This window comes from Kribbella pittospori (genome assembly GCF_004331465.1).
In the GTDB taxonomy this organism is placed as follows: domain Bacteria; phylum Actinomycetota; class Actinomycetes; order Propionibacteriales; family Kribbellaceae; genus Kribbella; species Kribbella pittospori.
In genome coordinates, this window is record NZ_SJKB01000001.1 from 740115 (window position 1) to 970800 (window position 230686).

A 230686-nucleotide genomic window follows, 5' to 3' on the forward strand; every position below is an offset into this window, starting at 1 on the left:
CGCTCGCCGGTGCTGCGCAAGACCGGCGGCCACGCGGTCGACCTGTTCCGGCCCGCGATGGACATCTCGGAGAAGATGGGCGTGCTCCCTCGCGTCGAGGAGCGGGCCACCGGCACGAACCGGATGACTCTCTATCGGGAGGGCGTACGGCGGCCCGTCCGGGTGAACCTCGCGAAGATCTTCAGCGCCGCCTCCGAGCGACACGTCGAGGTGATGCGCGATGACCTCAGCGAGATCTACTACGACGCCGCCTGCAACGACGTCGAGTATCTCTTCGGCGACTCGATCACCGAGATCTCGCCCGACGGCGAAGTTCGATTCGAGAACTCCGCGCCACGCCGCTTCGACCTCGTCGTCGGCGCGGACGGCCTGCACTCCAACGTGCGGCGCCTCGTCTTCGGCGACGAGTCCCAGTTCAGCTCATACATCGGTGCCTACCTCGGGGTCCTGAATCTGCCCAACACGGCCGGCCTCGACCACGAACTCCTCATCCACGTCGGCATCGGCCGCACGGTCGGCATGTACGGCGCGCCGCACCTCGGCGATGCGCGGGCGTTGTTCCTGTTCCGGAGCGAGGGCGAGCTCGAGTACCACCACCGCGACGTACCTCGGCAGAAGGAGTTGCTGCGCGATGCTTTCGACGGCATGCACCCCGAGGTGGACCGGTGGCTTGACGAGCTCGACCGTACGCCGGCGTTCTACTTCGACTCGATCACTCAGCTCCACATGGACACCTGGTCGCGCGGGATGGTGACGCTCGTCGGCGATGCGGCGTACTGCCCTGGCCCGGCGGTCGGAGGCAGCACCACCCTGGCCGTCGTCGGCGCGTACGTCCTCGCCGGGGAGCTGGCTCGGGCGGGCGGCGACCACGAGCGTGCCTTCCCTGCCTACGAGCGGGCGATGGCCGAACACGTGCGCGGGAGCCGCGCGGTCGGGCTGAGCGCAGCCAAGACTCTGATCCCAACGTCGCGGCTCGGCGTGACAGGACTCGCCCACGGCTCCCGATTGATCTCGGCTCTGCCTGCGGGGCCTAGCCGCGCGCTCCTCCGGCTCACCACCAAGAGCGCACGCGTGTACAACTCCATGATTGTCGACGATTACCCGCCGGACGCCACCGCATCGGGAAGCCAGGTCAACTCCGGAGGCGTCCTCGGCAGTGGGGTGGAGTGAGGAACGCGGACCGGCTAGCCCGACGACCGCGTCGAGTCGTCGGATTGTTGACAATGTCTAACTGAGCAGGCGGAGTGCGGTGAGGGCGTAGGTGCGCGCCGCGGTGATGAGCTCGGCGACGGGGACTGACTCGTCGGCGCGGTGGGCCTCGGTGGTGACCGAGCCTGGCCCGAGTACGACCACGGGTACGTCGAGGTCGCGGGCGACGTACCCACCATCGCAAGCAGCCGTCCAGCCGGCGAGTGGGAGCGCGGGACCGCCGGCGTCGAGTCGGGCAGCCTCGGTCGCAACGACCAGCGCGTCGTCGGCCGCGGTTTCGAAGGCGGGCATCTCCATCGGCATGTCGAGGTCGACGGTGAGACCGCGCGACTTCAGATCCAAGGCCGCGACCCGGGTCCGGAGGTCGTCGAGAACAGTGGCCGGCGATTCGCCCGGCAGCAGGCGGCGATCGGCGACGATCACGCACTCGGCCGGGACTATGGAGCCGCCGGTCCCGCCGTTGATCTGGCCAACACTCCACGTTGCTGGACCGAGTAGCGGATGAGGTGCGGCGGCGAGTTCGGCGTGCAGGCGTTCGATCTCGGCGACGACCGCGGCGGCGCCGTAGATAGCGTTCGCGCCGTCGTCGGGGTTGCCCGCGTGGCAGGCGCGCCCGTGGATCGCGACCCGCAGGTACGAGTCGCCGCGGGCCGCGATGATTGTCTGCAGATCGGTCGGTTCCGCGGTGATACAGCCGAGGAAGGATCGGGACCCTCCACCCGCGGAGGCGACGTACGCGCGAATCCCCTTGCCCGTCTCCTCCTCGTCGACCACGGCCGCGAGCTCGACCGGACCACTCAGCTCGGTACCGCGCAAAGCGGCGAGGGCGACGAGCGCAGCGGCCAGACCGCCCTTCATGTCGGACGCGCCACGGCCATAGATCCGGCCGTCCCGCACCTCGCCGCCGAATGGATCTGTCGTCCAGCCGTCGCCGATCGGTACGACGTCCGTGTGCCCGAGCAGCAACAGCCCGGGACCGTTGCCTCCGGCAAGCGTGATGCCGACGTTGTCGCGGCCTGGCTCGACGGGCGAGGTCACCACGTCGAGCCCGAGCTCCCGTCCGGCCGCGGCGAGTACGGCGACAGTCGCGGCCTCCTCACCCGGTGGGTTCTGGCCGGTCGCGCGCACCAGGTCGGAGGTGACCCGCACCAGCAAGTCCTCGTCGATCCGATCCAGCACTGCCTGCTCAGCGGGCGTCACGCTCATGCCGACCAACCCTAGTCGGACCTCGCGGCCAGGTACGCGCGCCATCCTCCGTACGACGTGATGTCACGCCCCACGTCCGCAGCGTCGGCCGTGCACACGAACCCGAGAACCCGCCGCCCGTCCGACAACTCCACAGGCCCGATCGCGAGCGGCGCGTCGATTGTCGACAAGAAACCACCGAGTTCGGCCGCCGGCAAGCTCCACACCTCCACCTCGATCCCCGGGCCGTCCGCTCCCGAGACCGTCGGCGTCAGTCCCGGGCGCGGTCCGTCGACCAGATACATCCGGTACGACGACGCGGTCCGCGCCGCGAATTCGAGCCGACCACCACGGCGTACCAGCTGATCGTTCAGTGGCTGGCCGGACAAGTGAGCGCCCGCGACCGCGAGCAGTACGTCGGCCTCCGGATCCGGGCGCTCCGGCACAGGCTCACCACACCAGACAGCCGCCAGGTCGATCAACTCGTAGTCGTGACCAGCCGGGGCCAGCAGCTGAATCCCGAAGGGCAGACCATCCGCCCGATCCGGTCCCGGGAACGCGATGGCGCAGAGATCGAGCAGGTTGACCATGTTCGTGAAGCGCCCGAGCCGGCTGTTCACGCCGATCGGATCCGCGGCCACGTCGGCCAGAGTCGGATGCTCGGGCGTCACCGGCAGCAGGAGCGCGTCGAGCTGGGTCCACAGATGTTCGCTCGCACGTGCCAGCGTGGCCAGTCGATCGAAGCCTGCGAACGCCTCGGCAGCCGTCAGAGCCGCGCCACCTCGGACGATCGTCCGCACAGTGGGGTCGACCGCGGGCGAATCGTCCAGCTTGTCCCCGAACGCCAGCCAGCGCTCGGCCAGCCACGGCCCCGAGTACAGCAGCTCGGCAGTCGCGAGCAGCGGCTGCACATCCACCTTCACCACGTCGCCGAAACGATGCGCCTCATCGAGTGTCTGCTGCCACGCCTGCTCGTGCAGCGGATCGAGCTCCAGAGCGGCATCAGGTACGCCTATGACGGGTGTGCTTCCCGCCCGGCGACCTCGCCGGCGATGCGGAAGCGCCGACCGCCGCCGCGACCACGCATCGTCCGGGTCGAAGGCGACCATCACGTCGAAGGCCTGGCGAGCGGTCTCGACCGAGCGGGCCATCACCGTCACGCAATCGAGCGACCGGCAGGCGGGTACGACGCCTCGGGCCGAGACGAGACCGCGCGACGGTTTAATGCCGACAATCCGATTGAAGGCGGCCGGCACCCGACCGCTGCCGGCCGTGTCGGTGCCGAGCGCGAAGTCGACCTGTCCACTAGCGACCGCGACCGCGCTGCCCGAGCTCGAGCCGCCCGAGACATGCTCAGAGGAGAAGACCGAGTGACAAGCGCCGTACGGCGATCGGGTCCCGACCAGTCCGGTCGCGTACTGGTCCAGATTCGTCTTCCCGAGCGGGACGGCGCCGGCCTCGAGCAGCCGATCGACCACGAAGGCATTGCGCGCCGCGGGGCGTGAGTTGCGCGGATCGCCGGCCGTGGTCGGCACGCCCGCCAGATCGATGTTGTCCTTGAGAGCCATCGTGAGCCCGTGCAACGGACCGGGCGCCGGCTCGACCGGGTCGACCCGGCTGATCCACTCGTTCATGCTCCCCACCGTGCCCGCTCGGCCTCGAAGGCGGCGCGTCGTTTGGCTCGTACGGTCGCGATGTCCACCGGTGCCTCCTGTTCGATCCGGCGTACGTCGGCGATCGAGAACGTGGCCGGGCTGACCCGGAGGTCCGCCCGTCCGGCTTTGATCTCGGCCCGATCGTGAGCAAGTTCCTCAGCGCTCACCGGCGTGAATCTGATCAGGTCGAACTGTCTCAGCAACCACGGCTGCTCGTCGCCAGGGGAGAGCCGCCAGACCGGGACGGTCCGTCCGACCAACTGGTACCCACCCGGGCCCTCCATCCCGTACACACACAGATAGATCCCCCCGATCCCGACCGCGTTCTGCGGCGTCCAGGTCCGGGCGGGGTTGTACTTCGTGGTCACGAGCCGGTGCCGTGGATCGATCGGTACGGCGACCGGCGCACCGAGGTAGACGTCACCCAGACCGACGACCAGGTACGTCGCGGCCCGGACGATCTCGAACACCTCGTCCCGGTGCTGCAGATCGTTGACACGTCGGATGAACTCGACGTTGTCCGGGCACCAAGGAGCGTCGGGCCGGACTGAGGTCGCGTACCGGCGCATCGCTTCGTGGGCTTCCGGGTGGTCGAACGCTATCGGCAACGTCACCTCGCGGGCGGGCAGCACCACAGTCTCCGGGTCCGCCAGACCGGTCGCCAGGAACGCGAGCCGCTCGGCCACCTCCACCAACCCGAGCCGGGCGGAGTCCACCGCGATCAGGAGTGAGCGCACACCTTCGACCATCTCCGTCACGCCGTCCGGTCGGTTGGCTCGCAAGGCTTGGGCGAGGAGGTGGATCCAGACCCGGACGGTGAGGTCGAGTTCGGTCGGCCCGGCCTCGACCAGGAGATGTCGTTCGCCTGCACAGCGGATCGTGTACGGCGGTGTGCCGTCGGACCGATGGAGTACGTCGGGCCGCGCCGGACCGGCTGCGATCGCGGCGCGTGGTGCGGGTTCCTGCCGGAGGTCCGACAGCCACGCCCGTCGTTCCTCGATCGCCTCGGCTGCTGTCTCCACCGTCACCGGGACCAGCTGGACGGTGTCCCCGGCTCGTAGTTGCCCGAGCATCCACCGGTCCGCCTCGATCACCACTGCCGGTACGACGAAACCGCCGAGCGACGGCCCGTCCTTGCCGACAATCACCGGGGTGTCGCCGGAGAGCATGATGCCGCCGACGGGGTAGGCGGAGTCGTGCACGTTCGACGGGTGCAGCCCAGCCTCACCGCCGTCCGTCCGAGCCCAGCCCGGCATCGGGCCGGTCAGTCTGATCCCGGTGCGATCGGATCGATGGTCGACAATCCAATTGCTGGCAAAGAACGCATCGACCCCGTCCGCGGTCAGATGATCCGGCGCGCCGTGCGGTCCGGGGATGACCCGGACCTGCCAGCTGTCCGACATCACCGGCGGCTCGACCGACTGGGGGCTGAGCAGGTTCTCCCGGCGCCCGAGGGGGAGTTGGTCGCCGGCCGCGAGTGGTCTGCCTTCGTGCCCGCCGAACCCGCCCAGCACGAAGGTCGCGCGGCTACCGAGTACGAGCGGCACGTCCAGGCCACCCTCGATCGCCAGATACCCGCGCGTGCCCGGTCCATCGAGCGGCCCGAGATCGAGGACGGATCCGGCCGGCAGCCGCACGACCAGGCCGGGGCGAACGCGCCAACCGTCGATCGTCGCATTGTGGACAGCGCCGCCGACGCAGATGAGCCGATCCTCGTCGCAGGTCAGGGCAGGTCCGGTGAGCACACACTCGAGTCCGGCCGCACTGCTGGGGTTGCCGACGGCGGCATTCACCAGGGCGAAGCTGAGTTCGTCGGCCGCTCCTGACGGGGGTACGCCGACGTCCCACAGCCCCAGCCGCCCGGCCAGATCCTGAACGGTCGTCTGCACTCCTGGGGCGACCACGGTGAGGACGGCCACCGTCACCACCAACCCAGCAACTGGACCGGGGTCGGGTTCCAGCCGTTGCACGGATTGTTGACCTGCGGACAATTGCTGATCAGGACCAGGAGATCCCGGCTCGCGGTCAGTTCGACGTACCGGCCGGGTGCCGACAGGCCGTCGTCGAACCTCAGGTCGCCCGCGGAAGTGACCGGGACATTCATGAAGAAGTTGACGTTGTGGGTGAGTTGCCGTTGGCCGATGCCAGCCGGTGCGCCGTAGGTGAGGAAGGTTTGTCGGCACGCGTGCTGGTGACGGGTGTGTACGCCGTACCGGATGACGTTGCTCTCCTGGGAGCACGCGCCGCCGACGGTGTCGTGCCGGCCGCAGGTGTCGTCGGTGATCACCGCGAGCTCGTCGGCCCTCGTCGAGAGCAGACGCGATCCGGTGGTGAGGTAGACGGCTCGTTGCGCGCGGATCGTGTCGAAGGCGGAGTACCGGTTGTCGATGTCGTGGGCGTCGTAGAACAAGGTGTCCACGGCCTGGTTGCCGTGCAGGTCGACGATCCGCAGCCGGCCGTTCGCCGGTACGGTCAGCAGGGCGCCGTCGCCGGGTTCCACCACGGTGTCGAGGCTCATGCGATCAACTCCCGGGTCAGCTCGAGTGCGCGCACCCCTTCCGCCCGGAGTTCCGGATCGCCCGGCTCGGCGGTCCCGATGTGCTCGGCGGTTGCGGTCTGTACGGCGGGTTCGATGTGTACGGCGACCGGCGCGGGTTCCGTGGCGGACAACGGGTGCGCGGCGGTCGAGACGAACACGAGCAGGTCCTGTTCGGCCCGCAGCGTGACGCTGTCGCCGGCCCGCGCGTGATCGGGATCGAAGGTCAGCGAGGCTCGCGCGTCGTCGGTGATGCCGACCTTCGAGAAGAAGTGGACGCAGCCGTGCAGGTCGGCCGCGCCGAAACCGTGCTTGGTCAGCTCGAGTTGCAGCAACCGGTCGGGCGGGGCTCCGATCAGGCAGTCGTGCCAGTCGGACCCTGAGGCGACGACGGTGGCCAGGGCGAGACCGCGGTCCGACATGAGGACCATGCCGGCCCGGATCCGCGCGGACATCTGCGACTTCAGTGTGTCCGGGATGTTCAGACGGTCGAGCCGGTCGGCGCCGATGATCAGTGTCGAGGCGTTCGCACCGTCGGCCAGTGCGGTCAGGGTGATGGCGCGTCCGGCCTTGACTGGAGCGGACCAGGCTGCAGCGGCGGGAATCTCGTGCTTCATGCGAGAGCCCCTTCGACGCTGGTGTCATCCACGCTGGTGCCTTGGGCACTGGCGCCTTCAACGTTGGCGCCTTCGCCGCTAGTGCCCTTCACGCTGGCGCCTTCGACACTCGGGGCAATCGACGCGTGGTACGCCCGCCGCTGCACCCGGTACGCGATCAGCCCACCGACCGCCACGATCCCGAGCGTGAGCAGTGGCAGATAGTGCAGGTACCAGCCCTCGCCCGCAGGGTCGTAGACCTCGGCGCGCGGCCAGCCGAGGTTGATCGCCATCGCGAGCCCATAGCCGACAGCAAGAATGTTGACAATCAGACCAAAACGCCCGAGCGAGAACAACGGACGGCCGTTCTCGTCCACACCGGCGGACAGTCCGCCGCGCGTCAACCGCCGTACGAGCAGTGGCGTGGTCACCATCAGATACGCGACGTAGAGCAGCATGATGCAGACGCTCGCGAGGCCGAGGAACAGGCCCGTGTTGCCCACGTTCACCAGCAGGCACACAGCGGCCAGCACCCCGGGCACGATCGTCGCTGCCACCGGAGTGCCGGTACGACGCGACACCTGACGCAACTGGGCCGACGCCGGCAGGACGTTGTCGCGCGCCATCGAGAAGATCATCCGGGCGGCCGCGGTCTGGATCGCAAGCGTGCAGACGCATACCGCGAGCGCGACATCGAGGAGCAGCAGCTTGCCAGGCGTCGTACCGAGGCTGCTGGTCAGAACGTAGGGGAGGCCCTGGGTGGCGAGATCGCCGTCGGTCAGCGACGGCGCGGCCATCAGAGCGGCGATGATCAGGAACGCGCCGCCGATCCCGGAGGCGACGACGGCGCGGATGATCGTCCGCGGTGTGGTCGCGCGCGGCTTGTGCGTCTCCTCCGACAGTTCGCCCGCGCTGTCGAAGCCGACCAGCACGTACGCCGCCATCAACGTCGAGATCAGCAGCGGCACGACGTACCCGGTGGTGCTGTCGAGGTTTGTCGTGTGCAGGACCACGGACGGACCGCGCTCGGCTCGGGTTGTCAACAAAACAACGATCAGTACGACGCCGACGAGCTCACAGGTCACCCCGACCGAGTTGACGATTGCCGTGATCCGGACGCTGGTCGCGTTGAGCAGTGTGGTCGCGGCGAGCAGCAAGCAGCCGAGGACGACGGCGTTCGTGGCGCCGTCCTTCGAGGACAGCGCGGAGTCGGTCCCAACCAACTGGAAGCCGGACCAGACCGCGGGCAGGACGACCTGGAGTGCGATCGCCGCAGTGGCCAGCGTGATGATCTGCGCGATCACCATCGCCCAACCGGCGAACCAGCCGACGACGGCGCCGCCGAGCCGTCGTGCCCACTGGTAGATCGCGCCGGACAACGGATACCGGGCGGCGAGCTCGGCGAAGCACAACGCCACCATGAGCTGACCGGCCAGTACTGCGGGCCAGGTCCAGAAGAAGGCCGTTCCACCGAAGCCGAATCCCAGGCCGAACAGCTGGAAGACGGTGGTGAGGATGGACACGAACGAGAAGCCGGCAGCGAACGACGCATAGCTGCCGACCCGGCGTGAGAGCTGCTGGGTGTAGCCGAAGCGGGTCAGATCGGTTTCAGAAGTGGCTGACATTCCGGTCTCCGTCGGATCGGCCCGGAATGCGCACGGCAGCCCGGGGCCTTCAAGGCCTCCCGGGCTTTTGTCCCGCCGTGGAGCGGCGCCGCAGCACCGCCTCCCCTCTCGGACCAGGCCTGCCGGCGATCGGCAGCGGAACCCTAGGGGCGCCCCGCCTCAGGCGGGTCTGTTCCAGTTCAGGGCGCTCCGGTTTCAGCGGGCGTCCTCGCGTGTAACGGCGGCGTAAAGGAATCCTCTCACCGGGACCGGGATTGGTGAGGGAGCGGAGAGGACGTGCGTCTGTCGCGGCTGCTCGGCGGAGAGAGCACCCGCCCTCCAGTTGCGGCTCGGTGGAGAGCGCACCGGCCCTCCAGTTGCGGCTCGGCGGATCGCTGAGCAGGTTGCCTAGGGCAACAACTTGTCGGCGGCGCGGCGGAGGCGGGCAACGCCTTCGTGGATGCGGTCCGGTGGGGTGGAGGCGAAACACAGCCGGAGCGCGTCGGTGAACCGGCCAGTCGGGGAGAACGCCGGACCGGGGATGAAGGCGACACCTTCGCCGAGCGCGAGCTCGAACAGGTCGGCGGTGTTGACGCCGTTCTCGAGCGTGACCCAGAGGAAGAAGCCGCCCTCGGGGTCGGTCCAGCGGGCGATGTCGCCGAAGTGTTCCTGCAGGGCCGAATGCATCGCGTCCTTGCGCCGCTTGTACTCGAGCCGCTGGGTGACCAGGTGGTTCTCGAGGTGCCCGCCGGTCAGGAAGCCGGCGAGAAGGCGCTGGGCCGGCAGGTTCGTGCAGGTGTCCATTGCCTGCTTCGCGTTGATCAGCAGCGGCTGCAGTTCTGGGTCGGTGTCGACCCAGCCGACCCGGAGGCCGGGCGCGATGATCTTCGAGAACGTCCGTACGGCGAACACGAGCGGATCACCGGCGCCGAGCTCACGCAGGGTCGGCAACGGATCCCCGGCGAAGCGCAGAAGTCCGTACGGATCGTCGTCGATCACCATCGATCCCCAGCTCCTGGCCAACTCGAGCAGCCGGTGGCGTCGTTCGAGGGAGAGGGTCGCGCCGGACGGGTTCTGGAACGTCGGGATCGTGTAGATCGCCTTCGGTCGACGATCTCCTAGTAGGCGTGGTAGATCGTCGACAATCATGCCGTTGTCGTCGACCGGGACCTCCAGCAGTTCGGCGCCGTACGAGAGGGCGGTGGCGCTGCCGTTCGTGTACGTCGGTGATTCGACGACGACCAGGTCGCCGGGATCGACGAAGATCTTGCAGAACAGGTCGAGGCCTTGCATCCCGCCGGCCGTGATGGTGAGCCGGTCGGCGGTTGTCTCGTCGCCGGTCCCGCGAAGCATCTCGAGCAGAGCTTCGTGCAGCGGCGGGTCGCCCTCGGTGGCCGCGTAGTCGTACGCGTCGGGGCGGCTCAGTTGTTCGGCGGCGATCGCGGCGAGGATCGTCGACGGTACGGCTTCGGCGGCCGGCGACCCCATCGCGAACCGCACGATGTCGTGGGTCTGCTTGTGCAGCAGCGACGTACTCGAGTCGATCACCGAACCGACGAGTCCGGCGACACGTCCGGCGTACGGGAGACGTTGTGTGGTTCCGGCTCCTGGCACGCGATCACTTCCTTGCACGGGCTACCTCCTGATCGTGAGTTCGTGGGGGAGACCGGTCAGGCGTTCGGCGCCGTCTTCGGTGACCACGACGGGTTCGGACAGTTCGTAGCCCCAGCCGTCCATCCACATGCCGAGGATCACGTGGAAGGCCATGCCGGCGGTGAGCACCGTGGTCTCGCCGGGGCGCAGGCTGACGGTGCGCTCACCCCAGTCGGGCGGGTATCCGATGCCGATCGAGTACCCGATCCGCGAGTCCTTCACCAGACCGTGCGCAGCGATCACGTCGTTGAACGCGGCGTGGACGACGCTGCCGGTGACGCCTGCGCGGATTGTCGACAATGTGGCGCGCATACCTTCGGCGACGATCTTGGAAGTCTCGCGCAGTCGCTGGGGTGGATCGCCGAGCATCACGGTGCGGGCGAGGGGAGCGTGGTACCGGCCGAAGACACCGGCCAGCTCGATCGTGGTCGCCTCGCCGGACACGAACGGGCGGTCGGTCCAGGTCAGGTGCGGCGTACCAGCGGCGTCTCCGGTGGGAAGCATCGGCACGATGGCGGGGTAGTCGCCGCCGTGCTCGGGAGTGCCGGTCGCCTGCGCGGCGAGGATCTCGGCGACCAGATCGCACTGCCGCTTGCCCGGCTGGAGTTGGTCGAGGGCGATGCGCATCGCGTTCTCTGCGATCGAGCCGGCGATTCTGAGCTGGCGGAGTTCGTGGGGTGATTTGACCAGGCGGATCCAGTTCACGAGTTCGGCCGAGTCGACCAGTCGGTGGCCGGGCAGGCCGTTGCCGAGGGCAAGGTAGCCGCGGGCGGAGAAGAAGTGCGCGTCGGCCTCGACTGCGACGTCCCCACCGGCCGGGATCAGGTCGCGGGCCATGCCGGCGATCCAGTCGTACGGGTGAACGTCGGGACGGTGGACGAGATCCTCCGGGTAGCCGTGGATCTGGTCGTCGCGCAGATTGCAGGTGTACGACGCCCCGGCCGCGTCCATCGCGCGGGCGAACAGATGTGGTTCTCCGTCGGCTGGTACGAGCAGGCATTGCGGTGTGTAGAACGACCAGGCGTCGTACCCGGTCAGGTAGAAGAGGTTCGCCGGATCGCTCACCACCAGCGCGCCGATTCCTCGCTCGCCCAGTGCGGCGCGAACCCGACGGAGCCGGCCGGCGTACTCGCCCGGCTCAACCGCCTGCTCCAGCAGGTCCGGCACACCCATCACCTCACAGGTTGCAGATTGTCAACAATCCTAACGGCAGATCAGCTGCGAAAAGAAGGGCGATCACGGCGCGCGACCGACAAGCGCCGTGTGCGGTTGGGGGCGCGGTCCGGGGTGAGAGTCAGGTGTGGAGGAGGCGTTGGCCGAGGTGTGTGGTCGGGGTACGTGGTTAGTGAGCGCGGTCGTGTGCGGAGGGTCCGGTCCGGGGTGCGTGGTCCGGGGTGCGTGGCCAGCGAGCGCGGTTGTGTGCGGTCGGGGGTGGTCGGTGAGCGCGCTCGTGGGGGTGGGGTACGTGGTCAGGGGGCGGGCTCGTGTTCGGCGGGGTGTGAGCGGGGTGGGTGGTCAGGTGTGGAGGAGGCGTTGGCCGGGGCCTTGGGGGTGGTGGCCGGTGAGGTCCAGGGCGGACCACATGGTTACTTGGTTGGCGGTGAGGACTGGCTTGCCGAGGGTGGCTTCTAGGCCGGCGATGATGTCGTAGGTCGGGAGGTTCGTGCAGCTGATGAAGACTGCCTCGGCGGCAGGGGTGTCGACGCTGCGGACTAGTTCGACGGTCGTTTCGTATGGCACTGCCCAGATCTGGGCGATCAGGCCTAGGCCGGCGGTTGCGACCACCTCGACCCCGGCTTCGGCGAGGAAGGTGGTCAGGCCTTCGGTTAGGTCGTTCGTGTACGGCGTGACCGTGGCGATCCTGCTGATCCCCAGGTGCCGCAGCGCCATCAGCAGCGCCCCGCTCGTCGTGACCGCGGCCGGGGCGCCGGCCGCGACCATCGCATCGACGAGCGCGGCTTCACCGGCGAGACCGCCGACGAAGCTGCCGAACGTGCAGGCGTACGCGACGGCCAGTGGTGCGACCGGCAGGACGTTGACCGCGGTCCGGGCGATCAGTTCCGGATCGGAGACGTGCAGTGCCATCTCGACCGTCGCCGCGAGCGGGGCGTACGGCGTCCGGGTGAAGTGCAGCGTGACGTCGTCGGGGACCCAGCGCCACAGTTCGCGGTCGAGCGCGAAGTCGTACGGCGCGACGACGCCGATGCCGGTCTGGAGCAGCTTGGGCACCGGCGCCGGCAGCGGGTGCGTGGGAGGCCGCAGGGTCATGCGGTCAGTGTGCGGCTGACCTAGGATTGTTGACAATCCTACGGACGGGTTTCTAGCCTCGATGCGTGCCAGCCACCTCCGAGCGTCCCGTCATCGCGGTGCTCTGTGAGCGGGCGAGCGACCGGCCACCCGGGCTGGAGGGCCTCACCGTCGACTTCCGGTACTGCGCCGCGGACGGTCTGGCGGAGGCGGTCCGCGGTGCCCGGGCGTTGATGCTCTGGGACTTCTTCTCGACTGCGGTCCGTGACGTCTGGGCCGACGCCGGCACGCTGGAGTGGATCCATGTGACCGCGGCAGGTGTCGACACTCTGCTGTTCGACGAACTCCGCGATTCCGACGTGGTCGTTACCAATGCGCATGGGGTGTTCGACCGGCCGATCGCGGAGTACGTGCTCGGCGCGGTGATCGCTCACGCCAAGGACAGCCGGCGCAGTCTCGACCTCCAGCGCAGGCACGAGTGGCGGCATCGGGAGACCCGGAGCATCCTCGGTGCGACCGCGCTGATTGTCGGCACCGGGGCGATCGGACGAGAGACTGCCCGCCTGCTGCGGGCCGCCGGGTTACAGGTGCGCGGTGTTGGCAGGGTCGCTCGCACCGACGACCCCGACTTCGGCGAGGTTGTTGCCAGCAGCAACCTCGCGGACGAGGTGGCCTGGGCGGACCACCTCGTCCTGGCGGCTCCGCTGACGGCAGCGACGCGAGGCTTGGTGGATGGGAAAGTCCTGTCCGCGATGCGACCGGGCGCGCAGCTCATCAACGTTGCGCGCGGTCCGATTGTCGACGAACGTGCCTTGCTCGAGCATGAGCAGATCGCCGCGACCCTGGACGTGTTCGACCGCGAACCCCTCCCACCGGACCATCCGTTGTGGGACGCACCCAACGTGACGATCACCGCGCACATGTCAGGCGACGTGATCGGCTGGCGGGACACCTTGGCCCGACAGTTCGCGACCAACGTCCGCCATTGGCTGGCCGGCGAACCGTTGCTCAACGTCGTGGACAAGAAGCTGGGCTACATCCCCACGAGAAACCGATGACGCAGACCGACGGGAGAGTGCTGGTGGAGGTAGGCGAACTGGTTTCGGGGTACCGGTCCGGGGCGGTGTCGCCGGTGGAGGCGACGCAGGCTGCGTTGGATGCGATCGAGCGGTACGACGAGCAGGTGAACGCTTTCGTGCTGGTCGACGCCGAAGGCGCGCTCGCTGCCGCGAAGGAGTCGGAGGCCCGGTGGCATTCCGGGGAGCCACTGGGCCCCGGCGACGGCGTACCGACCTCGATCAAGGATGCGCTCTGGACCAAGGGCTGGCCGACGCTGCGCGGCAGCACGATGATCGACGAGGCCGGCCCCTGGAACGAGGACGCCCCGGCCGTCGCCCGGCTGCGCGAGACCGGCGCGGTGATTGTCGGCAAAACTACGACTCCTGAGTACTCGTGGAAGGGCGTCACCGACTCCCACAAGTACGGCGCGACGGGCAATCCGTGGGATCCGTCCAAGACGCCCGGTGGATCGAGCGGTGGTTCGGCGACCGCAGTCGCGCTCGGGATGGGTGTCTGGTCGGTCGGCACCGACGGCGGTGGGTCGGTCCGGATCCCGGCAGCGTTCACTGGCACGGTCGCGCTCAAGCCGACGTACGGGCTGATCCCGCTGTTCCCGCCGAGTGCGTTCGGGACCCTCTCCCACGCGGGGCCGATGACGCGGACGGTCCGGGACGCGGCGGCGCTGCTCGACATCATCACGGGATTCGATGCCCGCGACTGGTCCTCGATGCCGACGCCGACCACCTCGTTCCTGGACGGGATCGATGACGGTGTGGCCGGCCTGAGGATTGCCTTCTCGTCCGATCTTGGTTTTGTTGACAATGATCCCGAGGTTGAGGAGTTGGTCCGGACGGCGGTTGGCGTCCTCGCGACCGCCGGTGCTGAGGTGACCGAGATCGATCCCGGGTTCACCGACCCGATCGATGCGTTCAACGTGCTGTGGTGGTCTGGCGCGGCCAAGGTGCTCGAGGCGTACACGGTCGACGATCGCGTCGATCCCGGACTCCGTCGGGTCGCCGCACTCGGGTCGGCGTACTCCGCGTCGGACTTCCTCGACGCGACTGCGGCGCGGATGGAGCTTGGGCTGCTGATGGGGCGGTTCCATCGCAAGTACGACGTACTGCTGACGCCGACGTTGCCGATCACGGCGTTCCCGGTTGGTCAGGACGTGCCGGATGGGTCGGAGTCGCCGGATTGGACGAGTTGGACGCCGTACACGTATCCGTTCAACCTGACCCAGCAGCCAGCGCTCAGTGTTCCGTGTGGGTTCACGAAGGCCGGTCTGCCTGTCGGATTGCAGATTGTTGGCGCTCGGCATGCGGATGCGCTCACGTTGCGGGTCGGACGGGCGTACGAGGCCGCTACTGATTGGCATCAGCGCACACCCACCTTGGAGGCACGATGAGCAGGTACGTCACCGTCAGCCTGGACAAGCGAGGCGTCAGTTGTGTTGCGCAGCTGCTTGAGGACGTCGCGCCGCGGACGTGCAAGGCGGTGTGGGATGCGTTGCCTCTGTCGGCGCCGGTGTTCCACGGGAAGTATGCGCGGAATGAGATCTACACGCTGCTGCCTGGGTTCGCGCCGGCTGATCCGGGGAAGGAGAACACGACTGTCACGCCGATCCCGGGGGACTTGTGCTGGTTCTCGTTCGACTCCGATGATCTGGGCAATCCGGCGTATGGGTATGAGAACACGACGGGGACGGGTACGACGGGGGCGATTGTCGACCTGGCTGTGTTCTACGGGCGGAACAATCTGCTGATCAACGGGGACCAGGGGTGGGTGCCGGGCAATGTGTTCGGTGCGATTGTCGACAATCTGGATGGGTTCGCCGCGGCTTGCCAGGATCTGTGGATGGGCGGCGCCCGCGGCGAGACCCTGAGCTTCACCCGCCGCGACTGAAGTCCCGGCAGCAGCAGCCGCGCGAGTAGCCGGCGCCCGAGCAGTGGGCGCCGCGCACCAAGCACGCTGGCACGCAGCACCCGGCCAGTTAGCGCCCTGGCACGAAAGAGCACCCCGGCAGCATCTGCCGGGGTGCTTTGTTGTTGTGGTTAGAGGCCCTTGCGGAAGCCTTCTCGCCAGGAGGCGTAGCCGGGTTGCCAGTTGAAGGTTGCCTTTGCGAGTGAGTTGTCGGCACCGCGCATTGTCGTGAAGGCAGCGACGCCGACCTCGCCGGCGGCTAGGCGCCCCAGCCAGACGGGGACGTGACGCGGAGCCTTCGCACCGAGGATGCGGGCGAACTCCGGCAGCCACACCGCCGCCTGCGCCGGGTCGTCGTCGGCGATCTGATAGATGCCGGTCGCATCGCTCTCGACCGCCTTCACGGTGGCGTCGGCCGCGTCGTCGTAGTGGATGAACGACCACACACCGGCGCCGTCGCCGATCACCGGCAGCTGGCGCTTCCGGATCATCTCGACCATCGATCCACCCTTGCCGATGTCACCGGTTGGACCGTAGAACGCCCCATACCGCAAGGCGATGCCCTCGATCCCCTCGGCGTTGGTGACCACCGACTCCAGGTGCTTGATCCCGGCCATCGTCTGCCGCTGCGCGGCCACCGGGTTCGGGTCGAGCGGGTCCGCCTCGGTCTTCGTCGCGGATCCACCGTGTTGCAAGTTCCAGCCGGCGTACGACTGGACGACGAACCGTCGTACGCCGGCAGCCTGGGATGCGGAGAGCAGGTTGTCGGTGCCCTCGATGCGCAGCCGGTTCGTCATCGCGAAGCTCTCGTCGAACTTCTTGAAGTTGATCCCGCTCTTCAGCGCCGTCATCTGATGGACGACGACCTCCGGGCGGACCGTGTCCACCGCGGCCTTCACGGCGGCCGCGTCCAGACCGTCGGCCAGGACCACGTTCGCGCCGAGCGCCTTGATCGAAGCCGCCTTCGACTCCGACCGGATCATGCCGACCACCTCGTGACCGGCCGCCACCAGTTGCGGGACCAGCGACCGGCCCAGTCCGCCGGTCGCGCCTGCCACCAATACCTTCATTGTCATTCCTCCGTCGTCTGTTGTTACAACCCGGAGGACACGCGCCGACGGCGCCTTGTGACGTGATCCACGTCACGCGCGTGCGTCGTACCCCGCCAGGCCGGGGTACGACGCACGCTGGGGGAGGGGTCAGCGCGTCAAGGTGATGAGTTGTGCGGTGCCTGGCTGAACCATGGCGGTGAGGGTGTTGCCGTCCACCGGGACCCGCTGCCCGGCCGGTGCGCCGGTGGCCGTGCCGTTCGGACGGATCTGCCGGTCGCCGAGCGTGACCTTCGAGGCGTCGGAGGAGGCGAGGCCCGCAACGTCGCCTGATCGCAGCGTGACGCTCTTGCCGTGACCGAACCGCGAGGGCAGGTCGAGCGTGACGCGCGAGGCGGTGCTGTCCGCCGCGGCCGGGTCCTGGACGTTGATCAGTACGACGGTCAGCTTGCCGTGCTGGTCCTCGACGCCGTACGCCCGGAGCTTGCCGAGCTCGGTCGCCGGCAGATCCAGGTCGACGAACCGGCCCCGAGGCAGCTGACGGAACGCCCAGATGCCGTAGTACAGGGGTGTCGCGGACAGCTCGCCCTTGTCCATCGCGGCCTGATCGGCGGCGCAGAACGCACCGTAGTACCGGTACGAGATCGGGTACTCCGGCGAGTCGCGCGGCTTGAAGTCACCACAGATGGCGGCCGTGTTGGTGTGGAACTGCACCCGGCTCACGCCGCTCTGAGCAGTCTGGAGCAGGTAGTCGAGCGACCACAGCGACGTCGCGAAACTGGTGCTGACGCCGGGCTGGCCGCTGCACGACGCGCTGTTGGATTCGTTGATCGTCATCGGGATGCCCGGCAGCCGGCTGCTCAGCTGCATGATGCCCTGCAGCTTGGCCTCGGTGTTGGTGTGCGTCGTGGCCGACATCAGCTGAGGGATCGTCAGGTTGGACGAGCCGCAGTGGCTGCCGGCGTACCAGTGCGAGGCGATCTCACTGATCACCTGGTCCGGCTTGACGCTGGTGTCCGCAGCGACGGCCGCGGTGAACTCGTCCAGTTTCGTGTTCGTCTTCGCGGTGTTCGCCGACGGCCCTGTCAGTTTGATCCCTGCGTGTGGCAACCGTTGCTCGATCGCCGCGGCGTACTGCTTCATCGTCTCCCAGTACTGCGCCGGCGTCAGCGTCGTGACGTGGTCGTACTCGTTGCCCAGTTCAACCGAGAGCAGGTCGTCGCCGAGCGTCGCGTGGGCGGCAGCGACCTCCTCGACGACCTGGTCGAGAGTGACCTGTCCGTTGAGGACAGAGAGCAGCGGCGCCCCCAGAGTGACCTTCCAGCCGGACTCGTGCAGCAGGGACCGGAGCTGGGTGAAGTCGCCCTGGTCGACCGTGCCACCGATCGCCCACTCGGGCGCCGGAGTGTCCTTCGCGGCGCCGAACGCCGGCCAGACCAGGTCCATCGAGTATCCGCCGAGGCGCAGTACGCCCGGACCGAGGGTCTTCAACCGCTGCGCCATGCGTTGGCGGGTCAGGTACCCGTGCGCGAAGTCGGCGGACTCGACCGAGAAGCCTTGGTTGTCACCGGTGATCGAGGAGTTGGTCCGGTCGCTGGTGACGGTCAGCCGGACCTCGTTGGGCGGCGGCGACGTGTCACTGGTGGGTGCTGGGGCAGCGCCGGCGACCAGCGTTCCGGTGCTGGCGAGCGCCACCGCCAGAGTGGTGGCGAGCAGGGATCTCATCGGGGCGGTCTCCTCACGGATGATTGCTGATGACAACGACCTCGCCGGGCACGAGGGTGGTGGCGGTCTGGTGGGTGAGCCGAGGCCGGAACCCGGGCCAAGTGCCGTCGGCCCGGACCGCCTGCCCGTCGATGCGGACCTGCGGCGCGTCGAGGGTCCGGCCGGCACCGGTCGGGTCGTACGGCGTCAACCGGTCGACAAAACCACGCGGCGTCGCGACGGTGATCGGATGGTCGGTCTTGTTGATCAGGACGAGGCGGCCGTCGGCGCGCCAGCCCTGGACCTCGGTGCCGGTGTCTACCGGCCGCAGCGACTTCGCGCCCTGCACGAACTGCGAGAAGAGGAGCAAGGCGTAGTACTCCGGTTGCGCGGTGGGCGCACCGATCGCCGGGGACGGGTCGTAGTTGACGGCGTTGTAGTAGCCGTTGCCCTCCTCGGGTTCGAAGAACGCGCGGACCTCGGCGTTGTGCAGGTTGACGCCGACACCGCCGATCCGGCAGTCCGCGTTGCTGCCGGGCCGGTCCGGCGGCTGTGGGCAGGCGACGTGGAACATCATGTCCATGGCGTACGTCGCGCTCGCGGCCACGTTGCTCACGCCATCCGCGCCGCGACCGGCGGCCGTGTTGGTCTCCTCGAGGCGGTACGTCAGGCCGCGCTGAGCCGCGTCGGCGCTGTGCACCGCCACCTGGTAGTCGAGGCTCGCAAGGTGCTCGGTCGACAGGAGGGCGGGGATGGACGGGCAGCGGTACGGCTTGTTCACACAGGTCCGGGCGAGCGGGTAGAAGTGGTCGCTGCTGTGGACCGGCCTCTGGGTGTCGAGGATCTGTTGCCAGTTCCAGAACCATCGCGTCGGGACCGTGCGCTCGTGGATCTGCTCCCAGGGCAGGATGTCCTCGCTCGTGTTCGGCGTGATCGCCTGGGTCGGGCTGATCGCCGCGGCGTACACGGGCAGGTCGGCGACGTACCGGTCGAGGCCGGAGGCGCCGTACGACAGGTCGGGCTCGTTGCCGAGTTCGATGCCGATCACCTGCCCGGGCCGGAAGGTCTCACGGACCGCGGTCGCGAACGCCTTGGCGTGTTCGGGGCTGACGAACGGCCGCGTCTCCTTCGGCGGTGACATCGCGGTGCCGAGTACAACCCGCCAGGCGTCATCGCCGTGGCTCGCCTGGTCGAGCGTCGCGCGGATGTTGCGCAGATCCTCGGGTGTGATGATTTCGTCGGTGTTCGGCGCGGCCGGTTCGAACGGCATCAGGTCCTGGGACGAGCCGCCGATGCGCAGTACGCCGCTGCCGAGGTTCCGCAGCAGTTGCACGAACGCCGGCCGGGCGGTCGGGCCCATATAGCGCTCGATCAGCGACCACTCGATGCTCAGACCCACGAAGTCGCTCGCCACCGCTCGCGGTGCAGCAGGGAGTACGTCGGGCGCGGGTGCAGCACCGGCGTCCGGAGTGTTGGGTGCGAGCAAGGTCAGCGGGAGGGCGAACAGCGCGAGGGCGGCAACGACCGCCCGGCGCCTGGGGCGGCGTCGGCTCATCAATCAACCTCTGGGGAGGCTCCGGCAGGGCACCGGAGTGGCTGAGAAAACGTTGTCTGATTAGACTTCTGTGAGATTCTGACCATGTCAACCCCTCGGGCGTGACGAACTTCCCGCGGCTCGCTGACCGCGCGCTGCGGGTAGCCTCGTGCCCGCAGACCTGTATGGGGAGGACCGTGACCAGATCCGGGAAGCGCACGACGATCGTCGACATCGCGCGTCAGGCCGAGGTGTCGATCTCCACCGTGTCGCGGGTACTCAACGGGCGACCGGTTGCCGACGAGGTGCTGGCGACCCGAGTGCGGAAGGCGGCGACCGAGCTCGGCTACCGGCCGAACATGGTCGCCCGGGACTTCCGGCGTGGCGTGACCAGCACGATCGGTGTCGTCGTACCGGATCTGGCGAACCCGTTCTTTCCACACGTGCTGAAGGGGTTGGCCGAGGAGGTGTCAGCCGGTGACCATCGCTTGCTGGTGGTGGACTCCGGTGAGGACGCTGACCAGGAGCTGCAGCTTGTGGCTCAGTTGGCGGGCAGTTGCGACGGCATCATTCTGTGTTCACCACGCATGTCGCAGAGCAGTCTCGCCACGTTGCCGGCGCTCGGCGTACCGATCGTGTGTACGAACCGCTCGGTGGGCGACCTGCCGTTCGGGACCGTGGGGATCGACTCCGCTGCGGGCATGCGGCAGGCGATTGCACATCTCGCCGAGCTTGGTCACCGTCATATCGGCTACCTGGGTGGTCCGGGCACTTCGTTGTCGGACGGACTGCGTCGCGAGGGCCTGAGTACGGCGGCCTCGGAGCTCGGCGTCAAGGTTTCGTCGACGGAGGCGGGATCGACGAGCGACGACGGTCACGCCAAGCTGCCCGAGTTGCTCGATCAGGGCGTGACTGCGGTGATCGCCTTCAACGACCTGGTGGCGATCGGGGCGCTGGCGCGGCTGCGCGAGCTCGAGATGGACGTACCGTCGCAGCTGTCCGTCGTCGGGTTCGACGACATCCCGGTCGCTGCGTTCCTCGGCCCGCCGCTGACTACCGTCAGCCTGCCGAAGGAGGAGCTCGGCCGCCGCGCGTGGGCGGGTCTCCATCAGCAGTTGGAGACCGGGCAGGTGCCCCAGGAGGAGCTCCTGCCCGCGTCTCTCGTCGTTCGGCACTCGACCGCCGCGCCAGCCGACTGACGCCGCCAAGCGACTGACGCCGCCAGTCGACTGACCCGTCAGCCGATCGTCACTCGGATGTCAGCGTCAGCTCGGTCGGGCCGAAGGACACGTTGAGGTTGACGTCGATCGTCATCCGACCATCGGCCGTGCGGCAGGCGAGCCTCGCGACGAACGGCGTCTCGAGCCAGCGGATCGTCGCGACGAACGCGTCGCCGTCACCGTAGGCACTGGTCACGACGCTCTGCACCTCCGGGGCGACAGCGTCCAGGAGTACGCCGTGACTCGACTGCTCACGCCAGTCGCCGGCCGCGCAAACGATGTCGGTCGGCCCGTCCGAATCCCGCTCGACGCCGAGCAGCGAGAACGTACCCGTCCCGTCTGCGTCGATGCGAACCGCCGTCAGCCCGACGACGTTCTCCGCGAATCGGTAGGTCTGGCCGTCCCCGCCCCTCGGTGCGGGACCGGTCGGCGGCGGCAGCTCGAGTCGCTCGGGCCGGGCCACCGGTGTGACCTCCTTGCCCTCGAGCGCGGGAAGCAGGTGGTCCCAGACCGTGTCGACGACAGCCTGCATGTCGCCCGTCGCGCTGGTGACGATCAGGGCCGCGTCGTGGTCGGGGAGGATCATGACGAACTGACCGAACGCGCCGTCGCCGCGATAGGTGTTGTTGCGCCCGCGCCAGAACTGGAAGCCGTAGCCCTGCTGCCAGTCCGGGTTCTCCTGGTGGTCGTTGGGCACCTGCTTGGAGGTCGCAGCCTCGTACCACTCGGCCGGGACGAGCTGTTTCCCCTCCCACGCACCGTGCTGCAGCAGGAGTTGCCCGAACTTCGCCAGCGACTCGGTGTTGATGCTGAGTCCCCAGCCTCCGACGGTGATGCCCTCCCTCGACACCTGCCAGGTCGCCTCGGTGATCCCGAGCGGCTCGAACAGCCGCGGCTTCAGATAGTCGAACAGCCGGTCACCGGTCAGCCGCTGCAGGATCGCAGACAGCATGTACGTCGCGCCGCTGTTGTAGACGAACACCGTGCCCGGCTCATGGTCGACGTCGAGGCCGAGGAAGATCTTGACCATTCGGCGGTCCCGCGAGAGCGCCGCGACGGTGTCCTCGCTGTGGCCTGTCGTCATGGTGAGCAGATGGCGGACCGTCATCGCGGCCAGGTTGTCGCTGATCGTCTCCGGCAGCTCGTCGGCCCCGAAGAACGAGATCACCTTGTCGTCCAGCGTCAGCAGACCGGCGTCGATCGCCAGCCCGACCCCGGTCGAGGTGAAGCTCTTCGACACCGAGAACAGCAGATGTGGATCGGCCAGCCGGTATGGCGACCACTCCTCCTCGAGTACGACGTGACCGTGCTGCAGCAGCATCACGGTCTGGATCTCTGGCTCGGACTCGTCCAGGGCGGCGATGAACGCGTCGAGCGCGGCACCGGACAGTCCCTGGTCCTCTGGGGTACTCCGTGGAAGGCTGCTCACCCCAGGCACGTTATCTCCCGGATCGGACAAATATCAGGTGCGTTCTACCAAGCGGGCAGCCGTGATCCTGAATCCGGTGAAGGTGGCCGATGGCGAGGCGTTCCGTCGTACCGTCGAGGCGGCGTTGGGTGACCGCGACGTCAGGGAGGTCTTGTGGTTCGAGACCACCGTGGATGATGCGGGTGTCGCCATGGCTCGGGAGGCGGTCGCGGAGGCTGTCGACCTCGTGGTGATCGCCGGTGGGGACGGGACGGTGCGGGTGGTGTGTGCCGAGCTGGCCGGGACGGGGATCGCAGTCGCGGTGTTGCCGGCCGGGACGGGCAATCTGCTGGCGCGCAATCTGGGGATCTCGCTGCAGCTGGAGACTGCGCTGGCCGAGGTGCTCGACGGCAGCGAGCGGCGGATCGACAGCATCAGGATCTCGGGGGACGAGCTGCCGGACGATCGGTTCGTGGTGATGGCTGGGCTCGGGCTGGACGCTGCGATCATCGCGGATGCGCCGGATGAGTTGAAGAAGAAGGTCGGGTGGGCGGCGTACGTGCTGTCGACTCTGAAGAACCTCAACCATCCGTTCGTGCGGGTGGAGATTGTTGTCGACAATCGACCGGCGGTACGACGCCGGGCCCGGACGGTGGTGATTGGGAACGTCGGGACGCTGCAGGCGAACATCCCGTTGTTGCCTGACGCGGTTGCGGACGACGGGCTGATCGATGCGGTCGTGCTGGCGCCGCGGCGGATCAGCCACTGGCCGCGGCTCGCGCTGAGCCTGGTGGTGAAGTCGTTGCGGGAACGCCATATCGAGCGGTTCACCGGGCAGCGGATCGAGGTGCGGTCGGCGCGGATCGTCCGGCGCCAGCTCGACGGCGACACGGTCCCCGACGGCCGCACCCTGACAGCCACGGTCGACCCATCAGCCTTGATCGTCCGAGTCCCCTGACCGTCGCCGGTGTCGGCGTTGGGTCGCTTCGGCCGGCGCGTCAGCCTTGGCCCTCGGCGTGCCGGGACTGCCTCCGCTCTGGTCGTCCGCGTGGCCCGACCGCGTCAGCTCTGGTCGTGCGGGTGCGCCGACGGTTGGAGGTGGTCGAGTTTGTCGGGGTTTACTACGCCGTGGATGGTGGTGATCTGGCCCTCGGCGACGACGAAGGACCAGACGGCGGCTGTGTGGTTCGCGAGGTCGCGGATGCGGAGGGCGGGCTGACCGCCGACGTGTACGGGCTCGACGGTCAGTTCGAGGCCGCGAAGCTTGACGAAGGCACCGACCAGCATCCGGGCAACGTTCTGCGCGCCGTGCACCGGCCGGGGGAATCCACCCTTCCCTCCGCCGTCGCCGGTGAACGTCGCGTCCGGTGTCAACAACTCGACCAGTTCCTCGAGCTCACCACGCTGCGCCGCCGCGACGAAGCGTCGTACCAGCTCGTCTCTTTCCTGACGGGACGCGTCGAAGCGCGGGCGTTCGTCGGCGAGCCGGCGGCGCGCGCGTACGGCGAGTTGGCGGCAGGCGGACGGCGTCTTGCCGATCATGCTCGCGACCTCGTCGTACGGGTATCCGAAGACGTCGCAGAGCAGAAACACCGCACGCTGATCGGGGGAGAGCCGCTCGAGGACGACGAGGAACGCGGTGGACAGCGAGTCCGAGAGCGCAGCGCGATCGGCGAGGTCGACGTACTCGTCGACGGCGGGCTCGGGCAGCCACGGGCCGACGTACAGCTCGCGTTTGCGGCGTGCGGACCGCAGTTGATCGATCGCGAGCCGGGTCGTGACGGTGGTGAGGAACGCCTTCGGTGAGTCGACGTTCTCTTCGCGGTGCAGTCGGAGATACGCCTCCTGGACGACGTCTTCCGCGTCGCCGAAGCTCCCCAGCATCCGGTACGCGATCGACAGCAGCAGTGGCCTGAGTTCCTCCATCACACCTTCACAGACGATCGAGGCGGTCTGTCAGTGACACTGTCACACGATCGATTGTCCGATCGTCTGCAATCCACATGAACACAATCACCTGGATCTTCACCGGCGTCCTGGCCGTGGTCTTCACGGTCTCCGGTGTCGCCAAGTCCACGATGTCCCGCGATCGCCTGATCGCGACCGGTCAGACCGGCATCGCGCCGTTCCCGATGCCTGTCGTCCGAGCCGTCGCGATCTGCGAGTTGTTCGCCGTCGCCGGTCTGTTCGCGCCGTGGCTGACCGACACAGCCCGCGTCCTCACCCCGCTGGCTGCGGTCGGCCTCTCGTTCGTCATGATCGGCGCCGCGACCTCCCACGCCTCCCTCCGCGAACCCAAACCAGTAGCGGCCAACACCACCCTCCTGGCCCTAGCCGCCTTTGTAGCAGCCACCCGCTTCGCCGCCCTGACCTGAAGCACCGACCTGACACCGTGGGCGCATGCAGACGCAAAGTCACCGGAGACCGACCAGGTGTTGGCCGGTCTTCTCGGGTGACTATCGGTGCACGAGTACGGCGACTGTGCGGGGCGGGACCGTGGCTGTGCCGGTCCCGGCGGTCCAGGTTGTTTGTTTGACGACAGCGTCGGAGCCAGCAGACTGGACGGGGGAGAGGGACAGGGACTGGCCGGCCAGGGCGGGGATCGTCTGGGTGACGGTCGAGCCGGTGGTGTTGAAGACGACTAGGACGCCCTTGAGGGTTGGGTCGACGTTTGGTCCGACGGTGTCGTCGAGGTGCATGGTGATGACGCCGGGGGTTGTGCCGCTAAGGGGGAACGTCAGTTTTTGGTTGATCAGGTCTGCGGTGCCCAGGCGGAACAGGGGAGTGGAGAAGCGGAGCTTGAGGAGGTCTTCGGCTGCGGCGGAGGCGGTTGCGACGTCCGTGGCGGTCGGCTTCAGGGCCGGGTTGGCGAGGAGTGGCTGCATGTACTGCCACTTGGCCTCGTTGTCCGGCTTGGGCGGCAGGCCGTGGCCGAAGCCGTTGTCGGCGCCGGTCCAGTCGAGCGTGTTGAACCAATCGCCGGAGTCGTACGAGTTGCGATCCAGCGACTTGCTCCGCAGCATGTCCGCGCCGGCGTGCCAGAACGACGGTGTCTGTGCCAGCGCGGTCGTTGCCAGCGACACCGTGTTCATCCGGATCCGGTCCGGCATCGTCATTGCCGTCGGCAACTTGTACGTCAGCGAGTCCCACAGCGTCTCGTTGTCGTGGGCATCGACGTACGTGATCACCTCGTCCGGCTGGTCGGCGTAGCCGGCCGGTGAGCCGTTGTAGTCGATCCCGTCACCGCGGACTACCGCACCGCTCTCGGCGGACTTGAAGCTGAACGCGCGCAGATTGCCGGCCAGGCCGAGTTGGACGAGGTCGGTGTCGTGGGCGAGCCGCTTGGCTCGATCTGCCGATGAGCCGTTCACCGGGTCGCCGTTCGGGTCGCTCGCGGCGCCGGAGCCGAAGCCCTGGATCCGCGGGTTCTCGTCGAACGGACCGCCGCCGCGGACCGCGTCCCGGAGCCGGTCGGAGAACGTGCCGATCCCGGTGCCGCCGAGATTCCCTTGGCGGGCTTGGACGAAGAGCGCGTCGTTCGCGACCTCGCCGAAGTTCCAGCCCTCGCCGTACAGGTAGATCTTCTTGCCGTCGACACCGTCGTTGGCGAGGGTCAGTTTGTCGAGCGCGGCCCGGACCTTCAGCATGTTCGCCTTGCTGTGGTGGCCCATCAGGTCGAACCGGAAGCCGTCGACGCGGTAGTTCCGAGCCCAGCTGACCGTGCTGTCGACCATGATCTTCTCGGCCATCGCGTGCTCGGTCGCGATGTTGCTGCAGCAGGTCGAGGTTTCGACCTTTCCGGTCGCGTTGAGCCGCTGGTAGTACCCCGGCACGACCTTGTCCAGCACCGACGTCGGCGCCTGACCGGCCGCCGGTGTGTGGTTGTAAACCTGATCGAGTACGACGCGCAGTCCGGACTTGTGCAGTCCGCCGACCATCGTGCGGAACTCGGCGACGCGGGCGAGACCGTCGCGCTGGGTCGCGTACGAACCCTCCGGCGCGAGCCAGTGGTACGGGTCGTAACCCCAGTTGAAGCCGTCCTTGGCCGCGACCGCGGTCACGCAGGCCTGCTGTTGGTCGGAGTCGGGCGGCAGCGCCTTGAGATTACACGCCGGCGATTGCTGCCCGGTCTCTGGGATTGATGCAATGTCGAATGTCGGCAATAGGTGCACTGTGTTGAGCCCGGCCGCGGCGAGAGCACGCAGATGCTTCGTCCCGTTGCCCTCGTCGGCGAAGGCGAGGTAGGTGCCCCGGTGCGCGGCCGGAACGGTGCTGTCGCTGATCGAGAAGTCGCGGACATGCAGTTCGTAGATTGTCGAATCGACCGCCCGCGCGAGCTTCGGCGACGGCGTACTCGACCACAGCGCGGGCTTCCCGGCCGGATCGTTCAGATCGACCGCCACCGAGTACGCCGAATCGGTCGTCAGCGCGACGGAGTACGGATCGGTGACGACGTTCGTCTCCACCTTGCCCGTCGACGGCGCGAACACAGTCACCTGGTAGCGGTACGCAGCGTTCTTCCAGGACCGCGGCCCGCTGACCGACCATGATCCGTCGTCGCCGCGCTTCATGGCGATTGTCTGCAATCCGACAAGGAGATTGACCTTTTGTGCGGTCGGCGCCCACAGCGTGAACCGCGGCGCGCCACCCTGCCAAGTCACGCCGTACGAGCGCCCAGCCGCCGACGCGACGTACAGGTCGTCGAGAACGCCAGGGATCTGTACGCCGGTCGCATCGAGCAGACGCCCGGCGTCGTCGTACTGTGCGAGTCCGAGTTGCCCGGTCAGGATCTTCCGCGCGTCAGCGTGGTCCAGTCTGAGCGCGGTGTACCCCTTCAAGGCAGGGAACTTCGCCAGCACCGCAGCAGGGATCCCACCGCTGTCGTAGCGCAGTCCGGCCGACGTACCACCGATGTCGTCCGCGTCCACCTTCAGCGACCCGTCATCCGACCAATGCAGTCGCCAGCGCGACCGCTCCGGGTGTGCGACCGGCGGTACGGCGAGCAGGTCGCGCCCGACCCAGTAGGCCTTGGCCTGACTCAGGTCAGGCTGCGCACCGGGCCTGGACGTGGTCACAGTGAGCGCGTGGGTCGCGAGCACGTACGAGAACGTGACGACCAGCCCGTCCGCCGGCACGGTGATCGGAACGTTGTTGGCCGGGTAGCTCTCGTCGAAGGACAGGTTGTGTGCGACCTTCGCCTCATAACTGCCCGCTTTCAGCTCGCTGGTGGACCAGGTGTAGGTGCCGTCGCCGTTCTCGTCCGTCAGCCAGGGTCGCATGCAGGCCGGATCCCAGTCGGCCGGACAGCCGAGCTCCGACTGGAACGAACCGGGCACCGTGATGATCGGCCCCTCCGCACTGGACGTGGCGAAGTGCCTGCCGTGCTCGTAGTAGAACGTCACCGGTCCGGCCGGCGCGGTGTACGAGATGTTGGCGCCGTTCTGGTTGCCACCGGCACCGTAGTTCTCGTCCCAGGCCTTGTTGATCGCCGCCTTGTAGGCGTGCTCACCGGCCGGGATGGTGTAGGTGCCCTTCCACACCTTGTCCTTCGGGTCCAGCGTCAGTTGCGCCTGGTCGCAGTCCGGCGACCAGTCCGCCTGGCAGCCCATCTCACTGTTGTGGTCGCCCGGCACGCTGACGTTGGCGGGCTGCACGACCGGACCGGTGCCGCCGCCACCGCCGCCCGGCGCAGCAGCGTCGCCGACGACGCCGTACGACCCGGACACCGAGTAGTGGCCCGACACGTCCCGCAGCACCGCGCGGTACTCGAGCAGCGTCCCCTTCGGCACCCCAGACACGTCCTGGAACACCCGGTACGGCGCATTGTCGTCAGAACCGAGCCGCTGCCACGCAGTCGTCCCCACAGGCCGGTAGCCGAACGTCACAGTGACCGGAGTGTTCGCGGGGACCGCGGCGGCGATCTCAGCACGCCCCCCGACCGTCGCACCGAGCTCCGGCGAGCTCACGTAGACGGCCGGTGCCTTGGACGGCGACGGCACCTTGCTCTGGGCCTGATAGACCGTGACGGACAGCGGCGCCTGGCTGAGCAGCACCCGGCCCTCGCGGTCGGTCCGCACCGCCTGGGAGCCACCGTAGACCGGCTTGAACGAGGTGTTCGACCCGTACGTCGGGATCGTCGCAGAGGCGGCGGTCTCCGAGTTGTTCGCGACCACCAGGTACTCGACGTTGTCGCTGCCGAGCCGGCTGAACGCGTACAGCCCACTGGTGTTCGACGAGTACCGGTGCACCTGCCGCCCGTCGGCCAGCGCCGGGTACTTCGCCCGCAGCTTCTGCAGCGCCGCGATGTGCTTGTACATCGGCGCGTTGGCGTCGTACCTGTCCTGGCTGCCGATCGTCGTCGTACCGGTGCTGTCGACGACCTCGTCGTCGGTGTAGTCGGCCGTCTTGGTGGCGAACAAGTCCTGCCGCGCGTCCTTGTCACCGCCCGGACCGGTGAAGCCCTGCTCGTCGCCGTAGTAGATGACCGGCTGACCGCGAGTGAGGAACATCAGCGAGTGCGCGAGCTTGTCGCGGGCGAGCAGCTCCTGGCCGTTCGCGCCGCCCTGCTTGAGGAACGTGCCGACCCGGCCCATGTCGTGGTTGCCGAGGAACGTCGGCAGTTGGTACGCGTTCGAGTCGGCGTCGGTGTAGTAGTCGTCGTTCGCATAGAGGTCGCGCAGCTTGATACTCGGATCGCCCTTCGCGAACGCCACCGCGTTCTGCTGGAAGCCGAAGTCGAGGGTCGCCTGCAGCGCGCCGGCCGTGGTGTACGTCGACATGAACTTCGGGTCGGCGTCGAACACCTCGCCGAACATGAAGAAGTCCTTCGCGCCGGCACCCTTGGCCGCGGCCAGGATCTGCGGCGAGAACTTCTGCCAGAACTCCAGGTTGACGTGCTTGACCGTGTCGATCCGGAACCCGTCGATGCCGAACTCGGCCCAGCTCTTGTAGACGTCGATCATCCCGTCGCGGACCCGCGGCTGCTCGGTGAACAGGTCGTCCAGACCGACGAAGTCGCCGTACTCCGCGCTCTCACCGGCGAACGTCGAGTCGCCGCGGTTGTGGTACAGCGTCGGATCGTTCAGCCAGGCCGGGACCTTCACGGTCTCGTCGGCCGGGGTGCGGAACACCGGCACGTTCGGGAACGACGTGTTCCGGTCCAGCGGCGGGAAGACGTCGCCACCGGCGTAGGTCTTGTCGTCGAAGACGTTGCCGGCAGCATCCTTGTACGGCGACGTGGACTTCGGGATGTAGCCGTACTGACCGGACTGGTACGCGATCACGTCCGCGGTGTGGTTGGTGATGATGTCGAAGAAGACCTTCATGCCCTTGCGATGGGCCAGGTCGATCAGCCGCTTCATGTCCGCATTCGTGCCCAGATGCGGGTCGATCTGGGTGAAGTCGGTGATCCAGTAGCCGTGGTACCCGGCGCTCACGTCGGCACCGGCGCCCTGCACCGGCCGGTTCTTGAACGACGGCGTGAGCCAGATGGACGTCGTACCGAGGGACTTGATGTAGTCGAGCTTCTGGATCACGCCGGACAGGTCGCCGCCGTGGTAGAAGCCCTTGTCGGTCGGGTCCAGGCCGGTCTGTAGCCGGTCGCCGGTCAGCCCGCCGGCGTCGTTGGACTTGTCGCCGTTGGCGAACCGGTCCGCCATCAGGAAGTAGAACCGTTCCTTGGTCAGGTCCTGGCGCAGGCTCGGCGACGACAGCGCCTTGTCGGCCGGGGTCACCGCCGACCCGGCCAGGTCGACCGGCTTCACACTGACGACGTGGCTGGTGTCGTCGTAGCTGAACGCGAGCTTGGCCGGTCCCTCGATCCGCAGCGGGATGTTCGGGCCGTTCAGCACCCCACCGGCGCCGTAGTTCTCGTCCCAGCTCCCGTTGACCGCGACCTTGTACTCGTACGAGCCGGCCGGCACGTCGAAGACCTTCGCGTACGGCGCGGCCGCACCCAGACTGGTCGCCGCACAGCCCGGATCCCAGTCACCCGCGCAGCCGAGCTCGCTCTGCAGCGACCCGGCCAGCGTGATCACCCGATCGGCCGCGACCTGCGCGGGCGCCGGTGCCGCCGTACCGAGTCCGAGCACGACCACCGCTACCGCAGTGAACCCTGCCGTCCATCGCCTGAACCCGCGCATCCCGGTCCCCTCCCAGCCGACTGAGCCTGCCGGGACGCTAACCCGCCACTCTCACCGTGAGGAGGCCTCAAATATCACGGTCGGATCACGAGCCGCGGGAGAGTGGATTCGATGGGGGTGTGGAGGACGGTTGTGGCTTCGTCGTCGTAGGGGCTTGGTTCGGCGTTGAGGATCAGGAGGGGTTTGCCGGCGTTGAGGGCTATGTCGCAGAGGCCGGCGGCAGGGTAGACCTGGAGGGACGTGCCGACGGCCAGGAAGACGTCGGCTGACTCGGTGGCGGCGACGGCGGCGTCGAGGACTCGGCGGTCCAGGGACTGGCCGAAAGAGACGGTGGCTGACTTGAGGATGCCGCCGCACACCTCACAGGCTGGGTCTTCGTCGCCGGCGTCGAGACGGCGCAGTACGTCGGCCATCGGGATCCGCCGGCCGCACTCCAGGCAGTCGACGAAGCGGACCGTCCCGTGCAGTTCGTGGACGAGCTCTGGTGACGAGCCAGCCTTCTGATGGAGGCCGTCGACGTTCTGAGTGATCAGTCCGGTCAGGCGGCCCTGTCGCTCGAGCTCCACGAGCGCCAGGTGGCCCGGGTTCGGCTCCATCGTCCAGACCGGTACGGCGAGGCGGTGCTTCCACGCCTCCACGCGGACCGCGCGGCTGGCGACGTACTCGTCGATGTCGAACATCGCCTGCGCGGCCGGGTTCTTCGTCCACACACCCTGCGGGCCGCGGAAGTCGGGGATCCCGGACGCGGTCGAGATCCCGGCCCCGGTCAGTACGGCGATACGGTCAGCGTCGATCAATGGGTCGATCACGCAGTCGAACGTACTGCCTTCCAGTCCGAGGCCAAGACCGACATCACGATCTCGTCGACCCACTCGCCCTCCCACAGCAGCGAGTCCCGCAGCCGGCCCTCGACCACGAAGCCGGCCTTCTCGTACGCCCGCTGCGCCCGCGGATTGAAGGCGTACACCCCGAGGCTGATCCGGTGCAGCCCGATCTCCTCGATGCCATAGCCGACGATCAGCCGGGTCGCCTCGGTCCCGAGACCGCGGCCCTGGCCGGCCGGACCGATCAGGATCCGGAAGTTGCAGCACTGGTTGTCGGGATCCCAGTCGTTCAGCACCGCCTCACCGACGACGACCCCGGAGGCCCTGTCCACGATCGCCAGATCGAGCCGGTCAGTCTGGTCCTTCCGGGTCCGCATCCACTCGCGCGCCCGCTCCTCGCCGATCTCGCCGTGACTCCCGGTCAGCCGGGCGACATCCGGATCGGCCATCGCCGCGGCCATCGCCTCGTAGTCGCCCTCGTCCAGCGGCCGCAGTACGACGAGCTCACCCGTGAGCGTCGGCTTCTCCGCGAAGTCGGTCATGCCTTCGACCATTCGGGGGCCAGGATCGACATCAGGATGTCGTCGTGGCGTTCGCCGTCCAGGGCGACGGCTTGCCGCAGCCGGCCTTCCTCGACGAAGCCGGCCTTCTCGTACACCCGGCGCCCGCGCGGGTTGAAGGCGAAGACGGTGAGCGAGATGCGGTACAGCCCGAGCTGCTCGAAGGCATAGTCGACGACCATTCGGGTGGCTTCGGTCCCGAGTCCCTGGCCACGGCCGTCCGCGCCGATCATGATCCGGAAGTTGCACGACTCGTCGTCCGGACTCCATCTGTTCAGCACTGCCTCGCCGACGGTCCGGCCGGTCGCCTTCGAAACGATCGCCAGGTCGAGGCGATCGGTCTGGTCCTTCCGGGTCCGCAGCCATTCGCGGTACGTCTCCTCCTCGACGCCGCTGCCGTCGTCGTGAGGATCGGTGAACCTGGTCACCTCAGGATCGGCCATCGCCACCACCAACGCGTCGTAGTCGCTCTCGTCCAGCGGGCGAAGGATCACGAGGTCGCCGATCAGCGTCGGTTTCACCGCGAAGTCAGTCACGAGCCGCAGTGTTTCAGCTGGCTCGGCGGATCACATACCTGTTTTCGTCGGCCGACAACAGGTCCTGGGAGCGCATCCGGCACCAGGCTGGGATGTCGGTGGCGGCGGCTGGGTCGTCGGCGAGGACGGTGACGGTGTCGCCGATCGCGACGGTCGGTAGTGCCTTGGCCAGTTTGATCACCGGGAGTGGGCAGAGCAGGCCGCGGCAGTCCAGGTCGACGTTCACATCCCCACCTCCGCGCGGATCCGGCGGACGATCCCCGGCAGGACCGTGCAGAACCGGTCGATCTCGTCGTACGTCGTGGTCCGGGCCAGGGAGACGCGGACGTTGCCGTGGGTGAGCACGCCCATGGCTGCGAGGACGTGGGACGGTCGCAGGGTGCTCGACGTACAGGCCGAACCGCTGGAGACCGAGAAGCCTTCCGCGTCGAGGGCGGTGACGAGCGCCTCGCCGTCGACGTACAGACAGGAGAAGGTGAGGACGTGCGGCAAGCGGTCCTCGGGGTCGCCGACCACCTCGACGTCCGGGATCTCGGCTGCCACTCGTTGCCGGAGCTCGTCGATCCAGGCGTGGTGGTTCTTGTTCAGTTCGGCGGCTTCGGCGAGGCGGGCCTGGAGAGCGGCCGCGGCGGCGAGCGTGTTGGGGATGTCCGGGAAGCCGGGGGAGAGGCCGTCCTCGCGCTCGTCCATCGGCCAGGCCGGCGCGATCCGGGTCCCCTTGCGCACCGCCAGCAGGCCGACTCCAGCAGGCCCACCCCACTTATGAGCGCTTGCCGTCAGCACCGACCATCCCGGCGGTACGGCGTCGCGCCCGATGGACGCGGCCGCGTCGACGAACAGCGGTACGTCGCCACACGCCTCGGCGGCGGCCTCGATCGGCTGCCGCGTACCGACCTCATGGTTGGCCGACTGCAACGCCGCCACCGCGACACCCGGCGCCCGCACCGCCTCCCTGAACGCATCCAGGTCGACCCGTCCGACCATGTCCACGCCGACATCGACCCCCGCGTCCCCAGCGGTGTGCAGTACGGCGGAATGCTCGACAGCACTGTGGACAACGGCGGTGCCAACCCGCCTGCGGGCAGCCGTGATCGCAGTCAGCCCGGCGTGGATGGCCGCCGTACCGGAGGTGGTCAGGAACAGCTCATCCGGCCGCACTCCGACCGCGTCGGCGAGGACCGCACGGGCGTTGTCCAGCAGCAGTCGCGCGGTCCGGCCCTCGTGGTGCAGGCGGACCGGATCGGCCCAGCCGGAATCGACTGCCGAGAGCAACATTTCCCGCGCCGCCGGGTGTAACGCCTCGGCCGACGCCGCGTCCAGATACGCACGCTCACTCACACCGGAAACGCTAGAGCATGTCTTCCCCTCCGATGCCGTAGCGAGGAGGTGCTCGGTGGAGTGGCTCGGTGTGCTGGAGTGAAGGTCTCGATGCGGCGCATCGTGGCCTTTGCTCCAGTGCAGCGAGACGCCCACCGAGTGCCCCGCAGTAGGCAGCGGAGGGGAAGACATGCTCTTGGCCCTACCTCTGCGCAAGAACGACAAAGGTGTCCAGTAGTGTTTGGTCGTCAGTCTCACTTGGGAAGGGAAAGGCGCCCCGTGGGTTCGAACGGCACGCCCGGAGTGGACGAGCGCGCGGCAGGTCCTGCCGGCGCCACACGTCCGGCGAAGCGACGCCTCCTGGTCGGTAGTGCGGTGGTGCTCGGCACCCTGCTGCTGACCGGTTGTTCAGAGGCGACCACTGAGCAGTGGAAACGACTCGGTCTCCCCGAGGGCGCATCGGACCGGACCGAGGCTGTTCGAAGCCTCTGGGTCGGTGCCTGGATCGCCGCGCTGATCGTCGGTGCGATGGTCTGGGGCCTGATCCTGTACGTCTCCGTGCGCTACCGCAAGCGCAACGACGAGGCTCCGAAGCAGGTCCGGTACAACCTGCCGCTCGAGGTGCTCTACACGCTGGCGCCGTTCGCGATCATCGGTGTGCTGTTCTTCTACACCGTCGAGCACGGCAACAAGATCACCGCGATGTCGGACAACCCGGCGCACACGATCAACGTGGTCGGCCAGCAGTGGCAGTGGACCTTCAACTACAAGGACACCGTCGACGGGCAGGAAGGCGTCTGGGAGACCGGCACGCTGGAGAAGCCCGCCGAGCTGTGGCTGCCGGTGAACGAGTCGGTCCACTTCGACCTGACCTCGCCGGACGTCATCCACTCCTTCTGGGTGCCGTCGTTCTACTTCAAGCTCGACGTCATCCCGGGCCGGACCAACCGGTTCGAGCTCACCCCGACCAAGACCGGGACCTTCGCCGGCAAGTGCGCCGAGCTCTGCGGGCTCTACCACAGCCGGATGGTGTTCACCGTCAAGGTGGTCACCAAGGACGAGTACGACGCGCATCTGCGTGACCTGGCCGCCAGAGGCCAGACCGGCGCCGCCACCGGTGGACAAGACGCCACCACCATCCCCGGTCACGGGGAGCAGGAGGGGGAGAAGTGACCGACTTCGCCGAGCGCACCGGCGCCATCGGTACAACCACCACCGCGTTGCCGCGGCGGCGCAGCAAGGGCCAGATCGCGGTCAAGTGGCTGACCACCACCGACCACAAGCTGATCGGCCACATGTACCTGATCACGTCGTTCGCGTTCTTCCTGGTCGGCGGTGTGATGGCTCTGCTCATCCGCGCCGAGCTGGCCAAGCCGGGCCTGCAGATCGTGAACGAAGAGGTCTACAACCAGCTCTTCACCATGCACGGCACGATCATGCTGCTGCTGTTCGCGACGCCGCTGTTCGTCGGCTTCGCGAACGAGATCATGCCGATCCAGATCGGTGCGCCGGACGTCGCGTTCCCACGGCTGAACATGTTCAGCTTCTGGCTGTTCCTGTTCGGCGGTCTGATCACGATCAGCGGCTTCTTCACCCCGGGCGGTGCGGCCGACTTCGGCTGGTTCGCCTACGCGCCGCTGTCCAACGCGGTCCGCTCGCCGGGCATCGGCGGTGACCTGTGGATCATGGGTCTGTGGATGGCCGGTCTGGGCACCATCCTCGGTGCGGTCAACTTCGTCACGACCATCATCACCATGCGCGCACCGGGTATGACGATGTTCCGGATGCCGATCTTCACCTGGAACATCCTGGTCACGTCGATCCTCGTGCTGATCGCGTTCCCGATCCTGGCCGGCGCGCTGCTGATGCTGGAGGCGGATCGAGCCCTGGGGGCTCACGTCTTCGATGCCGCGAACGGTGGGCCATTACTTTGGCAACACCTGTTCTGGTTCTTCGGCCATCCCGAGGTCTACATCATCGCGCTGCCCTTCTTCGGCATCATCACCGAGATCCTGCCGGTGTTCAGCCGCAAGCCCGTTTTCGGCTACATCGGCCTGGTCTCCGCGACGCTCGGTATCGCCGTCCTGTCGGTGGCGGTGTGGGCGCACCACATGTTCGTCACCGGTGCGGTGAACCTGCCGTTCTTCTCCTTCATGACGTTCTTGATCGCAGTGCCTACCGGCGTGAAGTTCTTCAACTGGATAGGCACGATCTGGGGCGGATCGGTGTCGTTCGACACGCCGATGCTGTGGTCGGTGGGCTTCCTCACGACCTTCCTCTTCGGCGGCCTGACCGGCATCATCCTGGCCTCGCCGGCGCTGGACTACCAGCTGTCCGACTCGTACTTCGTGGTCGCGCACTTCCACTACGTCGTCTTCGGCACCGTGGTGTTCGCGATGTTCGCCGGGTTCTACTTCTGGTGGCCGAAGTTCACCGGCCGGATGCTCGACGAGCGGCTCGGGAAGCTGCACTTCTGGTTGCTGTTCATCGGCTTCCACACGACGTTCCTGGTGCAGCACTGGCTGGGTGTCGAGGGCATGCCGCGGCGCTACGCGTCGTACGGCGCGAACGAAGGCTTCACCACGCTGAACGAGGTCTCCAGCGTCGGTGCCTTCATCCTCGGTCTGTCGATGCTGCCGTTCTTCTACAACGTCTACAAGTCGCGGAAGTCGCCGCAGGTGGGCGTGGACGACCCGTGGGGTTGGGGCCGCTCGCTGGAGTGGGCGACCAGTTCCCCGCCGCCGCGGCACAACTTCGAGAAGCTGCCGCGGATCCGGTCGGAAAGCCCGGCGTTCGACCTGCACCATGCCGACCTGGCCCTGGCCGAGTACCCGGACAACCGGGCCGGCAAGGACAACCTGCTGGACGCCGGTGAGGACGAGGGCCGGGTCGAGCACCTGCAGCAGGTGGCCGGCGATACCGACGCTGAGGGGAAGGACAAGGCGTGAAGGTCGAAGCCTGGGTCTTCGGGATCCTGAGCGTGTTCGTGCTGGTCGTCACGCCGATCTACTGGCTGATGTCGGAGGACCCGACCGGTACCACCGCGCTGACGATGACGTTCTTCCTGTCGTTGCTGGTGGCGTTCTACCTGAGCATCACCGCGCGCCGGATGGACCCCCGGCCGGAGGACCGCAAGGAAGCCGAGATCGTGGAGGGCGCCGGCGAGCTCGGCTTCTTCCCGCCGTACTCGTGGTGGCCGCTGTGGTGCGGGCTGACCCTGGCGGTCGTCGTCCTCGGCATCGTGTTCGGCTGGTGGCTTTTCATCGCCGGCTGCGGCATCGGCATCATCACGCTGTCGGGGTTCATCTTCGAGTACTACCGCGGTGACCACGCTCACTAGTTGAAGCTCGTACGGGCGCCATCCGGGAGCCAACCGGATGGCGCTTTCGTGCGTCTTAAGGGGTGCCACCGGAGAATGGGCCGTTGTGGTCCGTACCACTGTGGTGGCGGTGTGCTTGAACGGGTATTCCGGTACCACGGGTTACCCTTGCGGCGGTTGATGCAAACAGGGGAGAGCTGGGGAATGGTGAGCGGTTCGGTGAGGAAGCACGGCCTTGCCGTGGCGGGGATCTGTGCGTTGCTGCTGGTCGGCAGCGCGTGCAGCGACACCGAGGCGGGCGGATCGCCGTCGTCCGGGGCCACACAGAGTAGCGGTACGCCGGGTGCTTCGACCAGCCCTGGCAGCTCGTCCAGCCCGTCGGCGAACCCGGCCGCGGTGAGCATCTCGATCGTCCCGGCCAAGGGCGCGGCCTCGGTCAAACCGGACCAGGCGGTGACCGTGAGCACCACTGTCGGCACCCTGAAGGCGATCACGCTCAAGGACGATGACGGCGACAAGGTGACCGGCAGCTTCAACAGCGACCGCACCAAGTGGACCTCCACGCCGCAGCTCAAGCCGGGCGCGTCGTACAAGCTGAGCGGCTCGGCCGAGGGCACCGACGGCGGCACTGTCCCGATCAGCTCGACGTTCAAGACGCTGAAGGCGGCGAAGAGCCTCAAGGCCTCGGTCGCCCCACTGAACGGTGAGACCGTCGGCGTCGCGATGCCGATCCAGATCTTCTGGAACAACCCGGTCAAGGACCGCGCCGCGGTCGAGAAGCGGCTGTCGGTGAAGACGTCGGTCCCGGTCACCGGAAGCTGGCACTGGGTGAACAGCAAGCAGGTCAACTACCGGCCGATGAACTACTGGCCGGCCGGCACCAAGGTGACCGTCGGCATCGGGACCCTGGGCGTGAACGCGGGCAACAACACCTGGGGCACGGCCAGCCGGACGATCGGCTTCACCATCGGCAAGTCCGTGGTGACCAGGATCAACGTCACGAAGCACCAGATGTACGTGGCGATCAACGGCAAGGCGGCCCGGACGATCCCGATCACCGCCGGCAAGGACGGCTTCACCACCCGCAGCGGGGTGAAGGTGATCATGGAGAAGTTCACCACCAAGCGGATGGACGCCGCGACGGTCGGCATCAAGCCGGGCGACCCGGAGTACTACAACATCAGCGACGTGAAGTGGGCCCAGCGGGTCACCAACACCGGCGAGTTCATCCACGGGGCACCGTGGTCCGCCGGCAGCCAGGGCAGCGCCAACGTCAGTCACGGCTGCGTCGGCATGAGCCTCAAGGACGCCCAGTGGTACTTCGCTCAGACCCTCCGCGGCGACCCGGTCATCGTCACCGGCACCGCCCGTAAGATCGAGCCCGGCAACGGCTGGACCGACTGGAACACCACCTGGGCCAACTACAAGGCCGGCTCAGCCCTGTCCTGACCCCGTCAGAGCGATTCTGCTCGCAGCATGGCGGTGACCACTTCGTCGGCGTGCAGAACCGGCAGCGAGTGGTGGGTGGCGGTCTCGATGCGTACGACGCTTGCCCCGGCGGCACTGGCTCGCCGGGCAAGTTGGTCGGGGTTGTGGGCCTTGCTGCGGTCCGCGACGACGACCAGGGTCTCGGTCTGGAGTTGCCGTACGCCGGGCCTGCGCGGCAGGACCGGTCGGGTGGTGGGTTCGACCGCGGCGAGGCCGGCCAGGTGCAACCAGTCCGGGTCGACGGGCAGGCCTTGCGTCTCCCAACGTAGGAACGACTCCGTGCGGGCCGGACTGGGCCTCAGGAGCGAGGGGAGCGCTCTGGCGACGTACCTCGGCCTCAGGCCGGTGAAGCAGTCAGTCGGGTCGATCAGCGCGAGCCTGTTGACCCGCGCCGGGTCCCGGAGGGCGTAGGTGAGTGCGACCCGGGTGCCGTAGGAGTGCCCGCACAGCGCAGCCTCTCGGATGTCCAACGCATCCAGTACGCCGGCCAGCCAGGCCATCAGGTCGTTCACCGTGCGCGGTGGGGTCGCCGTACTGCGGCCCGCGTCGCCGGGGAGGTCGAGGGCGTACACGCGGTACTGCTCCGCGAGCCGGGGCGCGACGGTGAACCAGACCGCTGACGTGGCGCCGTGGCCGGCCAGCAGGACCAGGGGAGAGGCGTCGGCCGGGCCGCACGCGTTCACGTGTGTTCCGGCGAGGTTGAGCTGTTCCACCGGGACACCCCAGCGGCGGAGGAGAGCGTCGTACGCGTCCTGGAAGGTCATAGCGCGAGAATAGCTCACTGAGTGAGGTAAGTTGGCGGGCATGCGTGAGGGAGTGACGCCGGCCAACCCCCAGCGGGCAGCGGCGCTGGAGCTGGTGCACCGGCTGCGGGAGGTCGCACTGCGGCTCGAGCTGGCAGTGGGGGAGTTCGCGCGCGCGACCGGTCTGCACGCGACCGACGTACGGGCGCTCACACGGCTGCTGGACGCCGAGCGGGCCGGAGTGGAGGCGACGCCGGGATGGCTCGCCCAGCAGCTCGGAATGACCTCTCAGGCGACGACGGCGGTCATTCACCGTCTGGAGGGCGCCGGGCACGTCGAACGCCTCAGAAGCCGCTCAGACGGCCGCAGCGCTCGCCTGCAGGTGTCCGAGACGGCTGTCGACCTCGGCTGGCAGTTCTTCGGGCCGCTCCTCGAGCGCCTGATCGGCATCACTCAGCAGCTGGACCAGCGCGACAGGTCGGCCGTCAGCGACTACCTGACCGCGGTGGCTGACGCTCTCGAGTAAGGGAAAAGGCCCCGGCTAGGTTGCCGGGGCCTTTCGGGTGGTGCTGCGATCAGGAGCGGTCGCTGGTGACTTCGCGATACGTCTCGGTCTCGCTGATGTCGTGGATCTCGTCCGAGTCGTGAGCGTGCTCGTGAGCCGCCTCCAACTCGTGCGTCGTCGGCTTCTGGATCGCGTCGGCGTAGTAGAAGCGCGACAGCCGGGCGCGGAGCTTGTTCAGAGCCCGGCGCGGGGCGCGGACGCCGTTGTCGTCGGTCTCCGGACCGATGTCCAGCGGCAGCATCCGGTTGTGCGCCGTGAGGCTGTACGCCTCGTAGTTCGAGATCGGCGCGTGCTTCTCGGTGTACTTGCCCTCGGGGGAGCGGACGATCACGCCGGTCTCCAGACCGTGCATCAGCCGATCGTTGTCGGCGCGCTGCAGCGAGATCGCGACCCGCCGGGTCACCCAGAAGGCGAGCACCGGGCCGATGAACACCGCGAACCGCAGGAACCAGGTCACGTTGTTCAGCGACAGCCCGAAGTGGGTGGCGATCAGGTCGTTACCGCCACCGATCCAGAGGAGCGCGTAGAAGGTGATGAACGCGGCACCGATACCGGTCCGGGTCGGCATGTTCCGCGGCCGGTCCAGCAGGTGGTGTTCGCGCTTGTCGCCGGTGATCCAGCTCTCGATGAACGGATAGAGCGCGACCAGGGTGACGAAGGCAGGAGGTATCAGCAGGGCCGGGATGATCAGGTTCCAGCTGAGCGTGATGCCCCAGAAGTGCGACTCGAATCCGGGCATGATGCGGACCGAGCCTTCCAGCCAGCCCATGTACCAGTCCGGCTGGGATCCCGCCGTCACCTCCGCGGGGTTGTACGGGCCGTACAACCAGACCGGGTTGATCTGGAGCAGTGCACCCATCAGCGCGGTGATGCCGAAGACGACGAAGAAGAAGCCGCCGGCCTTGGCCGTGTACACCGGGAACAGCGGGTAGCCGACGACGTTCTTCTCGGTCCGGCCGGGACCGGCGTACTGCGTGTGCTTGTGGTACACGACCAGGAACAGGTGGACCGTGACCAGGGCAAGGATCAACCCCGGAATCAGCAGCACATGGATGGTGAAGAAGCGGGAGACGAAATCGTCACCCGGGAACTCGCCACCGAAGATGAAGAAGTTCAGGTACGTCCCGATGACCGGGGACGCCCCGATCATCCCCTGGGTGATGCGTAGACCGGTGCCGGACAGCAGGTCGTCGGGGAGGCCGTAGCCGATGAAGCCCTCGATGATGCCGAGGAACAGCATGGTGAAGCCGATCACCCAGTTCAGCTCACGCGGCTTGCGGAACGCGCCGGTGAAGAAAATGCGGAGCAGGTGCACCATCATCGCGGCGATGAACAAGACGGCCGCCCAGTGGTGGATCTGCCGAATCAGCAGACCGCCGCGGACGTCGAAGGTGATGTCCAGCGTCGAGGCGTAGGCCTCGGACATGTGCAGGCCCTTGAGCAGGCTGTACGAACCCTGGTACTCGACCTCGCCCATCGACGGCTTGAACCAGAAGGTCAGGAAGATGCCGGTCAGGATCAGGATGATGAAGCTGTACAGCGCGATCTCGCCGAGCATGAAGGACCAGTGGTCCGGGAAGACCTTGCGCAGGTTCTTCCGGCCGATCTTCGCGATCCCGAGGCGATCGTCGAGATATTTGACCGGTGGCGGGAACTCTTTGTCTGACACTGCAGTCACCCTCGTTCGAAGAAGCTCGGGCCGACCGGCTCGGTGAAGCCGCTCTGCGCAACCAAGTAGCCCTCTGCGTCCACTGCCAACGGTAGCTGAGGAAGTGGCCGGGCCGCAGGGCCGAAGATGACCTTGGCGCCGTCGGCCAGGTCGAACGTCGACTGGTGGCACGGGCAGAGCACGTGGTGGGTGGTCTGCTCGTACAGGGAGATCGGGCAACCGACGTGGGTGCAGATCTTGGAGTAGCACAGGATGCCGTCGACGCCCCAGTTCTCCCGGCCCGGTGGCGTCCGGATCTCGCTGGGCTTGATCCGGACCACGATCACCGCGGACTTCGCCTTGGCGTTCTGGTACTCGACCGGGCTCTCCTCCTGCAGCGGAGCCAGGTTGGCGGGGGCGGCGTTGACCAACTGGCCGACGATCATGTCGGACGGCTTGATCGGGCGGTCGGTGACGTCGTTGACGACCCGGATGCCCTTCGCCCAGATGGTGTTGTAGAGGGAGCGGCCCGGCAACGGACCGAGGTCACGCAGCAACACGATCGCAGGCAGGCCGAGCAGGCCCAGTCCGGTGAACAGCCCGCGGCGGATCAGCTTGCGCCGGGTGAAACCCGACTCCGCGACACCCTGCTTGAAGGCGTCGGTGATGTCGGCGATCTGCTCCGGCGAGGAGTGGGCCGGGTGCCGGTCCTCGGAGATCTCCTCGTCGACCATCAGCTTCTTGGCCCACTGGATCGCGCCGGCGCCGAGCAGGAACAGGGCCAGGCCGATGCACAGGCCGATGACCATGTTGTTGGCGTTGCCGGACAGCGGCCCGAACACGAGGGTGGAGTCACGCGGGATGGCGAAGTACGCCACGCAGGACCCGAGGGCGAGCAGGCCGGCCAGGGTGAACATCGCCGAGACCTGGCGCTCGACCCGGTCGGCCGCCTTCGGATCGATGTCGGTGATCCGGTACTCGTGCGGCTCGATACCCGGATCCGGGATCGGCTCCGCCACCTGTACCTGACTGTGCTCTTCTTCTGCCTTCACGGCAGGAAGGTTCTCGTCACTCATTCGCGTCCTCGCTTCGCTCCGGGCGCGAACGAGCGCCGAGAGTCACTGCTCTCCTTGATGGTGATTTCGCTTCGCTCAATCACGGAGCCTTCGCTCCCTTGGCCTTGACGCCCTTGGCGCCGATCCACACCGCTACACAGACCAGCAGGCCGATACCGACCAGCCAGCCCCACAGACCCTCCGAGACCGGGCCGAGCCGGCCGAGGCCGAACCCACCCGGGTCCTTCTGCTGCTGAAGCGCGTTCAGGTAGGCGATGATGTCGCGCTTGTCCTCAGGCTGCATCACCTGGTCGGAGAAGACCGGCATCTGCTGCGGACCGGTGAGCATCGCCTCGTAGATGTGCTTCGGGTCGACGTTCATCAGCGACGGCGCGTACTTGCCGTTCGGCAGTGCGCCACCGCGGCCGGCGAAGTTGTGGCAGGCCGTGCAGTTGGTCCGGAACAGTTCGCCACCGCGGGTGATCTGCTCGTCGGTGGCCTTGCTGATGTCGTACGACTCCTGCGCCGGAACCGCCGGGCCGGGGGCGAGCGAGGCGACGTACGCGGCCAGGGCCTCGATCTCCTCCTGCGTGTACGCCGGCGTCTTGCGCGGCACCTGGGCACCGGGCTGCATGGCGGGCATCCGGCCGGTGCCGACCTGGAAGTCGACGGCGGCCGCGCCGACCCCGATCAGCGACGGGCCGGCCATCTTGCCCTCGCCGTTCCCGCCACCCTCGGCGTTCAGGCCGTGGCAGCTGGCGCAGCCGACCGCGAAGAGCTTCTTGCCCTCTTCGATCTGCTGGGACTGGGCCGAGTTGTCCGCCACCGCGTCGTCAGGGGCGAACGCGGCGTACGCCGAGCCCACTGCCAGGAGGCCGAAAAGAAGCACGACGAGGCCGGCGGACCGGTGCCGTCGTCGCGCGGAGAGAAAGCGCGCCGGTGACAAGGAAGGTCTCTTCTCACTCATTTGAGCAGGTAGATGGTCGCGAACAGGGCGATCCAGACCACGTCGACGAAGTGCCAGTAGTACGACACGACGATCGCCGAGACGGCCTGTTCGTGGGTGAACTTTCGAGCCATGTACGTCCTGGCAAGGACGAACACGAAAGCGATGAGGCCGCCGGTCACGTGCAGACCGTGGAACCCGGTGGCCAGGTAGAAGACCGACCCGTACGGCGACGACGAGATCGTCACGCCCTCGTGCACCAGCTTGGCGTACTCCGTCACCTGGCCGGCGATGAAGACCGCGCCCATCAGGTACGTGAGGATGAACCACTCACGCATGCCCCAGGACCGGATGTTCGCCAGTGCGCCGGACCGGCCCACCTTGCCGTGCTCGGCGGCGAACACACCCGCCTGGCAGGTGAACGACGACGCGACCAGGACGAACGTGTTCACCGAGGCGAACGGGACGTTCAGCATCTCGGTGGACGCCTGCCACAGCGTCTCCGTACCCGGAGCGGCGGCAGCGGTCGTTACTGACCGGATGGTGAAGTAGGCCGCGAACAAGGCGGCGAAGAACATCAGCTCGCTCGAGAGCCAGACGATCGTGCCGACACTGACCATGCTGGGACGGTCGTGGTGTCCGTGTTCACGAGACGCTGGGAGCGCGGTTGCAGTGGCCACGCGGTCATTATGTCGTTCCTGGTATCCACCGCCACGACCACCCCCATGCATGTCGTGAACTCGGTGTTCCTACTGTGGAAGCGTGCTTCCTCTCCACGCCGGGCCCGGCGACCAGATCGAGCCGTTCACGGCAGTCCGGTTGCTGACGGGCTGGACCTTCGAACCGGTGTTACTCGCCGTGATCGTCGTCCTCGGCGCCCTCTACCTGTACGGCGTCCACCGGCTCCGCAAGCGGGGTGACAAGTGGTCCCGCGCCCGGACGTTCTCCTTCGTCGGACTGGGCCTGGGCAGTGCCGTGATCGCCACCCAGTCGGCGCTCGGCACCTACGACACGGTGCTTCTCAGCGTGCACATGGCCCAGCACATGATCCTGTCGATGCTGACGCCGCTGATGCTCGCGCTCGGTGCGCCGATCACGCTGGCGCTTCGGACCCTGCCGCAGCGACCGCGGAAATGGTTGCTCTCCGTGTTGCATTCGCGGTTCGCGAAGGTGCTCTGCTTCCCGCTGATCGGCTTCACGCTGTTCGTGCTGAGCCCGTGGGCGCTCTACTTCAGCAGCTGGTACGACGCGACGCTGCACTCCGCCGTACTGCACGACTTGTTGCATCTGCACTTCATCCTGGTCGGCTCGCTGTTCTTCTGGCCGCTGCTCGGCCTCGACCCGGTGCCCGGGCGGGTGATCTACCCGTTCCGGTTGATGCTGGTGTTCCTGACGCTGCCGTTCCACGCGTTCCTCGGTATCACGATCATGTCCGCGAACAAGCTGATCGCCGAGGACTGGTACACCAGCTTCGGCCGGTCCTGGCCGCCGTCGCCGCTGCACGACCAGTACATCGCCGGTGGTCTGCTCTGGGGGTCCGGCGACATCGTCGGGGTGGTGTTCTTCGGCGTGCTGTTCGTCCAATGGGTGCGCGAGTCGCAGCGCGAAGCCCGCCGCGAGGACCGGCGGCTGGACCGGTTGGAGGAACAGGCTCGCCGGGCCGGACAGGCACCCCGGTAGCATTCGCCGTGTCCAGTCTTCTTAGAACACAGCTTGGGATGGATCGATGAGTTCAGAGCGTCCGCTGAAGGTGCTGGTCTACAGCGACGACCGCACGACGCGGGAGTCCGTCCGGCTGGCGTTGGGCAAGCGGCCCGCCGCTGATCTGCCCGAGCTCGAGTACGTCGAGTGCGCGACCGAGCCGGCCGTGATCAAGTCCATGGACAAGGGCGGGATCGACCTGGCCATCCTGGACGGCGAAGCCGTTCCGGCCGGCGGCATGGGCATCGCCCGGCAGCTGAAGGACGAGATCTTCCGGTGCCCGCCGATCCTCGTCATCACCGGCCGCCCGCAGGACGCCTGGCTGGCGACCTGGTCGCGGGCCGAGGGTGCTGTATCGCACCCGATCGACCCGGTGCGGATGGCCGAGGTCACCGCGGACCTGCTCCGGCAGCGGCTGGCCACCCTGCCCGCCACCACCGCCTGACGCACCATGCCTGCCTACACCTGGCCCCAGGTGCTCAATCCGCTGCTGCGGCGCGAGGACCTGGACGCGGCCACCACCGCGTGGGCGATGGAGCAGATCCTGTCCGGCGCGGCGTCGCCGGCTCAGCTCGCGGGGTTCGTGATCGCGCTGCGGTCCAAGGGCGAGACGGTGACCGAGGTGGAGGGCCTGGTCGCGACGATGCGCGACTTCGCCACCCGGGTCTCGGTCCCGGGCCGGACCCTCGACGTCGTCGGTACGGGTGGTGACCAAGCCCACACCGTGAACATCAGCACGATGTCGGCGATCGTTGCCGCGGGCGCCGGCGCGAAGGTGGTCAAGCACGGCAACCGCGCGGCCTCATCGGCTTGCGGTGCGGCCGACGTACTCGAGGAGCTTGGGATTCCGCTCGACCTCACCGCGGCTCAGGTCGCGGAGGTGGGGGAGCGGGCCGGGATCACGTTCTGCTTCGCGCCTGCGTTCCACCCGGCGCTGCGGCATGCCGCCGTACCTCGGCGGGAGCTCGGCGTACCGACGACGTTCAACTTCCTCGGTCCGTTGGCGAACCCTGGTGATCCGTCTGCGCAGGCCGTAGGGGTCGGGGACGCGCGGATCGCTGGGTTGATGGCCGGGGTGCTTGCGCGGCGTGGGATTGATGCGTTGGTGTTCCACGGTGATGACGGGCTGGATGAGCTGACCACCCGGACGACGTCGCAGGTGTGGATTGTCGGCGGAGGAACGGTCGACGGGCCGTTCACGGTTGATCCGCGGGAGCTGGGGATCGAGCCGGTCACTGCTGAGGCGCTTCGGGGCGCGGATGCTGCGTTCAACGCGAAGGTTGTGCGGGCTCTGCTCGAGGGCGAGCCGGGTGCGGTGCGGGATGTCGTACTGCTGAACGCGGGTGCGGCGCTGGCGGCGTACGAGCCGGCCGAGGGGCCGATCACCGCGCGGATCCGGGCCGGGATGGACCGGGCCGCGGAGGCGATCGATTCGGGTGCGGCGAAGGAGACTCTGGATCGGTGGATCGCGGCCTGTGCCTCGCTGCGCTGACTGACTTTGCGCGTTAGGCCGGCGGGGTGATCCCCGCCGGCCTTTTTCTAGCCGTTGATCTTGATCTGCTTGACCTTGTTGCGCCAGATCTGCTGCCAGGCCGGGGTGCTGCCGGCGATGTCGGCGATCGACACCATCGCGGTCCCGTCGCCGCGGTCGATCACCACGATCATGATCGTGGAGTACGTCTCCTTCAGCTTCGGCACACTGACCGCCACCTTGGTGGTGATCTCGTGCCCCTTGTGGCCGTTGATCGTGATCGCCTTGTGCGTGGTGCCGGACAGCTTCGCGTCCTTCGAGTACAGGCCGACGATCGCCCGAGTACCCGCTTGGACCGCGGCCTCCTTCAGGCCGGCCGGCGTCGTACTGAACTTGATGTCCGGGGCGAGCTGGCCGAACGAGACATAGTTGCCCCAGTCGACGCCCTTCTGGCCGGTGTAGTCCTTGTGGACAACGAAGAAGATCGCGGCGCCGCCGTACACACCCGATCGCTGCGCGTCCTGGTTCTGCCAGGCCGAGCTCATGATCGGCATCGTGTCGTTGTTGGCGGCAATCAGTTCCGTCCCGAGCACCTTGCCGATCGGCGGCGGAGTCTCCGAAGGCTTCACCGACGGGGACACCGTCTGCAAGGGCTTAGAGATCCCTGTCGGCAATGCGACCGGGGTGACTGCGTCGGCCTTGGTCCAGATCCAGCCGACGCTCAGCCCGGTCGTCGCCAGGGCCGCGACGACCAGCACCAGAGCCCCAATCAACCGAGCCCTACCAGCCGCATCCAGCGACGCCCTGCCACCACCACTCCGCCGCCGCGGCTTAGTGATCCCATACCCCTCGTCCCCACCATCCGACCCGTACCCCGCCTGCCCGTACGACGCATGCCCAGGCTGCTGGCCGAGCAGTTGTCCATGCGACGGCTGTCCAGGCTGCTGTCCGTGCGACGGCTGTCCCGACGACGGTTGCCCAGACGCCTGCGACCCCGCCGCCCCGGACTGCTGCCCATACACCTGACCGGCTTGCCTGTACGGCGGCTGCCCGGACTGCTGCCCGGCCTGTCCGTACGGCGGCTGTCCTGCCTGCGGGCCGTACGACGCCTGCCCGGCTTGCTGGCCTGCTTCCGGACCCCCAGGACCCTGCGCGGCTGCCCCATACGCCTGCGACCCGGATTGCCCGGGCTGCGACCGCGCCGTCCCCGACTGCTGCCCGGACGCCTGACCGGGCTGTCCATACGGTGCCTGCCCGGACTGCTGCCCCGCCGTCCCGGGCTGCTGCCCGTACGGCGGCTGTCCTGCCTGCTGCGCGTACGACGCCTGCCCGGCTTGCTGGCCCGCTCCCGGACCCCCAGGACCCTGCGCAGCCCCGTACGCCTGAGACCCGGATCGCCCGGACTCTTGCCCGTACGCCTGCTGCCCTGGCCTCTCCGACTGCTGCGCCGAACCCTGCCCCGAGTGCTGAGCCTGCGGCGGCTGCACCGGACGCCGCCCGGAGTGCGGAGCCAGCGACTGCTGCCCATACGGCGGCTGACCCGACTGCTGCGCCTGCCCCGGCCCCTGCGCCTGTCCCGGCTGTGCTGCTGACGTCAGCCGTTGCGGCTGAGCGCCGTACGGCTGCTGACCTTGCTGAGGTGAGGCCGGCGGCTGAGCGTCGTGCTGCGGCCGGCCAGGCTGCGGCGCCTGCTGACTACCAGGCTGCTGGTTAGCACCCTGTTGCGGCTGAGACGCCTGCCCGACTCCCGCCTGCTGCGACTGCGGATAGCCGGGCTGCTGGCTGGCACCTTGCTGAGTCGGCTGCCCGGCTCCCGACTGCCCGCCGTACGGCTGGCCCTGCGGCTGTCCGCCGTACTGCTGAGCCTGCGGCTGCCCGGTGTGCTGCTGACTGGGCTGTTGCGGCTGGCTGTACTGCTGCGCCGGCGGTTGCCCGTGCGACGTACTGGATGAACGTGGCGGCGGGGGAGGAGGTGGCGGCGCCGGGGCGGGGGATTGACCGAACAACGGATCAGACGACCCACCCAGCGGCTCATGATCCAGCGGATCCGGGACCGAGTGACGCCGGTCCGCGGCCGACGGCGGTGCAGACGTGAACCACGCATCCGGTGCCGACGGCGCAGGCGACATATCAGACAACGAGTCACCCGCACCAGACCGCCCAAGCGGTCCACCCACCTCGGACTGCCCGAGCGTCTCACCCGCTGCGGATTGCCCGAGCGACTGACGCGTCCCGGACTGCCTGAGCGCCTCACCTGGCCGGGACTGCCCGAGCGTCTCACCCGCGTCGTACTGCCCCAGCGACTCGCCGGCGTCGTACGGGCCGAGCGGGTCTCCTGATGAGGGATTGCGGGGGTCGCCGTCCGGGCGGTTGTAGCCCTCGGACGGCTGTGGGGGTGCGCTGTGCCGCGCCGGCGGGCGCTGGGGTGGTTGTGGGGTCTGGTCTTCGTTCTCAGCCAACGTTGATTCCCTTGTAGGCCTGGCTCTCGGCGGTCCTCAGATCCGGCCGGTTGATCGGTATGTCGCTGATGTACGCGACGGCGGTCCCGTCACCGAGGTCGAAGACGGCCACCGTTAGCGTAAGCACTCGGGCGGTCAACTGGGTCGACTTCGCCGTCACTGTCTGCTGGATGAACCAACCCGGCTTCCCGGACCGTGTCACCGCCCCGCTCCCGGCGCTCTTGAATGTGACCGGTACGTCGCCGTACATCGACGACTGCACCTCGCGCGAAAGCCACGCCGCGGTCGCCTTCGGGTCGCCGTTGAAGCCTGAGGCGGTACCGAGCGCACCGACGAAGATGTCGGCGTACCAGTCGTTCTGGCCGTCGAAGTTCGCCTGCAGCAGCATGTACTGGCCGCTGGAGTTCTGCAGTTGAGGTACGAGCCGCTTCCGGTCGGACCATGGCGAACTCCGGCGCGGGAACGAGATCGCGTCCGACGAGATCCGCTCACCCTCATGCAACTTCGGATTCTTCGACTGCCCCGGCGTGGTAGTCCCCGAGGCACTTGGCTGCCCCGTCGGCTGCGTCCCACTCGGTTCACCCGTCGGCTGACTCGTCGGCTGGTTCTCCGGCCCCGCCTTCTCGTCGTCCCCCGAAGTGATCACAAAGAACCCAGCAATCACCAACATCACGCAAGCGACAGCCCCACCCACCATCAACCAAACCCTGCCCCCAGCCCCACCAGACTTCTTCCCCCCACCCTGCTTCCTACCCGATCCGCCGGCCTGTTGCTGCCGGCCCCAACCGTCAGCCCCACCCCGTTGCGCACCCCAGGCGTCATCGCCCGCCTGCCCGCCCCACGCCCGACCACCAACTGCCCCAGCACCAGCCGCCCCAGCACCATGCTCCCGCCGCCCCCAACTCGCACCGCCAGCCGCCTGAGCACCCCATCCCTGCCCACCGCCGGCCTGCTCCCCGCCACCCCAAGCCCCACCGCTCGTCTGCTCCCCGCCACCCCAAGCCCCACCGGCCGTCTGCTCCCCGTCGCCCCACGCCCCGGCCCCCTGCTGACCACCGTCCGCAGCCTTACGCCCCCACGGCCCAGTAGTCACCGACCCACCACTACCCGCCTGCTTGCCACTCGAGCCCGACCCACCACCCGTCGACCCGCCACTCGTGCCCGACTCACCACGTGCCGGCCCGCCACTCGTGCCCGACCGACCACCGGCCAGCCCGCCACCCCCAGCAACCGTCTGCTCGTCGGCCTCCGATCCACCACCCCACCCATCACCAGCGGCCTCCCCGCCGTCCCGCGGTTCACGCCCCCAGCCGTCACCACCCGCCGGCCCGCCGCCACCCCACGCGCCAGCGTTCGCCTGACCACCACCAGCTTGCTGCGCGCCACCCCACGCCCCGGCTCCAGCCTGACCGCCGGCCCGCGTTCCATCACCCCAGGCGTAGCCACCGGCCACCTCGCCGCCACCCGACGGTCCGGCATTCGCTTGGCCGCCACTAGCCTGCTGTCCGCCTTCCCGCGCAGCGGCTCCGGCCTGACCGCCGGACTCCGGTTGACGGCCCCAGCCGTCACCGCCCGCCTGTCCGCCGTCACCCGACGCCCCGGCGTTCTCCTGGCCACCGGCTTCCGGCTCACCACTCGCAGCCCCGGCTCCAGCCTGACCACCGGACTGCGGTTGACGACCCCAGCCGTCACTGCCCGCCTGTCCACCGGCGCCCCACGCGCCGGTGTCCTCCTGGTCACTACCGGCCTGCCGCCCACCACCCCGTGCCTCGGCTCCGGTGCGGCCGCCGGGCTGCGTTCCACCACGCCAGCCCTCGGCACCGGTCTGCTCGCCGCCACGCGACGGCCCACCGGTCGCTTGGCCATCACCTGCCTGCTGTTCGCCTTCCCACGCCCCGGCTCCGGCCTGACCACCGGACTGTGGTTGACGGCCCCAGCCATCACTGCCCGCCTGTCCGCCATCACCCCACGACCCGGCGTTCCCCTGACCACCGGCCTGCTGCTCAGCACCCCACGAGCCAGCGCCGCCTTGCGGGTTGTCCGCGTCGGGCTGCTCTCCGCCTCCCCAAGCCGTGCCACCAGTCGGCTGTCCACCCGACGAGCCACCAGCCGCCTGATCCCCACCGCGGGCTCCGGCATCCGGCCGCTCGCCCACACCTGCTTGCCCACCACCCCGAGGTCCGGCAGCCACCGACCCACCACTCGCCGTTTGGTCAGCGCTCTCGGTCTGCCGGGTGCTCGACGGTACGGCGTTGTCCCGACCGGCTCCCGTCTGCTGGCCGACGCTCCAGGGTTCGGCCGTCACCGATCCGCTAGTCGTCTTCTGCTCGCCGCTCGACGGTACGGAGTTCTCGCCAGCGGTAGGCGTCTGCTGCACGCTGCCGCGCGGTCCGGTGTTCGCTTGGCTGTCGCCAGGCTGCTGGTCGCCGCGCTGCGGTCCGGCGGTGGCCGAGGTACCACTCGCTGTCTGCTCACCGGACTCGGTCTGGGTGGCACCCCACGATCCGGCGGGTTCCGGATCGCCGTCGCCTGGGTGCTGCTGTACGTCGTCAGCCGATGGGTCAGCGTTCGTTCGCGGGTTGTCTGCGTCCGTCTGGTCGTCGGGATCTGTCGCTGCGTTACCAGGGCGCGCTATGCCCAAGGGAACAACGTTCGTGTGCTGCGGGTCGTCGGCTGCCTGATCCGGATGACTGTTTGACGGCTCGTCGGCTGTCTGTGCTGCCGGAGGGCCTGGAGTCTCGACAGGTGTTTGCTCTGCATCAGCCCGGGTGCTGCCACCGGTCTGGCCTGTGCTGGTCGAGTGGTCGTCGCCGGTCGTTTGCCCGCGGGGCTCGGCGTTCGGCTGGTTGTTGGCCGGGCGAACCCACGGGTTGTTGGCTGCCTGCTGAGGTTCGTCGTTGGTCGTGTGCTGGGTGGCCGACCCGGTGTCCGTCGGCGCGGCGTTGGCGTCCGTTTGTACGGCGGTTGTCGGGGGCTCGTCCGGTGCTTGCTGTGGGTTGCCGGGAGCATCTGCGGTGGCCTGGGGGTTGTCGGCGGTTATCTGTTTTGCCGGCAACTCGGCGGTCGTGTCGGGGTCGCTGATGGTTGGCTGTGGGCGGGTTCGCCAGGCTTCGTCGGCTGCCTGTTGGGCGGGGCGTTGAGGACCGGCGGGTGCCTGGTCGGTGTCGTTGGGCTGGTGTGCCTTTGGGGAGACTGGTTGGTTGCTGTCCTCGGAGGTTTGCTCTGCGGGCGCGTGGTTGCTGGCTGCCTCTTGTGCGATGGGCCGCGGGGTAGAGCTGTTGGGTTGCTGCTCTGCTGGAGTTGGCTGTTCTGCCTGGGGATCCGCGGTTGGGTGGGTGCGGCCGGCTATCTGGGGGGTATTGCCCAATCGCTCGGCGGCTGTTTCTTTGGCGGTTGCCTGGCGCGACGGCTGTTCCTCGAGCGGAGTTTGGTCGTGGGTGGGAGGTTGCTGGACGCCCCAGAGGCGTTGGGCTTCGTTGGCGTCGGCTTGTTGGACTCCCCAGGTTTGGCTGGCCTGGTGGGTGGCCCAGTCGGAGGGCTGGCCGGTGGCGTCGTGCTCGGGGTTGGGGGGCTGGCCTGCGTTCTCGGTGGGCTGGTTCGCCGGGTCCTGCGGCTTGAGGGTTTGGATGTTGGGGTGGTCTTGTGAAGGGTCCTGGGGGTTGCGGGGGGCCCACTGGTCTGGGGTCGTGGGGGTGACGAGCTGGGGGTTCCAGGTCGCTCGGGTGCGGTCCGTTGGGTCCAGGTTGGCTTGTGGTGTGTGCTGCTCTACGGGCGGCGTGTGGTCAGCCGGCTCGTTCACAGTTGGTGCCGAACTCGCCTCGCCTGCCGCCGGGTTGGATTCGGCGGGGAGGTGTTCGTGTTCGGTGCGGTTGGTCCATTGGGTCCCGTTCCACCAGCGGATGGTGTTGGGCTGGCCGGTGGGGTCCGGGTACCAGCCTGCGGGAGGGTTGCTCATGAAGTCACGGTAACTTCGGCGCGTGTCAGTCGAGCGGTCGTTTTACTGCGTCAGATGCCGTCCTCTTGGCCGAGGCTGAAGGCTGCCTCGAGGTCGTGCGAGGAGTACGCGCGGAACGCGATGTGGGTCTCGGTACTGACGACGCCGGGCACCCGGTTGACGTGGTCGGGGATGACGGTGGCGAGGTCGTCGTGGTGGGCGACCCGGACCATCGCGATCAGGTCGAGCCCGCCGGTGACGGAGTACACCTCGCTGACACCCTCGATCGCCGCCACCTGCTCGGCGACCTCCGGGATCCGTGCGACGTCGGCCTTGATGAACACGATCGCGGTGACCATGCCGTCCTCTCCTAGAGCTCACATCCCAACCCGCTGAAGCATAATGCCGCCCCCTGCCAGCACTCACGACGGAGCGGGATCAGACCGGATCCAGCCGCTGGAGCGCCGCGGCGGTCGAGGGATCGGCCGGAAGGAACGCCTCCATGCGCAGCTCGGACACAGTCACGTCAACAGCTGTCCCGAAGCGGGTGAGGGTCGTGATGAGGCGCAGGTCGCCCTGAGCGGATCGGAGCTGCAGCGGTACGGCGAACCCCAGGTGGTCGGGCGTGAGGTCGGGTCGCGGCGGGACGAGCCGGGTGAGTTCCTCGATGAGGGCATCGGACTCGGGAGCTGGGTTCTGCAACGCCTCGCGCGTCAGAGCGTCGATCACATGCCACGACCACTGGGGAAAGTTGAGGATCCGAGGCGCAAGGCCGTCAGGATGGAGGAGCAGGCGCGGGACGTTGATCGGCGCGCTCAGCAATCCATCCGAGATCCCGGTCGCGAGCACGTGGAAGGTCCGGTTCGCGAGCACCAGGTCACCCCGCCGATCGACCACGACAGCCGGGTACGGGCGATGGCCCTCGACGATCCCGGTCAGCGCAGTCCGGATCGCCCCGAGACCCACTTCGTCGTACGGCGTCTCGTCGTACGCCGGGGCGTACCCGCCGGCCAGCAGCAGTGCGTTGCGGTCGCGCAGCGGGAGTTGGAGCGACTCGGCGAGCCGGATGACCATCTCGCGACCGGGGATCGAGCGGCCGCTCTCGATGAAGCTGACGTGGCGTTGGGTGGTGCCGGCTCGTACGGCGAGCTCCAGTTGGCTGACACGCCGGCGCGTCCGCCAGAGGCGGAGGCCCGCTGACAGGTCGGAGGGACGCGTGGAGATCAGCACCCGTCCTGTCTAGCCGATGGCACCGACAGTTCCGGCGCTATACCTGCGAGGGAATTGTTCGCGGGCAGGGCCCCTCGGCAAGGTCGTAGCAAGGGAGGCACCCCGTCGCCCGGTCACGAGGAGGAATGTCTTGTCCGATGTGAAGAACCTGGCCGAGGAACTGGCCGATCGGTACGTCGCGGTGTGGAACGAGCCCGATCCCGTCGTACGCCGCAAGGCGGTCGAAGAACTGTGGACCGAGGACGGTGTCCATCTGCTCGAGCCGCCGGAGGAGATGGTGACGCGGGCGGCAGAGATCGGGGTGGTCGCGGCTCTGGAGGCTCGTGGTCATGAAGCGCTGAGTCGACGGGTGACGCGGGCGTACGACGAGTTCGTGGCCCCGGGGGAGTTCGTGTTCCGGCGGCGAGGTGACGCCGCGGCGCTGAGTGACATGGTGAAGCTGCGCTGGGAGATGGTGCCGGCGGCCGGCGGAGAGGTGCTTGCCGTGGGCATCGATCTGCTGGTGCTCGGCGCGGATGGGCGAATCCAGAAGGACTATCAGTTCATCGAGGCGTGAGCGCCGGACCGACTGGGCGCATCCGCCGGCGGCGCTCGGTGGGGTGTTGGTGCTGCTCGGAATGGGAGTTGTCGAGACGGGTCAAGTGCCGGGCGGCGCCGGAGATCGGACAGGTCCAGGTGCCGTCCATCTCGACCAGGCGGATGCCGGGCTGGTCCAGCCAGCGGAGCACGAGGTCGATCTCCTCGGGCGAAGCTGAGGCGACCGGTCCGATACCCGGGAGCACGGTCTCGGCAGATGCCCGGAGCATGTCGAGGTACTTGCGCGGATCCGTGCCCCGCGGGCTGATCCCGGCGGCCGCGAGCCGGCCGCGGCGGATCACGTGGAGCTCCCAGCCGCCGTCGTCGGTACGCCGGGCCGCGCAGATCTCCGCGCAGCCGGTCACCGACGCCATCCGCTGCATCCGCGCCGAACTCCGCACGAACGCACTCAACCGATCCCGATGGACGGCGGCATCCTCGAACCGCTCGTCCGCCGACAGGATGTCGATCCGCCGGTCCAGCGCCTCGACGACCGGTGTCGGGTCCGCGGTCAGCGCTGTCCGCAGCGCCGTCACGAACTCGCCGTACGAATCCGCGGAGATCCGCCCGTCGCACGGCGCCACGCAGCGGCCCATCTCCGCCAGCACACACGGAGACAGCTGTGGCGTCCGCGACATCCGTGCCGTGCACTGCCGGATCGGGAACGCCTCGTGCAGCGCCGCCATCGCCCGCTCGGCCGTCTTGCGCGAACTGAAGGGCCCGAGATAGCCCGCGTCGTCGTCCTTCACCTGTTTCACCAGCGACAGTCGCGGAAACGGTTCGACAGTGACCTTCAGCCAGTGTTGCCGCTCCGGGAACTTCGACCTGCGGTTGTATCGCGGCTTGTGCTCCGCGATCAGCCGCAGTTCGCGGATCTCCGCCTCGAGCGACGTCCCGCACTCGATCCCGCGGACGCCGGTCGCGATGCCGATCATCTCGCCGATCCGGGTGCGGGTCTCGGAGGCGGTGAAGTACGACCGGACCCGGTTCCGCAGGTCCTTCGACTTGCCGACGTACAGCACCTCGCCGCGGTCGTCGGTGAACAGGTACACACCCGGTGCGTGGGGCAACGTTTCGGACAGATGCCGTTTGGCTCGCACGGCCGGCGCGACCCGGGACGAGAACGTCTGCAGATCCTCCAGCGTCTGCACGCCCAGCGAGCCGACGCGTTCGAACAGACCGTGCAGCACGTCGACCGTCGCGCGGGCGTCCGACAACGCGCGGTGGTTCGGCGTCGTGGTCGCGCGGAACAGCTTGGCCAGCGTGCCGAGCTTGCAGTTCGGCGCCTCGTCGGGGGTGATCACCCGGCGCGCCAGCAGGGCGGTGTCGACGACGGCGAAATCGGGCCAGTCGTACCCGTGCACGAGGCTGTCGTGTTTGAGGAAGCCCATGTCGAACGGCGCGTTGTGCGCCACCATCACGCAGCCCCGGGCGAACTCGAGGAAGGCCGGTAGCACCGAATCGATCCGGGGTGACGAGGCAACCATCAGGTTGGTGATGCCGGTCAGCACGGCGATGAACGGCGGGATCGGATCGGCCGGGTTCACCAGCGTCTGGAATTCGCCCAGCACCTCGCCGCCGCGGACCTTCACCGCGCCGATCTCGGTGATCCCGGATTCGCCCGGGGCGCCACCGGTGGTCTCCAGGTCGACGATGCAGAACGTGATGTCGCGCAGCGGCGTACCGAGGTCGTCGAAACTCGGCTGGACGCCACGGATCGGCATCAGCGGTTCCGGTTCCGGCGCGCGCACTGGGCTGGTCATGTCCACGACGCTAAGAGCCCCCACCGACAATTCCGCAGGTGACACGCGAGAGAGTCGACTACGCTCTCTGTATGCGTACACAGGCGATCACCGCGAAACCGGCCGTCGCGCCGGGCCGTTGTGGTCTGCATCACTGGCCACGGTCTTCGTGCCGCCAGGCCATCGTCCGGGCCGGACTGCGGACCGGTGACTGAGACAGGCACCGCCGCGAGCTCCGCCGCTACCTCCTTGCCCGAACCGGTCCGGCAACGGGTCCTTGCCCTCGCCGCGCACGCTCTCGGCCAGCTGCCCGCGTCCGACATCCCGGCCCCGCTGCGCCGGTTCGCGAGTTTCGCGCCGGCCAAACGAGCGAAGCTGTCGGCGTCCGTGCTCGGCCCGATCCTGGAGACGGACGACCACTTCCGCCGGCTCGCGGCCTTCCAGGTACGCCGGGAGCACCCGGAGCTGGGCGACGCGGTGGCAGAAGGAGTGCCGGTGCCGGCCGCGGACCCGGTCGAGGTCGCGGCGCTGGCGTACTTGCTGCGTCCTGACGACTGGGAGCAGCACGTCGCTGCGGCCGCGCAGGTCCCGGTCGAGTCGCCCCGCGCGGACGACGAAGCCGTCACCAGACTCTCGGACCAGCTCGACCAGGCCCGGACCGAGACGCGGCAGGTTCGCGAACGGCTTCGCGAACAGGTCAACGAGCTCAAGGCCGAGAACGTCACGCTCCGGCGCAAGCTGAACGAGGCGCGCCAGCGGATCAGTGGGCTGCAGAGCGATCTCGAACTGCGGACGACCGAAGCCGAGACGGCCGACGAACGCGTCGACGCCGCACGCGCCGAAGTTGAGCGTGAGCTGCGCAAGCTCCGCGCCCGCATCACCGAACTGGAAGCACTCGACTACGCAGCCCGGCGTACGGCGGGACAGGAACGGGAGATGGCGTCGACCCGCACCAGACTGCTCCTGGACACGTTGCTGGAGGCAGCGAGTGGGCTGCGGCGTGAACTGGCGCTACCGCCCGGGGGAGACCTCAGACCGGCCGACACGGTCGCAGGGATGGAGCCTGAGGCCGCTCCGATGGGCCGGACCGCTCCGGACGACGATCCGGCCTTGTTCGACGAACTGCTGGCGTTGCCGCAGGTGCATCTGATCATCGACGGCTACAACGTGACGAAGACCGCATGGCCGAACTCACCGCTGCATTCGCAGCGTCAGCGGCTGGTGACGGCGTTGGGCGCGCTGGTGGCGCAGCGCCGGATCGAAGTGACGGTGGTGTTCGACGGGGCCGAGCTGTCCGGACCGGTCCAGTTGAACCCACCACGCGGTGTGCGCGTGCGGTTCAGTCCGGCCGGAGTGATCGCAGATGAGGTGATCCGGCAACTGGTCCGGGCCGAACCGCCGGGACGCCCGATCGTTGTCGTCTCGACCGATCGCGAAGTTGCCGAAAGCACCATCAAGCTCGGTGCCCGCTCACTCTCCGCAACCAGTCTCATTTCGCGCATCGCCCGCGCCTAGTTCAGAAACTGTCGGCGGGGCTCTCTAGCGTCCTTCTCAGCCGGATGCAAGTCCGGGTGCTTCCCCACTTTGGAGGACGTTGTGCTGATCGACTGCGACGCTTGTGTGATGAAGGGTCCGGGTTGCCAGGACTGCGTGGTCACGGTGGTGCTCGGCTTCTCGGCGGAGCGGTCCGGAACGCTGCGGATCGACGACGACGAGCGGGCCGCCCTGGACGCGCTGGCCGAGTCCGGACTCGTGCCGCCGTTACGCCTCGTGCACGCCGTCAGCAGCATCGAGCCGGACGCTGCTGCCCAAACCCCTGACGCAGAAGGTGAAACGGCCGTTGGGTCGGGCTGATCCTTCGTTAATTTTGGATCAAACCCGAGGGGCGAATTGCACTGGTCACGAAACGGTCACTACTGTTACGTCTCGTTGCCTCAGGGTGCCGGCTGATCAGGCCGGCCGGGCAGCGGCAATGCCGAGGGAGTGGCCCGTCGGCGGATGTGGGTGAACACCCGCAGCCGGCGTGGTCGACGGGGACGGCGTCGAGCAGAGGAAGGGACCGACCGGGCTGTGTCCATCGGACGCATCAACCGCACCAAGGGAATCGCCCTCGCCGCCATCACCAGCACGGCTGTCGCTGCGGGCGTGATCTTCATCCAGACGGGAGCGGACGCGGATCCGAAGCCCACCCTGGACCAGGCCAAGAAGCAGGTCGCCACCCTGCAGCACAAGGCCGAGGAGGCCGGTGAGTCGGCCAACGATCTGCGTGGGCAGATCAGCGCCTCGGCCGTGCGGGTGAAGGCGCTGCAGGCCGGGATCGCGAAGCAGCAGGCCCAGGTGGACGCGGTGAAGCGGCAGATCGGCTCCCTGGCGGTCGCCGGGTACCAGACATCCGGGATGACGACGACGGCCCAGTTGCTGCTGTCGACGAACCCCGACCAGTTCCTCAGCCAGGCCTCCACCGCGCAGGCGTTCGCAGGCCAGCAGAACTCGGCGCTCCGCCGGTTCCAGCAGGCCCAGGGCAAGCTCGGCGACCTGCAGGCCAGCGAGCAGTCCGAACTGGCGTCGCTGAAGGCAGTCCAGACCCAGCAGGACGCGCTGAAGAAGCAGATCCAGACCAACCTGGACGCCGCCGAGAAGGTTCTCGACAAGCTCAGCGACGCGGAGCGGGCGAAGATCCAGGCGGAGAACGAGAAGGAAGCCGAGGACGCCCGGGACGAGCGCCCGAGCCGTGACGAGGACCGGATGGACGACAGCCTTCCGGTGCCGGTCAGCGGCCGCGCCGGGACGGCGGTCCAGACGGCGATGGCCCAGCTCGGCGACTCCTACGTGTGGGGTGCCGACGGGCCTGACTCCTTCGACTGCTCCGGCCTGATGATGTACGCCTGGGGCAAGGCCGGCGTCTCGCTGTCGCACTCCTCGAAGGCGCAGGCGAGCGAGGGCCGCCGGGTCAGCAAGAGCCAGCTGATGCCGGGCGACCTGGTCTTCTACTACTCGCCGATCAGCCACGTCGCGATGTACATCGGCAACGGCCGGATCGTGCACGCGAGCCGCCCGGGCAAGCCGGTGAAGACCGACCCGATCGACCTGATGCCGTACAACACCGCGGTCCGTCCGGGCTGACCTGCACCCTTGACATACTCTTCGGCTCCGGGGCACTTCCCCCGGAGCCGAGTCGTTTCACGATCGTCCAAGTGCTCTACTGTCGGAGGAGGCACGTAGTGTCCCGCCTGACTGGGGCAGGTGAGCAGCGAGGGGCCGAGGTGATCGACGAGCAGGGCGACACGGTGCCTCTCCCGGTGGTTCCCCCGGACGATCACCCACCGCTGCCGCTCGTGCGCAAGCTGCCACCGACGTTCGGTCCGATCGTGAAGAAGGTGGCGCTCGGCCTCGCCATCTGCCTGGTCGCAGGCGCCGGGTACGCCGGACTCCGGCAGATCGCCGACGCACCGGCCGATCCGAACTCGCCCGTCGCCCAGCCGCCGCAGACCTCCACGACGCCCGACGAGGCGGCCGAAGGGGTACGACGTGCCGTCGCCGGCGAAGCGGTGCTACAGAAGATGGCGGACGCGGTCGAGAACGACAACCGCACCGAGTTCCTGGCCACCATCGACCCGAAGGCGGCCGAGTTCCGGGCCACCGCGCGGACGATCTTCGCGAACCTGACCAACCTCCCGATCGGCGCCTTCTCGCTGCGCTACGTGAGTGACGACACCGGCGCGCTCACCCCGGACCGGCAGGCCGAGCTCGGCGGGTCCGAGTCCTGGCTGGCCCAGGTCGAGGTCTCCTGGCAACTCGCCGGCTACGACACCAAGCCGGCCCGCGAGATGCTCCCGGTCACCTTGGTCTCCCGCGACGGGACGACGTACGCGGCCTCGTTCTCGGAGCGGTTCGTGGCCGGGCAGCGGCGGCCGATCTGGACGCTCGGCCCGATCGACGTGGCCAAGAGCGACCACAGCCTGGTCATCAGTCTGGGCTCGGAGTCGGATGCGAAGGCCTACGTCGCGGTTGCGGATCGGGCGGCCGAATCGGTCAGCAGGGTCTGGGGCAAGAGCAACTGGCGGCAGAAGGTGATCGTCTACCTGCCCGCCAAACAGGCCCAGATGGAGGCCATCCTCGGCGCAGCGCCGAACACGTACACCCAGATCGCGGCCGTCACGATGGCAGAACTCGATACGCCACAGGTCGGTGCGCCGGTGCGGATCGTGGCGAACCCGAAGCTGTTCGAGGAGCTCGGCAAGCAGGGCCGGCGGATCGTGCTGACCCACGAGACGACGCACGTCGCGTCGACCGCCACCGCGTCACCGGTGCCGCTCTGGCTGGCCGAAGGCTTCGCGGACTACGTCGCCTTCACCGCCGTCCCCGTGCAGGACGAGTCGGCCGCGAAGGAGTTGTTCAAGGCGATCCGGGCGGGCGACGTACCGGCCACTCTGCCCACCACGCAGTCGTTCGCGGCGTCGGCGAAGGACCTGCCGCAGGCGTATGAGTCGGCCTGGCTCGCGTGCCGGCTGATCGCCGAGCGCGAGGGGCAGAGCAAGCTGGTCAAGTTCTACCGCGCGGTGCACGCGTCGAAGAGTTCGACGGGTCTGGCGGACGCGTTCAAGTCGGTCCTGGACATGACCGAGGCCGAGTTCGTTGTCGAGTGGCAGAAGTACCTCAAGAGGCTCGCCGGTGTCTGAGTCGGCCGCACGGTGGGTACCCCGTGCGTCCGCCCTGGTCCTCGCCGTCGCCCTGGTCCTGGCGATCGTCATCACGACGCCCTGGCATCTGATCGACCTGCCCAAGCCCGAGACGGCGCTGGACTTCTCCCCGGCCGAGATCGCCCGCCAGAACGCGTTCCGGCACGAGCTGTTGCCGTGGTCAACGACCTCCTGGGTGCTCGCGGTCCTGGTCCCGCTGGTGATCGGCTTCAGCCCGCTCGGCCGCCGCCTGTACGAAGCGATCCGCCTCCGCCGCTGGTGGATCGTCGTACCACTGCTGGTCGCGGGGCTCGGGCTGCTCACCAGCCTGATCACGGTACCGACCGATGTCATGGCCGAGCGGGTCTCCCGGAAGTACGGTCTCTCGGTGCAGGACTGGGGTCTGTGGACCCGCGACCGTGCAGTCAACTGGCTGCTGATGTCGTTCGCGCTGGCGGTCGTCGCCCTCGGTCTGATCGGGCTGGCGAAGCGCTGGCGCCAGGGCTGGTGGTTGCCTGCGGCGGTCGCGGCCGCCCTGCTGGTGCTCGGGGTCTCGTTCGCCTACCCGGTGCTGGTGGAGCCGCGGTTCAACTCGTTCACCTCGATGCCGGCCGGCGCCCTCCGCGACGACCTGATGAAGCTGGCCGCGGATGACGGCGTACCGGTCAAGGACGTGCTGATCGCGGACGCGTCGAAGCGCACAACCGCCTTGAATGCTTACGTTTCCGGCTTCGGATCGACCCGTCGGCTGGTCGTCTACGACACGCTCCTGAAGAACACCCCGACGGCGCAGATCCAGCTGGTGGTCGCGCACGAACTCGGGCACGCCGCGGAGGACGACGTACTGCACGGCACGTTGATCGGAGTCCTCGGTGCGGCCTTCGCGGTGACGCTGCTGAAGTTGTTGCTCGGGGCCCGGATGGCCGACCCACGCCGTACGGCGATGCTGCTGGCCCTGATCGTCGCCGGTACGACGCTCGCGTCGCCCGTGCAGAATCTGGTCAGTCGCAAGATCGAGGCCCGCGCGGACTATCACTCGCTCGAGCTGACGCACGACCCGCAGGACTTCGTCGCGATGCAGCACGACCTGGCCGTCACGAACATCTCCGGCCTGGACCCGAGCCGGTGGCGGTACTGGATGTTCGCCACCCACCCGACCGCGCCGGAGCGGATCGCGATGGGCCGGGCCTGGGCCACCGCACACGGCGAGACCGTCCCGCCGCTGGTCGACCGATGACCGTGCTCGTCGTCACCAACGACTTCCCGCCGCGGCAGGGCGGGATCGAGACGTTCGTCCGGTCGTTGTGCGATCAGCTCGAAGAGGTCGTCGTCTACACCTCCCGCTCGCCCGGCGACGCGGCGTACGACGCCGGGCTCCCGTTCCCGGTGATGCGGGACCGGACCGCGATGTTGCTGCCGACGGCCCGGGTCACGAAGTACGCCGTACGCCTGATGCGCGAGTACGACGCCGACCGGGTGCTGTTCGGCGCGGCCGCTCCACTCGGCCTGATGGGACCGGCGCTCCGACGGGCCGGGGCGCGGCGGATCGTCGCGATGACCCACGGCCACGAGACGTGGTGGGCCGGCGTACCCGGAGCGAGGCAGGCATTGCGGCGGATCGGCGACGCCGCGGACACGGTGACGACCGTCTCGTCGTGGTGCGCGGATCAGATCGCCCCGGCGCTGTCGCCGGCCGCGGTACGACGGATGCGGCGCCTGACGCCCGGGGTCGACACCGAGCGATTCTTCCCGGATTGCGGGGGAGAGCAGGTCCGCAAGGGACTCGGGCTCGAGGGCGTCCCGCTCGTCGCCTGCGTGTCGCGGCTGACTCCACGCAAGGGACAGGACACCCTGATCCGCGCCTGGCCGCGCGTCCTGGCCGCCGTACCGTCGGCGGTGCTCCTCCTGGTTGGCGGCGGTCCCGATCGCGACCGGCTCGAAGGGCTCGCGTCGGCGGTCGGCGTCCGGTCGTCGGTGGTGTTCACCGGCCCGGTGCCGTGGGCGGACATCCCGCCGTACGTCGATGCCGCGGATGTGTTCGCGATGCCGTGCCGGACCCGGCGGCTCGGGTTCGAGCCGGAGGCGCTCGGAATCGTCACGCTGGAGGCGTCCGCTACCGGGAAGCCGGTTGTGGTCGGGGACTCTGGTGGCGCCGGTGACACCGTCCGCCACGGCGAGACCGGCTACCTCGTCGACCCGTACAACCCGCTCCCGGTAGGCGTACGCATCGCGGAGCTGCTCTCCGATCCCGCACACGCCCGGGCGATGGGCGCGGCGGGCCGGGACTGGGTACGACGCGAGTGGTCCTGGGACCGCAGTGGCGCCGTACTGCGGGAGCTGCTCGACGCGTGACGAGAACGTGGTGGACGAACCTGTGGCCGGGTCGTGTACCCTGCGGATATGCATCAGATGTCCCGACTTGCCGCAGCCGTACGAGCTCAATGCTCTCCGGCTGCCGCGGCCTGACATCCTGAAACTTCCACCGGCGACCGGAAACGGTTCGCCGGTGTTGTTGTTTCCGTAGCCCGGTGGTCTGGTTCCGGTCAGTACAGACAAGGAACCGCAATCATGACCATCACCAGGACTTTCATCGACTTCTTCCTCGACCGGGGCCACGTTCCGACCACGGGTTCCACGCTCATTCCACGCCTGGGTGATCCCGTGTTGTTCACGACCTCCGGGATGCATCCGCTGACGCCTTATCTGGAAGGGGAACCTCATCCGCTGGGGCGCAGACTCACCGGTGTGCAGCGATGCCTGCGCACCACCGATCTCGACGAGGTGGGGGATCCGACCCACCTCACCGTGTTCGAGATGCTCGGCTCGTGGTCGCTCGGCGACTACGGCAGCAGCCAGACCCTGCGCTGGGGCTACGAGCTGCTGACCGAGGGCTTCAGGATCGACCCTAGCCGGCTGTATGTGACCGTGTTCGGTGGCGACGACCAGGTCCCGCTCGACCAGGAGTCACTGCAGACCTGGCAGGAGCTCGGGGTGCCGATCGAGCTGACCACCGACGACAACTGGTGGTCGAACGGCCCGACCGGTCCGTGCGGCCCCGACTCGGAGATGTTCGTCTGGACCGGCGAGGGCAGCCCGGAGGGTACGCCGAGCACCGACAAGCGCTGGGTCGAGGTGTGGAACCACGTGATGATGCGCTACCGCCGCCTCGACGACGGATCGCTCGAGGAACTCAAGCAGCGGAACATCGACACCGGGCTCGGTCTCGAGCGACTCACCATGCTGCTCGAGGGCAAGGACTCGGTCTACGAGACCTCGCTGTTCGAGCCGTGGCTGCGGCTCGTGCCGAAGCTGTGGCGGCTCGACGAGCAGTCCCAGCGGATCGTCATCGACCACCTGCGCTCCAGCATGGTGATCGTCGGCGACGGTGTGCACCCGTCGAACACCGGCCGCGGTTACGTGTTGCGCCGGCTGATCCGCCGGGTGCTGACGATCCTGTGGCGTGACGACGAGTCGCGGACGCTGTCCGACCTGCCGCTGGAGTTGTTCGAGCACACGATGAACCACTTCCACCAGGGCGAGACCGTCACACTGGTGCGGCGGATCCTGATCGACGAGGAGATCCGGTTCAGCAACCTGCTCGACCGCGGCCGGAAGGTGCTCAGCCACGAGCGGTTCCACAAGTCGCTCGACGACACCGACTACGAGTACCTGCACGAGACCCACGGCCTGCCGCGGGAGCTGGTCGACTCGTTGCGGTAGGCGCCGTGCAGCTCGACAGGAGGTATCCGGGCCCGGCCGCACGCCCGGGCGGGACGGGGCAGGGAGGCTGCGTATTACCGCCGACACCTCCTGTCGAGCTGCACCAACTCAGAGGCCGGCCGGGTCCAGGACTTCGGGGTGGCGGGGGTCCGGGGTGATGTCGGTGTCCGGGATCTCCGGAGGGGCGACCTTCCCGACCGACGACTGGGCCACGAAGGCACCGGCGAGGACGATCACGCCACCGATGATCTGGTTGGTCCGCAGCGTCTCGTTGAGCAGGATCCAGGCGAAGATGCTGGCGGCAACCACCTCGACGTACGCGACCGCGCCGCCGATGGCGGCGGACAGTCGCTGCACGGCGGCTGCGCCGGCCAGGTACGCGACGACCGTGCTGACGACGATCAGCCAGCCGGCCAGCACCCAGCCTGGCGCATGCCGGTCGCCGATCGCGATCGTGTCGACCAGCGCGTGCCACGGGATGCCCCACGGCGCCGAGATGGCGGTCAGCACGACCGCACCGACCACACTGCCGGCCGCGGTCATCACCAGCGGGTCCGCGGCGCCAGTCAGCTTCTCGATCAGGATGAAGTACGTCGCCTGGCACGCGGCCGCGGCGAGACCCGCGATCAGGCCGACCGCGTCGATCTGTACGCCGGACCAGATCTCCACCACCGTGGCCAGGCCGATCAGCGCGATGCCGACCCCGACCGCCGCGGTCCGCGGTACGGCGACCTTCTGACCGAACTTGAGCCACGCGACCACGAGCACCGGACCGGAGAACTCCAGCATCAGCGCGACGCCCACCGGCAGCCGGCTGGCCGCGATGAAGAACAGCGTCTGGCAGCCGGCGATCCCGGTCAGGCCGTAGAGGACGAGGGCCTTCCAAGACGCGCGGGCGGCGCGCAGCCCCGCGGAGCCGCGGAACGCCAGCGCGAGCGGTACGAGCAGGGCGGCGGCGCCGAGGATGCGTAACCAGGCCGCCTGTTCCGGTGAGAAGCCGGCGCCGATCAGGGCCTTGGCAAACGGTCCCGACCCACCGAAAGTGACCGCGGAGAAGACCGCGAACCCCAACCCCACCGACTTCGTGCTGTACATGGGCATAACAGTCTCATGCCCATTACAAGGCTGTCGAGCGCGATTCTCGGCAGGTGGTCAGAGCACGTTGATCGCGCGGGCCGCGACGATCCCGATGGTCAGCAGCGCGATCGCCGACTGGATCGTCATCAACGTCTTCACCCGGGCGGTCAGCGGCATCGTGTCGGTCGGGCTGAACGCGGTCGCGGCGGTGAAGGCGACGAACAGGTAGTCGGTGAATCCGGGCAGCCAGCGATCCCAGCCCGGCAGATCGACCGTCATCTGCGGGAACAGCAGGTCCGCCCGCTCCGCCTCGCGCTCGTGCTCGGGCGCCCGGGCGAACGGTCCGCCGCGGTCGATCTCCCAGTACCAGACGGCGAAGGCGACGACGTTCGTCACCCAGATCAGGAGCGCCGCCTTGACCAGCACCCTGCCGTTGTCCGCCTCACCGGAGCCGAGGAAGAAGATCAGCCCGGTCAGATAGAAGGCGTTCACCAGCACGAGTACGGCGAGCAACACGATCTCGACCCAGCGCAGCCACGGCTCGTCGCGGGTCAGGTGGAACGGGTTCGCCCAGACCAGCGGGATCAACAGGGCCGCGCCGATGGCGGGCATCAGCCAGCGCGGCAGTGTGCTGATCTCGGTCGGCACGAGCAGTTGCAGGACCAATGCCGCGATCACCGCCAGCGAAGCCGGCCAGCGCCGGATGTGCCGCATGCTGCGTGCCGCAGTCTTCGGAACCTTGTTCACTCCAGCATTCTGACCCGCGACCGCCCTCAACCGACGGAGGCGTCGACCACCGCCTGTCCAACCTCGGTACGTCGGTAGTGCACCTGATGACCCGTACGACGCCGTGACGCCAGACCGGCGTCGTGGAGCGCGGCCAAATGCTCGGCGACCGTAGCCAGCGCCAGTCCGTACTCCGCCGCGAGCGCACTGGTCGTGGACGGCGGGTCCAATGCGACCAGGAGGGTGGCGCGGGTACGACCGAGCAGACGGGCGAGTGGATCCGGGGGAGCGGGCGCGTCGGACCAGAGCCGGGCGGCTCCGCGAGCTGGGTAGACCACGGTGGGCTGGTACGTCGGGTCGACGACCATCACGAGGTACGGCCACTGGAAGACCCCCGGAACGAGGAGGAGTCCCTGGCCGGTGAGCTCTCGATCCTGATCGCGGTAGCGGGCGGCGATGAGACGGTCGTCCTCCCACGTGAGCGTGGGGTGCAGGTCGTCGAACAGTCCGGCCAGTCCACCGTCGGTGAGTTGCCGGCCGCGATAGGCGATGTCGTCCTCGAGGACGCGGCTGATCAGCGGCCAGTCGGGCCGGATCAGCGTCGTCCACGCGCTCTCGATCTCGTCCGCGAGCCGCTCTCGCGCTCCGGCCGGGTCCTCGAGCATTCCGTTGATCTCCGGTGCGGCGGGGTTGTTCAGTTCGTCGCGGGACCGGATCAACTCGGCCCGGACCCGATCGAGCGGCGTACTGCGGACGCGGGCGATCTCGGTCGCGAACTTCGCACGTGACGCCTTTGGTGGCGGGGTCAGAAAGTCAGGCGTGAACCCGGTCCGAGGCTGCAGCGCCTTCAAACCGCGCAGATCCAGTCCAGCCGCGGCCTCCCGCTTCGCCGCGACCCACGGCAAGTACAACTTCCGGTGCTTCAACCCGTGCAGCACCCGCACCGCGGACATCGTCTCCCACAGTTGCGAGGCACCGAACCGGCACCGCAACGCGTCCTTCTGCGTGAACCGCAACACCGTCATTGCACAGAACTTTCGGCCACACCCAAAACTCTACGCCCGGCCGATCTCCATCGTGCACGCTCGCGGCGTGAGTGTGACTACCCCGGCGACGTATGGCTATCGATCCGTCCTTCAGGTTCCTGGCATGCGGAGCGTGTTCCTGGCGCACGCAGTGTCGATGGTGGGGACGGTCGCGGCTCAGGTCGCTCTGTCGATCGTGGTGTTCGAGCGGACCGGGTCGGCGTTGCTGTCGGCCCTGGTGCTGGTGTGTTCGTTCCTGCCCTATGCGCTGGGTGGGGTGCTGCTGTCGTCAGTCGCGGACCGGTTCCCGGCGCGACGGGTGCTGGTGGTTTGCGATGTGTTGAGTGCGGTGTGCATCGGGGTGATGGTGATCCCGGGGATGCCGGTGGCCGCGTTGCTCGGGTTGCTGCTGGTGAGCGGGATCATCGCGCCGGTGTTCGCCGGGGCGCGGGCGGCGAGTCTGGCGCAGTTGCTGCCGCAGGACCTCTTCCCGATCGGACGCTCGTTGCTGCGGGCAATCAGCCAGGTGACTGTGCTGATGGGGTTCGCGCTGGGTGCGATAGCGGTGGCGGCGATCGGCTCTACCTGGCTGCTCGCACTCGACTCGGCGACTTTCCTCGCGTCCGCGCTGCTCATCGGACTGGGTACGCCGTACACTCCGGCCGGCAACCGTTCGAGCACCACGATCGCCGACTCCTGGACGGGTCTGCGTTACCTGTTCGCCAACGCCCGGCGCCGCAACCTGATCATGCTGACCTGGATCGCGCCGGCCTTCTCCTCGGTCCCGGACGGACTGGCGGTCGCCTACACCGCCCAGGCGGGCTCCGTGGCCGCGAAGGCGGGCGCCCTCTTCACCGGCTACGCGGCCGGCACAGTACTCGGCGAGCTCGTCGTCGCGCGGTTTACCCCTTCCACGCGGCGACGGCTCGTCGTTCCCTTGCTGCTCGCCAGCCAGCTTCCCGCGATCGCGTTCCTGGCCACGCCGAACGTCCCGATCGCGGCCGTCCTACTGGCGATCGCCGGCGCCGGCTACGCCTTCAACCAAGGGATCGACCCGCTGATCCTGCAGACGGTCGAACCGTCGTTCCGAGGCCGTCTGTTCACCGTTCAGACCAGCGGCCTGATGGCGATCCAGGGCGTCAGTATCGCGCTGGCCGGCGTCGTCGGAACGTTCCTCGCACCGAACCTCACCATCGCCGCCGCTGGAGTCCTCGGTACGGCGGCTACCCTGCTGATCGCTCGTCAGGCGCTCGACCGCACCACCAAGGGGGCGGTGACGAGCCGCCCGGGCTGATCGGTGTCGCCACTGATCTCCCGCAGCGCGCGCTCGAACAGGCACCGCGCGATGTCCCGCAACGGGATCCGCGCCGTCGTCAGCGGAGTGTCCAGCATGCTCGCGAACGGAAAGTCGTTGAACCCGGTGACCGCGACATCCTCGCCAACCGTGATCCCGCGCCGCTGCAAGGCCCGCATCGCGACCACGGCGTAAGCATCGTTGTCCGCCACGAACACATCCGGCCGATCGGCTTCGGCGACGTACGCCGCCACCGCCTCCAGTGAACCGAACGACCGGACGTCGGCGGACGGGAATTCCCGCAGGAACCCGGCCTGCCGTTGATGCACCCACGGCAACGCGCTGTCCGTCGCGAGGTACACGGCCCGCTCCCGGCCGGTCGACCGCAGATGCTGCGCGATCCCGACCATCGAGGTCTCGTTGTCCACATCGACCCAGCACTGCCGCTGCTGCGGACCGGTCCGCCCGAACGCCACGAACGGGAAGCGTCGCTGGCTGAGGAACTCGATCCGCTCGTCCTTCGGCATCGTCTCGAGTACGACGATCGCATCAACCTGCCGCGCCGCGATCAGCCTCTCGTAGAGCGCTATCTCAGTCGCGCCCTCGGTCGGCGTCGTGACGTGGACGCCGTACCCGGAGACCGCTGCTGCCTTCACCAGACCGCCGAGCAGACCGTGCAGGAAGCCACCCAGGCCTGGGTTCTGCTCGCTGAACGTGTCGTCCTCGAGGTACAGCGGCAACCCGATCACCTGACTGCGGCCGGACGACAGCGCCCGGGCGGCGTGGTTCGGCGTGTACCCGAGCTCCTCGATCGCGGCGCGCACGGTCTGGACCGTCGGCTCGCTCACCCGGTGCGGCGCGTTCAGCACGTTCGACACCGTCATCGCCGACACCCCGGCCAACCGGGCCACGTCCGCGACCGTCGTCCGCCGCGGTTTCTGCGTTGCCAATCCGTCCCCCTCAGTTCCGGACAATCCGGGCAACCCCGGCCACCGGTACGTCGATCGCCCACAGCTCCGGCGGTGTCGTCGTACTGCGATACACCTCGGTGCCCGAACAGTCCGACACTACGAGGTCCACGGGTCCAGGGCCTGCGCCCTCGACGATGAGGCGCCCCGAACTGCCACCGTTCACCAGCACAACCGACCGATCCGAGTCGGCCAATGGCACCACAGGGTTGGTGAAAGCAGCCACCACGGTCGTCGAGCCGACAGCCCGCACCTGCGGATACCGCGCGTCCGGCCGCGACGGAACCAGTACGCCGCCCAGCAGTACGTCGGTGTGGTCGCGGAGGAAACCGAGCCAGTACCGCACAACCCGCTCGTGCTCGGCGGACAACGCATTGAGCTCCATCGACACCTGCGGCGTACTGAACATCGCACCGATGAACTGCTGGGCCACGGTCTCGGCCGACGCATCCGGATGCCACATCAGCATGTCCGAGTGAACCGCTCGACCCCCGGCCAGCAGCCGGCTGTCGATGGTGCGAACGCGGTTCTCCACCGGGTCCATTGCGCAGTCGCCGGCCCGCAGGAACGTGCCGAACTGCCACAGCCGTGGGCTCACGTAATCCTGCCGGAACTCGATCAGCACGTCCGGTCGCAGCCGCTTCAGCTCGGTGGTGACCGCCTGCAGGAACAGCTCGACACCCTCGTCGACGGAGGTGCAGTCGCCGTCGGGCGCCGGGGGAGGACTGCCCCAGGCCCACGAGTCGATGAAGTCGAGCTTCAGGCCGTCGACTCCCCAGTCACGCACCGGCCGGATGCAGCACTCGACCAGGTGATCGCGCACCTCGGGGTAGCGCGGGTCCAGCACCGCTGTGACCTCACCGTCGGCGAATCCAAGAGTGCGGTCCTTCAACCGGTCCCAGGCCTTGGATTGCACACCGATCAGCGGCGGCGCGAGCCAGAGCACGTAATGCAGTCCGAGATCGTGCACCCGCCGTACATGCTCGGACATGTCGGGGAAGGTCCGGCTGGTCGGCTCCCAGTCACCGCAGTACGCATAGCCGCGAGCGGTGTCGTGCGTCTGCCAGCCGTCGTCGACGATCACCGCCGCACAGCCGTGCGCCGCCCCGTCGCGAGCGTGACGCTCGACCGACTCGGCGGAGACATGCTGGTGGTCGCTGTACCAGGTCGAGTACATCGGCTGCCGGGCCAGCTCGGGCACCGGCACGATCCGGTCGCCGAGTTCGGCGGTCCAGTCGGCGGTGACACCCTCGAGCGCCTCGGCGAAGTGCAGGTCGCGGACGTCGAGCCGCAGGATGAAGCTCTGGCCTTCGACGTCGTCGACAATCAACTCGACCAGTTGCTCGGCGGTCTCCTCGTGGACGCCGATGGCGAAGTCGCAGCCGCGGACGTGCGACGACAACGAGACGGTCAGCAGGTTCCGGTCCTGCGCGTCGACCAGGGTCCCGACCGGCGCGGAGCGGACCGACCGGATCTCACGCCGCGAGCCCCAATCGGTCGGCAACTCTCGCCGGGACGATTGCATGGCGCGCCACAGTGACACTGCTGACTCGGCCGGCCACGTGAAGCGCAGGGTGACTGCGCTGCCGGCCACCACCTCGTACCGCAGTACGCCCGGCTCAGTCGTCGGCAGCTCGGTCATCGACGCCGCGCCGCTCGCTGTGCCGGTCCGGCACACGCCGACGGGGGAGCGGATCTCGAATGTCGTCACGTCCTGGACTATAGCGGTAAAACCCAGACCCCAGAAGGTATTGACGGAATTGGTCTACCTCTCTAGTTTTAGCGCTAATATCCGATGTTCCGAGGAGTGGCCGTGCTGGCTCTGACCTCCGGCAACAGCTACGTCGAGGACGCCTTCGCCTGGGCCCGGAAGCGGGCCATGGACTGGGTCCAGACCGACGCCGCGCCGGGCAATCTGCCGTCGTACTGGGCCGGTTATCCGTCCCGGCCGATGTTCTATTCGCGCGACGTCTGTCACCAGGCGGCCGGCGCACACCTGCTCGGCCTGGACGCGGAGAACTTCGCGATGTTCCGCCACTTCGCCGCCTCGGCGACACCGGCCCGGAAATGGTTCCCGATCTGGGCGTTCCACTTCGACGGACGGATCGCCGCCCTCGACTACCACCACGACGAGCACTTCGTCCGGGAGATCCCCGCGGTGTTCGACCTGACCTACCGGGCGCTGGAACAGTACGACTGGACTGGCGACCGTCGATGGCTCGACGATCCCGACCTGGCTGCGTACTACCGGCACAGCATCGGCGAATTCGTCGAGGCACACGACAGCGACGGCGACGGCATCCCGGAGGCGGGCGGGACCGGCGACATCTTCCTCGGTACCGCCACGTACAACGAGCGGGAGGCGCCGCTCATCGTCGCGGGCGACGGTCTGGCCATCCAGTACGCCGTACTCCGCAAACTCGGCCACCACGCCGAGGCCGACCGGATTCAGGCGACGTTCCTGGACGACTGGTGGAACGGGGAACAGTTTGCGCGTGGGCGGACCAAGGACGGGTTCGACTACGGCTGGGGGCTGGAGTCGCACGATCTGGTCCCGCTGTTCGGGCTGAGCGCGACCGGGGAACGCAATGAGCGGCTCCTGGACTATGTCGAAGCCCAGCTCGAGACCCACCCTCCGCTGAACATCGAGTCGTTCAGCTACCTGCCTGAGCTGCTGTTCCGGAACGGTCGCGGCGAGTCCGCCTGGCGCTGGACGAAGCACCTGATCGACAGCCGGGACGACTACCCGGAGATCTCCTTCACCGTCGTCGAACACCTGGTCGCCGGACTGCTCGGGCTGCGCCCGGACGCGCCGAACGCGACCCTCACGATCGAGTCCCACCTGCCGACCGAGATCGACTGGCTGACCGCCGATCACGTCCGGGTCGGCGACTGGGACCTCCGCATTCACCAAGAAGGCCGGCGTACGACCGAAGTCACCGTGCACAGCGGACCGGGGCCGCTCACGGTGACGGTCGGCCGCACCGGTCCCCGCACGATCGAGCCCGGTCGGACCGCCCGGGTCAGCACACCGACGAAGGACCCCTCATGAAGTTTCCGTATCGTTTGCTGCCCGCCGCAGCCGCCCTCGCACTGGCCGCAGGGTGTGCCACCGGCAGCCAGCCCGCCGCCAACAACTCCAAGGACGACGGCGGATCCGCCGACATCACCTTCTCGTTCTGGGGCACGAACTCCGAGGCCGCGTCGCTGAAGGCGATCGCGGCCAAGTTCGAGCAGGCCAACCAGGGCACGAAGGTGACCACGAACTGGATCCAGTCCGACTACGAACAGAAGATCCAGACGTCGATCGCGGGCGGCACCCAGTCGACCGTGATGGAGATCAGCAACACCAGTCTGGCCGGGTTCGCGCCCAGCTTCGCCGAGCAGCAGGTCGACCCGGGCAAGTACGTGCAGCCGAACATCTCCTCGGCGATGCAGTTCCAGGGCAAGTACTACGCGATGCCGCTCGCAGCCAAGCCCAAGGTGATGGCGATCAACGTCGACGCGTTCAAGGCCGCCGGCGTACCGTTGCCCAGCACAACGACCCCGTTGACGCTGGACGAGTTCAAGACGATCGCCGCGAAGCTGTCGCACGGTGACGGCAAGGCTCGCGTCTTCGGGTCCAGCAACCTCTGGTACCGCGGCTGGCTGAGCGCGGCCGGCGGTGGGTACTACAACGCCGACGCGACCCAGTGCACCTTCGGTGACGAGACCGGCGTGAAGACCGCGCAGTATGTCGTCGACATGCAGAAGGAGCGTTACGCGCCGACGTCGCTGGACATCCAGGGGCAGGACCAGGCGCAGTGGTTCGCGGCCGGCCGGCTGGCCACCTTCAGCGACTTCGGGCCGTGGACGGTCGCGGACTTCGCCAAGATCAGCAAGCCCGGCTGGACGCTGGTCCCGGTGCCCGGCAAGGGATTCCCGATGGAGGTCGACGGGCTGGCGATCAGCAAGTCGGCGTCCGGCAAGCAGCTCGAGACCGCGAAGAAGTTCGTCGAGTTCGCCAGTACCCAGCAGGTCGCTCAGGACCAGCTGATCCAGGGCAACACGGCCCTCGGCGTACCGATCATCGCCGCCTCGACGCCGACGCTGGAGAAGGTAATGCCGGCCGACCGCAACCTGGCCGCGTTCACCACCGCACTGAAGAACGGTCTGGTCGGGGTCTCGGTCGCCCGCGAGGCGCAGATCTCCGGCGACGCGGAGAAGGGGATGACGAGCTACACCCCGCTCGGCAGCGGCAAGGACGACGTCGCCAAGGTGCTGCCGCAGTTGGCCGCCAAGTGCACCGACGCGCTGAAGCAGCAGTGAGGTAGTCCATGAACCCGACCATCGGCTGGATCCGCGAACTCGCGGCGTCCCTGGGCGTGCCCGCCGTACTCGTGCCGCTGGTCCCGTTCCTGCTCCTGCTGATCGTCCTGTACGCCGTCATCGGGCTGGCGGCGTACGGGGCGAAGCGGAAGTGGCCGCGGGCCGACAAGACGATCGCGTTCTGGCTGTTCGTCTCGCCGTGGCTGATCGGCTTCGCCATCTTCACGGTCGGCCCGATGGCGTCCTCGATCTACGTCAGCCTGACCTCCTGGGACCTGATCACGCCGCCGAAGTTTGTTGGCCTGGCCAACTACAGCGAGGCGTTCCAGGATCCGCGAGTCGGGCAGGCGCTGAAGGTGACGTTGCTCTACGGATTGATCAGTGTTCCGCTGCAAACCGCGCTGGCGTTCCTGGTGGCGATGCTGCTGAACGCCGAGCTGCCCGGGATGCGGTTCTTCCGGACTGTCTGGTACCTGCCCAGTCTGGTGTCCGGGGTGGCGCAGATGGTGCTGTTCCTCTGGGTGTTCAACCCGCAGTACGGCCTGGCGAACGACGTACTGGGGAAGTTCGGGATCACCGGGCCGGGCTGGTTCAACGATGCGTCCTGGGCGCTGCCGACGGTGATCCTGATGAGTCTGTGGACGGTCGGCGGCGCGATGGTGATCTACCTGGCCGGGCTGAAGGATGTGCCGTCGAACCTGTATGAGGCGGCGGCGCTCGACGGCGCCGGGCCGGTGCGGCTGTTCTGGCACGTGACGCTGCCGCAGATGTCGCCGATCATCCTGTTCAACGCGCTGACCGGGATCATCGGCGCCCTGCAGATCTTCACCCAGGGCTTTATCGCGAACGGCGGCCCGAAGGACTCACTGCTGTTCTTCGTCTACTACCTGTACGACAACGCGTTCCAGAACTTCCGGATGGGCTACGCATCCGCACTCGCGTGGATCCTGTTCGTCATCATCCTCGCGCTGACCGCGGTGACGGCGCGGGGGAGTGCGTTCGCCGTGTACTACGAGTCGGAGTCGTCCGGGGGCCGGAAGAGGAGAAGGCGATGACAGTCCTGGCGGAGTCACGGCCGGCGGTGGCGTTCCGCACCGACCGCCCGTTCTGGCGGCGCAACATCTCGCTCACCGTCGTCCTGTACGTCGTTCTGGCCCTCGGGTCACTGGTGTTCGTCTACCCGTTCCTGTGGATGCTCGCGACGTCGCTGCGATCGCTGGCCGGGGTGGGGAGTTCCGGTGCGAGTGTGTGGCCGCATGAGTTCCTGTGGGACAACTACGCCCGCGCGATCACGTCGTTCCCGTTCTGGCGATACGCGCTGAACTCGGTGCTGACCACGCTGATCCCGATCATCGGCACGGTGTTCTCGTGTTCGCTGGCGGGATTCGCGTTCGCGCGGTTGCGGGTGCGGTTCTCGGGCGTCGTGTTCGCCGTCGTACTGGCGACCATGCTGCTGCCGGGGGAGGTGACGATGGTGCCGCAGTTCATGCTCTTCAACAACCTCGGCATGATCGACACGCTCTATCCGCTGATCCTGCCGGCGTTCTTCGGGTCGCCGTTCTACATCTTCTTGTTCCGGCAGTTCTTCGCCCGGATGCCGTCCGAGCTCGCCGACGCCGCGGTGGTGGACGGATGCGGTTGGTTCAAGACGTTCTGGCTGGTCTATCTGCCGCTCGCACGACCGGCCGTGGTGGCGGTCTCGATCCTGTTGTTCATGGGCTACTGGAACAACTTCCTCGGCCCGGCCATCTACATCAACTCCGACAAGTGGAAGACGCTGCCGCTCGCGCTGGCCGGCTTCCAGTCCGTCAACGGCACCGACACCCCGTTGCTGATGGCAACGTCGGTCCTGATCACACTGCCTTGCCTGGTGCTGTTCTTCGTCGCCCAGAAGCACATCACGAACGGCATTACGTTCACCGGTGGTCGGTAGCCGTCAGGGTGTTCCAGGCTGCTCGGACGTGGCCGCGCATGACGGACTCGGCCCAGTCGGGATCGGCCGCGGTGAGCGCGGCGACCAGCTCGTGGTGGTGGGCGAGGCTGCGCCGGAGCGCCTCGGGGGAGTAGCGCGTGAACGTCCGCCAGACGAGTGGGACCTGAACGATCGAGGAGATCACTGCGGTGAGGCGGGTGTTGTCGGCCGCCTCCAGGATCGCGCGGTGGAAGCGGTTGTTGAGCTCGGTGAGCCGATCGACGTCGGTGGGGTGTCCGTCGGGAGCGACCCGGTCCATCGCATCGGCCAGCTCGGCCAGCATGGTGAGATCGGCGCGCCCTGACGTCGCCGCGAGCCGGCAGCCCCAAGGCTCGAGGACCGATCGGAGACTGAAGATCTCGTCCAGGTCGCGCACGCTCCAGACCTGGACCTGTACGCCGCGATTCCGTTCGTACCGGACCAGGCCCTCGGCGGTGAGCCGGCGCAGCGCCTCCCGGATGGGGGTGCGGCTCACCCCGAACGCGTCGGCCAGCTCGCCTTCGCGCAGCCATTCGCCGCCGTCGCGCCGTCCGGTCAGGATCTGCTCCCGGATCAGCCGGTAGGCCTCGTCCGCGGCGTGCCCGTTGTCGGCCGCGCGGATCGGTGTGGTGCTCTCGTCCATGGTGGGAGTCACCGTACAACCACTCCAGATTGCATGCAATCCGTTGACAGGCTCCACGGCCCGGCGTAGCTTCTCCGCCATCGAAGGCGACAAATTGCATGCAATCTGAGGATGGTGCATGAGTACACCCCTGCCGCTGGACGACGTCCGCGTGGTCGAGCTGGGCCAGTTGCTGGCCGGTCCCTTCTGCGGTCAGCTGCTCGGCGATTTCGGCGCCGAGGTGATCAAGGTGGAGGACCCGGGCCGTGGTGATCCGATGCGGCAGTGGGGCCGCGAACGCCCGTACGGCAAGTCGCTGTGGTGGCCGGTGGTCGCCCGGAACAAGCTGTCGGTCACCGCGGACCTCCGGAGCGAGGACGGCCAGGATCTCGTCCGCCGGCTGATCGCCACTTCCGACGTACTGATCGAGAACTTCCGGCCGGGCACGCTCGAGCGCTGGGGGCTCGGGCCGGAGCAGCTGTGGGAGCTGAACCCCGGCCTGATCGTCACCCGGGTCAGTGGCTTCGGCCAGACCGGCCCGTACGCCGAACGCGCGGGCTACGGCTCGATCGGTGAGGCGATGGGCGGGATCCGATACGTCACCGGCGACCCGGATCGCGCGCCATCGCGAGCTGGGATCTCGCTGGGCGACTCGCTCGCCGCGACCTTCGCGTGTCTCGGCACTCTGGTCGCGTTGCATCAGCGCAGCCGGACCGGCCGCGGGCAGCTGGTCGACTCCGCGATCTACGAGGCGGTGCTGGCGATGATGGAGTCGCTGGTGCCGGAGTACCAGGTGGCCGGGTACCAGCGGGAACGGACCGGTACCACCCTGCCTAACGTTGCCCCGAGCAACGTGTATCCGACCGCCGACGGCGAGATGATCCTGATCGCGGCGAACCAGGACACCGTGTTCCGGCGGCTCGCGGAGGCGATGGGACGGCCCGAGCTGGCCGACGACGAGCGGTACGCGACCCACGGTGCGCGGGGCAGCTCGATGGTCGAGCTGGACGACCTGATCGCCGCCTGGAGCGGCACCGTCAAGGCGGACGAACTGCTGGACCGGCTGAACCAGCATGGTGTCCCGGCCGGCCGGATCTATCGCGCGAAGGACATGCTGACCGACCCGCACTTCAAGGCCCGGGAGGCGATCGTCCGGCTGCTGCACCCGGAGCTGGGCGAGTTCGCCATGCACAACGTGGTCCCCAAGCTGTCCAACACCCCGGGACGGGTCCGGCATGTCGGCCCGGCGCTCGGCGAGCACAACGACCTGATCTACCGCGACCTGCTGGGCCTCGGCGACGGCGAGCTCGACTCGCTGCGCGCGGCCGGTGTGATCTGAGGAGGAACCCATGACGTATCGGCTCGGCGTGGACGTCGGTGGGACGTTCACCGACATCCTGCTGATCGACGAGGACACCGGCCGGACCTTCCGGGCCAAGACCGCGTCGACTCCCGAGGACCAGTCGATCGGCGTACTGCGCGGGATCGAGCGTGCCTGTACGGCGGCCGGCGTCGGACCATCCTCGATCGGGGAGGTGTTCCACGGGACGACGGTCGCCACCAACGCGATCCTGGAGGGCAAGGGCGCCCGAGTCGGCCTCGTGACCACTGAGGGATTCCGGCAGGTTCTGCAGATCGCCCGATCATTCGTCCCCGGCGGTCTGGCCGGCTGGATCATCTGGCCGAAGCCCGAGCCGCTCGCCGCGCTGGAGGACACGGTCGAGGTCCGTGGCCGGATCGGCTCGGACGGCAGTGTGGTCACCGAGCTGGACGAGGACGACGTACGCGCCAAGCTCCGTCGGCTCAAGGATCGCGGCGTCGAGGCGTTGAGCATCAGCCTGATCAACTCCTACGCCAACCCCGACCACGAGCAGCGGGTCGCGGCCCTCGCCGCCGAGATCCTGCCTGATATCTCCGTGTCACGGTCGTCAGCGGTGCTGCCCGAACTGCGTGAGTACGAGCGCACCATCACGACAGTCGCGAACGCCGCGGTCCAGCCACAGGTCGCGCGGTACGTCGCCAACCTCGAGTCGCAACTGCGCGAATCGGGGGTCGAGGGTCGGCTGTGCATCCTCCGCAGCGACGGCGGTCTCGTGTCCGCGAAGGTTGCCGCCGACAACCCGGTGAACCTCCTGCTGTCCGGCCCGGCCGGTGGAGTCACCGGCGCGACCTGGGTGGCCGAACAGGCCGGCTATCCGGACTTCCTGACCTTCGACATGGGCGGTACGTCGACCGATGTCGCGCTGGTCCAAAGCCTGACGCCTCGGGTCGGCCGGGAGACGACGGTGGGTGACCTGAAGGTCCGGGCAACCTCGGTCGATGTCCGGACGGTCGGCGCCGGTGGCGGTTCGATCGCCCATGTTCCGCCGCTCACTCAGGCCCTTCGGGTCGGCCCGCAGTCTGCGGGTGCCGCGCCAGGCCCAGCGGCGTACGCGGCTGGTGGCACTCAGCCGACCGTCACCGACGCGAACGTTGTCCTCGGCTACCTTCCGGCCGATCTGGCCGGTGGTGAGATCACCCTCGATCGCGAGGCGGCCCGGGCCGCGGTGAAGCCGATCGCGGATGCCACCGGCCTGGCGTCGGTGGAGGCCGCTGCGGCCGGGATTGTGGACATTGTCAACGAGAACATGTTCGGTGCGCTCCGGCTGGTGTCGATCCAGCAGGGCTTCGATCCGCGCGACTTCGCCCTGGTCGCGTTCGGTGGCGCCGGACCTCTGCACGCCAACGCCCTCGGCAAGCTCACCGGTGCGTGGCCGGTGATCATCCCGCCGTCGCCCGGCGTGCTCTGCGCGTACGGCGATGCCACCACGAACCTGCGCGACGAGGCCGTCCGCACGCTGGTACGGCGTTTCGGCGAACTGACCGACCACAGCCTGCGCGACCTGCTGACGGACCTCGCGGCCAAGGCCCGCGCGACTCTCACCGACCAAGCCGTGCCCGAGGACGAGCAGGAGGTCGTGTACTCCGTCGACCTCAGGTACCACGGTCAGGGCTTCGAGATCCCGGTCCCCGTCGACCTCGCGAGTTTCGATGGTGACGGCGGCGGACTCGACGCGCTGCGGCAGGCATTCGACGCCGAGCACCAGCGGCTGTTCTCGTTCGTTCTGGACACCGAACAGGAACTCGTCACCGCCCGGGCAACCGCGCACGGACCCAAGCCCGAGGTCGCCGCGTCCGAGTTGGCTGCCGGCGACTCGGATCCCACGCCGGCCCTTCGAACGCACGCCCAGATCTGGGTCGAGGGTGCCGAGGTCAGCGCCGCGATCTACGACCGCGCGTTGCTGCGGGCCGGGAACGTCGTACCCGGCCCGGCGATCGTGACCGAGATGGACTCCACCACCCTGATCCTGCCCGGGCACGCGGCGACCGTGCATCCCAGCGGCAGCTTGCTCATCCGGCCAGCCCACGAGGAGCGCTGACATGGCCCGCCTGATCGAGACCGCGACCGAGCCCCTGACCCGCGTCGACGTCGACGTGGTCACCCTCGACCTGATCGAGAACGCGTTGCGCAACGCCCGGTACGAGATGGACGAGGTGCTGTTCCGGACCGCGCTGTCGCCGGGCATCCGCGAGCAGCACGACGAGTTCCCGCTGATCGCCAACCCGGACGGCAAGATGATGGTCGGCCAGTTCGGCCTGTCGATCCCGGACTTCCTGGACAACTTCGCCGGCGACATCGAGGAGGGCGACGTACTGCTCACCTCCGATCCGTACTCGTGCGGCGCGGCGATCAGTCACGCGAACGACTGGCTGGTGGTGATGCCGATCTATGTCGACGGCCGGATTGTCGGCTGGTCGGCAATGTTCGGTCACATGTCCGACGTCGGCGGGAAGTCGCCGGCGTCGATGCCGACCGACGCACGGACGATCTACGAGGAAGGCGTGGTGATCCCGCCGTTCAAGCTCTACAAGAAGGGCGTGCTCGACGAGGACGCGCTCCGGATCATCCTCAACCAGGTCCGCAAGCCCGACTGGAACCGGGCCGATCTGCACGGCATCGTCGCCGCCTGCCGGACCGCCTCCCGCCGGGTGCAGGAAATGTGTGCGCGGTTCGGCGTCGACACCTACAACTCGGCGCTCGAGAAGTTGCTGGACCGCAACTTCCGGGCGATGAAGACGCTGCTCGAGATGGTCTTCAAAGACGGCGAGACGATCTCGTTCACCGACTACATCTGCGACGACGGGCTCGGGTACGGGCCGTACGAGCTGAAGCTCAGCCTGACCCGGACCGGCGAGAAAGTGCTGCTCGACTTCAGCGGCAGCAGCCCGCAGGCGCAGGGGCCGATCAACTACTACCTGAACGAGAACCTGGTCCGGATGTTCTTCGGCATCTACATGATCACGGTGGCCGATCCACAGATTCTCTGGAACGACGGCTTCTATCCGCTGGTCGACGTAAAGATCCCGGACGAGTCGTTCTGGAAGCCGAAGTTCCCGGCCGCGCTCAACGCGCGCAACCACGGGATCGGGCGCGTCTTCGACCTGTTCGGTGGGCTGCTCGGACAGACCAACCCGAGTCTGCTCAACGCCGCGGGCTTCTCGTCGTCGCCGCACTTCATGTACTCCGGCAACTACGGGCCGGGCGAGCGGAAGGGCGAGTGGTTCCAGCTGTACTCGATCGGGTTCGGTGGGATCCCAGGTCGGCCGGTCGGTGACGGGCCGGACGGTCACTCGCTCTGGCCGTCGTTCGTGAACATCCCGTGCGAGTACCTGGAGTCCTATTACCCATTGCGGATCGAGCGATGGGAGACCGTTGCGGACACCGGGGGAGCGGGATTGCATCGCGGCGGCAACGGGGTCGACGTGGCGTACCGCTTCCTCGAGGCGGGGACGATCGCGATCCACGACGACCGGTGGCTGACGTACCCGTGGGGTGTGAACGGCGGCGAGCCGGGCGCGCGGAGTCGCAAGTGGATCGAGCGTGCCGACGGTACGACGGAGATGCTCGGCAGCAAGGTGCACGACGTACCGGTCGGGATCGGAGACCTCCTGCACTTCGTCACGTGGGGCGGTGGTGGGTGGGGTGACCCGCTCGCCCGCGACGCCGAGCTCGTTGGCTTGGAGGTTCTTCGCGGTCTCATCACCGTTGACGGTGCGCGTCGGTACGGCGTGGTGTGCGATGAAGAAGGTGCGGTCGACGTCTCGGCGACGGACCAACTGCGCACGGAGCTTCGGACGGGTCGCCCCGATCCGTTGCCGACATTCGACAGCGGCCCGCCCATCGAAACCATCCTCGCCAACGCCCTGGCGGAAACCGGCCTCCCGGCACCCCGCCCACCGGTAGCGCGATGAGTTCCGAGACTGGGTTTGATGGGCGGCTCGAGCCGGGGAGTCGGCCGGCTTTGCTGGTGGTGGATCTGATGCGGGCGTACTTCGATCCGGCGAGTCCGCTGTGTCTGCCGTCGAAGGACTGCCTGGACTCGGCCGCCCGGTTGCTCGGTGTGGCGCGCGAGCACGGCGTACCGATCATCCACACCCGGGTCGCCTACGGCCCGGGTGGTGTGGACGGAGGGATGTTCGTCCGGAAGGTGCCGGCGTTGACGCAGCTCTTCGACGGCGGCGGCGTGATGGGCGAGCTGATGCCGCAGGTCGCGCCGGCCGAGGACGAGCTCGTCCTGGTCAAGCAGTACGCCAGTGCCTTTTTCGGCACGACCCTCGCATCCACGTTGCATGCCCAAGGCATCGACACGCTCGTTATCGCCGGCGTCAGCACCAGCGGCTGCATCCGTGCCAGCGCCGTCGACGCGATCCAGTACGGCTTCGTCCCGCTCGTCGTCCGCGACGCGGTCGGTGATCGCGGTCCCGGACCACACGAGGCGAACCTGTTCGATCTGCAGGCCAAGTACGCCGAGGTGATCACCGAATCCGTTGCCCTCGGCTACCTCGCGGAGAACCGATGAACGGAGGACCGATGAACTCCGTGCAGATCGTCGAGATGGCACCCCGCGACGGCCTGCAGAACGAGTCCGCCGTCCTCACCACCGAGGCCAAGGTCGAGCTGATCGAACGTGCCGTCCGCGCAGGCACCCGCCGGATCGAAGTGACCAGCTTCGTCAACCCGCAACGCGTTCCACAGCTCGCCGACGCAGACGAGCTCATGGCCGCCCTCCCGAGGTACGACGGCGTCCGGTACGCCGGACTGGTCATGAACCAACGTGGTCTCGATCGAGCGCTGGCCGGCGGAGTCGACGAGATCGACGTGGTGGTCGTTGCCACCGACACCTTCTGTCAACGCAACCAGGGGATGACGACCGCAGAGGCCTGCGCCACCGCCGCGACGCTGGTCGCCGAGGCGAAGGCGTCGGGCATCTTCGCCACCATCACGATCGGCGCGTCCTTCGGCTGCCCGTTCGAAGGCGAGGTCCCACTCGACCGACTCAGCGAGGTACTCCGGCAGGTCGTTGCCGCAGGCCCCGACGAGCTCGCCCTGGCCGACACGATCGGAGTCGCGGTACCGACGGACATCGCCGAGCGCGCGGCGCTGGCCCGATCGTTGGCCGGACCGGACCTCCCGCTGAGACTCCACCTACACGACACGCGCAACACCGCCGCAGCAAACGCGGTGGCCGCACTCGCCGCCGGTATCACCACGCTGGATGCCAGCATCGGCGGCGCCGGTGGCTGCCCGTTCGCGCCGGCAGCCACCGGCAACCTGGCGACCGAGGACTTGATCTATCTGCTGCGACGGATGGGCTGGAGTACGACGGTCGACCTCGCCGAGACCATCGCCTCGGCCGGGTGGCTGGAGAAGCAACTCGGCAAGACCCTGCCCAGCGCGCTGCTGCGTGCCGGCTCCTTCCCCTGAGTTCAATCCCGGCCCAGGATGCCCTGCTCGTACCCCTTGGCCACCGCCGCGGCGCGGTCGTTCACGCCGAGCTTGGTGAACAGGTGGCTGAGATGCGTCTTCACCGTGGCCTCGCTGATGAACAGTTCGCGGGCGATCTCGCGGTTCGAGGTGCCCATGGCAACGAGTGCGAGGACCTGGCGTTCCCGGGGAGCCAGCGGACTCGGCGCCGGCGTGCGGACCGCGGAGACCAGGCGGGAGGCGACGGCAGGGGACAGGACCGTCCGGCCGGCGGCCGCTTCGCGCACTGCCGTGAACAACTCGTCCCGTGGGGCGTCCTTGAGCAGGTAGCCCGTGGCACCGGCCTCGATCGCGGGCACGGTGTCGGTATCGGTGTCCCAGGTGGTGAGGACCAAGACCTTCGCGCGGGCACCGCGGCGGCTCAGTTCCTTGATGGCGTCGAGCCCGCCACCTCCCGGCATCCGCAGATCCATCAGGATCACGTCAGGGTCGAGATCGGCGGCCAGCTCGATCGCCTCCACACCGTTGGACGCCTCCGCGAGAACAGTGAAGCCGGGCACGGACTCGAACATGCCGCGCAGGCCGTTGCGGACGACCGGATGGTCGTCGACGAGAAGCAGCGAGATCTCACTCATGGAGCACCAACGGTACGCGAGCCGACACCGCCGTACCGGAGCCTGGCTCGGCCTCGACGGTGAGCGAGCCGGCGATCCGCTCGGCCCGGGCGCGCATGCCCTCGAGGCCGAAGCCGCCAGTACTGCTGCGGGCGGGCAATGCCATCGGTTCGAACCCCTTGCCGTCGTCGCGGATGTCCAACGTGACCTCGTCGTCCATGAAGCTGAGGGTGACCCCGACCCGGGTCGCGGCGGCGTGCTTGGACACGTTCGCCAAGGCCTCCTGAGTGATGCGCAGGAGGGTGGCCGAGACCTCTCCGTGCAGGTGCTCCGCCGTACCCGTGAGCGTGAACTCTGTCCGTACGCCGGTCCGGGCCGCCCACTGGTCGACCGTCTTGCGCAGCGCTTCGGGAAGTCCGTCGTACGACAGACCCGTGGGCGCGAGGTTGTGGACCGAGCGCCGCGCCTCGCCCAGGCTGTGCCGGGCCAGCTCGGTCGCGCGGTCCACGTGCTCCCGAGCGGCCTCGTGGTCGGCTGTGGTCGCGACCGCCTGGAGCTGGGCGATGATGCCGGTCAGACCCTGGGCGATCGTGTCGTGGATCTCGGCGGCCAGCCGCCTGCGTTCGTCGGCGATGCCCGCTTCCCGTGCCTGGACGAGGAGTTGAGCCTGCAGCGCGGCGTTCTCGTCGCGGGCCTGCTGGAGCTCGACGATGGTGGCAGCCCGGCCCCGAGACCGTTGTTCTTCCTGTTCACTGAAGTGGGTGACGAGCGTCAGCATCACGTTGTTGCCTGCCAGGAGGACGGCGAAGACGACCCATTTCATCCCGCCGTCGACCGGGATCCCACTGGTCTGCGCCCCCGCCACCGGGATCGAGCAGGCGAACAGCGCGACTCGTCTCCACTGTCGTCCAGGGATCAGTTCCTCGGCGTCGAAGTACCCCGCCACGGCGTAGAAGGCGAAGAACGGGTTCGTCAGGGTGAGCGCGAAGCCGATCACGTACCGGATGGCGTAGTACACGACCGACAGCCGGCCCGGACCGCGGCGGGTCCGGTCGCCCCACCAGAGCTGGAGCAGCACGGCCGCGACGACGAGGGCCGCGGCCGTGAGCTGTCGAGCCGCGGTCGGCATGATCAGCTTGACCGTGGCGGCCGACAGGAGGGTGCCGAGGACGAGCAGACCGAGCGGCTGCCACCGCCGGAACACCTCTTGCCGCCGATCGATGTCCGCTTCCGCTGTCGTCACCCTGTCAGTCTCCTACTCCCAGCGGAACCAGCGGATGGCGGCCGCCGAGAGCACGACCGCCCAGGCGGCGAGTACGCCGAGGTGCGACCACGCCGGCCAGTCACCGGCGGCGGCCTGGCCCAGCGCACGGGCCGCCGCTCCGAAGGGGGTCGCCTCGACGATGTGCCGGAGGACATTCGGCATGTTCTGTACAGGCAGCCAGACTCCGGCGCAGAACATGCTCGGGAAGAACACCGCCGAGCCGATCGCGCTGGCGACCTTCGCCGTACGGGCCAGTGCGGTCACCAGTGCACCGATGGCCAGCGCGACGGCGGCGGTGAGCAGTAGAGCGAGTGCGTACCCGAACGCCTGCTGTGGAAGCTTCACGTCGAAGGCGAGTCGGCCGATCGTGAGGCAGACCAGCGCCGACACCAGTGCGGTGGCGCCGTTCAGTCCCATCTGCGCGATCAGCAGGGCGGACGGGCGGACCGGGGTCGCCGACATCCGGCGCAGGATGCCGCGCTCGCGATAGCCGGTGATGACCGGTGGCATCGTCTGCAGGCCGGTCACGATCAGGGCGACCAGGACGAGGATGGGCACGTACAGGTCGATCAGCCGGAGACCGCCGAGACCGGGGTCGACCTTCCGGAACGACGGGATGCTGCCCAGGATCACCAGCAGCACGGGTGGGAAGCCAAGGGTCCAGAAGAGGATGCCGGGCTCACGCCGGAACAGCCGGGCCTCGGTACGCAGTACGGCGGCGAAGGGAGAGGCGGTGCCGCGAGGAGTCGCGGCCGGAACGGTGGCGGTGGTCATCATGCAGCTCCGGTCAGGTCGAGGAAGGCGTCGTCCAGCGTGGCGTCGGTGACCCTGAGCTGGTGCGCGGTGATGCGGTGCCGGGCGAGCAGCGTGAGCAACGCGGTGACGGTGTCGTCGGTTCCGCCGAGGGTGATCCGGTCGTCCTTGTACTCGACGGAAGCCAGCGCCGGCAGTGCGGCGAGCTCCTCCTCGTCGAGCGGTGCCGACGGTGTGAACGAAATGACGGTCGATCCGGCCGTCCGGCTGATCAGGCCGCGCGGGGTGTCGAGCGCGGTGATGCGGCCCTTGTCGATCAGGGCGATCCGGTCGCACAGTCGCTGCGCTTCCTCCATGAAGTGCGTGACCAGGAGGACGGTGACGCCGCGCGCGCGGACGTCCTCGACGATCTCCCAGGTGTCGCGGCGGGCGCGCGGGTCGAGCCCGGTCGTCAGCTCGTCGAGGACGACCACCCTGGGGTTGCCGATCAGCGCGAGCGCGATGAACAGGCGCTGCTTCTGGCCGCCGCTGAGGACGCCGAACCGGGTCTTCAGCTGAGCGGTCAGGCCGAGGCGTTCGGCCAGCGGCCGCCAGTCGGCCGGGTTCGGGTACAGAGCGGCGTACAGCTCGAGGGCCTCGCGTACGGTGAGCTTGGCCTGCAGCTCGCTCTCCTGGAGCTGGGCGCCGAGGACCTGGGTCACCGCCGCGTGGTCGGCGACCGGGTCAAGACCGGCGACCCGGATCCGGCCCGCGTCGGGGACCCGCAGACCTTCGATGGACTCGACCGTGGTCGTCTTCCCGGCACCGTTCGGGCCGAGGATCCCGAAGATCTCGCCCTCCTCGACGGTGAACGACACACCGTCGACGACGGTCCGGTCGCCGTAGGACTTGCGCAGATTACTGACTTCGACGACAGCCCCGCGGGCCGTCGTTCTCGTACTCGCCGTGGTCATACACCGAGCCTCGCGGACGACCCACCCAGCCCACATCGCCCATCAAGATCGACCCGGCATCAACCAATCGGCTGATGCCGGGGGTACGCCACCTACTTGGTGTAGAGGGCCTCGACGTCGGACTCGTGGTTCTTCATCACGATGTGGCGGCGGAGTGAGAGCTTCAGGGACAGCTCGCCGCTCTCCTGGGTCCAGTCGGTCTCGAGGATGTGGAACTTCTTGATGCCCTCGGCCTTGGAGACCGAGCCGTTGGCCTCGTCGACGGCCTTCTGGATCTCGGCGATCAGGTCCTCGTCGGCGGTCAGCGACGCCACGTCGGTGGGCTTCCCGCGTTCGGTTGCCCACGGCACGATCGTCTCCGGGTCGATCGTGATCAGCGCCGCGATGAACGGCTTGCCGTCGCCGACGACCATGCACTGACTGACCAGCGGGTGCAGCCGGATCTGGTCCTCCAGCACCGTCGGCGCGACGTTCTTGCCGCCCGCGGTGACCAGGATCTCCTTCTTCCGGCCGGTGATCTTGATGAAGCCGTCGACGTCGAACTCACCCAGGTCGCCGGTGTGGAACCAGCCGTCCGCGTCGATCGCGGCGGCGGTCGCCTCGTCGTTCTTCCAGTAGCCCTGCATCACCTGGCCGCCCTTGAACAGCAGCTCGCCGTCGTCCGCGACGCCAACCGACACGCCGGGCAGCGGCCGGCCGACGGTCCCGATGCGGATGTCGTCAGGCAGGTTCACCGCCACGGCGGCGGTGGTCTCGGTCAGGCCGTAGCCCTCCAGCACCGGTACGCCGATGCCGCGGAAGAAGTGGCCGAGCCGGTCACCCAGTGGCGCGCCGCCGGAGACGGCGTACTGGACCTGGCCGCCGAGGACGTTGCGGAGCTTGCTGTAGACGAGTCGGTCGAACAGCGCGTGCTTGGCCTTCAGCCCGAACGACGCACCGCCCTTGTCCTGCGCCTGCGAGTACGCGATCGCGGTGTCCGCGGCGGCGTCGAAGATCTTGCCCTTGCCGTCGGCATGCGCCTTCTGGCTGGCCGAGTTGAACACCTTCTCGAACACCCGCGGCACGCTCAGGATGAACGTCGGCCTGAACTCGCCGAGGTCGGGGACCAGGTTCTTCACGTCGGCGGTGTGGCCGACCTTGACCATCTTCATCACGCACCCGACCTGGATGATCCGGGCGAACACGTGGGCCAGCGGCAGGAACAGCAGCGTGCTCGCACCGTTGACGTCGAACAGGCCGTCCAGGATCTTCACCGCCGGGCCGAGCTCGTCGATGAAGTTCGAGTGGCTGATCTTGCAGCCCTTCGGACGGCCCGTCGTACCGGAGGTGTAGATGAGCGTGGCCAGGTCACTCGGCACGACCGCCGAACGGCGCTTGTCGAACTCGGAGTCGCTGATCTCCTGGCCGAGCACGGTCAACTCGTCGACCGCACCGGCCTCGATCTGCCAGACCTCCTGCAAATGCGGCGCTTCCGGCCGGGCGGACTCGACCACCGCGCCGTGGGCGGCGTTCTCGGTGATCGCGACGACCGCGTCGGAATCGGTCAGGATCCACTGCACCTGCGACGCCGACGAGGTCTCGTAGATCGGCACCGTGACCGCGCCGATGGTCCAGATCGCGTAGTCGATCAGGGTCCACTCGTACCGCGTGGCGCTGAGCAGGGCGACCCGGTCGCCGTGCTTCACGCCGGCCGCGATCAGGCCCTTCGCGACCCCGGTCACCTGGCGGGCGAACTCGGCCGCGGAGACGTCGAGCCACCCGCCCCCTGAGTCCGACCCGACCCGCCGGCTGAACACAGCGGTGTCAGGATGGGAGGACGCGTTCGCCCAGACGGGGTCGCTCAGGCTCCCGGTGGGTGGCTCGGTCACAGCAGGAACGGTGTACTCACGCATCCGCGTCTCCTCAGTCGGTCACGAATTGTCGACTTCCGGCGCACGCTACAGTCACCTACCCATAAGTAGCCAGGTTCATGTGACCCAAGGAACAGGTGCCCGCAGCAATGCCCACGCTCGACCTCAGTTGCGACGACCTGGTCGTTGCTGATCCAGCCTACGTCGCCGAGCGACTCGGTTCGGACACCCTCTGGCGCGAGTGGTGGCCGGATCTGAACCTGACCCCGTCCGAGCGACGCGGTCTGGAGGGCGTGCGCTGGTCGGTGACCGGCGCGGCCATCGGTACGGCGGAGTGGTGGCTGGAGCCGGTCCGCGACGGGGTCGTGGTGCATTGGTACCTGCGTGTCGATCCGCGCCGGCCGGTCCGCGGCCGGGCCCTGGACAGGCTGCGCGAGCGGTACGTCGCGGCGTACCGCGAGCGGATGTGGCGGTTCAAGGACGAAGCCGAGGCAGGCCGCGCGGCGGGCGAGCACCGTCCCGGATCCGATCCCGCGATAGTCTCCGGTGAGGACACCGCACCCGGCCGTCCTCGCAGTACTCGTCCCACCGGTTCCCGCACCACCAGCCCTGGCAGTTAAGAGGTGTATCAATGGCGGAACAGACCACCTCGACCATCGTGGTGAACGCGACCCCGAAGCAGATCATGGCGGTGATCGCGGACTTCGCGGCGTACCCGGAATGGGCCGACTCGATGCGGGAGACCGAGGTACTGTCCACCGACGAGGCGGGCCGGCCGAAGCAGGTACGCTTCCGGGTCGACGCCGGGGCGATCTCGGACGAGTACACGCTGGCGTACACATGGTCCCGCAACGAGGTGACCTGGACGCTGGTGCAGGCCAAGATGGTGAAGGGGATGGACGGCGCCTATGTGCTGCGCGACCTGGGCGGCGGGGAGGGGACCGAGGTGACGTACCGGCTCGCCGTCGACGTGGCGATCCCGATGATCGGCATGCTGAAGCGCAAGGCCGAGAAGGTCATCATCGACACCGCCCTGAAGGGCCTCAAGAAGCGCGTCGAGTCGTAAGTCCGTGACTCGGGTTCTGCTGTACACAGGTAAAGGTGGCGTAGGCAAGACGACCTCCGCCGCGGGAACGGCCACGCTCGCCGCGCTGCGCGGGCTGCGCACGCTGGTGCTGTCGACGGATGCCGCGCACTCGCTGTCGGACGCGTTCGACTGCGAGGTCGGCGGTGAGCCGACCGAGGTCGACGACTTGCTGTTCGTCCAGCAGATCGACGCCCAGCGGCGGTTCGAGCGGTCCTGGGGCGACATCCAGGCGTACCTGCGCTCGGTGCTGAACATGGTCGGGGTCGACCCGATGGAGGCCGAGGAGCTGACCGTGCTGCCCGGCGCCGAGGAGGTGCTCGCACTGCTCGAGGTGCGCGACCACTTCCGGTCCGGACGCTGGGACGTGATCGTCGTCGACTGCGCGCCGACCGCCGAGACACTCCGTTTGCTGGCGTTGCCCGAGGCACTGAACTGGTACATGGGCCGCATCTTCAACGCCGAGCGCAAGGTGATGCGGACCTTCCGGCCGTTCCTGAGTCGTCCGTCGGGCATCCCGGTGCCGGACGACACGGTCTTCGACGCGCTACGGCGATTGCAGAGCGACCTGTCGGACATCCGCACGTTGCTGGCCGGCCCGGACGCGTCGGTGCGGCTCGTGCTCACGCCGGAGGCCGTGGTCGTCGCCGAGGCGCGGCGTTCGCTGACCCGCCTCTCGCTGTACGGCTACCGCGTGGACGGCGTGGTGGCGAACCGCGTGTTCCCGGCCGCGGGCGCGGACACCTGGCGACGTCAGTGGGTCGCCGCGCAACGCGGCATCCTCGAGGAGGTCGCCGACTCGTTCCGGCCGTTGCCGATCTGGGAATCGCCGTACCGGGTCTGTGAGCCGGTGGGCGTCGAGGAGCTGGCCGCCTTCGCGGTCGAGATGTACGGCGGGGACGACCCGTTCGCCCGGGCCACGGACGAGACCTCGCTGTGGGTGGACCGGCACATCGACACCGACGGCCGCACGTACACGCTGACGATGCCGTTGCCGCTGGCCTCCGCGAGCGAGCTGGAGCTGGCCCGGCACGGCGACGAGCTGATCATCACGGTCGGGTCGTACCGGCGCGTGCTGCCGCTTCCGGCCGCGCTCGCGCGTGGAGTGGTCGCGGGTGCGCGACTGGACGAAGGACGGCTGCAGGTGCGGTTCGCTCCGCGCGAGTCGGCTCGTCCGGTGCCGTCCGGCGAGGTGCCGAGCGGGAGTGGGCCGCTGGAGTCCGCGCAGGAGTTGGCGCAGGGTCTGACAGCGGAGTACCACGAGCAGCTCTCGCAGCAGCGAGCGCGCGAGGCAGCGATCGGGGAGGGCCGTTGACCAAGGAGCCGGTCGGTAGCCTCGCCGAGGAGGCGGCCAAGCTGTTCGCCGTACTGCAGCATGCTGCCGATGTGGATGCGACGAAGCATTCCGAACAGACACCAGCTGCCGATGAAGAGCATCAGCACAAGCTCGGTCCGGACTGCGTCTGGTGCCCGGTGTGCCAGCTGATCCACAAGGTGCGGAACACCAGCCCGGAGACGATCGAGCAGCTGTCCACTGCGGCCGCGCACGTGCTCGGCTCGGTGCGATCGTTGCTGGAGGCAGCCGCTGCGGCAGCCCGGCAGGCCCAGGAGGACGCAGCATCGCGTTCCCCCAAGCAGGAGGACGAGCCGAGCCGGCCGACGGTCGACCGGATCGACGTGAGTGAGGACCCCGAACCATGGGACTGACCATCGGCATCGATGTCGGCGGAACGAAGATCGCAGCAGGCGTCGTCGACGCGGACGGCACGATCGGTGCCCGCGCGAATCGCGACACCCCGGCGGACTCGGTCGACGACACCGCGGCGGCGATCTGCGATGCCGCGGCCGAACTGATCGCCGCACACGACGTGGAGGCGGTCGGGATCGGTGCCGCGGGGTTCGTTTCCTCGGACCGGTCGACGGTGCTGTTCGCGCCGAACCTCGCCTGGCGGGACGAGCCGCTCGGGACCCGGGTCGCGGAGCAGTTGAAGATCCCGGTCGTGGTCGAGAACGACGCGAACGCGGCGGCCTGGGGCGAGTTCGCCTTCGGTGCCGCGAAGGACGTCGAGCACATGCTCTGCCTCACCATCGGCACCGGGATCGGCGGCGGGGTCGTCATCGGCGGCGAGTTGCTGCGCGGTGCCTATGGCGTGGCGGCCGAGCTCGGCCACATGCGCGTCGTACCGGGTGGGCATCGGTGTGGGTGTGGAGCGCGTGGATGCTTGGAGCAGTACGCGTCCGGGCGTGCGCTGGTCCGTGAGGGGCGCGCGCAGGCGGAGGCCGGTTCGCTGGCGGCGATGCAGATGCTGACCGAGTGCGGCATCTCCGACCCGGCCCAGCTGACCGGGCCGATGATCACCGAGGCCGCCGCGGCCGGCGATCCGTGTGCGGTCGAACTGCTGGAGGACCTCGGCCGGTGGCTGGGCGAGGGCCTGGCGAGTCTCGCGACCATGTTCGACCCGACCACGATCGTGATCGGGGGTGGCGTGAGCGCGGCGAAGGACCTGCTGATGAAGTCCGCCCAGGTCGCCTTCGAGCGGAACCTCCCGGCCAAGGCCAACCGGCCGCACCCGTCGTTCGGGCTGGCCGAACTGGGCAACGACGCCGGCCTGATCGGCGCCGCCGACCTGGCCCGTCGCCCCGCCCCACCCGCGGAGAAAACCCGGTGATCCGGACCACGCGGGATACTGGAGTCAGGTCGTGTCTGCTGGTCCCGCGCCTACTGCGCGGCACTCGCTACGGCGCGTGACCAGCAGACACGACCTAGTCCGGCGGGGGCTGGGGGTACGGCGAGGAGGGTCGGGCAGTGGCTCTGACGCAGGCTTTGACGATCGGGATCGACATCGGCGGGACCAAGGTCGCCGCCGGGGTCGTCGACCCGGAGGCCAACATCCTGGACCGGTTGCGGCGGGACACGCCGACGACCGATCCGAAGGAGACCGAGGACGCGATCGCGGAGATCGTCCGCGACCTGGAGTCCCGGCACGACGTGATCGCGGTCGGCATCGGCGCCGCCGGGTTCGTCGACGGGACCCGGTCGTCGGTGCTGTTCGCACCGCACCTGGCCTGGCGGCACGAGCCGCTGCGGGACGCGGTCGAGCGCAGGCTCGGGCTGCCGGTCGTGGTCGAGAACGACGCGAACGCCGCGGCCTGGTCGGAGTGGCGGTTCGGCGGCGGACAGGGTGAGAGCCATCTGGTCTGTGTCACGCTCGGCACCGGCATCGGCGGCGCGATCCTGAACGACGGTGCGCTGCAGCGCGGGAAGTTCGGCATCGCGGGCGAGTTCGGGCACATGCAGGTCGTGCCGGGCGGGCATCGGTGCGAGTGCGGCAACCGCGGCTGCTGGGAGCAGTACGCGTCCGGCAACGCGCTGACCCGGGAGGCGCGGGAGCTGGCGCTGTCGGGTTCGCCGGTGGCACACAACCTGCTGCGCGCGGCCGGTGGCGATCCGCGCAAGATCAACGGCCCGATGGTGACAGAGCTGGCCAAGGACGGCGATCCGGTCGCGGTCGAGCTGCTCGAGGACGTCGGGCGGTGGCTCGGGATCGGGCTGGCCAACCTGGCCGCCGCGCTGGATCCGGGCACGTTCGTGATCGGTGGCGGTGTGTCGGACGCGGGTGAGCTGCTGCTGGCGCCGGCCCGCGAGGCGTTCAAGCGGACGCTGACCGGTCGCGGTTTCCGGCCGGAGGCGCGGATCGTGCGTGCCGTGCTTGGCCCGGAGGCCGGCCTGGTCGGTGCCGCCGACCTCGCCCGGGAAGAGGCGACCTGGTTGCGCCGGGTCCGGGTGAAGACGACCGCCGTGACTGCGAAGACAGCAGCGGCCCGGAGTCGCTCGACGCGGCTCGAACGGGCAGCACGCAAGTCGGCCGCCCGACGTACCGGAATGCGCGCCGACCCCGACCTCCAGCACGCCGACCTGAACGGCGACCCTGAAGCATGAGCGAAGGCCCGCCTCTGCTGCGGGTGCTGTCGTACAACGTGCATCGGTGGGGTGACGACCGGGCTGCGCTCGCTCGGGTCGTGAAGGCATGTGCGCCGGACGTGATGCTGGTGCAGGAAGCGCCGACCTGGTGGGGGACCCGGCAGAAGCGGCGTGCGATGGCGGCGAGCTTCGGCATGCGGTACGTCGCCGCGTCGGCCCGGAACGCGATCCTGGTTGCCGACAGCACCGATCTGGTGGAACCGCTGCACTGGCGGATCTGGCGCCCGTTCGTACGGCGTCGCCTGAACCTGATCGCCACCCAACTCCCCGGCGGTGCCGTCGGCGGCCGCGTCACTCTCGGCTCCACCGACCTGGCCCTGATCGTCTGCCACCTCGGCCTGCACATCCGCGGCCGCCAGCACGAACTCGAACAGGTCCTGCGAGGCTGCCGCTCCTTCAACCTCCCGTACCTCCTCGCCGGCGACCTCAACGAAGAACCCGACGGCCCGGTCTGGAAACGACTCGCCACCGAAGGCCTCACCGACCTCGGCGCCGACGCCGGCCCTACGTACAGCTCCTCCAACCCCCACAAGCGCATCGACGGGGCTCACGCGAGTCCTACCCTCGCCGCCCGCATCGTCCCGATCCCCGCCGTGGCTCGCCCCGACCTCCCTGCTGCCTCGGACCATCTCCCGATGCTGATCGAGCTCAGTTCGCCAGGAACCGGTTGACCTCGCTCACCAGCACCGGCCAGGCGGCTTCGTGCTCGGTGATGATGTGGTTGCCGCTGTCCAGGAACACCAGCCGGCTCCCCGGGATGAGCTTGGCCAGTTCGTGCGCCTGCGACTCGGGCACCCGGATGTCACGCCGTGCATGCACGATCAGGGTCGGACAGCGAACGCTCGGCGCGACGGCCGAGACATCGATGTGTGCGAACGCGTCCAGGAACCGTACGACGTTCGCCACCGACGTGGTCGCCCGCTGCAGCTCGTTGAACGCGTCCCACGTCTCCCGCGGCGCGTCCGGCAGGAACTGACTGGCGAACACCTGCCGGAACGCCGCATCGTCACGTCGCCAACTCACTCGTCCCAGCGCCAGGTCGAGGGACGCCTCCTGCCGCTCCTCATCGGACGTCGCACGGGCGAGGCGGCCGCGCGAGTAGGCACCGACCAGAACGAGCCGACTGACCCGGTCCGGGTGCCGTACGGCGTACTCGATCGCCACCGCGCCGCCCTGCGAGACACCGAGCAAGGGGAACCGGTCCACGCCCGCGGAGTCGGCCACCAGCTCGAGATCCTCGACCCACGCGTCGAGACCGAACTCGGACACGTCCCAGTCCGACAGTCCGCAGCCGCGTTCGTCGTACCGGACCAGGTAGTGGGCACCGGCGAGCCACTGGATCCAGTGCCGCCAGATGACGCTGCTCCATTCGTGGTCCAGGTGCGTGAGCCAGTTCGCGGCCTTCACCAGAGGAGGGCCCTCGCCACAGACCGCGAAGGCGAGCCGCGCGCCGTCGGGGGAGTCGCAGTAGTGGATCTCCTGGACCATCCGCGTCCCCGGAGTCGCCGGCAGGGCCGGATCGCCCATCACCTCGACCGCGGCGACGAAGCGGTAGCCGACCCCGTGCACCGTCGCGATCACTTCCTGCCGGTGTCCGTCGTCGCCGACCGCGCGGCGCGCGTCCTTCAGCCGGCTGGTCAACGCGGACTCACTGACGAAGCGGTTCCCCCAGACCGCGTCGAGAAGCTCGACCTTGGGTACGACGCGGTCCCGGTGCTCGATCAGGTGGACCAGGACCCCGAACACCTGGCGCTCGACGCGCACCTGATCGCCGCCCCGCCGGAGCATGAAACCGCGGGGATCCACTTCGCAGTCGCGGAAGCGATACATGGTCGAGCCCCTCCGATCGAGTCTGCCACGATCCGGCCGCGGCGTGGACCGCAGTGGATCTCGGGATCTCTGCAGATCTTCTTCAGGACTTGCGGGCGCGTGGGTTGGGACCGTGATCCGACGGGTGGCGGCTAGGGGTGGCCGCCCCCGTTCCATCCAAGGGGGAGTTCACCATGAACGACGACCGACTGGGCCACGCTGTGGTCATCGGCGGCAGTATGGCCGGCATCCTGACCGCACGGGTGCTGAGCGACCGATTCGACCAGGTCACCATCATCGAGCGGGACCGGCTGCCCGACGGCCCGGAGGTTCGCAAGGGGGTGCCACAGACGCGCCATCTGCACGCGTTCTGGGCCGGCGGGATGGAGGTCGTCGAGCGCCTGTTGCCCGGCGTCGGGAACGACCTGATCGCCGCGGGTGCGGTGCCGCTGGGCTTGCCGACGGAGATGGCCTGGCTGACGCCCTCGGGTCGATGGAGCCAGGCGTTCCCGGCGAGCCAGCGGATCGTTTCGTCGACCCGTGCACTGCTCGAGTGGACCGTACGCAGCCACGTCGAGAAGCTGACCAACCTCCGCTTCTTCACCGAGCACGAGGTCACGGGCCTGAACGTTCGGCCGCCGGGCGAGCTGGCCGGGCTGAGGCTGCGCGATCGCCGATCGGGGGCCACCGCCGAGCTGCCCGCCGATCTGGTCGTCGATGCGAGCGGCCGCGGCTCGAGGCTTCCCGAGTGGCTGGAGGACGCCGGCTTCGCGGCTCCGGAGGAGAGCACCATCGACTCGTTCCTCGGCTACGCGACCAGGATGTTCGAGATCCCTGCTGGGTTCAGCGCTCGCTGGAACGCGGTCTATCTCCAGCCCGCTCCGCCGGTCCATTCGCGCGGCGGGATCATGTTCCCGATCGAGGGGAACCGCTGGGTGCTGACGCTGATCGGAGGCGGTGGGGACTACCCGCCGACCGACGAGCAGGGGTTCCGCGACTTCGCGGCGAGCCTGCGCAGCTCGCTGCTGTCCGAGGTCATCGAGGTCGCCGAGCCGGCCTCGCCGATCTGGGGTTACCGCCGTACGTCGAATCGCCGGCGCCACTACGAGAAGCTGGCGATGCCTGGGCGCCTGCTCGTGATCGGCGACAGTCTGTGCGCCTTCAACCCGTCGTACGGGCAGGGGATGACGGTCGCGGCGAAGGAGGCGGAGCTGCTGACGGGAATCCTGGAGGATTGCCGCTCATCGGCGGACCTGCCTCGTGCCCTCGAGGGCGCTCAGGCTGTGATCGCCACGCGGGTCAAGGGGTCATGGATGCTGGCGACCGGTTCGGACCTGCGGTACCCGACGACCGTCGGCGCGACCCAGACCCGGATGGACAAGGTCGTCAACAAGTACCTCGACCGTGTCCTGGCGGCGGTTCCTGTCGACCCCACCGTGAGTGCCGCGTTCCTGCGCGTGCTCAACCTGATCGACGAGCCGCAAGCCCTGTTCTCGCCACGGCTGATGCCACGCGTGCTGAGGACCCGGCGCCGGCTGCCCGCCGTCCCGAAGGATTTCGTCGTCGACCGAGAGTTGTCGAGCACCGAGCGCCGCCCGTAGCCGCCGCTCCTGGGTGGGTCTCGATGGGGGTGGCGGGTTAGACATAGGATCTCTGCTCATGCGTACCTCGGTGAGCTCCCTGTACTACGACCGCCCGGCAGGCACCTGGCTCGAGGCCCTCCCGCTCGGCAACGGCCGGATCGGAGCCATGTGCTTCGGCGGTGTCGGCTCGGACCGGATCGGCCTGAACGACGAGACGCTCTGGTCGGGGAGCCCCGAGACGCAGCGGATGCTGTCGACACCGCTCGGCGACACCGGAGCCCAAGCAGTGCAGGCGGTCCGGGACGCGCTGGCGGCCGGCGACATCCGTCGCGCCGAGGAGTTGGCGGGCGGCTTCCAGGCCGGCCACTCGCAGGCCTACCTGCCGCTCGGTGACCTGCTGCTGGAGTACACGACCTCGGGCGACGTCACGCAGTACCGCAGAGAGCTCGACCTGGATACGGCGACCGCCACGGCTGCGTATGAGGTCGGAGGTCTCGCGGTCCGGCAGCAGGTCTTCGTGAGCGAGCCGGCCGGTGCGCTCGTACTCCGGCTCACCGCGTCCCAACCGATCGGACTCGTCGCCCGCCTCACGTCACAGCTGCATTCCCGCGCTCATCGGACCGACGACGGCATCGGCCTCCTGCTCCAGGCCCCGGCGAACGTCGCCCCGCCGCACCGCGACGTACCCGATGCCGTCCACTACTCCGACGGCCCCGACCGCGGCATGGCGGCGGCCATCTCGCTCCGGGCCACGACCGACGGCGAGATCCGCGTCGACGACGCGGGCCTGACCATCGAGAACGCCACCGATCTCACCCTCGTCCTGTCGACAGCCACCGGGTACGACGGCCCGTCGACGCCACCGACCCGATCCGCCGAGGACTGCTTCGCCCAGGCCGACGAGAAGGTGCGCGCTGCACTCACCCACGGGTACGACGACCTCCACGCCGAGCACCTGAAGGACCACCAGGCACTGTTCCGCCGCTCCTCGCTCGAACTGCCGGGCAACGACACCGCCGACCTGCCGACCGACGTACGGCTGCGGAACGGTGACGACCCCGCGCTCGCCGCGCTGGTCTTCAACTACGGCCGCTATCTGATGATCGCGAGCTCCCGCCCCGGCGGCCTGCCGACCAATCTGCAAGGTATCTGGAACGACATCCTCCAGCCGCCGTGGAGCTCGAACTACACGGTCAACATCAACACCGAGATGAACTACTGGCCCGCCGAGACGACCAACCTCGCCGAGTGCCACGAGCCGCTGCTGACCTATGTCGAGCACCTGGCCGAGGCCGGTCGTCGTACGGCGCAGGAGCGGTACGGCTGCGGCGGTTGGACCGCGCACCACAACGCCGACGCGTGGTGCTGGACGATCCCGGTCGACGGCAATCCGAAGTGGTCCAACTGGCCGATGGCGGGTGCCTGGCTGGTCCGTCATCTGTGGGACCACTACGCGTTCTCGGCTGATCGTGAGTTCCTGGGCCGCGCCTGGCCGGTACTGCGGGGTGCGGCGGAGTTCTGCCTGGACTGGCTGACCGAGTTGCCCGACGGCAGTCTGGGTACGTCACCGTCCACGTCACCGGAGAACGACTACGTCGCGCGGGATGGTGCGCCGGCGTCGGTGACTGTGTCGGCGACGATGGACCTCGCGCTGATCGCCGACCTGTTCGATCGGTGCGTGATGACCGCCGACGTCCTCGAGATGACCGACCCATTGGTCGAGCGGTTCGCCACGGCGCGCAAGCGGATCCCCGAGCCGTCGATCGGTAGCCGGGGGCAACTACAAGAGTGGGCCGCCGACCTGACCGAGGATGATCCGCACCACCGGCACACCTCGCACCTGATCGGCGTACACCCCGGCGACTCGATCACCCCCGACCGCACTCCGGCGCTGGCGGCCGCTGCGGCTCGTACGCTCGACCTCCGCGGTGACCTCGCGACCGGTTGGTCGCTGGCCTGGAAGATCAACCTCAGGGCACGACTGCGCGATCCGGCTGCGGCACACCGGTTCGTGCGCGCGTTCCTGACTCCTGCCGACGACACCGAGACGGACTACGTCGGCAGCGGCGCGGGTGTGTACCCGAACCTGCTCTGCGCCCACCCGCCGTTCCAGATCGACGGCAACTTCGGCGCGACCGCGGGCATCGCGGAGATGCTCCTACAGAGCCACACCGACGAGATCGAGATCCTGCCGGCCCTACCGACTGAATGGCCGACAGGCCAGGTCACTGGCCTGCGCGCCCGCGGCGGCGTGACCGTCGACATCACCTGGTCACCCGACGGTTCCGCGGCCGTCTTCACCGCGGACCGCGACCAGCAACGCACCATCCGCCACGGCAACACCCGCACCCCGGTCACGCTCGCAGCCGGAGTCGCCCACCGACTGCACCTTTAGCCGCCGCACCCGCGCTGTCCGGAACTTTTTCGCCGCCAGGCGGCGAAAAAGTTCCGCAAACCAGTGCAGGCGCGGATCTGCAGCCGGCCGGGGCAGCGGGGTCGGTGGGGTGGCCGGGGGCAGCGGATCGGCCGGGGTTAGCTCTTCTTGCGGTTCAGGAAGGCGAGCATGGCTTCCTGGGCGGCGGAGGAGCCGAACAGGCTGGCCGACAGGTCGGCGAGGTCCTTGCCGCGGGCATCGATGTCGGCGAGGAGTTCGCGGTTGAGCAGCTTCTTGGTCTCACGCAGGCCCTGAGGCGCGCCCTTCAGCAGCGACTCCACGACCGAGTCGACCGCGGTGTCGAGGTCGTCGTCCGGGACTGCGACTGTGACCAGACCAAGCCGCGCGGCCTCGGCGCCGTCGAAGCTGTTGCCGGTGAGGAAGGTGTACGCCGCCGCACGGTCGGTCAGCCGGGGGAGCACGGTGAGCGAGATCGTCGCCGCTGCGAGTCCCAGCCTGACCTCGGTGAGCGCGAACGTCGTACTCGCGCCGGCGACACTGATGTCGGCGGCGGCCACGATGCCGATCCCACCAGCCCGCACCGGACCCGCGACTCGCGCGACCACCGGCTTCGGGTTGGCAACGATCGCTCGCTGGACGTCGACCATCCGCTGCGCGCCGACACCCATGCCTACGGTGGTCGCCTCGGACAGGTCGGCCCCTGAGCAGAACACATCCAGCGCCGACCGGATCACGATCACCCGGACCTCGTCGTCCGCGCCCGCGCCGTCCAGCCGCTCCAGCAGTTCACCGGTGAACTGCTGAGAGAGGGCGTTCTTGTTGTGCGGCGAGTCGAGCGTGATGGTCGCCACGGCGTCGGCCACGGTCAGGTGCACGAGTTCCGTCATGGAGACATCCAACACCCGCCCGGCCCTCGGCGGCTGTAATCAGCCGCACAAGCCGGTCAGGTCAGGATCCGCGCGGGCCGAGCGGGTCGGCGTGCCGGTGGACGATCTTCCAGCCGTCGTCCTCCTTGCGGAAGACCATCGTGGCCCGCAGCGCATGCGGGAAGTCATCGGGCTGGTCGACGTACTTCACTGTGCAGCGCTCGATCGCGACGGAGTACGCCGTGTCGCTGCCGACGTGCTTGTCGAGGTACTCGAACTCGACCTTGGCGCCACTCGGACGGAACTGCGCCGAGGCCCACTGGTACCGCGGACCGACCTGCGACCAGCCGACCTCGAGTCCACCGAAACCACCGAAGATCGAGGTCTGTTCGCTGTGCGACACCAGCGGCATCCACAACGACGAGTCCCCGTTCACGAAGGCCGTGTTGGCCTGCTCGAACCGGTCCAGGAACGCCTCGAAGCTCTCGGTCACTCCGGGCAGTTTACGGGGCCTGGGGTCTACTTCCCGTCGGCGTACGTCGGGGACAGCTCGCGGGCGAGGTGCTCGATGAACAGGCCGACGTCGGTGACGATGCCGCGGGCCTGGGACGAGCCGCGGTCGGCCAGCTTGGTCACCGTGGCCGGGTTGATGTCGACGCAGGTGAGCGGGATCGACGAGGGCAAGATGTTGCCGGTGGCAACCGAATGCAGCATGGTCGCGGCCATCAGGCAGTAGCCCACGCCGGGCAGTTCGGCCCGCATCGCGCGCTGACCCTCGAGTACGTCGGTGTACACGTCCGGCAGCGGGCCGTCGTCGCGCACCGACCCGACCAGGACGAAGTTCTTCCCCTTCTTCACCAGCGCGTGCATGACGCCGGAGGTGAGCACGCCCTGCTCGACCGCGGCCGCGATCGAGCCGGCCTTGCGGATGGTGTTGATCGCGCGGATGTGGTGCTCGTGGCCGTGCTCCACCCCGCGACCGCGGGCCAGGTCGACGCCGAGCGACGTACCGTAGAGCGACGACTCGATGTCGTGGGTGGCCAGGGCGTTTCCGGCGAACAGGACGTCGACGAACCCGGACTCGACCAGCGCCACCATCGCCGGCGCGGCGCCGGTGTGCACGATGCCCGGGCCGCCGACCCAGAGCACCTTCAGGCCGTTCGCCTTCGCCTCGCGCATGCCGTCGGCGACCTGCATGACCAGCACCCGCTGCGGCTTCTCGCTGGACACGTCCGACTCCATGAAGCCGAACGACTCCTCCGCGTTCGCGACGATCGGGGGAGTGACCTTGACGCCCTGGGCGCTGGTGATGATCCGCATCCCGGCCTTCACGTCCGACATCGGGATCGTGCGCACAGCGTCGCCCTCAACCAGCAGGCCACAGTCCATCTCCGGGTTCTGCACCGCGACCCAGTGGCCGCCGAGCCGGACCTTGGTCGGCAGGTTGGTGGTGGAGTAGAAGCCGTCCGGGAAGACACCGTCCTGGGACACCTCGGTGATCTCCGGCGTGCCGGGGTCGACCAGGTTCGCGCCCTTGGTCTGGATCCGCATCAGCAGCCGCTGCAGCGACTCCTCGTCGTCGGCGCCGACCGTCATCCGGACCGTGGACGGGTCGTCCTTGTCGTAGCCGAGGTCGAACTTGTCCAGCGTGTACTCACCGCCGTACCCGCGGATGTCGTCCAGGACCCGGGACAGCAGCCCGGAGTCCATCAGGTGGCCGGTGATCTCGACGGTCTCGGTGACCTGCACGGGTACCTCCCCTACGCATTCGTCGGATTGTCCGACGATCCGCATGCTAGCTCAGACGACGGCCCCGTCATCAGGCGTGTCATCAGGTGGCAACCGATCCTTCATCCGGATCACCAGGGTGAGGAATCCGCCGATGAATCCGACCACCGCGAGGGTGGTGATCCGGCCGGTGCCGAAGTCGAGGACGGCGGCCAGGATCAGCAGCAGCGGGCCGCCGATCAGGCCGAGCCAGGCGATCCGGCTGATCCAGTCCAGCCGGGGTGCGCGCGGCGGCTCCGGCGGGACGAAGTGGTCGTGCGGGTCGTCCTCCCGCTTGGCCGGCTTCTCGTCTTCCTCGTCGTCGTCCGGCGTGTCCTTGATCACGAGCCCGGCCGGTACGTCGATCAGCGGCTCGTACTTGTCGTCGACGTCCTCACTGGCCGGCCACCGCGGCACCGGGGTCTCGCCGCCGTCGTGCCCGGGCGCCGACGGCGCGTTGAACTGCTCGACCAGCGACTTCCACTCGGCGTCCTCGGTGCTCCGCTCGATCACCGGACGGGCCCGCTCCACCGCCTCCGCATCGACGAAGATCACGTCGTACCCGGCCGGGATGTGGATGGGCTCCTCCGCCTCTTCCGGCGTCTTGGCCTCGCTCTGCGCCTCGCAGTACGCCGCGATGCCGGCCTCGGCGAGCGCGGTCAGGACCGGTTCGGCGACCAGTGGGTCGATCCCGCCGAGCGACGTGTACGCCGTGGCGGTGAGGCCGTTGTCACGCATCGGCGGCAACCCGCCGGATGAAGGCTGTCGAGTCCGCGAAGATGCGCGGTGCGTCGTTGTCCAGAGTTGCCACGTGATAGCTGTCCTCGAGCAGGGTCTCGGTCACATCGCGGGACGAGATCGAGGCAAGCACGGTCCGCCCCGAGCTCGGTTCCACCACATGATCGACAGTACTGCGGAACATCAGCACGGGCTGCGTGACTTTGGCCAGATCCTCGCGAGTTGTCTGCCACAACTGGGACAGCGACTGCAGCGCGCGGAGCGGCATCCGGTCGTACGCGCCCTCGTCCATGCCCGGCTTCTTGATGTCGTTCGAGATGCCGGGGAACGACGGCATCAGTCGGGACAGCACCGGCAGCAGCACCATCCGCTTGTCGTCGGTGCGCACGGATGGGTTGATCAGGACCAGACCGGAAATGTCGGTGCCGTGCTCCTCGGCGAGCCGCAGGACCAGGCAGCCGCCCATCGAGAGTCCGGCCAGGAAGACCTGGTCGTGCTCCTTGCGCAAGCGCTCCAGTTCGTTGTCCAGGACGGCGTACCAGTCCGGCCAGCCGGTCTTGTTCATCTCCTGCCAACTGGTCCCGTGGCCGGGCAGCCGCGGTACGGCGACGCCGTACCCGTCGGCGGCCAGGTGCTCGGCGAGCGGGCGCATCGACTTCGGCGAGCCGGTGAATCCGTGGCTCAGCAGGACTCCGATCGCGGCGTTCGCCCCGCTCCCGGGGCTGCGGTAGTCCTCCGCATGGCCTTGCACTGGCACGGTCACTCCTCGCCGTCAGAGTCCTCACAGACGGTCAGGCCGCACCGGCCTGCTCGCAACTCCATGGTCGCATTTGGGCTGCATCCAGTCTGCAACAAGGTGACAACACAGTGAGCAACACGGAGATTCCTGGCGGTGACATTGCCTGAGGGGGAAGCTGGAACGTAGTGTCCTGCACCGACGGTGGGCGCCGGAGCTTGTCGCGGCCGTCACCGGTGGGCACTGGTGCCGGACGAGGTACAGGCCGACGATGGTCGGTGGTGAAGGTGTCGGGCGAGCGACGGAGGTCGAGGCGGATGCTGTACCTGTTCCTCAGGCGGTTCATCGTCGCCCCGTTGGTGAAGTTGCTCTTCCATCCCCGGGTAACGGGGCTGGAGAACATCCCGACCACCGGCCCGGCGTTGCTGGTCAGCAACCACCTCGCGTTCTGCGACTCGATCTTCCTGCCGGTCGCCGTACCGCGGCAGATCGTGTTCCCGGCCAAGTCGGAGTACTTCACCGCGCCCGGTCTGAAGGGGAAGCTGGTGGCGACCTTCTTCCGGTCCGTCGGCCAGATCCCGATCGACCGGTCGGGCGGGCGCGCCTCGCTGGCCGCGCTGAACACCGGGCTGGACATCCTGAAGAAGGGCGAGCTGTTCGGGATCTACCCCGAGGGCACCCGCTCGCCCGACGGCCGGCTCTACAAGGGCAAGACCGGCGTCGCCCGGATGGCGATCGTGGCCGGCGTACCCGTGATCCCGGTCGCGATGATCGACACCGAGAAGCTGCAGCCGCCCGGCACGCTCTGGCCGCAGTGGCTGGTCCGTGAGCCCGGCCGCCGGCTGCCCCGGCTGGTCCGCCCGGGTGTGGCGATCGGCAAGCCGCTGGACTTCTCCCGCTACGAGGGCATGGAGCGCGACCGGTTCGTGCTCCGCTCGGTCACCGACGAGATCATGTACGCGATGATGGAGCTGTCCGGCCAGGAATACGTCGACATGTACGCCGAGAAGGCCAAGGAGCTGCTCAAGAAGGGCGAGTCCATCGACGAGCACGTCCGGTTCGGCGACACCAAGGCCAGCTGACTCGTTCCGACCTCGTCCACGGGTGAGGATGTCCGCATGGACAGCGACCTGAACGTGCTCGGCGAACCATTGGAGGAGTGCGGGACCGATCCGGTCACCGGCTTCTACCGGGACGGCTGCTGCACCAGCGGCCCCGAGGATCTGGGCAGCCACACGGTGTGTGCCGTGATGACCGCGGAGTTCCTGGCCCACCAGGTCTCGGTCGGCAACGACCTGGTCACCCCGCGACCCGAGCTGCAGTTCGCCGGTCTCCAGCCTGGCGACCGCTGGTGTGTGGTCGCGGTCCGCTGGCTGCAGGCGTACCGCGACGGTGCCGCGGCGCCCGTCGTACTCGCCTCGACCCACGCCCGGTCCCTGGACACCATTCCGCTGACGGTGCTGCGGGAGCACGCGGTCGACGTACCGGCGGATCCTGGCTCGCTGACCTGAGACGGTCACAGTCCGTCCGGAGGGCTGGCCTAGAGTTGGGCCCATGCAATTCGCGACGTTGAGTGCGGGGGAAGTCCCCGGAGTGCCTGGGCTGGACGATCTGCGGGCGCTGAAGCCGCTGCAGCAGCCGGAGTGGCCGGACTCCGCCACGCTGGACCAGGTGATCGGCGAGCTGCGCAAGCTGCCGCCGCTGGTGTTCGCCGGTGAGTGCGACGACCTGACCACCAAGATCGGTGCGGTCGCGCGTGGCGAGGCGTTCATCCTCCAGGGCGGTGACTGCGCGGAGACCTTCGACGGCGTGACCGCGGAGAACATCCGGGCCAAGCTGCGGGTCCTGCTGCAGATGGCCGTCGTACTCCAGTACGCCGCGAGTGTGCCGGTGGTGAAGGTCGGCCGGATCGCCGGCCAGTACGCCAAGCCGCGGAGCTCCGGTGAGGAGACGCGCAACGGTGTCACGCTGCCGTCGTACCGGGGTGACGCGGTCAACGGGCTCGAGTTCACTCCCGAGGCACGGAACCCGGACCCGAACCGGCTGCGCGGCGTCTACAACGCGGCCGCGGCAACGCTCAACCTGACCCGCGCGTTCACCACCGGTGGGTACGCCGACCTGCACCAGGTGCACGCGTGGAACACCGACTTCGTGAAGTCCTCGCCGGTCGGGCAGAAGTACGAGCGGCTGGCGTCCGAGATCGAGCGCGCGCTCGCCTTCATGCGGGCATGCGGTGCTACGGCGGACGAGTTCAAGACCGTCGACTTCTACGCCTCCCACGAGGCGCTGATCCTCGAGTACGAGCACGCGCTGACCCGGATCGACTCGCGCACCCAGCAGCCGTACGACGTCTCCGGCCACCTGCTGTGGGTGGGGGAGCGGACCCGGCAGCTGGACGGCGCGCATGTCGAGTTCCTGGCGTCGCTGTCGAATCCGCTCGGCGTGAAGATCGGGCCGACCACGACTCCGGAGTACATCCGGACGCTGATCGACAAGCTGAACCCGAAGGGCATCGAGGGCCGGCTGACCTTCATCACCCGGATGGGCGCGGGTAAGATCCGCGACGGGCTGCCGCCGCTGCTGGAGGCGGTCCGCGACCACGGCTCGCCGATCGCATGGGTGTGCGACCCGATGCACGGGAACACCTTCGAGACGCCGAACGGGTACAAGACCCGCAACTTCGAGGACGTCATGGACGAGGTCCAGGGCTTCTTCGACGCGCACGAGCAGGTCGGGACGTGGCCGGGCGGCATGCACATCGAGCTCACCGGCGACGACGTGACCGAGTGCCTGGGCGGCGGTGAGGAGCTGGTCGCCGAGGACTTGGTGAATCGCTACGAGACCGCCTGCGACCCACGGCTGAACCGGCACCAGTCGCTCGAGCTCGCGTTCCTGGTCGCCGAGCGGCTGCGGGTCGCGCGAGCGTGATTGACCTGCGGTCCGACACCGTGACCCGGCCGTCGGCCGGGATGCTGGCGGCGATGACGTCGGCACCCCTCGGCGACGACGTGTACGGCGAGGACCCGACCATCAACCGGTTGGAGGAGACGGTCGCCGGGCTGCTCGGTCACGAGGCCGGCCTGTTCACCGTCACCGGGTCGCTCGCGAACATGCTCGGCGTACGGGCGCTGGTGTCGCCTGGGGCGGAGATCCTGTGTGAGGCGAGCGCACACATCGCCCGGGCCGAGCTCGGCGCCCACGCGGCCGTCAGCGGCGTCACCACGCGGACGTGGAGCGCGCCGGCCGGGCAGATCGACCTCGAGCAGATCCGCGCGCTGATCGCGCCGGACCTCGGGTCGTACTTCGTGTCCACCGCGGCGGTGTCGGTCGAGAACACGCACAACTTCGGCGGCGGCGCGATCCAGCACGGGTACGACGCTCTGGCCGACGAGCTGGACGCGTTGGGGCTGCCGTTGCACCTGGACGGTGCGCGGCTGTGGAACGCGTCGGTGGCGTCCGGTGTACCGGTCGCGGCGTACGCGTCCCGTGCGACCGCTGCCAGCGTGTGTCTGTCGAAGGGGCTCGGTGCTCCGGTCGGCTCTGTGCTGGTCGGATCGACCGAGCTGATCCGTGAGGCTCGCATCTGGCGGAAGCGGCTGGGCGGGGGCTGGCGCCAAGCCGGCGTACTCGCGGCTGCCGGTCTCTACGCCCTGGAGCACAACGTCCAGCGGCTGGCGGAGGACCACTCCAACGCGCGACTGATCGCGGACGTGTTGGCCGACGCCGCTCCAGGGTCCGTCAAGCCCGACCAGGTCGAGACCAACATCGTGGTCGCCGACCTCGCCGCCACCGGCAAGACAGTCGCCCAGGTGGTCGAGGCTGCGCGCGCGGCCGGCGTACTCGTCGGCGGTGTCGGCCACACCCAGCTCCGCGTGGTCACACACCTGGACGCCTCGACCGTCGACTGCCGTACGGCGGCCGAAACCCTCGCCCGCATCCTGCAGTAGGCGAGGGTTTCGGCGCGCGCGGTCAGCGCAGGTGGTACGCGTCGATCGTGGTCAGGTCAGTCGTGTTCCCGTCCGCGTCGGCGCGAGACTCTCTCGGCCGGATGGCGACCTCTGGCGGATCGGGGTTCGGGCCGGGATAGGCTGCAGGCGTCGGGGTTCGCAGCGTTCGGGGAGAGCCGTGCGAGAGATCGTCGTGTTCAGCGGAAGTGCCCACACTGATTTGGCGGAGCGGATCTGTGCCGATCTCGGCGTACCGCTCGCACCAGTCGAAATCCATCGTTTCAGCAACGACTGCCTGCAGGTACAACTGCAGGAGAACTGTCGGCAGCGAGACGTGTACATCGTGCAACCACTGGTGCCGCCGACGCAGGAGCACCTGATGGAGCTCCTCCTGATGATCGACGCCGCACGCGGGGCCTCGGCGCAGCAGATCACAGCCGTGATGCCGCACTACGCGTACGCACGGTCGGACAAGAAGGACGCGTCCCGCATCTCGATCGGCGGCCGCCTCGTCGCCGACATGCTGGTCACAGCCGGCGTCGACCGTGTCCTCACCATGGCTCTGCACGCACCCCAGGTGCACGGCTTCTTCTCGGTCCCGGTCGACCACCTGACCGCGATCGGCGTACTCGCCGACCACTTCCGCGGCCGCGACCTGACCGACACGGTCGTAGTCAGCCCGGACCTCGGCAACGCCAAGACCGCCACCCAGTTCTCGCGCCTACTCGGCCTCCCGGTCGCCGCCGGCAGCAAGCAGCGCCTCGCCGACGACCGAGTCGTGATCGACGCAATCGTCGGCGACGTAGCCGGCAAACGAGCGATCATCCTCGACGACGAGATCGCCACCGGCGGCTCGATCATCGAACTCCTAGACCGCCTGAAAGACCTCGGCTGCACCCAGGCCGCCGTAGCCACCACCCACGGCCTGTTCGCAGGCAAGGCAGTCGAGCGACTCCGGTCGCACCCATCCGTCACCGAGGTCATCAGCACCGACACCGTCCCGCGCCCCGCCGGCTTCCCCGAACTCCAGGTCAGCTCCGTCGCCGGCCTCTTCGCCGAGGCCATCAAGCGCATCCACGAAGGCGAATCCGTCAGCAGCCTCTTCGACGGCGTAGACCCCACCCACGCCCCACCCCAACCCAAACTCCCGTTCTAGTACGTCGGGAAGGTCCGACCCACGCGTGCTCCCTTCTTCGCTCCGCTCCTCACTCGCACCAGCTACGCCCGCTCCACCCACCCCCGGCTCATCGCCGTCCCTCCCCAAGCCGGCTACCGCCGGCCTTGCGGGCTGCCGCCCGCCCGCGACTACGTGGCCGGCGCCTGCGGTCGAACGGACCGTGATGACCGGAACTATGGAAGCCAGCCTCGATCCTCTGGCGCCCGAGCACACACCGGCCACCCGGGGCGCTCGAGATGTCCTCGGTCATGAGCTCGGTTGCAGGCGGATCACTACGTCGGCGCGGCCATCATCTGGCCACGGAACCACCCAGGATCCTCGGTGCCGCCGGGGTGCGGACGTGCCGCACTCACCAACCCGGCCGTCGGCCGACCTCCACGCCCGAACTGACCGTGGCGAACTCGGCCTCCGGGTAGTTGCTGAGTGCGGCACGTCCGCCCATGCCGCGACGATCCCCGCGTGGTGCGCGACCACCGCCCGCCACCATCTCACCGGCTGACCGGCCACTCCCCGGCTGGGTGCGGGACGCGACTTTGGGCACGGATCGGTCACGCGGGCCGGGATTTGGTGGTTGATCGGTGCTCAACGTCGGTAGCGGTCAGTGGGCGACTAGATGCCTGACTCACGAGCGGCCGGGTTCGGGGTGCGTCCTACTGCACATTTTGGTCCGAGATCGTGCCCGGATCAGTCAGGTTCCATGAGTAGGCCCGGCACAACGGGATCTCCTCCACGGATGAACTCCCACATCGCTGCTCGGCCGAGCTCCACGGAGACCACGTACTCAGCTGGGACCTCCGTGTACGAGCCAAAGTAGTCGAACACGACCATTTTCCCGGTGCCCGAGGATGGACCCACGCTGTGCACCGAGTTGCCGAGGGCATCGATGAACAGGAGTACGACTCCAGTCTCTGCCAGACCGACGATCAAACTCGAACCGTCGGCTGCCTCAACCTCGATCGCGAACATGTGGCGGTTCTCCGCCGCTCCTGCCACGTCAGCGAGCAAGGCATCGACGTGCTGCTGAGATCCAACGGCGATGTCGCGCACACTGTCGGCTCCAGCCCGCACATACCGAACTCGCAAGTCACCCTCGCCCTTCACGATCCTTGTTGTCCACGACCGCGCCCGCGCTGCAGCCACGAACGATGGTGATGACCAAGGTTCGAGGCCCTGACGACCCGGCGGGAGGTGCTCTGGGGCGCGGCGGTGACCTCGCATGCCGGCGACCGTCGACTTCATCATGACAAAACGGCAGACTTGATCGTGATAAACGGCGGAGTTGGGGCGCTAGGTTCTCGTTGTGACTACTAGTACTGCGGCTCGCAAGCCTCTTGCGGCGCTTGCTTTTGGCCCGCGGCGGCCGTTGCTGACTGGTGTTGTGTTCCTGGTGACACTGGCGTGTGGAATCGCGCAGTTGGTGTATCGGCCGCTGTATGACCACGTCGTGCGGGACCCGTCGTACATCGACGCCGGCCAGTGGTATCGCCTGCTGACGGGCATGTTCTTTCAGGACGGCTGGGCGTCCGGGCTGGTTTCGAACCTGGTCTTGCTGGCGGTGTTCGGCACCGTTGCCGAGCGCGTGTTCGGGCGGTGGCGGTGGCTGGTCCTCTACTTCGGCTGCGGATGGTTCGGACAGTTGATGAGCTACCTGTGGCTCAACCCGGTGGGCGCGGGCAACTCGATGTGCGTCGCCGGCCTGATCGGCGGCCTGGCTGCGGTGGTTCTTATGGCTCCTAGCCGGTACGGCGTCCTGCCGCCGCTGCAACTCCGGATCATCGCGCTCGCCGTCCCGGTGCTAGCCGTGGTCGACACGATCCTCCACGACAACCACGGCCTACCCTGCCTACTCGGCATGGCCCTGGGCTACCTGCTCCTGCCAAACCCCAACCACTGATCGGCAGCTGACCGCCACCGCTCTTCGGAGTCGATCCGAGGCTTCCGGTCCGCGCGATGGTAGGTGACGCGCAAGGTGAGTAGCATCGCGCGGCCCGCCGGTATCGCGGCGAAACGCACGGTCATCCCCGCGACAGGCAAGAGCCGGTCGTTGGCCGTCGACTTCGCCGATCTGACCTCCCTAGCCAGAGCTCTCAAACCCGGTGGCACGGTCGCGGTGCTGATCTGTTCCTCCGCTGTCGGAGTCCTCGTTGCGCCGCGTGGGGTGGTTAGTCGTTTGGCGGAGATGGGGCGGGTGGGGGCGGGGTGTGGGTTGGTTCGGGGGAGGTGAGGTTGTTGGTGGCTAGCCAGGTGTCGATGTGGGTCATGGTGGTTTGGAGGATGTCGCCGAAGAGGAGCATGTGGTCGGCGTTGGGGATTTCTTGGTACGTCGCGTTGGGGTACTTCGAGGCGGTGGTGCGGCAGACTGCTGGGACGACGGTGAGGTCCTGGGCGCCGCCGAAGATCAGGACTGGGCCGGTGATCGCGGCGTAGTCGACGCGGGATGCCTTGCTGCGATCGAGTTGTGGGAAGGCCATCTCGCAGTACGCGCGGCCCGACTCGCAGACGAGGTCCTTGTACCGCGCGCGGGAGTCCTCCAGCGTCTGTGTGATCCGTCCGCCCACCTGGAACTTCTCCCAGGTCGGACGGAGCGGCTTGGCCCAGGGGCGCGGCTGGAGGTAGTGGCTCAGGAAGAGTCGGCTCATGGACGGGTACATGGCGAAGATCCCGGCGGCCGGGGCTGGGCAAACGCCGATCAGGCCGGCGTGCGGGGTCCGGGCCGCGACGAGCTGGGCGAGTAGCCCGCCCAAGGAGTGTCCGACGATCAACGGCGGCGATTCCAGCGACTCACACACCTCGACCAGATCGTCCGCGTAGTCCGTCAGGCTGAGCGTCGCGATCTGCGCCGATCCTTCCTGCAGAGGCAGCTCGTGATGGCGCAACGTCGGCGTATGAACAACAAACCCACGGGCTTCGAACGCAGCCCGGGCCTCACGGAAGCTGCTCCCGCGACCCCAGGTTCCGTGAATGAGAACAACATGCTCGACAACGCTCATGCCGCCGAAACTATCCGACCCGGGGGAGCGGGCCGATCAACCCGGTCCGGTCGCCGGCCGCGAGTCGGATGCTCCGTCGCCTCACCGGTCCACCAGCTCAGTGACTCCACGGGTGTACGGCCGTGCGGGGAGGTCGGTACGGGCGGTCCGCGTGGGGGACTACTCCCGTCGCGATCCGCTTGGTTGATCGCGGGTGTGGTGGCGGGCACGGCGGTTGGTGCGGGCGGTAGCCCGCGAAATCCGGCGGTAGCCGGCGAGGGGAAGGACGGCGACAAGCCGGGGGTGGGTTGGACCCTCGCGCGTAGCGCGGCGACGCAGGAGCCGGGCGTAGCAGCGCGTGGGTTGGACCCTCGCGCGTAGTGCGGCGACGGAGGGTTGGACGCAGCACCGCGTGGGAGGATCAGTTGCATGGCTGATGCGGTGCGGATGGGTGTTGTTGGGGCGGGGAGCATCTCGGTGCGGGGGCTTCTTCCGCATTTGGGGCAGGCGGATCTGGCGGGCCAGGTGAAGCTGGCGGCGGTGTGTGATCCGGTGCCGGGGCGGGCTGAGGCGGCAGCTGAGAAGTTCGGGGTGGAGCAGGGGTTCACGGAGTACGAGGACCTGCTGGCCCGGGGTGACGTCGATGCCGTGACGATTGCTTCGCCGATCGGGTTGCACTACGAGCAGGGCAAGCTGGCGTTGCAGGCCGGGAAGCATGTGCACTTCAACAAGACCATGACGATCACCGTCGCCGAGGCGACGGAGCTCATTGAGCTTGCCGCGGCGAACGATCTGCGGATTGTTGCCTCGCCGGGGGAGATGCTGCGTCCGCATCATGTCCGGACGCGTGAGTTGATTGCCGAGGGTGCCATCGGGACGTTGTCGTGGGTGAGTTGTGGCGCGGCGTTCGGCACCTATCACGAGGACGAGTCGGTGCGCAGCGGCAGCGACGTACTGACGAACATCGATCCGTCTTGGTACTTCCGCAAGCCCGGTGGCGGACCGATGTACGACATGACGGTGTACGGGCTGCACGCCGTGACCGGGATCCTCGGGCCGGCTGAGCGCGTGACGGCGATGTCCGGCGTACGAATCCCCGTCCGGACAAGCGGAGGGACGGATGTACGCACGGACGCCGACGACAACACCATCGTGCTGATCGATTTCGGCGACAACCTGTTCTGCGTCGCGACCGGGACTGCCGCGGGAGGGATGCGAGGCGGCTTCGGCGGTGCGTACTACGGGACGAAGGGGACGATCGACGGCCTGCTGCTCAACGATGAGCCGTTCGACTTCCCCAACCGCAACCCCGCCGAACTCGCGCCGCGTGGGCCAGGCAACCAGGCACTGCTTCCGCACGTGACCGGTGTGCACCGCGAGATCGAGGAGCAGCATGTGTACGAGGACGTCATGCAGTTGGTCGACTGGGTCCGCGAAGGCAAGCCCTCGATCGTCACCGCCGAACACGCGCGCCACGTGATCGACATCATCGAGTCCGCGTACGAAGCCTCCGCAACCGGTCAGACGCAGAACCTCACGACCACGTTCTGACAGATCACGGAGGCCCAAAGGCATCAGCCCTCGCAGCACACCCTGTGCAGCCACTCAGGTTCGTGCCACCAGTAGGTGCTGTCGTGTGAGTGCGCCTGCTCGCGCGTGAGCGGAGTCGGTGCATCAGCAGGAGCCGGTACGGCGGCCGTCGTCCGCGCACCACCGGCGTACGGCGCGAGCAGGTCGTCGACCGTGTGCAGTTTGCCGGCGACCATCACCCGGTCGACCGCGGCGGCGACCCGGATGTCGGCCAGCGGATCGCCGGTGACGAAGGACAGATCCGCCTGGGCGCCGGGTTTGATCACGCCGAGCTTGTCCTCGAGGTTCAACCACCGCGCCGGATTCCGTGTCGCGGTCGTCAGAGCCTCGTACGGCGTGAAGCCGCCGGCGACCATCGATCGCAGGTTGGCGTGCGTTGACACCGCGATGTTGTCGAGCGGGCTGTCGGTGCCGCAGATCACGAATCCGCCGCCGCGGTGAATCCGCAGCACCATGTCGACGTTCCCACGCAGCAGTTCGCGTGTCGTCACGCCCGCCGGTCCGGCCGCTGTGTTGACCTCGGTCTGCAGAGCGGCGTACTCCCAGGTCGGGAACAGCGTGGTCGTACGTCGGTCGGTCAGCAGCGATGGATCGTCGACATGCGCCATCGTCGAGTTGAACAGCGTCGGCGTGACCGACAGCCCGGCCTTGGTGAACAGCGTGACGACATCGGCGTACGCGCGACCCAGCCGGCTGACCGTGTGCGAGTACCCCAGCCGGTTCGTCGCGCCGGTATGCTCCATTCCATCCATGCCGAGGTGCTCGGCCGGGTAGAGGTAATGCGACGACAGTTGCAGTCCGAGTCGGTGGACGGCGGCGATCGCGCGACGCTGGTAGTCGATCGGCAAGCGCACATACGTCTTCACCAGGTCGTACGCAAGACCCTCGACCCGGTCGAGTTCCAGACCGAGTTGCCGCACCGACAGCGTCGGCCGCATGAAGTTGTAGTAGACCCGCGACCCGTCGATCGCCTCACCGGTCGCGAAGTACCGCGGCCCGACCAACGATCCGTGGGCGAGCGCCTCCCGCGTCTCCTGCATCTGGTACGCCGGATCGCCGGGCGACCGCGTGCTTGTGATGCCGTACGACAACCACAGGTTGCCCTGCCGCGCACCCCACGCCCGCCCGCGCAGATGCCAGTGATTGTGCGCATCGATCAACCCAGGCATCACCGTCAGTTCCGACGCATCGATGTCCGCCCGGCCCTGATGCGGTCGTACGGCGGCAATCCGCGACCCATCCAGTACGACGTCGACGTCGCGGCGCAGCGTGGTCGCGCGGCCGTCCCAGAGGGCGCCGGCGTGGATCGTGATGTGCTGGTTGACAATCGCCCGGCGCCACTGCAGGTCGAGCTTGATCGTCTGCGGGCGAGAGCCGCGCAGACTCGTGCGCCGCAGCCGGCCGTTGTTCAGGTAGAGCAGAGTCTCGTTGTCCTGCCAGACCGGTGAGTCAGTCACCTCATCGGTGATCGCCCTCGGCTCGGCGGTGAACCGGCCGCGTTTGTCGACGGGAGCGACGTACAGCAGGCTCTCGACGACGAAGGCGAGTTGCTTGCCGTCGGGGGAGAAGACCGGGCCGTCGTCGCCGCGGGTGGCCAGTGAGCGGAACGGCATCGGCTCGACGTACTCGAGTGCTGTCGTGGCGACGTCGACGTACAGGAGTTGGCTGGTGCCTTCGCGGAACCGCTTGGAGAACGGCTTGACCGCCGCCAGCACGATCGTCTTCCCGTCCCGGGACCAGCTCACCCGGCCGGGCTGGAACAGCGGCGGCGTCAGCTGCCGGACCTGGCCGGAGGAGAGATCGAGAACCCAGGCGATCCCGTCCTGGTCCTGGTACGCGACCTGCTTCCCGTCGGGGGAGAACCGCGGTGCGGTCTGTGCCCCGGGCAACGACGAGAGCTTGCTGTCGGCACCGGTCTTCAGGTCATGCAGCCAGAGATCCGCGGTCCCGTCCCGATCGCTCGCGTACAGCAGCTTGCTGCCGTCCGGCGAGAAGTCGGGATCCGAGTTGAAGTAGCCATCGGCAACCAGTTGGCGTGGTTGCCCTCGGCCACTCGTTGCCGCCAGCCACAACGCGTTCAGCGACCGGAACGCGATCCACTCGCCGTCCGGCGACACGGCCGGGCAGGCGATGCCGAGTACCGGCCGGCGCGCGGTTGACTCGAGGTCCGGCACCTTCGGCCGTGGCCGCTTCGCCGTCACGGGGACGGTCGCGGTGAACGGTACGACGGTGTGCGCGCCGCCGACGCTATGACGCAGTACGTGTCCGTCGGCGGTGTAGAAGACGTCGTTCGCCGAAGCCCACGAGGGCGGTACGGCGAACACGTCCTTCCCGCTCGTCACCTTCTCCTCGCCGACGACCAGGTCACACACCGGACCCGCCAGCCGGACGTACGCCAGTTGACCAGTGGGAGAATACGCCGGTCCGTACAAAGTAGTCCCGGTCTCTGCGGCGACCAGTGTCGTACGCGCACCGGTGCTGAGGTCGAGTTGGGCGATCGAGGCGGCGTCGACGGTGAAGGCGATCTTCGTGCCATCGGGGGAGACGGCGGGCTCGGCCTCATCGGTCGGGTCGTCGGTGAGGGCGACGATCTTGCCGTCGGACAGGTTGAGCCGGTGGACGCCGTAGCTGCCGTTGCCGCCGCGGTCGGAGGAGAAGACGATCGACCGGCCGTCCGGCGTGAAGTGCGGCTCGCGGTGGTCGTATCTGCCGCTGGTCAGTTGGCGGAGGCCGCGGCCGTCGGGGTCGATTGTCCACAGGTGGAAGTTGCCGTCGCGGTACGACTGGAAGACGATCCGCCGGCCGTCCGGCGACCAGCGTGGTCTGGTCGCGTCCTGCAGGTCGTCGGTCAGCCGGCGCGACTCGCCGCCCGCGGCCGGTGTCACCCAGATCGCGGTGACCAGGTCGAACGCCAGCCAGCGGCCGTCGGGTGAGACCGAGACCATGAAGTTGGTGCCCTCCGACAACAGGGCTTGATTGCCGGCCGCCTGAGCAGGAGAAGTGGCGGAGGTTGTTGTGGTGGTGACCGCGGCCAGACCACCGGTGAGCTGCAGGGCGCGGCGCCGCGAAATGCTCCAGGATCCGGGGGTTGCTGCGTCGTCATGAGGCACGATGCGATTCCAATCCCTAGGGGGCGGTGGGATCTCACACAATCTGCCAGGACCGTCGATAGTCCACGATCCTGACCGGCGGGTTGATCGCCCAACGGCCCGTGCGCTGCGACGAACGGTGAACGTCTATCGTCTGCGCCATGCCTTCCGTGTCTCCCCGGCTCCAGGCGCTCGGCGCCGCCGTGCTCTGCATCGTGATCGCACTCGTCGCCGGGCTCGCGGTGGACAGCCGGCTCGACCGGCACTGGATCCTGCGCGGACTCACTCTCTTCCTGGCGTTGTGTTGCGCCGCCTTGCTGCTCGCCGACCAGACCCGCCGCATCCGTCAGATCGTCACCGCGATCGGTCTGGTGATGTTCGGCCTGGTCATCCCGGTGACTCAGACGACCTGGGCCACGCCACCGGAGATCGACTTCGCTCTCGCGGTAGCCACGGACGCCGAGAACGCAGCCACCAAGGACGCGCGCAGCGCGGTCACCGTCGAGGACGTGAAGAAGGCCGCCGAGTCCCGTGGCGGCGCGATCGGTTCGCTGAAGACTGAGAAGGCCCCTGAAGTCCGCGGCGCCACCGCGTTCCCCCTGATCGTCCGCGCCAAGGCAGACCAGGGCCGTCCGTGGGCCTGCGTATCCTTCGAGCACGGCCTCGACGCAGAGGTCCGCCCCTGCTGATCAGCCGGCGTCCAAACTCGGACCAGGTCCACTTGGTGGGCAATCGATTTCTCAGGGACCCCGACGCGGCCTAGGGTCGCGGTATGACTCTTGGGAATCTGTCCGGCATCAGCGCGCTCGCCGACGTCGAATCGCGGTCCATCAGTGCGGAGAACCCGACCGGCGAGCCCGGGCAGGGCGGCCGACGGACCGAGGGGACCGGTGCCCGCGCGGCCCGGGATCTCGGTCAGGGCTGGAAGGTGTCGCCGTCGATCGAGATCGGCCCGGGCGAGACCGCGACGCTCGCGGACATCGCCGGTTCGGGTTGCATCACGCACATCTGGCTGACCACGCACGTCGACCACTGGCGTCGGCTGGTGCTGCGCGCACACTGGGACGGCGACGAGGCGCCCGCGATCGAGACACCGGTCGGCGACTTCTTCTGCTCCGGCTGGGGCAAGTTCGCCCAGGTCAACTCACTGCCGGTGGCGGTGAACCCGAACGGCGGCTTCAACTGCTACTGGGAGATGCCGTTCGCCGAGCAGGCCACCATCACGTTGGAGAACACGCACGACGAGAAGGTTGTCGTGTACTTCCAGGTGGACTACTGGCTGGGCGCCGTACCGGACAAGTCGGCGTACCTGCATGCGCAGTGGCGGCGGAGCAACCCGCTGCAGTCGAAGACCGTGCACACGCTGCTGGACGGTGTCGAGGGCCCGGGCCACTACGTCGGGACGTACGTCGCCTGGGGTGTCAACAGCACCGGCTGGTGGGGTGAGGGCGAGGTGAAGTTCTACCTCGACGGCGACGACGAGTTCCCGACCATCTGCGGTACCGGGACCGAGGACTACTTCGGCGGCGCGTGGAACTTCGACGTACCTCACCTCGGCGGCTACACCGAGTTCAGTACGCCGTACCTCGGCATGCCGCAGTTGATCCGGCCGGACGGGCAGTACGCGAGCCAGCAGCGGTTCGGGATGTACCGCTTCCACCTGCCAGACCCGATCCGGTTCAAGGAGAAGCTGCGCGTCGACGTACAGGCCCTCGGCTGGCGGTCGGGCGGCCGCTATCTGCCGCTGCAGGACGACATCGCGTCGACCGCCTTCTTCTACTCGGCCAAGACGAGTACGGCGCGCCCAGAGGCGCCGGTGCACGACGTGATGGAGATCTGCTAGCCAGGAATAGGTAGCGATCTGTGCAAGGCCGCGCCGGTGAGGACGACCAGGGCCGAGGTCCAGCCCAGGGGAGCCTCGCCGGCCGGCTCCAGATCGCGATTGACCTTCTCCGGCAACGCGCCGGATCTGGTCCGGTAGCGATCGAGCCAGGACAGCAACGACTCGGCGGTCGCCCGATCTCCGCGGGCAGCCGCGCTCAACGCGAACAGTGCCGTCTGCGGCGTCCACGCGACGCCGTCGGTCCGCCAGTCCTCACCCGGCGTCACGCCGCCGTTGGGCTGCGTCAGTACGCCGCGAGTCCGCTCGATCGCCGTGGATACGACCTCGCGGGCTGGAGCGAACGGTGGTCCGAGCACCGTGACGATCGCATCGGCACCACCACCGATCCCGATCGGCTCGAGACCGGGCTCGAGGAAGCTCACCGCGCGCGCCGGTGTCCGGGGGTAGTCGGGCCCGAAGGCGCGGTCTGTTGCTGTGGACAACTTGTCGAGTGCGGTCCGCCAGCGTGCGGCCTCGGCATCATGCTTCTGCTCCGTGGCGATCAGGATAGCGGAGCGGAGGCCGGTGAGCAGCGGAGCGACAATGCCCAGCGTCACCTTCGACTCGGGACGTTCCCAGTAATCGGGGGACGGCGCAGGCAGTCCGTCCGGGGTCAGCTCGGCCACAATCTCGTCGGCGGACTCGCGGACCAGATCCCAGTACTTGCCACCGGCCCGGCAGAACCAGGCTGCCCAGAGCACCCATCCGGAACCGTCCAGCTGCGGCTCACGCCCGTCGCGGATCAGCTCGCCGGTCGCGGAGTACCGCGCTTCCCAGCGGCCGGACGACGGCCTGATGCCGTCGAGGAAACGCAGCACCCGGTCGGCTTGGTCATACTGTCCGACCGAGCACCGTGCCGCTGCGACGAACGACGCGTCGCGGGGCCAGACGAACCGCCAAGGCCCGTCCCAGCCCGCCAGGGTGGCGCCGCTGGGGAGGGTGAGCGCATCGAGGTCGGCGATCGCGTGCTGCATGAGGTCGCCGCCGGCCGCACCAACCGACAAGGCCCCGTGGGCCGGTACGCCGTCGGCGACGAGCCGCGGCTGCGGGTTGCGCACGAGGTTGTTCGCCGTACCGGCAGCCAGGATCGCCAGCAGGACGACGATCACGACGGCCGGAAACCACCGGTCCCGTCGCGTGCTGTCGTCCCGCATCGTTCCCCCTACTGGGCCAGGTGTTGCACTTCCGCCTCGAACTTGCGCCGCGGTGCGAGCTCGACCAAGTACATCGCTGACACGACCAATGCGCCACCTACCAGCATGCGCCATGTCACGCTCTCGGACCCGAACAGGACCGCGAATCCGGACGCGAACACCGGCTCCATCGTCATCGCGATGGCCGCGCGGGTCGGGGTGAGATGCGCCTGTGCCCAGGTCTGCACGATCAGCGCGAGCGCTCCGGCGACCAGGGCCATGTAGATCACACTGACCCAGTCGCCGCCGCTGCCCGGGAGCGAGAAACCGCCGGGCAGCGCGCCGATCGCGCAGACCGCTGTGATGACGATCATCTGCAGCGAGGACAAGCCGAAGGCGTTCTGTGGAGTGGACCAGGCGCCCAGCCCGATGATGTGCAGGGCGTACAGCCCCGCGGAGGCCAGAGTCAGCAGCTCGCCGGTGCCCATGCTGAGGCCGTTCAGCGACAGGACGCCGAGCCCGGCAGTGGCGAGAAACACAGCGACCCAGGCCCAGCGGCCGATCTTGTGCCGGAGGATGACCGCGGCCAGCAGCGGCGTGAAGACGACGTACATCCCGGTGACGAACCCGGACACGCTCGCCGAGGTGTGCCGCAGGCCTTCGGTCTGGACCAGCTGGGCGATGCCGTAGGTGATGCCGAGGGCAACGGCCCGGCCGCGGTCGAGCCGGCTCAGCCGGGAGATCGCCGGCGGGTGCACCAGCACGAGTGCGACTGACGCGATCAGGAACCGCAACGCCAGGTAGTCGGCGACGTCCATCCTGGTGAGCAGGTCCTTGGTCAGGAAGAACGTGGATCCCCACGCCGCCGCGACCGCGAGCAGGGCCAGCACGGCCAGACGTGGGTGGTTCACGCCGGACATCTCATCAGACGCCTTGCACAGAAGGCAAAACGGATCAGAGCACGGTGATCACGATGGTGCTGCCGGGCTGGGCCTTCTTGCCGGCGCCCGGGTTCTGCGCCGCGACGATGTTCAGCCCGAGGTTGAACGGCGCCTTCTCCACCTTCACGATGAAGCCCGCGTCGGTGAGGATCTTCTGCGCGTCGGCGAGACTCTTGCGCTTGACGTCCGGAACGTCCTGCAACGGCGGGCCCTTCGACACCACCAGCTGGACCTTGTCCTTGGCGAACAGGGTGCCGGTGTTCGGCGTCTGGCTGATGACGTTGCCTTCGGGCACCTTCTCGTCGTACTGCTCGGTGCGGCCGACCTGCAAGCCGAGCTTGCGCAGCTGCCGGTTCGCGTCCTGGTACGACTTCCCGGTCGTGTCCGGGACGGTGATCGGCTTCTTGCCCTTGCTGACCACGAAGTTGACCGCGTCCCCGGGCTTCACCACCGTGTCGAACTTCGGGCTGAACGCGATCACCCGCCCGGCCGGCACGGTTTCGTTGTACTGCTCGACGATCTGGCCGGCGTTCAGCTTGATCGGGGCCAGCGCATTCTTCGCGGCCTCCAGCTCCAGTCCGGCCAGCTGCGGCACGCGGTACCGCTCCGGGCCCTTGGAGACGGTCAGGCCGATCTCGCCGTTCTTCCGGATCCGGTCGCCCGCGGCGGGGTCGGTCGACACCACCTGACCCTTGGGCACGTTCTCGGAGAAGTCCTGGTTGGCCAGGGTGGTCCGCAGCCCGGCCTTCTCGGCCTCGGCGGCGGCCACGGCCGGGACCATGCTCACCAGGTTGGGCGTGCTCGTGTAGCGGTGGATGCCGTAGTACCAGGCCGCCGTACCGATCCCGATCGCCGCGGCCAGGATGAGGACCAGCGCGACCAGTCCGCGACCCCGGCGCGGCGGCGGCGCCTGCACCCGGGTCGCCGGGCCACCGGTCGGCCGCCCCTTCTCCACCGGTACGACGATCGTGTCGTGGCGCAGGACGTGACCGTTCTCACCCGCCAGAGTCGGTACGTCGCGGGTGTAGCCGTCGTCGTACCCGCTGTCCTGACGGATCTGCTGGATCGGCACGGTCAGGTCGCCGGTGAGCTCCGGGTCGTCCGGCAGACCGTCCTCGAGCGCGCTGCGGACCCGGTGCACCTGCCGGCTCAGCACCCGAGCGTCGGCGGGACGCAGATCCCGGTCCCGAGCCGTCGCACGCTGCACCAGCGCATCGACGTACGGCGGGATGGTCGGCACCTCGAGCGACGGTGCGGGAACGTCGGCGTGCACATGCGCGTACGCGACCTGGATCGGGGTGTCGCCGGAGTGCGGCTTGTTCCCGGTGAGCATCTCGTACAGGAGGATGCCGGAGGAGTAGACGTCCGACCGCGCGTCCGCACTGCCGTCGGTGACGAGCTCTGGCGCCAGATACGACACCGTGCCCATCAGGAGGCCCTGGGTCGCGGTGTTGCCGGTCGCACTGACCGCTCGTGCCAAGCCGAAGTCGGCGACCTTCACCACGCCGTTGTCGGCGATCAGTACGTTCTCGGGCTTGATGTCGCGGTGGACGATGCCCGCGTCGTGAGCGGCGGAGAGCGCGGACAGAATCGGGGCCAGGAGGCCCAGCGCCCGGGCGGGCGGGAGCGGCGCCTGCTCGCGGATCACGTCCCGCAGCGTGCGGCCGGGTATGTACTCCATCGCCAGGAACAGGGTGCCGTCGTCGTCACCCTGGTCGAAGACGGCGACCACGTTCGGGTGCGAGAGCCTGGCGGCGGCCCGGGCTTCGGCAACGAACCGGCGGGCGAACTGGGCGTCGTCGCCGAGTCCGTCGTGCATCACCTTCAGGGCGACGGTCCGGTCCAGCCGCATGTCGAGCGCCTGGTAGACGGTGGCCATGCCGCCCTTCGCGACACGCGCGCCCACGCGGTACCGTCCGTCGAGCACTCGCCCGACGAGGCGGTCGCTGACCTGCGTGTCCACGTCGTCCGTCACTTGCGGTGAGCCGCCTCTCGAAGCCGTCCTGCTCTGAGAGTGTAGATAAGGGCTCAGCGTGACGGCGCCAGGCTCACCGCAGTGGGTCCCAGCCGCGTTCCAGCTGTGCCTTGATCCGGAGCACGTTCTTCACATACAGCTTGGTGTCCGGGTACATGCCGTTCTTCGTGACCCCGCCGAGGCCCTGGTAGTACCCCGCCACCGCGATATCGAGCTTCGCGGCGCCGGTCAACCGGTCCAGCAGCACCACTCCGGCGGTGACGTTGTCCTGCGGCTTGAGCAGGTCCAGGCTGCGCCCGACGATGCTGGACACGAACCGTCCCGTCGACGGGATCACCTGCATCGCGCCGACCGCGTTGGCGGGGGAGACAACCCGCTGCTTCCACCCCGACTCCTGCCAGCTGACGGCCAGCGCCAGTTCCGGGTCGACGCCGTACCGCTTCGAGGTGCTGACGATCAGGCTGCGCATCTGCGTCCGGGTCGGCAGCTTGCGCTTCTTCAGGGCCGCCCGGTTGCGGTTGGCCTGGGCGACGATGTGGTCCGCGTAGGTGCGGCCGGCGAAGGTGTTGTCCTTCGTCTTGGCCGGTGCCTTGGCCTTGGGCTTCGGCTTGATGGTGACCGGTACCTGCAGCGGTTTCCCGGCGTAGATGCGGTCGCTGACCTTCAATCCGTTGGCCGCCAGCAGATTCGCCTGCGAGCACCGGAACCGCTTGGCGATCTTCGTGATCGTGTCGCCCGGCTTCACCACATAGGTGACCCGGCCGCCCGCGATCGTGCGCCTGGTCGGGTGGCCGGAGGCGGTCCTGGCCTTCTGGCCCGGGACCTTGAGGGTCTCGCCGGCGTAGATCGCGTTCCCGTTGCCAGGGAGATTGTTCAGGGCAACCAGGGCCTTGACCGTGGTCCCGTACCGAGCGGCGATGTGGCTGAGAGTGTCGCCGTCCTTGACTTTGTACGCCCCGAAGCCGGGGGAACCTGCGGTGATCACCGCGGCGGCCAGCACTGGAACGGCGAGCCCGGTCACTATCCGTACGACGTTACGCATCGATCCATCTCCCCGTGTGAGCGTCTCTTGACCGTAAGTGCTGGTACGGATGTGACAACAGGGGCGAATGGGGTGCTTGTTACGCCTGTAACTCAATGTTTACAATTCAAAGCTGAACTACATCAATGTAGTTCACAAACCGATGTTGCCCAGGGCAACCGCCGGTCTACCGCACCGCTACAGCGCGGCGCGTCCTTCCAACGGTGACGAGGGATTCGCGTGGTAGCGCTTCGGGATCCGGCCCGCGCGCCGTGCGTTGCGTCCGGCAACTACCGCGTCGCGCATCGCGGCGGCCATCAACGCAGGGTGCTCGGCCCGGGTGACCGCGGTCGCCAGCAGCACCGCGTCACAGCCCAGCTCCATCGCCAGCGCGGCATCGCTCGCCGTACCGATGCCGGCATCGAGAACGACGGGTACGTCGAGCTCGTCGACGATCATGCTGATGTTGTGCGGGTTGCGGATGCCCAGACCGGACCCGATCGGGGAGCCCAGTGGCATCACGGCCGCACACCCGGCCTGGGCTAGCCGGCGGGCAAGGATCGGATCGTCGTTGGTGTAGGCGAGCACCTGGAATCCGTCGTCCACCAACTGCTCGGCCGCGTCCAGCAACTCGACCGGATCGGGGAGCAACGTGTGGTCGTCGGCGACGACCTCCAGCTTGACCAGGTCGGTGTGGAACGCTTCCCGGGCCAGCCGCGCGGTCAGTACCGCCTCGCCGGCGGTGAAGCAGCCGGCCGTGTTCGGCAGGACGGCGATGTCGTGCTTGCGCAGTACGTCGAGGACCGAGCCTTGCTGGCTCGGGTCGAGGCGGCGGAGGGCGACCGTTGTCAGCTGCGTCCCGGACGCCACCAGAGCCTCTTCCAGTACCTCGAGACTGGGCGCACCGCCCGTCCCCATCACCAACCGCGACGTGAGCTCGCGTCCGGCAATCAGCAAGGTGTCATCGCTCATGACCTCACCTTAGGTGCTCGGCGGACTGGCCGAACCTACTGCCCAGGAACGGCTTTCCGAGCTCCGGCAGTACGCCGGTGCGGACCGTCTCGGCGATGATCTGCGCCGTGATCGGAGTCAGCAGTACGCCGTTGCGGTAGTGACCGGTCGCCCACAGCAACCCGTCCAGACCGGACGGCCCGAGGATCGGTGCGTTGTCCGGTGTGGCCGGCCGGAGCCCCGCTATGGACTCCACCAGTTCCAGCTCGTCCGTGATCGGGAGGACGGTCCGTGCGTCCCGCAGCAGCGTGAAGACGCCGCCTGCGAGCACACGCGTGTCATAGCCGAGCTCACTGGTGGTCGCACCAACGACAAGTTCACCGTTGGGTCGCGGCACCAGGTAGACCGAGAAGCCACGTGCCGTTGCGCGCACAGTGTGCTTCAGCGCCGGACGGTAGGCCTCCGGCACCCGGAGTCGCAGCACCTCACCCTTCACCGGACGCACCGGCGGCCGGAGCTCATCGGGAATGCCTTCCAACTGCGACGACCAAGGCCCAGTCGCACCTATCACGTGCGCAGCCCGCACGGTGTCGCCGTCGTCCAGTTGTACGCCGACAGCCGTTGTACCTGCTGTGATGACGTGGGACACGCGCTGGCGGATCACGGTGGCGCCGGAGAGTTCGACTGCGCGGAGGAGGGCGGCGACTGCCTGGCGGTTGTCGACCGAGTGGTCGCCTGGCACCCACACACCGCCGGAGACGCCGGTTGCCAGTAGGGGCTCGCGTTTGCGGGCGTCTCGGCCGGACAGCTCTTCGACGTCCAGACCGAGTCGGCGCTGGTAGTCGGCCAGTCTGCGCAGCGCTGCCGCGTCGTCGACGTCGTACGCCACTGACAACGTGCCGGTCTGGTGGAGGCCTGCGGGCAGACCGGTCAACTCTTCGAGCTCGGCCGCGAACGTCGGCCAGGCGGCCACGCTGGCGAGGTTGAGAGCCAGCAGGTCGTCTTCGCCGTACTCGACTTCGGTGACCGGTGCGAGCATGCCGGCGGCGACGGTGGAGGTCTGGCTGCCTGGTGTCGGGTCGCATACCGTCACCTGGATACCGTCTGCCGCAAGGCGCCAGGCGGTCGCCAGACCGATCAGCCCGGCGCCGATCACCACCACATCGGACGTGTGCTCAGGCATGCCCTAAAGCCTACGTCCAGCAAGACATGGCAGGCTTTGCGGTGTGACTGAGCACACCGATCGCCTGGCAGACGCCCACCTCTACCTCTGCACGGACGCCCGAGAGAAGCAGGGTGACCTCGGACAGTTCCTGGACGCCGCGCTGGCCGGTGGCGTGGACATCGTGCAGCTCCGGCAGAAGGAGATGGAGGCGGCCGACGAACTGGCCGCGCTGGAGGTGTTCGCGGACGCCTGCAAGCGGCACGGCAAGCTGCTGGCGGTCAATGACCGGGCGGACATCGCGTTCGCGTCCAGGGCCGACGTACTGCATCTCGGCCAGCGGGACCTGCCGGTGCACGCCGCGCGAGCCATCACTGGACCGGACCCGATCATCGGGCGGTCGACCCACACGTTCAGCCAGGTGAACGCCGTGGTGGCCGAGCAGGGATCCGACTACTTCTGCGTCGGTCCGACCTGGGAGACCCCGACTAAGCCCGGTCGTCAGGCAGCCGGTCTGGATCTCGTCTCGTACGCCGCCAGCCGGCCGCAGTCCAAGCCCTGGTTCGCGATCGGCGGTATCGATCTCGACCGGCTCGACCAGGTCATCGAGGCCGGTGCCACCCGCGTGGTCGTCGTCCGTGCCATCACCGAGGCAGACGATCCGGAGGCGGCGGCCGCCGAGTTCAGCCGTCGGCTGCGGGGTGCCGGGTGATCAACAACCCGAAGACCGCGCGGATCATCGCCGCGATCGTGATCGCCATGCTGGTGATCACGTTGGCCGCGTCGCTGTTCGGGTGCGCCGCGACCAAGCCCTCGGCCGCGACGAGCACCGATCCGGACAGCGGTCTTCGGATCGTCGCGGTGGCGGACCTGCCGAAGGAGGCGCAGGACACGCTGAAGCTGATCGACGCGGGCGGGCCGTACCCGTACAGCCGCGACGGCGTCGTGTTCGGCAACCTCGAGAAGATCCTGCCGAAGCACGACCGCGGCTACTACCACGAGTACACGGTGAAGACGCCGGGCGAGAAGGACCGTGGTGCCCGCCGGGTCGTGACCGGCACCGGCGGCGAGCGTTACTACTCGGATGACCACTACGAGTCGTTCCGCCGGATCGCGGAAGACGGGGGCACCGAGGGATGACCGACCTGCTGACGCTGTTGACCGACGGGGTGCGCCCCGGCGTCTACCGCTGGCAGTCGGACCACACGCCGGACCAGGTACGCCGTGACGTCGCGGCCGCAGGCTGGGACTTCGTGTTGCTGGACACCAGCGACGTCACCGACAAGGCCGGCTTCCTGGACCAGTGCGCGACCGCCTTCGACCTGCCGCGCTGGTTCGGCCGGAACTGGGACGCGCTGGCCGACTCGCTGAGCGACCACTCCACGGGTGCGCCCGAGATCGTCCTCTGGGAAGGCCTGCACCACCTGCTCGAGCACGACCACGACACCGTCGACGTCGCGCTCCAGATCTTCGCCGAGGACATCACGAACTCCGGCCAGCTGCGCGTTCTGGTCCGTGAGCCTTCGGCCGTGACCACGCCGGACCTGATCAGGTCGCTACCCGCCCTGTAGCCGATCGGCGAGCTCGTCCAGCTCGGGGACGAAGACCACCGTCCGCCCGCGGTTGCTCTCCCGGACCCAGTCCCGCAACGGCTTGCTGTTCGCGAGCCGGTCCGTCAGGTCCCCGACCACCGCGAACCCCACGCCGTACTGGACGAACTTCTGCGTGATCGCGCCCGCCCGTCCGGTCCGCAGGTCGAAGAACTCGTCCCCGAGCAGGTCCGCCTCCAGAGCGACCCACGTCGCGTCGTGGTCGTAGACCGCCTGCGAGATCAGGTCCACCGCGCCCCGCTCGTCCACCACGGCGCTGTCGCTGACGTACACCCGAACCCCGCCTACTTCCTCAACCACTCCAGCACCTCTCGTCTCGGACGTGAAGATCATGGCGCTAAACTACCGTAAACGTCCCTATCGAGTCATTTATAGGGAATTCTAAGGAATCGGCCCTAGGGTTGGTGCCCACGACGACGAAGGAATCGGATGCCTCAGGAGCTGTACTCGGTCGAGCAGGTCGCGCAGCGACTCGGGCTGCACGTCCGGACGATCCGGAACTACGTCCGCGACGGCCGGCTGAAGGCGGTCCGGATCGGGAAGCAGTACCGGATCGCCCGCGCGGACCTGGAGGCATTCACCGGCACCAGTGCGGCCGCGCTGGAGGTGGATCAGCAGACCCGGCACGTGGAGGCGTCCAGCATCGTGCACATCGACGCGGTCGACCGCGCCACCGCCGACCGGATCAGCACGCACGTCATCGGATCGCTCAATCAGAGTGGGATCGGCCGGCTCCGCGTCGAGGCCGTGTACGACGAGGATCGCGCCGTACTGAAAGTCATCATCCTCGGCGACCTCGCGCCGACCGCGGAGCTGCTCCGGCTGATCGAGATGATGACCTAGAGCTGCCGGGAGGTGGCAGCGATCGCGAGGTCGGCCAGCGCCTTGCGAGCGGTGTCGTCGGCCAGGGGAGCGCGGTCGAGCGCGTCGAGGGCATCCTCGGTCCGCTCGGTGATGAGGTCCTCGCAGGCCTGCACCGCACGCGAGTCCTGCAGGATCTCGCGCAGCAACTGGATCTCGTCGTCGTCCAGGTCCGGCCGTCCGAACAGCCGATCGAACTCGTTGAGCTGCACCTCCGACGCGTGGTCGACCGCGTACGCGACCAGCACGGTCCGCTTGCCCTCGCGCAGATCGTCGCCAGCCGGCTTCCCGGTCAGTGCCGGGTCCCCGAACACCCCGAGCAGGTCGTCGCGCAGCTGGAACGCCTCACCGACAGGCAGTCCGTACGCCGACAACGACTCGATCAACCGCTGATCCGCACCGGCCAGTGCGGCCCCGACATGCAGCGGCCGCTCGACCGTGTACGTCGCAGACTTGTAGCGCAGTACTCGCAGGGCCAGATCCATGTCGGACTCACCACTCGCCTGCGCGAGCAGATCGAGGTACTGGCCGGCTGTCACCTCGACCCGAACGGCGTCGAAGTACTGCTCCGCCCTGGCCAGCGCGGCCGCGTCGAAGCCAGAGGTGTGCAGGAGCTCGTCGGCCCAGATCAGACACAGATCGCCGAGCAGGATGGCCGCACCGATGCCGAAGCTCACCGCATCGCCGCCACGGCCGGACTGCTCCGACCGGGCCCGCTGCAACGCCTCGAATCGGCGATGCGCGGCCGGCGCACCCCGGCGTACGTCGGACGAGTCCATCACGTCGTCGTGGACCAGGGCGCTGACGTGCAGCATCTCCAGACTGGCCGCGGCCGTCAGGATCGGCCGGGCCGGGTCACCACCGGCGGCGCGGAAACCCCAGTAGCAGAAGGACGGCCGCAACCGCTTCCCACCGCTGGTCGCGTCCCGGGCAGCTTGGACCTGCTCGGTCAGCTCGGGCCCGATCGCCTCCAGGCGCCGCTGCTGCAGGTCGAGGAAACCGGTCAGCGCGCGCTGCACCTCGGCGGGGATGTCCACATCGCCATACACGTCTCGGAGCGTAGTCGGTACGACGACAGCGGTGGACACCGCGGGTAACCTGTCGCCATGGCGAACGGTCTTGCTTCGACGCGTCCCGGCAACCGGCCGACGATCCGCGAGCTGCTCGCGAGCGGAGGCCGTTCCTTCTCGTTCGAGTTCTTCCCACCGAAGACACCCGAGGCCGAGGAGGTGCTGTGGCGTTCGATCCGGGAGATCGAGCAGCTGCGGCCGACCTTCGTCTCGATCACGTACGGCGCCGGCGGGACCACCCGGGACGGCACGATCCGGGTTACCGAGCGGGTCGCCCAGGACACCTCGCTGACGCCGCTCGGCCACCTGACCTGTGTCGCGCACTCACGCGACGAGCTGCGGTCGGTGATCGGTGCGTACGCCGGGTCCGGGGTGCGCAACATGCTGGCGCTGCGCGGTGACCCACCGGGTGGCCCGAACCAGCCCTGGGTCGCGCACCCGGAGGGCATGAACCACGCGATCGAGCTGGTCGAGCTGATCCGGTCGCTCGGCGACTTCTGCGTCGGCGTCGCGGCGTTCCCGGACAAGCACCCGGAAGCCACCTCGCTGGAGGCTGACGCGCAGGTGCTGGCGGCGAAGGCGCAGGCGGGTGCGGACTACGCGATCACCCAGATGTTCTTCGGTGCCGACGACTATTTCCGGCTGGTGGACCGGGCGGCCGCGCTCGGCTGCGACATCCCGGTGCTGCCGGGCGTCATGCCGGTCACCAACATCAAGCAGATCCAGCGGATGGCGGAGCTCACCGGGATGGCGCTGCCGACGGCCGTCACCGATCGCCTGCTCGCGGTCGAGGACGACCCGGCCGCGGTCCGGCAGGTCGGCGTCGAGATCGCCACCGAGCTGTGCGAACAGCTGCTGGCCGGCGGCGCTCCGGGCATCCACTTCATCACCCTGAACCGATCGACCGCGACCCGTCAGGTCTTCCTCAACCTGCGCTCGTCAGTCGTGTCCTGACCGCGGCCCCCGGCCGTATCCTGTGGCGATGGCTGACCCGTCGGATCTGTTGATCGACCGCACCCTCGTCCTGCTCCGGCATGCCAAGGCGGTCCCGCCCGAGACCATGCCGGACCTGCAGCGTCCGCTGGCCGACCGCGGCCGCGCCGACGCCCGCGCGGCCGGGCGTTACCTAGTTGCCCAAGGCATCGAAGCCGGACTGGTCCTGTGCTCGCCGTCGGAGCGCACCCGGGAGACCTGGCAGTACGCCGCCGAGGGCGGGGCGACCACCACCGACATCTGGTACGACCGGCGCATCTACAACGCCGACACCGACGAGCTCCTCGACGTCATCCACGAAGTACCGGCCGAGGTCCGCACCGCGATCATGATCGGCCACGGGCCGGGTATCCCTTGGCTCGCCGACGAGCTCGCTCTGGACGGCACCAGCCCGGAGCGGGTCGAACTCACCAAGAAATACCCGACGTCGGGCCTGGCCATCCTCCACCTCACCTGCCGCTGGTCGGACCTGTCCGCGAACGACGCCGACCTCGTCTCGTACGTCGTACCTCGCGGCTAGTGCCCTGCGTCGGCCGGCAGCTCACCGGTGAGCAGGTACTTCTCCGCCTTGTCGTCGATACACGGGTTCTTCGTGAACAGGTACGACGCGTGGTTGCCGCCGTTGTCGATCAGCAGCCTGGAGCCGGGCAGTACGGCGCGCATGCGGCGTGCGCCGATCACCGGAGTCGCCGCGTCGTACCGGCCCTGCAGGAGCAGGATCGGCGGCACCTTCGGCGACCCGATCCGGACCTGCTTGACCGGCGCGACCGGCCAGAAGGCACAGGGTGCGCCGTACCAGGTGTTCAGCCAGGCGAACCGCGGCGTCAGGTGGTCGGCCAGTTCGGTGTCCTGGCGCCAGCGGCTCCAGTCCCGCGGCCAGCCGGGATCCATGCAGTTGTAGGCGAGCTGGCCTGTGTCCACCGCCTGGGTCGCGAGCTGGTCGGTCGCGCTCAGTACGCCGCTGGGATCACCGTTGCGATAGGCAACGATCGCTTCGGCCAGGCTCGGCCAGGAATCCTGGGTGTAGACGCTGGAGGCAAGCAAGTCGTCGAGCTCCGACGCCCCGGCTCTCCCTCCGGCAGGCCTCTTGGCGAGGTCGGCCCGGATCTGCTGCCAGGCGGTCTCCACCGCCTTCGGGGTCGTACCGAGGTGATACTCGCTGCTGTGTGCCGCCATCCAGGCGAACAACTCCTGCGTGCGCTGCTCGAGCGCCGGATCCTGCTCGTACGCCGTCTCGTAGGTGCTGACCAGCGGATCGACGACGCTGTCCAGGATCATCCGGCCGGTGTGCTCCGGGAACATCGTCGCGTACGTCGCACCGAGCTTACTGCCGTACGAGTAGCCGAGGAAGTCGATCTTGTCCTTGCCGAGCGCGATCCGGATCCGGTCGATGTCCCGGGCGGCGTTCTCGGTGGTGATGTAGGGCAGGAGGTCCTTCGCCTTGCTGCCACACTGCGCCGCGACCTTCTTGGCCTGCGCGACCCGCTGCGCTTCCTGGTGTGCGTTTGCCGGCCGGTAGGGGAGTGCCGGGTGAGTGACGAGCTTGGAAACGTCGCCGCAGTCGACCGGCGTACTCGCACCGACTCCACGTGGATCGAAGCTGAAGACGGCGTACTGCTCGGCGACCTTCTCCGGCAGCATCGCGCTGACCATCTGCTCCGTGCCGAGACCGGGTGCGCCCGGACCGCCCGGATTCACCAGGAGGAAGTGGGGCGAGCTGAGCCCACCCACTCCGGAGACGGTCAGGGTGATCTGCTGGCCGTCGGGCTTCGCGTAGTCCAGCGGCACCTGCAGTGTCGCGCAGCCGACCTGCGGGAACACGCCCGACTCGGGTGGGCAGGTACCCCACTGCAACTTCGCTTCGGTCTCGGCGGTCGCCGGGCCGGACAGCCCGGCGACCAGTGCGGTCAGCGATGCGACGACGACAGCGACGGCTGCGCCGCGCCGAAGGGTGTTCTTGGTCAAGCCCCGTCCTACTTCCTTCTCAGGAGGCGCGGGCGGGCAACCAATGGGTAGTGCTGTTGATGGTAATCAATCGCTGCGTGGCCCGGGTCAGCACCACGTACAACGCGCGGACGCCGCCGAGGGTGTCGCTGACGATGCGGTCCGGTTCGACCACGACCACAGCGTCGTACTCGAGGCCCTTGGACTCGAGGGGGCTGACGGCAACGACCCGAGGATTGCCGATGTCAGCCAGCACCGCGTCGACGGCAGGCCGCAGCTTCGGCGTGACGATGACGCCGACCGTTCCTTCGACCAGTTGGAGCAGCTCGGTGGCCGCGTCGGCGGTGGCTTCGACGACCTTGCCGTCGTCGAAGATCCGGTGCTCCGGCTCGACGCCCGTACTGCGGACCGCGTTGGGCAGATCGGCGTCGGGCAGACTCTGGCGGATCACCTCACCGGCGAACGCGTAGATCTCGGCCGAGTTCCGGTAGTTGGTCGACAGCCGGAACGTGTGCCGCTGCAGGTGCGACAGCATCGAATCCATTGCCGCACGGGCCTCGTCCGGGTCCGGCCAGGAGCTCTGCGCCGGGTCGCCGACGATGGTCCAGCTCGCCTGCGGTCCGCGCCGGGTCACCATCCGCCACTGCATGGGGGAGAGGTCCTGTGCCTCGTCCACCAGCACGTGCGCGTACTCCTCCGGCTCCTCGGCCTCTCTGGCCGCCGCTGCCCGGGCGCGCCGCTCCGAGGTCGTCAGCACCTCGTTGACGCCGTCCGACAAGCCCTCCAGCCAGTCGAACTCCTCGTCCTTGGTCTCCGAGACCGGAGCGCGTCCCAGCAACGTGTCCAGCTCGTCCAGCAGGGCCACGTCGGCAATGGTGAACTCGCTGGTGCTGCGGATCGCTCTGGCAAGCGCGTCGACCTCCGCCGGCGTCAGGTCGTTGCGAGCCCAGCGCTGCAACCGCCGTGGGTCACCGAACCAACGCAGTACCGCTTCCGGCGTCAGCACCGGCCACCACTGGCTGAAGAACGACCGGAACGCCGGTGTGTCGGTCACCTGATCGCCGAAGGCCTCACGGTCGCCGTACACACCGGTCCGCAGGTCCTCCGGGAACCGCTGCCACAGCGCACCCACCAGACCCTTGCGGGCTTCGGTCGCCGCGCGGTTGCGCGGCGTACGGCGCAGCGCGTTCCGACGGACGTTGTCCAACTGGTTGGCGTCCAGCTCGATCGTGGCGCCGCCGAGGAAGACGCGCAGCGTGGTGGGCGCCGTCGGCACGCGGTCGCGAGCGGCCCGTGACAGCAGTGCGCTCATACGGAGCGAACCCTTGATCGCGGCAACCTCCGCCTCGTCCACCGCGGTGGCCTTGACGCCGTCAACCATCTCGCCGACCGCCCGCAGCGAGACCGTGTTCTCGCCGAGGCTCGGCAGCACGCGCTCGATGTAGGCCATGAACGCGGCCGACGGCCCGACCACCAGTACGCCGCCCCGCTCGAAGCGCCGGCGGTCGCTGTACAGCAGGTACGCCGCCCGATGCAGAGCCACCACTGTCTTGCCGGTGCCCGGTCCGCCGCCGATCACGGTGACGCCACGGGCTGGTGCCCGGATCGCCTCGTCCTGCTCGGCCTGGATGGTGGCGACGATGTCGCGCATCGTGTGGCCGCGGGCGCGCGACAGCGATGCCATCAGGGCGCCCTCGCCCATCACCGGCAGGTCCTCAGGTGCGCGCTCCGGGGCCAGCAGGTCGTCCTCGAGGCCGACGATGCGAGCGCCCTTGTTACGCAGCACGCGGCGTCGAACGACCTTCAGCCTGTCGGTCGAGGTGGCGCGGTAGAACGGCTCCGCGGCCGGGGCGCGCCAGTCGATCACCAGCGGCTCGTACTCGGCGTCACGGACACCGAGGCGGCCGACGTACAGCTTCTCCAGGTCCGCCGCGGCACCGGCGGCCGGCTCGTCGTCGCCCTGGTCGGAGTCGAGCCGGCCGAAGACCAGGCCCTCGTGCTCCGCGTCCAGCTCGGCGATCCGGCGGGCGGCGGCGAAGACCAGCACGTCCCGCTCGTACAGACCGGTCTGCTCCTCCTCGCGGACCCGGCCGACGTTCTGCGCCTGCCCGCGTTGGTGTCCTTCGACCGCGATCCGCGACGCCGATCGAGCCGCCTCCGCGACCCGGTCGTACACCCGGTCGACGTGGTGCTGCTCCGCCGTCAGCTCCGCCCGCTCGACGTTCTCGTGATCGGCCGACGTAGGGGATTGATCCACCGAGGTCCTCTCTACTGCCGGGCTCCTGCCCCGACACCGAACACATGAACGATCAATCCTACGTGGGTCGGGTGACCGAACCCCAACCGGTCTCAGGCCTTTCCGATGGCGTCCGCCACGATGGCGGCGCCGAGTGTGGTGGCGGGCACACCGGAGCCCGGATGAGCGCCCGCGCCGACGCAGTACAGCCCCTTCACGGGGGAGACGTTGGACGCCCGCCGCCGGGCGGTTTTGTACCCCTCCCAGGCCACACCGGCCCACCAGGATGGCGAGGTCTGACGGGACACCACCTTGTCCCGGATGTGCAGCCCGCGGGCCACCAGCAGGTCGAGTACGTCGTCCGTCGGATAGCCGTGCACCAGGACTGACCACGCCTGGTGGCCGGCCGGTGCCTGTCCGCCAGTCCGGACGACCACAGTCGGCGTACCGTGCAGCACCGTCTCGAACGGCAGGCTAGGCACGGGCTCCTGCAGCCCCAGATGTACGACGTACGCCGCCTGGGCCTGGTGGGTCGACAGGACCTTCTTGCGCAGCTTCTTGGCTGCCGGGTCGTCCAGGAGCTCGGTGTAGAGCAGACGCGGGTCGATGTCGCTCACCACGATGTCGGCGGGCAGTTCGGTCGCGTCGGCCAGCCGTACGCCGGTCACACCGCCGTCGGTTGTGGAGACCCCGACCACCTCGGCGCCCGTGCGCACGTTGATCTTCCGCTCGCTGGCGCGCTGGGCCAGCGCGTCCGCGAGCGCACCGAAGCCTCCCTCGATCGTCCAGCGGCCGAAGGTGCGCTCCAGGTATGACCACACCCCGACGTACCCAGGGGTGAGCTTGGCGTCCGATCCGCCTTGCGCCGCGAAGTGCCGCAGTACCGCACGGGCTCGGTCGTCATCCAGCTCGCGGTTCGCCACCTTCTCCAGCGACTGCCAGGGCTTGAGGGACCGCACAGCGCTCAGCGAAAGCTTGTCGTGCAGTGGTGGTTCGAGTGAGGTCTTCCGCAGGATCTGCCAGGTCTCGCCGTAGCCGTCGACCAGAGCGGTCCACTGCTTGGCGGTCTTCTGGTCGGCCAGATCGGTCCAGGCCGCCTCTTGCGCACCGCGATCACCGATCGGCAGGTCGAGCACCGACCCGTCGCCGAACATGTGCCGGCGTGGCTCGGTGACCGGCTCCAACTGGACCAGACTCTCGATCGGACGGCCGCTCTTGCGGAAGAGGTCCCGCAGTGCGGCGGGCAGCGTCGTACTGGCTGCTCCTGCGTCCCAGCTGAACCCATCCGCCTCGACGCGACCCAGTACGCCGCCGAGGTGCTGGTCGCGTTCGCACACGATGACCTCGTGGCCCAGCTTGGCCAACCGGACTGCGCTGGCGAGACCGGCCAGGCCGGCCCCGATGACGACTACGCGGGCCATCAGGCGGCACTGCTCCCGGTCGCCGGAGTGGCCCGTCTGTCCCGCCAGGCCTTGAAGCGTGCGAAGCCCCGCCGGATGAACCGGAACGCGAAGTACACCCCGAGCAGACCGAGCAGCAACAGCACACCGGCGATGATCAGCGCGACCTCCGGGTGGAACGCGGCCAGCGCCACCACCCCGACGACGGTGATGTCCTCACCGGACGATGCGGCGATGTTGGTGACCGGCTCGGGCGAGGTGTTGATCGCCAGCCGCAGACTCGACTTCACGGCGTGTGAGAGTAGCGCGACGAGTCCACCGGTGGTCGCGATGACCGCTTGCTGCAGGGTGCTCGCCTCACCGGACAGCAACGCGGCGATGATCACGCCGATGGTCGGCCGGATCACGGTCGAGATCGCGTCCCAGGCCGAGTCGACGTACGGGATCTTGTCCGCGACGAACTCGAAGGCGAAAAGAACACCCGCTGCGATCAGAACCGGGCTGGTGGTCAGGGCCGTCGGTACGTCGTCGGCACCGGCGAACCGGCCGAGCAGACCGAGAATCAGCACGCAGGCATAGGCATTGATGCCACTGGCCCATCCCGTCGTGAACGCCAACGGCAAGGCTTCCATCGTCGGTCTCCGTAACGCTCGGTCGCCACCCCGTGAGACGGCATGCTTCGTCAGTATCGAACCTGCGGGTGTGAGTTTTGGTTAACCGTTGACATCCGGTCCGCCTCGACCCACAGTGACTACGCTGCCAGTCTCTGTGACCGGCATCCCCCGCCATTCGGGTTCAGGAGATCAACATGCTTCGTCGTCCGAAGATTCTCGCCGCACTCGCAGCGGTAGCGCTGCCCATCACCGCACTCGGCGTGTCGACCGGAGGCCCACCCGCTGCCGCCGCGCCCCCAGGGCCATCCGCCGCGACTGCCTCCGCCACCGCGGCCTCCGCGTTCAGCGCTGCCGCCGCGAAGTACGGCGTACCCGAGTCGGTCCTGCTCGCCGTGTCGTACGCCGAGTCGCGGTGGGACGACCATCTGGGTGCCCCCAGCACGTCGGGCGGTTACGGCCCGATGCACCTCACCGCCGTCGACCCCAGCGAAGTGGCCGACCTGTCCGGCAAGCGCAAGGTCGCGAACGCTGCGTCGCTGCGGACCCTCGACAAGGCGTCCCAGCTGACCGGGCTGGACCCGGCCGCACTCCGGAACGACACCACTGCCAACATCAACGGTGGTGCCGCGCTGCTGGCGTCGTACCAGCGCTCTCTGGGCCTCCCGCTCGGTGCGAGCACCTCTCCGGCCCAGTGGTACGGCGCAGTGGCGTCGTACGCCGAGGCCGGCGACCGCGTGGCCGCGTCCGGCTTCGCCGACGACGTCTACTCGATCATGGCCCGCGGTGCGGCCCGGACCACCAACACCGGACAGCAGATCACGATGGCTCCGGTCGCAGTGACCCCGGACAAGGCTCAGGCCGACAAGTTGGCGCTGCCCGCGGGGACGAAGCCCGCGAACAGCGGCGTCGAGTGCCCTCCGACGCTCGGGTGTGAGTGGCTGCCCGCGCCGTACTCCCAGTACGGTCCCGGGTCTGGTGACTACGGCAACCACGACCTGGCGAACCGGCCGAAGACCGGCAAGATCGACTACATCGTCATCCACGACACCGAGGGCAGCTGGCAGACCACGCTGAACCTGGTGCAGGACCCGACGTACGTGAGCTGGCAGTACACGATGCGCTCGTCCGACGGCCACACCTGGCAGCACGTCAAGGCGAACGACGTCGCCTGGCACGCCGGCAACTGGTACGTGAACATGCACAGCATCGGCATCGAGCACGAGGGCTTCGCACCCCAGGGCGCGACCTGGTTCACCGAGGCGATGTACCGCAACTCGGCCAAGCTGGTCAGCTACCTCGCCGCCAAGAACAACATCCCGCTCGACCGCGCCCACATCATCGGGCACGACCAGGTGCCGGGCACGATTCCCAGCACGGTGGCCGGTATGCACTGGGATCCGGGACCCTACTTCGACTGGGAGCACTACTTCGACCTGCTCGGCGCCCCGATCTACGGGCACGAGGTCTTCCCGGTGAAGGCCGGCTCGATCGTCACCATCAAGCCGGGCTTCGAGAACAACGTCCAGGTCGTGACCGACTGCACGGTCGCCGGGACCACCTGCGACCCGCAGGGCACCAACTTCGTGTACCTGCGTCAATCGCCGGACGACGCCGCTCCGCTGGTCAAGGACCTGGGGCTGCGTCCGGGCGCGGCCGCCAGCACCACTCAGGTCTCCGACATCGGAGCCCGCGCGACCGCCGGTTCGCAGTACGTCGTGGCGCAGCGGCAGGGCGACTGGGTAGCCGTCTGGTACCTGGGCGCGCTGGGCTGGTTCAAGAGCCCGGCGTCGGCGCCGGACGCGTTCGCCAAGCCGGGTCTCGTGGTGAAGCCGAAGGCGGGCAAGGCCTCGGTGCCGGTCTACGGGCGTGCGTACCCCGAACAGGCGGCGTACCCGGCGGGTATTCCGTACCAGACCGTCACGCCGCTGCAGTACTCGATCGGTGCCGGTCAGGCCTACCCGGTCAGTGACCTGAACATCGAGACCGACTACTACCGCGCCGTCACGTTCGCCGGTGAGCCTCCGACCGACCACGTGCAGGTGCTCGGCAAGGACCGGTACTACCAGATCTGGTTCGGCCACCGGATGGCCTACGTCCGGGCCGCCGACGTGGACATCAGGCCTGCCGTCTAGATTGCCTGTTGTGTATGACGAAGCCGTCCAGCAACTGCTGGACGGCTTCGTCGCGTCGGTGCGTCAGGTGGCCGCGGTCGAGGCGATCTGGCTGCACGGTTCGCTTGCCTTGGGCGACTACCAGTTGGGGCGCAGCGATCTCGATGTGATCGCGGTCGTGTCGTCACCGCCGCCGGCCGCCGTCGAGGACGTTCATCGGCGACTGATCGCGGAGTCTCCGCTGGCGTCCAAGCTGCATTGCTCCTACATGCTCGCCGACCAGCTGGCGGATGCGTCGATCCGGCATGTGACCTTCGCCCAGGAGCGGTACTTCGACCGGCCGGTGACACCGGTGACCCGACGAGAGCTTGCCCTGAGCAACGTCTCGCTCTTCGGGCCGCCGCCGTCTTCGTTGCTACCGGCCATCAGCGATTCCGAGCTGGCGGAGTTCATCCGCCGTGACCTGCGGGAGTTCTGGCTGCCTGCCGTGGCCCGGTGGACGAACTGGTACATGGACGTTTGGGTCGATCTCAGCCTGCTCACCATCGCCCGCGCTCACGTGACGCTGACGACGGGGGAGCTGATCACCAAGCGGGCGGCCCTCGACGTCCTGCCGTCGTTGGGAGCACCCGCGGCCGTCGTCGCGGACATCACCCGCGGCCGCTACGGCTCCCGCCGCCTCGCGACCCCCTGGTGGCGACACCGCCGCGCGGTCCTGACCCGGCGCTTCGTTCAGACTGCGATCCCCGCCGTGCTCAGTTGACGGTGATCGGGGTTCCGTTGGAGATAGTGACGAGCTCGGCGTACGTGGTCGGGAAGACCGAGTGGGGGATGCCGGCCGCGGCCCAGATGACGTCGTACTGCTCGAGAGCGGTGTCGACGTACGTCGGGACCTGGTGCGGGTGGCCGACCGGGGCGACACCGCCGATGGACTGGCCGGTGTGCTCCTTGACGAACTCCGGGGTGGCTCGACGCAGCTTGCCGATGCCGAGCTCGGCCGCGACCTTCGCTGTGTCCACCCGGTGCGCGCCCGAGGTCAGGATCAGCACCGGTACGCCGTCGCCGTCGAAGATCAGGCTGTTCGCGATCGCGCCGACCTCGCAGCCGAGCTCGGCCGCGGCGGCCGCCGCCGTCGGCACCGCCTCGTCCAGGATCACGATCTCGCCGGTGGCCCCGGCCGCCTTCAAGGCGTCGGCCACCTTCTGCACGTTGGGATGACTGCTCACCTTCGGCACCTTATGCGGCGGCGTTGACGCGGGTCACGCCGGTTTCAGCTCGGCTGCTCCGAAGGACACATTGAACCGGTCGCACCAGATGGCCACGCTGCGGAAGTCGTCGAGCGTCACGCCGGCCGGGACCGGGTAGTTCTGGTTGCCGTGGTTGCCCTTCAGGCTGCCGAGACTGCGGTACTGCCCGTCGTCGAACAAGTGCCATCCGGCTCGGCCCGGAACGACGTTCGCATCGCTCAGCCACACCTTCAGGTCGGGACCGTCCGAGGTGTCGAGGTCCTCGATCCGCAGTACCCGGCTGCCGTCGGCCAACCGGAGTACGGCGACTGTGCCGGACGTCTCGTGTTCATGCGTGATCAGCTTCCCGGTCAGCAGAACCTCTGTCGTGGGCGGGACCTGCTTCGGTACGACGGAAACTGTCGGTGGCGTCGTCGACGATGTCTGGGTGGAGATCGGAACAGCGCCGGGCAGCGCTTCGTCGACGACCCTGTCGGTGAAGAGCCGCCACGGCTGGAAGAGCGGCAGCGCGACTGCCGCGACCACGACGGCAACGGCCGCCGCGGTGACCAGTGCTGCCCGCTTCTTCACGGTCCGTCCCTTCGTCAACGCCTCGGTGCACCCAGTCTGGCGGCCGGATCGGTCGCGCGGCGGCGCGCCGGGCTTACGGGCCGTTGACGATTGTCGGCGGGCGGCGATACGCTTCCAGTGTTCGAACAGATGTTCGATTACCTCCGGCCCGGCGTCGTCGGGAGGCCGGCCGGAGGTGACCCGGACAGCTGGACGGCTCCGGTGCGGAGTTGCGGCCGCATCGGAAACCGGTGGTTCCGGCGGGCCGGGCACCGAGGTGGACCTCGACCCCCACCTCGTGCCTACCCGCCGGGCCTCCGACCGGGCCGTCGACCAGGGGAAGCAGCAGTTCGTACACAGGAGGCGATGGAGCATGTGGGAGTTCGACGAAGCCGTCGAGGTGCGTTCGGGTGTCGTGGACGGCGTCGAGACCCCGGAGCAGTTCCTCTGGCGTGGCCGTCTGTGGCGTGTCTGCTCCGTCCAGGCTCACTGGACCGAGACCGCCGCCTGGTGGGAACGCGGCATCATCGGCACCCCGATCCATCGCGCGACCGACTGGCATCACGCCGAGGCCGCTCCGGCCGTCGCCGAAGCGCCTGTCCTTGCCGGTGCTCCCGCTCCGGCTAGCGGCGCGGCGGTCGGCGTACTGGATGCGGACTGGGGACCGCGGCGCGCGGTGTACCGGGTGGAGGCGGGGTGTGGCCGGCACGGTCGGCGTGAGCTGTTCGATCTCGCCCACGACCCGGACTCCGGCCGCTGGCAACTGGAAAGGGTGACAGACCGATGACCGTTTCACCGGTGTCTCCGGCGGCTGCCGGCGCGGCGAGCCGGGAGTTGTCCCGTGCACGCGCCGCTCTGGCCGAGGCGTTGGACACGAGCGACCACCTGATCCGCTACTCGAGCGCGCACATCGCGGCTCTCCGGGTCGCGGCGGCGGTCCTGGCCGTCCGTGCCCGGCCGGTGCGCTCCGGCGCTCGCCGCCGCATCCAGCGGAATGCCTGGGTGCTGCTGGCGGAGGTCGCCCCAGAGTTCGCCGAGTGGGCTACGTTCTTCTCGGCCGGTGCGTCTCAGCGGGCTGCCGCCGAGGCCGGCCTGGAGCGTGCTGTCACGACCCGCGAGGCCGACGACCTGATCCGCGCCGTGGAGACCTTCTACGGCCTGGTCGAGTCCTCGCTGCGGCTGTCCAGCACGGCCACCTTCACCGCCACCACAGACCCTCAGTCGGTCCTGACCCAGTCCTGGATGCAGGCCAGCTAGCAACAACCCACGACGGCAGTCCTTCGGAGAGAAACGACATTGAGTCAGGTACGCAGAGGTGTCGGCCATGACCTGTGCGGTCGCGTGCATGCAGTGCTCGGGGTCGAGTGCTATCTGGCGGACACCCATTACCCCAACCCGCACCAGTCGCTCGAAGGCGAGTCCTGGGACGACGGCCTGTGCAGCAAATGCGCCGGCGGCGGCCTCCTAGCCGGCCACACCTGCGACCGCTGCAACGGCGCCGGCTTCGAACCCGTAGAACTAATAGACCCCGAAACCTACCAACCCGGCTAACCCAACCCGGCTAGCCGCCGCCGTCCACCCCAACCCGGCGGCTAGCCGCACCCTCGCTCGCGTACCTGCCGGGCGGCTCACCGCACCCCACCCGGCACAGCCCCCGGCGCATCTCCACCGGCACCCCCGGCGGCTAGCCGCGCCCTCACTCGCACACCTGCCCCGCAGTTCGCCGCACGTCCGCCGGCGCATCACAGCACCTCCACCGGTAGATCACCCGGCGGCGAGCCGCACCTTCGCTCGCACACCTGCACCGCAGGTCGCAGCAGACCCGCCAGCCCACCTGCCGGGCGGATCGCCGCACCCCGCCGGTGCGTCCGAAGGCGCGACGTCGGGGCAGGTTGGCGTGGTGTTGAGTGCCTCCTCTGCCCGGCACACCCGCACACCTACCCCAGTCGGCAGGTAACCGGTGGGGTGGGAAGTAGGGTGTGGCGGACGTGGGGTGGTTCTTGGGGGACTGGTAGGAGGGTCATGACGATGGTCGATCGGCGGCGGCGTTCGTTGCGGACGGCGCTGGTGGGCGAGGCTCTGCGGGTTGCTCTGGCAGGGCGGGCGCGGACCGATCCGGGTGCCGGGCTGGACATCGTCGACCTCGGTGGTGGCACCGGCGGATTCGCCGTACCGCTGGCCGTCGAAGGTCATCGGGTGACCGTGGTCGACCCCAGCCCCGACGCGCTGGCGTCGCTCGAACGACGGGCGCGGGATGAAGGCGTGAGCGACCTGGTCCGTGGCGTCCAAGGCGACGCGGCCGAGCTGCCCGGCCTGGCCGGCGAGTCGAGTGCGGATGCCGTCTTGTGTCACGGCGTACTCGAGGTCGTCGACGATCCGGTGCAGGCCTTGCAGGCAATGGCCTCCGTACTGCGCGAAGGCGGCGTGCTGAGCTTGCTCGTTGCCCAACGCAACGCTGTCGTCCTGGCGCGGGCATTGGCCGGTCACCTGGCCGAGGCGCGGGTCGCACTGCAGGACCCGGACGGGCGCTGGGGTGCGCACGATCCGATGCCGCGGCGGTTCGACGAAGCCGGCATCATCGCGCAACTCGCCGACGCCGGGTTCATGGTCCACACCGTGCACGGCGTCCGTACGTTCGCCGACCTGGTCCCGTCCGCCTTCGTCGACTCCGAGCCGGGCGCCGCCGACTCCTTGGCCGAGCTCGAACGCGCCGCCAGCCAGCACCCCGCCTTCCGGGCGCTCGCCACCCAGCTCCACATCCTCGCCACCCGCTGACCACCCAGACACCGCAAGGCCACCAGGTACGACGCACCGCCTCAGGGCGCCGCGGACGTGGTACGTCGTTGCCGACTCGCCCGGGCGTGTCGCGGCTCACACAGGCGGCCCGAAACGCCGGAGCGCGACGGAACGTGATGGGTCGGCAACCGTCGGCTGGAACAGGGTTTCGGCCGGTGGCGCGGTGGTTCGGGAGCGGCCGTCGAGGCGGGGAGTTTCCGGACCGTGACGCGCTGGACAGGCGGCCAGGGTTTCGTGTGAGGCATGCGCGTCCTAGACTGGAGGCGGCCTATCGAGATCGCGCTCACCATGGAGGGATCGACGGTGCCCCTCTCGGAAGAAGAGCAGCGCCAGTTCGAGCAGCTCGAACGCGCCCTCGCTGCGGAAGACCCGAAGTTCGTCTCCGCCATGCGAGGGACCAATGTGCGCTTGTATTACAAGCGCCGGGCAGTGCTTGCCGGCGTTGGATTCGTGCTGGGCATCGCGGTCTTGATGACCGGCGCGATCATCCCCAACACCATCATCGGAGTCATCGGCTTCGTCATGATGGTCGCGTGCCTCTACATCGCGGCGCTCAGCATGAAACGGATCAGCAACGCGGGGGACTCCGACGACATCCCACCGCCGCCTCCGCCGTCGAAGCGGCACCGGACCAAGCACGACTCGTCCGGCAGTTTCATGGAGCGCATGGAGGATCGCTGGCGCCGCCGCCGCGACGAAGACCTCTGACCGGCACCTTCGCTGGCTGAGCGCGAGACCAGTCGAAGAACCACACCCGTGCCCTGGTGGGGCGGGTGTGGTTCTTTCTATGCGCGGCGTGGTTTGAGATCCGTGTCAGGTGGGAACCCGCGCAGGCACCCACAGGCCCTCCGGCACCAGTGGGATCCCGGGACGGGTCGCCGCGCATGCCGGGAAGGGATGCGCGGCCGACGACTTACCTTGTTGCGCGGCCGAGGCCGCCGGTTGTCAGTTGGCGTGGCGGCCGCGGAGGACCAGGGACCTGAGCCGGGCGAGCAGGAGGTCGAACTCGTCCAGGAGGTCGGAGGCCTCTGTGCTGCCCCGGTTCAGGTACCAGCGCCACGACGGTGGCAGCAGCCGCGCCCTCCAGCGACGTACCTGCCGCGCCTGGGACCACAGCGCCTTGCGTACGGCGGCCGCCTCGTCGCGGAGGTCCGTGCTCGGGTTCACGTCACCGGCGTACCGCAGAGCCTCGATGCCACGGGCCAGCCGGAGCGCCTGCGGATGCGTCTCAGCAGGCAGCTTCGTCAGCAGCCATTCGCCGGACTGGCGTGGCGTGGAGATCTCCGACCAGTCGAGTCCGAGATCCCGGGACGTGTCGCGGATCTCCGCCCAGAGCCCTTCGGCTCCGGCCCGGCCCGGTGGCCGGGAGAACCGGCGGCGTCTGGTCAGACTGCGGATCAGCCACGGGATGCACAGCAACAGGATCACGCCCGCGCTGATGCCGATCGCCTGACCGCCTCCGTTGGTGAACCAGTTGCCCTGGTCGAGGACCGCGACGCCGCTGTCGTTCGGCAGGTTGCGGTCACTGTCCGGCCTGTCGATCAGCGGGTCCTCGGTGCCGCCCGGCGTGATCGGCGCGGTGCTCGGCGCCGTCGACGGGTTGACCGAATCCGAGCCCGTGCCGACCGTCCAGCTCGGAGCGGCCGCCACTCGGGCCGGCGGGGTCGGCTCGAACCGGACCCAGCCGTAGCCCTGGAAGTACAGCTCGGGCCAGGCGTGCATGTCGTGCATCCGCACCGTGTACTGGCCGTCCTTGTCGGACGTCCCGGGCAGGAACCCGATGCCCACGCGGGACGGGATGCCGAGGATGCGCGCCATCAGCGCCATCCCGGTGGCGAACTGCTCGCAGTACCCGGTCTTGTTCTCCAGCAGGAAGTCGCGCAGCGCCGGCATCCCGCTGCCGCGCGCGTTGTCGGTGCTGTAGGTGAAGCCGCCGCCGCTGCGGAACCAGGCCTGCAGCAGCACGGCCTCGTCGAACTGGTTGCCCTTGGCATCGGCCGTGACCTCGTGGGTCAGGTCCGTGATCTCCTGCGGGGTACGCTTCGGCACCCGGCTGGTGTACTCGTCCGGCGGACCGCCCTGGAGGGCGTTGTGCAACTGGTCCGGGCTGGGCTTGAGGTCGTACGCGCTCAGGTTGTACTTCTTGCCGCCGACGACCTGCCCGTTCGACGACACCACGTCGAGCGCACTGGCGTCGTACCGCCAGTCCCGCTTGAGCGAGATCGTTCGCAGCGGATAGGGGACCGGCGCGAACTGGGACCGGAAGCTCCGGCTGACGTTGATCTCCATCTTCGTCTGCGGAGCCTTGCTGAGGTCGCCGTTGTACCCGGGCGGCGGCGCGAGCTCGCCGTCGATCTTGCGGTTCTCGGGACGGGGCGCGATCCGCCAGGTGTTGCCGTCGAAGCTGTCGAGCGCGGTCAGCCGCAGGTAGCTGCCGCCGTCCGGACCGCCCTTGTAGGTGAGCGCGACCACGTTGTCGCCACGCTTGAGGTTCTTGCCCATGTCCAGCATCGGGTCGGTCGACGAGATCGACGCGCCGACGCCGTTGCCGGGACCGCTACCCGCCAGGCCGTTGCCGACGACACCTTCCGGCAGAGCCGGCAGCAACGCCGGCAGGAGTGCGGCGAGCGCAACGACGCTCAGACCGATCCGTCGGCCCGCCTGGCCGAGCGCGGACGCCTCGACCGGTTCGGCCGCGTCCAGATGCGACACACCGGAGATCCGGCGGCCCCACCGGCTCAGCCTGCTGCGCCCCTCGGCCGACAGCAGCACGATGTAGCCGATCGCCGGCGGGATGAACAGCAACGCGGGCAGTCCGCCGTGCACGGTCGCGGCCGGCACCGTGTACATGATCAGGAGCAGCAGTCCGGCCCAGGCGGCCTGCCGAAGCTGTACGGCGACGACGTGGATCAGCAGTCCGGTCGCGGAGATGACCGACACGGCGAACAGCGTCAGGTGTGCGTCCGGCGGCAGCGGCGCGCTGAACCGGTTGATCGAGTCCATCGCGTTGACCATCTGGTTGTTGAACTCGATCGCTGTGCCCTTCCACGGGAACAGCCCGAACTTCAACGTGCTGTTCAGGAAGAACAACGACAGCAGCTCGATCAGCACCACCAGTTGCACCAGCGGTACGACGATCCGTGGGGCACGCAGGTTCTGCAACAGCACCCCGACGCCGGTGACCGCCCCGCACAGAAACGCACTGATGAACAGGAACGGCCCCGAGAACACGGGTGTCAGCACGAGCGACCCCAACACGGTCGCTCCCCAAGCGGCGAGAGAGATCCTCACGTGACCGGTCATGCGATCCTTCCGCTCCGCAGCCCGAGGCCGGACCACACGGTGGGTAGGTGATCGCCGCGCCGGACTCTGGCGACCCGCCAGCCGCTCCGGCGCAGTTCGTTCTCGGTGGCGTCCGCGGCGGCGGTCAGCCGGGCCGCCTTCTCGGTCGCCTCGGCGCCGACCGCCCAGCTGGCCGCGTCGAGGAGCAGCGCGACGCCGATGGCCTGGCTGGTCCGCCAGCGGTTCAGCGAGGTGACGTCCTCGGAGCTGCACGCGCCGAGGATTGCGATCACCAGGCTCGGGTCATGCGTATGCCGGTCGACCGTCAGCAGCGGACCGATCTCGGCGTACTTGTGTTCCTCGACGGTCGCGCACTCGGTCAGCAACTGCTGTGTGGTGAGCGGCTGGTGGACGGACGCCGAGGTGCGGTGGGTGATCGCCGACAGCGTGGTCGGGCCACCGAGCATCGTGGTCGCGTAGCCGCGGCGGATCCGGTCGATGCCGACCGAGGCGGCCGCGCTGACGGCCCACTCGAGGCTGGACGACGGGCCGTGGCCGTGGTGCGAGATGGTCCGCGCGTCCAGGAACATCGCGCACCGGCTCTGCCAGGGCTGCTCCTCCCGCCGCACCATCAGCTCGCCGCGGCGGGCGGTCGACCGCCAGTGCACCCGGCGGAGGTCGTCACCGTCGCGGTACTCGCGAACAGTCGCGTCCTCCTCGCCGGCTGAAGCGATCGCCCGCGGCCGGTTCTCACCGGAACCGGCCCGGTCCGCACCCAACCGGATCTCCGGCAGCCGGTAGACCCGCGGCGTCACCAGCAGATGCTGGCTGCGGGTGAACGTACGGCTCGTCTCGACCAGACCGAACGGGTCGGCCACGGTCAGCATCAACGGCCCGACCTGGAACAGCCCACGGACATCGGACTTGACCGAGTAGGTGACGGTACGACGCCAGTTCGGGCTGACCCGGTCGACCACGAAGCGCGGCCGGTGACCCAGCACGTAGGGGATCCGGTCCTCGAGCAGGAGCAGACCCGCCGGCATCCGGCCTTGGTTGCTCAAGGCAAGCTCCACCGTCGCCTGCGTACCCACTGGCACCTGGTCCGGCGCGAGGCTGCGGCGTACCTGCAGTCGCAGCCTGGTCCGTCCGACGACGAGCGCCGCGACCACCGGCAGCGCGACCAGCAGGATGCCGACGCGCAGCAAGTCCTTCTGCCCGAGCAGGAGAGCGCACAGCGACGCGGTGATGCCGGCCGCGACGAACGCCCGCCCTCTGGTGGTCAGCCCGCGCAGTGCCTGCCGCATGTCTCAGTCCCGACGAGTGCGGGGGAGTGCCACCGTGGACACCAGCCCGGAGATGATGTCGGCTGCACCGCGCCCACCGAGATGCGCCTCAGCCGCAGGAAGAACACGGTGCGCCAGGACGGGCACCGCGAGCTCTTGAACATCGTCCGGGAGCACGAACTCCCGGGAGTCGAGCGCTGCCGCCGCACGGGCCGCCCGGATCAGATGCAGGGTGGACCGGGGGCTCGCACCCAGCCGGAGCTCCTGCGATCGACGGGTCGCGCCGACCAGGGCGACGGCGTACTCCTTGACTCCCTCGGACACGTGCACCGATTGCACCGTCTTCACCAGCCGGAGGATCTGCTGGCCGTCCGTCACCGGTTGCAGGCTCTTCAGCGGGTCGTCGGCAGCATGACCGTCGAGCATTCGCAGCTCGGCGGCCGGCTCCGGATACCCCATCGAGACGCGGGCCATGAAGCGGTCGCGCTGCGCCTCGGGGAGCGGGTAGGTGCCTTCCATCTCGATCGGGTTCTGGGTCGCGATGACCATGAACGGCGCCTCGAGCTGGTACGTCGTGGTGTCGACGGTGACCTGGCGCTCCTCCATCGACTCCAGCAGCGCGGCCTGGGTCTTCGGCGAGGCGCGGTTGATCTCGTCGCCGACCACGATGTTCGCGAACACCGCGCCGGGCTTGAACTCGAAGTCGCGGATCTCCTGGTTGAAGACCGAGACGCCGGTGATGTCCGACGGCAGCAGGTCCGGGGTGAACTGGATCCGGCGCACAGTGCAGTCGATCGACCGGGCCAGCGCCTTGGCCAGCATCGTCTTGCCGACGCCCGGTACGTCCTCGATCAGAAGGTGGCCTTCGGCCAGCAGGACCGTGACGGCGACCTCGACCACGTCGGGTTTGCCCTCGATCACCTGCTCGATGGCCCGGCGGACTCGTCCCGCCACCTCGGCCAGTTCGTCGAAGTCCCCGGCTCCTGCCAGCGCCGAGCTGGTCGCGGTACTGCTCACCCTGAGTCCTCCCCATTCGTTGACGGCCGACACATTCTCACCCGCTGTAGGGGCCGGGCCTAGAGCATCGGAAGTTTCGTTACCTGGCGTTTCGGTGTTCATCGGCACAGGCCCTCACCGGCTGGGTCGGAAAGTCGTCCCTCCAAGCGTACGGGCGGCGAAAACATACTGCCGGGGGTTACGACGGCTCTGGGCGCCGAATGGTTCATCCCGATGCGGAGCGGAGTGGAAACAGCACCGAGTGGAGCGACGTGGAAAGTCCGAGTGGAGCGAAGTGGAGAAGGCCGCTGGAGGGGAGTGGAGGAGCCGGTGGAGCGAAGTGGAGGAAAGCCAGGCGCCTGACCAGGCAGCGACACGCGGGAACGCCGACTGGGATTCGCGGCGCGGGTGGGGGGAAACGGGCGGAAGTTGGTTGACGGTGGTGGAAAGTGGAGTAAGGTGGAGCGCAGTGGAACCGAAGTGGTGGAAACAGCTCGCCTGAGACGGAGAGTCCGCAACGGGGAGGTGGAGCGTGTTCCTCGGAACTCACTTCCCCAAGCTCGACGACAAAGGCCGGTTGTTCCTGCCGGCGAAGTTCCGCGACGAACTGGCCGACGGCCTGGTGATCACGCGTGGACAGGAGCGGTCGCTGTCCGTGTGGCCCGAGCGTGAGTTCGTCCAACTCACAGAGCAGCTGAAGCAGGCGCCGATCACCAACAAGGGTGCTCGGGACTATCTGCGGATGCTGTTTGCCGGAGCCTCGAACGAGGTGCCGGACAAGCAGGGCCGGGTCACCATCCCGCCGATGCTGCGCGATTACGCCGGACTGGATCGCGACTGCGTCGTCATCGGGGCGATGAACAGGGTGGAGATCTGGAACACGGAGAACTGGAACAGGTACTCGCAAGAGCAGGAGCAGGCCTTCGCGGACCTGTCCGAAGAGGTATTGCCAGGAATCTTCTAGCTGAACAGTGGGCGAGCAGGACCGAGAACACACCGACCGTCCGGTGAGATCACGGGTCCGACTTCCGACCTCAAGCCCTTGGCGCCACTTCCCCGGCGCCAAGCCGACGAGGTACTTCCCCGGAAGGCGTACCCGCGATCTGACCGGACGGTGTCAATCAGGGGTCACTCGAAAGCACCGCGCCACAGCAGACACCACCCTCCACCCCGCCCCACCGCAGGACAGGTACGAGGTACGACGGCGAACCGCCGGACCGGATCCGCGACATTCGGTGCGGCGACCAACCGGAAGGCCTTCCCGGACGGCAGGCCCGACGGGCAGCACAGCAGTACAGAACCTGCGGGGGCAGGGTCGCTCCCGCGGCGACGGGAAGGGTCGAGGATGAACGCTGCGGAGCGGCATGTGCCGGTGATGCTGGAGCGCGTGGTCGCGCTGCTGGCACCGGCGCTCGCGCACCCCGGCGCGGTCCTCGTCGACGCGACCCTCGGCCTCGGTGGTCATTCCGAGGCGTTCCTGCGCACCTTCCCCGACGCCCGCCTGATCGGCTTCGACCGCGACCCCGAGGCGCTGCGCCTCGCCGGTGACCGGCTGGCGCCGTACGAGGAGCGGATCACCCTCGTGCACGCGGTGTACGACCAACTCCCGCGGGCGCTCGCGGACCTCGGCGTGCCGGCGATCGACGGGATCCTGTTCGACCTGGGCGTCTCGTCGATGCAACTGGACGAGGCGGACCGCGGGTTCGCCTACGCGCAGGACGCGCCGCTGGACATGCGGATGGACAGCACCGGCCCGATCACCGCGGCCGACATCGTGAACACCTACAGCGCGGCAGATCTGTCCCGGATCCTGTTCCAGTACGGCGAGGAGAAGTTCGCCCGGCGGATCGCGGACCGGATCGTGCGGGAGCGCGAGACCGAGCCGTTCACCACCAGTGCCCGACTGTCCGAGCTGGTCCGGAACGCGATCCCGCAGGCGGCCCGTCGTACTGGCGGACATCCGGCGAAGCGGACGTTCCAGGCGCTGCGGATCGAGGTGAACGGCGAGCTCGAGGCGCTCCGGAGCGCGCTGCCGGCTGCTCTCGCGGCGCTGGCGCTGCACGGACGAATCGTGGTGATGAGCTACCAGTCCCTGGAGGACCGGATCACCAAGCAGACGTTCGCGGCTGCCACGAAGTCCGACGTACCTGACGACCTGCCGGTCATTCCGGCGGGGCACGAGCCGTACCTGAAATTGCTGACCCGCGGTGCCGAGCGGCCGACCGAGGAGGAGGTCGCGGCGAACCCGCGGGCTGCCTCTGCTCGCGTGCGAGCCGCCGAACGAATCCGGGAGAAAGGGCTGGTGGCCTGATGAGTACTGTCTTCAGCCCGTCCAAGGCACGGGTCACGCCGGCGCCGGCCAAGCGGTCGGAGCCGAAGCTGCGGGTCGTCTACGGTGCGCCGTTCCGGCCGCCGCGGATGCCGTTCGTCATCTTCGTGGTGTCGCTGCTGGCGGCCGGCCTGGTCGGTCTGCTGCTGCTCAACACCGAGCTGCAGAGCGGGACCTTCCACGTCACCGAGCTGAACAAGCAGGCCGATCAGCTGCGGGATCAGCAGGAGCAGCTGGAGAAGCAGGTCCGCACGCTGGAGTCGCCGCAGAACCTGGCCGACCGGGCGCTGAAGATGGGCATGGTCCCGAACCCGAACCCGGTCTTCCTGCGGCTGTCGGACGGGCGGGTGCTCGGGGTGCCGCAGGAAGGCAAGGCCGGGACCGGTGCGGCGATGTTCGGTCCCGGCGCGGCGCCGAAGCCGGCCGTCACGCCGAAGCCTCCGATCGTCACGCCTCAACCTCCGGTCGTCACGGCCAAGCCGCCGGCCGGCACCGTTAAGCCTCCCGCCGGGACGGTCAAGCCGGGGACGGTGAAGCCGGGCACGGTGAAGCCTGGTACGGCGACCGCACGGACAGGAACGGCGACGGGCAACAAGCCGCCCGCCACCACGAACTCCCCGCGCACCGGTACGACGACAGGGGCGCAGGGCACCACGACCACCGGGGGATGATCGGATGACGGACCGACGGGGCAGCGAGCCGCCACGCAGGCGTGGCACCGAGCCGGGCCGGGGCGGCACGCCCCGCAAGGCCCAGCCTCGCCGTCCGTCCGTCACCGACAGCAATCGCTCCACCCCACAGCGTCCCGAATCCACCCGTGACCGCCTCCTCCGCCAAGCCCGCGAAGAGCAGGAAGGCGGCGCTCCGCGCCGCCCCGCGCCGAGCGGGGAGCGGAAGCCCTCGGGGCGCAGCGGTAGCGCGGCCGGGCGGAGCCGCGGCGGCGCGGACGGCGCGGGGCGCGCGGCTGCGCCGCGTAAGCAGGCGGCGCGAGCCGAGAGCCCGCGCAAGGCGGCGGGCGCCGGGCAGCGCCCGGCGCCTTCTCGTGGCGCCGACGGTCAGCCGCGGAAGCGGCCCGCCAAGAAGGCTCCTGCGAAGAAGGGGTCGGGGAAGAAGCGGCCTCCGCAGAATCGGCCGGCTCCTCGGCCCAAGAAGCGGAAGGTGAAGCGGCCGCCTCGGACGTTGAAGTTGGGGCGGCCGACGTTGCGGCTGCGGGTGACGTTCGGGGTGATGGCGTTCGTGCTGTCGCTGTTCGCCGGGCGGCTCGTGCTGCTGCAGGGCGTCGACCCGGACAGCTATGCCCAGGCCGCCACCCAGGAGAACACCAAGCCGTTCCCCCTCTACGCCTCCCGCGGCGCGATCGTCGACCGCAACGGCGTCCCGTTCTCGGTGTCCGAGGACGCCGAGGCGATCATCGCCGACCCGTCCCAGACCGGCCCGGTCGCGACGCAACTCGCGGCGATCATGGCTCCCGAGCTGTCCGGTACGACGTACGACAAGCTCGTCACCGCGATGACCGGGAAGGGCCGGTACGTCCGTCTCGCCCGCCAGGTCGCCCCGCAGACCTGGAACGAGATCCAGGCCGCGATGAAGCAGCGCAACGCCGATATCAACGAGCAGAACAAGGCCAAGCCGCAGGATCAGAAGGCTCCGCTGCTGGCCGGCCTCTACACCGAGGACGACCCGGTCCGCAGCCACCCCAACGGCACCATCGCAGCGAACGTGGTCGGCGTGGTCGGCGGCGACGGCAAGGGGCTGTCCGGGCTCGAGTACGGCTTGAACGACAAGCTGTCCGGTCAGGACGGCAAGGCGATGTACGAGGTCGACACCAAGGGCAACAAGATCCCGAACGCGAACCACACGGTCGTGGAGCCGAAGCCCGGCGTCGGTGTGCAGCTCACGCTGGACGCCGATCTGCAGTGGTTCGCGGAGAAGCGGATCGAGCAGACCGTGAAGCAGTACCACGCCAGCGCCGGCACCGTGGTCACGATGGACGTGAAGTCCGGCGAGATCATGGCGATGGCCAACTACCCGAGCTTCGACCCGAACAAGAAGGTCACCTCGCCGAGCCAGTTGAAAAACCCCGCGCTGGAGCGGACCTACGAGCCCGGCAGCGTGCAGAAGGTGGTCACGATGGCCGCTCTCGCCGATGCCGGCCTGATCGACCTGAACACCAAGCTCCGGGTGCCGGGCAGCATCGAGGTGCAGCGACGCACGATCAAGGACCACTGGGACCACGGCACGCTGAACCTCACCATCGCCGGCGTGGTCGCGAAGTCGTCGAACGTCGGCACGATCATGGCCGCGCAGCAGATGCGGATCCCGCAGTTCGTGAAGTACCTGCACGACTTCGGCTTCGGCGCGCCGACCGGGCTGAACTACCCGGGCGAGAGCAAGGGCCTGATGCCGCCCGGTGACGAGTGGAGTGAGCTGACCCGGTCGAACGTCGCGTTCGGCCAGGGCCTGTCGGCGAACGCCGTACAGATGACCGCCGCGGTGAACGCGGTCGCCAACGGCGGCGTCTACGTTCCGCCGAAGCTGGTCCGCAACTACGTCGACGCGAACGGCACCACCACGCCGAACCAGACCGCACCTCCGCGCCGGGTGGTGAGCGAGAAGGCCGCCAAGGAGGTCGCCACGATGATGGAGGCGGTGACCGCGAAGAAGGGCACCGCACCGCAGGCGGCGATCGACGGCTACCTGGTGGCCGGCAAGACCGGAACCGCCCAGGAAGTCGACTCGGCCTGCGGCTGCTACCGCAAGTGGGCGACTTCTTTTGCCGGATTCGCCCCAGCCGACAACCCACGGTTCGTGACGTACGTCGTACTGCACGACCCGCTGGGTGCGCGGGGTGGTGGTTTCCAGGGAGGACCGGTGTTCCGAGACGTGATGAGCTACGCGCTGCAGAAGTACGTCGTCCCGCCGACGGGGGCGAAGCAGCCCGACGTTCCCACCACCTGGTGACGCAGGGTCAGGTAGGAGTCACAGTGCCAGGAGCGGTAGCCTCTGGGCCCGTGTCCAACCCTTCCGCCGCAGGCGGCGCCGTCGCAGCGATCAGGCCGCGGCACATCGTGCCGGTCGACCTCGCGGAGGTCGCCAGGGTCGCCCACGCGCGGATCCCGGCAGCGACCGTCCACGTCACCGGTGTCTCGCTCGACTCGCGCTCCGTTCTTCCTGGTGACTTGTACGCCGCTCTGCCGGGTGCGATCACGCACGGTGCGGCCTTCGTGGCAAAGGCGCAGCAGTCCGGGGCGGTCGCCGTACTGACCGATCCGACCGGCGAGGAGCGGGCGAACGCGACCGGTCTGCCGGTTCTGGTGGTCGACAAGCCGCGGGACGTGCTCGGCGCGGTCGCCGCCCGGATCTACGGCGAGCCGACCAGTGAGCTGCGGCTGATCGGTATCACCGGCACGAACGGCAAGACCACGACCTGCTTCCTGCTGGACGCCGTACTGCGTCGGCTCGGTCAGGCGGCGTTGATCGGGACGATCGAGACGCGGATCGGCGACGAGGTGGTGAAGAGCGTCCGGACCACTCCGGAGGCGACCGATCTGCAGGCGCTGTTCGCGGTCATGCGGGAGCACGCGGTCGCGTGGTGCTCGATGGAGGTGTCGAGCCACGCACTGGCGATGGGCCGTGTGGACGGCGCGCGCTTCGCGGTGGCCGGGTTCACCAATCTCACGCAGGACCACCTGGACTTCCACAACACGTTCGAGGAGTACTTCGCCGCGAAGGCCTCGCTGTTCACCCCGGAGCGGTGTGATGTAGCGGTGGTGACCATCGACGACGAGTACGGACGCCGGTTGGCCGCGCAGACCGTCGTACCGCTGGTGACTGTGTCCACGACCGGCGAGGCCGACTGGACCGTCGCGAGTCGGCACCAGTCCGAACACGGCACGACCGTTCTCGACATCCAGGGGCCGGGGGAGACGCTGACCGTCGAGATCGCGCTGCCCGGTGACTTCAACGTGGCGAACGCGCTGCTCGCGACCGCGATGCTGCGGCAGATCGACGTGCCCGCCGAGGCGATCGCGGCCGGACTGCGAACCGCGACCGTGCCTGGGCGGATGGAGACGTTCACCCGCGAGGACGGCCTGGCGGTGATCGTGGACTACGCACATACGCCGGACGCGGTCGATCTCGCGCTGAGGGCGGCGCGCGGAGCGACGAAGGGCCGGCTGTTCGCCATCGTGGGCTGTGGCGGCGACCGCGACGCGGGCAAGCGCCCGCAGATGGGCGCCGCGGCCGCTCGTGGTTCCGACGTCGTGATCGTCACCGACGACAACCCGCGCAGCGAGGACCCGGCGACGATCCGGGCCGCCGCGCTCGAGGGCGCCCGGCAGGCGGTTCCGGGTGTCGACCTGCACGAGATCGGTGACCGGCGGCGGGCCATCGCTACCGCGATCGAGCTGGCCGGACCGGGCGACACCGTCGTCGTACTGGGCAAGGGCCATGAGACAGGCCAGGACGTCGGCGGTGTGATCCACCCGTTCGACGACCGCCAAACCGTAAGTGAGTTGCTGGAGGCTGAGCGGTGATCGGAGTCAGGTGCGGTGAGATCGCCGAGGCGGTCCACGGCGAGCTGGTGGGTGTGGACCCGTCGGCCGTCGTCGACGGCGCGGTGGTGATCGATTCGCGAGCCGCCGCTCCCGGTGGGCTGTTCGTCGCCCTGCCCGGTGAACGGGTCGACGGGCACGACTTCGTCGGTACGGCGTCCGAGGCCGGCGTCACGGCATCGCTGACAACGAGGCCGATCGACGGTACGCCCTGCATCGTCGTAGCTGACACGCAGAAGGCGCTCGGCGACCTGGCCCGGCTGGTGGTCAGCCGGCTGCCCGACCTCGTCGTGATCGCCCTGACCGGCTCGTCCGGCAAGACCAGCACGAAGGACCTGATCGCGCAGCTGATCCGCCCGTACGGCGAGACGGTGTCGCCGGAGAACTCGTTCAACAACGAGATCGGTCACCCGCTCACCGCGCTGCAGGCGACCGAGAGTACGAAGTACCTCGTGGCAGAGATGGGCGCGCGGCACATCGGCGATCTGACCTACCTGTGCGGGATCACGCCGCCGCGGGTCGGACTGGTCCTGAACGTCGGGACGTCGCACATCGGCGAGTTCGGCTCCCAGGACAACATCGCGCTCGGCAAGGGCGAAGTGATCGAGGCCGTCGTCCCCGGCGGTACGGCGATCCTCAATGCCGACGACCATCGGGTCGCGGCGATGCGGAGCCGGACGCAGGCGCGAGTGCTGACGTTCGGCGAGGCGCCGGAGGCGGACATCCGCGCGGAGGGCATCAAGCTCGACGCCGAGGGACGCCCCGCGTTCACCGTTCACCTCGGCGACTTCGCCGGCGAAGTCCAGCTGCAGCTCATCGGCGAGCATCACGTGTCGAACGCACTGGCCGCGGCGGCCGTCGCATCTGCGCTCGGCCTGACCCCCGAACAGGTCGTGGCCGGGCTGAACTCGGCAGGCCGGGTGTCGGCGGCGCGGATGGAGCTGGTCGAGCGGGCGGACGGCGTCACGATCATCAACGACGCCTTCAACGCCAACCCGGACTCGACGCGGGCGGCACTGAAGGCGCTCGTCGCGATCGGACGGTCCCGCGGCGCGCGGACCTGGGCGGTGCTCGGCGAAATGCTCGAGCTGGGCGACACCTCGACCGAGGAGCACGACGCGATCGGGCGGCTCGTGGTCCGGCTGGACGTGAACCGGCTGCTCGTGGTCGGTGCGGGGGCGAAACCGATCCATCTCGGTGCGTCCCTCGAAGGCTCCTGGGGCAACGAGTCGGCGTACGTCGACACCATCCCGGAGGCGTTGGAGCTGCTGCGAACCGAGCTGCGACCGGGTGACGTCGTACTGGTCAAGTCTTCGAAGGCGGCGAAGTTGCGCAGCCTCGCCGATGCTCTCCTGCCCGGACGCGATGAGCTGTCCAAGTCTGTGCCCGGACGCGATGAGCTGTCCAAGTCTGTGCCCGGACGCGATGAGCTGTCCAAGTCTGTGCCCGGACGCGATGAGCTGTCCAAGTCTGCGGAGGACGCGCAGTGATCTCGATCCTGTTCGCCGGCGCCGTGTCGATGGTGCTGACGCTGCTCGGCACCCGCTGGGCGATCACCCTGCTGTCCAGACGTGGCTACGGCCAGGAGATCCGCGACGACGGCCCGACCTCGCACCACACCAAGCGCGGTACGCCGACCATGGGCGGCACCGTCTTCATCGTCGCCACCATCGTCGGGTACTTCGCGGCGAAGCTGTTCACGATGATCAGCGGCCACGGGAGCGCGCCGACCGCCTCGGCGCTCCTGGTGCTGTTCCTGTTCGCCGGGATGGGCGCGGTCGGCTTCCTGGACGACTTCATCAAGATCGTCCGCCAGCGCAGCCTGGGCCTGCGCAGCAAGGCGAAACTGGCCGGCCAGACGCTGGTCGCGGTCGCCTTCGCCGTCCTCGCGCTGCAGTTCCCCGACGAGCGCGGCCAGCGTCCGGCCTCGCCGTTCATCTCGTTCATCCGCGACATCAACTGGCTGCACCTGGCCGGGATCCTGGTGGTGATCTGGATCCTGCTGCTGATCGCCGGCATGTCGAACGGCGTCAACCTGGTCGACGGCCTGGACGGTCTGGCCACCGGCGCGTCGATGATGGTGTTCGGTGCGTACACCCTGATCTGCATCTGGCAGTTCAACCAGAGTTGCGCGTCGTTCCCGACCGCCAAGTGCTACGAGGTCCGCGATCCACACGACCTGGCCGTGGTGGCCGCCGCTCTGACCGGTGCACTGTTCGGCTTCCTGTGGTGGAACGCGTCGCCGGCGAAGATCTTCATGGGCGACACGGGCTCGCTGTCGCTGGGCGGCGCGCTGGCCGGCTTCGCCGTGATGACTCGGACTGAGCTCTTGGTGCTGCTGCTCGGCGGGCTGTTCGTCATCGTCACCGCCTCGGTGATCCTCCAGGTCGGCTACTTCAAGCTGACCGGAGGTAAACGGTTGTTCCGAATGGCGCCGCTGCACCACCACTTCGAGATGCTCGGGTGGGAACAGGTCAACGTGGTGATCCGGTTCTGGATCATCCAGGGCCTGTGCGTCGTCATCGGTCTCGGGCTGTTCTATGCGGAATGGGTCGCCGGATGAGTCTCGAAACACGCACCTCCGACGGCTGGGCGACGACCCGGTTCGTCGTCCTCGGCTTCGGTACGGCGGGCTACGCGTGCGCGGACTCGCTGCTGCAGGCCGGCGCCGAGCACGTCACCGTTCTGGACGATCGGGACAACGAGGCACTGCGCGAGAAGGCGCAGATCCTCGAGACCCTCGGCGCCGCCATCACCCTCGGCCCGGGCAGTACGGCGGAACTCCCGAAGGACGTCGACATCGTGGTGACGTCGCCCGGAATCCCGCCGTACGCGCCGTTGCTCGCGCAGGCCGATGAGCGCGAGGTGCCGATCTGGAGCGAGATCGAGCTGGCCTGGCGGCTGCGCGATCCGGCGAACGCCGCGCCGTGGCTGTGCATCACCGGGACCAACGGCAAGACCACGACCGTGCAGATGCTGACCGCGATGCTGACCGCGGCCGGCCACCGTGCCGTTGCCGCAGGCAACGTCGGGCTGCCGCTGCTCGAGGTCGTGATGGATCCCGAGCCGTACGACGTGATCGCGGTGGAGCTGTCCAGCTACCAGTTGCACTTCACCCACTCGATGTCCGCGCACTCGGCCGCCGTACTGAATCTCGCGCCGGACCATGTCGACTGGCACGGGTCGATGGAGGCGTACGCGAAGGACAAGGGCCGGATCTACGAGAACTGTCAGATCGCGTGCGTCTACAACGTCGCCGACCCGGTCACCGAACAGTTGGTGATCGACGCCGACGTGATCGAGGGCTGCCGCGCGATCGGTTTCACCCTCGGTACGCCGGGACTGTCGATGGTCGGCCTGGTCGAGGATCTCCTCGTCGACCGTGCATTCGTGGAGCAGCGGGAGACGTCCGCGCTGGAGCTGGCGAAGCTCGCGGACGTCACCCCGCCCGCACCGCACAACGTGGCGAATGCGCTGGCCGCCGCAGCCCTCGCCAGGGCGTTCGGCGTGCCGGCGACGGCGGTGCGGGACGGACTGCGTGGGTTCACCCCGGACAAGCATCGGATCGCGCACGTCGCGGAAGTTGCCGGGGTCAACTATGTCGACGACTCGAAGGCAACCAACCCGCACGCCGCGCAGGCGTCGCTGCTCGCGTACGAGCACGTGGTCTGGATCGCCGGCGGTCAGGCGAAGGGTGCGACGTTCGACGAACTGGTGCTCGCGGCAAGGGACCGGCTGCGGGGTGTCGTGCTGCTCGGTCAGGACAAGCAGGTGATCGCCGAAGCACTTGCCCGACACGCACCGGATGTCCCGGTAATCACTGTCGAGGCAACGGACACTGGAGCCATGCAGATCGTGGTGGGGGAGGCGGCGAAGCTGGCACAGGTGGGTGACACCGTGCTGCTCGCGCCCGGCTGCGCATCGTGGGACATGTTCGCCAACTACGGAGCCCGTGGGGACGCCTTCGCCGAAGCCGTGCACCGGTTAGGGGGTGTCTGATGGTCCTGCGCCTACTGCGCGGCACTCGGCACGGCACCTCGCCGCACTGGCGCAAAGGCCACGATGCTCCGCATCGAGACCTTCGCTCCAGCACGCCGATGCACCGCACCGAGCACCTGCTCGCAACGGCGCAGGACCATCAGACACCCCCTGGGCGACAACTGATCCGGGAGTGATCGCGTGACGTCGATCGCGGATCAGCCCAAGAAAGCCCAGGACGAGCGGCCGTGGCTGGCCGCCATCCGCGAGGTGCTCGACCGGCCGCTGACGTCGTACCACATCCTGCTCGGTGCGACCGGCCTGCTGCTGGTGCTCGGGCTGCTGATGGTGCTGTCGGCGTCCAGCGTGCTGTCGCTGCGGGCGAACGGGAACAGCTACACGATCTTCGTCCGCCAGCTGATCTGGGTCGGCGTCGGGCTGCCGATGGCGTACGTCGCGTCCCGGATGACGCCGCGGCACTTCCGCATGCTCGCGTACGTCGCTCTGCTCGGCTCGGTGTTCCTGCTGGTGCTGACCTACGTGCCGGGCCTCGGCGTCGGTGTGAAGGGCAACACGAACTGGCTGAACCTCGGTGGACCGCTGCAGATCCAGCCGAGTGAGTTCGCCAAGCTGGCGCTGGTGATGTGGTGCGCGGACCTGTACGCGCGCAAGGAGAAGCTGCTCACCCAGTGGAAGCACCTGCTGGTCCCGATGGTGCCGGTCTGCGGTCTGGTGATCGCACTGGTCGTCGGCCAGCACGACCTCGGTACGGCGCTGGTCCTGATGGCCGTGATGATCGGCATGATCTGGGTGGTCGGAGCACCGACGCGGTTGTTCATCGCGACCATCACGGTGGTCGGCACGATCGCGTCGTACTTCGTCATCACCGCCAAGCACCGGATGGACCGGGTCTCGTCGTTCCTGGATCCGTTCACCGACCCGTCCGGTGTCGGCTGGCAGGCGTACCACTCGTTCTACGCGCTGTCGACCGGCGGCTGGTGGGGTGTTGGCATCGGCAACAGCCGGCAGAAGTGGGGCAACCTGCCGGAGGCGCACACCGACTTCATCTTCTCCGTGATCGGTGAGGAACTCGGCCTGTTCGGGTCGCTCACCGTGCTGGCCCTGTTCCTCACCCTGGCCTACGCCGGGGTGCGGATCGCGACCCGGAACACCCAGCCGTTCGTCCGCTATGCGGCGGCCGGGATCACGGTCTGGATCATGGCGCAGACCCTGGTCAATCTGGGTGCCGTGATCGGACTGCTACCCATCGTGGGGATTCCGCTCCCGCTTTTGTCGTACGGTGGTTCCGCACTGCTGCCGACGCTGATCGCGATCGGCATGCTGCTGTCCTTCGCGAAGGCCGAACCCGGCGCGCAGGCCGCCTTGAAGGAGACCAGGCGGTCGCGGTTCGGGTGGCTGCCTTCGCGGCGTACGCCCTAAACGAGAACACGCGGGAGCGTTGAAAGCTGTGCCCAGCATCGTCCTGGCCGGTGGAGGATCCGCCGGCCACACCTCACCCCTGATCGCCACCGCCGACGCCTTGCGCCGCATCGACCCGACGGTCGAGATCCTCGCCCTCGGCACCGAGCGTGGCCTGGAGACCCGCGTGATTCCCGAGGCCGGCTACCGGCTGGAGTTGATCCCGCCGGTGCCGCTGCCGCGCAAGCCCACGCCGGCCCTGTTCGCCGTCCCCGGGAAGATGCTCGCCTCGGTCAGCGCCGCCCGGAGGATCCTGGACGAGGCGAAGGCCGACGTCCTGGTCGGCTTCGGCGGCTACGTCTCCACCCCCGCGTACGTCGCGGCGTGGCGGCGGAAGACGCCGATCGTGGTGCACGAGGGCAATGCGGTGCCAGGGATCGCGAACAAGTTCGCCGCCCGCTACTGCACGCAGCACGTGAAGACGTCCTTCCCCGGCTCCGACCTGCCACACGCGGAGTACGTCGGCCTGCCGATCCGGCGAGCGATCTCCACACTGGACCGGGCCGCGCTGCGCGCCGAGGCTCGTCAGTTCTTCGGACTGGACCCGGACGCGCCGACGCTGTTCGTGACCGGTGGTTCGCAGGGCGCCCAGCAGATCAACCAGGCCGTCTCCGGCGCCGCCGCGGACCTGCAGGCAGCCGGGATCCAGGTGCTGCACGCGATCGGCCCGAAGAACACCCTCGAGGTCCCGCAGACCGGTCGCTACCCGTACGTCGTACTGAACTACGTCGACCGGATGGATCTCGCCTACGCCGCGGCCGACCTGGTCGTCTGCCGCTCGGGTGCGAACACGGTCACCGAGGTGTCCGGTGTCGGCCTGCCGGCCATCTACGTTCCGCTGCCGATCGGTAACGGTGAGCAGCGATTGAACGCGAAGCCGGTGGTGGACGTGGGTGGAGGTGTGCTGATCGACAACGCGGAGATGACGACCGACTGGGTCCGCGCCAACGTGCCACAACTTCTGCACGACCGCGAGCGTCTGACAGCCATGTCCACAGCAGCGACGGGCGTGATCCGGACGGATGCCGACGATCGATTGGCGCGGATCATCCTGGATGTGGTGGGGTCTGCTTCGTGATCGTCACCGCTCCTGACACAACGCTGCCCGCTGAGAAGCTGGGCAGAGTGCACTTCGTCGGTATCGGCGGCGCCGGTATGTCCGGGATCGCCCGGATCATGGCGTCCCGCGGCATCGAGGTGTCCGGCTCCGACGCCAAGGACGGGAAGGTGCTGGCCGCGTTGCGCGCGCTCGGTGCCACCTGCTGGGTCGGCCATGCCGCCGAACACGTCGCGGCCGTGGACACCGTGGTGGTGTCGACCGCGATCCGCGAGACCAACCCCGAGGTGGTCGCGGCACGGGCTGCCGGGATCCCGATCCTGCCGCGAGCCGCCGCACTCGCCTCGGTCATGGTCGGCCGCCGGACGCTGGCGATCGCCGGTACGCACGGCAAGACGACCACGACCTCCATGCTGACCGTCGCGCTGCAGCACTGCGGGGCGGATCCGTCGTACGCGATCGGCGGCAACCTGAACGAATCGGGCTCAAACGCTCACGACGGCAGCGGCGACCTGTTCGTCGCCGAGGCGGACGAGTCGGACAAGTCGTTCCTGACCTACACGCCCGAGGTGTCGATCGTCACCTCGGTCGAGCCGGACCACCTGGACAACTACGGCGACGAGGCCAGCTACCGGAAGGCGTTCGAGGAGTTCTGCGGTCGCGTGCTGGCCGGCGGCTTCATGGTGATCTGCCACGACGACGCGGGTGCGCGCCGGTTGGCGGCGTACGCGCGTGAGCAGGGGATCGACGTCCGCACGTACGGCGAGTCGGAGGACGCGGACCTGCGCGTCACCGAGATCACGGCCACCGGGGCCACCCAGTCGTTCGTGCCGGTGTACCGCGGCCGGAAGCTGCCGATCGTGCAGTTGCAGCAGGCCGGCAAGCACAACGCGCTGAACGCATCGGCCGCGCTGACGGTCGGGCTGAGCCTCAGGTTCTCTGCGGCCGACCTGGCTGAAGGGCTGGCGTCGTTCACCGGCACCGGGCGGCGGTTCGAGTTCAAAGGTCTCGAGGACGGCGTGCGGGTGTTCGACTCGTACGCTCACCACCCGACCGAGCTGGCCGTCGACCTGACCGCGGCCCGGCAGGTCGCGGGGGAGGGCCGCGTGGTCGCGTGCTTCCAGCCGCACCTGTTCAGCCGGACCAGGATCTTCGCCACCGAGTTCTCAGAGGCGCTCGCGCTGGCCGACGAGGTCGTCGTGATGGACGTCTTCGCCGCCCGTGAGGACCCGGAGCCCGGTGTCACCGGTGCCCTGATCGCGAACCACGTGCCGCTGAAGCCGGAGCAGGTCCGTTTCGAGCCGTCGTGGTCCGCGGTACCTCAGCTGGTCGCCGATCTCGCCGAGCCGGGCGACCTGGTGGTGACGCTGGGCGCCGGCGACGTGACCCTGATCGGGCCGGAAGTCGTTGGTCTGCTGGCCGAACGCGCCGCCGCCCGCGAGTCTGCGGCCGACGCCCTCGCTCCTGTGGTGGAGTAATTGCGTGGGGTTCGTTGAATGAGCCAGAGCGCTGATCTGGCTCGGGCACAGCAGCGGTTCGCGCGCCGGCAACGGCTCGTGCGGTGGCGGAGTTGGCTGCCGTGGGCCATCGGCGGCGCACTGGTCGTCGTGGCCGCTGTGGTCGTCTGGTTGTTCTACTACTCGTCCGCCTTCGCAGTCGATGGCGTCCGGGTGAGCGGCGCGGACACGGTGCCGGTAGCAACGATCCAGAACGTCGCCGAGGCGCCGGTCGGGACGCCATTGGCGAAGGTCGATCTGCGGTCGATCGCAGACCGGGTCCGGACCATTCCGGCGGTGGCAGACGCGCAGGTGACCCGCGCCTGGCCGAACAAGGTCGTGATCGTCGTCACGGAACGGGTCCCGGTGGTGGTCGTCACCGACGGGTCGCGGTACGAGTTGGTCGACGCGACCGGTACGACGTTCAAGACCGTGCCGGACCGGCCGGCCGGGCTGCCGGAGGCCAAGGTGACCGGCGCCCGGCGGGACGTGACGGTGCACTCGGTGGTGACGGTTTCGGCCGCGCTTCCGGACGCGTTGCGCACCCAGGTCGAGTCGATCTCGGCCGCGTCGCCGGACTCGATCACCCTCAACCTGTCGTCCGGGGTGAAGGTGGTCTGGGGCAGTTCCGATGACAGCGAGCGCAAGGCGGAAGTACTCAGCGTGCTGATGAAGCGCAAGGCGAAGGTGTACGACGTCTCGGCGCCCGATCTCCCTGTCACCAAAGGGGAAAAGCGATGACGGATCACATCCCGGGGCACGTGCGGCGAGGCGCGTGGACTTTGGCCGGAAGCGTCCCGTAGCGTGCGTCGTAATCTAAAGTTGACATAACTCTAAGCATTCAGTTGAGGTTCAGTCTTTTCGCTGGACAACGGGAAACGAACGAGGCGAGAGGCGCGGACGTGGCGGCACCGCAGAACTACCTGGCACTCATCAAGGTCGTCGGCATCGGCGGAGGCGGCGTGAACGCCGTCAACCGGATGATCGAGCACGGTCTGAAGGGCGTTGAGTTCATCGCCATCAACACCGACGCGCAGGCGTTGCTGATGAGCGACGCGGACGTCAAGCTCGACATCGGCCGGGAGGAGACCCGGGGCCTCGGCGCCGGCGCGAACCCGGCCATCGGGCAGAAGGCCGCCGAGGACCACGCGGAGGAGATCGAGGAGGCGCTCAAGGGCGCCGACATGGTCTTCGTCACCGCCGGCGAGGGCGGCGGCACCGGCACCGGCGGCGCTCCCGTCGTGGCCCGGATCGCCCGATCGCTCGGCGCTCTGACCATCGGTGTGGTGACCCGGCCGTTCTCGTTCGAGGGCAAGCGCCGCGCGACCCAGGCCGAGGACGGCATCAGCACCCTCCGCGAGGAGGTCGACACGCTGATCGTGATCCCGAACGACCGGCTGCTGACGATCTCCGACCGCGCCGTGTCCGTGCTGGACGCGTTCAAGCAGGCCGACCAGGTGCTGCTGCAGGGTGTTTCCGGCATCACCGACCTGATCACCACCCCCGGTCTGATCAACGTGGACTTCGCCGACGTCAAGGCGGTCATGTCGAACGCCGGATCCGCGTTGATGGGCATCGGCTCGTCCCGCGGCGAGGACCGCGCGGTCGCGGCGGCCGAGGCGGCCATCTCCTCGCCGTTGCTCGAGGCAAGTATCGAGGGCGCGCACGGCGTACTGCTGTCGATCGCCGGCGGCTCCGACCTGGGCCTGTTCGAGATCAACGAGGCGGCCCAACTGGTCTCGGAGTCCGCGCACACGGACGCGAACATCATCTTCGGTGCGGTCATCGACGACGCGCTCGGCGACGAGGTGCGGGTCACCGTGATCGCGGCCGGGTTCGACGGCGGGATGCCGAAGCGCCGCGAGCAGGCGATGAACTCGGCTCGCCCGCAGACCACCCGTCCGGCCACCGAGACGTACTCGGCGCCGATGTCCGGGACGACGAACCCGCCGGCCCAGAGCGGTCAGCAGGCTGGTCAGCCTCCGACCGGGCAGCCGGGGCAGCCGCCGGCAGGGCAGCCCGGCGCCGGCCAGTCCGCAGCCGGTCAGCCGGCCGCGGGTCAGGGCTCGACGGGACAGGGCACGCCGGGGCAGGCCGGGTCCGGGCAGGGCACCGCGGGGCAGAACGCTGGTGCAGCCGCGGGCACCCCGGCCGGCCAGGCCACGACTCCGCCGGCTCCCACCGACGACACCGTCCCGGTTCCGGCCCCGACCGAGGGCCGTCCAGGAGCGGGTACGACGAACTCGGCGCGCTCGCAGTCCGGCGACCCGGTTCGCACCGTGCCGTCGCAGCCCGCGCCGCACACGCCGGCCACTCCGACCTCGCCGCACTCGTGGCCGACCAACGGTCCGAGCAACTCGCCGGCCGGCGGTTCGTCGTCCGGTTCGACCTCCTCGCAGCCCGCTCCGGCCCGCCCGGTGCGGAAGCCGGAGCCGGAAGAGGACCTCGACATCCCGGACTTCCTCAAGTAGCTCGCGAGGTCAGACCTGCCGGGGTCGGTAGACCGATACGAGGACGCCGTACCGCGACTCGCCCGGGCCGGCGTCAGTGAGTCCGTCGACGATCTGCCTGAGGTGATCGGACAGTTCGGCGACTTGCTCGCGCGTCAGCCGGATGTTGCGGAGGATGACCATCGGGTCGTCGTCAGCGGTGAGCAACTCGGCTCCGACTGCCTGCAGTGTGACCGTGTTGTTCGCCCGCGCGCCTTCGCCGACGAAGTCGAACTTCCGGGCCGCGCGCTGGTAGTACTGCTCGGTCCCACCCCGCACCTGCCGGGTCCCGGCGGGCTGCACCATGCCCGCATCCCGTAGTACGCCGAGATGATGGGCCACGTTCCCCTTCGCCGTCCCGAGCATGGTCGCCAGTTGGCTGATCGTCGCCGCCTCCTGGCCGAGCGCGAACAGCAACCGTTGTCGTAGTGGATGCCCGAGCGCCTTGAAGTGCTCGGCGCTGGACACCACGAAAAGATCGGCCATCTCCGTCATGGATTAAGCGTCAATAGTTCTTGACGCTTTGTCAATCCGCATGCTTCACTCCTGGCCATGAATCCTGAGGAGATCCAAGCCGTCCTCCGTGCCCTGGCGGCCGTCGTGGCCGAGCATTATGTGTTCCCCGAGGTCGGCGCCGAGGTCGCAGCGCGCCTGATCGGCGCCGCCGAGTCCGGCCGGTACGACGAACTCGGCACACCCGAGCGGTTGTCCGAAGTCGTGACCGCCGATCTGCAGCTGGGCAACAACGACCTGCATCTGCGCCTGATGTTCCACCCCGGCGAGGTTCCTGACGAGGAGGACCCGGCGGCCGAGGAGGCGTACTGGCTGCGGCGGGCCGAGCTCGACGCCGGCGGTGTCGGACGGATCGAGCGGCTGGACGGCAACATCGGCCTGCTCGAGCTCCGGCCGCTGCTCTACGACCCGGCACACGCCGGCGCCGCGATGACCGCGGCACTCTCGATGGTCGCGACCACCGACGCCTTGCTGATCGACCTACGGCGCTGCGTCGGTGGATCACCGGAGCAGGTCGCCCTGGTCTGCGGCCATCTGTTCGGACCGGAGCCCGTGCATCTCAACGACCTGGTCACCCCGTCCGACGGCACGGTGCGGCAGTACTGGACCACGCCGTCTGTCGGCGCGCCTCGCTTCGGCGCTACCAAGCCGATCTGGGTACTGACCAGTGCGTCGACGTTCTCGGGTGGCGAGGAGCTGTCCTACGACCTGCAGCAGCTCGGCCGGGCGGTGATCGTCGGCGAACGTACGCGGGGCGGTGCGCACCCCCGTCGCGGATTCAAGCTGCACTCGCACCTGGAGGCGACGGTCCCGGTGCAGCGGGCGATGAACCCGATCTCCGGCACCAACTGGGAGGGTACGGGCGTCGCTCCGGATATCGAGGTACCGGCAGCCGACGCGTTCACTGTCGCCTACCGGCGTGCGCTCGAACACGTCCTGACGCTGTCGTCCGATCCGGACCGCCGAAGTGTGACCGACGAAGCGCGGGCGGTACTGGGTGCCGCGGTTGTGGCTGGGTAATCTTCTGGCGTGTTCAGTTACGACGAGGTTCTCGGTTCCGCCCGCTTCGCCGTCACCGACCGCTTCGGCGGTGTGAGCACGGCGCCGTACGGCGAACTGAACCTCGGCGGATCGGGTGAGGATCCGGAGCTGATCGCGGAGAACTTCCGCCGGATCGCGGCAGCCTTCGGCGTTGAGCCGGAGGCAGTCGTCCGGGTCAGCCAGGTCCACGGGCGCGACGTTCATGTGGTCCGGCCGGGCGACGAGTTGCCGGCCGACCCGACACCTATCGCGGACGCGATCGTGACGACCAGGTCCGATGTGGTGCTGGCCGTCCGTGCCGCCGACTGCCTTCCGGTCTTGCTGGCCGATTCCGAGCAACACGTGATCGGTGCCGCCCACTCCGGACGCCCGGGGATGTACGTCGGCGTCGTACCGGCGACCGTCGAGGCGATGCGTGACCTCGGTGCCCGGAACATCACCGCCGTACTCGGGCCGCATGCGTGTGGGAAGTGCTACGAGGTGCCCGCGCAGATGCGGGCCGAGATCGCGGAGCGGGTGCCGGCGTCGTACTCCGAGACCAGTTGGGGTACGCCGGCCGTCGACGTGGCGGCCGGAGTGAAGTCGCAGCTCGCCGAGCTCGGGGTCGAGGTGATCGACGCGACCGCGTGCACGATCGAGTCGGAGAACCTGTACTCGTACCGGCGCGAAGGCAAGGTCAGCGGACGCCTGGCCGGTCTGGTCAAGCTGGCTGTGAAGTGACAACAGCATGAGGACACGCGCCCAGGAACTACAGGGCAACCTGCAGCAGGTCCGGGAACGGATCGAGAAGGCCTGTCAGGCGGCCGGGAGGTCTCCGGACGAGGTCACCCTCGTCGCGATCACCAAAACCTTCCCAGTCAGCGACGTACGGGCGCTGGGAACCCTCGGGATCCGGGACGTGGGGGAGAACCGCGAGCAGGAGCTCAAGGCGAAGGCACCGGAGTGCCCGGATCTGACCTGGCACTTCGTCGGGCAACTGCAGTCGAAGAAGGCCCGTTCGGTCGCGCGGAACGCGTCGATCGTGCACTCCGTGGACCGATCGTCACTGGTGGTCGCGCTGTCGAAGGCCGCTGTCGCCGAGGAGAAGACCCTTCGCTGCCTGCTCCAGGTGAGCCTGGCGTCGTACGGATCGAGTGAGGCCGCGACCGGGGCCGAGCGCGGTGGCGTCGAGCCGGACGCCGTACCGGAACTGGCCGCTGAGGTCGCGGCGGCGGACGGGCTGGAGTTGGGTGGCGTGATGGCGGTTGCGCCGCTCGGATCGGACCCGGACGAAGCGTTCGCCGGGCTGCAAGAAGTAGCGTCGCGGCTACGCTCCGAACACCCCGGTGCGGACTGGATCTCGGCCGGGATGACGGGTGATCTGGAGGCCGCGATCAGGCGCGGCGCGACACACGTCCGGCTCGGGCGCGCCTTACTCGGTACGCGTCCTCCACTCGGTTAGTGTCGACATCGAGCAGGTTTTGCTTCCTGCTCACCGTTGTCGTCGAACCGGGATCGAGGGGCTGGAGGGCCATGAGCGGCGCACTGCGCAAGATGGGTGTGTACCTCGGCTTGGTCGAGGACGGGGAGCGCTACAACGCTCGCTACGACGACGAGTACGACGACTACGAAGAGTACGACGACGAAGCCGTCGACGGGGAGTCCCACGAGCCCGAGCCGGTGCCCGCCGGCCGGGAGAGCCGCGAAGCCCGTGAGTCCCGCACCGAGTCGCAGTCGCACTCGGGTCGCGAGGAGCAGGGCGCAACGGTGAGCAAGTTTCCAGATCGACGTGGTGTAGCACCGTCCCCGGAGGTTACCGAGTTGGCCCGCATCACCACCGTGCACCCGCGCAGCTACAACGAGGCGCGAGTCATCGGTGAGCACTTCCGCGACGGCACGCCCGTCATCATGAACCTGACCGAGATGGACCACGCGGACGCCAAGCGGCTGGTCGATTTCGCCGCCGGGCTGATCTTCTGCTGCCGTGGTTCGATCGAGCGGATCACCACCAAGGTGTTCCTGGTCTGCCCGCCGAACGTGACAGTGGCCGCCGAGGAGAAGGAGAAGATCGCCGCGGACGGGTTCTACAACCAGAGCTGACCCGAACCCTTCGCCGGTCTTCTACACTCATTGACGACATGGTTGCTCTAGCGCTCGTCCTCAGTGTTCTGTACTGGGTGCTGCTCGCCTTCTTCCTGGTGCTGGTGGCGCGGTTCGTACTCAGTCTGATCGTCATGTTCGCGCCGCAGTGGCACCCGAAAGGCCCCCTGCTGCTGTTCTTCGAACTGATTTACTCCGTCACCGATCCGTTCCTGCGGCCGCTGCGGCGGATCCTGCCCCCGATCGGGGCCGGCGGAATCCGGATCGACCTGTCCATGCTGATGCTGTTCGTGATCGTCTCCGTGGCGATGTCGATCAACTCGACCGCACTCGGATCGCTGTGACCCAGCGGATCGGGGCGGACAGGGAACCGGCGGAGGTTCTGCCGGGCCGGAGGGTGAGGACGCCGGGGACTGGGTAGGTAGAGTCTCGACGAAACGGCTGAGTTGTCGAGCCGCTCCGCGGGGGCAGTGGGAGCGTTATCGCCCGCCCGGATTCCGTCAGAACACAACGAAGCGATAACGTGATCTACTGAGTCGCCGAGGTGAAGGCCACGGGGACTCCGCCAAGACACAGACAAACGAGGTGAAAGATGCCGCTGACGCCGGATGACGTCCGCTCGAAGCAATTCACGCCCGTCCGACTACGGGAGGGCTACGACGTCACAGAGGTCGACTCCTTCCTCGACGAGGTGGAGGCCGAGCTCGAGCGACTTCTCGCCGAGAACGAGGAGCTGCGGGCCAAGCTCGCGGCGGCTCAGCGCGCGGGCGCGGGACAGGAGCGGCCGGTCGTCGACCAGACCGCTGCGCTGCCGCCCGTCGTGCAGCAGCCCAAGCCCCCGGTCGTGGTCGAGAAGCCGGAGGAGAAGCCACCCGTGGTGCCCGCTGTAGCGGCCGCGGGGGCTGCTGCGGCAGCAGGCACTGTCGGAGACGCGTCCAGCTCCGCCGTGCGGCTGCTGGAAATGGCGACCAAGCACTCCGACGACCTGGTCCAGGAGGCGAAGGACACCGCCGACAAGATCATCGGCGAGGCCCGCGCCAAGGCCGAGCGGCTGGAGAACGAGGCGCGTGGCAAGGCCGACCGGATGACCGGCGAGGCCCGTGCCCGCGCCGAGAAGCTGGACGGCGAGATCGCCGAGCGCCGCGCCCAGATGCTGGGGACCCTGGAGAAGCAGAAGGGCCAGCTCGAGCGCACGATCGACGACCTGCACGCCTACGAGCGCGAGTACCGCAGCCGGCTGAAGACGTACTTCACCGAGCAGCTCAAGGCGCTCGGGAACGGCGACGACACGCTGAGCCCGCGCAACGGCTTCCGCCCGGAGGCCCGCGCCCAGGCTCACGGTCACGGCGTCTAAAGAAACCTCGCGAAGAGGCGGTGCTTTCCGGCAGCACCGCCTCTTCGGCATGTCTGGCCACTTCTGACGCACCGTCCCTTCGTGGTGACAGGGTGTCAGGGCCAGGCCAGCGGATCCTTCCGGCCACTGAGCGTCTCGACGTCAGTGAGCCGTAGCCGGTACGGCGTCAGCCGTAGCAGCGAGGGCGATTCCCCGGCCGGGCCGTCGGGGAACACACTCCAGAAGTCGTAGCCGAGCGGTGCCGGCTCGCCCCGGTACAACTCCCAGACTCGTTGCCGGGTCGCCACATCGGCGATCCACTCCCCGCGGCAGTCCGCGACCGCGACCTCATGACCGGGCTCCCAGCAGCTGCAGCTCAGATACGGGCTGTAGGCAAGATGTCGCACCTTCACCGGCGTCGCCCGTGTGACGATCCACCCGGTCAGCTCATCCGCTTCGCCGACGGCGTGGTGTTCCAGCATCTGGTCGCCGGCCCGGTGACGATCAGCACACTGGCCGAGCAGCGGGAAGCCATCGGGCGGCGCTGGAGTCAGAACTTCGTCAAGCTTCGGGACGAACGGGTCGAGGCCGCGCGCCTGCTGCTGGTCGACACGATCAAACAGCTCGGCGCGAGCCCGTCGATCCGGGCCCGCGCCGTCCGTCCACCCCGCTAGCTCAGACCTTGTCTCAGCTCAGGCCTTGGCCAGCCAGTAGGTCAGTTGCAGTTCCTCTTCGGTGCCGGTGGCAACATCCGCCGACTCGGTCGGGGCGGTGTAGGCCACCTCGACTGCCAGGACCTCGCGGGCGATCTCATCGCCGTGCTTGCCGAGGGCATCGGTCAGTTCGGTGTCGGTCGAGGTGAGCCAGACCTTGATCCGGTCCGAGACCTCGAGGCCGGCGTTCTTCCGGGCCTCCTGCAGGGTCCTGATGACCTCGCGGGCCAGACCGGCCTGCTTGAGCTCCGGGGTGACCTCGAGGTCGAGGGCAACGGTTTCGCCCTGCTCGTTCACCACGGACCAACCTTCGCGCGGCCGCTCCGACAGCAGTACCTCGGACTCGCCGACCTCGACGTCCTCGCCGTCCACCACGACGGTCGCCGTGCCCGACTCCTTCAGTGCGGCGGCCAGGGCGGCGGCGTCGGCCGCGGCGATCGCGGCGGCGACCACCGGGGTCTGCTTGGCGAATCGCTTGCCGAGCTCGCGGAAGTTGCCCTTGGCGGAGAACTCGACCAGGTCCGCGCCGGCCGAGGAGAGCGGTTCGACCGAACCCACGTTGAGCTCGTCGGCGATCTCCCGCAGCAACTGGGGCGACAGGTCAGCGATCGCGGCCGATCCGACCAGTGCCCGGGACAGCGGCTGGCGCGTGCGCACCTTCGCCTCCGCCCGCGCCGACCGGCCGAGCTCGACCACGCGACGCGCCATCGACACATGCTGCGCGAGGGCGTCGTCGATGAGGCTCTCGTCGTACGCCGGGAACGTCGCCAGGTGCACCGACTCCGGCAGATCGGGCGTGACCGGGCGGAACACGTCCTGCCAGACCCACTCGGTGACGAACGGCGTCAGCGGCGCCATCACCCGGGTCAGCGTTTCAAGTGTCTCGTGCAGTGTCGCCAGCGCGCCGCGGTCACCGGCCCAGAACCGGCGACGCGATCGCCGGACGTACCAGTTCGAGAGCACGTCGACGAAGCCGCCGATCGCGGTGCCCAGCTTCTGCGTGTCGTAGACGGCGTACGCCTCGTCGGCGTCGCGGACCAGCCGGTGTGTCTCGCCGACCAGCCAGCGGTCGAGCACCGATCGCTCGGCGACCGGCGGCGCGTCCGTCGGAGACCAGTCGGCCAGCCGTGCGTACAGGGCGTGGAAGGCGACGGTGTTCCAGTAGGTGAGCAGCACCTTCCGGACGATCTCGTTCAGCACGTTCGGCCCGATGCCACGGGCCTTCCACGGCGACCCGGACGCGGCCATGAACCAGCGCACCGCGTCCGCGCCGTGGTCGTCCATCAGCGGGATCGGCTCGAGGATGTTGCCCAGGTGCTTGGACATCTTCCGGCCGTCCTCGGCCATGATGTGGCCGAGGCAGACGACATCGCGGTACGGCGACTCGTCGAAGACCAGCGTGCCGATCGCCATCAGCGTGTAGAACCAGCCGCGGGTCTGGTCGATCGCCTCGGAGATGAAGTCGGCCGGGTAGGTCTGCTCGAACTTCTCCTTCGAGCCCTCGGCCCACGGGTAGCCCCACTGCGCGAACGGCATCGAGCCCGAGTCGTACCAGGCGTCGATCACCTCGGGCACCCGGCGGGACTCCGCGCCGCAGGTCGGGCAGGCGAAGGTGATGTCGTCGACGTACGGCCGGTGCGGATCGGTCTCGCTCAGGTCCCGGCCGGCCAGGTCGCCGAGCTCGGCCAGCGAGCCGACGCACACCTGGTGGTCGTCGGCGCAGCGCCAGATCGGCAGCGGCGTACCCCAGTAGCGGGACCGGGAGACGGCCCAGTCGATGTTGTTGCGCAGCCAGTCGCCGTACCGGCCCCACTTGACCGAGTCCGGGTACCAGTTGGTCTTCTCGTTCTCCCGGAGCAGCGCGTCCTTCACCTGGGTGGTGCGGATGTACCAGGACGGGAGGGCGTAGTACATGACCGGGGTGTGGCAGCGCCAGCAGTGCGGGTACGGGTGCTCGTACGGTACGTGCTTGTAGAGCAGGCCGCGGTCCTGGAGGTCCTTGACCAGGGTCTCGTCGGCCTTCTTGAAGAACTGCCCGCCGACCAGCGGCACGTCCGCGGCGAAGTGGCCGTTGCTGTCGACCGGGTTCACGATCGGCAGGTCGTACACGCGGCTGACTGCGAGGTCGTCCGCACCGAACGCGGGGGACTGGTGCACCAGACCGGTGCCGTCTTCGGTCGTGACGTACTCGGCGAGCACGACGTAGTGCGCCGGCTCGGGGAACTCGACCAGCTCGAACGGTCGCTGGTAGGTCCAGCGCTCCATCTCACGACCGACGTACCGGCCGGTGACCGTCCAGCCCTCACCGAGCCGATCCAGCAGGGGCTCCGCCACGACGAGCGACTCGGTGCCGTCGGTCGCGACGACGTACTCGACGTCGGGGTGAACTGCGACAGCAGTGTTTGAAACGAGCGTCCAAGGCGTCGTGGTCCAGACGAGCAGCGACGCCTGACCGGCCAGCGGTCCGGAGGTCAGCGGGAAGCGGACGTAGACCGAGGGGTCGACGACCGTCTCGTAGCCCTGGGCCAGCTCGTGGTCGGACAGACCGGTGCCACAGCGTGGGCAGTACGGCGTGATGCGGTAGTCCTCGACCAGCAGGCCCTTGTCGTGGATCTGCTTCAGCGACCACCAGACCGACTGCACGTACGGCGCGTCCATGGTCCAGTACGGGTGCTCCAGGTCCACCCAGTAGCCCATCCGCCGGGTCATGTCCTCGAAGGCTTCGACGTGCCGCACGACCGACTCGCGGCACTTGGCGTTGAACGCGGCGATGCCGTACGCCTCGATGTCGTTCTTGCCGGTGAAACCGAGTTCCTTCTCCACCGCGACCTCGACCGGGAGGCCGTGGCAGTCCCACCCGGCCTTGCGCTCGACCCAGAAGCCCTTCATGGTCCGGTAGCGCGGGAACACGTCCTTGAAGACGCGCGCCTCGATGTGGTGGGTGCCGGGCATGCCGTTCGCCGTCGGCGGGCCCTCGAAGAACGTCCACGGCTGTCCGCCGGCGGATTGCTCGAGGCTCTTGGCGAAGGAATCCTGCTCCTCCCACCGGGAGAGCACCTCGCGCTCGAGCGCGGGGAAGTCAACTTGTGCCGGGACCTGCCGCCACGGGGTCCCCGGGGTGTCTGCCGCCATCTTTCGTCGTCCTTCGTCGCCAGTGACTTGCTGACGAGGGACGAAGTACCAGGCTTTGGTCGCCGGATACCGCGCGGTACCACCCTCCTTGGTAACTCCCGGTGGAGCTACCCACTTCCTTCCCGCGCCGCGGCCGGTTCTAATAGGTCCTTGCGGACCGTTCTTCCGGCGGCTCCGGGGTGATGGCCCCATCACTGCCTTTGCGGATCGCGGTTGTCAGTGTACGGCGTAGTACCAGGCAACTACGAATCGTTAATCAGTGGTCAGGCGAGAATTCAGGGATGAGAATTCTCCTGCGGGCCGGACCGGGTGCTTCCCGGATCGCGACCGGTCCGTGGCAGGACGTCAAGGGGGAGGAGAGCGACATCCGGCCGACGCATCGAACAGATGCTCGGCTGAATTCCAGTTGGGTCCGAACTGATGCTCGTTCGGAACGAAAGACTCGGGTGGTGAGACAGTCGCAGGTGCGACTGTGACGCGCGGAACATCGAGTGGGCTTGAAGAACCGACTACCGTATGTCCACGGTCTGCGCGTCGGACTGGCACGTGGTGAACACGTGGCCTACTGTCTTGCGACCAGTCCGCTTCAGTCTCCGACGAAGGCAGGGGGTAGCTGACCATGGCTACATCGGCTCCCAAGAAGACCGCCCCCGAACGCACCGCCGCGGCCAAGAAGAGCGCCGCGAAGAAGACGACCGAGCAGGCCAAGACCACGGCCCGCAAGAAGGCGCCGGCGAAGACCTCGCCCGCCAAGAAGACTTCCGCGGCGAAGAAATCCACCGCCGCGGCGAAAAAGACAGCTGCGAAGACCCCTGCCAAGAAAGCTCCGACGAAGAGGGTGGCCATGAAGACGAACGAGAACAGGGCCCCGGCAACGGCGCCGGCGAAGTCCGCAGCACGCAAGGCTGAGACCCTCGCGGTGAAATCCGGGGAGACCCCGTGGACGACGGCCGAGCTGACGGAGTTGCGCGGCGAGCTGGAAGCCGACGTGGTGCACCTGCGGGAGGAGATCCGCGACGCCGAGCAGGAGATCGTTGGACTGCTCCGCGACGGTGGTGACGGAGCCGGTAACGACCAGGCCGACGTCGGCTCCACCACGCTGGAGCGCGACCACGAGATGTCGCTGGCCAACAACGCCCGGGACATGCTGGACCAGATCGAGCGGGCGCTGGCCCGGATCGAGAACGGCACCTACGGCATCTGTGAGAGCTGTGGCAACCCGATCGGCAAGGGTCGGTTGCAGGCGTTCCCGCGTGCGACACTGTGCGTGTCATGCAAAGAACGCGAAGAACGCCGCTGAACCAGACCTCGTCCCGTCAGGCGGGGGACGACGCTGAACCGACGCCGGAACCGGCCGACCAGGAGTCGGCCGGTTCTCCGTCGTCTCCGGACGCTGACGCGCCGGAGGCCGTCTCGCCGGACCCTGTCTCGCCGCCGCCGAAGAAGTCCTGGAAGTGGACCCTCATCCTCGCCGCCGTGGGGCTGGTCATCCTCGGGCTGGATCAGGTGACCAAGGCGCTGGCGCTGCAGCATCTGACGCCGGGTGAGCCAGTGAACGTGATCGGCAGCCTGCTGAAGTTCAATCTGATCCGGAACTCCGGGGCCGCGTTCAGTCTCGGCGCCGGGTATACGCCGTACATCAGCGTCATCCAGATCACCGTCGCGGCCGGGGTCATCTACCTGTCCCGGCGGCTGGGGTCGGTGGGCTGGGCGATCGCGTTCGGGCTGCTGTTCGGCGGTGCGGTCGGCAACATCATGGATCGGGTCTTCCGGGAGCCGTCGCCGTTCCACGGGCACGTGATCGACTTCCTGCAGACCCCGCACTGGGCGATCTTCAACGTCGCCGACATGGCGGTCACCACGGCCGCCTGCCTGCTGGTCCTCCAGACCCTGCGCGGCGTCCGCCTGGACGGTACGAAAGACCACCGGAAGTGAGTGACTCCCGGACCGTGATGGTGCCGGACGGGCTGGCCGGCGAGCGCCTGGATGCGGCGCTGTCCCGCCTGTTCGGCGTGTCCCGGACCAAGGCTGCCGAGCTCATCGAGTCGGGCCTGGTCCAGGTCGACGGTGCTCCGGCGCCCAAGTCGTCCCGGGTGGCGGCCGGCGTACTGCTGGATGTCGAGCTACCGCCTCCGCCCGGCGAAGTGACCGTCGTGCCCGAGACTGTGGACAACCTCCGGATCGTGTACGACGACGACGAGATCATCGTGGTCGACAAACCGGTCGGAGTGGCCGCCCACCCGTCGCCCGGCTGGACCGGCCCGACCGTGATCGGTCACCTGGCCGGAGCCGGCTTCACCATCTCCACCAGTGGCGCCGCCGAGCGCAAGGGCATCGTGCACCGTCTCGACGTCGGCACGTCCGGCCTGATGGTCGTGGCGAAGACGGAGTACGCGTACACCGTGCTCAAGCGCGCCTTCAAGGAGCGCACGGTCAAGAAGATCTACCACGCGCTGGTCCAGGGCCACCCGGACCCGTTCACCGGGACCGTGGACGCGCCGATCGACCGGCACCCCCACCACGACTACAAGTTCGGCGTCGTCGCGGGCGGCAAGCCGAGCGTCACCCACTACGAGACGCTCGAGGCGTTCCGGTACGCGACCCTGCTCGAGATCACCCTCGAGACCGGCCGCACCCACCAGATCCGCGTGCACATGTCCGCGATCGGCCACCCGTGCTGCGGTGACCTGACGTACGGCGCTGACCCGGTGCTCGCCGAGCGGCTCCAGCTCACCCGCCAGTGGCTGCACGCGATGCGCCTCGGCTTCAACCACCCCGGCACCGGCGAGTACGTCGAGTTCACCTCGAAGTACCCGGACGACCTCGACCATGCGCTGGACCTGCTCGTGGACTCGCAGTGAGGCTGTATCTGTCCTCGTTCCGCCTGGGCGACCATCCTGAGCACCTGGTCGCTCTCCTGCCGCCGAGCGGCCGGGTCGCCGTCGTTTGCAACTCGATCGACTTCGAGGAGCCCGGCGAACGCGAGGAGAAGGTGGCGGCCGAGATCGCCTGGCTGACCGAGCTGGGTCTGCGTCCGGAGGAGCTCGATCTGCGTGAGTCCGCCGACTTCTCGACGTACGACGGAGTCTGGGTCCGCGGTGGGAACGTCTTCGTCCTCCGGCAGGCCATGGCACGCTCCGGCGCCGACCAGACGCTCCCCGAGCTGATCCGCTCCGAGCAGCTCGTGTACGCCGGGTACAGCGCGGGACCGTGTGTCCTCGCACCCAGCCTGCGCGGGCTCGAACTGTGCGACGACGTCGACGCGGTCGACGGCGAGGTGATCTGGGACGGCCTCGGCGTACTCGACCACGCGATCGTCCCGCACCTCAACTCGCCCGGCCACCCGGAGATGGAGTTCCTGGAGAAGGTCGCCGAGCTGTACGACCGGACCGGTGTGGCCTACCTGCCGATGCGCGACGGCCAGGCCTTGGTCGTGGACGGCGAGCGCCGCGAACTGGTGTGATCCTGGTCTGATCCACGACCGGATAGCGGGCGGTGCCCGCGCGGATCGGTGAGCCGGTGAAGAACTGTCGGCCGGCCCGCATAGGCTGTTCCAGTCCCGCTCACTCACGCCCTGGGAGGTCTGCGAAGACATGGCGTCCAGCGACAGTTTCGTGCATCTACACGTGCACACCGAGTACTCCATGCTGGACGGCGCCGCGCGGATCGACGAGTTGTTCAAAACCGCCCATGACATGGGCCAGCCGGCGATCGCGACCACCGACCACGGCTACGTGTTCGGGGCCTACGAGTTCTGGAAGACCGCGAAGAAGTACGACGTCAAGCCGATCATCGGCGTCGAGGCGTACCTGACCCCGCATACGCACCGCAGCGAGCGGAAGCGGGTCAAGTGGGGCGACGCGAACTCGGGTCGCGACGACGTCTCCGGCAGTGGTGCGTACACCCACATGACGTTGCTGGCGAAGAACACCTCCGGCATGCACAACCTGTTCAGGATGAGCTCGCTGGCCAGCCTCGAGGGCTACTACTTCAAGCCCCGGATGGACCGCGAGCTGCTGAACACCTACGGCCAGGGCCTGATCGCGACCACCGGCTGCCCGTCCGGTGAGGTGCAGACCCGGCTCCGCCTCGGGCAGTACAAGGAGGCCGTCGAGGCCGCCGCGGAGTTCCGCGACATCTTCGGCAAGGAGAACTTCTACTGCGAGCTGATGGACCACGGCCTCGGCATCGAGCGGGACATCCAGAAGGATCTGCTCAAGCTGGCCCGGGAGCTGGACCTGCCGCTGGTCGCGACCAACGACCTGCACTACACCAAGCCCGAGGACTCGACCGCGCACGCCGCGCTGCTGTGCGTGCAGTCCGGCTCGACCCTGTCCGACCCGAACCGGTTCAAGTTCGACGCGAACGAGTTCTACGTCAAGACCGCGGCCGAGATGCGCGAGGTCTGGAAGGAACTGCCGGAGGCCTGTGACAACACGCTGCTGATCGCCGAGCAGTGCGACGTCAGCTTCACCGAGGGCGAGGGCCGGTTCATGCCGCGCTTCCCCTGCCCGGAGGGACACAACGAGGAGTCCTGGTTCGTCGCCGAGGTCGAGACCGGCCTGCATTTCCGGTACCCCGACGGCATCCCGGACGCGGTCCGCAAGCAGGCCGAGTACGAGATCGAGGTCATCGTCGGCAAGGGGTACGCCGGCTACTTCCTCGTCGTCGCGGACTTCATCAACTGGGCCAAGAAGAACGGCATCCGGGTCGGCCCGGGCCGTGGTTCGGGTGCGGGTTCGATGTGCGCGTACGCGATGAAGATCACTGACCTGGACCCGCTCCAGCACGGCCTGATCTTCGAGCGCTTCCTGAACCCGGAGCGGATGTCGATGCCCGACTTCGACGTCGACTTCGACGACCGCCGCCGCCCCGAGGTGATCCGCTACGTCACCGAGAAGTACGGCGACGACCGGGTCGCGATGATCGTCACCTACGGCACGATCAAGGCCAAGCAGGCGATCAAGGACGCCGGCCGGGTGCTGGACTACCCGTTCGCGATGGGCGACCGGATCACCAAGGCGATGCCGCCGACCGTGATGGGCAAGGACATCCCGCTGTCCGGCATCTTCGACCCGCAGCACAAGCGGTACTCCGAGGCCGGCGAGTTCCGGCAGCTGTACGAGTCGGACCAGGACGTGCGCAAGATCGTCGACACCGCGCGCGGCCTGGAGAACCTGAAGCGCCAGTGGGGTGTGCACGCGGCCGGCGTGATCATGTCCAGCGAGCCGCTGATCGACCTGATCCCGATCATGCGCCGCGAGCAGGACGGCCAGGTCATCACCCAGTTCGACTACCCGAGCTGCGAGACGCTCGGCCTGGTCAAGATGGACTTCCTCGGCCTGCGCAACCTGACGATCATGGACGACGCGGTCAAGAACGTCGAGGCCAGCCGCGGCATCACGCTGGACCTGGACGAGCTGGCCAAGAGCCTGAACGACGGCCCGACCTTCGAGCTGCTCGGCCGCGGCGACACCCTCGGCGTGTTCCAGTTCGACGGTGGCCCGATGCGGGCGCTGCTGCGGCTGATGAAGCCGGACGGATTCGAAGACATCTCGGCCGTTGGCGCGCTCTACCGGCCCGGCCCGATGGGTGCGAACTCGCACACCAACTACGCCCTCCGCAAGAACGGGCAGCAGGAGGTCTCCTACCTGCACCCGGAGCTGGAGAAGGCGCTGGAGCCGATCCTCGGACCGACGTACGGGCTGATCGTCTATCAGGAGCAAGTGCTGAAGATCGCCCAGGAGCTGGCCGGCTACAGCCTGGGCAAAGCGGACCTGCTCCGCAAGGCGATGGGCAAGAAGAAGAAGGAGGTCCTCGACGCCGAGTACGTCGGCTTCGAGGAGGGCATGAAGTCGAACGGCTTCTCCGCCCAGTCGATCAAGGCGCTCTGGGACGTCCTGGTCCCGTTCTCCGACTACGCGTTCAACAAGGCGCACTCCGCGGCGTACGGGCTGGTCTCGTACTGGACGGCGTACCTCAAGGCGAACTACCCGGCGGAGTACATGGCCGCGGTCCTCACGTCCGTCAAGGACGACAAGGACAAGATGGCCATCTACCTGAACGAGTGCCGCCGGATGGGCATCAAGGTGCTGCCGCCGGACGTGAACGAGTCGGACTCGAACTTCACCCCGGTCGGCACCGACATCCGCTTCGGATTGTCCGCGATCCGCAATGTCGGCGTGAACGTGGTGGCCGAGGTCGTCGCGGCCCGCGAGGAGAAGGGCCGGTTCACCGACTTCGTCGACTTCATCGACAAGGTGCCGCTGCCGGTCTGCAACAAGCGGGTGATCGAGTCGCTGGCCAAGGCCGGTTCGTTCGACTCGATGAACCACGCCCGGCGCGCGGTCGTCGCGGTGCACGAGCAGGCCGTCGACGAGGCGATCGACCTGAAGCGGAACGAGGCACACGGTCAGTTCGACCTGTTCTCGATGGGCGACGACGAGGCGGACGAGGGCGAGGGGAACAGCCGGCTCACCGTCACCGTCCCGGAGATCGAGGAGTGGGACAAGGCGACCAAGCTCGCGCACGAGCGCGACATGCTGGGGCTGTACGTCTCCGACCACCCGCTGTTCGGCGTCGAGCACGTGCTCACCAACGGCAGCGACTGCACCATCGGTCAGCTGCTCGCCGACGAGGACCGGCCGGACGGCTCCCAGGTCACCATCGGCGGCCTGGTCACCGCGGTGCAGCGGAAGGTGAACAAGCGCGGCGACATCTACGCGATCGTCACCATCGAGGACCTGGAAGGTTCGATCGAGGTGATGATGTTCTCCTCGGCGTACCAGTTGCACGCACACCTGCTCACCAACGACGCGATCATCCTGATGAAGGGCCGGGTCCGCCGTCGTGAGGACCGGCTCGAGCTGAGCGGCTCCGAGGTGATCGTGCCGGACCTGACCGAGGGCCCGAGCGGGCCGGTGGTGATCACGATGCCGGTCAACCGGTGTACGCCGCCGCTGGTCGAGCAACTACGGGACGTGCTGCAGTCGCATCCCGGGATGACCGAGGTGCAGTTGCGCCTGCAGGCCCGGCAGAAGACCACGGTGATGCGGATCGGCGACCGGTTCCGGGTGACGCCGACATCGTCGCTGATGGCGGACCTCAAGGCGCTCCTCGGGCCGTCCTGCCTGGCCAGCTGAGGGGACCTGTGAACGAGTTCTCTTCTGCTGTGCGGCACACTGTCGAGGTGAGTCAACAGGAGTCCGCACAGCCCTCGCCGTACGTCGCACCGCCCTCGGGGGTGCAGTTCGGTACGCCGCCGGCCATCGAGCCGGAGATGCCGTGGGCGAAGGCGATCCTGGTGACCGTCGTCGTGTTCCTGGTCGCCGGAGTGGTGGCCGGTTGGGCCTGGCAGCAGTTCTCGCCGCTGGCGCAGTACACGGTCGACGAGCGGGGCGGCGCTCTGGGCGAGGAGCAGATGACCCGGATCTTCGGGCCGGACGGCACGTTCACCTCGATCGGGTTCGTGACCGCGCTGGTGCTCGGCGCTGCTCTCTTCTGGTGGTTGCGCAACTACGGCCCGTGGTCGGTCGCGATCGTCGTACTCGGCGCCTGCATGGGGTCGGGAATCGCGTGGGGCGTGGGCATGCTGCTCGGCCATGAACCGCTGCAGCAGCGACTGGAGGCGGCCAAGCCGGGAGACCTCGTGTCCGCCCCGCTGGAGCTGCATACCTGGACTCCGGCGGCGGCCTGGTTGGTCGGTGCCGCGCTGGCGGCAGCCGTCATCGCTGCCTCCACCTGGCGCAGCGAACCGGTTGCAACCACTTCGCAACCTGGCGCGTCAAACACCCCGCCACCGGTGCACTAGTGTGTCCAGGTCGTGCCGCGCGGGAGCGCCGGACGACCTAGCCGGTGGGTGAGGCCACCGGACCACGCGAGGGAGCATATGTCCGACCAGAACATCCCGCCCAACCCGCCGTACCCAGGCGCCGGCGGTCCGCAACACCCCCAGAACCCGTACGGCGGATCCCCGCAGGGACAGCGTCCGTACGCCGGTCCGCCGCAGGGTCAAGGCCAGTACGGCGGCCCCGCCCAGCACGGCGCTCCGCAGGGACAGCGCCCGATGGGGGCTCCCGGCAACCAGCAGGCTCCGTGGACCCAGGGTGCGCCCCAGGGTGGACCACAGGGTGCACCGCACTACGGCCAGGGCGCGCCGCAGGGTGCACCGCAGTACGGCCAGCCGTCGCAGGGGCAGCCGGGTCAGGCGCCGTACGGGCAGCAGCCTGGCGGTCAGGCGTACGAGCAGCTGAACATCGGCGGTCAGCCGCCGCAGGGACCGGGGTTCGGTCCGGGGGAGTGGCAGCAGGAGCCGAAGAAGCGCCGCGGCAAGGTGATCCCGCTGATCGCCGCGCTGGCCATGGTGCTGGTCGTCGCCGGCGGCGGAATCTTTGCCTACGGCAAGCTGAGCGGCGGCAAGCAGCCGGAGTCCGTGCTGCCGGGCACCGCGGTCGCCTACGCCCGGGTGGACCTGAACCCGTCGGCCGGCCAGAAGGTCGCCGCGATCCGGTTCATGATGAAGTTCCCGTCGGTCAAGGAGAAGCTCGGCCTGACCGGTGAGAAGGACGACCTGCGGCAGAAGCTGTTCGAGCAGATCAAGAAGTACGCCGGTGACGACCTCGCCGACGTGAACTACGAGAAGGACATCAAGCCGTGGCTCGGTGAGCGGGCCGGTCTGGCCGCGCTGCCCGCCGCCGACGGCAAGAAGGACCCGACCGTGGTGCTCGCCGTTCAGGTGAAGAGCGAGAGCGACGCGAACAAGGGCCTCGACAAGCTTCTGGCGAACGAGGACGAGAAGCCGGGGCGAGCGTTCAGCAACGGCTACGTGCTGCTCGCCGACAGCCAGGCGATCGTCGACACGGCGGTCGCGACCGCCAAGGACAACCCGCTGGAGAAGAACGCCAAGTTCACCGCGGACATGGACAAGCTCGGCGAGCGTGGCTTCATGTCGGCGTGGGCGGACATGAAGGGCATCGCCTCGCTGTCCGGAAAGGTCGAGTCCGAGCAACTGGCCGGCCTCGGCGACGCGAGCATGGCGGCGGCGCTGCGGTTCGACTCGCAGTACGTCGAGCTGAAGGGCGTCGCCTCGGGTGACCAGAGCATCAAGGTCAACTCGGCCGACGCCGGTGACCTGATCGGCCAGCTGCCGGACACCACCGCCGGTGCGCTCGCGGTGTCGGGTGGCGAGAGCCTGATCGACACGATGTGGAAGCAGATGGAGAAGGCGGCCAACGGCAACCTCGAGCAGCTCACCCAGGGCTTCGCGGAGGAGACCGGCCTGAAGCTGCCGGACGACCTGAAGGTTGTGCTGGGCAAGAACCTGGCGCTGGCGATCGACAAGGACATGTCGAACGGCCCGAAGATCGCGGCCCGGCTCGAGACCGACCCGGCCAAGGCCGAGCCGGTGGTCGAGAAGCTGACCACGCTGCTGCGGGACAAGTCCCGGGCGAACATCCCGGTCGAGTCGGCCAAGGACGACGACACGCTCGTGCTGGCGACCGACAAGGACTACGCCGACCAGGTGCTGAAGGGCGGCACGCTGGGCCAGAGCGACAACTTCAAGCAGGCCCTGCCCGACACGAAGGGCGCGGTGTCGATCGGCTACATCGACTTCGAGGCCGCAGGTTCCCTGAGCGAGCGCTTCAGCTCCGACAAGGACCTGGCCGCGCTCAAGTCCGGCGGCTTCGTCGCCCGCTCCACAGGCGACGGCCAAGCCGACTTCACCCTCCGGGTGGTCGCGAAGTAGTTCCAACTCGAGAGCCCGGACAGCCTGTGCACAGGCTGTCCGGGGTTTTCTTGTGGAGCGATGTCGAAAACGCCGGCGTGGCTTCTACCTCCTGAGTGAAAGCACCTTTCACCCCGAAGGAGTACTCAGATGAACCATCTCACTGCCATTCGGACCGTCGGCGTACCTGTCACCGACCAGGATCGGGCGGTTGCGTTCTACACCGAGACGCTGGGGTTCGAGCTGTTGATGGATGCTCCGCTGCCGCAGTTCGGCGGTCGCTGGATCGTGGTCACGCCGCCCGGCGCCGCGGCCGGCATCGCGCTCACCCCGGCCAGGGACGACAGTCCGGCCGGCATCGACACCGGCATCCGCCTGTCCAGCCCGGACGCGGAGGCGGCGCACGAGCACTTCCTCGCCGCAGGCGTCGAGACCGACGAACTGCTGAAGTGGCCGGACGTCCCGCCGATGTTCAGCCTCCGCGACCAGGACGGGAACCGGCTGTACGTCTCTCAGGAATGACCGGGCAACGTCACGCCGGTGAGCGCGGCGCAGGCGTCCAGGAAGGCTGCCTGCACCTCCGGATCGGACGCCGCCGGATGCGTCCGATGCGGCCGCAGGTGGTAGTAGTACCCACCGCTCGGCGTGCTCGCCGCCGTGGCGAGCCAGACCTGGGTCAGGTGCGCCTGGCCCAGGTCACTGGGCGCACCGCGGCCGCCCATCTTGGTCGGGACCCAGCCCGGATCCAAGGCGTTCGACAGTACGTCGGGCCACAACCGGGCGACCGCGAACGCGAGGATCACGTCGTGGAGCTTCGAGTCCGAGTACGCCTGCGCTCCGCGCCACCGGCGCCGTACCCACTGCAGGTCATCGAGTACGACGTCCCCGCTTTCGTGCATGCCCGAGCTCAGATAGATCAGCCGTTCCGGCCGATCGATCAGAGCGGTCAGCAGGTACGGCGCCAACGCGTTGACGGCGAACACGTGTTCCAGACCGTCGACGGTCTCGATCCGTGGTTCCTGATAACCCACCGCCGCGTTGTGGATCACCGCGTCGAACCGGCCAGACTCGTTCGCCTGCCGGGCCAGGTCGCGCGTCTCCGCGATACTCGCAAGATCGCCGGTCAGCGCGGCCTCTGCCCCGGGCAGAGCGGCCATCGCATCGGCAGCACGGGCTTCGTTGCGGGCATGGAGTACGACGTCGTGCCCTTGATCGATGAGCTCGGCCGCGGCCAGCCGGCCGAGGCCGTCGGCGGAACCGGTGATCAGGATGCGTGCCACGGTGTCTACTCTGCCAGGTCAGACGAGGACGTGGCCGCCGTCGATGGTGACGATGGTGCCGGTCGCGTAGCCCTGGTTCATCAGGTAGACGTACGCCGCGGCGATGTCGGCCGGCTCGCCGACCCGGCCGACCGGGAGATGCTTGGCGGTGACTTCATAGATGGACTCGTCCGGCCACAGCGGAGTGCGAACGACACCGGGCTTCACGGCGTTCACCCGGATTGGGGCCAGCTCGACGGCAAGCGCGCGGACTAGCGAGTCCACCGCCCCGCAGATGCTCGCCGCGACCGACCAGCCTGGTCCTGGGCGATCTCCAGCGGCGCCGGTGGTCAGTACGACGGAGCCACCCGGGCGGATCTTTGAGGTAGCGGCGCTGACGGCACCGAGCGCACCGAAGTACCGCAGCTCGAACGCCGCGTGTGCCTGTGCCAGATCCATCGATGCGACCTCGAGCAAGGTGAGCGGCTCACCGGCCGTGAAGACGAGATGGTCGAACGGGTCGAGGCGATCGAAGAATGCCGTGACCGCCGCCGTGTCCGTCAGGTCCAGAGCCTCGCCGGACGCGGTCTCGGGGAGGGTGTCCAGCGCTCGCTTCACGGACTCGGGGTTGCTGGAGGCAACGATTACGGTGGCACCCTGGGCGGCGGCGAGGTGGGCGGTCGCGAGCCCGATCCCCGACGTACCGCCGAGGATGACAACGCGCTGATCCTGCAAACTCATCAGAAGACTGCCTTTCGTGGTGGGGGATTCCTTTCCACGATGCGGTCGTCCGGCCGCCCGAGTCCAAGACCTGTTCGGGCGTCTGTAATACCCTGAAGGTATTATGGACGTCGACCTCCGCAAGCTCAGGTACTTCGTCGCCGTCGCCGAGGAACTGCACTTCGGGCGGGCGGCGGAGCGATTGCACATCGCCCAGCCGGTGCTCTCCCGGCAGATCCGCGCCCTCGAGGATGAGCTCCGGGCGCAACTCTTCGTCCGAACGAAGCGAGCAACCGAGCTCACGCCGGCCGGTCGTCAGTTGCTCGACGACGCCCGACCGCTACTGGCCTCAGCCGAAGCCGTGCGACGACGCGTCACTCAAGCAGTTCGGGGACCGAAGACCTTCACCGTCGGCTTCATGCCCGGCATCACGGTGACCCCGGCGGTCCGCGCCTTCGCCGCAGCACATCCAGAGGTCGAGGTCGAGGTGATCCGCACGACCTGGGACGACCAGGTGGACGTCCTGCACGACGGCCGCGTCGACGTCAGCATCGTGCGGCTGCCGATCGACCAGCAGGGCTTGAGCATCCGTCCGCTCTTCGAGGAGCCCCGAGTCGCGATGCTCCCGTCCGACCACCGTCTGGCCGGTAAACCGGTCATCGACATCGCCGACCTCGCCGACGAACACCTGCTCCAGGAGCCGGACGCCGTTCCGGAATGGCGTGACATCGCGCTGGAACTGCGTACCCGGGGTCCGAAGCCGCTGCCTGTCCTCCGCAGCGTCGAGGAGAAACTCGAACACGTCGCCAGCGGCACCGGCATCTCGATCCTCCCGCTGTCGGTCGCCACCTTCTACCACCGTGCCGACGTCGCCGCAGTACCGGTGAACGACCTCGCGACCAACAAGGTCTGCCTGGCCTGGATCGCCTCCCGCCGCTCGCGCCTGCTCTACGACTTCGCCAACCTGGCCACCACCGTCGAGTGGATCCCGCAACGCTGAACTCCTCCGGTGTCACTATCGAAGGATGGTGAAGTCGGGGGTGGCGGCGCTGGTCGTGCTGACGTTGGTTGGTTGTTCGGGTGGGGACCCGCCGGCGAGTACGCCGGTCACGGCTGCCATCTTCCTTGATCCGGCGACGACACCGCTCGATCCGGCGAAGGCGAAAGCCTTGCAGGACGTGCTCGCGAAGGTCGTCGCGACGCCGGAGCTCGAGTCCGGCTCGCGGGGAGTGACGGCCACGGTCGTCACCGATCGGTGGACCTGGTCCGGGGCGGCGGGGAAGGACGCCCGGGGTACGGCGCTGACCGCGGACACGAGCATGGCGGTCGCGAGCATCACGAAGACGTTCGTCGCGGCGGAGGTGATGCTGCTCGCCAAGGCCGGGAAGGTCGACCTGGACAAACCGATCTCGACGTACGTGAAGCACAAGCTGACCGCGAACAACGCGACCGTCCGGCAGCACCTCTCGATGACGTCCGGCGTGCCGAACTACCTGCCCGTCGACTACGCGCGGATGGACAAGGCGATCTCGGCCGCGCCAAGTGAGCACTGGACGCATGAGCAGGCGTTGTCCTACGACACCGCGCCGGTCGGAGCGCCGGGCAGCACCTACAACTACAGCAATCCCAGCTACGTACTGCTCGGGCTGGTGATCGAAAAGGTGACCGGACTGCCGCTGGCGACCGTCCTGCGCCGGGACCTGGCGACGCCGGCAGGGCTGCGGCACGCTGCCTTCCAGGACGGCGAGAAGCCGCAGCCGCCCGTCGTGGTCGACGCCAATCCCGGGTGTGGCCCGGTGAACGACGGCTACCTCCCGTGCCGCTCGATCGCCAGCTTGTCGGCGGCGAACGGAGGGCTCGCCGCCGACGCGCCGACGATCGCGCGCTGGGGATACCAACTGTACGGCGGCCGCGTACTTCCGGCCGACCTGGTGAGCGAGATGACCAAGGGCGAGGGTGAGTACGGGCTGGGGACGATGCGCTTCACCGGCCGGTTCGGCATCGGTACGGCGTTCGGCCACCGCGGTGAGATGCCCGACCACACCAGCCTCCTGGTCGTGATCCCGGAAAAGCGGCTCTCCGCAGCCCTCCTCCTTGCCGACGGCAACAAACAGGTCGACACCGCAATGACCGACCTCCTCACCACCCTCCAGCCCTACCTGAACTAACCCTCAGCGGCGCACGCGGTAGCGGATGTGGGTGGCTGCTGGGGTGTCTATGACGCGGACGACGTCCAGTTCGATGCGGTTCGGTAGGACGTCGAAGAGGCGGAGGCCCTCGCCGAACAGGACCGGGACCTGGTCGATCTGCAGTTCGTCGAGGACGCCGGCCTCGAGGGCCTTCTGGGCGGTGACCGCACCGTGGACCAGGACGTCCTTGTCCCCGGCCGCGGCCTTTGCCTGCGCCATCGCGGTCTCGATGTCGGAGACGATCTTCACCTGCGGGTACTTCTCCTCGATCTCCGGCGCCGGCTGGCGGCTGAGCACGAAGATCGGTACGCCGTCGTGGTGTTCCCCGCCGTAGTAGTCGACCTGTTCGGCGGTCCGCCGGCCGACCAGCACCGCGCCGGTCGCGTTCAACTCGTCCCAGACCTCACCCGCCGGCCCCTCCGGCCGGCCGAACTCGCCGTCCGGCCGCTCGTACCACTTGTGCAACCGCATGAAGCCGTCGCCGCCCGGGTTGCCCGGACGGTCGTTCGGTCCCGCGATGTACCCGTCGAGGGACATCGCCATCAACAACACCGATGAAGACATGATCCTGCTCCTTCACTCCGCAGAGCGCGGCCGACCCGCGCTCATACCCTCGCGTCGAAGGAACCCGGCCGGACTCGACATCAGTCAGGCGCGGACAGCGCCTCCAGGACGCCCTCGCCGTACTTGGCCAGTTTGTTCTCGCCGATGCCGCTGATCGTGCCCAGCGCGGCCAGGCTGCCGGGAAGGTCGGTCGCAATCTGCCGCAGCGTCGCGTCGTGGAAGATGACGTACGCCGGAACGCCCTGCTCCTTGGCGACGGCGGCACGCCAGATCCGCAGCCGCTCGAAGACCGGAGCCGCCTCAGGGGAGAGGTCCGCAGCCGCCTTCTTCTTCGACCCAGAGGAGGACTTCGAGCGCACCCGCTCCGGCTCCCGGCGCATCATCACCTCGCGCCGCCGGCCGAGCACCTCACCGCTCTCGTCGGTGAGCACCAGCGTCCCGTAGTCGCCCTCGACCGCGAGCAGCCGCAGCGCCAGCAACTGCCGGATCACGCCGCGCCACTCGGTGTCCTTGAGCTCGGTCCCGATGCCGAACACGCTCAGCTGGTCGTGCCGGAACTGCTTGACCTTCTCGGTCTCCTTGCCGAGCAGGATGTCGATCAGCTGGCCGGCGCCGAACTTCTGGCCCCGCTCGTGCTGCAGCCGGTACACGGTCGACAGCAGCTTCTGCGCCGCGATCGTCCCGTCCCACGACTCCGGCGGGATCAGGCAGGTGTCGCAGTTCCCACACGCGTCGCCGTGCTGACCGAAGTACGCGAGCAGTTGCGACCGGCGGCACTGCACGGTCTCGCACAACGCGAGCATCGCGTCGAGATGCGAACTGAGCCGGCGCCGATGCGCGAGGTCGCCCTCGGACGTGTCGATCATCTTCCGCTGCTGGACGACGTCCTGCAGTCCGTACGCGAGCCACGCGGTCGACGGCAGCCCGTCGCGGCCGGCGCGGCCGGTCTCCTGGTAGTAGCCCTCGACCGACTTCGGCAGATCGAGATGCGCGACGAACCGAACATCCGGCTTGTCGATGCCCATCCCGAACGCGATCGTCGCGACCACGACCAGCCCGTCCTCGCGCAGGAACCTGGCCTGGTTGGCGGCGCGGGTCCGGCTGTCCAGGCCGGCGTGGTACGGCACGGCCTCGATCCCGTTCTGGGTCAGGAAGGCCGCGGTCTTCTCGACGCTGTTGCGCGACAGGCAGTAGACGATGCCCGCGTCGCCGGCGTGCTCGGTCCGGAGCAGGTCGAGCAACTGCCGCTGCGGGCTGTCCTTCGAGACGATCCGGTACTGGATGTTCGGCCGGTCGAAGCTCGCGACGAAGTGCTTCGCATCCGTCAGCTTCAACCGGGTCGCGATCTCCTGATGCGTCGCCTCGGTCGCCGTCGCGGTCAACGCGATTCGCGGTACGTCGGGCCAGCGCTCGTGCAACTCCGACAGCATCAGGTAGTCGGGCCGGAAGTCGTGGCCCCACTGGGACACACAGTGCGCTTCGTCGATCGCGAACAGTGCGATCTTGCCCTGGTCGAGCAGCCGGACGGTCGACTCCACCCGCAGCCGCTCAGGGGCGAGGTAGAGCAGATCCAGCTCGCCGGCCAGGAACGCCTGCTCGACCTCACGCCGCTGCTCGAAGTCCTGGGTCGAGTTGAGGAACCCGGCCCGGACCCCGAGCGCGGTCAGCGCGTCGACCTGGTCCTGCATCAACGCGATCAGTGGCGAGATCACCACGCCCACGCCGGATCTGACCAGCGCCGGGATCTGGTAGCACAGCGACTTGCCACCGCCGGTCGGCATCAGCACCAAGGCGTCCCCACCGGCCACGACCGTGTCGATGATCTCGGCCTGCTGACCGCGGAAAGCGTCGTACCCGAAGACTCGGCTCAGTACTTCGACGGCTTCGGAAACGGGCAGCCCGGATGTCTCGGTCACCCCGCGAGTCTAGTGAGATCGCCGCGCCGATGCTGGGCGTGCAGCACGAACCTGTGGATTACCTGGGGATCTCGCCGCGATAGGTCCCGACGCTCCAAAAGTTGCCCTCCGGATCTGTGACGGTGAAGCCACGGGAGCCGTAGTCGGCGTCCTCGAGTCCCCGCACGACGGCGGCGCCTGCGGCGGTGGCTCGGGCAAACAACCCGTCCGGGTCGTCGTGGACGAGATAGACCGACTGCTGCTGATCGGCGAGCTTGTCGAATTCGTTGGGCTCCTCGCTGCGGTCCGACGAGCTGACCATCACGCCGCCACCGGTCGGCCACGCCAACTCCGCGTGCGCGATGGATCCCTCGCCGATTCCCGGATAGGAGGACACCTCCGTGAAGCCGAGAGCCTCGGTGAGGAACCTCAGTGCGGCCGGCCCGTTCCGGTAGACGAGGGTCGGCCAGACTCCGATCACGGTCTGCTGTTCAGTCGTCGTGTTCATACCTCCAACTCTTCGGCCCAGGCCGGGACGAAGTCTTGAACGTTTGGGAGCTCCTCGGCCAGCCACTGCCGCGGCGAGCAGCCCGCGATCGCCTGCCACTCCCGGGTCAGATGCGCCTGATCGGCGTACCCGAACTCCGCGGACAGGTCGGCCAGCCGGATCGTGGGCTGCCGTCGCAACCGCCCGACCGCCCGCTCGAACCGCAGCACCCGTGCCGCGACCTTGGGCGCCAGCCCGAACTCGGCGGTGAACCGATCAGTCAAATGCCGCCGGCTCCAACCCACCTCGGCCGCCAGTTGTTGTACGCCGATCGCCCCACCGGCGTCGCGCAGTCGTCGCCAGGCCCAGCCGACCTCCGGACGCACCTCGTGCGCGGGCGTGTCCGCCATCCGTCGGAGGAACAGCGTCTCGAGCAGGTCCATGCGCTCGTCCCAACTCGGGGCCTCCCGCAGTTGCTCCGTCAGCACGCGGGCCGGCCGGCCGAGCACCTCGTCGAGGCCGACGACGGTGGACGCGAGCTCACCGGGTGGCAGGCCGAGCAGGACGCGCGCCGCGGCCGGTGTCAGCGACAGTTGGACGCCCGCCCGGCTGGGGGTCGCGCCGATGTGGACCGCGGTCGAGTGCAGTCCGCCGACCAGCGCGTCGTACTTCTCCACCGGACTGCCGGGCCAGGCGACGCCCAGCGGATCGTCGAGGGTGATGACAAGCGTCAGGTACCGCGACGGCAAGCCGCGGTGCAGGTCAGGCGGATCGCCGTGGTACGCGTACCCGCTCACGTCACCGACGTACGGGCGCAAGGCAGGGTGCACCGCTCGCGTGTGGTGCTCCATCCCAGCCATGACCTCAGGCTAGATCCGGCGTCCGACAGAATCATCCGCTCCACAATCCGGGACCCGCGTACCGCCATCCGGACGCACGTGGCAACATCGGAGGGGTCGTTCTACTGCGAGGAGAGTGCCGTCGTGCCAGCCCTGAGGTCCCGTACCGTCACCCACGGCCGCAACATGGCCGGCGCCCGCGCCCTCATGCAGGCCTCCGGGGTCGCCCGGGAGGACTTCGGCAAACCGATCGTCGCGGTGGCGAACAGCTTCACCGAGTTCGTCCCCGGCCACACCCATCTGGCGCCGGTCGGCCGGATCGTGTCCGAGGCGATCCACGCGGCCGGCGGGATCGCGCGCGAGTTCAACACGATCGCCGTCGACGACGGCATCGCGATGGGCCACGGCGGCATGCTCTACAGCCTGCCGTCGCGGGACCTGATCGCCGACTCGGTCGAGTACATGGTCGAGGCGCACTGCGCCGACGCGCTGGTCTGCATCTCGAACTGCGACAAGATCACCCCCGGCATGCTGAACGCCGCGCTCCGGCTGAACATCCCGACCGTGTTCGTGTCCGGCGGCCCGATGGAGGCCGGACGGGCCACGCTGGTCGACGGCAGCGTGCGCAAGCTGGACCTGATCGACGCGATGTCCGAGGCCGTCAACGAGAACGTCTCCGACGCCGACATCCTGCGGATCGAGGAGAACGCCTGCCCGACCTGCGGCTCCTGCTCCGGCATGTTCACCGCGAACTCGATGAACTGCCTGACCGAGGCGATCGGCCTCTCGCTGCCCGGCAACGGCTCAGTGCTCGCCACCCACACCGCGCGCAGGGCCCTGTACGAGAAGGCCGGCGAGACCGTCGTACAGATCACCAAGCGGTACTACGACAACGACGACGCGACTGTGCTGCCGCGGAACATCGCGACGAAGGAAGCGTTCGGGAACGCGATGGCGCTGGACATCGCGATGGGCGGGTCGACGAACACGATCCTGCACCTGCTCGCGGCCGCGCAGGAGGCGGAGGTCGGCTTCGACCTGGACGACATCAACGCGGTCTCGCGCCGGGTGCCGTGCCTGGCCAAGGTCGCGCCGAACGTCGCGCCGGGCGGGACGTACTACATGGAGGACGTGCACCGGGCCGGCGGCATCCCGGCGATCCTCGGCGAGCTGCACCGGGCCGGACTGCTGAACGAGGACATCCACACCGTGCACAGCGACTCGATCGACGAGTGGCTGAAGACGTGGGACCTGCGCGGTGGTTCGCCGTCGCCGGAGGCCGTCGAGCTGTGGCACGCGGCACCCGGGTGCAAGCGGTCGGCGACCGCGTTCTCGCAGTCGGAGCGGTGGGAGACGCTCGACACCGACGCGGCCGGCGGATGCATCCGCGACCTCGAGCACGCGTACTCGAAGGACGGCGGCCTCGCCGTACTGAAGGGCAATCTGGCGGTCGACGGCTGCGTCGTGAAGACGGCCGGGGTGGACGAGTCGATCTGGACGTTCCAGGGTCCTGCGGTGGTGTGCGAGTCGCAGGAGGAAGCGGTCGAGAAGATCCTGGCCAAGCAGGTCCAGCCGGGCGACGTCGTGGTGATCCGGTACGAGGGTCCGAAGGGTGGCCCGGGGATGCAGGAGATGCTGTACCCGACGTCGTTCCTGAAGGGCCGTGGCCTGGGCAAGGTTTGCGCACTCGTCACCGATGGCCGCTTCTCCGGCGGTACGTCGGGGCTGTCCATCGGACACGCGTCCCCGGAGGCCGCGTCCGGCGGGACCATCGCGTTGGTCCAGGACGGCGACCAGATCCGCATCGATATCCCGAACCGCTCGATCGAGCTCCTGGTCGACGAGGCCGAGCTGACCGTACGCCGGGATGCCCTCGCCGGCGTCTACGCGCCGAAGAATCGTGAGCGCAAGGTCTCGCAGGCTCTCCGCGCGTACGCCGCCATGGCGACCAGCGCCGACAAGGGCGCAGTACGCGACGTGAGCAAGCTCGGCTGACTGTCCACTACCCCTCCGCCCAACTCACGGTCCCCGCGGCCAACCACCCCGCCCACCGCATTCAAGCGGATCTCCCCGCGACTTGTGGGTTCTCCCTTCGAACACCAGGGGAGAACCCACAACAGAAGCGGAGATCCCCTCGAATGCGAGGAGCGGACGCGTTGGGCTGGGGGTGGGGCGTTGTGGGGCGGGAGGCGTGCAGGTCGACAGGTAGTGCACCGGCGAGACGCCGTACACGGGTTGGCCCGAGCGCTCACGTGCTCTACGAAGCACCCGGCACTACCTGTCCACCTGCACACCGGACCAATGGCGCGGGCGGCCGGGCTAGAGCTCGAGGTCGAAGGCGAGATTGATGGCCTCGGCCAGGGCGGGTTCCTGGTCGGGGAGGAGGTAACCGATCAGGCGACCCAGCTGGACCCTCGGGATGGTCTGGATGTTGTCGCAGGAGATCGCGCTCTGGTGGTCGAGCCCGTTCTCGGGGCCGACCAGTACTTCGGTGGACAGGCCACGGATCGTGCTGGTGATCGGCGCGACCGTCACGTTGGTCAGGCGTGGGCGGATGAGTTCACGCGTCAGGACCACGACCGGCCGCGGTTTGTCGAGCCGGGCGATGTGGAGCGGCCGCATCAGTCGAGGTCGCTGAGCACAGTGCCGGCGGCCGCGGGGGCCAGGCCCTCCAGGTCGGGGTAGTCGCCGTGTTCGGTCAGGATGGCGAGGTCGCGGGCGGCCAGCTCGCGGCGGCGCTCGCGCTCCATCGCCCGGGCGACCACGGACGCCCGGCTCGTTGCCTTGTCGGTCGCCACCAACTCGTCCATGAAGTCGACGAGCTCATCCGGCAGCCGCACGGTGATCTGCTTACTCATACCAGAACCATACCGCGCTGGGATTCACTTCGGTAGCGCGGTCTGCTCCACGCACGTCTGCCACAGCCGCTCGGCGGTCGCCTGGTCCTGCGCCGCGGCGGACGGCTGGGTGAGTTTCTTGTCCGAGTAGTAGCCGCCGGCCTCGGCCCCAGCTCCCGCCGCCAGCCACACCAGCGTCTCGGCGCCCTGCTCCGGTGTCTTGGCGAACGGCTTGGTCATCGCCATCATGGCCTTCATCAGCCGGCCGTTGTTGGTGTTGAACCCGGTGGAGACCAGCCCAGGCTCGAACGAGTACGCCGGAACCCCGCGCCGGGCCAGTTCCGCCGTGAGCAGGATCGTCGCGAGCTTCGTCTCGCCGTACCGGCGCAGCGGGCCGCCCGTCATCCGGGCAGTCGTGGAGTAGAACCGCTCGCCGGCCAGATCGTCGAAGTCGATGCGCTTCGCCTTCGCGTGCTCGTCCGAGACGGTCATGATCACCCGGCCGCCAGGGGCGAGGCGGTCGGTCAGGAGATTGGTGATCAGGTACGGCGCGAGCACGTTCAACGCCCAGGTCAGCTCGATCCCTTCCGCGGAGAGCTGATGGGTGCCGTAGATCGCGCCGGCGTTGTTCACCAGGACGTCGATGACCGGCGCACGGTCCACGACGTCGGCGATCATCGTCCGGATCGAGGCCTGGGAGGTCAGATCGGCCTCGAAGACGTCCGCCCCGCCGAGGTCGGCCGCGACCTTCTCGGCCTTCGCCCGACTCCGCGCCACGAGCCCGAGGCGTGCGCCCTGCCTACTCAGCTCGCGTGCCGCCGCCAGCCCGATTCCGTTGGTTCCCCCGGTGATCAGTACGTATTTCCCGTGCATCCCCAGCCCCTTCGAAAGATCCCCTGGGACTACTAGAACCCCGGCAGGGGTCAGTTCGGCGACATCGTCGACCAGCTGAGGTCGGTGTCGGGCAGCGAGGGCAGCGCGGCGATGGCGGCCAGCTCGGTGTCGAGCAGGCCGACGAGCTGGGCCAGCCGGGCCGTGGTGTCGGTGGCTTCGAGCAACTTCTGCCGGTCCGGGGTGAGCAGGGTCATCGCGGCGGACATCAGGTACGACAGGGTGTTCGGGTCGTCCGGCAGTTCGCCGATGTGCAGACCCGGGCGGCTGATCTCGGTGACGGCCGCGGCGTACCGGCGGAACCGTTCGATCGCGATGGTCGCCGTACCGAGGGGGTCGTCGCCCAGCTCCTCGTCCATCCACTCGACGTCGGCGACCAGGTAGTCGCCGCCGCCGTCCAGCTCGGCCACCTTGAACCGGCGGTTGCCGGTCAGGGTGAGCTCGACCGGTCCGTCGTCGTCGGCGTCCAAGGTGATCTCGGAGATCGTCGCCGCACAACCGGTCCCGTAGAGCGACCGGAACACCCGCTCACCCAGCTCGTACCCGTCCCGGACGGCCAGCGCCCCGCAGACGAGTTCACCGCCGTTCTCGACCAGGTCGCGGACTACCGCGCGGCCCTGGACATCGGTGACCGGAATGGGGAGCACCAGCCCGGGGAAGATCACCGTCTCGACAGTGAGCAGCGGCAGGCGGGAGTCCATGCTGTCGAGCGTAGTGGACGATCACCCCGATCACGGCCCGTGATCGGCCGCGTGGTGGATGGGGCGCAGGGACGGCGGGTCGTCACCACTAGACTGAGGCCATGATTCGCCGCGTCGACCTGCGGGGCCGAGTGGCGGCCGGAGAGGTGTCCGACCTCCAAGCCGAAGTGCATGCCCTCGTCCCCCGAGCCGTGTTCGACGTCGAGAGGGCTCTCGACGTCGTCCGACCGATCTGTCTGGACGTCCGCCATCGTGGACTCGAGGCGATCAAGGAGTACGGCGAGAAGTTCGACCATGTGCGCGTCAACGAGGTCCGGGTCCCGGCCGAGGCGCTGAAGACCGCGCTGGAGGAGCTCGACCCCGAGGTCCGTGCGGCGTTCGAGGAGTCGATCCGCCGGGTCCGCGAGGTCAGCCAGGACGAGCTCACCGCCGACATCGCCTCCGAGCCCGCGCCCGGCGGACGGGTCACGCAGCGGTTCGTCCCGGTCCAGCGCGTCGGGCTGTACGTCCCCGGCGGTCGTGCGCCGCTGGCGTCCAGCGTGGTGATGAACGTCGTACCGGCGCAGGTTGCCGGCGTCCCGTCCCTCGCCGTCGCGTCGCCACCACAGAAGGACTTCGGCGGCTTGCCCCACCCGACTGTGCTCGCGGTGTGTGCGCTGCTGGGCATCGAAGAGGTGTACGCGATGGGCGGCGCGCAGGCGATCGCCGGATTCGCCTACGGCTTTGACGGATGCCGCAAGGTCAACCTGATCACGGGACCGGGCAACATCTATGTGGTCGCAGCCAAGCGGTTCCTGCTGGGTGAGGTCGGCATCGACTCCGAGGCCGGTCCGACCGAGATCGCGATCCTCGCGGACGACACCGCGGACCCGCAGCACGTCGCCGCCGATCTGATCAGCCAGGCCGAGCACGACCCAATGGCCGCGAGTGTGCTGGTGACGCCTTCGGAGGACCTGGCAGCGAAGGTGGAGGCCGAGCTGTCGGTGCAGGTCGCAAAGACCAAGCACCAGGACCGAGTCACCGAAGCGCTCAACGGTCAGCAGTCGGCCGTCGTACTCGTGGACGATCTGGACCAGGGGACCGCGGTGGTCGATGCGTACGCCGCCGAGCACCTGGAGATCCAGACCGCGGATGCGGAGGAGCGGGCCGGGCTGATCACCAACGCCGGCGCGATCTTCGTCGGCGGCTGGTCGCCGGTCTCGCTGGGCGACTACTGCGCTGGGTCCAACCACGTCCTCCCGACCGCCGGCTGCGCCTGCCACTCGTCGGGCTTGTCCGTTCGCAGCTTCCTGAAGGCGATGCACGTCGTGAACTACTCGCGCGACGCGCTGCAGGAGGTGGCCGGCCACGTGGTCGCGCTGGCGCACGCCGAGGACCTGCCGGCCCACGGCGCCGCGGTGTCGGTGCGATTCCCGGGGGAGAGCTGATGGGCCGCTTCGACGGGCTGCCGCTCCGCGACGAGCTGAAGAGCCTCGAGCCGTACGGCGCCCCGCAACTCGACGTACCCATCCTGCTCAACGTCAACGAGAACCCGTATCCGCCGAGCGAGGAGACCGTCGCCGACATTGCAGCTTCGGTCACCGAGGCGGCCCGCGGCCTGAACCGCTACCCGGACCGCGAGTTCCTCGACCTCCGCGCGGATCTCGCGGCGTACCTGGGCCGGGAGTCCGGCGCGCAACTGACCGCCGAGCAGGTCTGGGCGGCCAACGGTTCCAACGAGGTCATGCTGCACATCCTGCAGGCCTTCGGCGGACCAGGACGTACGGCGCTCTCGTTCGCGCCGACGTACTCGATGTATCCGGAGTACGCCCGGGACACCAACACGGCCTGGGTGACCGGCCGCCGGGCCGAGGACTTCACTCTCGACCAGAGCAAGGCGCTGGCCGCGATCTCCCGGCATCACCCGTCCGTGGTGCTGCTCGCCTCGCCGAACAACCCGACCGGGACGGCGCTGCCGATCGACGTGGTCGAGGCGATCGCCGCCCGGACCGCCGCGATCGGATCCGTGCTGGTGGTCGACGAGGCGTACGCCGAGTTCCGCCGTACCGGGACTCCGAGCGCGGTGACGCTGCTGCCGTCGTACCCGAATCTCGCGGTGGCGCGGACGATGTCGAAGGCGTTCGCGCTGGCCGGCGGCCGGGTCGGATACCTTGCCGCGAGCAAGCAGTTGGTGGACGCGCTGCGGATCGTGCGGTTGCCGTATCACCTGTCCGCGGTGACGCAGGCGGTCGCGCGGGCAGCACTGCGGCACTCCGATGAGTTGCTCGGCCGGGTCGAGCAGTTGCGGGTGGAGCGCGACGAGACGGTCGACTGGCTGCGGGCGCAGGGTCTGCGCGCGGTCGACTCGGACGCGAACTTCGTCCTGTTCGGCACGTTCGCCGACCGGCACGCGGTCTGGCAGTCGCTGCTGGACGACGGCGTACTGATCCGCGAGACCGGGCCGGACGGCTGGCTGCGGGTCTCGATCGGCACCGGCGCCGAGATGGCCGCATTCCGCGCTTCACTGGAGCGTGTACTCAAGACCGACGTAGGAAGGCTGACATGACGCGCACCGCGCGGATCGATCGGGAGACCAGCGAGTCGAAGGTCCTGGTCGAGCTGAACATCGACGGCGAGGGCCGGGCCGAGATCTCCACCGGCGTCGGGTTCTACGACCACATGCTCAACGCGCTGGCCAAGCACGCGCTGCTCGACCTGCACGTGAACACGGTCGGCGACCTCGAGATCGACGCGCACCACACGGTCGAGGACACCGCGATCGGCATCGGCCAGGCCTTGAAGGAAGCTCTCGGCGACAAGCGCGGGATCGGGCGCTTCGGCGATGCGACCGTGCCGCTGGACGAGGCGCTCGTGCACTGCACAGTCGACCTGTCCGGCCGGCCGTACTGCGTCCACACCGGCGAGCCCGACGGTCAGGTCTACGCGATCATCGGCGGCGACTACGCCGGTTCGCTGACCCAGCACGTGTTCGAGACGCTCGCGTTCAACGCCGCGATCTGCATCCACATCCGGGTGCTGTCCGGGCGCGACCCGCACCACATCGTCGAGGCTCAGTTCAAGGCCTTCGCCCGCGCGCTGAGGGCAGCCGCCGAGCTGGACCCGCGGCAGCCAGGCATTCCGTCGACCAAGGGCGCTCTGTGAGCAAGAAGGTCGTGCTGCTCGACTACGGATCGGGCAACATCCGATCGGGGGAGCGGGCACTTCAGCGCGTCGGCGCGGACGTGACCGTCACGTCCGACTTCGACGAGGCGCTGAACGCCGACGGCCTGCTCGTCCCGGGCGTCGGGGCGTTCGAGGCGTGCATGACCGGCCTCAAGTCGGTCCGTGGTGACGTCGTGGTCGACCGCAGGCTGACCGGCGCCCGCCCGGTGCTCGGGATCTGTGTCGGTATGCAGATCCTGTTCGCTCGCGGTATCGAGCACGGCGTCGAGACCGAGGGCTGCGAGCAGTGGCCCGGCACGGTCGAGCGATTGAGGCCCCAGCACGACGAGCCGGTCCCTCACATGGGCTGGAACACAGTCGACGTACCTTCCGGGACCGGGCTGTTCGACGGCATCGAGAAGGAACGCTTCTACTTCGTCCACTCGTACGGCGTCCGCGAGTGGCAGCTGACCGATGCCCGCGAGTCGGTGGCCCCGCTGGTGACCTGGACGACGTACGGCGACGACCGGTTCGTCGCCGCGGTCGAGAACGGCCCGCTCACCGCCACCCAGTTCCACCCCGAGAAGTCCGGCGACGCCGGCGCCGCCCTGCTGGCGAACTGGGTCCGCTCACTCTGACCGCACCCGCGGCGTACAGCGTGTGCATCATTCGGAGCGGGTGAGGACAGCTCCGGTCCTCCCGGGGTGGGATGGGTTGCGGCGGCAAGCCGGCCGTCGTGATCGAGGGGGCGGGTCGTCGATGGGCGGGATCCACAGCACGAAGAAACCGGACACCGGCGATCGCGCGGTCGTTCCGCGGTTCACCAGGGACACCGTCCTGGCGGTCCCGAAGGACCGGATACCGGCCGAGGAGATGCTGCCGCAGTCGGCGTACCAGATCATCCGGGACGAGGTCATGCTCGACGGCAATGCCCGGTTCAACCTGGCCACGTTCGTGACCACGTGGATGGACGACGAGGCGGACCGGCTGTACGCCGAGACGGTCGACAAGAACATGGTCGACAAGGACGAGTACCCGCAGACGGCCGAGATCGAGAGCCGCTGTGTGCGCATGCTCGCCGACCTGTGGAACGCGCCGGACGCGGAGGACGCGATCGGGACGTCGACGACAGGCAGCTCGGAGGGGTGCATGCTCGGCGGTCTGGCGCTGAAGCGGCGCTGGCAGCACGCCCGGCGCGCCGCGGGGCTGCCGACCGATCGGCCCAACCTCGTGATGGGCCAGAACGTGCAGGTCGTGTGGGAGAAGTTCGCCGAGTACTGGGACGTCGAGCCGCGGTACGTGCCGCTGGAGGGCGACAACCTCTACCTGACCGCCGACCGGGCCGTCCGCGCCGTGGACGAGAACACCATCGGCGTCGTCGCGATCCTCGGCTCGACGATGGAAGGCAGCTACGAGCCGGTCGCGGAGATCTGCGCCGCGCTGGACGACCTGGAGGAGCGGACCGGCCTGTCCGTGCCGGTGCACGTCGACGCGGCCTCCGGCGGATTCGTCGCTCCTTTCCTGCAGCCCGATCTGGCCTGGGACTTCCGGCTGCCCCGGGTCGCCTCGATCCAGGCGTCCGGTCACAAGTACGGCCTGGTCTATCCGGGCGTCGGCTGGGTGCTGTGGCGGCGCAGCGAGAACCTGCCCGAGGAACTGGTCTTCAAGGTGAACTACCTCGGTGGGGACATGCCGACGTTCGCGCTGAACTTCTCCCGGCCTGGTGCGCAGGTGCTGCTCCAGTACTTCCAGTTCCTGCGGCTCGGCCTGGACGGCTACCGGCGGATCCAGCAGACCTGTCAGGACGTGGCCGTGCACCTCACCGACGCGATCGCGGCGATGCCCGAGTTCGAGCTGGTCTCGGACGGTCGGGACCTGCCGGTGTTCGCGTTCCGGATGGCCGACGGTGTCACGAAGTACACCGCGTACGACGTGTCCCGGAAGCTGCGCGAGCGGGGCTGGCTGGTGCCGGCGTACACGATGCCCCCGAACCGGGAGGATTTGGTCGTCCTGCGCGTGGTCGTGCGGAACGGATTCAGCCACGACATGGCCGAGTTGTTCCTGCGTGACCTGCGGGTCGCGGTCGACTGGCTCGACGGACTGCAGGCTCCGATGCCGCCGGAGACGGCGCCGGCCGGCTTCCATCACTGACGAGAAGGCGAGCCTGCAGCGCAATACCAGTTGCATAGCTGGTTTTACTCCTGACCGGGGATCACGGTTTGGGTGACAGTGTCCGATTTCCGGGCTGCCAGGCCTTCACGGATGACAGCGGTGATGTCACACTCACTCGCCAGAGCGGTGGCAACCATCGGGGATCCGGGAGGCCGGGTGCTGGCGGCGAAGAACCTCGAGGTCGTCTACGACGACGTGATGCTGGTGCTGCGGGGCGTCGGTCTCGAGGTCCCGCAGGGACGGATCGTCGCCCTGCTGGGCGCGAACGGCGCCGGCAAGTCCACGCTGCTGCGCGCGCTGTCCGGTCTGCTCGACGTCCACGACGGCGAGGTCCGGCGCGGGTCGATCACCCTCGACGGTGAGCCGATCCACTCGTACGGCGCCAGCCGGATCGCTGCCCTGGGCATCAAACAGGTGATGGAGGGTCGGCGGATCCTTTCCGACCTGACGGTCGAGGACAACCTGCGGATCGGTGGACATGTCAGCCCGCGCTCGATCCGGAGCAACCTGGACCGGACCTATCAGCTGTTCCCGGTGCTGGCCGATCGGCGTCGTTCGCTGGCCGGCTACCTGTCCGGTGGCGAGCAGCAGATGCTCGCGATCGGCAGGGCGCTGATGTCCGATCCGAAGTACCTGCTGCTGGACGAGCCGAGCCTCGGCCTGGCGCCGATGATCGTGCGCCAGATCCGGGACGTGATCGTGCAGATCAACCAGGACGGCACCACGGTGCTCCTGGTCGAGCAGAACGCGGCGATGGCGCTGTCGATCGCCGAGCACGGCTACGTGCTGGAGAACGGCGCGATGGTGATGGACAAGCCCGCCGCCGACCTGCTCGCCGACGGCGACGTTCGCGAGTTCTACCTGGGCCTCGGTGCCGAAGGCTCGACGAAGTCCTTCCGAGATGTGAAGCACTACCGCCGCCGGAAGCGGTGGTTGTCATGACCGCGACGGAGGCCAGGCCGGGCGAAACCACGCGAGCGGACCCGGTGCTCAACTTCGAGGACGTCGTACTCGGGTTCGACGGGGTGACCGCTCTCAACGGTGTGACCTTCCGGGTGGATCCTGGCGAACTGTTCGCGGTGATCGGACCCAACGGCGCCGGCAAGACCTCGATCTTCAACGTGCTGTCCGGCGTCTACCGGCCGCAACGCGGCACCGTCCGGTTCGGTGACGAGGACCTGATCGGGCGCCGGCCGCACGCGATCGCCCGGCTCGGCATCGCCCGGACCTTCCAGAACATCGAGCTGTTCTCGAACCTGACCGTGCTCGACAACCTGATGCTCGGCCGGCACCTCCACCGCCCGTACGGCGTCCTCGCGGCCTTCGGGTGGATCGGCAAGGCCCGCCGCAACGAACTGGCCAACCGCGAGGCGGTCGAGGAGATCGTCGACTTCCTCGAGTTGGCGCAGTGGCGGCGACTCCCGGTCGGCCTGCTGCCGTACGGCATCCAGAAGCGGGTCGAACTCGGCCGGGCGCTGGCCTCGGAGCCGAAGCTGTTGCTGCTGGACGAACCGGTCGCCGGGATGAACCTGGAGGAGACCGAGGACATGGCCCGGTTCATCCTCGACATCCGCGACGAACTCGGGCTGCCGATGGTGATGGTCGAGCACGACATGGGCCTGGTGATGGATCTGGCCGACCGGATCATGGTGATCGACTTCGGCCGGCCGATCCGTACCGGTACGCCGAAGGAGGTGGCCACCGACCCCGATGTGGTCCGGGCCTACCTGGGTGAGGAACACCGGGTGGTGGAGCGGTCATGACAACGGTCGCGGCTCCGGTCACGATGGCGACGATCGCCACCCGGGTACGGGATCGCGCCGCCGCGTCGCCGGACCTGATCGCCTTGCGGGAAAAGGATCTGGGCATCTGGCAGCAGGTCAGCTGGCAGGGGTACTGGGACACCGCGGAGCTCGTCGGCCACGCGTTGCTTGCCCTCGGCATCGAACCGGGCGACCGGGTCGCGATCCACTCGGAGAACCGGCGCGAGTGGCTCTACACCGACGTCGGCACGGTCTCGGTCCGCGCTGCCACGGTCGGCCTCTACCCGACCAACCCGGTCGCCGAGGTCGGCTACCTGCTCCGCCACTCGGGCGCGAAGGTCTTGATCGCCGAGGACCAGGAGCAGGTCGACAAAGCCCTGGCCGTCGACGACCTGCCCGGCCTGACCCACATCGTGTACGTCGAGCCCCGCGGCATCCGCAATCGGTACGACGACCCGCGCCTGCTCGCCTGGCCGGACTTCCTCGCCCTCGGCGAGAAGCATCGACACGCCAACCCGGAAGCCGTGACCCAGCGGATGGACGAGTCGCGAGCGGACGACGTGGTCACGCTGATCTACACCTCCGGCACCACCGGCCCGCCGAAGGGCGTGATGCTCACAGCGGCGAACGTCGACTTCGCCATCCAGGAACTGATCGAGCGCGGCGGCTTCACCGCACCACCACCGTCGCCCCGCGACAGCGTGCTGTCCTACCTGCCGTTGTGCCATGTCGCCGAGCGGATCTTCAGCGGTTGGTTCGGCGCCGGCGCCGGAGTCTGCGTGCATTTCGCCGAGTCGATCGAGACCGTCGCCACCAACCTGCATGAGGTCCAGCCGACGGTCCTGTTCGGCGTACCCAGGATCTGGGAGAAGATCGCGGCCGGGGTGCAGATCCGGGTCGAGTCCGCCGACCCGGTGAAACGCGCGATCGGTGGCTTCTGGCTACGCCGAGCCGACTGGATCGGCGACGTACTGGCGGCCAACGGAGGTCGCCATACCGCTGCATCCCGAGCGGTCTACGCCGTCGGATGGCTGTTGTGCTATCGGGCACTGAAGGACCGGCTCGGCCTGCGCCAGGTCCGGTACGCCGCCTCCGGTGCCGCGCCGATCGCGCCCGAGGTACTGCGGTTCTTCATGGGACTCGGCCTGCCGATGCACGAGGTGTACGGCATGACCGAGAACACCGCGGTGGCGACCGCGAACCGCCCGGGCCGGGTCAAGGTCGGCACGGTCGGCGAGCCGCACGACGGCGTGGAGGTGCGGATCGACGAGAGCACCGGCGAGATCCTGACCCGGCACCCGGGCACGTTCGCCGGCTACTGGCACGATCCGGACGCGACCGCCGGAGTGATCGAGCCGGACGGCTGGCTGCACACCGGCGACGTAGGGGAGTGGGTCGACGGCACGCATCTGCGCATCACCGACCGGATGAAGGACATCATCATCACCGCGGGCGGCAAGAACGTCGCGCCGTCGGAGATCGAGAACGCGCTGAAGGCCTCGCCGTACATCAAGGAAGCGCTCGTGGTCGGCGATCGGCGCAAGTTCCTCGCGGCATTGATCGGCATCGAACCGGACACGGTCGGCCACTGGGCGCAAATGCACCGGTTGCCCTACTCGACGTACGGCGATCTGTCCGCGAAGCCCGAGGTGATCGCGTTGGTGCAGACCGTCGTGGACGAGGTGAACGTCCGCTTCGCCACCGTCGAGCAGGTCCGGTCGTTCCGGCTGCTGCCGAAGTTGCTGGATCACGAGGACGGCGAGCTGACCGCGACCCAGAAGCTGAAGCGCAGCGCCGTCACGACTTCGTTCGCCGACCTGGTCGAGTCCATGTACGCGGGTGATGCCCGGTGAACGAGTTCATCGCCACGGTCGTCCGCGGGCTCGGCAACGGGTCGATCTACGCCCTGCTGGCACTGGGATTCGTGATCGTCTACAAGTCCATGCGGGTGATCAGCTTCGCCCAGCCGGCCTTCATGATGGCCGGCGCTCTGCTGGTCAGTTACCTCGTGCTGTCGATGAACTTCTTCCTCGCCGTCGTGGTCGCGCTGCTGCTGACCGCGCTGCTCGGGGCCGGCGTCGAGCGGCTGGCGCTGCGGCCGATGATCGGCAAGCCGGTGTTCGTGATCGCGATCATCACCCTCGGCGTCGACATCGTGATCCGCACGGTGGTGAACGCGTTCATCGGCCTGGACATCCGCCAGATGGGCGACCCGTGGGGTCTGCAGCAGGTCGACGTACTCGGGGTGAAGGTCGATCAGCGGCATCTGGCCACGTTGGTGACGACACTGATCGTGGTCGCCGTACTGTTCGCCTTCTACCGCTGGTCGCGGACCGGCCTGGCGATGCGGGCGGCGTCCTCGGACCAGGAGGTCGCGCTCGCGCAGGGCGTGTCGGTCGGGCGGGTGTTCTCGCTGTCGTGGGCACTCGCGGCGGCCCTCGCCGGTCTGGCCGGTGTGTTCCTGTCGACCGGCATCGGGCTCGAGCAGAACCTCTGGCTGACCGCGCTCAAGGCTCTGCCGGTGATCATCCTCGGTGGCCTCGACTCGCTCGGTGGAGCGGTGATCGCCGGACTCTCGATCGGCGTGGTCGAGGCGCTGGTCGGCAGCTACGGCGGCGATTTGCACCCGATCTTCGGCGGCGACTTCTTCCTGGTCGTGCCGTACCTGCTGATGCTGCTCGTCCTGCTGGTCAGACCGTACGGCCTGTTCGGGACCAAGGAAGTGGAGCGAATATGAGCGCGCGCACCGGACGGCCGCTGCTCTACCTGTCCTACGGGCAGGACATGGCGTTGCTCAACACCTCGGCGAAGCGTGGCTGGACCTTGGTGCTGGCGATCGGTGCGGTGGCTCTGCCCTTCCTGCTCACCGACGACCTGCTCGTCGTACTGGCCACTGCGTGTGTCGCGTCGATCGGTGCGATCGGCCTGAACATCGTCACCGGGTACGGCGGACAAGTGTCGCTCGGGCACGCGTTCTTCCTCGGGATCGGCGCGTACACCGCTGCTGCGATCTCGGGTGATCCGGACAACCCCCGGCTGATCGGCTTCGGGATCACGTCGGTACCGATCTGGTTGCTCGGGGCCGGTCTGGTCGCCGGTCTGGCCGGGCTGATCGTCTCGCCGTTGGCGGCCCGGTTGCGCGGGCTGTACCTGGCCGTGGTGACGCTCGGACTGGTGTTCATCGGGGAACACATCTTCAAGCACTGGAAGCACCTCACCGGGGGAGTCGGGGTCGGCCGTCCGGCCGCCGTACCGGAGTTGTTCGGGATCCAGTTCGCGGTCGACGGGGAGGTGTTCACGAAGGCACAGAAGCTCTATCTGCTGATGCTCGTGCTGCTGGTGATCTTCGGCGTACTGGCCCGCAACCTCGTCCGGTCCAGGGTCGGCCGGGCGCTGGCCGCCGTTCGGGACCGGGATCTGGCCGCCGAGGTGATCGGTGTCGACGTGACCCGGTACAAGATGATCGCGTTCGCGGTGTCGTCGTTCTACGCCGGCGTCGCGGGCGCGCTGCTGTACGTGATGATCGGGTTCGTCGAGCCCGGGTCGTTCAACCTCGCGCTGTCGGTGCAGTACATCGCGATGATCCTGATCGGTGGTGTCGCCACCATCTCCGGATCGGTGCTCGGCGCCCTGTTCATCACGCTGCTACCGCGGGTCACCCGCGAGCTCCCGGCCGTGCTGCCGTTCATCAGCAGCAGCTCCGGCTCCGGGAGCATCACGGTCTTCCAGGTCGAGACGATTCTCTACGGCCTGTTGATCATCGGCTTCCTGATCTTCGAACCGCGAGGGCTGTTCGGGATCTGGAACCGGCTGCGCACCTACTGGAAGTCGTGGCCGTTCTCGCACTGACCCCGCGTGCCCTGGGGGCCACCGATCGGCCGGAGAAGGAGTATCGATGAGCGTTCGGAAGGGAATTGCCATCGCGCTGGTAACGGCGATGGCTGCGCTGGTGGGGTGCCGCAACGACGCCCCGGAGACCCAGGAGGGTGGTTCGGGCGTCAAGTTCGACGTCGGGGTCACCAGCGAGCCGTGCCCGGGCGCGGTCGACGCGGCCAAGGGCTGCATCTACCTCGGGTCGATCTCGGACCTGACCGAGGGCCCGTTCAAGGCACTCGGCGTACCGATCACCGAGGCCCAGAAGGCCTTCTGGAAGCGGGTCAACACGGCCGGCGGGATCGGCGACTTCGAGGTCGACGTGACCAAGTTCGTCAAGGACAACAAGTACAACCCGCAGACCCACAACGAGGTGTACGCCGAGATCAAGCCCGACGTCCTCGGACTGGCCCAGACGCTCGGCTCACCGACCACGGCCGCCATCCTCGGCGACCTGAAGGCCAGCAACATGATCGGCGTACCGGCGTCCTGGACCTCGGCCTGGGCGTTCGAGGACGTCATCCTCGAGTCGGGCACGAACTACTGCTTCGAGTCGATGAACTCGGTCGACTTCGGGGCGGAGACGCTGAAGGCCAAGACCGTTGCCGCGGTGCACTTCCCGGGTGACTACGGTGACGACGCCGCGGCCGGGACCAAGCTCGCGGCCGAGGCCAACGGGATGACGTTCACCGACATCCCGACCGCGCCGGGGCAGGAGAACCAGGGGGCGGCGGTCCAGAAACTGCTCGCGGCCAAGCCCGATCTGGTCATCGTGTCCACCGGCCCGACCGAGGCGGCGACGATCGTCGGCGGAGCGGCCCAGAACGGGTTCAAGGGGCAGTTCATCGGCACCAGCCCGACCTGGAACGCGGCGCTGCTGAAGAGCCCGGCCGCTCCCGCATTGACCGCGCTCTACCGGCAGTCCGGACCATGGGCGCCGTACGGGACGGACACTCCGGGACACAAGGCACTGGCCGAGGCGCTGGACCCGGCGATGTTCAAGGCCGCGCCGAACGATGGTTACACGGCCGGCTGGGTCTGGTCGTACCCGATGAAGGCGGCCCTGCAGAAGGCCGTCGACTCCAAGGACCTCACCCGCGCCGGGTTGCTGGCCGCAGTGAAGTCGCTGGAGACCGTGGACTACGAAGGGATGCTGCCCGCGGAGGCCGGCAAGTTCGGCGGTACGCCGGACGAGCGGGTGTTCCGGAGCAGCATCATCTCCAAGGTGGACCCGACGGCGCCGACCGGCGTGAAGGTGGAGAAGGACTTCTTCACCGGCAAGACGGCCGAGAAGTACCAGTTCACCAAGCCCTGTTACCAGTAGGTCGTTGAATGTCGTCGTACCCGCGGGTCTGAGAGCCCGCGGGTACTTCGGCGCGCGGTTCGCCTTGTCGTTGTCTGCCGTTCACCATACGTTCATCGATGACCGGCAGATCTTTTCCGCCCCCGAGGAGGCCGTACCGTGTCCGTTGATCCCAATCCCCTGTCCCGCCGCCAGTTCGTCAGCCGTGCCGCCGCGGCAGGCGTGGCGGTCAGCCTGGCCGGCTCGGTCGAGGCGCTGTACACCGCGCAGCCCGCGCTCGGCACCTCCGGCCCGAAGATCGGCTACGGCCCGCTGATCGAGGACCCGGACGGCATGCTCGACCTGCCGCGTGGGTTCGACTACAAGATCCTGTCCCGCGAGGGCACCGTCCGGCCGGACGGACTGAAGATTCCGAGCCGGTTCGACGGCATGGGCGTGTTCCCGGACCGCAACGGCGGGACCCGACTGGTCCGCAACCACGAATGCAGCCCGACCTCCGTGATCAAGGTGGTCGCCCCGGCCGAGCGGACCTACGACCCTGCCGGCGCCGGCGGCACCAGCACGCTGGCGGTGGACCGGCACAACGGCGCCACCAAGGAGTTCGTCAGCCTCGGCGGTACTGCGATCAACTGCTCCGGCGGCCACACGCCGTGGCGCACCTGGCTGACCTGCGAGGAGACCGAGCTCAAGGCCGGCGAGAGCGGCTACACCAAGGACCACGGCTACATCTTCGAGGTCGACCCGTACGACGACCGCCGCAACGTGAACCCGACTCCGCTGAAGGAGATGGGCCGGTTCCAGCACGAGGCGGTGGCCATCGACCCGTCCACCGGGATCGTGTACGAGACCGAGGACGCGTTCGTCGCGCCGCTCGGTGGGTTCTACCGGTTCCTGCCGAACCGTCCGCGCGGAGGCTGGGGAACGCTGCGGGCGGGCGGCGAACTGCAGGCCATGCACATCCCGGATCTGCCCGACCTGTCCGTCGTACAGGAGGCCGGCACGCTGTTCCACGGCGTGCAGTGGGTCAAGGTGCCGGACCCGTTGGCGACGACCGAGTCGGTCCGGGCGCAGGACTACGCCAAGCCGATCACCGGCGGCTACAAGCTCGAGGGCTGCTGGTGGGGAGAAAAGGACCGCTGCGTGTACTTCGTCTCGTCGTTCGCCCGGACCGAGCTCGGTCCCAAGGTGGACCACGACGGACAGGTGTGGCGGTACGACCCGCGGAAGGAGACGCTGCGCCTCGAAGTGATCTTCACCCGGCCGAAGCCCGGCTCGGACGATCCCGAGTTCGATGCCCCCGACAACATCACGATGTCGCCGTACGGCGGTCTGATGCTGTGCGAGGACGGGCTCGGTGAGCAGCACATCCTCGGCACCACCGAGGACGGCCAGGTGTTCAAGTTCGCCCGCAACCGGGTGAACCTCGGCACGCCGGAGGAGCCGGAGTACGGCGAACTGTCCGGCGTCGGCTTCTCCGCCGACGGCCGGACGATGTTCTTCAACGTCTACAACCCCGGCATCACCTACGCCGTCACCGGCCCCTGGCGCCGCCGCCGCTGAACTCCTGACTGAACACACACGAGGGGATATCCCCGGAAGGTGTGGGTTCTCCCCTCGTACAGGAGTAGAGAACCCACAACGGCAAGGGATATCCCCTCGTGTTGTCAGGGGGAGGGGGTGATGTGGATGCCGGACTCCATGTCCAGGACCCGGTGGTAGTCGGCGTCGAGGGTGGCCGGGTCGCTGTGGATCAGGATGACCCAGGCCAGGCAGGTGAACAGGTCCACTGTCTCCGGTACGACGGCGTCCTCGTCGTACAGGATCTTCATCCAGTGGAACGACTTCAGCGACTCGATGTCGTCGAACACCTCGCGGTTGCTGAAGTACCCCTCCCGCGGTGCGATGACGAAGATGCCGCGCAGGTGCTGGACCAGATCGAACCCGTCCCGCACCTCGCCGCGGACCCGGTGGGCCACCGTCCGCTTGATGTGGTTGTCGCCGGTGGCCAGATCACTGACCATCTGGTGGCCGCCGCCGGCCGGCCGGGCCGCGACCTCGATCAGCCGTGGTCCGTCCGGCGTCATCATCACCTCGACATGACCGCAGCCGACCCGGATGCCGACCGCGTCGAGTACGTCGCGGGTGTACGGCCAGAGCGCCTGCACCTCCGCGTCGTCCTCGGCCAGGAAGTCGATCCGCCGGTAGATGCCGATCTTGTCGCCCCGGCCGACCTTCGTGTAGCGGCAGACGTCGACCAGCGCGTGTTTCCCGTCCACGCTGTAGGTGTCGACCAGGTACTCCGTGCCTTCGGCGTACTCCTGGATCAGGACGGCGTCGTTGGTCAGCCCCATCTTGTTGGTCCGGCCAAGGACCCGGTCGAACCGCTCCCGCCAGTCGCCGTCCTCGAAGACGACGTAGACCTCGTCGCCGGCGGCGCTCTTCGGCGGCTTGATCACCAGCCGCTTGCCGAGCAGGTCGTTCTCCTTCAGCCACCGCTCCGCCTCGACCGGATCCGCGGTCAGGAACTGGCGTAACCGTGGCACACCCGCGGCCGCGAGCGCCTGCGCCATCTCCCACTTGTCCCGCCGTGCCGACGCCAGCTCCGGGACGTTGCCGGTGCCGGGCGCCAGGAGCCCGATCAGCCGGTCGCACAGCTCGACCCCGCTCTCCGCACCAGGCACCAGGTACTCCGGCTCGTAGTGCCGCAGTTCCTCAGCCAACGCCTGTACGTCGCCGGTGAAGTAGTGCACGTGTTCGAAGTCCTCCGGATGCCAGCTCGTCGTGTACGCCGGTGGTGGCTCGGAAGCACTGAGTACGGCGACCGGCAGCCGGCCCGCCTCGCGGAACGCGGCCGCATATTCCTGTCCCGTGGACAACGGGTCCACGATGATCGTGTAGTTACTCATCCTGTCCTCCTACAAGCTCTGGCTCGGCGGTGCGGGTGGTGGTCTCCTCGGCGGTCGTGGGTGTCATCCCGAAGTACGCGAGGACGACGCCGATCCCGCCGGCCAGCCCGCACAACACCCAGACCTGGGTTCCGGACGTGTTCCAGATCCACACCCCGAGGAACGGGCCGAGGGCCGAACCGAGGCCGAACATCGCGTGCGCGGATCCGACGTACCGGCCGAGTAAGGGCTTCGGTGCGGCCATGCCCGGATACGCGAACATGGTCGGGCCGCCGATGATCTCGGCCAGCGTCCAGAGCAGGGTGCCGATCACGAAGATCGCCAACCCGCCGGGCAGTGCATAGAACGCGAGGCCGCCGCCGAGCAGTACGAATCCGGTCATCGCGACGACCCGGGCGGGCCGGTTCTGCACCACCTTCGTCACCAGCAACTCGCAGGTGATCACGACGAAGCCGTTCAGCGCGACGATCGCGCTGTACCACCAGGTCGACAGCCCGTCCGCCTTCATGTGCAGCGGCAGCACGGCCAGGTACTGCATGTAGATCGCCGCGTTGATGAACATGCACAGCAGGAACAGCATGTACTTGTAGTCCCGCAGTACGGCGACGTATCCACCGGCCGACGGCTGGTCCTCCGACGTCACTTCGACGGGAGCTGCGGATCGCTTCGGCAGCGCGACGATGGCCACGGCGGCGTACGCCAGCGCCGCGACCGCTTCGCCGATGAACAGCAGGTTCCAGGACACCGCGACGAGGGCGGCGCCGATCAGCGGGGCTGCCGTCGTACCGAGGTTCATCGCCAGCCGGTAGACCGCGAAGATCATCACCTGGCGGTTCTTCGGCGTCAGTTCGGTCAGCAAGGCAGCGGATGCCGGGCGGTAGAACTGGCCGACCGCACCGGCCAGCGCGACCACGACGACCACGGCCGCGTAGCTCGGCACGTAGGCGATCGCGAGGACGAACCCCGCCATCCCGAACATGCTGATCATCACCGCGGCCCGCGGCCCGACCCGGTCCGACAGCGATCCACCGATGATCAGGCCGATCACCGAGCCGCCGCCGTACACGCCGAGCGCGGTGCCGGCCTGGACCGGCGTGAAGCCCTTCGAGGTGGTCAGGAACAGCACCAGGAAGACCTGCAGGAACCAGCCGAGCTTGTTCACGAAGACGCCGACCAGCAGCGCCTTCACCGGCACCGGAGCATCCCGGATGGTCTCCCAGATGCCGGTGCTCTCGTCGGTCGCCGTCATGGCGTCGGCTCCTTCGGATGACCTGACCAGCGCAACGCCTTCTCCGCCGCGTCGAGTCCGGCGCGGCAGTCGTCCACCGTGGTGGCGACGGTCGTCGCGTAGGCGATCCGGCCCCACAGCGTGCCCGCCGGCGGGGGACTGGTCGTGGCGCCGGGCTCCATCAACGGCACCAGTTGGTCGATCGTGCCCGGCAGACCGTCCGCGTCGAAGCCGACGGAGTCGAGTACCGTATCGTCTTCGTCCACGTAGAAGAAGCGGACGCCGCCGACCATCGTGCGGTCCGGCAGCAGCAGGGGCTGACGCCCGCACGCGACAGCGGCCGCCGCAAGCCCCGGATCCACGCCGGTCGCCTGCAGACCGAGGTACGGGATCAGGTCGCCGCCGATCCGGGCATTGATCTCGATCAGCTTCGGTCCGTCGGCGGTGATCATGAGCTCGGTGTGCGTCACGCCGTCGGTGAAGGCGATCGCCTTGTGTGCGTCGACGAGCACCTGCAGCAACTGGTCGTCGGCGAGCAACGGATCCGCCGCGTCCACGATGTGCCCGATCTCCTCGGCGTACGGCGGGTAGCCGATCTCCTTGCGGGCCAGGCAGAACGGCGTCACCTGGCCCTGGTAGATCGCCGCGTCGATGCTGATCTCGTAGCCGTCGGCGAACTCCTCGACCAGCACCTTGACGTCGTAGTGCGGCGCCTCCGGCACGGTCGTGTCGTGGGCGAAGGCCCAGTTCGCCGCGAGTTCGTCGGGTGAGTTCACCTTGACCACGCCGAGGCTGGCGGCGAGGGCGCGAGGCTTGAGGATCACCGGGTAGCCGAGGTCGCACGCGACGGCCAGTGCCTCGTCGACGGTGTCCACCAGGATCGACTTCGGCTGCGGGACGCCGTGCTCGGTGAGCGCCGTACGGGTCAGGTGCTTGTCGCGGCAGCGGTTCACCATCGCGACGTCACCGCCGGGCAGGCCCAGCGCTTCGGCGATGTGGGCGGTCTGCAGGATCCGTGCCTCGTCCCAGCAGAGCACGCCGTCGATCGCTTCCTTGTCGTTGAGTTCGTTCGCCGCGGCGACGAGCGCGTCGGCGTCGAGCGTGCTCTCCAGCACGGTCCAGTTCTCGATGTAGTCGGTCTCCCAGGTGGGCTCGGCGTGCAGGAACATGTGGATCCGGTACTGCGGTGCGATCGACCGCAGGATGTACTCACGGAACAGCCGCATGCCGGTGGCGACCACCAGCAGGTGAGGTCGTTCGTTCATCTCAGGCCTCCCTGACCGGAGCGGGGATCTGCCGGATGGCACTGATCCCGGTGGTGCCGTCGGCGCGACGGAAGTGGTCCCTGATCCGGATGTTGCCTTGAGCATCGAACTCGGGGACGCTGTGGCACTCGCCGCTGACCAGGTCGCCGGTCGCGGTGACCAGGCAGTACGCCGCATCGAACGAGCCGTCCGGCCGCAGCAACCCGACCAGCCGCCCACTGCGCAGCGTGCCGCCGGCGTAGAACTCCGCCCAGACCAGGTCGTCCTCGCGGTGATACTGCCCGTACGGCGCTCCGCCGGCCGGATCGTCGACCTCGAGCCGGAACCACACCCCGTCGACGTCGGGGACCAGCGGTTCCGGGACTGCCGCGGTCACCACTGCACCGCGCACAACTCGTCGGAGATCGGATAGATCTCCCGCTCGAACATGGAGTTCAGCACGATCGCGGCCCGGACCGGCAGTTGCGTCAGTCCGGCGTTCGTCAGCCCGTGGCTGTACCGGCTCGCGTTGAACGTGTAGATCCGGTGCCCGTTCATGCCCTTCCAGCGCACCGAGTAATCCGGCTCGACCAGCAGTTCACCGTCGTCGTCGACCTCGATTCGCTCCCGCAGGTCGTCGTCGAACGGTGCCTCCACGTGCTCCCGTCCGGCCGCAACCACCACCTGCCGTACGACGTGCTCCTCCGGCGTTGAGGTCGTCGTACAGCACAGACGGATGTTGCCGTCGGCCAGCAGTTCGGATGTCCTGACGTCGCGGCCCGGCAGCAAGGTGACCGGGAAGCGCCCGAGCGTCAGCATGCCGTCGTAGTTGGCCTGGTACAGCGCCCGCAGCCCACCGGGGGTGATGGCATCGCCGCTGTAGCGGGAGTCGTCGATCATCTCGCGGCGCTTGCCGCGGTTCAGGCCCTGCAGGTACTCGATGTGGGACGGCCGGTAGAGCTCGTTGGCCATCGGCGAGTCATCGATGCTCCGGAACCACTGGTTCCGGCCGAGCCAGCGAACGTCGGTGAAGCCGGAGCCGAGCAGCCGCAGCACACACTCCAGTCCCGTCTGGCCGCCGCCGACAACCGCCGTCGGCGCTGCCGTGTCCAGCCCGGCCATCCGTACGCCGAGTTCGTCGGCGATGAACGCACGTTCCACGGGCAGTTCGGTGATGTACGCCGGCCGGACCGGGCGCGTGCCCAGGCCGAGGACCAGGTGCTCGGAGACGGCCGCCGGAACACCGTCGACGCTGACCTCGAAGCCGTCGTCGGTGATGGAGATCGAGTCCACCCGGGAGGTGAAGTGCACCACGCCGAGGCGCTCGGTCGCCCAGGCCAGGTAGCGCTCGTACTCGATCCGGGGGAGCGAGTCGAACTGGGAGTTGATCAGCGCATAGAGCCGCCCGGAGGTGACCAGGTAGTTCAGGAACGTCAGCTCGTGCCGCGGGTCGACCAGCGACACCAGGTCCTTCATCCAGCCGGTCTGCATCCGCACCCCGGGGTAGAGCAGGGGCGTGTGCCAGCCGGTGCCCGGTCGGGCGTCGAACAGGGCGAGCGGTTCGGTGGTGACGTTCTGGTAGAGCGCCGCCAGCGAGAGGTTGGAGGGACCGGCCCCGATACCGATGGTGTGGTAGCGGGGCGTTCCTCGCTGCGGGCCTGGTTCCGTGATGGTCATGCGCTTGTTCTCCGTCCGCGAAGTGGTGGTGCGCGATGTGCCGATCAGGTCGCTCGCGGCCGTCCGGCTTGCGGCCAGCGCGGTTTTCACGCTGCCCCCGGACCCACCGGTGAAGGTGTAGAGCCGATGTGAGCTGCCGAGCACCGACCAGAGGGTCAGGACCGGCGGATCGGCGTAACAGTCGGCGTTGCTGACCATCAGGTCGGGCGCCGACAGCTTGAGGTGTGGCAGCCGTTCGGCGGCGATCCGGACGGCCTGGTCGGCCAGGTCCGGGATCGGCCGGCTGCTGCCGGGAGTGACGGACCAGTGATGGGTGTCCACGCCGAGCAGCAACCGGCCGTCGGCGGTGGGCCGCCCGTACAGGTCGCTGGTCTCGTCGACGAACATCGTCGGCAGGGCACCGGTGACCCGGTAGGTGGCGACCTGGATTGCCTTCGTGCGATACGGCTGCGCGGGGAGTGCGCTGCCGGTGAGCAGTCCCGGCGTCCACGGTCCGGCCGCCACGACGACAACGTCGTACCGATGGCTGGACGCGGGGAGGCGACAGCTCACCGAGCCGTCCGGGTGCGGGACGAGCCGGAGTACTGGGCCGTTGAGGACGCGGCTTGTCGGGCCGTCTGCGAGTCGGTGGATTACGGCCGTCCGGAGTTGGTCCGGCCGGATGAAGCCGGCCCGCTTCTCGAGTACGCCGACCGTGCCGTCGGGCAGGCCGTGCCAGCCGCGGCGGCGGAGGTCGGCGCCGTCGACGATCTCGGTCGAGCCCGGGTGGGCGTGTTCGACCTCAGCGACCGCAGCCTCGAGCCCGGCGTACGACGGCAACAGGTACGTGCAGCCGGTTTCGATGTAGCCGGCCTGTTCCTGCAGACCCTCGAACAACTCGGTCAGGCTCTCGATGGCCAGGCGTCGCTGGACCGGATGGGTCTCGAACCCGCGTACGCCGCCACCCGACGCCGCGGTCGCATCCGTCCCAGTCGAACCGGTCACGAGATCGACCTCGACGTCCTCGCTGAGGCGCCAGGCCAGCAGGGCACCGGCGATGCCGGCTCCGATGACGCAGACTCGCATCGCCCTACTCCTGTTCAGACCCGGTCAGCGCCACGCGCAGTGACCCGGTCTCCTGGACGCCGCCGGCCAGCAGCGCGAGCAGACTGCGTACCGCCAGCGGTGGGTCGAATCCGTCCGGCCGCAAGGCGCTTTCTCCGCGGGCGAGTTCGATCGCGGCAAGGTCCGGATCGAGTGGCTCGGAAACGCGGTGGACGCCGGCCAGCAATGGCCCGACGCGGTCGGCGAAGGCGCGGAAGGAATTGAAGCTGAAATCACTGCGGAAGCGGTCCGGCCGGTCCCAGGCCAGAAACAAGCGAACGATTGACGGGTCTTCGGTCCGGAGCAATTCCGTCGCACCGGTCCCGTGTTTCCGGCTGGTGGAGAATTTCTCTCCGGCGAACGTGTAGAACTCGTTCACCACCAGGCCGGAAACGGGCAGCCGGGCGATGCCGGCAGCGGCCCAGACGGCCGGCCAGTACAGCGCGTACCAGAACGCGTTGTCCAGGCCGAGGAAGTGCCACAGCGATCCGACCTGGTCGAGTGCGGCCAGGTACGCCGGCACATCCGCGGCCTCCGGATCGATGCCGCGGGCAACGGCGTACAGGTCGGAGAGGGCGATCTCGGTGTACGGGCCGATCCGCAGACCGGTGAGCGGGCCTTCTCCTTCGAGACCCCAGTTGGTGGGGTAGGCGAGCGCGATCTCCGGCAGTCCGGCCTGCAGGGTCCGGTCGATCAGGTCGCGGACGGCGGGCGGCAGCTCGGCGCGCAACCACATCGCGATCAGGGCTTCGCGGTGATCCTCCATCCGCAGTACAGGCACCGTCGCGGCGAACGGACGCGGCTCGCCACCGCAGCGGCCGCAGACCGGATCGACCATGGTGTCGACCTGGGTCAGGCTGCCGCATTGCTCACACGCGCCGCCGGCCGCGGGAGCCTTGCACTCGCCGCACAGGCCGCTCAGGTAGGACTCGTGCAGGGTCCGGCCGCAGTCCGCGCAGGCGTGCAGGGTGACCTCGCGCAACGGCGTCGCCCCGGAGGTGACGAGGTGGTTCATCAGTTGGCGGATGATCGGTCCGTGCGCGTCGCCGAGTGGATCGGTGAAGACGTCGTACCCGATCCTGGCCAGGGCGTAGGTGTCCTTGATGTCGTCGCGGAACTCGGCGGTCATCACGCCGACCTCGACGCCTTCGCGCTCGGCCCGGGTCAGCACGTAGTTCTGGTGTACGTCGAGGCCGGTGGTGACCACGACGCGTTCACCGCGGGCCCGCGCGGCTCGGGCGGCAATGTCTGCCGCGAGGTAGGGACCGGCCAGATGGCCGACGTGCAACGGGCCGTTGACGGTTGGCTGCGGGGAAGTGAGGACCGTGACCGGATCAGCCATGGCCGGCCTCGGCGGTGATCGGCATCCAATACGCGCTGAAGACGGTCAGTTCGGTGTCGGCCGACCGGTTCTGTACGACGTGCGCCTCCGTGCTGCTGAGCAGGAAGGCGTTGCCTTGGGGAACCACGTGTTCGCGGCCGCCGACGACGACGTACGCCGTCCCCGCCACGACGACTGACAACTCGAGTTCGGGGTGCTGGTCGACCGGGCTCTCCGAACCCGGCGGAACGGAGTACCACATCGCCTGGAAGGGCAGGTCCCGCTCGAGTCCGTACTGCTCCCACCGGACCACCCGAAGGTCCTTCACGTACTGGTCGTCACCGGTGCTCAGATCGAAAGTGCGCATGCTTCGCCACCCTCCGTAGCCGGCGCCAGGCGCGGCTGAAGAAGTTGAATGACAGCGGAATGAAGTACGGAACAACACGCTGCGATCAGCCGTGGAACGAGCCCGCGCGACGCCACCAACGTCGGCTACGTGAAAAGCTCGGCGACCCCCCAGTCTCCGTGGCCGAAAATATAAGGAAGGTCGCGCTGCGAGTAAAGAGGAATACGCAGAGAAATTTCGCCGGGAATCAGACCGCGCCGGGGAACGCGACCGGCGCACCGCCCCAAGTGAGCTGGGCGCCGGCGTTCGCGAGCAGCCCGTTGACGGCGAAAGTCCGCACCGCGGGCTTGTCCGCCGACTCGACCAGATCGCCGTACACCGCCGCCAGCCGGCGCTCGAGCAGCAGGATCAGAGCGGCCGCGGTCGCCGCGTTCGTCACGGCCTGCGGCAGGTCGTACGCCGGTTCGGCCGCGGCCGGGGTCTCGCCCGCGGCAACCACCAGTTGGCTGAGGCGGTCGCGGTTCAGGCGGTGCTGCTCGTAGGAATCGGTCGCCGACCGGAACCGGGCGCCGCTGAGCTTGCCGCCGGCAACGCCGATGCCGTACAGCGCGGCGTGCTCGCCGGCCAGCGCGGCCTGCAGGGCCTCCACCTCGGTCACGATGCGTCCGCCTTCTTCTTCGCTGGGGTCAGCTTCGTCCCGAGCTGCAACTCGGACGCAGCGATCATGGCCAGCAACCGGGCCGGAGCACCCGACAGCTTGGCCGCCGCGGTGGCGTGGGCGGCCGCCGCGGCCTTCTCCTGCTTGGCCAGTACAGCGAGTGCGGCAGCCGACGTACTCGCGGCCGGCGGGGCCTTCGGAGTCGCGGCCTGCACGCCGTCCGTCTCCTTCAGCTTGGCCAGATGGCTCGCGTGGTACTTCGCCCCGGCGGCGAGCTGGGTGCGCAGGGCGGGGAACTTCCGGCTGGTGCTGGTGTAGACGAGGGACAATAGAGTCACCTGGGCCGCCGCGGCACTGAGCGCGGCGACCACGGCCGGATCGACGGTCGGCGTCTCCTCGACCGCCTGACCGGTCTTCGGGTCGATGGCGCCCGGCGTACCGGAGCCGGACTCGTCGTCCTTGCAGCCGCCCAGCGCGACGGCACCGGGCAGCACGGCGGCGGTCGCGACAACGGCGCGGCGGGACAGGCGGGGTTCGGTCGGCACGCCGGAACGATACCCGGTGACGCGCCGGTGACCGGCCTGGGACGAGCCGGTGACGTGGACACTGCTGCGGGCCGGATATGGTGGGCTACTGCCCTCGGTCGGATCGCCGAGTGGCGGAACGGGTGCACAACTGGAGAGAGAGGCAGGTCAACCTGTGAGCCGAAGGACTGACCACACGGACACCACGAGCCTCGAGAACTTCCTGCGGCCGATCGTCGAGCAGTTCGGCTGCGACCTGGAGGCCGCCGACCTCGCGCCGGCCGGCCGCCGCCGGTTGCTGCGCGTGCTGGTCGACCGCGACGGCGGGATCAGCCTCGACGACGTCGCCGAGGTCACCCGAGCCATCTCCAAGGCACTCGATGCCGACGACATCATGGGCGACGGCGCCTACACGCTGGAGGTCTCCAGCCCCGGCGTCGACCGGCCACTCACTCTGCCCCGGCACTGGCGCCGCAACGTCAAGCGCCTCGTCGCGGTCACGCTGACCGCCGGCGGCAAGGTGACCGGCCGGATCAAGTCCGCCTCCGACGAGGCGGCCGAGCTGGACGTGGACGGCAAGGCCCAGACCGTCGCGTACGCCGACGTGGCCAAGGCCAAGATCCAGATCGAATTCAACCGGGCTGCCGGCAACGACGAAACAGAAACACCTGCCGACGGCACGGTGGAGGAGAACTGACATGGACATCGACATGGCCGTGCTGCGGTCGCTGGAGCGGGAGAAGGACATCTCCCTGGACGTGGTCGTCGAGGCGATCGAGCAGGCACTGCTGGTGGCCTACCACCGCACCGAGGGCGCCCAGCAGCACGCCCGTGCCGAGCTGGACCGCAAGACCGGGCACGTCACCGTGTTCGCCCGCGAGCTCGCCGAGGACGGCTCGCTGGCCCGCGAGTACGACGACACCCCGGCCGACTTCGGCCGGATCGCGGCCACCACGGCCAAGCAGATCATCCTGCAGCGGCTGCGCGACGCCGAGGACGAGGTCCGGTACGGCGAGTTCTCCGGCAAGGAGGGCGACATCGTCTCCGGCGTCATCCAGCAGGGCCGCGACCCGCGCTCGGTGATGGTCGACCTCGGCAAGATCGAGGCCGTGCTGCCGGCTCCGGAGCAGGTGCCGGGGGAGAAGTACGAGCACGGCTCCCGGCTTCGGGTGTACGTCGTCGGGGTCCGCAAGGGCTTCAAGGGACCGCAGATCACGGTCAGCCGGACCCACCCGAACCTGGTCAAGAAGCTGTTCGCGCTCGAGGTCCCGGAGATCGCCGACGGCACCGTCGAGATCACCGCGATCGCCCGCGAGGCCGGTCACCGGACCAAGATCGCCGTCCGGACGCTGAACCCGTCGGTGAACGGCAAGGGCGCCTGCATCGGGCCGATGGGGCAGCGGGTGCGCAACATCATGCACGAGTTGCACGGCGAGAAGATCGACATCATCGACCACAGCGACGATCCGGCCACCTTCGTCGGGAATGCGTTGTCCCCGGCGCAGGTTACGTCTGTCGAGGTGGTCGACGCCGCGGCACGTGCGGCACGGGTCGTCGTACCCGACTACCAGCTCTCGCTCGCGATCGGCAAGGAGGGGCAGAACGCCCGCCTGGCCGCCCGGCTGACCGGGTGGCGGATCGACATCCGGCCGGATACCGATGTGACTCGTGAGAGCGAGAAGGTAGACTGATCTCTCGGTCGGTCGACTGAGTCGCAACCACACCCTGAGGTTCACGTGACAGTGACTACAGACGCGCGCCCTGGCAAGCCCCGGGAGCGCACCTGTATCGGGTGCCGGAAGCGGTCCGGTCCGGCTGACCTGCTGCGGATGACGGTGTCCGGAGGGCTTGTCCTCCCGGATCCCGATCGTCGGGCACCCGGCCGTGGGGCGCATCTGCACCCGGTGACCGAGTGCCTCGACCTCGCCGTCCGGCGCAAGGCGTTCCCACGGGCCTTCCGGGTCCCGGGGCCGCTTGATGTGACCGGGCTGCAGGAGTACGTCGCGCAGCGTGATAAGCAAGAGGCAAGTAGTGCAGTGCAAACGGCGGCCACCCGGCCGCCCGCAGCGGTCCAGACCGCTGTGACGACATGAAGGCGGGTCATCGACTCATGACCACTCGATGAGTGTCTACCGATGAGTGCAATGCGATGAGCACGTACGTCAACTAACGGTCCGCGCCCAGGCTCGGACCAGAGGGAGAGTAGTGGCAAAGGTCCGGGTCTACGAGCTCGCGAAGGAGCTCGGAGTTACCAGCAAGGTCGTTCTGACCAGACTGAACGACATGGGCGAGTTCGTCCGGTCGGCATCCTCGACGATCGAGGCACCTGTCGTCCGGCGGTTGGCGGAGGAGTTCGAGAAGAACCCGCCGAAGAAGCGCGCGGCCAAGAAGGCCGCCGCCAGTACATCTGCCGCGCCGCAGGCGACCGCTCCGGTCGCGCCTGCCGAGCCGGCCAAGAAGGCTGCCCCGGCAGCCCCGGCCGAGCGCCCAGCGCCGGCCCCGAAGTCGACCCCTGCTCCGGTCGCCGAGGCCACCGTGAGCGAGAAGGCCGAGGCCGCTCCGGCTCCGGTCAAGGCGGCGCCCGCCCCGGGAATCAAGCCGGGTCCGCGTCCAGGCCCGAAGCCGGCTCCCCGGCAGGAGGCTCCGGCAGCTCCGGTCGAGTCCGCTCCGGCGGCCAAGGTCGAGGCCCCGGCTGAGACGACACCTGCGCCTTCGTTCGAGGCTCCGGCTGCCAAGGCGGCCACCTCCGACGCGCCGGCTGCGCCTGCCCCGAGCCGTACGCCGGCTCCGAGCCGGCCGACCCCTGGTCCGGCGCAGCAGCGTCCGGCCGCCGACAGCCCGGCTCGTCCGGCATCGCCGCGTCCCGGCGGTCCGCGTCCGGGTGGTCAGGGTGGCCCCCGTCCGGGTGCTCCGCGTCCCGGCGCTCCGCGTCAGGGCGGTCAAGGTGGCGGTCCCCGTCCGGGCGCACCGCGTCCGGGTAACAACCCGTTCAGCTCCACGCAGGGCATGCAGCGCGGTGGCGCTCGCCCGGGTCCGGGTGGACAGGGCGGCGGCTCCGGCCAGGGTGCGAGCCCGGCCGGGATGGCGCCGCGTCCGCCGCAGTCCCGCGGTGACGACCGCCGTGGTGGCAGCGACAGGCCGCGTCCGAGTGGTGTGCCCGGTGCGCCGCGCCCCAACCCGGCGATGATGCCGAAGTCCTCGGCCGGTACGTTCACCGGCCGTCCGTCCGGTCCCGGTGGTGGCGGCGGAGGCGGTGGCGGCGGTGGCCGTGGTCGCCCCGGCGGCGGTTCCGGTGGACCGGGTGCCGGCGCTCGCCCAGGTGGCGGCGGTGGCGGTGGCGGCTTCCGCCCAGGTGGCGGCGGTCCCAGCGGTCCGCCCGGTGGCGGCGGTGGCCGCCCGGGTCCGGGCAACCGTGGTCGTGGCGGGACACAGGGTGCCTTCGGGCGTCCGGGTGGTCCGGCGCGCCGTGGCCGCAAGTCGAAGCGGGCGAAGCGCCAGGAATTCGACAACATGCAGGCGCCGGCAGTCGGCGGCGTCCGCGTCAAGCACGGTGACGGCGAGGTCGTGCGCCTTGCCCGCGGTGCGTCGCTGACGGACTTCGCCGAGAAGGTCGGCGTCGACCCGGCGTCGCTGGTGCAGGTGCTGTTCCACCTCGGCGAGATGGTGACCGCGACCCAGTCGGTCAACGAGGAGACGCTGCAACTGCTCGCCACCGAGCTGAACTACGACGTCCAGATCGTGTCCCCGGAGGACGAGGACCGCGAGCTGCTGCAGTCGTTCGACATCGACTTCGGTTCGGACGAGGGCGGCGAGGACGACCTGGTCAAGCGGCCGCCGGTGGTGACCGTGATGGGTCACGTCGACCACGGTAAGACCAAACTGCTGGACGCGATCCGGATGGCCAACGTGGTCGCCAAGGAAGCCGGTGGCATCACCCAGCACATCGGTGCGTACCAGGTGACGACCGAGGTCGACGGCGAGCAGCGGGCCATCACCTTCGTCGACACCCCGGGTCACGAGGCGTTCACCGCCATGCGTGCCCGTGGTGCGCAGGCCACCGACATCGTCATCCTGGTGGTCGCGGCCGACGACGGCGTGATGCCGCAGACGATCGAGGCCCTGAACCACGCCCGGGCGGCGAACGTCCCGATCGTGGTCGCGGTGAACAAGATCGACGTCCCGAGCGCGGACCCGGCCAAGGTGCGCGGTCAGCTGACCGAGTACGGCCTGGTGCCCGAGGAGTACGGCGGCGACACCATGTTCGTCGACGTCTCGGCGAAGTCCCGGATCAACATCGACGGGCTGCTCGAAGGCGTCGTACTGACCGCCGACGCGGCACTCGACCTGCGGGCCAACCCGAACATGCCGGCCCAGGGCATCGCGATCGAGGCGAACCTCGACAAGGGCCGTGGTCCGGTGGCGACCGTGCTGGTTCAGCGCGGCACGCTGCGGGTCGGCGACTCGATGGTGGCGGGACCGGCGTACGGCCGGGTCCGGGCCATGCTCGACGAGCACGGCGACCCGGTCGAGGAGGCGACTCCGTCGCGTCCGGTGCTGGTTCTCGGTCTGACCGCCGTACCAGGTGCGGGTGACAAGTTCCTGGTGGTCGACGACGACCGGCGGGCGCGGCAGATCGCTGAGAAGCGGGAAGCCCGGGCTCGTGCGGCGGCCAACGCCAAGCGTCGTGCGCGCCGGACCCTCGAGGACTTCATGGCCTCGATGGAGAAGGGCGAGACGCAGGAGCTGCTGCTGATCCTCAAGGGCGACGTGTCCGGTTCGGTCGAGGCACTGGAAGACGCTCTGGTCCGGATCGAGGTCGGCGACGAGGTCAACCTGCGCGTCATCGACCGCGGTGTCGGTGCGATCAACGAGAACGACGTCAACCTGGCCATCGCGTCGAACGCCGTCATCATCGGCTTCAACGTGCGGCCGGCGGGCAAGGCCGGTGACCTGGCCGAGCGCGAGGGCGTCGACGTCCGGTACTACTCGGTCATCTACGCGGCGATCGACGACATCGAGGCGGCCCTGAAGGGCATGCTGAAGCCGATCTACGAGGAGGCCACGCTGGGCCAGGCGGAGATCCGCGAGATCTTCCGCTCCTCGAAGGTGGGCAACATCGCCGGTTGCTGGGTGACCAGTGGCCTGATCCGCCGCAACGCCAAGGTCCGGTTGATCCGGGACGGCGCGGTGGTGGTCGACAACACCGAGCTGTCGTCGCTGAAGAGGTTCAAGGACGACGCGTCCGAGGTCCGCGAGGGCTTCGAGTGTGGTCTGACCATCAACGGCTACAACGACATCAAGATCGGTGACGTCGTCGAGGCCTTCGAGCTTCGCGAGAAGCCGCGCAACTGATCCGCGACGGTGGCCCGGCGCTGTGCCGGGCCACCGGAGTAACGTCCGGAGAGGCGGTGTTCTCTCCGGACGTTGTTCATGAATGAGGGAGTGAGCCCTGATGGGTGAAGCAAGGGCGAAGCAGCTGGCCGACCGGATCCAGGTGCTCGTCGCCGAGCTGCTCGAGCGCCGGGTCAAGGACCCCCGGCTGGGGTTCGTCACCGTGACGGACGCCCGGCTGACCGGTGACCTGCGCGAGGCGAGCGTCTTCTACACCGTGTACGGCGACGAGCAGGCGCGGGCCTCGACCGCGGCCGCACTCGAGTCGGCCCGCGGCCTGATCCGCAGCGAGGTCGGCAAGGCTCTGGGGCTGCGGCACAGCCCGAGCGTCTCGTTCTTCCTGGACGCCGTTCCGGAGAACGCCGGCCAGATCGAGGAGCTGCTGGCCAAGGCCCGGTCGGCCGACGCCGAGGTGGCCAAGGCCGCCGCGGGCGCCAAGCCGGCCGGCGACGCCGATCCGTACAAGCACCGCGAGGACGACGAGGACGAGCCGGCCGAGTGAGCGGTCCCGTCTTCACCCCGTCGTCCGACGGCGTCGTCGTCGTCGACAAGCCGATGGGGTTGACCTCGCACACCGTCGTGGCCCGGATCCGGCGTCTGGCCGGCACCCGCAAGGTCGGCCACGCCGGCACGTTGGATCCGATGGCGACCGGCGTACTCGTCGTCGGTCTCAACCGCGCCACCCGGCTGCTGGGTCACCTGCAGCTGTCGGACAAGTCGTACGACGCGACGATCCGGCTCGGCGCGACGACCACGACCGACGACGCCGAGGGCGAGATCGTGACCACGGCCCCGGTCGACGGCATCACGGCGGAGGCGATCGAGGCCGCGGTGGGCGGTTTCCGTGGCGAGATCTCGCAGGTCCCGTCGAAGGTCTCCGCGATCAAGGTCGACGGCCGGCGCGCGTACGAACGCGTCCGTGCCGGCGAAGAGGTCGCGCTCAAGGCCCGGGCTGTCACGGTGTCGCGGTACGACATTCTCGACGTACGACCCGGCGCGGAGTGGATCGACGTGGATGTGTCGGTCGACTGTTCCAGCGGGACGTACATCCGTGCGCTGGCACGTGACCTCGGGGCCGAGCTCGGCGTCGGCGGTCATCTCACGGCGTTGCGGCGTACCCGGGTCGGCGCCTTCGACCTGTCGACGGCACACACGCTGGAGTCCTTGGCTGAGGACTTCGTCTGGCGGCCTATCTCCGAGGTCGCCGCGGAAACCTTCCCCCGGTACGACGCCAGCCCTGAACAGGCCGCCGCCATCCGCACCGGCCGTCCGCTGTCCGGTCTCAAACTGGCGCTTGGTCAAACCGCCATGTTCGATCCCACCGGCACCTTCCTCGCCCTGTACGAACCCCACGGCCCCGTAGCCAAACCCACCGCCGTCTTCGTCAGCTAGGCGTGTTCGCCCCGCCGTTGGTGGTGCGCGTCCGTGACGCGATCTGCGGAAAGAAATCGCCGCCAGGCGACGAGAAGTTTCCGAAGAGCGCGCCGGTCTGGATGGCGACGGTTTCTGTCGGTGGGCGGTCTTACCGTCGGAGGATGAGATATGGGTTCGTGTTGCCACTGGGGGATGCTCGGGATGCGGCGGAGTTGGCGGCGCTCGCCGAGGAGAACGGGTGGGACGGGTTCTTCGTGTGGGAAGCCGTCTGGGGGATCGACGCCTGGGTGATGCTCGGCGCCGCGGCGATGACCACCGAGCGGATCCGGCTGGGGACGATGCTGACGCCACTGCCGCGCCGGAAACCGTGGGACGTCGCGGGGCAGACATCGACGGTCGACAACCTCAGCAACGGCCGGGTGACACTCGCGGTCGGGCTCGGCGTCTCGGGCGACGACCGGTTCTGGCTCTTCGAGGACGATCCAGGCCGCAAGGTCCGCGCGGAACTGATGGACGAGTCGCTCGAGATGCTGCAGTACCTGTGGCGCGACGAGTCCTTCGAGTACGCCGGCAAGCACTACCGCTCCAAGAAGATCGGAGACCTCGTCCCACCCGCGCCGCCACCACCGGTGCAACAGCCGAGAATCCAGACCTGGGTGGTCGGCGCCTGGCCCCGACCAAAGTCCATGCGCCGCGCAGCCCTCCAAGACGGCTGGCTCCCGAACTACGTCGTACCACCCGGCGAGACGCGAGGCGAATGGACACCAGACCTCCTCGCCGAAGGCGTCACCTGGATCCGCAACGAGCGAGCCACCCACGGCCTGACCATGGACGGTTACGACATAGTCGCCGAAGGCACCACAACTGCCGACGACCCCAACCCCGCCAGCACAGTCCGCCCCTGGTCAGAAGCCGGCGCCACCTGGTGGATAGACGCCGACTGGACGTCCCTGGACCCAGCCGCCGTCCGCCAAGCAGCCGAACGCCGCCTAAAAGCAGGCCCACCCCGAGTGGACTGAAGCCTGCGCCGCCCACCATCCAGTTGAGCCCTGCCACGCCACCCGGCCAGGTCACCCCGGCCACCGCACCCGGCCGTCCCGGTGGCCGGTCACGTCGACTGCCGTAGCCATCCGTTCGCTTGATTCTGGCGCGAGCACCTCCCACCAACTGAGTTCAAGCGGCCAGGCGAGCGCGCGTAGCGGCGCGTGGGGATCCAGCGCGTGGGTGGAAGCCGCTGGTTACGCTTAAGGGGTGCGTTCTCGTCCGACTTTGCAGTGGGCTCCTGGGCCTGAGGTGTTGGCGTTGGAGCCGGGTACGGCGGACGTCGGGCCGGTCGCGGACGTGGTCGCCGGTGGGGGAGTCGTCGTACTGAGTGGCGCAGGGATCTCCACCGAGTCAGGCATTCCGGACTACCGCGGCGAGACAGGCAGCCTCCGCACTCACACCCCGATGACGTACGGCGATTTCACCGCAAGCGAGTCCGGCCGCCAACGCTACTGGGCACGAAGCCACCTCGGCTGGCGCACGATCGCGCGAGCAAACCCCAACACCGGCCACCGCGCAGTAGCAACCATGCAAGCCCACGGCTACCTCACCGGCGTGATCACCCAGAACGTCGACGGTCTCCACCAAGCAGCCGGCGCCCGCGACGTGATCGAGTTGCACGGGAACCTCGACCGCGTCATCTGCCTCAACTGCGGTACGATGTCCCAGCGGGAGGTCCTCGACCGTCGCCTGAGGGCCGCCAACACCACGTTCGAGGGCGAGGCGACCCGGATCAACCCCGACGGCGATGTGGAACTGCCCGACGACATCGTCCGCACGTTCACCGTGGTCCCGTGCACCGTCTGCGGCGGCGTACTCAAACCCGACGTCGTCTTCTTCGGCGAGAACGTCCCGAAGTCCCGCGTCGAGCGCTGCTACCGCCTGATCGACGACGCGAACGCCGTACTCGTCCTCGGCTCGAGCCTGACCGTCATGTCCGGCTTCCGTTTCGTCCGGCACGCCGCGAAGGCCGGCAAATCGGTGCTGATCATCAACCAGGGCATCACCCGCGGCGACCCGTACGCCGCCCACCGCGTCAACCTCCCGCTCGGCCAGGCCCTGACCCAACTCATCGAGCAACAAAAATGAAAACACCTCCGGGCCGGACCGCGCGTGATGTGGTCCGGCCCGGGGGCCGCTCTACGGATTGGAAAGGGTCAGCGTTGCGCGCTGGTCCGTAGGCGGTTCAGGGAGGCCTTGACGGCCTGTGGGGAGGCGGCGGCTTGCCGGGCCAGCACGCGAGCCTGCGCGGCCCACTCCGACTGCTCCGCGGCGGTCACTCTAGCCGGGGCACCGGTCAAAGTCTTGAAAGTCAGCGACGCGACACCCGCCTGACCTTCGAAGCGCGGGTGGTAGTTCAGCGCCCGGAGCACGTTGATGTCCTTGCCCTGGATCCACGCCTGCCCGTCCGGCGCACAAGCGTCGTGCCCGGTCGACGGCCCGAACGTGTCCACGTACGTCGCTCCGCCCGCGGCGGCGGCCGAGGAGATCGCGGCGTTCAGCGCCTGCTCGATCGAGTACAGGTACGAGTAGTCGCCGTTGGCGAACGGCAGGATCGACGGGCAGGTGCCCTGCTCCGGCGCGATCTTCGGGTACCCGACCAGCAGGACGGTTGCCTCCGGCGACCGTGCTTTGATGCCCTGGACAACGATCGCGATGCGCGTCTGGGTCTGCGCGATCTTCGCCCGTAGCGTGTCCACGCCGTCCACGGTGAAGTGGGCCTTGCACGGCGCCCCGGTCGGGTCGGAGGCCCGCAGCCCGGGGCAGGTGCCGACGATGTCGCCGAACACGCCGAAGTCGTTGCCGCCGATCCCGAGCGTGACCAGATCCGTGTCCGGCGTCAGCGCGTCGAACTGCGGAGCGGCCGTCCCGAGGATGGTGCTCTGCGGCTGCGTCATGTTGGTCGTGTCGGCGCCACCGCAGCTCACGTCGGTGAACTGGTGCACCCGCAGCATCGTGGCCAGCATCTTCGGGTAGTTGCTGTACGAGCGTGCGCACCCGAGCGACAGCAGATCCGGCAGCGGCACCAGCGGCGCCGACGTGTACGAGTCCCCGAGCGCGACATACTTGTGGAAGGCGGGCTCGGCGCTGGCGTTGGACACGGGCAG

General features: G+C 68.5%; 209 protein-coding genes and 1 riboswitch (2 of these 210 only partly in view). Of the genes, 119 read left to right on the forward strand and 90 right to left on the reverse strand.

The genetic code is table 11. The features are described 5' to 3' along the window. Nucleotides 1–1170, forward strand: the 3' portion of a protein-coding gene (locus tag E0H73_RS03395) for an FAD-dependent monooxygenase (RefSeq protein WP_131351006.1). It extends 90 nt beyond the left edge of the window; the window shows 1170 of its 1260 coding nt (coding positions 91–1260); its start codon lies off the left edge, out of view; its stop codon occupies nucleotides 1168–1170. Between the two features lie 57 nt (nucleotides 1171–1227). On the opposite strand, the gene E0H73_RS03400 is transcribed toward E0H73_RS03395, so the two are convergent. The 9 genes from E0H73_RS03400 to E0H73_RS03440 all read right to left on the reverse strand — a co-directional run bounded on the left by E0H73_RS03400 (nucleotide 1228) and on the right by E0H73_RS03440 (nucleotide 12706). Further along, complete coding sequence (locus tag E0H73_RS03400; RefSeq protein WP_131351009.1) at nucleotides 1228–2415, reverse strand: M20 family metallopeptidase; 1188 nt, start codon at nucleotides 2413–2415, stop codon at nucleotides 1228–1230. Nucleotides 2416–2426: 11 nt separating this feature from the next. Further along, entirely contained in the window at nucleotides 2427–4028 is a 1602-nt protein-coding gene (atzF, locus tag E0H73_RS03405; protein WP_131351024.1) for an allophanate hydrolase, read from the reverse strand. Further along, on the reverse strand, nucleotides 4025–5968 hold the full coding sequence (locus E0H73_RS03410; protein WP_131351027.1) for a 5-oxoprolinase/urea amidolyase family protein: 1944 nt from the start codon (nucleotides 5966–5968) through the stop codon (nucleotides 4025–4027). The genes atzF and E0H73_RS03410 overlap by 4 nt, the downstream gene beginning before the upstream one ends. Nucleotides 5969–5970: 2 nt before the next feature. Then, the gene (locus E0H73_RS03415; protein WP_131351030.1) at nucleotides 5971–6567 is read right to left on the reverse strand and encodes an urea amidolyase associated protein UAAP2; all 597 of its coding nucleotides are present in this window, start codon (nucleotides 6565–6567) and stop codon (nucleotides 5971–5973) included. Beyond that, on the reverse strand, nucleotides 6564–7202 hold the full coding sequence (locus E0H73_RS03420) for a DUF1989 domain-containing protein (protein ID WP_131351033.1): 639 nt from the start codon (nucleotides 7200–7202) through the stop codon (nucleotides 6564–6566). The genes E0H73_RS03415 and E0H73_RS03420 overlap by 4 nt, the downstream gene beginning before the upstream one ends. After that, on the reverse strand, nucleotides 7199–8806 hold the full coding sequence (locus tag E0H73_RS03425; protein ID WP_131351036.1) for an amino acid permease: 1608 nt from the start codon (nucleotides 8804–8806) through the stop codon (nucleotides 7199–7201). Before E0H73_RS03425 ends, E0H73_RS03420 begins: the two co-directional genes overlap by 4 nt. Before the next feature lie 54 nt (nucleotides 8807–8860). Further along, nucleotides 8861–8964, reverse strand: a riboswitch (guanidine-I (ykkC/yxkD leader). A gap of 229 nt (nucleotides 8965–9193) precedes the next feature. Next, nucleotides 9194–10399, reverse strand: a complete 1206-nt coding sequence (locus tag E0H73_RS03430) for an aminotransferase-like domain-containing protein (RefSeq protein WP_131351039.1) — start codon at nucleotides 10397–10399, stop codon at nucleotides 9194–9196. Between the two features lie 21 nt (nucleotides 10400–10420). After that, nucleotides 10421–11605: a M24 family metallopeptidase gene (locus tag E0H73_RS03435; protein WP_202867182.1), complete on the reverse strand. Its 1185-nt coding sequence runs from the start codon at nucleotides 11603–11605 to the stop codon at nucleotides 10421–10423. A 348-nt stretch (nucleotides 11606–11953) separates the two neighbouring features. Beyond that, entirely contained in the window at nucleotides 11954–12706 is a 753-nt protein-coding gene (locus E0H73_RS03440; RefSeq protein ID WP_202867183.1) for a maleate cis-trans isomerase family protein, read from the reverse strand. Nucleotides 12707–12771: 65 nt separating this feature from the next. On the opposite strand from E0H73_RS03440, the gene E0H73_RS03445 reads away from it, so the two are divergent. From E0H73_RS03445 to E0H73_RS03455, 3 genes are read left to right on the forward strand one after another with little or no spacing between them, the layout of a single operon-like run. Beyond that, on the forward strand, nucleotides 12772–13743 hold the full coding sequence (locus E0H73_RS03445; RefSeq protein WP_131351044.1) for a D-2-hydroxyacid dehydrogenase: 972 nt from the start codon (nucleotides 12772–12774) through the stop codon (nucleotides 13741–13743). Beyond that, nucleotides 13740–15149 (forward strand): amidase, encoded by a 1410-nt coding sequence (locus E0H73_RS03450; protein ID WP_131351046.1) that lies wholly within the window; start codon nucleotides 13740–13742, stop codon nucleotides 15147–15149. The genes E0H73_RS03445 and E0H73_RS03450 overlap by 4 nt, the downstream gene beginning before the upstream one ends. Further along, nucleotides 15146–15646: a DUF3830 family protein gene (locus tag E0H73_RS03455; RefSeq protein ID WP_131351049.1), complete on the forward strand. Its 501-nt coding sequence runs from the start codon at nucleotides 15146–15148 to the stop codon at nucleotides 15644–15646. Before E0H73_RS03450 ends, E0H73_RS03455 begins: the two co-directional genes overlap by 4 nt. A 149-nt stretch (nucleotides 15647–15795) precedes the next feature. On the opposite strand, the gene E0H73_RS03460 is transcribed toward E0H73_RS03455, so the two are convergent. The 3 genes from E0H73_RS03460 to E0H73_RS03470 all read right to left on the reverse strand — a co-directional run bounded on the left by E0H73_RS03460 (nucleotide 15796) and on the right by E0H73_RS03470 (nucleotide 19972). Then, on the reverse strand, nucleotides 15796–16734 hold the full coding sequence (locus E0H73_RS03460) for an NAD-dependent epimerase/dehydratase family protein (RefSeq protein WP_131351052.1): 939 nt from the start codon (nucleotides 16732–16734) through the stop codon (nucleotides 15796–15798). Between the two features lie 129 nt (nucleotides 16735–16863). After that, the gene (locus tag E0H73_RS03465) at nucleotides 16864–18438 is read right to left on the reverse strand and encodes a hypothetical protein (RefSeq protein ID WP_131351055.1); all 1575 of its coding nucleotides are present in this window, start codon (nucleotides 18436–18438) and stop codon (nucleotides 16864–16866) included. A 13-nt stretch (nucleotides 18439–18451) separates the two neighbouring features. After that, nucleotides 18452–19972, reverse strand: coding sequence for a hypothetical protein (locus tag E0H73_RS03470; RefSeq protein WP_131351058.1), 1521 nt, complete (start codon nucleotides 19970–19972; stop codon nucleotides 18452–18454). Nucleotides 19973–20148: 176 nt separating this feature from the next. Between E0H73_RS03470 and E0H73_RS03475 the strand changes: the two genes are divergently transcribed. After that, on the forward strand, nucleotides 20149–21150 hold the full coding sequence (locus E0H73_RS03475) for a LacI family DNA-binding transcriptional regulator (RefSeq protein ID WP_165555474.1): 1002 nt from the start codon (nucleotides 20149–20151) through the stop codon (nucleotides 21148–21150). A gap of 49 nt (nucleotides 21151–21199) precedes the next feature. Here the strand turns inward: E0H73_RS03475 and E0H73_RS03480 are convergent, their stop codons facing one another. Beyond that, the gene (locus E0H73_RS03480) at nucleotides 21200–22600 is read right to left on the reverse strand and encodes a serine hydrolase domain-containing protein (protein WP_238163780.1); all 1401 of its coding nucleotides are present in this window, start codon (nucleotides 22598–22600) and stop codon (nucleotides 21200–21202) included. 37 nt (nucleotides 22601–22637) lie between these two features. On the opposite strand from E0H73_RS03480, the gene E0H73_RS03485 reads away from it, so the two are divergent. After that, the gene (locus E0H73_RS03485) at nucleotides 22638–23537 is read left to right on the forward strand and encodes a diacylglycerol/lipid kinase family protein (RefSeq protein WP_238163781.1); all 900 of its coding nucleotides are present in this window, start codon (nucleotides 22638–22640) and stop codon (nucleotides 23535–23537) included. A 104-nt stretch (nucleotides 23538–23641) separates the two neighbouring features. Here E0H73_RS03485 and E0H73_RS03490 read toward each other — a convergent pair whose 3' ends face one another. Then, nucleotides 23642–24505, reverse strand: a complete 864-nt coding sequence (locus tag E0H73_RS03490) for an RNA polymerase sigma-70 factor (protein WP_131351070.1) — start codon at nucleotides 24503–24505, stop codon at nucleotides 23642–23644. A 77-nt stretch (nucleotides 24506–24582) separates the two neighbouring features. On the opposite strand from E0H73_RS03490, the gene E0H73_RS03495 reads away from it, so the two are divergent. Beyond that, the gene (locus E0H73_RS03495) at nucleotides 24583–24954 is read left to right on the forward strand and encodes a DoxX family protein (protein WP_131351073.1); all 372 of its coding nucleotides are present in this window, start codon (nucleotides 24583–24585) and stop codon (nucleotides 24952–24954) included. Nucleotides 24955–25035: 81 nt separating this feature from the next. On the opposite strand, the gene pulA is transcribed toward E0H73_RS03495, so the two are convergent. The 6 genes from pulA to E0H73_RS03525 all read right to left on the reverse strand — a co-directional run bounded on the left by pulA (nucleotide 25036) and on the right by E0H73_RS03525 (nucleotide 33978). Continuing rightward, nucleotides 25036–30720 carry a pullulanase-type alpha-1,6-glucosidase gene (gene pulA, locus E0H73_RS03500; RefSeq protein ID WP_131351076.1) on the reverse strand — a complete coding sequence of 1895 codons (5685 nt, stop codon included), beginning with the start codon at nucleotides 30718–30720 and terminating at the stop codon, nucleotides 25036–25038. A gap of 74 nt (nucleotides 30721–30794) precedes the next feature. Further along, nucleotides 30795–31529 (reverse strand): SIR2 family NAD-dependent protein deacylase, encoded by a 735-nt coding sequence (locus E0H73_RS03505; protein ID WP_202867184.1) that lies wholly within the window; start codon nucleotides 31527–31529, stop codon nucleotides 30795–30797. Continuing rightward, nucleotides 31526–32086, reverse strand: a complete 561-nt coding sequence (locus E0H73_RS03510; protein ID WP_131351080.1) for a GNAT family N-acetyltransferase — start codon at nucleotides 32084–32086, stop codon at nucleotides 31526–31528. The genes E0H73_RS03505 and E0H73_RS03510 overlap by 4 nt, the downstream gene beginning before the upstream one ends. Beyond that, nucleotides 32083–32640: a GNAT family N-acetyltransferase gene (locus E0H73_RS03515; RefSeq protein ID WP_131351083.1), complete on the reverse strand. Its 558-nt coding sequence runs from the start codon at nucleotides 32638–32640 to the stop codon at nucleotides 32083–32085. The genes E0H73_RS03510 and E0H73_RS03515 overlap by 4 nt, the downstream gene beginning before the upstream one ends. A gap of 13 nt (nucleotides 32641–32653) precedes the next feature. Further along, nucleotides 32654–32866 (reverse strand): sulfurtransferase TusA family protein, encoded by a 213-nt coding sequence (locus E0H73_RS03520; protein ID WP_131351086.1) that lies wholly within the window; start codon nucleotides 32864–32866, stop codon nucleotides 32654–32656. Continuing rightward, nucleotides 32863–33978: a cysteine desulfurase family protein gene (locus E0H73_RS03525; protein ID WP_202867185.1), complete on the reverse strand. Its 1116-nt coding sequence runs from the start codon at nucleotides 33976–33978 to the stop codon at nucleotides 32863–32865. Before E0H73_RS03525 ends, E0H73_RS03520 begins: the two co-directional genes overlap by 4 nt. A gap of 258 nt (nucleotides 33979–34236) precedes the next feature. Between E0H73_RS03525 and ctaC the strand changes: the two genes are divergently transcribed. The 4 genes from ctaC to E0H73_RS03545 all read left to right on the forward strand — a co-directional run bounded on the left by ctaC (nucleotide 34237) and on the right by E0H73_RS03545 (nucleotide 38725). Further along, nucleotides 34237–35130, forward strand: a complete 894-nt coding sequence (gene ctaC / locus E0H73_RS03530; RefSeq protein ID WP_131351089.1) for an aa3-type cytochrome oxidase subunit II — start codon at nucleotides 34237–34239, stop codon at nucleotides 35128–35130. A 47-nt stretch (nucleotides 35131–35177) separates the two neighbouring features. Next, nucleotides 35178–36905, forward strand: coding sequence for an aa3-type cytochrome oxidase subunit I (ctaD, locus tag E0H73_RS03535; RefSeq protein WP_272949115.1), 1728 nt, complete (start codon nucleotides 35178–35180; stop codon nucleotides 36903–36905). After that, entirely contained in the window at nucleotides 36902–37297 is a 396-nt protein-coding gene (locus E0H73_RS03540) for a cytochrome c oxidase subunit 4 (protein ID WP_131351095.1), read from the forward strand. Before ctaD ends, E0H73_RS03540 begins: the two co-directional genes overlap by 4 nt. A gap of 198 nt (nucleotides 37298–37495) precedes the next feature. Continuing rightward, a complete protein-coding gene (locus tag E0H73_RS03545) occupies nucleotides 37496–38725 on the forward strand; it encodes a L,D-transpeptidase (RefSeq protein ID WP_238163782.1) in 1230 nt (409 codons plus the stop codon). Nucleotides 38726–38730: 5 nt separating this feature from the next. Here the strand turns inward: E0H73_RS03545 and E0H73_RS03550 are convergent, their stop codons facing one another. Beyond that, nucleotides 38731–39528, reverse strand: a complete 798-nt coding sequence (locus E0H73_RS03550; protein WP_165555475.1) for an alpha/beta fold hydrolase — start codon at nucleotides 39526–39528, stop codon at nucleotides 38731–38733. 40 nt (nucleotides 39529–39568) lie between these two features. Between E0H73_RS03550 and E0H73_RS03555 the strand changes: the two genes are divergently transcribed. After that, nucleotides 39569–40033 (forward strand): MarR family winged helix-turn-helix transcriptional regulator, encoded by a 465-nt coding sequence (locus E0H73_RS03555; protein ID WP_131351100.1) that lies wholly within the window; start codon nucleotides 39569–39571, stop codon nucleotides 40031–40033. 49 nt (nucleotides 40034–40082) lie between these two features. On the opposite strand, the gene qcrB is transcribed toward E0H73_RS03555, so the two are convergent. The 4 genes from qcrB to ctaE form a co-directional block, all read right to left on the reverse strand. Continuing rightward, complete coding sequence (gene qcrB, locus E0H73_RS03560) at nucleotides 40083–41741, reverse strand: cytochrome bc1 complex cytochrome b subunit (protein WP_238163783.1); 1659 nt, start codon at nucleotides 41739–41741, stop codon at nucleotides 40083–40085. 5 nt (nucleotides 41742–41746) lie between these two features. Beyond that, nucleotides 41747–42796, reverse strand: coding sequence for a cytochrome bc1 complex Rieske iron-sulfur subunit (gene qcrA, locus E0H73_RS03565; RefSeq protein WP_131351106.1), 1050 nt, complete (start codon nucleotides 42794–42796; stop codon nucleotides 41747–41749). A 79-nt stretch (nucleotides 42797–42875) separates the two neighbouring features. Continuing rightward, complete coding sequence (gene qcrC, locus E0H73_RS03570; protein ID WP_131351109.1) at nucleotides 42876–43742, reverse strand: cytochrome bc1 complex diheme cytochrome c subunit; 867 nt, start codon at nucleotides 43740–43742, stop codon at nucleotides 42876–42878. Continuing rightward, complete coding sequence (gene ctaE / locus E0H73_RS03575; protein ID WP_202867186.1) at nucleotides 43739–44452, reverse strand: aa3-type cytochrome oxidase subunit III; 714 nt, start codon at nucleotides 44450–44452, stop codon at nucleotides 43739–43741. Before ctaE ends, qcrC begins: the two co-directional genes overlap by 4 nt. A 31-nt stretch (nucleotides 44453–44483) precedes the next feature. Here ctaE and E0H73_RS03580 point away from each other — a divergent pair, with 31 nt between their 5' ends. From E0H73_RS03580 to trpD, 3 genes are read left to right on the forward strand one after another with little or no spacing between them, the layout of a single operon-like run. Further along, a complete protein-coding gene (locus E0H73_RS03580) occupies nucleotides 44484–45401 on the forward strand; it encodes a cytochrome c oxidase assembly protein (protein WP_131351115.1) in 918 nt (305 codons plus the stop codon). A gap of 46 nt (nucleotides 45402–45447) precedes the next feature. Then, the gene (locus E0H73_RS03585; RefSeq protein WP_131351118.1) at nucleotides 45448–45867 is read left to right on the forward strand and encodes an Rv3143 family two-component system response regulator; all 420 of its coding nucleotides are present in this window, start codon (nucleotides 45448–45450) and stop codon (nucleotides 45865–45867) included. Nucleotides 45868–45873: 6 nt separating this feature from the next. Beyond that, nucleotides 45874–46914: an anthranilate phosphoribosyltransferase gene (gene trpD / locus E0H73_RS03590; protein WP_131351121.1), complete on the forward strand. Its 1041-nt coding sequence runs from the start codon at nucleotides 45874–45876 to the stop codon at nucleotides 46912–46914. A 47-nt stretch (nucleotides 46915–46961) separates the two neighbouring features. Here trpD and E0H73_RS03595 read toward each other — a convergent pair whose 3' ends face one another. Then, nucleotides 46962–47651, reverse strand: coding sequence for a hypothetical protein (locus E0H73_RS03595; protein WP_238163784.1), 690 nt, complete (start codon nucleotides 47649–47651; stop codon nucleotides 46962–46964). Nucleotides 47652–47786: 135 nt separating this feature from the next. Here E0H73_RS03595 and E0H73_RS03600 point away from each other — a divergent pair, with 135 nt between their 5' ends. From E0H73_RS03600 to E0H73_RS47890, 3 genes are all read left to right on the forward strand, one after another. After that, on the forward strand, nucleotides 47787–48485 hold the full coding sequence (locus E0H73_RS03600) for a hypothetical protein (RefSeq protein WP_131351124.1): 699 nt from the start codon (nucleotides 47787–47789) through the stop codon (nucleotides 48483–48485). Between the two features lie 129 nt (nucleotides 48486–48614). Continuing rightward, nucleotides 48615–48845, forward strand: a complete 231-nt coding sequence (locus E0H73_RS03605; RefSeq protein ID WP_131351127.1) for a hypothetical protein — start codon at nucleotides 48615–48617, stop codon at nucleotides 48843–48845. A 258-nt stretch (nucleotides 48846–49103) separates the two neighbouring features. Further along, nucleotides 49104–49232 carry a hypothetical protein gene (locus tag E0H73_RS47890; protein WP_272949110.1) on the forward strand — a complete coding sequence of 43 codons (129 nt, stop codon included), beginning with the start codon at nucleotides 49104–49106 and terminating at the stop codon, nucleotides 49230–49232. Between the two features lie 112 nt (nucleotides 49233–49344). Here the strand turns inward: E0H73_RS47890 and E0H73_RS03610 are convergent, their stop codons facing one another. Then, nucleotides 49345–49854, reverse strand: a complete 510-nt coding sequence (locus E0H73_RS03610) for a hypothetical protein (protein WP_131351130.1) — start codon at nucleotides 49852–49854, stop codon at nucleotides 49345–49347. Nucleotides 49855–50724: 870 nt separating this feature from the next. On the opposite strand from E0H73_RS03610, the gene E0H73_RS03615 reads away from it, so the two are divergent. Next, entirely contained in the window at nucleotides 50725–52050 is a 1326-nt protein-coding gene (locus E0H73_RS03615) for a hypothetical protein (RefSeq protein WP_165555476.1), read from the forward strand. 1307 nt (nucleotides 52051–53357) lie between these two features. On the opposite strand, the gene E0H73_RS03620 is transcribed toward E0H73_RS03615, so the two are convergent. Together E0H73_RS03620 and E0H73_RS03625 are read right to left on the reverse strand one after the other, a co-directional pair. Further along, complete coding sequence (locus E0H73_RS03620) at nucleotides 53358–53645, reverse strand: Lrp/AsnC family transcriptional regulator (protein WP_131351149.1); 288 nt, start codon at nucleotides 53643–53645, stop codon at nucleotides 53358–53360. A gap of 79 nt (nucleotides 53646–53724) precedes the next feature. Then, complete coding sequence (locus E0H73_RS03625; protein WP_131351152.1) at nucleotides 53725–54516, reverse strand: helix-turn-helix domain-containing protein; 792 nt, start codon at nucleotides 54514–54516, stop codon at nucleotides 53725–53727. A 130-nt stretch (nucleotides 54517–54646) separates the two neighbouring features. Here E0H73_RS03625 and E0H73_RS03630 point away from each other — a divergent pair, with 130 nt between their 5' ends. Continuing rightward, nucleotides 54647–55072 (forward strand): hypothetical protein, encoded by a 426-nt coding sequence (locus E0H73_RS03630; RefSeq protein WP_420323415.1) that lies wholly within the window; start codon nucleotides 54647–54649, stop codon nucleotides 55070–55072. On the opposite strand, the gene E0H73_RS03635 is transcribed toward E0H73_RS03630, so the two are convergent. After that, entirely contained in the window at nucleotides 55059–56855 is a 1797-nt protein-coding gene (locus tag E0H73_RS03635; RefSeq protein ID WP_131351155.1) for a DEDD exonuclease domain-containing protein, read from the reverse strand. The genes E0H73_RS03630 and E0H73_RS03635 overlap by 14 nt on opposite strands. A 186-nt stretch (nucleotides 56856–57041) precedes the next feature. On the opposite strand from E0H73_RS03635, the gene E0H73_RS03640 reads away from it, so the two are divergent. From E0H73_RS03640 to E0H73_RS03670, 7 genes are all read left to right on the forward strand, one after another. Beyond that, nucleotides 57042–58349 carry an NYN domain-containing protein gene (locus tag E0H73_RS03640; protein ID WP_131351158.1) on the forward strand — a complete coding sequence of 436 codons (1308 nt, stop codon included), beginning with the start codon at nucleotides 57042–57044 and terminating at the stop codon, nucleotides 58347–58349. Between the two features lie 108 nt (nucleotides 58350–58457). After that, on the forward strand, nucleotides 58458–58688 hold the full coding sequence (locus E0H73_RS03645) for a hypothetical protein (protein WP_337590312.1): 231 nt from the start codon (nucleotides 58458–58460) through the stop codon (nucleotides 58686–58688). Between the two features lie 216 nt (nucleotides 58689–58904). Continuing rightward, complete coding sequence (locus tag E0H73_RS03650; protein WP_131351164.1) at nucleotides 58905–59957, forward strand: C40 family peptidase; 1053 nt, start codon at nucleotides 58905–58907, stop codon at nucleotides 59955–59957. A gap of 98 nt (nucleotides 59958–60055) precedes the next feature. Further along, nucleotides 60056–61513 (forward strand): hypothetical protein, encoded by a 1458-nt coding sequence (locus tag E0H73_RS03655; RefSeq protein WP_131351167.1) that lies wholly within the window; start codon nucleotides 60056–60058, stop codon nucleotides 61511–61513. Beyond that, nucleotides 61506–62750, forward strand: a complete 1245-nt coding sequence (locus E0H73_RS03660; protein ID WP_131351170.1) for a M48 family metallopeptidase — start codon at nucleotides 61506–61508, stop codon at nucleotides 62748–62750. The genes E0H73_RS03655 and E0H73_RS03660 overlap by 8 nt, the downstream gene beginning before the upstream one ends. Next, nucleotides 62747–63865, forward strand: a complete 1119-nt coding sequence (locus E0H73_RS03665; protein ID WP_131351173.1) for a glycosyltransferase family 4 protein — start codon at nucleotides 62747–62749, stop codon at nucleotides 63863–63865. Before E0H73_RS03660 ends, E0H73_RS03665 begins: the two co-directional genes overlap by 4 nt. 216 nt (nucleotides 63866–64081) lie before the next feature. After that, nucleotides 64082–65233 carry an alanine--tRNA ligase-related protein gene (locus tag E0H73_RS03670; protein ID WP_131351176.1) on the forward strand — a complete coding sequence of 384 codons (1152 nt, stop codon included), beginning with the start codon at nucleotides 64082–64084 and terminating at the stop codon, nucleotides 65231–65233. 108 nt (nucleotides 65234–65341) lie between these two features. Here E0H73_RS03670 and E0H73_RS03675 read toward each other — a convergent pair whose 3' ends face one another. The 3 genes from E0H73_RS03675 to E0H73_RS03685 are packed head-to-tail and all read right to left on the reverse strand — an operon-like array spanning nucleotide 65342 to nucleotide 68061. After that, the gene (locus E0H73_RS03675; RefSeq protein ID WP_238163785.1) at nucleotides 65342–66328 is read right to left on the reverse strand and encodes an EamA family transporter; all 987 of its coding nucleotides are present in this window, start codon (nucleotides 66326–66328) and stop codon (nucleotides 65342–65344) included. 57 nt (nucleotides 66329–66385) lie between these two features. Then, nucleotides 66386–67057 carry a DUF1345 domain-containing protein gene (locus E0H73_RS03680; protein WP_131351182.1) on the reverse strand — a complete coding sequence of 224 codons (672 nt, stop codon included), beginning with the start codon at nucleotides 67055–67057 and terminating at the stop codon, nucleotides 66386–66388. Between the two features lie 26 nt (nucleotides 67058–67083). Next, nucleotides 67084–68061, reverse strand: coding sequence for an ArsR/SmtB family transcription factor (locus E0H73_RS03685; RefSeq protein WP_202867187.1), 978 nt, complete (start codon nucleotides 68059–68061; stop codon nucleotides 67084–67086). 67 nt (nucleotides 68062–68128) lie between these two features. Between E0H73_RS03685 and E0H73_RS03690 the strand changes: the two genes are divergently transcribed. Continuing rightward, nucleotides 68129–69355 carry an MFS transporter gene (locus E0H73_RS03690; RefSeq protein ID WP_238163786.1) on the forward strand — a complete coding sequence of 409 codons (1227 nt, stop codon included), beginning with the start codon at nucleotides 68129–68131 and terminating at the stop codon, nucleotides 69353–69355. Here the strand turns inward: E0H73_RS03690 and E0H73_RS03695 are convergent. Both E0H73_RS03695 and E0H73_RS03700 read right to left on the reverse strand, forming a co-directional pair. Beyond that, entirely contained in the window at nucleotides 69304–70305 is a 1002-nt protein-coding gene (locus E0H73_RS03695) for a LacI family DNA-binding transcriptional regulator (protein ID WP_131351185.1), read from the reverse strand. The two genes, E0H73_RS03690 and E0H73_RS03695, sit on opposite strands and share 52 nt — an antisense overlap. A gap of 10 nt (nucleotides 70306–70315) precedes the next feature. Next, the gene (locus E0H73_RS03700; protein ID WP_131351188.1) at nucleotides 70316–72034 is read right to left on the reverse strand and encodes a glycoside hydrolase family 36 protein; all 1719 of its coding nucleotides are present in this window, start codon (nucleotides 72032–72034) and stop codon (nucleotides 70316–70318) included. Nucleotides 72035–72136: 102 nt separating this feature from the next. Here E0H73_RS03700 and E0H73_RS03705 point away from each other — a divergent pair, with 102 nt between their 5' ends. The 4 genes from E0H73_RS03705 to E0H73_RS03720 are packed head-to-tail and all read left to right on the forward strand — an operon-like array spanning nucleotide 72137 to nucleotide 76564. Then, nucleotides 72137–73375 carry a hypothetical protein gene (locus E0H73_RS03705; protein WP_131351191.1) on the forward strand — a complete coding sequence of 413 codons (1239 nt, stop codon included), beginning with the start codon at nucleotides 72137–72139 and terminating at the stop codon, nucleotides 73373–73375. After that, nucleotides 73372–74631, forward strand: a complete 1260-nt coding sequence (locus E0H73_RS03710) for an extracellular solute-binding protein (RefSeq protein ID WP_131351194.1) — start codon at nucleotides 73372–73374, stop codon at nucleotides 74629–74631. The genes E0H73_RS03705 and E0H73_RS03710 overlap by 4 nt, the downstream gene beginning before the upstream one ends. 8 nt (nucleotides 74632–74639) lie before the next feature. Further along, the gene (locus E0H73_RS03715) at nucleotides 74640–75686 is read left to right on the forward strand and encodes a carbohydrate ABC transporter permease (RefSeq protein ID WP_131351197.1); all 1047 of its coding nucleotides are present in this window, start codon (nucleotides 74640–74642) and stop codon (nucleotides 75684–75686) included. Further along, entirely contained in the window at nucleotides 75683–76564 is an 882-nt protein-coding gene (locus tag E0H73_RS03720; protein ID WP_131351200.1) for a carbohydrate ABC transporter permease, read from the forward strand. Before E0H73_RS03715 ends, E0H73_RS03720 begins: the two co-directional genes overlap by 4 nt. Here E0H73_RS03720 and E0H73_RS03725 read toward each other — a convergent pair. Beyond that, entirely contained in the window at nucleotides 76548–77225 is a 678-nt protein-coding gene (locus E0H73_RS03725; RefSeq protein WP_165555477.1) for a GntR family transcriptional regulator, read from the reverse strand. The genes E0H73_RS03720 and E0H73_RS03725 overlap by 17 nt on opposite strands. 118 nt (nucleotides 77226–77343) lie before the next feature. Here E0H73_RS03725 and E0H73_RS03730 point away from each other — a divergent pair, with 118 nt between their 5' ends. From E0H73_RS03730 to E0H73_RS03750, 5 genes are read left to right on the forward strand one after another with little or no spacing between them, the layout of a single operon-like run. After that, nucleotides 77344–78543, forward strand: a complete 1200-nt coding sequence (locus E0H73_RS03730; RefSeq protein ID WP_131351206.1) for a CaiB/BaiF CoA transferase family protein — start codon at nucleotides 77344–77346, stop codon at nucleotides 78541–78543. 10 nt (nucleotides 78544–78553) lie between these two features. Next, on the forward strand, nucleotides 78554–80623 hold the full coding sequence (locus E0H73_RS03735) for a hydantoinase/oxoprolinase family protein (RefSeq protein ID WP_131351209.1): 2070 nt from the start codon (nucleotides 78554–78556) through the stop codon (nucleotides 80621–80623). 1 nt (nucleotide 80624) lies between these two features. Next, the gene (locus E0H73_RS03740; protein ID WP_131351212.1) at nucleotides 80625–82496 is read left to right on the forward strand and encodes a hydantoinase B/oxoprolinase family protein; all 1872 of its coding nucleotides are present in this window, start codon (nucleotides 80625–80627) and stop codon (nucleotides 82494–82496) included. After that, on the forward strand, nucleotides 82493–83104 hold the full coding sequence (locus E0H73_RS03745; protein ID WP_131351215.1) for an isochorismatase family protein: 612 nt from the start codon (nucleotides 82493–82495) through the stop codon (nucleotides 83102–83104). Before E0H73_RS03740 ends, E0H73_RS03745 begins: the two co-directional genes overlap by 4 nt. Nucleotides 83105–83115: 11 nt before the next feature. Beyond that, nucleotides 83116–84009, forward strand: coding sequence for a hydroxymethylglutaryl-CoA lyase (locus tag E0H73_RS03750; RefSeq protein ID WP_131351218.1), 894 nt, complete (start codon nucleotides 83116–83118; stop codon nucleotides 84007–84009). A gap of 2 nt (nucleotides 84010–84011) precedes the next feature. Here E0H73_RS03750 and E0H73_RS03755 read toward each other — a convergent pair whose 3' ends face one another. The 5 genes from E0H73_RS03755 to E0H73_RS03775 form a co-directional block, all read right to left on the reverse strand. Beyond that, the gene (locus E0H73_RS03755; RefSeq protein WP_131351220.1) at nucleotides 84012–84644 is read right to left on the reverse strand and encodes a response regulator; all 633 of its coding nucleotides are present in this window, start codon (nucleotides 84642–84644) and stop codon (nucleotides 84012–84014) included. Beyond that, on the reverse strand, nucleotides 84637–85866 hold the full coding sequence (locus E0H73_RS03760; protein ID WP_131351223.1) for a sensor histidine kinase: 1230 nt from the start codon (nucleotides 85864–85866) through the stop codon (nucleotides 84637–84639). Before E0H73_RS03760 ends, E0H73_RS03755 begins: the two co-directional genes overlap by 8 nt. Before the next feature lie 12 nt (nucleotides 85867–85878). Next, entirely contained in the window at nucleotides 85879–86661 is a 783-nt protein-coding gene (locus E0H73_RS03765) for an ABC transporter permease (RefSeq protein ID WP_131351226.1), read from the reverse strand. After that, the gene (locus tag E0H73_RS03770; RefSeq protein WP_131351229.1) at nucleotides 86661–87593 is read right to left on the reverse strand and encodes an ABC transporter ATP-binding protein; all 933 of its coding nucleotides are present in this window, start codon (nucleotides 87591–87593) and stop codon (nucleotides 86661–86663) included. The genes E0H73_RS03765 and E0H73_RS03770 overlap by 1 nt, the downstream gene beginning before the upstream one ends. 92 nt (nucleotides 87594–87685) lie before the next feature. Then, nucleotides 87686–89485, reverse strand: coding sequence for an AMP-dependent synthetase/ligase (locus E0H73_RS03775; protein ID WP_131351232.1), 1800 nt, complete (start codon nucleotides 89483–89485; stop codon nucleotides 87686–87688). 107 nt (nucleotides 89486–89592) lie between these two features. Between E0H73_RS03775 and E0H73_RS03780 the strand changes: the two genes are divergently transcribed. From E0H73_RS03780 to E0H73_RS03810, 7 genes are all read left to right on the forward strand, one after another. Beyond that, nucleotides 89593–90063, forward strand: coding sequence for a polyketide cyclase / dehydrase and lipid transport (locus E0H73_RS03780; protein ID WP_131351235.1), 471 nt, complete (start codon nucleotides 89593–89595; stop codon nucleotides 90061–90063). Nucleotides 90064–90074: 11 nt separating this feature from the next. Next, entirely contained in the window at nucleotides 90075–90509 is a 435-nt protein-coding gene (locus tag E0H73_RS03785) for an SRPBCC family protein (protein WP_131351237.1), read from the forward strand. Nucleotides 90510–90513: 4 nt separating this feature from the next. Further along, nucleotides 90514–91842, forward strand: a complete 1329-nt coding sequence (locus tag E0H73_RS03790) for an ArsA family ATPase (protein WP_131351240.1) — start codon at nucleotides 90514–90516, stop codon at nucleotides 91840–91842. Further along, entirely contained in the window at nucleotides 91839–92234 is a 396-nt protein-coding gene (locus E0H73_RS03795) for a hypothetical protein (RefSeq protein ID WP_131351243.1), read from the forward strand. The genes E0H73_RS03790 and E0H73_RS03795 overlap by 4 nt, the downstream gene beginning before the upstream one ends. Then, nucleotides 92225–93196: an ROK family glucokinase gene (locus tag E0H73_RS03800; protein WP_131351246.1), complete on the forward strand. Its 972-nt coding sequence runs from the start codon at nucleotides 92225–92227 to the stop codon at nucleotides 93194–93196. The genes E0H73_RS03795 and E0H73_RS03800 overlap by 10 nt, the downstream gene beginning before the upstream one ends. Before the next feature lie 137 nt (nucleotides 93197–93333). Then, the gene (locus E0H73_RS03805; protein WP_131351249.1) at nucleotides 93334–94467 is read left to right on the forward strand and encodes an ROK family glucokinase; all 1134 of its coding nucleotides are present in this window, start codon (nucleotides 93334–93336) and stop codon (nucleotides 94465–94467) included. Next, entirely contained in the window at nucleotides 94464–95180 is a 717-nt protein-coding gene (locus E0H73_RS03810) for an endonuclease/exonuclease/phosphatase family protein (RefSeq protein WP_131351252.1), read from the forward strand. The genes E0H73_RS03805 and E0H73_RS03810 overlap by 4 nt, the downstream gene beginning before the upstream one ends. Here E0H73_RS03810 and E0H73_RS03815 read toward each other — a convergent pair. Next, nucleotides 95158–96339, reverse strand: coding sequence for an alpha/beta hydrolase (locus tag E0H73_RS03815; protein WP_131351255.1), 1182 nt, complete (start codon nucleotides 96337–96339; stop codon nucleotides 95158–95160). The genes E0H73_RS03810 and E0H73_RS03815 overlap by 23 nt on opposite strands. Nucleotides 96340–96512: 173 nt before the next feature. Here E0H73_RS03815 and E0H73_RS03820 point away from each other — a divergent pair, with 173 nt between their 5' ends. Continuing rightward, the gene (locus E0H73_RS03820) at nucleotides 96513–97919 is read left to right on the forward strand and encodes an FAD-dependent oxidoreductase (RefSeq protein ID WP_131351258.1); all 1407 of its coding nucleotides are present in this window, start codon (nucleotides 96513–96515) and stop codon (nucleotides 97917–97919) included. Nucleotides 97920–97977: 58 nt separating this feature from the next. After that, complete coding sequence (locus E0H73_RS03825; RefSeq protein ID WP_131351261.1) at nucleotides 97978–100296, forward strand: glycoside hydrolase family 95 protein; 2319 nt, start codon at nucleotides 97978–97980, stop codon at nucleotides 100294–100296. Between the two features lie 137 nt (nucleotides 100297–100433). Here E0H73_RS03825 and E0H73_RS03830 read toward each other — a convergent pair whose 3' ends face one another. The 5 genes from E0H73_RS03830 to E0H73_RS03850 all read right to left on the reverse strand — a co-directional run bounded on the left by E0H73_RS03830 (nucleotide 100434) and on the right by E0H73_RS03850 (nucleotide 104424). After that, nucleotides 100434–101183, reverse strand: coding sequence for an enoyl-CoA hydratase-related protein (locus E0H73_RS03830; protein WP_131351264.1), 750 nt, complete (start codon nucleotides 101181–101183; stop codon nucleotides 100434–100436). Between the two features lie 61 nt (nucleotides 101184–101244). After that, nucleotides 101245–101655, reverse strand: coding sequence for a YybH family protein (locus E0H73_RS03835; protein ID WP_131351267.1), 411 nt, complete (start codon nucleotides 101653–101655; stop codon nucleotides 101245–101247). Between the two features lie 26 nt (nucleotides 101656–101681). After that, the gene (locus E0H73_RS03840) at nucleotides 101682–102911 is read right to left on the reverse strand and encodes an ornithine cyclodeaminase, nickel-pincer nucleotide-dependent (RefSeq protein WP_131351271.1); all 1230 of its coding nucleotides are present in this window, start codon (nucleotides 102909–102911) and stop codon (nucleotides 101682–101684) included. Nucleotides 102912–102962: 51 nt separating this feature from the next. Then, the gene (locus E0H73_RS03845; RefSeq protein ID WP_131351274.1) at nucleotides 102963–103667 is read right to left on the reverse strand and encodes a hypothetical protein; all 705 of its coding nucleotides are present in this window, start codon (nucleotides 103665–103667) and stop codon (nucleotides 102963–102965) included. Then, complete coding sequence (locus tag E0H73_RS03850) at nucleotides 103660–104424, reverse strand: alpha/beta hydrolase (protein ID WP_238163787.1); 765 nt, start codon at nucleotides 104422–104424, stop codon at nucleotides 103660–103662. Before E0H73_RS03850 ends, E0H73_RS03845 begins: the two co-directional genes overlap by 8 nt. Nucleotides 104425–104720: 296 nt before the next feature. On the opposite strand from E0H73_RS03850, the gene E0H73_RS03855 reads away from it, so the two are divergent. The 5 genes from E0H73_RS03855 (at nucleotide 104721) to E0H73_RS03875 (ending at nucleotide 109506) form a co-directional block, all read left to right on the forward strand. Then, nucleotides 104721–105485, forward strand: a complete 765-nt coding sequence (locus E0H73_RS03855; RefSeq protein ID WP_131351277.1) for a lysophospholipid acyltransferase family protein — start codon at nucleotides 104721–104723, stop codon at nucleotides 105483–105485. Nucleotides 105486–105521: 36 nt separating this feature from the next. Next, the gene (locus tag E0H73_RS03860) at nucleotides 105522–105914 is read left to right on the forward strand and encodes a DUF2237 family protein (RefSeq protein WP_131351280.1); all 393 of its coding nucleotides are present in this window, start codon (nucleotides 105522–105524) and stop codon (nucleotides 105912–105914) included. Nucleotides 105915–105957: 43 nt separating this feature from the next. Next, nucleotides 105958–107331, forward strand: coding sequence for a class II 3-deoxy-7-phosphoheptulonate synthase (locus E0H73_RS03865; RefSeq protein WP_131351283.1), 1374 nt, complete (start codon nucleotides 105958–105960; stop codon nucleotides 107329–107331). Then, nucleotides 107328–108350: a threonine aldolase family protein gene (locus tag E0H73_RS03870; protein ID WP_131351286.1), complete on the forward strand. Its 1023-nt coding sequence runs from the start codon at nucleotides 107328–107330 to the stop codon at nucleotides 108348–108350. Before E0H73_RS03865 ends, E0H73_RS03870 begins: the two co-directional genes overlap by 4 nt. Nucleotides 108351–108528: 178 nt before the next feature. Next, nucleotides 108529–109506, forward strand: coding sequence for a ribose-phosphate diphosphokinase (locus E0H73_RS03875; RefSeq protein WP_131351289.1), 978 nt, complete (start codon nucleotides 108529–108531; stop codon nucleotides 109504–109506). Nucleotides 109507–110211: 705 nt separating this feature from the next. Here E0H73_RS03875 and E0H73_RS03880 read toward each other — a convergent pair. Beyond that, nucleotides 110212–110574: an Imm1 family immunity protein gene (locus E0H73_RS03880; protein WP_165555478.1), complete on the reverse strand. Its 363-nt coding sequence runs from the start codon at nucleotides 110572–110574 to the stop codon at nucleotides 110212–110214. A 253-nt stretch (nucleotides 110575–110827) separates the two neighbouring features. On the opposite strand from E0H73_RS03880, the gene E0H73_RS03885 reads away from it, so the two are divergent. Then, complete coding sequence (locus E0H73_RS03885) at nucleotides 110828–111421, forward strand: rhomboid family intramembrane serine protease (protein ID WP_131351295.1); 594 nt, start codon at nucleotides 110828–110830, stop codon at nucleotides 111419–111421. A gap of 268 nt (nucleotides 111422–111689) precedes the next feature. On the opposite strand, the gene E0H73_RS03890 is transcribed toward E0H73_RS03885, so the two are convergent. Next, nucleotides 111690–112517, reverse strand: a complete 828-nt coding sequence (locus E0H73_RS03890) for an alpha/beta hydrolase (protein WP_131351298.1) — start codon at nucleotides 112515–112517, stop codon at nucleotides 111690–111692. Between the two features lie 408 nt (nucleotides 112518–112925). Here E0H73_RS03890 and E0H73_RS03895 point away from each other — a divergent pair, with 408 nt between their 5' ends. After that, nucleotides 112926–114047, forward strand: coding sequence for a Gfo/Idh/MocA family protein (locus E0H73_RS03895; protein WP_131351301.1), 1122 nt, complete (start codon nucleotides 112926–112928; stop codon nucleotides 114045–114047). A gap of 23 nt (nucleotides 114048–114070) precedes the next feature. Here E0H73_RS03895 and E0H73_RS03900 read toward each other — a convergent pair whose 3' ends face one another. Next, on the reverse strand, nucleotides 114071–117196 hold the full coding sequence (locus E0H73_RS03900; RefSeq protein WP_131351304.1) for a DPP IV N-terminal domain-containing protein: 3126 nt from the start codon (nucleotides 117194–117196) through the stop codon (nucleotides 114071–114073). Between the two features lie 140 nt (nucleotides 117197–117336). Between E0H73_RS03900 and E0H73_RS03905 the strand changes: the two genes are divergently transcribed. Continuing rightward, nucleotides 117337–117864, forward strand: a complete 528-nt coding sequence (locus E0H73_RS03905; RefSeq protein ID WP_165555479.1) for a hypothetical protein — start codon at nucleotides 117337–117339, stop codon at nucleotides 117862–117864. A gap of 83 nt (nucleotides 117865–117947) precedes the next feature. Next, the gene (locus E0H73_RS03910) at nucleotides 117948–119018 is read left to right on the forward strand and encodes a glycoside hydrolase family 172 protein (protein WP_131351307.1); all 1071 of its coding nucleotides are present in this window, start codon (nucleotides 117948–117950) and stop codon (nucleotides 119016–119018) included. On the opposite strand, the gene E0H73_RS03915 is transcribed toward E0H73_RS03910, so the two are convergent. The 6 genes from E0H73_RS03915 to thiO all read right to left on the reverse strand — a co-directional run bounded on the left by E0H73_RS03915 (nucleotide 119015) and on the right by thiO (nucleotide 126261). Continuing rightward, complete coding sequence (locus tag E0H73_RS03915) at nucleotides 119015–120211, reverse strand: glycoside hydrolase family 15 protein (protein WP_131351310.1); 1197 nt, start codon at nucleotides 120209–120211, stop codon at nucleotides 119015–119017. The two genes, E0H73_RS03910 and E0H73_RS03915, sit on opposite strands and share 4 nt — an antisense overlap. Before the next feature lie 8 nt (nucleotides 120212–120219). Then, entirely contained in the window at nucleotides 120220–121101 is an 882-nt protein-coding gene (locus E0H73_RS03920; protein ID WP_238163788.1) for a DMT family transporter, read from the reverse strand. Between the two features lie 43 nt (nucleotides 121102–121144). Continuing rightward, a complete protein-coding gene (pknB, locus tag E0H73_RS03925) occupies nucleotides 121145–123106 on the reverse strand; it encodes a Stk1 family PASTA domain-containing Ser/Thr kinase (RefSeq protein ID WP_131351316.1) in 1962 nt (653 codons plus the stop codon). A 73-nt stretch (nucleotides 123107–123179) separates the two neighbouring features. Beyond that, nucleotides 123180–124148 (reverse strand): LysM peptidoglycan-binding domain-containing protein, encoded by a 969-nt coding sequence (locus E0H73_RS03930; protein WP_131351319.1) that lies wholly within the window; start codon nucleotides 124146–124148, stop codon nucleotides 123180–123182. 177 nt (nucleotides 124149–124325) lie between these two features. Continuing rightward, a complete protein-coding gene (locus E0H73_RS03935) occupies nucleotides 124326–125099 on the reverse strand; it encodes a thiazole synthase (protein ID WP_131351322.1) in 774 nt (257 codons plus the stop codon). A gap of 4 nt (nucleotides 125100–125103) precedes the next feature. Next, a complete protein-coding gene (gene thiO, locus E0H73_RS03940; RefSeq protein WP_131351325.1) occupies nucleotides 125104–126261 on the reverse strand; it encodes a glycine oxidase ThiO in 1158 nt (385 codons plus the stop codon). 43 nt (nucleotides 126262–126304) lie between these two features. Between thiO and thiE the strand changes: the two genes are divergently transcribed. The 3 genes from thiE to E0H73_RS03955 are packed head-to-tail and all read left to right on the forward strand — an operon-like array spanning nucleotide 126305 to nucleotide 127811. Further along, entirely contained in the window at nucleotides 126305–126952 is a 648-nt protein-coding gene (gene thiE, locus E0H73_RS03945; protein WP_131351328.1) for a thiamine phosphate synthase, read from the forward strand. Beyond that, nucleotides 126949–127380 (forward strand): guanyl-specific ribonuclease, encoded by a 432-nt coding sequence (locus E0H73_RS03950; protein WP_202867188.1) that lies wholly within the window; start codon nucleotides 126949–126951, stop codon nucleotides 127378–127380. The genes thiE and E0H73_RS03950 overlap by 4 nt, the downstream gene beginning before the upstream one ends. After that, nucleotides 127377–127811, forward strand: coding sequence for a barstar family protein (locus tag E0H73_RS03955; RefSeq protein ID WP_131351331.1), 435 nt, complete (start codon nucleotides 127377–127379; stop codon nucleotides 127809–127811). Before E0H73_RS03950 ends, E0H73_RS03955 begins: the two co-directional genes overlap by 4 nt. Here the strand turns inward: E0H73_RS03955 and E0H73_RS03960 are convergent. Then, on the reverse strand, nucleotides 127797–128150 hold the full coding sequence (locus tag E0H73_RS03960; RefSeq protein ID WP_238163789.1) for a DUF4180 domain-containing protein: 354 nt from the start codon (nucleotides 128148–128150) through the stop codon (nucleotides 127797–127799). The two genes, E0H73_RS03955 and E0H73_RS03960, sit on opposite strands and share 15 nt — an antisense overlap. A 129-nt stretch (nucleotides 128151–128279) precedes the next feature. On the opposite strand from E0H73_RS03960, the gene E0H73_RS03965 reads away from it, so the two are divergent. Continuing rightward, entirely contained in the window at nucleotides 128280–128693 is a 414-nt protein-coding gene (locus E0H73_RS03965) for a helix-turn-helix domain-containing protein (protein WP_131351337.1), read from the forward strand. On the opposite strand, the gene E0H73_RS03970 is transcribed toward E0H73_RS03965, so the two are convergent. Continuing rightward, entirely contained in the window at nucleotides 128690–129760 is a 1071-nt protein-coding gene (locus tag E0H73_RS03970) for a polyprenyl synthetase family protein (protein ID WP_131351340.1), read from the reverse strand. The genes E0H73_RS03965 and E0H73_RS03970 overlap by 4 nt on opposite strands. Before the next feature lie 57 nt (nucleotides 129761–129817). Here E0H73_RS03970 and metF point away from each other — a divergent pair, with 57 nt between their 5' ends. Further along, on the forward strand, nucleotides 129818–130735 hold the full coding sequence (metF, locus tag E0H73_RS03975; RefSeq protein ID WP_131351343.1) for a methylenetetrahydrofolate reductase [NAD(P)H]: 918 nt from the start codon (nucleotides 129818–129820) through the stop codon (nucleotides 130733–130735). Between the two features lie 28 nt (nucleotides 130736–130763). After that, entirely contained in the window at nucleotides 130764–131294 is a 531-nt protein-coding gene (locus tag E0H73_RS03980) for a SixA phosphatase family protein (RefSeq protein ID WP_131351346.1), read from the forward strand. Here E0H73_RS03980 and E0H73_RS03985 read toward each other — a convergent pair. The 4 genes from E0H73_RS03985 to E0H73_RS04000 all read right to left on the reverse strand — a co-directional run bounded on the left by E0H73_RS03985 (nucleotide 131291) and on the right by E0H73_RS04000 (nucleotide 136986). After that, nucleotides 131291–132739 carry an alpha/beta hydrolase gene (locus E0H73_RS03985; RefSeq protein WP_165555480.1) on the reverse strand — a complete coding sequence of 483 codons (1449 nt, stop codon included), beginning with the start codon at nucleotides 132737–132739 and terminating at the stop codon, nucleotides 131291–131293. The two genes, E0H73_RS03980 and E0H73_RS03985, sit on opposite strands and share 4 nt — an antisense overlap. Nucleotides 132740–132758: 19 nt before the next feature. Continuing rightward, nucleotides 132759–134975, reverse strand: coding sequence for a HelD family protein (locus E0H73_RS03990; protein WP_131351352.1), 2217 nt, complete (start codon nucleotides 134973–134975; stop codon nucleotides 132759–132761). A 92-nt stretch (nucleotides 134976–135067) separates the two neighbouring features. Then, nucleotides 135068–136375, reverse strand: coding sequence for a phytoene desaturase family protein (locus E0H73_RS03995; protein WP_131351355.1), 1308 nt, complete (start codon nucleotides 136373–136375; stop codon nucleotides 135068–135070). Continuing rightward, entirely contained in the window at nucleotides 136375–136986 is a 612-nt protein-coding gene (locus E0H73_RS04000) for a DUF4126 domain-containing protein (protein WP_131351358.1), read from the reverse strand. The genes E0H73_RS03995 and E0H73_RS04000 overlap by 1 nt, the downstream gene beginning before the upstream one ends. A gap of 176 nt (nucleotides 136987–137162) precedes the next feature. Here E0H73_RS04000 and E0H73_RS04005 point away from each other — a divergent pair, with 176 nt between their 5' ends. Then, nucleotides 137163–139100 (forward strand): N-acetylmuramoyl-L-alanine amidase, encoded by a 1938-nt coding sequence (locus E0H73_RS04005; RefSeq protein ID WP_131351359.1) that lies wholly within the window; start codon nucleotides 137163–137165, stop codon nucleotides 139098–139100. 10 nt (nucleotides 139101–139110) lie between these two features. Further along, entirely contained in the window at nucleotides 139111–139842 is a 732-nt protein-coding gene (locus E0H73_RS04010) for a nucleotidyltransferase domain-containing protein (protein WP_202867189.1), read from the forward strand. Here E0H73_RS04010 and E0H73_RS04015 read toward each other — a convergent pair. Both E0H73_RS04015 and E0H73_RS47020 read right to left on the reverse strand, forming a co-directional pair. After that, nucleotides 139835–140305, reverse strand: coding sequence for a YbaK/EbsC family protein (locus E0H73_RS04015; RefSeq protein ID WP_131351362.1), 471 nt, complete (start codon nucleotides 140303–140305; stop codon nucleotides 139835–139837). The genes E0H73_RS04010 and E0H73_RS04015 overlap by 8 nt on opposite strands. A gap of 33 nt (nucleotides 140306–140338) precedes the next feature. Then, on the reverse strand, nucleotides 140339–140896 hold the full coding sequence (locus E0H73_RS47020) for a DM13 domain-containing protein (protein WP_238163790.1): 558 nt from the start codon (nucleotides 140894–140896) through the stop codon (nucleotides 140339–140341). Nucleotides 140897–141248: 352 nt separating this feature from the next. Here E0H73_RS47020 and E0H73_RS04025 point away from each other — a divergent pair, with 352 nt between their 5' ends. From E0H73_RS04025 to E0H73_RS04045, 5 genes are all read left to right on the forward strand, one after another. Beyond that, entirely contained in the window at nucleotides 141249–141662 is a 414-nt protein-coding gene (locus E0H73_RS04025; RefSeq protein ID WP_131351367.1) for a DUF6504 family protein, read from the forward strand. Further along, entirely contained in the window at nucleotides 141659–142132 is a 474-nt protein-coding gene (locus tag E0H73_RS04030) for an SAV_6107 family HEPN domain-containing protein (protein WP_131351369.1), read from the forward strand. The genes E0H73_RS04025 and E0H73_RS04030 overlap by 4 nt, the downstream gene beginning before the upstream one ends. Nucleotides 142133–142225: 93 nt before the next feature. Further along, on the forward strand, nucleotides 142226–142426 hold the full coding sequence (locus tag E0H73_RS04035; RefSeq protein ID WP_131351372.1) for a hypothetical protein: 201 nt from the start codon (nucleotides 142226–142228) through the stop codon (nucleotides 142424–142426). A 471-nt stretch (nucleotides 142427–142897) separates the two neighbouring features. Further along, a complete protein-coding gene (locus E0H73_RS04040) occupies nucleotides 142898–143650 on the forward strand; it encodes a class I SAM-dependent methyltransferase (RefSeq protein WP_131351375.1) in 753 nt (250 codons plus the stop codon). Between the two features lie 309 nt (nucleotides 143651–143959). Then, complete coding sequence (locus tag E0H73_RS04045; protein ID WP_238163791.1) at nucleotides 143960–144379, forward strand: DUF3040 domain-containing protein; 420 nt, start codon at nucleotides 143960–143962, stop codon at nucleotides 144377–144379. A 237-nt stretch (nucleotides 144380–144616) separates the two neighbouring features. Here E0H73_RS04045 and E0H73_RS04050 read toward each other — a convergent pair whose 3' ends face one another. Genes E0H73_RS04050 through E0H73_RS04060 form a run of 3 tightly spaced genes read right to left on the reverse strand, consistent with a single transcriptional unit; the run spans nucleotide 144617 to nucleotide 149199 of the window. Continuing rightward, nucleotides 144617–146929 (reverse strand): transglutaminase TgpA family protein, encoded by a 2313-nt coding sequence (locus tag E0H73_RS04050; RefSeq protein WP_238163792.1) that lies wholly within the window; start codon nucleotides 146927–146929, stop codon nucleotides 144617–144619. Nucleotides 146930–146970: 41 nt separating this feature from the next. Beyond that, nucleotides 146971–148257, reverse strand: coding sequence for a DUF58 domain-containing protein (locus E0H73_RS04055; RefSeq protein ID WP_131351381.1), 1287 nt, complete (start codon nucleotides 148255–148257; stop codon nucleotides 146971–146973). A gap of 3 nt (nucleotides 148258–148260) precedes the next feature. Then, nucleotides 148261–149199, reverse strand: a complete 939-nt coding sequence (locus E0H73_RS04060) for an AAA family ATPase (protein ID WP_393384822.1) — start codon at nucleotides 149197–149199, stop codon at nucleotides 148261–148263. Between the two features lie 565 nt (nucleotides 149200–149764). Between E0H73_RS04060 and mraZ the strand changes: the two genes are divergently transcribed. The 13 genes from mraZ to ftsZ all read left to right on the forward strand — a co-directional run bounded on the left by mraZ (nucleotide 149765) and on the right by ftsZ (nucleotide 166595). Next, on the forward strand, nucleotides 149765–150196 hold the full coding sequence (gene mraZ / locus E0H73_RS04065; protein ID WP_131351384.1) for a division/cell wall cluster transcriptional repressor MraZ: 432 nt from the start codon (nucleotides 149765–149767) through the stop codon (nucleotides 150194–150196). Between the two features lie 381 nt (nucleotides 150197–150577). Then, the gene (rsmH, locus tag E0H73_RS04070; RefSeq protein WP_131351386.1) at nucleotides 150578–151543 is read left to right on the forward strand and encodes a 16S rRNA (cytosine(1402)-N(4))-methyltransferase RsmH; all 966 of its coding nucleotides are present in this window, start codon (nucleotides 150578–150580) and stop codon (nucleotides 151541–151543) included. After that, entirely contained in the window at nucleotides 151543–152232 is a 690-nt protein-coding gene (gene ftsL / locus E0H73_RS04075) for a cell division protein FtsL (protein WP_238163793.1), read from the forward strand. The genes rsmH and ftsL overlap by 1 nt, the downstream gene beginning before the upstream one ends. 4 nt (nucleotides 152233–152236) lie before the next feature. Then, nucleotides 152237–154522, forward strand: a complete 2286-nt coding sequence (locus tag E0H73_RS04080) for a peptidoglycan D,D-transpeptidase FtsI family protein (protein WP_202867190.1) — start codon at nucleotides 152237–152239, stop codon at nucleotides 154520–154522. Nucleotides 154523–154572: 50 nt separating this feature from the next. Next, nucleotides 154573–156096 (forward strand): UDP-N-acetylmuramoyl-L-alanyl-D-glutamate--2,6-diaminopimelate ligase, encoded by a 1524-nt coding sequence (locus E0H73_RS04085; RefSeq protein WP_131351389.1) that lies wholly within the window; start codon nucleotides 154573–154575, stop codon nucleotides 156094–156096. Then, nucleotides 156093–157604: a UDP-N-acetylmuramoyl-tripeptide--D-alanyl-D-alanine ligase gene (locus E0H73_RS04090; protein ID WP_131351392.1), complete on the forward strand. Its 1512-nt coding sequence runs from the start codon at nucleotides 156093–156095 to the stop codon at nucleotides 157602–157604. Before E0H73_RS04085 ends, E0H73_RS04090 begins: the two co-directional genes overlap by 4 nt. Further along, nucleotides 157601–158677: a phospho-N-acetylmuramoyl-pentapeptide-transferase gene (gene mraY / locus E0H73_RS04095; RefSeq protein ID WP_131351395.1), complete on the forward strand. Its 1077-nt coding sequence runs from the start codon at nucleotides 157601–157603 to the stop codon at nucleotides 158675–158677. The genes E0H73_RS04090 and mraY overlap by 4 nt, the downstream gene beginning before the upstream one ends. Beyond that, entirely contained in the window at nucleotides 158674–160113 is a 1440-nt protein-coding gene (gene murD, locus E0H73_RS04100) for a UDP-N-acetylmuramoyl-L-alanine--D-glutamate ligase (protein ID WP_131351398.1), read from the forward strand. Before mraY ends, murD begins: the two co-directional genes overlap by 4 nt. A 180-nt stretch (nucleotides 160114–160293) precedes the next feature. Further along, nucleotides 160294–161532, forward strand: a complete 1239-nt coding sequence (gene ftsW, locus E0H73_RS04110) for a putative lipid II flippase FtsW (RefSeq protein ID WP_131351401.1) — start codon at nucleotides 160294–160296, stop codon at nucleotides 161530–161532. Between the two features lie 28 nt (nucleotides 161533–161560). Next, on the forward strand, nucleotides 161561–162649 hold the full coding sequence (gene murG / locus E0H73_RS04115; RefSeq protein ID WP_131351404.1) for an undecaprenyldiphospho-muramoylpentapeptide beta-N-acetylglucosaminyltransferase: 1089 nt from the start codon (nucleotides 161561–161563) through the stop codon (nucleotides 162647–162649). After that, nucleotides 162646–164106 (forward strand): UDP-N-acetylmuramate--L-alanine ligase, encoded by a 1461-nt coding sequence (murC, locus tag E0H73_RS04120; RefSeq protein ID WP_131351407.1) that lies wholly within the window; start codon nucleotides 162646–162648, stop codon nucleotides 164104–164106. Before murG ends, murC begins: the two co-directional genes overlap by 4 nt. Nucleotides 164107–164124: 18 nt before the next feature. After that, the gene (locus tag E0H73_RS04125; protein ID WP_131351410.1) at nucleotides 164125–164865 is read left to right on the forward strand and encodes a cell division protein FtsQ/DivIB; all 741 of its coding nucleotides are present in this window, start codon (nucleotides 164125–164127) and stop codon (nucleotides 164863–164865) included. 161 nt (nucleotides 164866–165026) lie between these two features. Then, complete coding sequence (gene ftsZ, locus E0H73_RS47025; RefSeq protein ID WP_131351413.1) at nucleotides 165027–166595, forward strand: cell division protein FtsZ; 1569 nt, start codon at nucleotides 165027–165029, stop codon at nucleotides 166593–166595. Nucleotides 166596–166604: 9 nt separating this feature from the next. Here ftsZ and E0H73_RS04135 read toward each other — a convergent pair whose 3' ends face one another. Beyond that, a complete protein-coding gene (locus E0H73_RS04135; protein ID WP_202867191.1) occupies nucleotides 166605–167108 on the reverse strand; it encodes an ArsR/SmtB family transcription factor in 504 nt (167 codons plus the stop codon). Nucleotides 167109–167165: 57 nt separating this feature from the next. Between E0H73_RS04135 and E0H73_RS04140 the strand changes: the two genes are divergently transcribed. The 6 genes from E0H73_RS04140 to E0H73_RS04165 all read left to right on the forward strand — a co-directional run bounded on the left by E0H73_RS04140 (nucleotide 167166) and on the right by E0H73_RS04165 (nucleotide 171600). Beyond that, entirely contained in the window at nucleotides 167166–168146 is a 981-nt protein-coding gene (locus E0H73_RS04140) for a S41 family peptidase (RefSeq protein WP_131351416.1), read from the forward strand. A gap of 9 nt (nucleotides 168147–168155) precedes the next feature. Further along, on the forward strand, nucleotides 168156–168887 hold the full coding sequence (gene pgeF / locus E0H73_RS04145) for a peptidoglycan editing factor PgeF (protein WP_131351419.1): 732 nt from the start codon (nucleotides 168156–168158) through the stop codon (nucleotides 168885–168887). A gap of 7 nt (nucleotides 168888–168894) precedes the next feature. Continuing rightward, a complete protein-coding gene (locus E0H73_RS04150; protein ID WP_131351422.1) occupies nucleotides 168895–169608 on the forward strand; it encodes a YggS family pyridoxal phosphate-dependent enzyme in 714 nt (237 codons plus the stop codon). A 71-nt stretch (nucleotides 169609–169679) separates the two neighbouring features. Then, nucleotides 169680–170246, forward strand: a complete 567-nt coding sequence (locus E0H73_RS04155) for a cell division protein SepF (RefSeq protein ID WP_131351425.1) — start codon at nucleotides 169680–169682, stop codon at nucleotides 170244–170246. 38 nt (nucleotides 170247–170284) lie between these two features. Then, nucleotides 170285–170590 (forward strand): YggT family protein, encoded by a 306-nt coding sequence (locus tag E0H73_RS04160; protein ID WP_131351428.1) that lies wholly within the window; start codon nucleotides 170285–170287, stop codon nucleotides 170588–170590. Between the two features lie 248 nt (nucleotides 170591–170838). Further along, the gene (locus tag E0H73_RS04165; protein ID WP_131351431.1) at nucleotides 170839–171600 is read left to right on the forward strand and encodes a DivIVA domain-containing protein; all 762 of its coding nucleotides are present in this window, start codon (nucleotides 170839–170841) and stop codon (nucleotides 171598–171600) included. 95 nt (nucleotides 171601–171695) lie between these two features. Here E0H73_RS04165 and E0H73_RS04170 read toward each other — a convergent pair whose 3' ends face one another. Next, nucleotides 171696–171986: a hypothetical protein gene (locus tag E0H73_RS04170; protein ID WP_131351434.1), complete on the reverse strand. Its 291-nt coding sequence runs from the start codon at nucleotides 171984–171986 to the stop codon at nucleotides 171696–171698. Between E0H73_RS04170 and E0H73_RS04175 the strand changes: the two genes are divergently transcribed. Further along, nucleotides 171978–172253, forward strand: coding sequence for a hypothetical protein (locus tag E0H73_RS04175; protein ID WP_131351437.1), 276 nt, complete (start codon nucleotides 171978–171980; stop codon nucleotides 172251–172253). The genes E0H73_RS04170 and E0H73_RS04175 overlap by 9 nt on opposite strands. Nucleotides 172254–172271: 18 nt before the next feature. On the opposite strand, the gene ileS is transcribed toward E0H73_RS04175, so the two are convergent. Continuing rightward, nucleotides 172272–175424: an isoleucine--tRNA ligase gene (ileS, locus tag E0H73_RS04180; protein WP_131351440.1), complete on the reverse strand. Its 3153-nt coding sequence runs from the start codon at nucleotides 175422–175424 to the stop codon at nucleotides 172272–172274. A 619-nt stretch (nucleotides 175425–176043) separates the two neighbouring features. Here ileS and E0H73_RS04185 point away from each other — a divergent pair. From E0H73_RS04185 to E0H73_RS04220, 8 genes are all read left to right on the forward strand, one after another. Beyond that, nucleotides 176044–176724: a TraR/DksA family transcriptional regulator gene (locus tag E0H73_RS04185; RefSeq protein WP_131351443.1), complete on the forward strand. Its 681-nt coding sequence runs from the start codon at nucleotides 176044–176046 to the stop codon at nucleotides 176722–176724. Then, nucleotides 176697–177359: a signal peptidase II gene (gene lspA, locus E0H73_RS04190; protein WP_165555481.1), complete on the forward strand. Its 663-nt coding sequence runs from the start codon at nucleotides 176697–176699 to the stop codon at nucleotides 177357–177359. Before E0H73_RS04185 ends, lspA begins: the two co-directional genes overlap by 28 nt. Before the next feature lie 17 nt (nucleotides 177360–177376). Next, nucleotides 177377–178285 carry an RluA family pseudouridine synthase gene (locus tag E0H73_RS04195; protein WP_131352523.1) on the forward strand — a complete coding sequence of 303 codons (909 nt, stop codon included), beginning with the start codon at nucleotides 177377–177379 and terminating at the stop codon, nucleotides 178283–178285. Beyond that, nucleotides 178282–178887 carry a Type 1 glutamine amidotransferase-like domain-containing protein gene (locus tag E0H73_RS04200; RefSeq protein WP_131351447.1) on the forward strand — a complete coding sequence of 202 codons (606 nt, stop codon included), beginning with the start codon at nucleotides 178282–178284 and terminating at the stop codon, nucleotides 178885–178887. Before E0H73_RS04195 ends, E0H73_RS04200 begins: the two co-directional genes overlap by 4 nt. A gap of 130 nt (nucleotides 178888–179017) precedes the next feature. After that, nucleotides 179018–182566: a DNA polymerase III subunit alpha gene (gene dnaE, locus E0H73_RS04205; RefSeq protein ID WP_131351450.1), complete on the forward strand. Its 3549-nt coding sequence runs from the start codon at nucleotides 179018–179020 to the stop codon at nucleotides 182564–182566. A gap of 47 nt (nucleotides 182567–182613) precedes the next feature. Beyond that, on the forward strand, nucleotides 182614–183234 hold the full coding sequence (locus tag E0H73_RS04210) for a hypothetical protein (RefSeq protein ID WP_238163794.1): 621 nt from the start codon (nucleotides 182614–182616) through the stop codon (nucleotides 183232–183234). A gap of 78 nt (nucleotides 183235–183312) precedes the next feature. Further along, a complete protein-coding gene (locus E0H73_RS04215; protein WP_131351456.1) occupies nucleotides 183313–185169 on the forward strand; it encodes a DUF3352 domain-containing protein in 1857 nt (618 codons plus the stop codon). A gap of 129 nt (nucleotides 185170–185298) precedes the next feature. Beyond that, the gene (locus E0H73_RS04220) at nucleotides 185299–185670 is read left to right on the forward strand and encodes a VOC family protein (protein ID WP_131351459.1); all 372 of its coding nucleotides are present in this window, start codon (nucleotides 185299–185301) and stop codon (nucleotides 185668–185670) included. Here E0H73_RS04220 and E0H73_RS04225 read toward each other — a convergent pair. Both E0H73_RS04225 and E0H73_RS04230 read right to left on the reverse strand, forming a co-directional pair. Continuing rightward, on the reverse strand, nucleotides 185661–186428 hold the full coding sequence (locus E0H73_RS04225) for an SDR family NAD(P)-dependent oxidoreductase (RefSeq protein WP_131351462.1): 768 nt from the start codon (nucleotides 186426–186428) through the stop codon (nucleotides 185661–185663). The two genes, E0H73_RS04220 and E0H73_RS04225, sit on opposite strands and share 10 nt — an antisense overlap. 18 nt (nucleotides 186429–186446) lie before the next feature. Continuing rightward, nucleotides 186447–187148 (reverse strand): SDR family oxidoreductase, encoded by a 702-nt coding sequence (locus E0H73_RS04230; protein WP_131351465.1) that lies wholly within the window; start codon nucleotides 187146–187148, stop codon nucleotides 186447–186449. Between the two features lie 103 nt (nucleotides 187149–187251). On the opposite strand from E0H73_RS04230, the gene E0H73_RS04235 reads away from it, so the two are divergent. Both E0H73_RS04235 and E0H73_RS04240 read left to right on the forward strand, forming a co-directional pair. Continuing rightward, the gene (locus E0H73_RS04235) at nucleotides 187252–188127 is read left to right on the forward strand and encodes a LysR family transcriptional regulator (RefSeq protein ID WP_131351468.1); all 876 of its coding nucleotides are present in this window, start codon (nucleotides 187252–187254) and stop codon (nucleotides 188125–188127) included. Between the two features lie 25 nt (nucleotides 188128–188152). Continuing rightward, on the forward strand, nucleotides 188153–189295 hold the full coding sequence (locus E0H73_RS04240; protein ID WP_131351471.1) for a serine hydrolase domain-containing protein: 1143 nt from the start codon (nucleotides 188153–188155) through the stop codon (nucleotides 189293–189295). A 3-nt stretch (nucleotides 189296–189298) separates the two neighbouring features. Here the strand turns inward: E0H73_RS04240 and E0H73_RS04245 are convergent, their stop codons facing one another. The 4 genes from E0H73_RS04245 to E0H73_RS04260 form a co-directional block, all read right to left on the reverse strand. Next, nucleotides 189299–189880: a dihydrofolate reductase family protein gene (locus E0H73_RS04245; RefSeq protein ID WP_131351474.1), complete on the reverse strand. Its 582-nt coding sequence runs from the start codon at nucleotides 189878–189880 to the stop codon at nucleotides 189299–189301. Nucleotides 189881–189960: 80 nt separating this feature from the next. Then, entirely contained in the window at nucleotides 189961–191796 is a 1836-nt protein-coding gene (gene recQ / locus E0H73_RS04250; protein WP_131351477.1) for a DNA helicase RecQ, read from the reverse strand. A gap of 58 nt (nucleotides 191797–191854) precedes the next feature. Then, entirely contained in the window at nucleotides 191855–192283 is a 429-nt protein-coding gene (locus tag E0H73_RS04255) for a VOC family protein (protein ID WP_131351480.1), read from the reverse strand. Further along, a complete protein-coding gene (locus tag E0H73_RS04260) occupies nucleotides 192280–193122 on the reverse strand; it encodes an AraC family transcriptional regulator (protein ID WP_131351483.1) in 843 nt (280 codons plus the stop codon). The genes E0H73_RS04255 and E0H73_RS04260 overlap by 4 nt, the downstream gene beginning before the upstream one ends. A gap of 123 nt (nucleotides 193123–193245) precedes the next feature. On the opposite strand from E0H73_RS04260, the gene ilvD reads away from it, so the two are divergent. After that, a complete protein-coding gene (gene ilvD, locus E0H73_RS04265; protein ID WP_131351486.1) occupies nucleotides 193246–195096 on the forward strand; it encodes a dihydroxy-acid dehydratase in 1851 nt (616 codons plus the stop codon). A gap of 324 nt (nucleotides 195097–195420) precedes the next feature. On the opposite strand, the gene E0H73_RS04270 is transcribed toward ilvD, so the two are convergent. The 4 genes from E0H73_RS04270 to E0H73_RS04285 are packed head-to-tail and all read right to left on the reverse strand — an operon-like array spanning nucleotide 195421 to nucleotide 197530. After that, a complete protein-coding gene (locus E0H73_RS04270) occupies nucleotides 195421–195723 on the reverse strand; it encodes a type II toxin-antitoxin system PemK/MazF family toxin (RefSeq protein ID WP_131351489.1) in 303 nt (100 codons plus the stop codon). Next, entirely contained in the window at nucleotides 195723–195959 is a 237-nt protein-coding gene (locus E0H73_RS04275) for a ribbon-helix-helix domain-containing protein (protein ID WP_131351492.1), read from the reverse strand. The genes E0H73_RS04270 and E0H73_RS04275 overlap by 1 nt, the downstream gene beginning before the upstream one ends. 24 nt (nucleotides 195960–195983) lie before the next feature. Further along, nucleotides 195984–196811, reverse strand: a complete 828-nt coding sequence (locus tag E0H73_RS04280; protein WP_131351495.1) for an SDR family NAD(P)-dependent oxidoreductase — start codon at nucleotides 196809–196811, stop codon at nucleotides 195984–195986. A gap of 50 nt (nucleotides 196812–196861) precedes the next feature. Continuing rightward, nucleotides 196862–197530 (reverse strand): LON peptidase substrate-binding domain-containing protein, encoded by a 669-nt coding sequence (locus tag E0H73_RS04285; protein WP_131351498.1) that lies wholly within the window; start codon nucleotides 197528–197530, stop codon nucleotides 196862–196864. Between the two features lie 101 nt (nucleotides 197531–197631). On the opposite strand from E0H73_RS04285, the gene hisD reads away from it, so the two are divergent. The 12 genes from hisD to E0H73_RS04345 all read left to right on the forward strand — a co-directional run bounded on the left by hisD (nucleotide 197632) and on the right by E0H73_RS04345 (nucleotide 211342). Beyond that, a complete protein-coding gene (gene hisD, locus E0H73_RS04290; RefSeq protein ID WP_131351501.1) occupies nucleotides 197632–198957 on the forward strand; it encodes a histidinol dehydrogenase in 1326 nt (441 codons plus the stop codon). Then, nucleotides 198957–200075: a histidinol-phosphate transaminase gene (locus E0H73_RS04295; protein ID WP_131351504.1), complete on the forward strand. Its 1119-nt coding sequence runs from the start codon at nucleotides 198957–198959 to the stop codon at nucleotides 200073–200075. Before hisD ends, E0H73_RS04295 begins: the two co-directional genes overlap by 1 nt. Beyond that, nucleotides 200072–200671, forward strand: coding sequence for an imidazoleglycerol-phosphate dehydratase HisB (gene hisB / locus E0H73_RS04300; protein ID WP_131351507.1), 600 nt, complete (start codon nucleotides 200072–200074; stop codon nucleotides 200669–200671). The genes E0H73_RS04295 and hisB overlap by 4 nt, the downstream gene beginning before the upstream one ends. Continuing rightward, nucleotides 200668–201309, forward strand: coding sequence for an imidazole glycerol phosphate synthase subunit HisH (hisH, locus tag E0H73_RS04305; RefSeq protein ID WP_131351510.1), 642 nt, complete (start codon nucleotides 200668–200670; stop codon nucleotides 201307–201309). Before hisB ends, hisH begins: the two co-directional genes overlap by 4 nt. A 121-nt stretch (nucleotides 201310–201430) precedes the next feature. Beyond that, the gene (gad, locus tag E0H73_RS04310) at nucleotides 201431–202822 is read left to right on the forward strand and encodes a glutamate decarboxylase (RefSeq protein ID WP_131351513.1); all 1392 of its coding nucleotides are present in this window, start codon (nucleotides 201431–201433) and stop codon (nucleotides 202820–202822) included. 123 nt (nucleotides 202823–202945) lie between these two features. Continuing rightward, nucleotides 202946–203785: an ABC transporter ATP-binding protein gene (locus E0H73_RS04315; protein ID WP_238163795.1), complete on the forward strand. Its 840-nt coding sequence runs from the start codon at nucleotides 202946–202948 to the stop codon at nucleotides 203783–203785. Beyond that, nucleotides 203782–204606, forward strand: a complete 825-nt coding sequence (locus E0H73_RS04320; RefSeq protein ID WP_131351516.1) for an ABC transporter ATP-binding protein — start codon at nucleotides 203782–203784, stop codon at nucleotides 204604–204606. The genes E0H73_RS04315 and E0H73_RS04320 overlap by 4 nt, the downstream gene beginning before the upstream one ends. Then, a complete protein-coding gene (locus tag E0H73_RS04325) occupies nucleotides 204603–206459 on the forward strand; it encodes an AMP-dependent synthetase/ligase (protein ID WP_238163796.1) in 1857 nt (618 codons plus the stop codon). Before E0H73_RS04320 ends, E0H73_RS04325 begins: the two co-directional genes overlap by 4 nt. Continuing rightward, complete coding sequence (locus E0H73_RS04330) at nucleotides 206456–207343, forward strand: branched-chain amino acid ABC transporter permease (protein WP_131351519.1); 888 nt, start codon at nucleotides 206456–206458, stop codon at nucleotides 207341–207343. The genes E0H73_RS04325 and E0H73_RS04330 overlap by 4 nt, the downstream gene beginning before the upstream one ends. After that, nucleotides 207340–208455: a branched-chain amino acid ABC transporter permease gene (locus tag E0H73_RS04335; RefSeq protein WP_131351522.1), complete on the forward strand. Its 1116-nt coding sequence runs from the start codon at nucleotides 207340–207342 to the stop codon at nucleotides 208453–208455. The genes E0H73_RS04330 and E0H73_RS04335 overlap by 4 nt, the downstream gene beginning before the upstream one ends. Nucleotides 208456–208501: 46 nt before the next feature. Further along, a complete protein-coding gene (locus E0H73_RS04340) occupies nucleotides 208502–209803 on the forward strand; it encodes an ABC transporter substrate-binding protein (RefSeq protein WP_131351525.1) in 1302 nt (433 codons plus the stop codon). Nucleotides 209804–209941: 138 nt separating this feature from the next. Beyond that, nucleotides 209942–211342 carry an alkaline phosphatase PhoX gene (locus E0H73_RS04345; protein ID WP_131351528.1) on the forward strand — a complete coding sequence of 467 codons (1401 nt, stop codon included), beginning with the start codon at nucleotides 209942–209944 and terminating at the stop codon, nucleotides 211340–211342. A 104-nt stretch (nucleotides 211343–211446) separates the two neighbouring features. Here E0H73_RS04345 and E0H73_RS04350 read toward each other — a convergent pair whose 3' ends face one another. From E0H73_RS04350 to E0H73_RS04395, 9 genes are all read right to left on the reverse strand, one after another. Beyond that, nucleotides 211447–212688 (reverse strand): ATP-grasp domain-containing protein, encoded by a 1242-nt coding sequence (locus E0H73_RS04350; protein WP_131351531.1) that lies wholly within the window; start codon nucleotides 212686–212688, stop codon nucleotides 211447–211449. Then, a complete protein-coding gene (locus tag E0H73_RS04355; protein ID WP_131351533.1) occupies nucleotides 212681–213937 on the reverse strand; it encodes an MFS transporter in 1257 nt (418 codons plus the stop codon). Before E0H73_RS04355 ends, E0H73_RS04350 begins: the two co-directional genes overlap by 8 nt. Beyond that, nucleotides 213934–215181 carry an ATP-grasp domain-containing protein gene (locus E0H73_RS04360; protein WP_131351536.1) on the reverse strand — a complete coding sequence of 416 codons (1248 nt, stop codon included), beginning with the start codon at nucleotides 215179–215181 and terminating at the stop codon, nucleotides 213934–213936. Before E0H73_RS04360 ends, E0H73_RS04355 begins: the two co-directional genes overlap by 4 nt. A 1-nt stretch (nucleotide 215182) precedes the next feature. Further along, nucleotides 215183–215557, reverse strand: a complete 375-nt coding sequence (locus E0H73_RS04365) for an avidin-fold protein (protein ID WP_131351538.1) — start codon at nucleotides 215555–215557, stop codon at nucleotides 215183–215185. Continuing rightward, entirely contained in the window at nucleotides 215554–217902 is a 2349-nt protein-coding gene (locus E0H73_RS46500; RefSeq protein ID WP_202867192.1) for an FAD-dependent oxidoreductase, read from the reverse strand. Before E0H73_RS46500 ends, E0H73_RS04365 begins: the two co-directional genes overlap by 4 nt. A gap of 4 nt (nucleotides 217903–217906) precedes the next feature. Continuing rightward, a complete protein-coding gene (locus E0H73_RS04380; protein ID WP_131351541.1) occupies nucleotides 217907–219262 on the reverse strand; it encodes a class I tRNA ligase family protein in 1356 nt (451 codons plus the stop codon). Next, a complete protein-coding gene (locus E0H73_RS04385) occupies nucleotides 219255–219608 on the reverse strand; it encodes a cupin domain-containing protein (RefSeq protein ID WP_131351542.1) in 354 nt (117 codons plus the stop codon). The genes E0H73_RS04380 and E0H73_RS04385 overlap by 8 nt, the downstream gene beginning before the upstream one ends. Before the next feature lie 226 nt (nucleotides 219609–219834). Continuing rightward, the gene (locus tag E0H73_RS04390) at nucleotides 219835–220245 is read right to left on the reverse strand and encodes a ferritin-like domain-containing protein (RefSeq protein WP_131351544.1); all 411 of its coding nucleotides are present in this window, start codon (nucleotides 220243–220245) and stop codon (nucleotides 219835–219837) included. Then, on the reverse strand, nucleotides 220242–220790 hold the full coding sequence (locus E0H73_RS04395) for a cell division protein FtsK (RefSeq protein WP_131351545.1): 549 nt from the start codon (nucleotides 220788–220790) through the stop codon (nucleotides 220242–220244). The genes E0H73_RS04390 and E0H73_RS04395 overlap by 4 nt, the downstream gene beginning before the upstream one ends. A 154-nt stretch (nucleotides 220791–220944) precedes the next feature. On the opposite strand from E0H73_RS04395, the gene rimP reads away from it, so the two are divergent. The 8 genes from rimP to E0H73_RS04435 all read left to right on the forward strand — a co-directional run bounded on the left by rimP (nucleotide 220945) and on the right by E0H73_RS04435 (nucleotide 229667). Further along, nucleotides 220945–221466 carry a ribosome maturation factor RimP gene (gene rimP, locus E0H73_RS04400; RefSeq protein WP_131351548.1) on the forward strand — a complete coding sequence of 174 codons (522 nt, stop codon included), beginning with the start codon at nucleotides 220945–220947 and terminating at the stop codon, nucleotides 221464–221466. A 1-nt stretch (nucleotide 221467) separates the two neighbouring features. Then, nucleotides 221468–222460 carry a transcription termination factor NusA gene (gene nusA, locus E0H73_RS04405; RefSeq protein WP_131351551.1) on the forward strand — a complete coding sequence of 331 codons (993 nt, stop codon included), beginning with the start codon at nucleotides 221468–221470 and terminating at the stop codon, nucleotides 222458–222460. A 51-nt stretch (nucleotides 222461–222511) separates the two neighbouring features. Continuing rightward, nucleotides 222512–222862, forward strand: a complete 351-nt coding sequence (locus E0H73_RS04410; protein ID WP_272949111.1) for a YlxR family protein — start codon at nucleotides 222512–222514, stop codon at nucleotides 222860–222862. A 112-nt stretch (nucleotides 222863–222974) separates the two neighbouring features. Then, nucleotides 222975–226121: a translation initiation factor IF-2 gene (infB, locus tag E0H73_RS04415; RefSeq protein ID WP_131351557.1), complete on the forward strand. Its 3147-nt coding sequence runs from the start codon at nucleotides 222975–222977 to the stop codon at nucleotides 226119–226121. A gap of 100 nt (nucleotides 226122–226221) precedes the next feature. Beyond that, nucleotides 226222–226662 carry a 30S ribosome-binding factor RbfA gene (rbfA, locus tag E0H73_RS04420; RefSeq protein WP_202867193.1) on the forward strand — a complete coding sequence of 147 codons (441 nt, stop codon included), beginning with the start codon at nucleotides 226222–226224 and terminating at the stop codon, nucleotides 226660–226662. Further along, entirely contained in the window at nucleotides 226659–227552 is an 894-nt protein-coding gene (gene truB / locus E0H73_RS04425; protein WP_420323416.1) for a tRNA pseudouridine(55) synthase TruB, read from the forward strand. The genes rbfA and truB overlap by 4 nt, the downstream gene beginning before the upstream one ends. A 143-nt stretch (nucleotides 227553–227695) precedes the next feature. After that, on the forward strand, nucleotides 227696–228553 hold the full coding sequence (locus E0H73_RS04430) for an LLM class flavin-dependent oxidoreductase (protein WP_131351563.1): 858 nt from the start codon (nucleotides 227696–227698) through the stop codon (nucleotides 228551–228553). Nucleotides 228554–228785: 232 nt separating this feature from the next. Further along, on the forward strand, nucleotides 228786–229667 hold the full coding sequence (locus tag E0H73_RS04435) for an NAD-dependent protein deacetylase (RefSeq protein WP_131351566.1): 882 nt from the start codon (nucleotides 228786–228788) through the stop codon (nucleotides 229665–229667). A 68-nt stretch (nucleotides 229668–229735) separates the two neighbouring features. On the opposite strand, the gene E0H73_RS04440 is transcribed toward E0H73_RS04435, so the two are convergent. Next, nucleotides 229736–230686: the 3' portion of an SGNH/GDSL hydrolase family protein gene (locus E0H73_RS04440; protein WP_131351569.1), read on the reverse strand. The gene runs 54 nt beyond the window's last position; 951 of the gene's 1005 nt are visible here — the last part of the coding sequence; its start codon lies beyond the right edge, outside the window; the stop codon is at nucleotides 229736–229738.

Bases quoted from the DNA above. Each gene is read 5' to 3' on its own strand.
- qcrA (WP_131351106.1), bottom strand. From the start codon at position 42,796: ATGAGTGACGAGAACCTTCCTGCCGTGAAGGCAGAAGAAGAGCACAGT.
- E0H73_RS03735 (WP_131351209.1), top strand. From the start codon at position 78,554: ATGACGTATCGGCTCGGCGTGGACGTCGGTGGGACGTTCACCGACATC.
- E0H73_RS46500 (WP_202867192.1), bottom strand. From the start codon at position 217,902: ATGCGAGTCTGCGTCATCGGAGCCGGCATCGCCGGTGCCCTGCTGGCC.
- E0H73_RS03720 (WP_131351200.1), top strand. From the start codon at position 75,683: ATGACAGTCCTGGCGGAGTCACGGCCGGCGGTGGCGTTCCGCACCGAC.
- E0H73_RS03855 (WP_131351277.1), top strand. From the start codon at position 104,721: ATGCTGTACCTGTTCCTCAGGCGGTTCATCGTCGCCCCGTTGGTGAAG.
- E0H73_RS04335 (WP_131351522.1), top strand. From the start codon at position 207,340: ATGAGCGCGCGCACCGGACGGCCGCTGCTCTACCTGTCCTACGGGCAG.
- E0H73_RS04160 (WP_131351428.1), top strand. From the start codon at position 170,285: ATGGTTGCTCTAGCGCTCGTCCTCAGTGTTCTGTACTGGGTGCTGCTC.
- E0H73_RS03725 (WP_165555477.1), bottom strand. From the start codon at position 77,225: ATGGACGAGAGCACCACACCGATCCGCGCGGCCGACAACGGGCACGCC.
- E0H73_RS03905 (WP_165555479.1), top strand. From the start codon at position 117,337: ATGCCTTCCGTGTCTCCCCGGCTCCAGGCGCTCGGCGCCGCCGTGCTC.
- E0H73_RS04195 (WP_131352523.1), top strand. From the start codon at position 177,377: ATGGTGCCGGACGGGCTGGCCGGCGAGCGCCTGGATGCGGCGCTGTCC.
- E0H73_RS03555 (WP_131351100.1), top strand. From the start codon at position 39,569: ATGCGTGAGGGAGTGACGCCGGCCAACCCCCAGCGGGCAGCGGCGCTG.
- E0H73_RS03825 (WP_131351261.1), top strand. From the start codon at position 97,978: ATGCGTACCTCGGTGAGCTCCCTGTACTACGACCGCCCGGCAGGCACC.
- E0H73_RS04340 (WP_131351525.1), top strand. From the start codon at position 208,502: ATGAGCGTTCGGAAGGGAATTGCCATCGCGCTGGTAACGGCGATGGCT.
- E0H73_RS03780 (WP_131351235.1), top strand. From the start codon at position 89,593: ATGCCCACGCTCGACCTCAGTTGCGACGACCTGGTCGTTGCTGATCCA.
- E0H73_RS03740 (WP_131351212.1), top strand. From the start codon at position 80,625: ATGGCCCGCCTGATCGAGACCGCGACCGAGCCCCTGACCCGCGTCGAC.
- E0H73_RS03775 (WP_131351232.1), bottom strand. From the start codon at position 89,485: ATGCGTGAGTACACCGTTCCTGCTGTGACCGAGCCACCCACCGGGAGC.
- E0H73_RS04280 (WP_131351495.1), bottom strand. From the start codon at position 196,811: ATGCACGGGAAATACGTACTGATCACCGGGGGAACCAACGGAATCGGG.
- E0H73_RS03745 (WP_131351215.1), top strand. From the start codon at position 82,493: ATGAGTTCCGAGACTGGGTTTGATGGGCGGCTCGAGCCGGGGAGTCGG.
- pulA (WP_131351076.1), bottom strand. From the start codon at position 30,720: ATGCGCGGGTTCAGGCGATGGACGGCAGGGTTCACTGCGGTAGCGGTG.
- E0H73_RS03955 (WP_131351331.1), top strand. From the start codon at position 127,377: ATGACCGACCTGCTGACGCTGTTGACCGACGGGGTGCGCCCCGGCGTC.
- E0H73_RS03400 (WP_131351009.1), bottom strand. From the start codon at position 2,415: ATGAGCGTGACGCCCGCTGAGCAGGCAGTGCTGGATCGGATCGACGAG.
- nusA (WP_131351551.1), top strand. From the start codon at position 221,468: ATGGACATCGACATGGCCGTGCTGCGGTCGCTGGAGCGGGAGAAGGAC.
- E0H73_RS03895 (WP_131351301.1), top strand. From the start codon at position 112,926: ATGGCTGATGCGGTGCGGATGGGTGTTGTTGGGGCGGGGAGCATCTCG.
- E0H73_RS03965 (WP_131351337.1), top strand. From the start codon at position 128,280: ATGCCTCAGGAGCTGTACTCGGTCGAGCAGGTCGCGCAGCGACTCGGG.
- E0H73_RS04155 (WP_131351425.1), top strand. From the start codon at position 169,680: ATGAGCGGCGCACTGCGCAAGATGGGTGTGTACCTCGGCTTGGTCGAG.
- E0H73_RS03440 (WP_202867183.1), bottom strand. From the start codon at position 12,706: ATGACCCTGCGGCCTCCCACGCACCCGCTGCCGGCGCCGGTGCCCAAG.
- E0H73_RS04260 (WP_131351483.1), bottom strand. From the start codon at position 193,122: ATGGCTGGGATGGAGCACCACACGCGAGCGGTGCACCCTGCCTTGCGC.
- E0H73_RS03730 (WP_131351206.1), top strand. From the start codon at position 77,344: ATGAGTACACCCCTGCCGCTGGACGACGTCCGCGTGGTCGAGCTGGGC.
- ftsL (WP_238163793.1), top strand. From the start codon at position 151,543: ATGAGTACTGTCTTCAGCCCGTCCAAGGCACGGGTCACGCCGGCGCCG.
- E0H73_RS04135 (WP_202867191.1), bottom strand. From the start codon at position 167,108: ATGACGGAGATGGCCGATCTTTTCGTGGTGTCCAGCGCCGAGCACTTC.
- E0H73_RS03935 (WP_131351322.1), bottom strand. From the start codon at position 125,099: ATGAGCGATGACACCTTGCTGATTGCCGGACGCGAGCTCACGTCGCGG.
- hisD (WP_131351501.1), top strand. From the start codon at position 197,632: ATGATTCGCCGCGTCGACCTGCGGGGCCGAGTGGCGGCCGGAGAGGTG.
- E0H73_RS03995 (WP_131351355.1), bottom strand. From the start codon at position 136,375: ATGGCCCGCGTAGTCGTCATCGGGGCCGGCCTGGCCGGTCTCGCCAGC.
- E0H73_RS04355 (WP_131351533.1), bottom strand. From the start codon at position 213,937: ATGACGGCGACCGACGAGAGCACCGGCATCTGGGAGACCATCCGGGAT.
- E0H73_RS03890 (WP_131351298.1), bottom strand. From the start codon at position 112,517: ATGAGCGTTGTCGAGCATGTTGTTCTCATTCACGGAACCTGGGGTCGC.
- E0H73_RS03420 (WP_131351033.1), bottom strand. From the start codon at position 7,202: ATGAAGCACGAGATTCCCGCCGCTGCAGCCTGGTCCGCTCCAGTCAAG.
- E0H73_RS04175 (WP_131351437.1), top strand. From the start codon at position 171,978: ATGTCGCACCTTCACCGGCGTCGCCCGTGTGACGATCCACCCGGTCAG.
- qcrC (WP_131351109.1), bottom strand. From the start codon at position 43,742: ATGAGTGAGAAGAGACCTTCCTTGTCACCGGCGCGCTTTCTCTCCGCG.
- E0H73_RS03600 (WP_131351124.1), top strand. From the start codon at position 47,787: ATGCCCAGGCTGCTGGCCGAGCAGTTGTCCATGCGACGGCTGTCCAGG.
- E0H73_RS03815 (WP_131351255.1), bottom strand. From the start codon at position 96,339: ATGTATCGCTTCCGCGACTGCGAAGTGGATCCCCGCGGTTTCATGCTC.
- E0H73_RS04000 (WP_131351358.1), bottom strand. From the start codon at position 136,986: ATGGAAGCCTTGCCGTTGGCGTTCACGACGGGATGGGCCAGTGGCATC.
- E0H73_RS03510 (WP_131351080.1), bottom strand. From the start codon at position 32,086: ATGACCGACTTCGCGGAGAAGCCGACGCTCACGGGTGAGCTCGTCGTA.
- E0H73_RS04220 (WP_131351459.1), top strand. From the start codon at position 185,299: ATGAACCATCTCACTGCCATTCGGACCGTCGGCGTACCTGTCACCGAC.
- E0H73_RS03425 (WP_131351036.1), bottom strand. From the start codon at position 8,806: ATGTCAGCCACTTCTGAAACCGATCTGACCCGCTTCGGCTACACCCAG.
- E0H73_RS04295 (WP_131351504.1), top strand. From the start codon at position 198,957: ATGGGCCGCTTCGACGGGCTGCCGCTCCGCGACGAGCTGAAGAGCCTC.
- E0H73_RS03495 (WP_131351073.1), top strand. From the start codon at position 24,583: ATGAACACAATCACCTGGATCTTCACCGGCGTCCTGGCCGTGGTCTTC.
- gad (WP_131351513.1), top strand. From the start codon at position 201,431: ATGGGCGGGATCCACAGCACGAAGAAACCGGACACCGGCGATCGCGCG.
- E0H73_RS04140 (WP_131351416.1), top strand. From the start codon at position 167,166: ATGAATCCTGAGGAGATCCAAGCCGTCCTCCGTGCCCTGGCGGCCGTC.
- E0H73_RS04030 (WP_131351369.1), top strand. From the start codon at position 141,659: ATGACCGTTTCACCGGTGTCTCCGGCGGCTGCCGGCGCGGCGAGCCGG.
- E0H73_RS03460 (WP_131351052.1), bottom strand. From the start codon at position 16,734: ATGAAGGTATTGGTGGCAGGCGCGACCGGCGGACTGGGCCGGTCGCTG.
- E0H73_RS04165 (WP_131351431.1), top strand. From the start codon at position 170,839: ATGCCGCTGACGCCGGATGACGTCCGCTCGAAGCAATTCACGCCCGTC.
- E0H73_RS04025 (WP_131351367.1), top strand. From the start codon at position 141,249: ATGTGGGAGTTCGACGAAGCCGTCGAGGTGCGTTCGGGTGTCGTGGAC.
- E0H73_RS04150 (WP_131351422.1), top strand. From the start codon at position 168,895: ATGAGGACACGCGCCCAGGAACTACAGGGCAACCTGCAGCAGGTCCGG.
- E0H73_RS03715 (WP_131351197.1), top strand. From the start codon at position 74,640: ATGAACCCGACCATCGGCTGGATCCGCGAACTCGCGGCGTCCCTGGGC.
- E0H73_RS04325 (WP_238163796.1), top strand. From the start codon at position 204,603: ATGACAACGGTCGCGGCTCCGGTCACGATGGCGACGATCGCCACCCGG.
- E0H73_RS03980 (WP_131351346.1), top strand. From the start codon at position 130,764: ATGGCTGACCCGTCGGATCTGTTGATCGACCGCACCCTCGTCCTGCTC.
- E0H73_RS03470 (WP_131351058.1), bottom strand. From the start codon at position 19,972: ATGAGCCGACGCCGCCCCAGGCGCCGGGCGGTCGTTGCCGCCCTCGCG.
- E0H73_RS03865 (WP_131351283.1), top strand. From the start codon at position 105,958: ATGCAATTCGCGACGTTGAGTGCGGGGGAAGTCCCCGGAGTGCCTGGG.
- E0H73_RS03785 (WP_131351237.1), top strand. From the start codon at position 90,075: ATGGCGGAACAGACCACCTCGACCATCGTGGTGAACGCGACCCCGAAG.
- ctaE (WP_202867186.1), bottom strand. From the start codon at position 44,452: ATGCATGGGGGTGGTCGTGGCGGTGGATACCAGGAACGACATAATGAC.
- E0H73_RS04430 (WP_131351563.1), top strand. From the start codon at position 227,696: ATGAGATATGGGTTCGTGTTGCCACTGGGGGATGCTCGGGATGCGGCG.
- E0H73_RS04215 (WP_131351456.1), top strand. From the start codon at position 183,313: ATGTCCGACCAGAACATCCCGCCCAACCCGCCGTACCCAGGCGCCGGC.
- E0H73_RS03820 (WP_131351258.1), top strand. From the start codon at position 96,513: ATGAACGACGACCGACTGGGCCACGCTGTGGTCATCGGCGGCAGTATG.
- E0H73_RS03770 (WP_131351229.1), bottom strand. From the start codon at position 87,593: ATGACCACGGCGAGTACGAGAACGACGGCCCGCGGGGCTGTCGTCGAA.
- E0H73_RS04240 (WP_131351471.1), top strand. From the start codon at position 188,153: ATGGTGAAGTCGGGGGTGGCGGCGCTGGTCGTGCTGACGTTGGTTGGT.
- E0H73_RS04385 (WP_131351542.1), bottom strand. From the start codon at position 219,608: ATGCGCACTTTCGATCTGAGCACCGGTGACGACCAGTACGTGAAGGAC.
- E0H73_RS04275 (WP_131351492.1), bottom strand. From the start codon at position 195,959: ATGAGTAAGCAGATCACCGTGCGGCTGCCGGATGAGCTCGTCGACTTC.
- E0H73_RS03450 (WP_131351046.1), top strand. From the start codon at position 13,740: ATGACGCAGACCGACGGGAGAGTGCTGGTGGAGGTAGGCGAACTGGTT.
- E0H73_RS03585 (WP_131351118.1), top strand. From the start codon at position 45,448: ATGAGTTCAGAGCGTCCGCTGAAGGTGCTGGTCTACAGCGACGACCGC.
- E0H73_RS04125 (WP_131351410.1), top strand. From the start codon at position 164,125: ATGAGCCAGAGCGCTGATCTGGCTCGGGCACAGCAGCGGTTCGCGCGC.
- thiO (WP_131351325.1), bottom strand. From the start codon at position 126,261: ATGCCTGAGCACACGTCCGATGTGGTGGTGATCGGCGCCGGGCTGATC.
- E0H73_RS04350 (WP_131351531.1), bottom strand. From the start codon at position 212,688: ATGAGTAACTACACGATCATCGTGGACCCGTTGTCCACGGGACAGGAA.
- E0H73_RS03860 (WP_131351280.1), top strand. From the start codon at position 105,522: ATGGACAGCGACCTGAACGTGCTCGGCGAACCATTGGAGGAGTGCGGG.
- E0H73_RS04360 (WP_131351536.1), bottom strand. From the start codon at position 215,181: ATGAACGAACGACCTCACCTGCTGGTGGTCGCCACCGGCATGCGGCTG.
- E0H73_RS04315 (WP_238163795.1), top strand. From the start codon at position 202,946: ATGTCACACTCACTCGCCAGAGCGGTGGCAACCATCGGGGATCCGGGA.
- hisB (WP_131351507.1), top strand. From the start codon at position 200,072: ATGACGCGCACCGCGCGGATCGATCGGGAGACCAGCGAGTCGAAGGTC.
- ileS (WP_131351440.1), bottom strand. From the start codon at position 175,424: ATGGCGGCAGACACCCCGGGGACCCCGTGGCGGCAGGTCCCGGCACAA.
- E0H73_RS03635 (WP_131351155.1), bottom strand. From the start codon at position 56,855: ATGACCAGCCCAGTGCGCGCGCCGGAACCGGAACCGCTGATGCCGATC.
- E0H73_RS03685 (WP_202867187.1), bottom strand. From the start codon at position 68,061: ATGACGGTGTTGCGGTTCACGCAGAAGGACGCGTTGCGGTGCCGGTTC.
- rbfA (WP_202867193.1), top strand. From the start codon at position 226,222: ATGGGTGAAGCAAGGGCGAAGCAGCTGGCCGACCGGATCCAGGTGCTC.
- E0H73_RS03710 (WP_131351194.1), top strand. From the start codon at position 73,372: ATGAAGTTTCCGTATCGTTTGCTGCCCGCCGCAGCCGCCCTCGCACTG.
- trpD (WP_131351121.1), top strand. From the start codon at position 45,874: ATGCCTGCCTACACCTGGCCCCAGGTGCTCAATCCGCTGCTGCGGCGC.
- E0H73_RS04320 (WP_131351516.1), top strand. From the start codon at position 203,782: ATGACCGCGACGGAGGCCAGGCCGGGCGAAACCACGCGAGCGGACCCG.
- E0H73_RS03810 (WP_131351252.1), top strand. From the start codon at position 94,464: ATGAGCGAAGGCCCGCCTCTGCTGCGGGTGCTGTCGTACAACGTGCAT.
- E0H73_RS04230 (WP_131351465.1), bottom strand. From the start codon at position 187,148: ATGAGTTTGCAGGATCAGCGCGTTGTCATCCTCGGCGGTACGTCGGGG.
- E0H73_RS04245 (WP_131351474.1), bottom strand. From the start codon at position 189,880: ATGTCTTCATCGGTGTTGTTGATGGCGATGTCCCTCGACGGGTACATC.
- E0H73_RS04285 (WP_131351498.1), bottom strand. From the start codon at position 197,530: ATGGACTCCCGCCTGCCGCTGCTCACTGTCGAGACGGTGATCTTCCCC.
- E0H73_RS03765 (WP_131351226.1), bottom strand. From the start codon at position 86,661: ATGACCACCGCCACCGTTCCGGCCGCGACTCCTCGCGGCACCGCCTCT.
- metF (WP_131351343.1), top strand. From the start codon at position 129,818: ATGGCGAACGGTCTTGCTTCGACGCGTCCCGGCAACCGGCCGACGATC.
- E0H73_RS04055 (WP_131351381.1), bottom strand. From the start codon at position 148,257: ATGCGGCAGGCACTGCGCGGGCTGACCACCAGAGGGCGGGCGTTCGTC.
- E0H73_RS03455 (WP_131351049.1), top strand. From the start codon at position 15,146: ATGAGCAGGTACGTCACCGTCAGCCTGGACAAGCGAGGCGTCAGTTGT.
- E0H73_RS03930 (WP_131351319.1), bottom strand. From the start codon at position 124,148: ATGCGTAACGTCGTACGGATAGTGACCGGGCTCGCCGTTCCAGTGCTG.
- E0H73_RS03665 (WP_131351173.1), top strand. From the start codon at position 62,747: ATGACCGTGCTCGTCGTCACCAACGACTTCCCGCCGCGGCAGGGCGGG.
- E0H73_RS04235 (WP_131351468.1), top strand. From the start codon at position 187,252: ATGGACGTCGACCTCCGCAAGCTCAGGTACTTCGTCGCCGTCGCCGAG.
- E0H73_RS03750 (WP_131351218.1), top strand. From the start codon at position 83,116: ATGAACTCCGTGCAGATCGTCGAGATGGCACCCCGCGACGGCCTGCAG.
- E0H73_RS03550 (WP_165555475.1), bottom strand. From the start codon at position 39,528: ATGACCTTCCAGGACGCGTACGACGCTCTCCTCCGCCGCTGGGGTGTC.
- E0H73_RS04005 (WP_131351359.1), top strand. From the start codon at position 137,163: ATGCTTCGTCGTCCGAAGATTCTCGCCGCACTCGCAGCGGTAGCGCTG.
- E0H73_RS04380 (WP_131351541.1), bottom strand. From the start codon at position 219,262: ATGGCTGATCCGGTCACGGTCCTCACTTCCCCGCAGCCAACCGTCAAC.
- E0H73_RS03915 (WP_131351310.1), bottom strand. From the start codon at position 120,211: ATGCGGGACGACAGCACGCGACGGGACCGGTGGTTTCCGGCCGTCGTG.
- lspA (WP_165555481.1), top strand. From the start codon at position 176,697: ATGCAAAGAACGCGAAGAACGCCGCTGAACCAGACCTCGTCCCGTCAG.
- E0H73_RS03800 (WP_131351246.1), top strand. From the start codon at position 92,225: ATGGGACTGACCATCGGCATCGATGTCGGCGGAACGAAGATCGCAGCA.
- E0H73_RS03645 (WP_337590312.1), top strand. From the start codon at position 58,458: ATGAAGGGTCCGGGTTGCCAGGACTGCGTGGTCACGGTGGTGCTCGGC.
- E0H73_RS03830 (WP_131351264.1), bottom strand. From the start codon at position 101,183: ATGACGGAACTCGTGCACCTGACCGTGGCCGACGCCGTGGCGACCATC.
- E0H73_RS04255 (WP_131351480.1), bottom strand. From the start codon at position 192,283: ATGAACACGACGACTGAACAGCAGACCGTGATCGGAGTCTGGCCGACC.
- E0H73_RS03845 (WP_131351274.1), bottom strand. From the start codon at position 103,667: ATGCGTGACAACGGCCTCACCGCCACGGCGTACACGTCGCTCGGCGGG.
- E0H73_RS03465 (WP_131351055.1), bottom strand. From the start codon at position 18,438: ATGAGATCCCTGCTCGCCACCACTCTGGCGGTGGCGCTCGCCAGCACC.
- E0H73_RS04080 (WP_202867190.1), top strand. From the start codon at position 152,237: ATGACGGACCGACGGGGCAGCGAGCCGCCACGCAGGCGTGGCACCGAG.
- E0H73_RS03620 (WP_131351149.1), bottom strand. From the start codon at position 53,645: ATGGTCACCGCGATCGTGTTCATCAAGGCCGACGTCGCACGGATCCCG.
- dnaE (WP_131351450.1), top strand. From the start codon at position 179,018: ATGGCGTCCAGCGACAGTTTCGTGCATCTACACGTGCACACCGAGTAC.
- E0H73_RS03490 (WP_131351070.1), bottom strand. From the start codon at position 24,505: ATGGAGGAACTCAGGCCACTGCTGCTGTCGATCGCGTACCGGATGCTG.
- E0H73_RS04185 (WP_131351443.1), top strand. From the start codon at position 176,044: ATGGCTACATCGGCTCCCAAGAAGACCGCCCCCGAACGCACCGCCGCG.
- murD (WP_131351398.1), top strand. From the start codon at position 158,674: ATGAGTCTCGAAACACGCACCTCCGACGGCTGGGCGACGACCCGGTTC.
- E0H73_RS03755 (WP_131351220.1), bottom strand. From the start codon at position 84,644: ATGAGTGAGATCTCGCTGCTTCTCGTCGACGACCATCCGGTCGTCCGC.
- E0H73_RS03675 (WP_238163785.1), bottom strand. From the start codon at position 66,328: ATGTACAGCACGAAGTCGGTGGGGTTGGGGTTCGCGGTCTTCTCCGCG.
- E0H73_RS03910 (WP_131351307.1), top strand. From the start codon at position 117,948: ATGACTCTTGGGAATCTGTCCGGCATCAGCGCGCTCGCCGACGTCGAA.
- atzF (WP_131351024.1), bottom strand. From the start codon at position 4,028: ATGAACGAGTGGATCAGCCGGGTCGACCCGGTCGAGCCGGCGCCCGGT.
- E0H73_RS04040 (WP_131351375.1), top strand. From the start codon at position 142,898: ATGACGATGGTCGATCGGCGGCGGCGTTCGTTGCGGACGGCGCTGGTG.
- E0H73_RS03415 (WP_131351030.1), bottom strand. From the start codon at position 6,567: ATGAGCCTCGACACCGTGGTGGAACCCGGCGACGGCGCCCTGCTGACC.
- E0H73_RS04045 (WP_238163791.1), top strand. From the start codon at position 143,960: ATGGAGGGATCGACGGTGCCCCTCTCGGAAGAAGAGCAGCGCCAGTTC.
- E0H73_RS03670 (WP_131351176.1), top strand. From the start codon at position 64,082: ATGACCATCACCAGGACTTTCATCGACTTCTTCCTCGACCGGGGCCAC.
- E0H73_RS04270 (WP_131351489.1), bottom strand. From the start codon at position 195,723: ATGCGGCCGCTCCACATCGCCCGGCTCGACAAACCGCGGCCGGTCGTG.
- rsmH (WP_131351386.1), top strand. From the start codon at position 150,578: ATGAACGCTGCGGAGCGGCATGTGCCGGTGATGCTGGAGCGCGTGGTC.